General features: G+C 44.7%; 142 protein-coding genes (2 of these 142 cut by a window edge). 39 read left to right on the plus strand and 103 right to left on the minus strand.

Annotation, left to right across the window (positions count from 1 at the left end):
• From K7A41_RS13320 to K7A41_RS13450, 27 genes are all read right to left on the minus strand, one after another.
• Positions 1 to 882 carry the 5' portion of a fasciclin domain-containing protein gene (locus tag K7A41_RS13320; protein ID WP_265714067.1) on the minus strand. The gene continues 732 nt to the left of window position 1, outside the view, so only the first 882 of its 1,614 coding nucleotides appear in the window; the start codon lies at positions 880 to 882; the stop codon falls past the left edge of the window.
• Positions 883 to 889: 7 nt separating this feature from the next.
• Positions 890 to 2,356, minus strand: coding sequence for a RagB/SusD family nutrient uptake outer membrane protein (locus K7A41_RS13325; RefSeq protein WP_265714068.1), 1,467 nt, complete (start codon positions 2,354 to 2,356; stop codon positions 890 to 892).
• Positions 2,357 to 2,367: 11 nt separating this feature from the next.
• Entirely contained in the window at positions 2,368 to 5,607 is a 3,240-nt protein-coding gene (locus tag K7A41_RS13330) for a SusC/RagA family TonB-linked outer membrane protein (protein ID WP_265714069.1), read from the minus strand.
• 45 nt (positions 5,608 to 5,652) lie between these two features.
• Positions 5,653 to 7,851, minus strand: coding sequence for a fasciclin domain-containing protein (locus K7A41_RS13335; protein WP_265714070.1), 2,199 nt, complete (start codon positions 7,849 to 7,851; stop codon positions 5,653 to 5,655).
• 77 nt (positions 7,852 to 7,928) lie between these two features.
• Entirely contained in the window at positions 7,929 to 9,380 is a 1,452-nt protein-coding gene (locus tag K7A41_RS13340) for a pectate lyase family protein (protein WP_265714071.1), read from the minus strand.
• Between the two features lie 156 nt (positions 9,381 to 9,536).
• On the minus strand, positions 9,537 to 10,874 hold the full coding sequence (locus K7A41_RS13345) for a pectinesterase family protein (RefSeq protein WP_265714072.1): 1,338 nt from the start codon (positions 10,872 to 10,874) through the stop codon (positions 9,537 to 9,539).
• A gap of 12 nt (positions 10,875 to 10,886) precedes the next feature.
• A complete protein-coding gene (locus K7A41_RS13350; protein ID WP_265714073.1) occupies positions 10,887 to 12,620 on the minus strand; it encodes a fibronectin type III domain-containing protein in 1,734 nt (577 codons plus the stop codon).
• A 74-nt stretch (positions 12,621 to 12,694) separates the two neighbouring features.
• Positions 12,695 to 14,329, minus strand: a complete 1,635-nt coding sequence (locus tag K7A41_RS13355) for a DUF4957 domain-containing protein (RefSeq protein ID WP_265714074.1) — start codon at positions 14,327 to 14,329, stop codon at positions 12,695 to 12,697.
• A 45-nt stretch (positions 14,330 to 14,374) separates the two neighbouring features.
• Complete coding sequence (locus K7A41_RS13360; RefSeq protein WP_265714075.1) at positions 14,375 to 16,213, minus strand: RagB/SusD family nutrient uptake outer membrane protein; 1,839 nt, start codon at positions 16,211 to 16,213, stop codon at positions 14,375 to 14,377.
• 7 nt (positions 16,214 to 16,220) lie between these two features.
• Positions 16,221 to 19,457, minus strand: coding sequence for a SusC/RagA family TonB-linked outer membrane protein (locus K7A41_RS13365; protein ID WP_265714076.1), 3,237 nt, complete (start codon positions 19,455 to 19,457; stop codon positions 16,221 to 16,223).
• A 411-nt stretch (positions 19,458 to 19,868) separates the two neighbouring features.
• Entirely contained in the window at positions 19,869 to 22,025 is a 2,157-nt protein-coding gene (locus tag K7A41_RS13370) for a hypothetical protein (RefSeq protein WP_265714077.1), read from the minus strand.
• Positions 22,026 to 22,158: 133 nt separating this feature from the next.
• On the minus strand, positions 22,159 to 25,746 hold the full coding sequence (locus tag K7A41_RS13375) for a DUF4450 domain-containing protein (protein ID WP_265714078.1): 3,588 nt from the start codon (positions 25,744 to 25,746) through the stop codon (positions 22,159 to 22,161).
• A gap of 2 nt (positions 25,747 to 25,748) precedes the next feature.
• Positions 25,749 to 27,149: a glycoside hydrolase family 28 protein gene (locus K7A41_RS13380; RefSeq protein ID WP_265714079.1), complete on the minus strand. Its 1,401-nt coding sequence runs from the start codon at positions 27,147 to 27,149 to the stop codon at positions 25,749 to 25,751.
• Between the two features lie 18 nt (positions 27,150 to 27,167).
• Positions 27,168 to 28,229: a glycoside hydrolase family protein gene (locus K7A41_RS13385; protein ID WP_265714080.1), complete on the minus strand. Its 1,062-nt coding sequence runs from the start codon at positions 28,227 to 28,229 to the stop codon at positions 27,168 to 27,170.
• Positions 28,230 to 28,449: 220 nt separating this feature from the next.
• On the minus strand, positions 28,450 to 30,528 hold the full coding sequence (locus K7A41_RS13390) for a RagB/SusD family nutrient uptake outer membrane protein (protein ID WP_265714081.1): 2,079 nt from the start codon (positions 30,526 to 30,528) through the stop codon (positions 28,450 to 28,452).
• A gap of 30 nt (positions 30,529 to 30,558) precedes the next feature.
• Positions 30,559 to 33,687 carry a SusC/RagA family TonB-linked outer membrane protein gene (locus K7A41_RS13395; protein WP_265714082.1) on the minus strand — a complete coding sequence of 1,043 codons (3,129 nt, stop codon included), beginning with the start codon at positions 33,685 to 33,687 and terminating at the stop codon, positions 30,559 to 30,561.
• A gap of 285 nt (positions 33,688 to 33,972) precedes the next feature.
• Positions 33,973 to 35,475, minus strand: a complete 1,503-nt coding sequence (locus tag K7A41_RS13400) for a RagB/SusD family nutrient uptake outer membrane protein (RefSeq protein ID WP_265714083.1) — start codon at positions 35,473 to 35,475, stop codon at positions 33,973 to 33,975.
• 4 nt (positions 35,476 to 35,479) lie between these two features.
• Entirely contained in the window at positions 35,480 to 38,653 is a 3,174-nt protein-coding gene (locus K7A41_RS13405; protein WP_265714084.1) for a SusC/RagA family TonB-linked outer membrane protein, read from the minus strand.
• 278 nt (positions 38,654 to 38,931) lie between these two features.
• Positions 38,932 to 41,673: a glycosyl hydrolase gene (locus K7A41_RS13410; protein ID WP_265714085.1), complete on the minus strand. Its 2,742-nt coding sequence runs from the start codon at positions 41,671 to 41,673 to the stop codon at positions 38,932 to 38,934.
• 12 nt (positions 41,674 to 41,685) lie between these two features.
• Positions 41,686 to 41,997 carry an L-rhamnose mutarotase gene (gene rhaM / locus K7A41_RS13415; RefSeq protein ID WP_265714086.1) on the minus strand — a complete coding sequence of 104 codons (312 nt, stop codon included), beginning with the start codon at positions 41,995 to 41,997 and terminating at the stop codon, positions 41,686 to 41,688.
• A 40-nt stretch (positions 41,998 to 42,037) separates the two neighbouring features.
• Positions 42,038 to 44,995: a glycoside hydrolase family 2 protein gene (locus K7A41_RS13420; protein WP_265714087.1), complete on the minus strand. Its 2,958-nt coding sequence runs from the start codon at positions 44,993 to 44,995 to the stop codon at positions 42,038 to 42,040.
• Between the two features lie 116 nt (positions 44,996 to 45,111).
• Positions 45,112 to 46,293: a glycoside hydrolase family 88 protein gene (locus K7A41_RS13425; protein ID WP_265714088.1), complete on the minus strand. Its 1,182-nt coding sequence runs from the start codon at positions 46,291 to 46,293 to the stop codon at positions 45,112 to 45,114.
• Entirely contained in the window at positions 46,286 to 47,896 is a 1,611-nt protein-coding gene (locus tag K7A41_RS13430) for an arylsulfatase (protein WP_265714089.1), read from the minus strand. The genes K7A41_RS13425 and K7A41_RS13430 overlap by 8 nt, the downstream gene beginning before the upstream one ends.
• A gap of 1 nt (position 47,897) precedes the next feature.
• Positions 47,898 to 48,677: a rhamnogalacturonan acetylesterase gene (locus K7A41_RS13435; RefSeq protein WP_265714090.1), complete on the minus strand. Its 780-nt coding sequence runs from the start codon at positions 48,675 to 48,677 to the stop codon at positions 47,898 to 47,900.
• Positions 48,678 to 48,685: 8 nt separating this feature from the next.
• Positions 48,686 to 49,456 (minus strand): rhamnogalacturonan acetylesterase, encoded by a 771-nt coding sequence (locus tag K7A41_RS13440; RefSeq protein WP_265714091.1) that lies wholly within the window; start codon positions 49,454 to 49,456, stop codon positions 48,686 to 48,688.
• 55 nt (positions 49,457 to 49,511) lie between these two features.
• A complete protein-coding gene (locus tag K7A41_RS13445) occupies positions 49,512 to 51,362 on the minus strand; it encodes a rhamnogalacturonan lyase (RefSeq protein ID WP_265714092.1) in 1,851 nt (616 codons plus the stop codon).
• Positions 51,363 to 51,395: 33 nt separating this feature from the next.
• Positions 51,396 to 52,718, minus strand: a complete 1,323-nt coding sequence (locus K7A41_RS13450) for a glycoside hydrolase family 28 protein (protein WP_265714093.1) — start codon at positions 52,716 to 52,718, stop codon at positions 51,396 to 51,398.
• Positions 52,719 to 53,348: 630 nt separating this feature from the next.
• Here K7A41_RS13450 and K7A41_RS13455 point away from each other — a divergent pair.
• Complete coding sequence (locus K7A41_RS13455) at positions 53,349 to 54,719, plus strand: glycoside hydrolase family 28 protein (RefSeq protein ID WP_265714094.1); 1,371 nt, start codon at positions 53,349 to 53,351, stop codon at positions 54,717 to 54,719.
• A 143-nt stretch (positions 54,720 to 54,862) separates the two neighbouring features.
• On the opposite strand, the gene K7A41_RS13460 is transcribed toward K7A41_RS13455, so the two are convergent.
• From K7A41_RS13460 to K7A41_RS13570, 23 genes are all read right to left on the minus strand, one after another.
• Positions 54,863 to 57,682, minus strand: coding sequence for a glycoside hydrolase family 2 protein (locus K7A41_RS13460; protein WP_265714095.1), 2,820 nt, complete (start codon positions 57,680 to 57,682; stop codon positions 54,863 to 54,865).
• A 481-nt stretch (positions 57,683 to 58,163) separates the two neighbouring features.
• On the minus strand, positions 58,164 to 59,588 hold the full coding sequence (locus K7A41_RS13465; protein ID WP_265714096.1) for a sialate O-acetylesterase: 1,425 nt from the start codon (positions 59,586 to 59,588) through the stop codon (positions 58,164 to 58,166).
• Positions 59,589 to 59,832: 244 nt separating this feature from the next.
• The gene (locus tag K7A41_RS13470) at positions 59,833 to 60,771 is read right to left on the minus strand and encodes a glycoside hydrolase family 43 protein (protein ID WP_265714097.1); all 939 of its coding nucleotides are present in this window, start codon (positions 60,769 to 60,771) and stop codon (positions 59,833 to 59,835) included.
• Positions 60,772 to 60,864: 93 nt separating this feature from the next.
• Entirely contained in the window at positions 60,865 to 61,296 is a 432-nt protein-coding gene (locus K7A41_RS13475) for a hypothetical protein (RefSeq protein ID WP_265714098.1), read from the minus strand.
• A 15-nt stretch (positions 61,297 to 61,311) separates the two neighbouring features.
• Positions 61,312 to 63,840, minus strand: a complete 2,529-nt coding sequence (locus K7A41_RS13480) for an alpha-L-arabinofuranosidase C-terminal domain-containing protein (protein ID WP_265714099.1) — start codon at positions 63,838 to 63,840, stop codon at positions 61,312 to 61,314.
• A gap of 147 nt (positions 63,841 to 63,987) precedes the next feature.
• On the minus strand, positions 63,988 to 65,292 hold the full coding sequence (locus K7A41_RS13485; RefSeq protein ID WP_265714100.1) for a rhamnogalacturonan acetylesterase: 1,305 nt from the start codon (positions 65,290 to 65,292) through the stop codon (positions 63,988 to 63,990).
• A gap of 344 nt (positions 65,293 to 65,636) precedes the next feature.
• Positions 65,637 to 67,004, minus strand: coding sequence for an FGGY-family carbohydrate kinase (locus K7A41_RS13490; protein ID WP_265714101.1), 1,368 nt, complete (start codon positions 67,002 to 67,004; stop codon positions 65,637 to 65,639).
• A 12-nt stretch (positions 67,005 to 67,016) separates the two neighbouring features.
• Positions 67,017 to 68,291, minus strand: a complete 1,275-nt coding sequence (locus tag K7A41_RS13495) for a TIM barrel protein (protein WP_028071984.1) — start codon at positions 68,289 to 68,291, stop codon at positions 67,017 to 67,019.
• 81 nt (positions 68,292 to 68,372) lie between these two features.
• Positions 68,373 to 70,481 (minus strand): bifunctional aldolase/short-chain dehydrogenase, encoded by a 2,109-nt coding sequence (locus tag K7A41_RS13500; protein ID WP_265714102.1) that lies wholly within the window; start codon positions 70,479 to 70,481, stop codon positions 68,373 to 68,375.
• A 22-nt stretch (positions 70,482 to 70,503) separates the two neighbouring features.
• Positions 70,504 to 71,580, minus strand: coding sequence for an L-rhamnose/proton symporter RhaT (gene rhaT, locus K7A41_RS13505; protein WP_028071982.1), 1,077 nt, complete (start codon positions 71,578 to 71,580; stop codon positions 70,504 to 70,506).
• Between the two features lie 156 nt (positions 71,581 to 71,736).
• Entirely contained in the window at positions 71,737 to 74,058 is a 2,322-nt protein-coding gene (locus tag K7A41_RS13510; RefSeq protein WP_265714103.1) for a DUF5703 domain-containing protein, read from the minus strand.
• Between the two features lie 9 nt (positions 74,059 to 74,067).
• Complete coding sequence (locus K7A41_RS13515; protein ID WP_265714104.1) at positions 74,068 to 75,489, minus strand: sialate O-acetylesterase; 1,422 nt, start codon at positions 75,487 to 75,489, stop codon at positions 74,068 to 74,070.
• Positions 75,490 to 75,562: 73 nt separating this feature from the next.
• Positions 75,563 to 77,581: a glycoside hydrolase family 127 protein gene (locus K7A41_RS13520; RefSeq protein ID WP_265714105.1), complete on the minus strand. Its 2,019-nt coding sequence runs from the start codon at positions 77,579 to 77,581 to the stop codon at positions 75,563 to 75,565.
• Positions 77,582 to 77,589: 8 nt separating this feature from the next.
• The gene (locus K7A41_RS13525) at positions 77,590 to 80,991 is read right to left on the minus strand and encodes a glycosyl hydrolase (RefSeq protein ID WP_265714106.1); all 3,402 of its coding nucleotides are present in this window, start codon (positions 80,989 to 80,991) and stop codon (positions 77,590 to 77,592) included.
• A gap of 100 nt (positions 80,992 to 81,091) precedes the next feature.
• Positions 81,092 to 84,385 carry a glycoside hydrolase family 2 TIM barrel-domain containing protein gene (locus K7A41_RS13530; protein WP_265714107.1) on the minus strand — a complete coding sequence of 1,098 codons (3,294 nt, stop codon included), beginning with the start codon at positions 84,383 to 84,385 and terminating at the stop codon, positions 81,092 to 81,094.
• 10 nt (positions 84,386 to 84,395) lie between these two features.
• The gene (locus K7A41_RS13535) at positions 84,396 to 86,564 is read right to left on the minus strand and encodes a trehalase family glycosidase (protein WP_265714108.1); all 2,169 of its coding nucleotides are present in this window, start codon (positions 86,562 to 86,564) and stop codon (positions 84,396 to 84,398) included.
• A gap of 83 nt (positions 86,565 to 86,647) precedes the next feature.
• On the minus strand, positions 86,648 to 87,943 hold the full coding sequence (fucP, locus tag K7A41_RS13540) for an L-fucose:H+ symporter permease (protein ID WP_265714109.1): 1,296 nt from the start codon (positions 87,941 to 87,943) through the stop codon (positions 86,648 to 86,650).
• Between the two features lie 12 nt (positions 87,944 to 87,955).
• The gene (locus K7A41_RS13545) at positions 87,956 to 88,408 is read right to left on the minus strand and encodes a MaoC/PaaZ C-terminal domain-containing protein (RefSeq protein ID WP_028071975.1); all 453 of its coding nucleotides are present in this window, start codon (positions 88,406 to 88,408) and stop codon (positions 87,956 to 87,958) included.
• A 27-nt stretch (positions 88,409 to 88,435) separates the two neighbouring features.
• Positions 88,436 to 89,509, minus strand: a complete 1,074-nt coding sequence (locus K7A41_RS13550; RefSeq protein WP_265714110.1) for a Gfo/Idh/MocA family protein — start codon at positions 89,507 to 89,509, stop codon at positions 88,436 to 88,438.
• Entirely contained in the window at positions 89,506 to 90,729 is a 1,224-nt protein-coding gene (locus tag K7A41_RS13555; RefSeq protein WP_265714111.1) for an extracellular solute-binding protein, read from the minus strand. Before K7A41_RS13555 ends, K7A41_RS13550 begins: the two co-directional genes overlap by 4 nt.
• A complete protein-coding gene (locus K7A41_RS13560; protein ID WP_265714112.1) occupies positions 90,722 to 91,864 on the minus strand; it encodes a CaiB/BaiF CoA transferase family protein in 1,143 nt (380 codons plus the stop codon). Before K7A41_RS13560 ends, K7A41_RS13555 begins: the two co-directional genes overlap by 8 nt.
• A 1-nt stretch (position 91,865) precedes the next feature.
• Entirely contained in the window at positions 91,866 to 93,017 is a 1,152-nt protein-coding gene (locus K7A41_RS13565) for a CaiB/BaiF CoA transferase family protein (RefSeq protein ID WP_265714113.1), read from the minus strand.
• Positions 93,010 to 94,176, minus strand: a complete 1,167-nt coding sequence (locus tag K7A41_RS13570; RefSeq protein WP_265714114.1) for an ABC transporter substrate-binding protein — start codon at positions 94,174 to 94,176, stop codon at positions 93,010 to 93,012. The genes K7A41_RS13565 and K7A41_RS13570 overlap by 8 nt, the downstream gene beginning before the upstream one ends.
• A 290-nt stretch (positions 94,177 to 94,466) precedes the next feature.
• Between K7A41_RS13570 and K7A41_RS13575 the strand changes: the two genes are divergently transcribed.
• The gene (locus K7A41_RS13575; protein ID WP_265714115.1) at positions 94,467 to 95,243 is read left to right on the plus strand and encodes an IclR family transcriptional regulator; all 777 of its coding nucleotides are present in this window, start codon (positions 94,467 to 94,469) and stop codon (positions 95,241 to 95,243) included.
• Positions 95,244 to 95,247: 4 nt separating this feature from the next.
• Here K7A41_RS13575 and K7A41_RS13580 read toward each other — a convergent pair whose 3' ends face one another.
• The 30 genes from K7A41_RS13580 to K7A41_RS13725 form a co-directional block, all read right to left on the minus strand.
• Positions 95,248 to 96,828, minus strand: a complete 1,581-nt coding sequence (locus K7A41_RS13580; RefSeq protein ID WP_265714116.1) for a sodium:solute symporter family transporter — start codon at positions 96,826 to 96,828, stop codon at positions 95,248 to 95,250.
• Positions 96,825 to 97,919, minus strand: a complete 1,095-nt coding sequence (locus K7A41_RS13585) for a Gfo/Idh/MocA family protein (protein ID WP_265714117.1) — start codon at positions 97,917 to 97,919, stop codon at positions 96,825 to 96,827. The genes K7A41_RS13580 and K7A41_RS13585 overlap by 4 nt, the downstream gene beginning before the upstream one ends.
• A gap of 1 nt (position 97,920) precedes the next feature.
• Positions 97,921 to 100,500: an L-rhamnose mutarotase gene (locus K7A41_RS13590; protein ID WP_265714118.1), complete on the minus strand. Its 2,580-nt coding sequence runs from the start codon at positions 100,498 to 100,500 to the stop codon at positions 97,921 to 97,923.
• On the minus strand, positions 100,421 to 102,199 hold the full coding sequence (locus tag K7A41_RS13595) for a RagB/SusD family nutrient uptake outer membrane protein (RefSeq protein WP_265714119.1): 1,779 nt from the start codon (positions 102,197 to 102,199) through the stop codon (positions 100,421 to 100,423). Before K7A41_RS13595 ends, K7A41_RS13590 begins: the two co-directional genes overlap by 80 nt.
• An 11-nt stretch (positions 102,200 to 102,210) precedes the next feature.
• Complete coding sequence (locus tag K7A41_RS13600; RefSeq protein WP_265714120.1) at positions 102,211 to 105,321, minus strand: SusC/RagA family TonB-linked outer membrane protein; 3,111 nt, start codon at positions 105,319 to 105,321, stop codon at positions 102,211 to 102,213.
• An 83-nt stretch (positions 105,322 to 105,404) separates the two neighbouring features.
• The gene (locus K7A41_RS13605) at positions 105,405 to 107,804 is read right to left on the minus strand and encodes a glycoside hydrolase family 2 TIM barrel-domain containing protein (RefSeq protein ID WP_265714121.1); all 2,400 of its coding nucleotides are present in this window, start codon (positions 107,802 to 107,804) and stop codon (positions 105,405 to 105,407) included.
• 18 nt (positions 107,805 to 107,822) lie between these two features.
• Positions 107,823 to 108,914 carry a glycosylase gene (locus tag K7A41_RS13610; protein ID WP_265714122.1) on the minus strand — a complete coding sequence of 364 codons (1,092 nt, stop codon included), beginning with the start codon at positions 108,912 to 108,914 and terminating at the stop codon, positions 107,823 to 107,825.
• A gap of 85 nt (positions 108,915 to 108,999) precedes the next feature.
• A complete protein-coding gene (locus K7A41_RS13615) occupies positions 109,000 to 111,774 on the minus strand; it encodes a family 78 glycoside hydrolase catalytic domain (RefSeq protein WP_265714123.1) in 2,775 nt (924 codons plus the stop codon).
• Between the two features lie 51 nt (positions 111,775 to 111,825).
• Complete coding sequence (locus K7A41_RS13620; RefSeq protein WP_265714124.1) at positions 111,826 to 113,328, minus strand: glycoside hydrolase family 28 protein; 1,503 nt, start codon at positions 113,326 to 113,328, stop codon at positions 111,826 to 111,828.
• Positions 113,325 to 114,206, minus strand: coding sequence for a sugar phosphate isomerase/epimerase family protein (locus tag K7A41_RS13625; protein ID WP_265714125.1), 882 nt, complete (start codon positions 114,204 to 114,206; stop codon positions 113,325 to 113,327). The genes K7A41_RS13620 and K7A41_RS13625 overlap by 4 nt, the downstream gene beginning before the upstream one ends.
• Positions 114,203 to 115,612, minus strand: a complete 1,410-nt coding sequence (locus tag K7A41_RS13630) for an acetylxylan esterase (protein WP_265714126.1) — start codon at positions 115,610 to 115,612, stop codon at positions 114,203 to 114,205. Before K7A41_RS13630 ends, K7A41_RS13625 begins: the two co-directional genes overlap by 4 nt.
• Positions 115,593 to 116,741: a sialidase family protein gene (locus tag K7A41_RS13635; protein WP_265714127.1), complete on the minus strand. Its 1,149-nt coding sequence runs from the start codon at positions 116,739 to 116,741 to the stop codon at positions 115,593 to 115,595. Before K7A41_RS13635 ends, K7A41_RS13630 begins: the two co-directional genes overlap by 20 nt.
• 61 nt (positions 116,742 to 116,802) lie before the next feature.
• Complete coding sequence (locus tag K7A41_RS13640; RefSeq protein ID WP_265714128.1) at positions 116,803 to 117,459, minus strand: DUF3826 domain-containing protein; 657 nt, start codon at positions 117,457 to 117,459, stop codon at positions 116,803 to 116,805.
• Positions 117,460 to 117,463: 4 nt separating this feature from the next.
• Positions 117,464 to 120,211 (minus strand): alpha-L-rhamnosidase, encoded by a 2,748-nt coding sequence (locus tag K7A41_RS13645; RefSeq protein ID WP_265714129.1) that lies wholly within the window; start codon positions 120,209 to 120,211, stop codon positions 117,464 to 117,466.
• Positions 120,212 to 120,263: 52 nt separating this feature from the next.
• Positions 120,264 to 123,038 carry a glycoside hydrolase family 2 protein gene (locus K7A41_RS13650; RefSeq protein WP_265714130.1) on the minus strand — a complete coding sequence of 925 codons (2,775 nt, stop codon included), beginning with the start codon at positions 123,036 to 123,038 and terminating at the stop codon, positions 120,264 to 120,266.
• 13 nt (positions 123,039 to 123,051) lie between these two features.
• Positions 123,052 to 124,482, minus strand: a complete 1,431-nt coding sequence (locus K7A41_RS13655; RefSeq protein ID WP_265714131.1) for a sialate O-acetylesterase — start codon at positions 124,480 to 124,482, stop codon at positions 123,052 to 123,054.
• Between the two features lie 4 nt (positions 124,483 to 124,486).
• Positions 124,487 to 126,328 carry a six-hairpin glycosidase gene (locus K7A41_RS13660; RefSeq protein ID WP_265714132.1) on the minus strand — a complete coding sequence of 614 codons (1,842 nt, stop codon included), beginning with the start codon at positions 126,326 to 126,328 and terminating at the stop codon, positions 124,487 to 124,489.
• Complete coding sequence (locus K7A41_RS13665; protein ID WP_028071955.1) at positions 126,309 to 127,238, minus strand: glycoside hydrolase family 43 protein; 930 nt, start codon at positions 127,236 to 127,238, stop codon at positions 126,309 to 126,311. The genes K7A41_RS13660 and K7A41_RS13665 overlap by 20 nt, the downstream gene beginning before the upstream one ends.
• Positions 127,235 to 128,722, minus strand: a complete 1,488-nt coding sequence (locus tag K7A41_RS13670; RefSeq protein ID WP_265714133.1) for a glycoside hydrolase family 140 protein — start codon at positions 128,720 to 128,722, stop codon at positions 127,235 to 127,237. The genes K7A41_RS13665 and K7A41_RS13670 overlap by 4 nt, the downstream gene beginning before the upstream one ends.
• Before the next feature lie 4 nt (positions 128,723 to 128,726).
• Entirely contained in the window at positions 128,727 to 131,831 is a 3,105-nt protein-coding gene (locus K7A41_RS13675) for a DUF6298 domain-containing protein (RefSeq protein ID WP_265714134.1), read from the minus strand.
• 100 nt (positions 131,832 to 131,931) lie between these two features.
• On the minus strand, positions 131,932 to 133,566 hold the full coding sequence (locus K7A41_RS13680) for a polysaccharide lyase (RefSeq protein ID WP_265714135.1): 1,635 nt from the start codon (positions 133,564 to 133,566) through the stop codon (positions 131,932 to 131,934).
• Positions 133,567 to 133,571: 5 nt separating this feature from the next.
• Positions 133,572 to 135,200, minus strand: coding sequence for a polysaccharide lyase (locus K7A41_RS13685; RefSeq protein ID WP_265714136.1), 1,629 nt, complete (start codon positions 135,198 to 135,200; stop codon positions 133,572 to 133,574).
• A 137-nt stretch (positions 135,201 to 135,337) separates the two neighbouring features.
• Positions 135,338 to 137,371: a RagB/SusD family nutrient uptake outer membrane protein gene (locus tag K7A41_RS13690; protein ID WP_265714137.1), complete on the minus strand. Its 2,034-nt coding sequence runs from the start codon at positions 137,369 to 137,371 to the stop codon at positions 135,338 to 135,340.
• Between the two features lie 34 nt (positions 137,372 to 137,405).
• Positions 137,406 to 140,669 carry a SusC/RagA family TonB-linked outer membrane protein gene (locus K7A41_RS13695; RefSeq protein WP_265714138.1) on the minus strand — a complete coding sequence of 1,088 codons (3,264 nt, stop codon included), beginning with the start codon at positions 140,667 to 140,669 and terminating at the stop codon, positions 137,406 to 137,408.
• Between the two features lie 18 nt (positions 140,670 to 140,687).
• A complete protein-coding gene (locus K7A41_RS13700) occupies positions 140,688 to 141,299 on the minus strand; it encodes a DUF3826 domain-containing protein (RefSeq protein WP_265714139.1) in 612 nt (203 codons plus the stop codon).
• Positions 141,300 to 141,482: 183 nt separating this feature from the next.
• The gene (locus K7A41_RS13705; RefSeq protein WP_265714140.1) at positions 141,483 to 144,989 is read right to left on the minus strand and encodes a malectin domain-containing carbohydrate-binding protein; all 3,507 of its coding nucleotides are present in this window, start codon (positions 144,987 to 144,989) and stop codon (positions 141,483 to 141,485) included.
• A complete protein-coding gene (locus tag K7A41_RS13710; protein WP_265714141.1) occupies positions 144,989 to 147,787 on the minus strand; it encodes a glycosyl hydrolase family 95 catalytic domain-containing protein in 2,799 nt (932 codons plus the stop codon). Before K7A41_RS13710 ends, K7A41_RS13705 begins: the two co-directional genes overlap by 1 nt.
• Complete coding sequence (locus K7A41_RS13715) at positions 147,787 to 149,373, minus strand: glycoside hydrolase family 28 protein (RefSeq protein WP_265714142.1); 1,587 nt, start codon at positions 149,371 to 149,373, stop codon at positions 147,787 to 147,789. Before K7A41_RS13715 ends, K7A41_RS13710 begins: the two co-directional genes overlap by 1 nt.
• A gap of 1 nt (position 149,374) precedes the next feature.
• Positions 149,375 to 150,913 carry an MGH1-like glycoside hydrolase domain-containing protein gene (locus K7A41_RS13720; protein ID WP_265714143.1) on the minus strand — a complete coding sequence of 513 codons (1,539 nt, stop codon included), beginning with the start codon at positions 150,911 to 150,913 and terminating at the stop codon, positions 149,375 to 149,377.
• 105 nt (positions 150,914 to 151,018) lie between these two features.
• Complete coding sequence (locus K7A41_RS13725) at positions 151,019 to 153,733, minus strand: hypothetical protein (RefSeq protein ID WP_265714144.1); 2,715 nt, start codon at positions 153,731 to 153,733, stop codon at positions 151,019 to 151,021.
• A 163-nt stretch (positions 153,734 to 153,896) separates the two neighbouring features.
• Between K7A41_RS13725 and K7A41_RS13730 the strand changes: the two genes are divergently transcribed.
• Both K7A41_RS13730 and K7A41_RS13735 read left to right on the plus strand, forming a co-directional pair.
• Positions 153,897 to 154,517, plus strand: coding sequence for a 3'-5' exonuclease (locus tag K7A41_RS13730; protein ID WP_265714145.1), 621 nt, complete (start codon positions 153,897 to 153,899; stop codon positions 154,515 to 154,517).
• A 47-nt stretch (positions 154,518 to 154,564) separates the two neighbouring features.
• Complete coding sequence (locus K7A41_RS13735) at positions 154,565 to 156,475, plus strand: DUF294 nucleotidyltransferase-like domain-containing protein (RefSeq protein ID WP_265714146.1); 1,911 nt, start codon at positions 154,565 to 154,567, stop codon at positions 156,473 to 156,475.
• Between the two features lie 84 nt (positions 156,476 to 156,559).
• On the opposite strand, the gene K7A41_RS13740 is transcribed toward K7A41_RS13735, so the two are convergent.
• The 6 genes from K7A41_RS13740 to K7A41_RS13765 all read right to left on the minus strand — a co-directional run bounded on the left by K7A41_RS13740 (position 156,560) and on the right by K7A41_RS13765 (position 164,499).
• Positions 156,560 to 157,576, minus strand: coding sequence for a zinc-binding alcohol dehydrogenase family protein (locus K7A41_RS13740; protein ID WP_265714147.1), 1,017 nt, complete (start codon positions 157,574 to 157,576; stop codon positions 156,560 to 156,562).
• A gap of 13 nt (positions 157,577 to 157,589) precedes the next feature.
• On the minus strand, positions 157,590 to 158,738 hold the full coding sequence (locus K7A41_RS13745; RefSeq protein WP_265714148.1) for an aldose epimerase family protein: 1,149 nt from the start codon (positions 158,736 to 158,738) through the stop codon (positions 157,590 to 157,592).
• 35 nt (positions 158,739 to 158,773) lie between these two features.
• Complete coding sequence (locus K7A41_RS13750) at positions 158,774 to 160,474, minus strand: sodium:solute symporter family transporter (RefSeq protein WP_265714149.1); 1,701 nt, start codon at positions 160,472 to 160,474, stop codon at positions 158,774 to 158,776.
• 73 nt (positions 160,475 to 160,547) lie between these two features.
• Positions 160,548 to 162,050 carry an L-arabinose isomerase gene (gene araA, locus K7A41_RS13755; protein ID WP_028071940.1) on the minus strand — a complete coding sequence of 501 codons (1,503 nt, stop codon included), beginning with the start codon at positions 162,048 to 162,050 and terminating at the stop codon, positions 160,548 to 160,550.
• A 42-nt stretch (positions 162,051 to 162,092) separates the two neighbouring features.
• Positions 162,093 to 162,785 (minus strand): L-ribulose-5-phosphate 4-epimerase, encoded by a 693-nt coding sequence (locus K7A41_RS13760; RefSeq protein WP_265714150.1) that lies wholly within the window; start codon positions 162,783 to 162,785, stop codon positions 162,093 to 162,095.
• A 19-nt stretch (positions 162,786 to 162,804) separates the two neighbouring features.
• Positions 162,805 to 164,499, minus strand: coding sequence for a ribulokinase (locus K7A41_RS13765; protein ID WP_265714151.1), 1,695 nt, complete (start codon positions 164,497 to 164,499; stop codon positions 162,805 to 162,807).
• 326 nt (positions 164,500 to 164,825) lie between these two features.
• Here K7A41_RS13765 and K7A41_RS13770 point away from each other — a divergent pair, with 326 nt between their 5' ends.
• Together K7A41_RS13770 and K7A41_RS13775 are read left to right on the plus strand one after the other, a co-directional pair.
• Positions 164,826 to 165,530, plus strand: coding sequence for an NUDIX hydrolase (locus tag K7A41_RS13770; RefSeq protein WP_265714152.1), 705 nt, complete (start codon positions 164,826 to 164,828; stop codon positions 165,528 to 165,530).
• 149 nt (positions 165,531 to 165,679) lie between these two features.
• Entirely contained in the window at positions 165,680 to 166,330 is a 651-nt protein-coding gene (locus tag K7A41_RS13775) for a hypothetical protein (RefSeq protein ID WP_265714153.1), read from the plus strand.
• A gap of 7 nt (positions 166,331 to 166,337) precedes the next feature.
• On the opposite strand, the gene K7A41_RS13780 is transcribed toward K7A41_RS13775, so the two are convergent.
• Positions 166,338 to 166,538, minus strand: coding sequence for a hypothetical protein (locus tag K7A41_RS13780; RefSeq protein ID WP_265714154.1), 201 nt, complete (start codon positions 166,536 to 166,538; stop codon positions 166,338 to 166,340).
• Between the two features lie 143 nt (positions 166,539 to 166,681).
• Here K7A41_RS13780 and atpD point away from each other — a divergent pair, with 143 nt between their 5' ends.
• From atpD to K7A41_RS13855, 15 genes are all read left to right on the plus strand, one after another.
• Positions 166,682 to 168,184 carry a F0F1 ATP synthase subunit beta gene (atpD, locus tag K7A41_RS13785; RefSeq protein WP_028071935.1) on the plus strand — a complete coding sequence of 501 codons (1,503 nt, stop codon included), beginning with the start codon at positions 166,682 to 166,684 and terminating at the stop codon, positions 168,182 to 168,184.
• Positions 168,185 to 168,292: 108 nt separating this feature from the next.
• Positions 168,293 to 168,541, plus strand: coding sequence for an ATP synthase F1 subunit epsilon (gene atpC / locus K7A41_RS13790; protein ID WP_028071934.1), 249 nt, complete (start codon positions 168,293 to 168,295; stop codon positions 168,539 to 168,541).
• 398 nt (positions 168,542 to 168,939) lie between these two features.
• A complete protein-coding gene (locus tag K7A41_RS13795; RefSeq protein WP_265714155.1) occupies positions 168,940 to 169,830 on the plus strand; it encodes a branched-chain amino acid transaminase in 891 nt (296 codons plus the stop codon).
• Positions 169,814 to 171,514 (plus strand): dihydroxy-acid dehydratase, encoded by a 1,701-nt coding sequence (gene ilvD / locus K7A41_RS13800; protein ID WP_028071932.1) that lies wholly within the window; start codon positions 169,814 to 169,816, stop codon positions 171,512 to 171,514. Before K7A41_RS13795 ends, ilvD begins: the two co-directional genes overlap by 17 nt.
• Before the next feature lie 122 nt (positions 171,515 to 171,636).
• Complete coding sequence (gene ilvB / locus K7A41_RS13805) at positions 171,637 to 173,379, plus strand: biosynthetic-type acetolactate synthase large subunit (protein ID WP_265714156.1); 1,743 nt, start codon at positions 171,637 to 171,639, stop codon at positions 173,377 to 173,379.
• Positions 173,380 to 173,396: 17 nt separating this feature from the next.
• Entirely contained in the window at positions 173,397 to 173,987 is a 591-nt protein-coding gene (gene ilvN / locus K7A41_RS13810) for an acetolactate synthase small subunit (protein ID WP_028071930.1), read from the plus strand.
• 13 nt (positions 173,988 to 174,000) lie between these two features.
• A complete protein-coding gene (locus K7A41_RS13815; RefSeq protein WP_028071929.1) occupies positions 174,001 to 174,474 on the plus strand; it encodes a DinB family protein in 474 nt (157 codons plus the stop codon).
• 36 nt (positions 174,475 to 174,510) lie between these two features.
• Positions 174,511 to 175,992: a ketol-acid reductoisomerase gene (ilvC, locus tag K7A41_RS13820; RefSeq protein WP_028071928.1), complete on the plus strand. Its 1,482-nt coding sequence runs from the start codon at positions 174,511 to 174,513 to the stop codon at positions 175,990 to 175,992.
• A 95-nt stretch (positions 175,993 to 176,087) separates the two neighbouring features.
• Positions 176,088 to 177,485 carry a 3-isopropylmalate dehydratase large subunit gene (leuC, locus tag K7A41_RS13825; RefSeq protein ID WP_265714157.1) on the plus strand — a complete coding sequence of 466 codons (1,398 nt, stop codon included), beginning with the start codon at positions 176,088 to 176,090 and terminating at the stop codon, positions 177,483 to 177,485.
• Between the two features lie 105 nt (positions 177,486 to 177,590).
• On the plus strand, positions 177,591 to 178,181 hold the full coding sequence (gene leuD, locus K7A41_RS13830) for a 3-isopropylmalate dehydratase small subunit (protein ID WP_028071925.1): 591 nt from the start codon (positions 177,591 to 177,593) through the stop codon (positions 178,179 to 178,181).
• On the plus strand, positions 178,175 to 179,653 hold the full coding sequence (locus K7A41_RS13835) for an ATP-binding cassette domain-containing protein (protein ID WP_265714158.1): 1,479 nt from the start codon (positions 178,175 to 178,177) through the stop codon (positions 179,651 to 179,653). Before leuD ends, K7A41_RS13835 begins: the two co-directional genes overlap by 7 nt.
• Before the next feature lie 205 nt (positions 179,654 to 179,858).
• Positions 179,859 to 180,932, plus strand: a complete 1,074-nt coding sequence (leuB, locus tag K7A41_RS13840) for a 3-isopropylmalate dehydrogenase (protein ID WP_028071923.1) — start codon at positions 179,859 to 179,861, stop codon at positions 180,930 to 180,932.
• Between the two features lie 124 nt (positions 180,933 to 181,056).
• The gene (locus K7A41_RS13845; RefSeq protein ID WP_265714159.1) at positions 181,057 to 182,211 is read left to right on the plus strand and encodes a 2-isopropylmalate synthase; all 1,155 of its coding nucleotides are present in this window, start codon (positions 181,057 to 181,059) and stop codon (positions 182,209 to 182,211) included.
• 212 nt (positions 182,212 to 182,423) lie between these two features.
• Positions 182,424 to 183,671, plus strand: a complete 1,248-nt coding sequence (gene ilvA / locus K7A41_RS13850) for a threonine ammonia-lyase IlvA (RefSeq protein WP_265714160.1) — start codon at positions 182,424 to 182,426, stop codon at positions 183,669 to 183,671.
• Positions 183,672 to 183,981: 310 nt separating this feature from the next.
• Positions 183,982 to 184,497, plus strand: a complete 516-nt coding sequence (locus tag K7A41_RS13855; RefSeq protein WP_265714161.1) for a DUF2911 domain-containing protein — start codon at positions 183,982 to 183,984, stop codon at positions 184,495 to 184,497.
• A 113-nt stretch (positions 184,498 to 184,610) separates the two neighbouring features.
• Here the strand turns inward: K7A41_RS13855 and K7A41_RS13860 are convergent, their stop codons facing one another.
• Positions 184,611 to 187,013, minus strand: coding sequence for a prolyl oligopeptidase family serine peptidase (locus K7A41_RS13860; RefSeq protein ID WP_265714162.1), 2,403 nt, complete (start codon positions 187,011 to 187,013; stop codon positions 184,611 to 184,613).
• A 279-nt stretch (positions 187,014 to 187,292) separates the two neighbouring features.
• Between K7A41_RS13860 and K7A41_RS13865 the strand changes: the two genes are divergently transcribed.
• The 4 genes from K7A41_RS13865 (at position 187,293) to nrdF (ending at position 191,237) form a co-directional block, all read left to right on the plus strand.
• The gene (locus tag K7A41_RS13865) at positions 187,293 to 187,604 is read left to right on the plus strand and encodes a thioredoxin family protein (RefSeq protein WP_265714163.1); all 312 of its coding nucleotides are present in this window, start codon (positions 187,293 to 187,295) and stop codon (positions 187,602 to 187,604) included.
• Positions 187,594 to 188,049: a class Ib ribonucleoside-diphosphate reductase assembly flavoprotein NrdI gene (nrdI, locus tag K7A41_RS13870; protein ID WP_265714164.1), complete on the plus strand. Its 456-nt coding sequence runs from the start codon at positions 187,594 to 187,596 to the stop codon at positions 188,047 to 188,049. The genes K7A41_RS13865 and nrdI overlap by 11 nt, the downstream gene beginning before the upstream one ends.
• A complete protein-coding gene (nrdE, locus tag K7A41_RS13875; RefSeq protein ID WP_265714165.1) occupies positions 188,009 to 190,114 on the plus strand; it encodes a class 1b ribonucleoside-diphosphate reductase subunit alpha in 2,106 nt (701 codons plus the stop codon). The genes nrdI and nrdE overlap by 41 nt, the downstream gene beginning before the upstream one ends.
• Positions 190,115 to 190,250: 136 nt before the next feature.
• Positions 190,251 to 191,237 carry a class 1b ribonucleoside-diphosphate reductase subunit beta gene (nrdF, locus tag K7A41_RS13880; RefSeq protein WP_028071916.1) on the plus strand — a complete coding sequence of 329 codons (987 nt, stop codon included), beginning with the start codon at positions 190,251 to 190,253 and terminating at the stop codon, positions 191,235 to 191,237.
• A 374-nt stretch (positions 191,238 to 191,611) separates the two neighbouring features.
• On the opposite strand, the gene K7A41_RS13885 is transcribed toward nrdF, so the two are convergent.
• From K7A41_RS13885 to K7A41_RS13910, 6 genes are all read right to left on the minus strand, one after another.
• On the minus strand, positions 191,612 to 193,177 hold the full coding sequence (locus K7A41_RS13885; RefSeq protein WP_265714166.1) for a RagB/SusD family nutrient uptake outer membrane protein: 1,566 nt from the start codon (positions 193,175 to 193,177) through the stop codon (positions 191,612 to 191,614).
• A gap of 16 nt (positions 193,178 to 193,193) precedes the next feature.
• Positions 193,194 to 196,340 (minus strand): SusC/RagA family TonB-linked outer membrane protein, encoded by a 3,147-nt coding sequence (locus K7A41_RS13890; RefSeq protein WP_265714167.1) that lies wholly within the window; start codon positions 196,338 to 196,340, stop codon positions 193,194 to 193,196.
• 398 nt (positions 196,341 to 196,738) lie between these two features.
• Positions 196,739 to 198,454, minus strand: a complete 1,716-nt coding sequence (locus tag K7A41_RS13895) for a GMC oxidoreductase (protein WP_265714168.1) — start codon at positions 198,452 to 198,454, stop codon at positions 196,739 to 196,741.
• A 7-nt stretch (positions 198,455 to 198,461) separates the two neighbouring features.
• Positions 198,462 to 198,950, minus strand: a complete 489-nt coding sequence (locus tag K7A41_RS13900) for a gluconate 2-dehydrogenase subunit 3 family protein (protein ID WP_265714169.1) — start codon at positions 198,948 to 198,950, stop codon at positions 198,462 to 198,464.
• An 85-nt stretch (positions 198,951 to 199,035) separates the two neighbouring features.
• Positions 199,036 to 199,701 carry an HAD family hydrolase gene (locus tag K7A41_RS13905; RefSeq protein ID WP_265714170.1) on the minus strand — a complete coding sequence of 222 codons (666 nt, stop codon included), beginning with the start codon at positions 199,699 to 199,701 and terminating at the stop codon, positions 199,036 to 199,038.
• A 32-nt stretch (positions 199,702 to 199,733) separates the two neighbouring features.
• Positions 199,734 to 200,372 carry a hypothetical protein gene (locus K7A41_RS13910; protein ID WP_265714171.1) on the minus strand — a complete coding sequence of 213 codons (639 nt, stop codon included), beginning with the start codon at positions 200,370 to 200,372 and terminating at the stop codon, positions 199,734 to 199,736.
• Positions 200,373 to 200,685: 313 nt separating this feature from the next.
• On the opposite strand from K7A41_RS13910, the gene K7A41_RS13915 reads away from it, so the two are divergent.
• The 4 genes from K7A41_RS13915 (at position 200,686) to K7A41_RS13930 (ending at position 205,196) form a co-directional block, all read left to right on the plus strand.
• Positions 200,686 to 201,297 carry a fumarylacetoacetate hydrolase family protein gene (locus K7A41_RS13915; RefSeq protein ID WP_265714172.1) on the plus strand — a complete coding sequence of 204 codons (612 nt, stop codon included), beginning with the start codon at positions 200,686 to 200,688 and terminating at the stop codon, positions 201,295 to 201,297.
• A gap of 77 nt (positions 201,298 to 201,374) precedes the next feature.
• Positions 201,375 to 203,099: a M23 family metallopeptidase gene (locus K7A41_RS13920; protein ID WP_265714173.1), complete on the plus strand. Its 1,725-nt coding sequence runs from the start codon at positions 201,375 to 201,377 to the stop codon at positions 203,097 to 203,099.
• Between the two features lie 124 nt (positions 203,100 to 203,223).
• Positions 203,224 to 203,694 (plus strand): thioredoxin-dependent thiol peroxidase, encoded by a 471-nt coding sequence (bcp, locus tag K7A41_RS13925; RefSeq protein WP_265714174.1) that lies wholly within the window; start codon positions 203,224 to 203,226, stop codon positions 203,692 to 203,694.
• Between the two features lie 32 nt (positions 203,695 to 203,726).
• Positions 203,727 to 205,196: a glycine--tRNA ligase gene (locus K7A41_RS13930; RefSeq protein ID WP_265714175.1), complete on the plus strand. Its 1,470-nt coding sequence runs from the start codon at positions 203,727 to 203,729 to the stop codon at positions 205,194 to 205,196.
• A gap of 159 nt (positions 205,197 to 205,355) precedes the next feature.
• On the opposite strand, the gene K7A41_RS13935 is transcribed toward K7A41_RS13930, so the two are convergent.
• The 6 genes from K7A41_RS13935 to K7A41_RS13960 form a co-directional block, all read right to left on the minus strand.
• Positions 205,356 to 206,798 carry a hypothetical protein gene (locus K7A41_RS13935; protein WP_265714176.1) on the minus strand — a complete coding sequence of 481 codons (1,443 nt, stop codon included), beginning with the start codon at positions 206,796 to 206,798 and terminating at the stop codon, positions 205,356 to 205,358.
• A gap of 76 nt (positions 206,799 to 206,874) precedes the next feature.
• Positions 206,875 to 208,593: a M64 family metallopeptidase gene (locus tag K7A41_RS13940; RefSeq protein WP_265714177.1), complete on the minus strand. Its 1,719-nt coding sequence runs from the start codon at positions 208,591 to 208,593 to the stop codon at positions 206,875 to 206,877.
• A gap of 162 nt (positions 208,594 to 208,755) precedes the next feature.
• A complete protein-coding gene (locus tag K7A41_RS13945) occupies positions 208,756 to 209,616 on the minus strand; it encodes a helix-turn-helix domain-containing protein (protein WP_265714178.1) in 861 nt (286 codons plus the stop codon).
• 211 nt (positions 209,617 to 209,827) lie between these two features.
• Positions 209,828 to 211,063, minus strand: coding sequence for a hypothetical protein (locus tag K7A41_RS13950; protein WP_265714179.1), 1,236 nt, complete (start codon positions 211,061 to 211,063; stop codon positions 209,828 to 209,830).
• Positions 211,014 to 213,356: a glycoside hydrolase family 95 protein gene (locus tag K7A41_RS13955; protein WP_265714180.1), complete on the minus strand. Its 2,343-nt coding sequence runs from the start codon at positions 213,354 to 213,356 to the stop codon at positions 211,014 to 211,016. The genes K7A41_RS13950 and K7A41_RS13955 overlap by 50 nt, the downstream gene beginning before the upstream one ends.
• Entirely contained in the window at positions 213,346 to 215,229 is a 1,884-nt protein-coding gene (locus K7A41_RS13960; protein WP_265714181.1) for an alpha-L-fucosidase, read from the minus strand. The genes K7A41_RS13955 and K7A41_RS13960 overlap by 11 nt, the downstream gene beginning before the upstream one ends.
• A 392-nt stretch (positions 215,230 to 215,621) precedes the next feature.
• On the opposite strand from K7A41_RS13960, the gene K7A41_RS13965 reads away from it, so the two are divergent.
• On the plus strand, positions 215,622 to 216,110 hold the full coding sequence (locus K7A41_RS13965) for an META domain-containing protein (RefSeq protein WP_265714182.1): 489 nt from the start codon (positions 215,622 to 215,624) through the stop codon (positions 216,108 to 216,110).
• A gap of 164 nt (positions 216,111 to 216,274) precedes the next feature.
• Positions 216,275 to 217,447: a trans-sulfuration enzyme family protein gene (locus K7A41_RS13970; protein WP_265714183.1), complete on the plus strand. Its 1,173-nt coding sequence runs from the start codon at positions 216,275 to 216,277 to the stop codon at positions 217,445 to 217,447.
• A gap of 129 nt (positions 217,448 to 217,576) precedes the next feature.
• On the opposite strand, the gene tpx is transcribed toward K7A41_RS13970, so the two are convergent.
• Complete coding sequence (gene tpx / locus K7A41_RS13975) at positions 217,577 to 218,077, minus strand: thiol peroxidase (protein WP_265714184.1); 501 nt, start codon at positions 218,075 to 218,077, stop codon at positions 217,577 to 217,579.
• Positions 218,078 to 218,222: 145 nt separating this feature from the next.
• Here tpx and K7A41_RS13980 point away from each other — a divergent pair, with 145 nt between their 5' ends.
• The 3 genes from K7A41_RS13980 (at position 218,223) to K7A41_RS13990 (ending at position 221,380) form a co-directional block, all read left to right on the plus strand.
• Positions 218,223 to 219,446 (plus strand): OmpP1/FadL family transporter, encoded by a 1,224-nt coding sequence (locus tag K7A41_RS13980; protein WP_265714185.1) that lies wholly within the window; start codon positions 218,223 to 218,225, stop codon positions 219,444 to 219,446.
• Between the two features lie 25 nt (positions 219,447 to 219,471).
• Positions 219,472 to 220,782: an SGNH/GDSL hydrolase family protein gene (locus tag K7A41_RS13985; protein ID WP_265714186.1), complete on the plus strand. Its 1,311-nt coding sequence runs from the start codon at positions 219,472 to 219,474 to the stop codon at positions 220,780 to 220,782.
• Positions 220,783 to 220,963: 181 nt separating this feature from the next.
• Positions 220,964 to 221,380 carry an OsmC family protein gene (locus K7A41_RS13990; RefSeq protein WP_028071895.1) on the plus strand — a complete coding sequence of 139 codons (417 nt, stop codon included), beginning with the start codon at positions 220,964 to 220,966 and terminating at the stop codon, positions 221,378 to 221,380.
• An 84-nt stretch (positions 221,381 to 221,464) separates the two neighbouring features.
• Here the strand turns inward: K7A41_RS13990 and K7A41_RS13995 are convergent, their stop codons facing one another.
• A complete protein-coding gene (locus K7A41_RS13995; protein WP_265714187.1) occupies positions 221,465 to 222,520 on the minus strand; it encodes a DUF2157 domain-containing protein in 1,056 nt (351 codons plus the stop codon).
• A 299-nt stretch (positions 222,521 to 222,819) separates the two neighbouring features.
• On the opposite strand from K7A41_RS13995, the gene uvrA reads away from it, so the two are divergent.
• The 5 genes from uvrA to K7A41_RS14020 all read left to right on the plus strand — a co-directional run bounded on the left by uvrA (position 222,820) and on the right by K7A41_RS14020 (position 230,357).
• A complete protein-coding gene (gene uvrA / locus K7A41_RS14000) occupies positions 222,820 to 225,660 on the plus strand; it encodes an excinuclease ABC subunit UvrA (protein ID WP_028071893.1) in 2,841 nt (946 codons plus the stop codon).
• Positions 225,661 to 225,771: 111 nt separating this feature from the next.
• Positions 225,772 to 227,652 (plus strand): DNA mismatch repair endonuclease MutL, encoded by a 1,881-nt coding sequence (gene mutL, locus K7A41_RS14005; protein WP_265714188.1) that lies wholly within the window; start codon positions 225,772 to 225,774, stop codon positions 227,650 to 227,652.
• A 29-nt stretch (positions 227,653 to 227,681) separates the two neighbouring features.
• A complete protein-coding gene (locus tag K7A41_RS14010; protein WP_037534313.1) occupies positions 227,682 to 228,362 on the plus strand; it encodes a rhomboid family intramembrane serine protease in 681 nt (226 codons plus the stop codon).
• Positions 228,363 to 228,373: 11 nt separating this feature from the next.
• The gene (locus K7A41_RS14015; RefSeq protein WP_028071890.1) at positions 228,374 to 229,252 is read left to right on the plus strand and encodes a rhomboid family intramembrane serine protease; all 879 of its coding nucleotides are present in this window, start codon (positions 228,374 to 228,376) and stop codon (positions 229,250 to 229,252) included.
• A gap of 43 nt (positions 229,253 to 229,295) precedes the next feature.
• Positions 229,296 to 230,357: an endonuclease/exonuclease/phosphatase family protein gene (locus tag K7A41_RS14020; RefSeq protein WP_232048671.1), complete on the plus strand. Its 1,062-nt coding sequence runs from the start codon at positions 229,296 to 229,298 to the stop codon at positions 230,355 to 230,357.
• Here the strand turns inward: K7A41_RS14020 and K7A41_RS14025 are convergent.
• A protein-coding gene (locus tag K7A41_RS14025; RefSeq protein ID WP_265714189.1) for a S41 family peptidase crosses the window boundary here: on the minus strand, positions 230,347 to 230,686 show its end. Its footprint extends 1,271 nt past the window's final position; 340 of the gene's 1,611 nt are visible here — the last part of the coding sequence; the start codon falls outside the window, past its right edge; it ends in the stop codon at positions 230,347 to 230,349. The two genes, K7A41_RS14020 and K7A41_RS14025, sit on opposite strands and share 11 nt — an antisense overlap.

A 230,686-nucleotide genomic window follows, 5' to 3' on the forward strand; every position in this document is an offset into this window, starting at 1 on the left:
AGCAGGAAATTTTCCCAAATCAGCGAATGAACGCTGTTGGGCCAATAAGTGATACGCCATATAACGGTTGGCAGGATGATTTGTCGATTTTAGGTCCGAACTTGATGCGCCCAGTTCATTCAACAGCTCTGCTAACGTATGAATACCTTCTTTCATATAAACATCATCGGGTACTGCAAATGCCGTATACTTGAAGCGTTGCTGAATTGGGTTTCCATCAGGATCTGTGCCTGCAGTATACACGGTATTTAATCGTTCATCATACCCGGTAGCAACCGCCAAATCATAAAATATGCTATATTTTTTATCCTTCAATCGATCCAAGACCGTCGCTGTAAGTGGCTCCAAAACGTCGTCAATACCATGGATAATACCGTTGGTCACCTTAATATCGAAAGCATTGAATCTAGACAGTCCATTCAAATAGATCTGATCTAAACCACCTTCTTTAAATTCAACAAAAAGATTGTCATCAGTCGCGTTTAAATCTGAGATTGCGCCACTCTGAAACTGACCAAGGTCAATTGCAACGTTTGGGATAAGATGATAACGCACCAAATAATTCGCATCCTCTTTTGTCATCTGATCTACCGAAGTCAGATTTATTTTCTTTAGATATCGCTCGACACCTTCATTGATCGGAACAAAATGCGTATATATTGTATTGATATTTAAAGTATTGTACAAATCCGCCTTTTCAAGAACCTTTACCCATAGGCTGTATTTTTCGGGCTGATTTTTGAGATATACGGCCATTGGCAAGTCTTCATAGGCTGAATAAGTATTATGTTCAAAATCATCCTTACAGGATTTAAGTATGATTGAAAAAAGTCCAATAAAAAGCAACACGATTTTAGAAAGAGGAATAAGATTCTTTTTCATTTTTGCATTAATTTAGGTTTTCATAATACGGGTTCTGCACGAGCAACTTATTATACTTCAATTCATCGGCATGGATTGGCAAATAATGTGCATTTTCATTGAGCAATAAGGATCTAATGACTGGCGTTGAAGCGCCTGATACACCTAGTAATACCTGTTCGATCAAATATTCCTTATATTTATATTGATCTCTTTGCGCTATGCGCAACAAATCAAACCAGCGTTTTCCTTCTCCAACAAACTCCCGGGCACGCTCATCCATTAAGGCTTTTAATAAATCCAGTTCGGTACTGCCAGCTTCCAGCGGGCGGGAAATAGCTGCCCGTGAACGGATTGCCGTGATCAATTCCATCGCCTGTGGGTAATAACTTTCCCCTTTCATGATTAATGCCTCAGCCTTCATCAGATAAATATCCGCCATACGGTAGATGATCCAGTTTTGATCACTGTAGGGTCTAGGAATTGTTGTATTTCCCTCGGCTCCTAAATATTTCCAAAGCTTGTAGGTAACCGTTTCGTAAGATGCTCCTGCTCCACGAATATCTTCGGCATTTTCTGTAAATAATGACACACAGTAATTGGATATGATCCAATTGTAGTTAGCTCCAAATATGTCCATCAAGTTATTCGTCTGTCCTTTTGTATAGTCAAATTGGACTTCAAAAATTCCCTCATTGGAATTGCCGGGGCTGAAAATACTGAACCAATTATTTTTATTATTGACTGTTCCCTGCAAGAGTCCGTATTTTCCTGATTGCAGTATTGCATTACATGAAATAATGGCTTCATCGTATCTGCCAAGCCATAGATAAACATCAGCCAGCACGGCATGTATCGCCCATTTGGTAGAGCGACCTTTGGTTTCCCACACTGTGGGCCAGATTTCTTTGCCATTGGTAAGAGCGGTAGTAAGATCTTGGACGATTTGTTCAAATAGCTGCTGTTTGGATGATTTTGGCAACTCGTAAGCCTGCTGATCATCCATATAGGGTTCTAGGATCAATGGAGCCTCTCCAAAGCTCCTGACGATATAGAAATAACTGAGTGCCCGTAAAAAATAGGCCTCAGATAAAAATGAGGACATCGTCGCCTGATTGAAAGAAGGGTCTCTATCGACCACGGCCGGTGAATATTTTATAACCATATTGGCATAATTGATAATCTGGTAAAACTCGCCCCACTTAGCATAACTGTTTGTCGGCAAAAGCGAAAAATTTTTTAATCGCTGCAGGTCGCCGTCAATGTAGCCACCCAGACTCAACGTATTACCCCTGCCCTCGCCCCACGCCAACATGGTTTTTACGCTAGCTTGTAATTTAACGTAAGCTGCCCCCAATACGGCCTCAACCTCCTCCTTATTCGTCCAATAAGCATCACTGACCTGTTCATTCTGAGGCTTGAGATCAAGCCATTTTTGACAAGATGTTGCCGACAATAATAGCAACAACATCATTAATTTATAGCATATTTTCATCCGCTTACTTTTTAAAAGTTTACATTTACGCCCAAAGCAAAACGTCGTGGCCGGGGCGTGCTTGCATTATCCTGACTCAACATATAGATGTTACTTGATAGAGAGACTTCTGGATCTTGTCCCGAGTAATCGGTCCAGGTAAAAACATCTTGAACCGTAGTAAATATTTCACAGCGCGTCAATCCCCATCGTTCAATTAACTTTTTAGGAAGCGTATATTTCAGCGACACCATCTTCAACCTCACAAAAGAAGCATCCTCTACAAAGCGGTCAGAACCCAGGTAGTTATACCCTTCACCATATAGCGCCCGTGGTATATCTGTAACATCGCCCTCTTGCCGCCAACGCCCAAGTACTGCGGTACTTTGGTTAGCTGTTCCATACATATTCTCCGTATTGATCCGCACTTGATTAACGACTTTCTGGCCAAACCTACCGTGCAAAAATGTACTCAGCGCAAATGCTTTGTATCGCAGATTTATCCCCCCTCCCATCGTAAATAAGGGCATTGCATTTCCTAAATAAACAATGTCATATTGATTGATCACACCATTGCCATCGATATCCTGATATTTGGCATCGCCCGCAAAAACCCGCCTGTTGCCATTCATCATAAATACAGGCTGTCCCTGTAAATCATAAATCACCTGACCGTCCAGATCTTTTGCATAGGTATCTTGTTCATTCTGATATACACCGATATAATGGTATCCATAAAATGAGCCCACCGGATTTCCTTCAATAATCTTATGAGCGTATTTGCCATTACCGAAATTGTAATTTTCAAATTGCATATTATCGGGTAGTACAATGACTTCGTTTCTATTACGCGACACATTCAAGTTAACAGAGAGACCAAAATCATTGGAACGGATTGCCTCAGCATTGAAAATCAATTCCCAACCTTTATTGGCTAACTTTCCGGAGTTGTAATACCGCATTTTACCAAAACCAGTGGATGAAGGTAATGTCACGTCTTTTTGCAGGAGGTCTGTCGTAACCCGATTGTATAGCTCACCCGTAAATTGCAGCCTGTTTTTAAAGAAAGAGAGATCTACACCAAAATCAGTTTGGGTTATGGTCTCCCATTTAAGATTATCCAATTGAATGGATACAGGCCCCACTGCAGTCATATCAATATAGCCCGGAGTAAGCGGCTGAAAAGTACCTAAATAGGTAAAAGCACCTGAAGGTGCATTACCACTCTTCCCCCAGCTAAAACGGAGCTTTGCTGTACTAATAAGCCCCAATTTTTTTATAAAATCTTCATCACCAAGATGCCAGGCAACACCGATGGAAGGAAATCCTTTCCAGCGATGTTTTGCCGATAGGCTGGAATTGGCCTCCCAACGGTATGTACCACTGACGATATAACGATCCTTATAGGCGTAATGTAAACTGGAGATTGCGCCGATATTCCGTGTCTTAGAATTTCCAGATCCCATATTCACAATGGCTCCACCAGCAGTCGGGTCACTTAATGATGACGAAGCATTTCCTGATGTCTCACTGGCATAGCTAAACTTACGTGCTTCATTCGTCTGCAGTAAGCCCGTAGCAACGATGTTGTGGTCTTTTATTTTTTTATTGAAAATAAATTTATTCTCCGTGTTCAGATATAATTCATCCGATAACATATCTGATCCCCTGTTAAAGAACGGGTCGGTCCAGATCACCCCCGTAACTGCTTGTGGCAAATATTTTCGATTTTTCGTTGATCTCGTATCAAAACCTACGGTACCCATATATTGCAGTTCAGGAATAATTTGATATATCCCACGGAAGATAACCCTTGCCTGTTCACCAATAGTATTGTTGACGGATTCGTTCACCATCGCGACAGGGTTGAACATTTGGTTATCGCCAAATGACCCCTGAAAGTTAATCCGTGGCGTAAAATATTGGTCTGTATACTGTCCGTCCTCTCCGATAACAAAGGGGCTCATATTCGGCATTTTTGTCATGGCCATACCTCTTGGCGTACCGACATCTCCACCCGTCCAAAAGTTCTTCCGGTCGCTAATGGAATAAGACATATCGGCATTGACATTGAATTTGTTGGAAAATTTATAATTGAGGCTCAACAGTGAATTATAACGATTCAGTTTGGTACCCTTTGTCGTGCCCACATCATTTAAGAAACCAAGTGACAGCCTGTAGGTCGCTTTATCTCCACCACCACTTATAGACAGTGAATTATCTTCGAAATGTCCCACTTGTGTTACCTGATCAAGCCAATTGGTATTTTGATTATATTCATTAAAATACACCCACGATGGATCATATTTGATTTCGTTGGTATTATAAAGTAGGTTGAGGTAGGGAAGTGCGTTATTATAACCAAGATCATTCACGGAGTTCCATACCGCATCTTGGACCATCGCGACATACTGGCTGCCATTCAGCATTGGAATAGTCTGTGCTTCCCGCTTAACGTCTAATTTACTGGACAACGCGAATTGGGTTTTACCTTTTCTGCCCTTCTTGGTGGTAAATAGTAAAACACCGTTGGCACCTTTAGATCCCCAGATTGCGGTCGCAGCAGCATCTTTTAATACTTCTATGGATTCGATATCGTTGGGAGAAATATTTACCAAGGCGCCAAAATCCTCATCATTGGCTGTGGAGAAGTTGAAATCGCTGCCAATAGAGGTTGGATAAGGAACGCCGTCCACTACAATCAGCGGTTCAGAATTACCGTTCAACGAAGATGTACCCCTTATCCGGATGGAACTCCGCGCCCCCGGGTCGGCACTGGACACGATATCGACATTCGCCAAGCGGCCTTGCAATCCACTTTCAATGGACGCAAAAGGCAGAGCTTCCAGCTCTTTCATATCAAAACGTTCCGTCGCCGAAACCTGGTTCCTATAATTGATCCCCATGCTGTTTTTAGTATTGGACTTCTCTTTTGTAACCACGACTTCGTCAATCATACGATCATCCTTAACGAGTTTGATAATCACACTGCCCTGTCCCTTATATGGTATTTTTGTTGTCTTATAGCCAATACAGGCAGCAACAACAGTTAGACCTTCACCAGAGGGAACCGCTATGGTGAATTGGCCTAAATTGTCTGTTGAAGCCCCCATCAGACTCCGATTATCCTTGTTTTCGATGTAAACGGAGGCCCCTGCCAAAGGCACGTTTTGCCCACTTTGAACTCTACCTGTCAAGACTTTGGCCCGTTGCCCAAAAACGGGTAGTACAAAAGCAATGCAGGTCATCATTAAAAATATATTTAGCTTCATGAATTTTAGATTATGGTAATGAAATCAGAGCGAATGAAATCATGCCTATTGCTTCAAAAGTTTGTTGATATGATAAACTGCCCCATCATTAAATACTTGTGGAAAATAGTCCACAATCGGAATGCGCGTGCCGTCCGAATCTTCTAGAAGCAAACTATTCCCTTGATCCACCAATGTGAGTTGCCGATAAATGTTATAACCTGTCCTCCGTGTTGTATTCCAGGTTCCTTGAACAGCAAAACCAGGGAATGGATAGTCGCCAATAGAATTGTCAGGAACAGAAACAAAATAAGATTTAAGATATTCAGCCAGGGCTGCCTTATCCGTGGGGATGAGACCTGCCGCCAAACCAGATAAAACGGTTGCATTATCCGGTGCGAACAAAATAAAACGATTCCCAAAAAGAAAGGAGAGTGAACTCCCTGCATCAATCATACCTGCTTTAGCCAATAACTTCGAGAATTCGGCGTATTTATTTAGGGGATTACTGCTTGTTTCAGCGCCAATCAGCGTAAACTTGATTGTCCGCGTTTCGCCCAACAGTGTTTGAGCTACTTCATAACTCTTTCCGTTGTACCAATTTCCGACAAGCGGCAACATGGATATAGACTCATTACTATTATAGGTAGCCGTCGAATACAAGTTTCCATTTTTCGTAAATATATAGTTATATGGATTTCGGGTCCGGTAAACCTTGGTGCCGGCCAAACTCGTTATATCATCATACACAATGTGATCGGAAACAAAAAGCTCCTGTTGACGTTGCGACATCGCCACTTTAACACCATCGTTATTTTGAATCTGTACCTCTTCATCTCCAAAGACCAACGGGCTACCCTCATTCCAAAAGATATAACTATCACCGTAAAGCGTATTGAGAATTTCTTCATCGGACGGAATCAACAGTGTGTAACGTATATCTCTACTCGCCAATGTTTTGTACATACCTGAGTTATAAAGCATATACATGAAAATTTTGTATTTCGGATTGACCAATACGGGGCCAGTCACACTATTAAAAGCTTCGGGAATTAATACTTTATTTAAGCCATAGAATGTCCCATTGGAGGCTATTGCTTTTTCTCCTACATCCGACTGCGTATTGAAAACAATAGGAATTCCATCAACGGTTTTGATTTCCGGATTCTTACCGATCTCAGCAGGAAAAACGATATTTCCTGCATACACATGGTTTCGTAGCATCATTGCCAAAGGCAACATGTCTACATCTTTTATCGACGGATAATAGGATTTAAAATATTGATTAAAGAAGGTTGACAATGCTTGATTGCTAGGGGCAAATACATTAAACGCTTTATATGAGAGACTCCCAAGGTCGGCATAGTCAGGGATACCAGCCTCACCGTTGTAAGACCATTCTGACGCTATTGCGGGGAGGGCCCCATGGTTGACTAAATATAAGGAGTCGCCCGGCGCAGCATAATTAAAACTAGCTTGTTCATCATAAGTAAAATTTCGAAAACGATCATAAACAGACAAAAAATCTTTATAGCTTCTGCTATGTGCCAAACGCTCATAAACAGTCGGCAATGGCGCGATTACCCGATCGACCACATACACATAGCCGTTATCTGCAGGAATATCATATTCTGTAACCCCTGCATTAGAGACAGCGAAACCATTTTCTCCGGCCCAGCTATCGGGCCCAAAAAAGTATTCATAATTCTGCTTCGCATCAATTCCTTTCGTTTGAAAATGTGTCGCAGAAAGAATGGGTACAAACCTGTCCTTGTGATAGACTTTTTTCCGTTTTCCATCTGTGACATCGATTTCTTCGCTGATAGAATCTTGACTTCTGCTGCGATGCTTGTAATACAGACCTGCAAAAGCCGGTTGCACATTTTGACTCCCCTGCGGTTGATAATTCATCAGCCGACTTTTATCGTACGAATAATAGATCAGATGGTAACCAATAATTTTTTTTAGCTCATCGAAGGGGATTTGCTCGATTGAGGTCAGGTTTCTATTTTTCAAATAGGTTAAAAACACTTGGTCCTTGGGTGCAAAAACCGATACGATCGTCTTACCATTCAATATTTCTTTAAAACCGGCACGCTCGACTCCATCTAAGAAAATGGAGAATTCTTTTCGGTTATCCAAAACCTCCCACACATTGCCCTTCAGCCAATCTGGTCTCTCGTAGTGCGATATAAGTTCCTTTTTGGAACAGGAATACGAACAGGCTAAAAAGACACTAATAGCATAGATGAATAGTCTTTTCATAAAAAATTAAAATGCGCCAATTTGTGATACTGGCATTGGTTTACAAATGAAGTTGGATGATAGCAAGCTAAACCAGCTTATTTTTGTGCTAGCAGGATCAAATAGGCTTCCAAATTGAGATAACCTTTGAACAACGTATGATTACTTGCCTGCAAGGCATCAGCACTATTATTTTTATCAAGCTTCAACTTTTCTTCCCATTCATCGGGTATTCCATCACCGTCCGAATCTATCGGAAGTTTAGTCGATTCAAACCGTCCCAACCCTCCGTTTTCCAAAGGGAGGTCAGATTCCCGATAGGTATAAAATCCCAGAGTTCCTTTACTTTGCAGCTCATTGATTAAAAAAGAATCTACCTGGTCTCTTTTGGGTAATGTGGCACCGACATGGTCAATCAAATAGGCATAGGCTTTTTTGGCACTCATTTTGGGTCTCAGGGTTGGGTAAGTCTCGTAAAAATCGGCGGTCTTAAAATTATTGGCGGCGATACCAGGATACCAGGCTTCTGTAGCCTCAATTAATTCTCCATCCAGCTTACCATTCTGATTATTGTCAAAATAATTACCAGACTGATAGAGATTAAAGTTGCCGTTTCCTCTAGAAAATGGAGTTCCTTTCGTCTTTGGAGTTGAGGGCCCTCCCACAAAATAATTATTTAATATGGTCACGTTCGACTCTCCGGAGGATTCACCACCAAGAATGTAAGCATCCGCAGATACACTATGATTAGGATAGGTCGTATTGGCATTTCCAAAGTTATACACAACATTATTGACAAATTCGTTAATGCCTTTTACTTTCGGATTTCTGGTCTTGTTGCTATGATATAATGATCTGATAATAGATATTTTTCCACCTGTTTGTATCAATCCGCCAGCAGAGTGATTGTGACGATGTAGCCCCTGCCCGATGATTGAATTCTGGATGGTGATACTATCTGGCTCATTCCCCTTGTTATCCCAATTTATGGAAAATACCTCATCCAAGCCCCAAGTAAAGGACATATGGTCGAGCATGATATTTTTTCCGTTGGCAATACCGGACGCATCGTCACTTTTCCCGGCACCCGCATTGGCACCGAGCCTGATCCTAAGAAAACGTGCAATCGTCCCGTTTGAGCCAGAAAAAGAAACTTTCCTTCCATACAAGACCACACCATCGCCTGGCGCCGTATGCCCGGCAATGGTGGTGTTTGCAGCAACGGCTAGATTGGATTTTAATTTAATGATTCCGGAGACGTTAAACAATACAAAACGTCCAGGCTTGCTCACGGCATCACGGAACGAGCCCGGACCGCTGTCATCCAAATTGGAAACAACATAAACAGACGGCGCAGCTGCACCTCTGGCCCCTGTGGCAAAACGGCCAAAGCCTTCTGCCCCAGGAAAAGCAAGTAGCCTTCCGTCTTCAGTTGTAGCATTACTTTCCGCCCATTCAATCCATGCCAATCTGGAGACAAGTGGATCCTTGGAACAAGAAAGAAGAATCATGGCCAAAGCGCCAAAAGAAAATAGATTCTGTCTTTTCATAATGATGAAATTTTCAAGCCAACCGGTGCCGGCTTGAGGTTTATAATTGTTATATATATTGGTTTACACAATATTACCCAATGCAACCGGTTTCATCATCCTGCACTGTACTGTTGTATGTCAAAAGGACACCAGGGTATCGTAGCTTGTTTTCTCCTATTTTTTGTGCTTTGTTACTATCCGCGCGTTTTCCGGTAAAAAGGCCGGTTTCCAGCCATCCAACACCTTCTCTTTTGTATATCGCTCTGCTTCGGCATCGGTCAGCTGATGTGACCAGCTAACACGGCTGTTTATATCAGCTCCTTCGCCACTACTCTTATATTCCGCATAATACACTGTCTTTTCATTCTCCGGATTTCCCCAATTGTGCCAGCCCTGCGGCCGAATATGTTTTCCCATTTCAGTATTCATAAAGACAACTTTTGCATATGGGCGCCAAGGTCGGCCCAACCACACCTCTGAGACATTGTTTGCAGCGGTTAATTTACAGTCGACAAAGACATAACCATATTGTTGCTCAGCTGGAGTAGAGGCAGCGGTAATATAGCCTCCGGTACGGTTACTATGAACCTGGCATTTGGAAAATAAAGTCGACGAACCTCCGAACATAAAATCCACAGAGCCTTCTATATAGCAATTTTCCAACAGCGACTTTGTTCCATTGTGTCCGTACCACGTATCCTGATAGCCCAATATTTTACAATCATTGAAGGCGGACCTGGGTGCGTCTATATATAAAGCGACCGCTTGCCCGGCATCCATACCCGCAGAATTGGCAAAGGTCAGTCTTTCACCAACAAACTGATCTCCTTTTATATATACGGAGCGGGAATCTGCCGTTCCATATGTACCACCATCAGGTTTAGTTTTACCACTGTAATTGTCAAATGTCAAGATGGTCGTTTCTTTATCTTCACCTATCAGGTGAATAAGGGGTTTATTTTGTGGTATTTCAACGACTTCTTTATAAGTTCCGGATTTGATATAGATATAAAAGGGTTGTGCTCCATTGACAGGAGCTGCATCAATGGCTTTCTGTACAGAAACATAATCTCCTGTACCATCTTTTGCTACAACAATATCCGGCACGAAATCTTCTTTGGGCATCGCTGCAGTAGTGAATGTTTTCACCTGTTTTTTGGAGGTGAGAGATGGCGATGTAAGGCTTATACTCCGCAGTCTGACTGTATAAGCTGTATTTGCTTCCAACTCCTCAAAAGTATATTTGGTATCCTCTATCGTATCGGACTGCCTCAAAGTTGATGCAAAAGAAGGTCCTGCTGAAAGTTCAGCAAAATATCCGTCAGCACCGGCAATGGGATTCCAGCTGACGGTTGCTTGATTATGCAGGCTTTCAATATATATATCCTGGGGGCCTTCTAGCTCAGAAAGCATTTGTTGATTATACAGCATTTCATTTTTGCAGGAAAGCAGGAATAAGATACAATTGAAATGGACCGCACCATTGATCCAATGTAAGATTTGATTTTTCATCGAACTTAAAGTTTAATATAAATGTTTTACCAAACTATTCAGATATACCTCAACGTTATCATAGCCCGAGCTCAAATCCCTATCATTTGCATTTGGTTTGCCCGGATCCAACTTATTGGCGATCTCCCACGCATCTGGCATGCCGTCCCCATCGCTGTCTTTTGGTATTGTTCCTTGTTTGAGCTGAGGCCATCCACCCACATCATCTTGTGAGTCAATTATGCCATTCCGGCTCCGATCATCACCACTAGATCCGTCCGCCGTAAAATTTCCATTCTTAACTGTATTTATTATCCGGACGTCAGCATCATCCCGTACGAGTGAGGCACCCACTTTTTCCAGAACGTCTTGATAAGCTTGTTCAGCCAATTCGGTTTCCACATTATCTTCGATAGGCAAAGCTGCTGACAACCGAATGGCACTTAGTGTAGCCTGATCCAGTATGCCATATTTGGCGTTAAACTGGTTGGCTACTCCATAGCTCCAATTATCGGCATTTACCTGTTCATAACCCTCGATTACATTTCCATGTACATAAAATTTCCCCCAGACATTGTAAATTGGCGAAGCCTCATTTTTTTCGTATTTGTCAATGGACACTATTCTTCCGCGCACACCCGAGCGGGTTGCGGGGCCGGATTTATAATAATTATTGACTATATTGACGTTCATCGCTTCCCCCCCATACCCACTGTTGCTCGCCCAATTGTAAAAAACATTATTCCGGATATCCACAAGATCCGTCAACGCGTAGGATGTTCCTTCCCGTTCGCCAAGTCGTGGGTTTCGGCTATCATGATGCGCGATGAGGTTGTGATGAAACGTAGCCTTCCTTCCCCCCCATATTGCTCCATAGCCGTGGGCTCCTTTTGCATGCGCCGATAAGCGCAAGCTTTCGGCAATGATACACCATTGCATGGTGAAATTTTCATTGTTATAGAATGATGCGCATTCATCGGTAGACCAGCTCATAGAGCAATGGTCTATTAAGATATCTTTACGTTCGAAGCCGCCGATAGCATCCCCTTCCACCTGCTGTCGGTTTCCCATTCGGAAACGCATAAAGCGGATCACGACATTATCTGCCTTTATGCTCACGGGATAATCCTGCAGGCAGATACCATCTCCGGGCGCTGACTGTCCGGCAATGGTCAGATCGCCATTCTTGATATCCAGATTGCTCCTGAGCGTAATATTGCCAGATACCTCAAAGACAACGATACGGGGACCAGTTTGATTCAGGGCATCTCTTAAGCTTCCGGGACCAGAATCCTGCAGGTTGGTCACCTTGATGACCTTTCCTCCACGGCCTCCGGTAATCTGCCGCGCAAAACCTTCGGCCCCGGGAAAAGCATATACCTGCTCCACAGCAACAGCTCCTGTCTGAAAGGACTTGTATATGCTCCGCGATGTAAATGCCGGATTATCCTGATGTATCGCCCGAATCCGTAAGGTATAATCTGTCTTGGGTTTTAAATCAGCTAAGGCATATTGCTCATTTTGAATGGTATCGCTGGAGTAAACCACCTTACCGAAAGATGTTCCTTCTGCCAATTGCAGAAAATAGCCATCTGCCAGCGGATCCTTTGTCCAGCTAAAATTTACCTTTGTTCCTTCGACCTGCACATTTAGGTTTGAAGGATCTGCCAAAACTCCCCCGTTGTCAGGCTGCTGTACAATGGATTTTGAGCATGCGGCATACATGCCAACCGTAGTTAACAGTAGTACTGTTGATAATTTCATCATGTTAAGTAAGGTTTAAATTGGGTATAGTTATTCCTATATAGCCGATCACTCAGCTATATAGGAATCGGTTATTTTTATAGTCTCCAACGAGGATCTCCGGCATCATCTTTACCTGCAAATCCGTTATCCTTAATCCGGAAATTGCCCACAGCTGGATCTGTAAATAAATCCGTGCTTTTCTTGGTATAATCAAGTGTGGGCAGAGGAACTAGATCAGACGCTTCTTTCCAGGTAAAATCGGCCGTACGGTAATTTCTGCTGGCTGTAATCTGTGTACTTGGGTTGATCCTTATCCCTCCAAGGGTCTTGTTTGTCGCATTAGGATCTGCGGACTTCGGATCACCGAATATCAAGCCTGCGATTGTGAGTCCACCAGCAATGGTATTTTTTGTTCCATCAAAATCTATAAAGTTTCTTCCCGAAAGCGGGGCACGATAAAATGTGACGTGTTCAATCTTGTAAAGGCCGCTGGCATTGTTTTTACTGGCGAGGAATGCATCCGCGTTATAGACTGTTGAATTTTCCAATGAAAAATTATTGACCGCCGACTTATTGTCATCGACTGTTAATACAGCATAGCCCCCAATGTTATAAATGATACAATTGGAAAAAGTCTGTTGCCCGACAGTGATGCCGCCTCTGTACCTGGTCACTCCGCGCACATCGTGTATGATACAGTTTTCAAATGCCAACAAATCGATAGTTGCCATTGTATTTGCGTTGAAAATGTATTTACCAGCGGCATCATTGCTAAACAATTCGAGGTCAACAAATGCCAGCTTGGCCATATTACTATTCGCTGTAATGCCAAAATTGGATATTCCACTTAAGGACAATCTTGCTTTGGCGCTCACCAATGGATTATCTTCAGACATTATGGTTATCGATTTACTAAAGTTAACCGCACCTGATATTTCATATGTTGCCCCTTTTTTCAGCAAGATGGTCGCCCCGGCATTCGCTTTGGCGATGGCGTCGCCCAAATTAACAGTTGCAGGATCTTCTTTGCTTAAATCTATTATCTCTCCGCTCAAAGGTTCTTTTGTTGTGTAACTATTTTCACCCCTAAACTTCTCACCGCTATACAGTGCCACACGATAGGCTGTAGCCGCTGTTAGATTTTCAATCAATAACCAGCCATCCGCTATATTCTGGGCTGTAAGCGGGATGGTCTGCACGAGTGTTTCCTGAGCAGACTCAGCAACTACCTGGAAGACCTTTACTGTTGTCACGGCCTCACCTTCGTTTTTCCATTTAAAAAGAATACGGTTCATACCGACATCCGACGGAACCGGAAGGTGGACGATTGTGGGAAATCGCGGTGTTTTTACTTCGCCAAAATCCGCTGGTCTCGAGTTCTTTGCCGGATCCGAAGGATGTAAAGCGGTGACCCGAACCTGATAAAGCTGCTGCCACAGCAGGTCGTCCACGGTCCCTCCGGTAGTGTCCACGACCTCTATTGACTTCGCCACGGTCTTAAAGGTATCCACACTGACCTCTATGGTATATCCGGCGGCACCTTCAGTCTGTTGCCAGGCTACATCAATATAATTGCCGGAGGCCTGCAAAGAACCTTTGATGGCAGGCCTGAATAAACGGGGAGCATCCCCCTGAAGCTCGGCAGTCCACTCTTTTTTACATCCTGTCAGGAATAGCATAACCATTCCACAAAGGACGATTGAATTTAATATAGCTGAAATACGTTTCATCTTGTTATATTTTTGTTTCCATCAATCTGCTGTGTTTTCACCTGATCAGAAATTATAGCCTTCATTTTTTAATGTTCCCAGGCTGCTGGTTACCGTCGAACTATGCAACGGCAATATATAGGGAACAGGAGACAGTCCGGTATCATCCTTATATCCGCGCCATGAACGTAAAATATAGTCGGCAGGACGCTGCTCTTTATCATTGTATAAGGCCTTGAGCCAAGTCAGACTGGTATATCCGTCCGGATTATCCCCCTTTGAAGGACTATCTTTTAACTTAGGCGGCACAACGACCTGTTTAAACAATCCACCATACCATTCGATGGTCTTATCTGCTTTCAGTCGATAATAGAGTGTACCCGGTAGAGTAGCATAGGGGCCGGCTCCATTAAAGGTGTTTTCTCCTATTTCGGCAAGGATCTTGCGATTTTCAGCAATTTTTTTACCAAAGAGATTCCACCGAATTAAATCATAATGACGAATACATTCGCCTCCCAGTTCCCAGGCTCTTTCGTTCACGATAGCATCAAAGAAAGTACGCTTACTGCCTGCGACCTGATTTACATACTGATCAACTTTGCTCGCCCAGGCGGTTTCCTGAAAAGCACGTTTCCGCACTAGTTTTAATGCCTCCTGAGCTTCCAAAGTTGGGCCATTGAGCTCATTTTCACTTTCCGCATACATCAGGATAACATCCGAAAGACGCATGATCGGCCAGTTGATCCCTGTACCTTTCGCCGAATTTGCACCGGAAGGCGTCGGCATCAATAATCTGTTCCACTTACCTATACCGATCCCTGTTGCCGAGATCGTAGCCTGCTCGAGTTTGTTGTTATATTTGATGAATGAAGCGGTCTTGAACAGTCGTGTATCTAGCGTATCAAAACTGTAGACATAGGCCGGATTATAGGGCATATAACTTGAGCCAGAGCCATATGGGTGTTCACCTGCGTCTACAGCGACGCCTATATTCCACCCCACATCTCCGAAACCCGGCGCAAAGGCCACTTCGTAGAGCACATCGGTTTTGCTGTCTACAATCCACTTACTCTGGTTGTCAAATACATCGCCAAATTTGGGGTGCAGCTGATGCCCCGATTCATCCATTACCTTTTTACTGTATTCCCTGGCGATTTTATAGTAGTCGAGATAATCCTCTTTTCGTCGCATGGTCATATCCGGATACAGCCAATATCCGGCGCGACATAAGGCGAGCCGGGCGATAAATCCTTGGGTAAACTCACGGTTGACAGTCTCCACACCATAGGTCAGCTGAGCGGCTGGTTTCATATGGGGGACAATACTGATCAGATCCGCGATCAAGGTACTTAAAATCGTATCCCTTCCAGTGCGTGCTAGATACAGATTATCACCGCCCTGAGTCGGCTTTAATTTAAAGGGCACGTCGCCCCAGTAATTCACTAACCAGTAATACCACATAGCTCGTAGTGTCTTGGCCTCTCCAAGGAGCTGTTTCATATCCGCATGATCGGCCATAGGTGACTGCTCAATACCCTCGATCGCCAGATTGGCCCGATTTATAGCACTATAGGCGTTGTTCCAGACCGTCCTGATGTCACCGTTACCGTCTGTCGCTTCCAATGACCAGATATCGCGCCTCGAGTTTTCCGGAGCAGCTCCCACACCCCCCACTTCTATATCCGTGTTGGGGATGAATGCGTTTGACAGCCGTGAGGTGAAAGCATCCTGGTTAAACAACGCATAGATGCTGCTTACACCTTTGGTGGCATCGCTGACATTTGCATAAATTATCTCCTGTGTAAAATTGGAAGGCGAGTCGGTGTCCAAAAACTTTTCACAGGAAACAAAGGCCAGTGAAAAGATGACCGCGATATAGCTGGATTTTATAAAATACTTTCTCATGTGTTTACTATTTAAAATTGACATTCAGACCGAACGTAAATGTTCTACTCTTGGGATAAGCCGAATAATCCACTCCGGGCGTCAGGGCGGCGTACGCACTGCTCCGCGTGGTTGACACTTCAGGGTCATAGCCCGAATAGCTGCTCCAGACAAAGGCGTTGTACACCGTAGCGAACAGACGCAGAGAGGAGATACCCATACGGGAGGTCAGCTGTTTGGGTAAAGTATAGCCCAAGGTCACATAGGACAAGCGCAGAAAGGATCCATCTTCGATCGCATCTGAAGTCAACACTGGTGAGGCCGTCCCCATAGAAAAGGGCGACCAAACCTTGGCATCTTTGTTTAAGGCAGCCAGTTCGTCCAGACCAGTAACCAGCTCCCCAGCTTCGTTGATATACTTATATCGGTCCTGAGAATTCATGCGATCCGATATATTGCCAAAAGTAGTCCGATATAGCATATTATACTGAATTCTGCCCGTGTTATAAATATCGTTCCCATAGACCCAGTTGAAGAATGTGCTTAAGTCAAAATTCTTATACCTGCCATTGAACCCGAAGCCGCCCGAGTGTTTGGCCAGAGCATTCCCGATGACAATACGATCTCCCTCGGCTGTGATCTGTCCGTCGCCATTAAGATCCTTTAGTTTCATTGTGCCCGGCCTGATCCCCAGCGTCCCCCCGAGAATGCCCTGTGACGAAGCGATTCCTTCCTTGAGGGTGTAAGAACTGCCGCCATTGTAAGAGTCAAAATCATTTGAGGTATAAAAGCCATCTGCAACGTAACCATAGATCTGCCCAATGGTTTCGCCGACATTAAAAAGATAGTCGTCCTGAGTCTTGAGGTCAGTTCCGGCCCAATTGGACTGTAGGATACGCCTGTTGTTGCCATCCAGTTTATCAATCGTCGGAATATTGCGGCCTATGTTAAACGATAGGGTCAATCCATAATCCGGCTTCTCGATCAGGGGCGCGGTCAGTCCTATTTCTATCCCTTTGTTGCTCGTCTGGCCAAGGTTAATAAGCTGTTTGGTAAAACCATTGTATGCTGGTATCTCATTGTCAATGATCAAGTCTTTGGTCGTATTTTTATAGATGTCGATAATGGCAGAAAGCTTATTGTTGAATAGGCTGAAATCCAAACCCAGGTTGCGCGATACAGTAGTTTCCCAGCGTAAATTGGGGTTTGGTAAAGAAGAATTTAAAATGTTATAGTAGGTCTGGTTGATGTCGCCTGCGCCGTAAGGGCGGTTTTGGCTGGGCCCGTACAACAGCCTCCAGGCATCGTTTGCTATCCGGTTATTCCCAGCCTGGCCATAACTCAAACGCAATTTCAGGTCATTGACAAAGTCGACCTCCTTCATGAAGCCTTCTTCTTTAATTTTCCAGGCAAACGAGGCCGATGGAAAATAACCCCAGCGCTTGCCTGGAGCAAATTTGCTACTTCCATCCGCCCGCAGAGTGGCATACAGGATATATTTATCCAGATAAGCGTAATTGACACGTCCAAAAAATGAGACAAAATCTTCCCCACGCGCTTCGTAAGTTTCCATACGTTCTGGAGTACCCAAAGCCATGTTGGCAAACAACACATCCGGTGTTATATTTTCATCAAAATATTTTGCCCGGTTCAGGCTGCTGTTGCCATTGGTAAAACTCAGTTCATGTCCGAGCAGGAAATTGAGGTTATGCTTTTCATTTTTCAACGCAGTGTAGTTGGCCGTATTCACAAATCGGTAGACACTTGCCGAGGAAAGATCGATCTGTCCCAGCGGCAAGTTTAACCCCACATTACGTGATTCGCCGGTCAACGGCCCCCAATACCGTTTATTATTTCCGTCGCGGAGCGAAATTGCCGCTTCAGAGCGCAATGCAAGATTGCGTACTGGATTATAGGTAATTGCAGCTCCCAAGCTTAAATCTCTTGTTTTGCGTTGTCTATAATCCTGTTTGGCGAGTTCAATCGGATTGATCAAGCTCCGTAGAAAATTATCGTAATCATCTTCCCCATCGACAATGGTGGTAGGATCAATGACCATGTGGTCCACCAGCCCATTGATCGGTCTAGTCTGGATACCATCGGAGATGCGTACGCTTGATGTGCCGGAGGTTCCGGCCCCGTCAATCACATTATGCGTGTAGCGCGCCGACAGATCCAATTTTAGATTTTTATAGAGTTCATGATTCAATTTGAAATTAAAATAATAACGCTTTTGCCCTGAGTTGAGCATCAGGCCCTCATCTTTGTTGTAGGTATTGTTAAAACCCCATTTCGTTTTTTCGGTCCCGCCAGAGATGGATAGGTTGTGCTGGCTGGAACGGACTGCTCCGCCAAACAATTCGTCCTGCCAGTTGGTACCCGCCTGATACTTGTACAGTTCAAGATCATCATACTCGCCAAAAAACTTCTTAAAATTGCTATACTCATTGGAATTTGTCCCGCGGATCATTCCATATTCGTAATGCAACAGCGCAAATTCGTAGGGAGAAAGCACCCCGAGCTCTTTTGGCATGTATTTACTCTGGAAGAAATTGTTGTAGCTGATGCTGGTCTTGCCGGCCTTTGGGCTCTTGGTGGTCACGATCACAACCCCGTTGGCTCCTTTTGAGCCGTAAATCGCTGTGGAGGAAGCATCCTTTAGTACATCAATGGATTCGATATCCGAGGCCGAGATATCATTGAGATTATTGACGATAAAACCGTCCACAATATATAAGGGAGCGTTGTCCTGCGTAATGGAACCACCACCTCTGACCCGGATGACGATTTCGGCGCCGGGGGCACCATCAACGGTCGTCACCTGTACCCCCGGAAGTCTACCGGTCAGTGCTTCGGCAACGTTGACAACCGGAGCTTTCTCCAGCTCCTTGCCTTTGATCGAGCTCACAGCTCCGGCAAGATCTTTACGCGACACAGTACCATAGCCAATAACGACCACCTCATCCAGTCCTTTAGCGTCCTCCTGCAACGTGACGATCAGCTGGTCGCCCGGCGGGACAGGCTTTTCCGTGCGAATAAAACCTACGGACGAAAAAACCAAGGTATCGCGCAGCGATTCGACCAAGATCGTATATCGCCCGTCTTTGTTGGTACTAGCCTGTTTGCTTTTCCCTTTGATACTCACCGTTACACCCGAGAGGGGCTGAGTATCCGGACCGTAGACTGTACCCACAATTTTCTTTTCCTGAGCCAAACCGAGTTGTGCAACGGACATCAGAAACAGTAAAGTTTTGAGTTTTCTCATATTAAGCTATAATTTTGAATTGGTTATTACTTAAGCACGCTTGACAAAATTTTTGAATCATACGATTCCGTCCCGGAAAAGGCTTAAAAGATTCAATAAAATTGTCCAGCAAAGATTATATTGGTTATTTTCCTGCGTTCGTAATAACAATAATACATGAAAACAGGGTCTCTATGCTATAAAACAGGAATTAAAATTACGCAATCGATGCCGGCAACGTTTGCAGGACAGTTCAGGACAGTGATCCGTAACAACCGGTTGCAAAAAAAAGCGCACTGCTTGACAGTGCACTTTAGAGGATCGTATTCCTCATGTCATCTTCTGATGAATGGCCGACAATTAACGATCAGATCATCAAGCAATGCCGTCATCTTGCTCCTAGGCATGCGATGGCTTTATATTGTGCAGCTTCTAGGGCATCTTTTTAAACCCTTCTTTTTTTATGACCCATCTCCCATCTTTCGGAAACCCCGGCAAATCACCGGAAGATGCATCCCAGCCTTCAAGCATCATCGCCACAGTAGTCAGTACACCACCATTGCCGGGTAAATATATACGCAGGCGCCCATCCTGATAGTTATGCCCGTTTTTGAGGTATGTATTGGTCTGGACATTCATGAATAAAGCGTCCAGCGCTTTATGTGGCAGGTTCAGCCGTGCAGCATTCATGGCAGTCATTGGAAAATCCCAACCCCATGTTTTCTCCCAATGCCATTTCGACAGCACGAGGTCTAAGGTATTTTTCATGACTGCTTTATCCAGTTTCGGTGACTCTGGCACCATTCCCAAGGCACCGAGGACCGCAGGATGGTCTGTCATCCATCGATCAAAAGTGTAAGAGTCCGGAGCTGTCTGGGTAGCCAGATATACCTGATCTCCGATAGGTAAGGGCGCTAATTTTTCGATCACATCATCCCATTTTGCTACCCGGGGTTCGCCTAATCGTTCTTTCCACTTCTGAGCCGTACGAAGTGCCCAATCCCAATACGCCACCTCATAAGTCGGATTCATGGTTTCCGAAGCCTTAAATACTTCCTGCGCCGGGATCACTCCTTTACCAATATTGTACCGACCTGTCAGGCTATCGTAATGTGCAAAGTCTGCCATAAATTCGGCGGTTGCAAACACGAGGTCTTTATATTTTTTTAAGACAGCCAAACGCTCTTTATCACGGTAAGCCAACTCAGTCATATAAATAATATGTGGCTGCTGCCATACCAAAAAGGCCGCTACAGATGAAGGGCTTTCGTTTCCTTCATTGTCGGACATCTTTATCCATCTTACCCCTTGATATCCCTGCCGTTTTGCCAGGGCCCGTGCTTTTTCAAATGTCCGGAAATAATAATCCAGGGTTTTCTCCATAAGCTCCGGGCGCCCCCAGAGGGCAAAATGGACAGCATGCCACCAATGCATCTCGGTATGAGGCTTACCGTACCAGCTGTTGAAGGTGAGCCCTGTCTCTTGTGGTGGATTGCTACCTCCACATTGTACCTTTGTTAAATATTGGGAAAGCACCACTCTTCTTTCCAGTTCATTTGCCCGTGGATCTGTACTGCCTGCAAAATCAACCGCAGCTCCACTCTCCCAAAAAAGCTTCCACTGCTGTGTACTTTCGCGCGCCGCGTCTTGGTAATTTCGACCGTTGTGTCCAGCTTTACTCGTGGCAGCAAACGCAAAAGAAAATTCGAAAGCCTTCAGATCCGCTGCCGGTTGATAAACAAAATAATGCGGCGCGGTATTTTGGAAAGTCCCTTGCGAAAACTGCAGTTCCGTAAAATAATCCGTACCCTGCAGCTGGTGGCTGATGACAGCCCCCCGAGACGAACTACTGACAATAAGCGTTTTGTGATCATTGACCTGCGTATAGTTGGTCCCCTCATCTAAAAATTGACCACTGGGATAGGGATATTGGATAAATACTCTCAGCCGCTGCTTGGCGATCAACGGGGAGCGCACATGTACAGCTACGGCGTCCTGTGTCTGATAAGATGCCGTTTTCACAACTACGGGATCCCCGTCAACGCTAAACTCACTTATTATCATCCCCGTCCACAGATCCAGTTCCTGACGAATGTTTTTAATGTCATTTATCGCTGCCCGTCGGCCATCTTTGCAGTAAAATTCCAGCCCCACGTTGCCCAGTTGCAGACGGTGTTTATTTTCCCTGAAATAATTTACGGCTGCAGCATTCCGCGGCGGTTCTTTAAGCTGAACACTGTATTTAGCATCGCGCCCTTCATTGTTGAAATCATATGATTTTAATGTTTCCTCAAAAGCATAGTTCTCTGTGTTGGGAAAGGAATCCCAGCCCCATTCGGACTGAGTGCCTAATGACACCCCATGTCTGTAGTATAGGGGGAAAGACTGCATGCCTGTTGCATCAACAGTGTATGCAAAGGCCCCGTTACCCACGGTGAGGGACGCCAGCGTATCCATCATCAGGTTACGTACATTATGCCTTTTGACTACCTGCTCACGGTCAATTTTGCCGATACGCTGTGCTAGACACAGCATCGGGTACAGCAAGGTCATCATAACAGTCGCAGTAATTTTCGAATTTATTTTCATCTGAATACAATTGTTTTTGACACATTTTTTTATGCCGATCTTTATCGACTGGCCGATACTCCGGCTAGACGCTCCACCATGGACGCGTCATTATCAAGGCTTTATGCCGAACCAGCCGGTTTTCCGTGATCTGCTACCGCAACAGCGTGAGACTGATCAAGCCAATGACAGCATCGTTTGCCACAGCAATAAGTTCCACGGACTGAAGCTGCTTGCTACTGTCGAGTGGTAAATCCAATAGCGTGGCCGCCCCACCATCAATAGCACGGTTGCTATAACCTTTAATTTCCGTATAGCGATTCCACGCACCACCTTTATAAAGTTCGCCGGACTTGAGACTGACCCGATAGGGAATCTGGTCATCCGGGATATCAAAAGCACGATTGTCGTCGAGGTAGTCCTGTTCTATCGGCCACCAGTTGACTGGATTGATCAAGTCAAGGATGCTAGTTGTGCCATCGGTATAATTGACCTTGATCTTAGCATTGGTCAGCTGGGACTGCATGGGATTTGTTGAACCAGCCATCAGTAGATACATTTTACGTGCACGTCCTTCCAAAGGTATTGTAGCACGGCTAGGGTAATTATCCCATTGACTGACAAATAGAACGTTTCTGTTTTCATGTTTTATCTGGAAGGGAATACCCAAATAGCTCAGCTTGTTTTGTCTACTTCGGGCCATTAATCCACTATCATCAATACTGGCGGTAGTCAGTGGGTAACACCAGTTGCCTATTCCCTGCCAGGGCAGCTGCAAGGTCGGTCCTTCTGGTCGTGGTGACAGGTATTTTTGCTGAAAGATATCATTCAGACGGGCGTTATACTTGCTTGTTAAATTTTGTTCCTCAAAATGCCCACTATCGGTTATCTTCCAATCTATATAATCGACTTTTTCACGGTAATCACCCAAGACGAGATAGAGGCTGTTGGTTCCTTTAGAAAAAATTTCTGCAGGAAGCTGCAGTGCACGTATTTCCTTCGGTTTTAAACGAAGCGTCCGCCGAAAACGGTCATGGTCGATGGCCACATGCTGTATCTGTTCCGAACGGTTCGTTAGCGAAAGATAGTACTTGCTATCTTTTTTCAGCAAATTTGATTGTAAAGGGCTTCGCAACCTGATATTCACTGCTTGCCACCAGGTCATTTCACCTTGCTGAAGTTTTATAAAAAAGGTTCCTTGATGCTCCTTGTGAATAAACCACAACTGCTGTCCCGACCTTTTTTGAATAATTCCCTGCGGATCCCGGAGATCCAACACTTGTGTTCTCTTATCCAAGGGAATCGACCATGGATCAGTAAATACCTGTTGTAGGTCGCCCGTAGCCATATTCTTTACTTTTCCCGCCCCGGTTATCTGAACTTCAAAATCACGACCGGGATCCGATTCTATAATAAGGAACGGTTTATTGATGGACGAAGCTTTTACCGACCATTTCATATCTTTTCCATTAATTTTAACTGAGCTGACCCGCTCAAAATCAACGGGAATTTCCAAGATAAGCTTTAAAGACTGCGCATAACGGGTTTTGATTCGAAACGTTGTGGTGTGAGCAGTCTTTTTATAACTGTAGCTCCATTCAGGCAGTTCGATCTCTGCAAATTCCCAAGTTGTGGGAAATCCCGGCTTAATAAGTAGCTTGTTGTCCAATAAGCGCGGGTGAACGCCAAACAACCCCTCGACCAATGTGCGCGAAGCCACACCTATGGGATCTGCAAAGTCCCGATATAATTCGCCACGGAAAGCATCATAATGGGAAAGCTGCTGAAAATTGCCGGGGCTGATGCCGTGATACATGCTTTCCGTCAGGTTACTTTTCCACAGCTGATACGCCTCATCCGGCCTTCCGGCCTGCCAGTAGGCAAGTGCTGTCTGTAAATTCTCAGCCAAAGCCACATTGTTGACCGACCAGGTGTAAGGCTGCCAGGTAGTCGTCGGGAGCGTATAGAGGCCGGCCTGCTCCTGCCCTTTTACTGCAACAGGAATCCGGGGCAAACTATTGGCCACGTATTGCAGGTTTTGGTAATTTTCAAAATCATCCAGGACATCGGCATCAGCCACATGGTAAATCGTCCATAAGCCCGGCCTTTCGTGTACAAGCTGATGGCCCAAAGCGTCCTGAAACTCGGCAAAGTACCCCTTTCCCTTAAGCCAGAGCCTATTTTTCAATGCCTTCTGAATTTTATCTGCTTCACGTATATAAGGATCTGGATTCTGTCCGATTAAGCCTGCCAACTTGCCCATCATCCGATTGGCACGGTAATTATAAGCTGTGGTATGGGTTACCCCGCCCCCCGAATATTGTAGTCCATCGCTAGCCCAGATCGCGCAATAGGCATCGTATAAACCGTCGTTGTCGCGGTCGAAATTGCGCTTTTCCCAATCAAGGTGCCGTTGGAGCGTCGGCCACATTTGTCTGAGGTAAACGGTGTCACCGGTATAATTAAAATGCGACAATAGCTGATCAATAAATACCAGATTCATGTCGTAATGATGTGGCACAGTATTATTGTTGGGATTCCTGCTGATATATCCACTGGAGAACATGGCAGTGCCCATTTTTTCCAGATGCCGTGCTAAATGCAAGGCTGTATCCATGACTACGGGAGCGGCGGCAGGACTGGTTACCTGCGAACGGGCATAACTCGAAAAGTGTTCCTTCGCCCGGTCATGCCAGCCCAAAGCATCTGCAGCATAAGCACCCCGCCATGCATTCAGGCGCATGCGCCATGCAACAGCACCATGCAAAAAGGTAGGACTCTCCCAAATACCATCCGCAGCAACTGCCAAAGCTGCTCCGAAATTATTAATATATCTATCCGGCGTGTTTAATTTGATGCGATTAGCCAAAGCCAGCCTTGCCTGCTGCGCCTGTTCAAAAATTACTGCCAAAGCTGGCTCTTCACTTTTCCCCCGTATGAGCCTTCCTTTGGAGATCTGCACATAGTAGGGCTCCGCTTTTAGCTGACATTCTGCCACCACAATAGGGCTGTCTACAGGTTTAACAGCCGTCAAATTTGGTAGCTCTGTCAATGCTGACGCATCCGTAAGCCATACTCGAGCATCTTCTGAAAAACGGCCATACACAAATTGGGCTTCTTTTTTCTTATTTTGATAAACTAATTCAAACCGTTCTTTTTCTATGACATACCGGTTATTTTCACAATAGGCCGGTAGCAGGTAAAACCCTGATTCCGGATCCGCCCCCACATCACCATTCCTGCTGAATGTTGCTCCGCTAGCACCGCCATATATGGCATAAAGCTGCGCTTCAGGGCTGACATCGGTCGCCTGCAGTTTTACGATCATTCCTTCGGCACCGGCTTGTGCCATGACGACGATATCAACATGCCCTTCCCCCAGAAAGGTGTCCCAAATGCGATAGACCATGGAACCTGGCCTATATCGTGTCTCGATGCGGTCAGCGTCAATCATCTTCTTATATTTCTGCTTATTGCGTAGAACAAATTGCAGATTGCCCCCCATACCGGGCAGATACAAAGCAAATTCAGGGAGATCCCCTGCCTCCACACGAGAAGCCCGATGATCGCCATATAGTGCCCTGTTAAATCGGTACCGTCCGTTGACGAGCAGAAAATCGCCATTATCTTCTGTATAATGTAACGCCCGTGCTTTGCCGGGTACCTGCTTAGCCTGAGCAAAAGACTGCTGTATGGATAAGGACAATAAAATCCAGAAAGAAAACAGGCTCCTTCTTTTCATAATCAGTCAAATGACGTTAGTTCTTTTCCATTTACCACAACATTCTTTAACGTCACATTCTTAAGGTGGTCCACTTTATACATTTCCTTTACACCTTCGATTTTACAGTTGACCATCGTAAAATCGGTCACAGGTGAAGATTCATAGGCCGTCGACAATACCGCATATTTGCCGCCTCCCTTTACCTGAAGATTTTCCACCCAGATGTTACGGATGGTCGGAATATGTTTTCCGGGCTTTTCATAAAACATGTTGAAGCGTATTGCAGCTTCTTTATACTGACCGACCTCTGTATTATAGAAGAATACATTCTCGATGATACCGCCCCTGCTGGAACTGGTTTTAATGCGCAATGCCCGATCAAGATTAGGGCTATCCATGACATTGTTGAGGGCATAAATATTTTTGGCTCCGCCCGCTATTTCACTGCCGATGACAACACCGCCGTGTCCGTCTTTCATCACACAATTTTCGATGATATGGTTTTCGGCAGGACGTCCTATGTTGCGGCCGTCCTCGTCGCGACCCGACTTAATCGCAATACAGTCGTCGCCGGTATCAAAATAGCAGTTTCTGATCCAGACGTTCTTACTCGCTTCCGGATCGCAGCCATCGTTATTAGGACCATGGCTAACCACCTTTACCCCCTCAATCAATACATTCTCACATAAGACAGGATTCAGGTTCCACATTGGCGAATTGACAAGCTTGACATCAGCAATCCAGACATTCTTACATAAGTAGGGTTGAACAAAATTAGGTCGAAGGAAATTGCCGTGCCCAAACAGTCTCTTTTGAGGGTCTAGCTCTTCGGCCATCTGCTTATGTAAAATCGCACGGGCAGGTTTCTGCTCTCCCGGGCGTCCCTCGTGCCATCCGTATTTACGCGCGCCGCACCAGTACCACCAGTGATCATTGTCCGCATTGCCATCCAGCAGGCCTTTACCGGTGATAGCAATATTTTCCTCTTTATATGCGTAAATGAATGGAGAGAAATTGATGCACTCCATTCCCTCCCATCGGGTAAATACCATCGGATAGTCAGCGCTATCTCGACTAAACAGTACCGTGGCTCCTTCCTTGATATGAAGATTAACATTACTTTTGAGATAAATCGCTCCGGTTAGGTACACGCCTTCAGGGACGACGACGCGCCCCCCGCCCTGCCTGCTGCACGCTTCGATCGCCTGTTTGATGGCTGCCGTATTTTTTGTCCGGCGGTCCCCAACGGCTCCAAAGTCAGTGATCACATAATCTTTGTTTTTAAATTTTGGCGCTACAATCAGCTTTTTCAGCTGATCGATTTCTTTTAACGGCTGCTGGGCCGTCGTCCAGACAGTCTGCTGTCCATAACTGTTGACAAAACCAAGGACGGTAATAAGAATACTAAAAATCGCTTTCATCAGGTATTGTTGTTTTACTTATATGATTTCAAAAATGAAGGTCGTGGAAGTATCTGCCTTCCCGCCTTGGGTGGCACCGAATAAGAAACGTGGTTCGTTGGTCAGCCTGTCCATGAGTATCATGGGGCGCTCCAGCCGTCCAAAACGTTTTAAATTGGCCGGGGGCGTTGCTTCGTGTACATACTCAGCCAGATTTAGATAGGCTACTTGCGGTTCAGACCATTGAATGCCATTCTTTGACATAAGGATCAGCCCATATTCATGGTTATAAAAACCCATATCCCTGGCGATCAAGCAGTACTGACCGTCTTGCTGCCAAACGAAAGCGTCTTCGAGCTGCGCATTGTTCGGCCGACCGGAAAAATCAATTACTGGCCGTTCCGAGACCTTGTGGTAGGGCCCCAGAGGATGATCCGCCTTAGCCAGCCCATATTTTCGATTCCCCCTGACGGGCCCCGTATCACGCAGGTATTCCGCTGTATTCCAAGATTTGTAATAGAGCCAAAACTTACCATCGTCGCCCTGTAAAAATGCGGGGTTCGTCGTACAGTGATCATCCCAAGCGCCCTCTTCTCCCGGCAGCAAAATAGGACTGTCGCTCCTTTTCCAAGGACCATCCAACGTTTTTGCTGTCGCCACACCAATTCTCTTCGTATCAGTCTTGCCATTGCAGTTACCCATATAAAAGAGATAATACATGTCTCCCACTTTTTTGATTAGGGGATTATGGCAGGTGGTACTATCCCAACATCCATCTCTTGGCCGCAATACGACCTCTTTGTGCTGAAAGCTCTCATACGGGGATTCCGCCACCGCATGGGCAATCTCGGAGCCCTTGATCCATCCGCCCATTCCCTTATCTTTGCGCCATCGGGAATAAAAAAGATGAACTTTCCCATCATCGCCCCAGATCGGAGATGAACACCAGATAAAATAATCGTCCAACTGTAATGAACGCCCGATGGGCTTCAAGCTAAAATACGGTGACACCTCCTGCTTATTTTTGGTAATGGCACCTCCCGGAGACAGTGCAGCGATTAACAAAAATGCATTTGATTTTAAGAAGATCCTCCTATCCATATCAGACATTTTCTGGCGATTGATTTACAATTTGGTTCCGGTATCCGTAACTTCGACGAATAAGTCCTTAAGATAAGAAAAGCAACGAAACTGCCTATCCTGCCCTGTCCTGCGACAGCTTACGAATTTGCTGCAGACCACTACTTTTTCTCAATAAAAAAACCTACCCGTCCGATTTCGGAACAGGTAGGCTCAGGTTTTTAAAATTTAAATGAATAGCTTAATATCCCGGATTCTGCATAGCCTGCTTTTCCGCCGGCGTTAAGGCAGCACCGTTCGCATTGGTTGTCGCATCCAAGAAAGATTGCGGAATAGGTCGGTAATAGTGCGTATTTGGACTAAAGACTGTATTTCCACGTACATACCCGTCATTAAATGCTTTCCATCTCGCTTCCAACGTTTTGGTGCGCGCCAGATCTTCCCAGCGATAGAGTTCACCGCACAATTCGCGTGTGCGTTCATTCAACAAGAATGCCATCATTTTTTGCGCATTACTTGTTGCACCCAATTTCTCGTAGATTGGAGCATCAACTGCTGAGTTATAAATATCAGTGACAGAGTTAATCAGCATCTGTGCTTCCGAAGACGCCGTGGTTTTAGCCATATCGTTATTGGATTCGTAATAAGAGTTTCCTTCCCAATAGATCGCCCCCTCAGCAGAAAAACCACCTCCTTTGCCGACGGCATACGAATTATTTTTATAGGCCTGTCCGCCGTCCACATGCTTCGAACGGTCTTCGCCATTTTTATAGCTTGCACGGCTACGCAATTTGTTGATCCACTGGATCGCGTTCGCATATTGTCCTTCGCCTTTTCTAATATAAGCTTCAGCAATCATCAATACGTCTTCCGCCGAGCGCGCCATAATAACGTCGCGGGTACCGTTGGCAGAGGCTATACTGACGCGATAACCGTCTCTGAATTTTGAAAGCGCCACATATCGGGATTGCACGCCATAGTAACCATAGTTCCCATGCTTCCCGACCCATGCTTGTGGCTCTGACTCGAAATAACGAACAAAAGTATGCGTATTTTGCATCACACCGTTTTTCAATACACCGGTTGCATCACCCGCTACCGCTTGATAGCGTGTATCGCCAGCATTATTCACAATATACTTAATACCAAGCTCACCACCTTTGAATCTTTTAGCCCCAACAACTGTTCCTGTCGGTCCAAGTGAAGCATTAGCCGCAGTCCATACCGGTGCATTGGCGGTATTATTGGCGCCGTACATGGTAATAAAAGATTTCCAAAAACGGGAATCGTTTACACGGTCAAAGACATCTAAAGTATAATTTGTGGTACGCGCATAGGAGAATTCACGGTCACCAGAGATATCGCGGCTTGTTCCCGCTAAATCTTGGTATACGGCTGGGTAATAGAGGTGAATTTGGTTTCCGTAACGTCCCCAAGTCGCCTGATCATCCGAGAATTGTGCCGACAAAACCACCTCCGATACTTTTTCGTTTGCACTATTCGCCTTTTGATAATCCCATAGTTTTACATAGTCATCAACCAGCGGATGCGCCGCAACGACTTCCGTTCCGTATTTGATAACCGCATCCAAATCTTCTGCTGTATATTTTGAATTCCAGGGAGCATATAACTCGCTCGCACGGGTCAATCTAGCTTTCGCAATGTAATGTGCCGCAGCTGATTTGGTCACTCGTCCAAATTCTGTCGCCGAAGCAGGTAGGAGCGTATAGGCCTGCTCAAGGTCTGAAATAGCCTGCGCAAAGCATTCTTCTTCTGATGCACGGGTAAAATAGGATTCAACCTTTTCCGTCGGAATCAATTTCAAGGGCACCCCACCAAACTGTACAATCAACTGCAAATAGAAATAGCCCCGCATAAAGTAACCCTCGCCTAAGCGTGTATTATAGTTGGCATTGGATTTATCATAATATAGCGGTACATTCCGAATCAAGGTATTGGCCGATTCGATACCACTATACATATTGTCAAACACGGGCTGTATATTTCCTCCACCATAAGTTGACTCAGCAGGATTTAGATCCATACTATAACTATTGAAGCTAGGGGAAGCATTATTTGCATCCGTAAACTCATCTACCCCTAGGTTGAACAAGGCCATCCCCCAAGTATAATTATATTTAAATTTCAATTTGGAGTAAACACCAGTTGCCAGGTCATCCAGCCCTGCCTGTGTTTTAAAATATTCCGTATCGGGGATGGTAATTTGCTCCTCTTTTAAAAAGTCTTTACTACATCCATTCAATACCAGCAATCCAGCAGCACCAAAAATGGAAGCAATTAATATTTTATAATTTTTCATGAGAATCATCTTTTTAAGTCTTTTTGCTTCTTAAAACCCTATGTTTACACCGATCACTGCGCCTCTTGTCGTAATTGACGAACCGGCCTGTGTCCTATTATTATCATAACTTGCTAAGTCTGGATCCAAGAAATCTACTTTTGAATACAACATCGCGGGGTTCATGAGCTGTGCATAAACCTTAAAATTACTGATGCCTAGTTTTTGTAATTTTGTTTTCGGAAAATTATAACCTAAACTTACATTTCTTAGCTTAATAAATGATCCATCACGGTAGTTCATGGAAGAATTCCAAGGATCTGCCGCTTCGCCATTCGAGCCCGGCTGATAATATTCAGCATCTTCATGAATTCCTGGAATAAAGTAGTCCAATTTGCGTTGCATGTAACGACCATCCAATGTCGCGGCTCCGGCGTTAATGGTCTGTCCCCACCGTGAGAAAATAAAGAAAGATAGATCAAAGTTTTTGTAGGTGAATGTATTCATAATCCCACCAGACCATTTGGGACGATAGGATCCCAAAACTTGTCGATCATAATTGCGATCCACTTTACCATCAGGCACACCATCAGGACCACTAATATCCTTTACACGGATTTGTCCGGGCTTTGCACCATACTTTTTAGCTTCCTCTTCTTCTGAGGTCTTCCAAATACCATCGTAAACCATATCATAAGGAACTTGAATTTCTTGACCGACAATCCAATTATTGGTTAGATCTTCTTTCCTTCCATTGTTCAATTCGAGTATTTTGTTCTTGTCTTTGGACCAGGTCAACGTCGTATTCCATTGGAAGTTGTCATTCTTCACATTGACTGTATTGATCTGAAGATCAATACCCCAGCCTGAAGTCTTCCCCACATTTGCCATGGTAGCTCCATATCCTAAAACAGAGTTTAACGTCATCGCTAATAACAAATCATTGGTCTTTGTTTTATACAAATCTAACGCTCCGCTGATCCTATTATTTAGAAAGCCGTAATCTATTCCCAAGTTATATTGGGTTGTACGTTCCCAGCCCAATTCGGGATTGGCCATTTTTTGCGGGTTGGCAGCAGAAGGATCTGAGGCCACGTATCCTGGCGTTGAATTCGTTGCACTCCAGTTGTAAAAGTTTTGCGTCAATAATCCTTTCGTTTGATAAGGTCCAATTGCGGCATTACCAACAATACCAGCTCCCAAACGTAGTTTTAAGATATTGATAAAACGGGCATCTTTCATGAAATCTTCCTGATCAATACGCCATGATGCTGCAACAGAAGGAAATGAACTCCATTGGTGTCCTGGTGCCAATACTGATGATCCGTCCCAACGCACAAAAGCAGTTAACATATAACGGTCCTTATAACTGTAATTCACACGAGCCATATAAGACTCCATTTGTCGCTCGGTGAGGCCAGTTCCCCAACTACCGATAAAACCGCCAGAATTAATATTATACCACAATTCTCTAGCACTATATACATCCGTCGCCTTCATATTACTCGATTCGGAATTATACTTGGAAGAACTCTGCAACAAGGTAACGCCAAGGTGGTGATCCGCTCCAAAATCGCGATCATAATAAATCAAGTTGTCTAATGTCCAAGCTAAATTGCGGCTGGTCGAGTACGTCACCGCATTATTGCCATCACCATTAATTCCTTCGGCGGCATTCGCCAAGCCCAAACGGTAATATCTAAACTCCGGCCCAAATTGCACACGATATTTCAATCCTTTCAATGGCTTGTAAATCTCTCCAAAATCCAACTGGCTAAAGAAACTGCCATTTGCGCCAAAGGTCTGGCGTTGATTGGTATTGTATTCCAATTCGTTAATAGGGTTGATGATATTGATATCTCCAGCAGCCGGGTTCCTTAAGTATTTCCCATTATCATCATAGGGTACTGTCCAAGGCAGCATTCCCCGTAAAGCGCTGTAATAATCGCCTGCTCCAGTAACCGATTTGGAAAAATTATAACCGTAATCTTGATCAGAGAAAAAAGTATTGAGAGAAGCTCCCATGGTAAACCATTTGGTCGGAGTCGCTTCAAAGCTTACCTTCGAGGTATAGCGATTAAATTTTTGCCCTGGCTGTGTGGCATCTTGTTTTAAATAGCCAAATGAACCATAGCCTTTTGAATTCTCTCCACCACCAGAGACGCTTAGGGTATGTTCTGTCGATAAGGCATTTTTACGTCCGAGATCAGCCCAATCATAGTTCCCTACCAAACTTGGATCCCAGACGGTATTATTATTGGTCCAACCTTTGGCAATATTTGACCAGGAGGCTGCTACAGAACCCCATCTAGAAAAATCTTTTGCATAATCAGGTGTTGTTGTTCCGAATTTAGCCAAACGTGCATACTCCAACCATTCCGCAGCATCCATATACTCGGTGACGTCATACATCTTTTCAAATGTCGCTGTACCGGCATAATTCAGCATCAAACGCCCCTTCTTCCCTTGTTTGGTTGTCACCAAAACCACACCGTTAGCACCACGCGAACCATACACAGCGGTTGCAGAAGCATCTTTTAAGACATCAATAGTCTCTATATCGCTTGGGTTAATATTATCAATGCCACCGGCCTGCAATACCATACCATCAACTACATAAAGAGGCCCCTGATCTGCTGTGATCGATCGGACGCCTCTTATTGTTATACTACCAGTTGTTCCTGGACGTTGATTCGACGTAATATCAACCCCGGCAACCTTACCTTGCATGGCCTGCAAGGCATCTTTTACAGGCATTGCCTTCAGTTCTTTTTCGCCCACACTCGCTATCGAACCCGTCACATCTTTCTTTTTCATGGTGCCATAACCCACCACAACGACTTCATCCATCACATCGACCTTTTGCGCCAGCACGATATTTAAGGTATTTTGACGACCAACAGTAACTTCTTGGGATTCAAAACCAAGGCTTCTGAAGGTTAATACATCTGATGGCAGCGCATTGATGGTAAATGAACCGTCTGCATTAGTCTTTGCCGTCATCACTTTGCCTTTTACCTGTACCGTCACCCCTTGGATAGGTGAACCCTTTTCATCATTTACCTTTCCAGTCCTCGTAGTTTGAGCAAATAAATTTAATGTACACAGCATCGCCATAAACAGCAAAAATGTGTACTTCTTTACATGATGATCAAACCTAATTGTTAAATAGTTTATCATTAAAGTATTATTTAGGTATTATTTTATTCTTTCCCTTGTTGATGTTCGGCAGTGAAAATCCATTTTCATTACACGAGATAATGAAAAAGTTGTATGATCTTTACTTATTGCTTTAAAGGATGACTGGCTAAAAAAGATAATCAGAACTCCTCTCAGGCTTATAATATAGGCTAAAAATAACAGGATGATTTATAATAACCATCCTGTTCAATCCTGTCATTAGCTGGCGCCAAAAAATAAAAAAAACGCCCTTAAATACTAAGGGCGGTTAAATTAATCAAAATATTAATATCCGGGATTCTGCGTATATAATCCGGGACTATTATCTAGTTCTGACTGTGGCACCGGATATAACACATAATTGGCTTGGAAATCCGACATCTGTTTTGCGACGTCTTCTTTTGTGATCCAAGTCTTCATGACAGATTCGACCGTCCCGCTACGGATAAGATCAAACCAACGCAAGCCTTCACCAATGAATTCCCGTCGTCGTTCGTCCATCAGTTGCGTTTTAGTCACATTGGTCAGCTCGGCCGTCAAACCAGCACGTTTTCGGATTTGATTGACGATCGCATCCACATCGGTTTGAGACCCAACAGCCCCGTTCAGAATGCACTCTGCCTTCAACAACAGCAAATCGCTATAACGAAACACAATATAATTGATCGGCCAATCCATGCGACTCGCCGGCACTTTGGTCACATCGACGAATTTTTTAACAAAGGATCTTGTTTCAACAACATTGCCATAGGTATATCCTTGCTGAATACTGAATGTTTTCCTACCATCACTTGCATCATACAATTTAAGCAAGTCTTCAGATACAGGTCTAATCGTAAGGCCCCCTTGTGTGGCTAGCCCGAGTGAATTGAACCAATTGTCAGGCACGAGTACCCAAGGAAAAGTAGCCCCTACGACAGGGTTCGCCCCACTGGAATATTCTATATTGAAGACCACTTCCTTGTTGCGCTCATTTCCATAATCAAAAACGCTATTATAACTGGCCAACAAACTAAATTCATTGCTATTGATTACATCGTTGAACTGCTCCACGGCTTTCGCCCATTCATTGCTGTTCAAGCCCGCTCCTTCAACACCCAAAGTGGGTCCTGATCGCGTCATATAAACCAATCCCAGCAACATTTTTGCAGCGTATTTATTGACACGACCTTTATCTACCACCGCATAGGCACTGGGGGCTGGAAGGGCATTAATGGCCTTGTTCAGATCTTCAATAATCAAGGCATACAACTCCTCCACGTTGCTCCGCCCAATACTTTTGGCTTGGCTAGCAGACACAACCTTGTCGATCAGTGGCACTTTTCCGAAGTATCGAATCAAATCAAAATAAAAAAATGCACGCAAAAATCGAGCTTCACCTTCCATTCTATTGCGAAGAGTCGCATCCGGGATGGCTGTAGCACCATTCGTCGCAAGTTGTTCCAAATAATTGTTTACACGAAAGATGCCGTTAAAATTTGTTTGCCAAGCTTCTATCACATAGGGGTTACTGGCAATCGTTTTATGAAAACTGTTGATCCCTTCCCAATCACGTACCCCGCCATCGGACACAGCGTACAAATTGTCCGATCGTGTCTCCGAAAGATTCATCAAACGGTCTGGATATCCTCGTGTACTGTTATAGATGGCGTTCAATCCTTGCACAAAATCATTCGTAGTCTTAAAGTAGGTGTCAGATGTCGCACTCGAAATTGGCTGCTGGTCCAGATCCATTTTGCAAGATCCTAATAGACCTGCCATCAACAAAAATATACTCAACTTTTTCATTATTTTAAAAATTTACGTTCAAACCAAATGTTACTGTTTTTGGAATCGCTAAGCCCCCATAATCACCGGCTTCGGGATAATCAGCGCTTCCGCTTAAGTTTGTATTGGAAGATTCTGGATTTACACCACCGTCATATTTATCCTTTCCCCAAAAATTTTCCAATGTCACGAATAAACGGACTAAACTAAGTTTGGACTGACTCCCCAATTTTAGGTCTTTTATATTATAACCAAGTGTGACGTTACGCAGGCGCCAATAATCTGAAGAATACAACCAATCTGTATTTTTGATCCGTCCGAATGTTGAATACGCTTTTCCCACGCGACCTTCCCCGGGATCCTCTTCTGAACGCCATCTATCCCTATAAAATCCAAGTGCATTGTCCGATGATCCTTGACCAGTACGCCCCAATGCCCGTCCTAGAAGGGAATAGATATGGCCTCCATTTTGGCCTTGAAACATGAAACTCAAATCAAAATTTTTATATTTAAAGTTGTTGGTTATTCCCCATACATAACTGGGGTTTGGGTGTCCAACAATTACGCGGTCATTCGCGTCGATCACGCCGTCACCATTGGCATCCACATACCTTGGGTCGCCTGCCTTTTGGCTACCATACAATGCGGCACCGGCGTCAATGTCTGCCTGACTCAATATACCATCTTGTTTAACGACGTAAATGCTATACATCGGTTCACCAACCCGTAAAAGGCTATGTTGAATATCGAACGAAGATGGAATTAAGATTTCCTTTTGCTCACCAGCAAGTTTTGTTACCTCATTGGAATTATGACTGATATTAAAAGAGGTAGACCATGAAAAATCCGATTTTCTGATCTGATGGGAAGTGATCTCGAAATCCCAGCCTTTACTTTTTACCTCACCGGCATTATCCAAGTAGGAAGAAAAACCTGTCGCCAACATGGACGGCACATTCAACAATAGATCACTGCTCTTACGCATATACCAATCAAACGATCCTGTGATACGGGATCCCAAAAGGCCAAAGTCCAATCCAACATCGTAGGTCCGGGATTTTTCCCATTTTAGGTCCGGATTGATGATATTGCTTGGTGCCTGCCCGGATGTCGAAAGACCATTTGACGAATAATTATAAAAGCCCAATAAGGCAATGCTGCTGTAATCTCCGATATTGTTATTTCCAGATTCACCATAACTTCCACGCAGTTTCAGCTCATTGATAAAGGTGATGGGTTTCATAAAACTCTCCTGCGACAAACGCCAACCTATGGACAGTGATGGAAACCAGCCCCATTTTGTATTGGACCCAAAACGCGATGAGCCGTCACGTCGAATACTTCCCGAAAGAAGGTATTTTCCGTCATAGGCATATTGAACCCGTCCAAAATAAGACAGCAAGACGCTTTGTGTTGCGCCGGTTGAAGCCACCGTAGCGACTGCGCCATTCAAAGTTGTGATGGAACTATTGGTATAACCTCCCTGTGAAGTGATGGAAGAAGTTTCAAGTTTATCAAAATTATAGGCTTGCCCCAATAAAGCAGTAATATCATGTTTGTCGATATTGAGATGATAGTTTAGGGTGTTTTCATTGACAAAAGTTTGCTTTCGATATACGCTATTGGATCCATAGGTCGCTTGATTCGGGTTGTTGGTTCGATTAGCCAAAGTTCCGCCTACGGTATAGGGCTGAAATCTATTGCTTCGACTATCGGTCTGATCCAGATTGACCGTGGTCTTAAAATTTAAGTTCTCCAGGATATTGTACTGTCCGTAAACTGTCCCCAATAAACGTGAAATTTTGTTTTCCCCGATATAATAGTTCAATTTTGCTATTGGATCGTTTGTCGATGTGCTCCAAGGGTATTTTTCATTGTCAAAAACATTCACTGTTCCCGCAGGATGGTCCTGAACCGGTGACATCGAATAAATCTGATGCATAATATTATCCTTTCCTTCCACCCCCGGATCATTTCCGATAGAATAAGTGGGTGCTAGGTTTAAGCCGAATGCAAATTTCTTATTCGGTTTCACTTCGACGTTAGCCCTGGCAGTATAATTTTTATAGTCCAATCCTTTTACAATACCTTGTTGATTGAGATAATTTCCCGAGACATAATAATTGACAAATTCTGTCGCTCCCGAGGCTGCTACCTGATAATTTTGGACCACGCCTTTTCGATACGCTTCGTCTTGCCAATTAATGAGGTAAAGCCCCGGATGTCCAGGTTCCAGCCAACGGTCATCAAACATATAAGATGTGTTATATTTCCCCTCGGCGAGCCCCAATATTTTCCGTCGTTCGGCATTGCTTTGGCTTGCCAGCCTTCCTGTCCCGGAGGCTTCCCATTGCGCATTGATCATCTCCACCGCTCTATCTATCCATTCTTCACCATTCAACATATCCAATTTCTTATAAGCCTCGGAAATGCCGACGTATGAATTGAGGCTCACTTTGGCCTGACCGCTCTTTCCACGTTTTGTGGTGATCAGAACAACACCATTTGCCGCCCGGGATCCATAAATTGCAGCTGCAGATGCATCTTTTAACACCTCCACAGATTCAATATCGTTGGGATTCATATTGTCCAAAGGATTTCCTGAGGCATAGTTTCCCGAACCGTTCTGTGCTGCCGTTGATAAAGGGAAACCATCAATAACGTACAAGGGTTCACTGCCGGCAGTGATAGAACCCGATCCCCTGACCTGAACACTTAACCCTTTTCCGGGAACACCTGTGGATTGCTTGACCCTTACTCCAGACATCTGTCCGATCAAGGCTTGATCAACACGCGCAATAGGACGCTCATCGAGATTTTCGGCATTAAATTTTGAAACTGGAGCAATAAGATTAGTCCGTTTCTGAGATCCATAGCCAATGACAACGACTTCGTCGAGTGATTCTTGCTTGGCTGCCAGGTTCACTTGCAAAAAAGAGAGGTTGGATACGTTTAACGTTTTCGTAACGTATTCTATCGAAGTGAAGGTAACCTTATCCCCCGGCTTGGCAATAATGCCAAATTCACCATTTTGATTTGTTGTCCCACTACCTTTGCCGTTCACATGGATAGTCACTCCGCTGATAGGCTGACTTTTGTCGTCAACAACTTTCCCCTTCAGCAGTTCTTGAGCATATAATACCTGAGTCAAAGCCAACTGGGTCATTACTACGGTACCATATCGTAAGATATTTTTCATGGGTTGAAGTTTAAATTGTTATTTGTGATTTATATTGGTAACTGGAAGTTATAGTATCCCTTGAAACTAACTATCCTGAACTTACAGGTTCGCATGTATCTAGTCTGTTACAGAAAGCAAAAAGCCCCATTTTAGGGCTTTTTGTTGCTATTTATATTTATTAATGTAACAAATTACTCTCTTTTGAATCCTGTTAAACGTCAATATAAACTTCCTGCCGTGGTGAAAAATTGACCAGCCAAGTAGGAGCTACGGCGGACACATCCAATCGTTTTCACTTAATAACTCCACAAAGTCACAGGACCGATCAAACCGCTTTCCATGGGTTTCCAACCACCGGCATCAAAGTTTTTATAGTTGATATTCACAAAATTGATTTCGTGATAATTACGCCACGCAACTTTTTGCTGATCCAGGTGACGGATTCGGTTGGCCATCAGGTTGGCTACTTCGATGCGGATTTTATTTTCTCCATCGACCAACCATTTGGTGACATCCTGTTGAAAAGGTATAGACCACAATATACCTGCATCCTGCCCATTAATAAATACCCGGGCGCTTTCTGCAACCCTTCCAAGCTTCAGAAGATAGGATTTTGATTGATCCTTATGGATAGAAAATGTTTTCTCATAGGCCGCTGTACCTGAAAAATTAACGGCGTCTTTATCGCCCCATTCGGTCCAGGAAGAAAGTCGATCTAGCTTTTGCGGCTTTGGTAACACCGGCCCTCCAGCAATAAAACTGACTTTCCAGTCACGATCCAGTTGGGCCACTTGGCTTAATTCGTCCTGATAACGAAACGTTTCCTTGGCCTTTTGATCCGAAGCCAAAATGATCCAAGAATAGCCTGACGGAATCTGCACGCGTATTTTGCCATCGATCGATGGCAGCTGAAATGTCCGCCCAGTCTGAGGATCCAATAAAGTATACTGTTTAGCTTGTGTATTTAACATGATACTGCGGTCGACCATCTGTCGGCTGTGATTAACCAGATAATAGTAGGTGTCCTTACCAGCGACTCTCCTTGAAAACTTTAGTCCTGTCTGGCTAATCCGTTCGGGAGCGATCTGTTCTGTTTCGAGTGCTGAACTGACATCCGCCGTCAAATAGATCTTACCTTTTCCAAAAGCTGTATACTGATTCGCTTTATCCCTCTCGAAACCCAGGGACGCAATCAAAGTATTGAACTGCGCACGACGTTCGTCCAACCGGCTGTACCCAGCAACCTCTTGCGGCAATTGTTGGAAGATGACTGTTGCTCCCTCGCGCGCCATTTGCAGAATTTTCTGGAGTGTCGCTTCAGAAAAATAATGGCAGGCAGGAATATAAATTGCCCGATATGGGATCGCATCCTTAGCTGTTTGTAATCTGCCGTCCTTAACTGTTGTTCCAGCTAAAATTTTATCCGTTGCAAAATCAAAGCTATAGCCTCTTTTCTGCAGTTGCACGCTTTGTTTATAAAATTGCGTTGGGTGCAACCATTCGTCAACATCATGAACTTTCAATGCCTTATCCATTCCCTTCGCATCGTTCCAAATATCATAAATAGGCCAGTAAATTAACAATTCGTTATCAGCACGGCTAGATTGAAGAATAGACTGGACACGTGTAATATATTGATTTAGACCACTGAGATGGTCCCAAAATGAATTTTGCGGCACAAAGTTTACTGAAGCATAGAATAACCACCCCGGAAAGGGTACATTTTTTGGTGAATAGGTTGTGCCGTGGTAGAACACATGGTTCACCCCTGCTAGAAACAATTGTTCAACTTCCGGTTTCGTTTGTGACAAGGAGGTTTTAAAATGTTCGGTCAGCCAGGTGAATGTTTCCGAAGAAGTATATTTTCTTCCATAGACGTTTGTCGCTGATGTCGCAAATTTGGCCATCATGGGATCCGGGTCCACATTACGAATATCAGCAGTATCGCGCCTTAAACCGGGGATATTGAAACTACTGGAGCCAAAGGTTTCACACTCAGGAATATCTGTATCAGCATACAAATCGATCAGATTTCCCGGAGATCCATGGGCCTGATTTTTCGAAATCGCTTTATAGCGGTGGGCGAAGTCCGTAAATGGGACCAAAAAATTCTGGGCAAGGAGTGCATCCACAACTTCACGGTAATCGGATTTTAGGCGTGCTGTTTTGGTTTTATCTTTACCCATTCCCGCAAAATCCAAAAGATTATCCTGTAAGCGATACCCTTTAAGTCGTTCAAAAGACGTTAAAAATTCATCTGTCCAGTTCGCACCGTATACCTCGTAACTATCATTAAAAAATGCACGTACATGCAGCTGCTTTGCATTGAAAACTTCGGCAAATCTATTAAAATAAGATGCTACTGAAGTCTGTCCGAGATGATCCAGAGTATATCCTTCACCTCCGGGCGCAGCACGCTTCACTTTTTGGCCTGTCCTGCCTGAAAATACAGCCAATAAACGGATATCCGCAGGCGCTTCCCACGTTCCACTGGTATGTGCACGATAATCATCCAGATTAATCTCGCTATGGTCTGATCTAAACGCACGCAGAGCCTGCAGCATGTAATAATGTTGTTTAGGATCCTTCGGTTTTAGGGGGAACTGAATTTTCTCGCCTTTTTTTAATTCAAAGTCCTCCAGGATCAGTTTGGTGGCCGCATCTTTTTCCCTGATCTGTGGTCCACCGAAAGGCCAGCCTGTCCCCAGGTTGATGTCTACTCCCATTCCCAGTCTTCCGGCCTTATCGGTCGTTACAGCCAACATATTCATCCAAGGTGGTGAAAGAAAGCTCAGATACTTGGATTCAAATCCTTTCGCGCCATAAATTGGCGTCACTTCGACACCGCCAAATCCACTTTTATCAAATAAGGTTAATTCACGTTCGAGGTTCGCTCTGTCCACAGCCGAGCCGAGCCACCACCAACGTGTCCAAGGTTTCATTTCTTTGGTCACTGCTGGCCATAGATCCTGTGCAGTACTTCCACCGGAAGCCAACAGATTACACGCAAGCAATAATGATATATAAATTTTTTTCATGTCAAAATTGGTCTAATCCATATGAAATACCTTCTTCAAGTTTATCGATACCGGAGAATGATCAGCATTTACTTCCATAATATCCAGCATATAATCCCACCATTGCTGAACTATGGCTTCCTTTCCCAATTCTTGTGATGAATGTCCTGCCAAGTATTGAACAGCAAATAACGTATTCGTCTCTTCATCCAAAAAAATACTATAATCAGACACGCCATTTTCACGCAACAAAGCTATTAAGTCTGGCCAAATCGCGTCATGCCGACGCTGATATTCCGCTGCCATACCTGGTTTCAATTTCATCTTGAATGCTATTTTTTCCATATCGTCTAAGTATTCAATTCCTTTATTCTTACGTTGCTTGTTAATTAGCCAGTAGCTGATGTATATCGGCTTCGATAATACTCAATGTGCCTTTGGCGTTGGCATCATTGCGTGCGACACCGTCATCCAGTTTCTTGCCGCCCATTTCTACCTGATTATTTTCCTTTGTGGTAAAAGGCGCATTTTTAAGTTTTATCGTCACCTTTTCGCCTTTCGTACGCGGAAATGAAAGTGTACAGTAGCCCAACGTCAGATCCGTATTGCCGTCAAAAACAAGCTTGTCGTCCACAAAAACCTGCAATGGGTAGGATCTTGATCTAAAATTATTCAGTTTCAGATCGATCTCATCCATATCGGATTTTTCCTGTAAAGTATATGTTATCCAAGCTGTAGCTAGCTGGCCATCATTGACCCAATCCGAGAGCTCATTATCATCGTAAGACTGTGTGGCCTTCGCTTGGTTAGCTCCAGCTGTCGCTGTACGGATTTTAAGACTTTTTTTCAGCTGCAGCAAAGAGGGTTTCGTTGGACTTGGTCCCCGCTCTAAAAATGAAGGCAAATTTTCATTGGATTCTTTGACAAAATAATTCGCCATCGTTCTGATAGGTTGCACCTGCCAGGTGACCGAATCGGATAAAAGGCCTTCAGACACTGCTTTCAATACAACCTTACCTGATTTATCGTACTGTGTACGAAGTAAAACACGATTTACGCCAGCCTCGACCGGAAGCGATCTGGCCAAAATGTAATTGTCGGGCCCCTGTGCAATTCCACCACGCCAATCCATCGGTCCGTCTAGTTTGAAATCAATCTTATTTGAAGCAAGTGGGCACCGCAACCCATTTTTATCAAGCACTTCAACTTCGGCCAATACCATATCGTTTCCATCTGCAAAAAGGCCATTTTTTCCATGTTGTGCCGTTAAACGGATTTTATAAGGTTCGCCTGTGGTTCTGAGCTCCCTTGTATTCAATAATTTGCCATCTTTGCTGAATGATTTCGCCGTCAATACGCCCGCTTCGAAATCAACAGCAGGAAAACGGAACAGGAAATCATACAGCTTTTCTGCTTCTGCCTGTACTTTACCGTTCACCGATAATTCTACCCGGTCAGCAGCGGAAACGACCAAGACATCTTTTTTCGTTCCAGCAGGATAGTTCCAGTGCCCTACAAGATATAAACCTTTTGGATCTGCGGCAATCCAACCATCCCACATCACCTGATGGGCGAAGTAAGCATCTTTTGGAATGCGCATAGCATCTACCTCACCGCTTCTTCTGTAGTTCTCCTTTCCCCTGAAGTGCGTATTCGAATCGGAGAATATAATATTCACACCCCCCGAATTGACCCGATCACCGGTCCCTGGACGCATTTTCCAATATTCCCACCAGCGATGTACAGCCTCAACGACATAACTATCCTGATTTCTATTATAATCACTGGCATCTACACCTTTATAAAGTGGTCCTTCCCCATCCTTGTGAAATGGATAACTCCATTCATCCCAGTATTTACGTAATGCCTCATCCCGCATATATTCCGTGGCAATCATCGGGTAACGGGCGCTTTTATTAATGTACAGCATTTCACCACCATATTCCGCTAATTTACTGTCTAACATCTCACGTGAACCGATTGCCCGGCCGCCGGCAGGATCGAATTGATCCCGTATAGCTTTCATCTCTGCCATATGCTCTTCCGATATGGATTCGTTTCCACATTCATAAAACAGTACACTGGGATTATTGCGATAATATATGATTACATCGCGCATCAGTTCGACCCGGTGTTCCCAGCGTCTTCCCTGAACATCTTTTTCAGCGTCCCCTGCCGGCAACATTTGCATAAGTCCTACCCGGTCGCAGGATTCGACATCCTGTTTCCAGGGGGCTACGTGCATCCAGCGGACAAGATTAGCATTACCCTTGACTATCAGCCCATTGCTAAAATCACTTAACCAAGGTGCTACAGATAGGCCAACGGCGGGCCATTCATTACTGGTACGCTGCGCATAGCCCTTCATCATCAAAACTTGGCCATTGAGGTACACCATTCCATTCTTGAAAGCCGTTTTTCGAAACCCTGCTTTCGTTTGTACAGCGTCTATAGTTGTGTTGCCCTGTACGATTTTTGTCGTCACCGTATAGAGATAGCCATAACCCCAGCTCCAAAAGTTCACTTGACTCAAGGCCGCGCTCATGGTCAATTGTTGTGTTTGATTGGCAGGAAGATTGAACTTTTTTGAAAAAGTTTTGACCAACTTCCCATCAGCATTACGTACTTCGGCAACAAAGTCGACCAGACGCGATTGCCCGGTTTCATTTTTCACCTCAGATGAAACAAAAAGATACATTGTTTTTTTAGGGATGTTCATATTCTTCGCATACACATAAACACCCGTAGTCTTCAAATTGGAGTATAAGGGTAGGGTCTGATAAATTTTTGAAGCAAAGTGGATCCACACATTTTTTGGAATTCCACCATAGTTTGCATTAAAGTTTTTATCGTTCCATTGATACGTGCTGTTTGTTGCTTTTTCACGATAGCTCCAGCTATTGTCTATCCGTATAGCCAGGGTATTTTCGTGATCGCGATCAATCAGGTCCGAAATATCAAATCCTACAGCCATTACGCCATTTTCATGGCGACCAATAAATCTTCCGTTGAGATAAAATTCTCCCCCAAAGCGAATTCCTTCAAATTCCAAAAAGACCTTATCAGAAGTTACTCCCTTGGGGACAGTAAACTTTTTTCGATACCAGACAATATTCGTTGAAAGGTCATGAATCGCTTTCGCGAAAGCCTCATCCTCATTCCATGCCTGAGGCAAGACAACTTGTTTCCATGCACGATCATCAAATTCTGTGGCAGAAGCATTGTTGACATCGCCGATGTGGTAACGCCAGTCAGCATTAAAACTAAAAGTCTTCCGGCCTGCTTGAGCATACGCGCCGAATGAAAGCAGCAGGCAACAAAAAATAAAGAATAACTTTTCCATCGTTTACTTTTTTAAGGCTAATAAGAACGCGCAATTTTTAGTAACAGCATAACTGACTCCATTCCATCATGAATACGAATTGATCAGGTTGCTATCAACAACCGGAAGAAGACAGCTTATTTTGACAACATCTTATAAACCTCTGTGCCCCCTAATAAGAAACAACCCAAACCATAATCTTCAAAATCCGGCTGGCTTGAAAAACTGACGGGCTGACCATCCTTTGGTTCTTTTCCCGTTCCTTGTAAATAGCCTAAAAAACCGGAAGGGTGTACCGCTTCTGCGATCATTGCTTTCCATGCTTTTTCGACAACAGGCCGATATATTTTAGCGTCTAGAAATCCATTATTAATGCCCCAAGCCATACCATAGACAAACAATGACGTCCCTGAGGTCTCGCGCCCGCCAAAATTACTAGGGTCATGCAGACTAACATTCCAAAATCCATCCGGCCTTTGAATCGGGACAAGTGCTTCCATCAGCGCTTTATAATCGGCCATATATTCCGCCCGATGGACTTCGTTTTCCGGAATTAAAGAAAGTACCCGGACTAAAGCAGCCACGACCCATCCATTACCGCGTGACCAATAGCAATCCTCACCATTCGGTTCTTTGTAGGGCGGAACAAAATCCTTATCGCGCCACCAAAGTTTATCGGCCTTATTATACAGACCTCCACCTTCTTGTGTTTTTGAATGATGATACATTTTATACATGTAATCAAAGTAAGTTTGATCTTTGGTCATTACACCCAATTTAGCGTAAATTGGCATGGCCATTTGTATGGCATCGATCCAGGTCCAATCGTCTACTTTTCCCGATTTGATAATGTAATCTATATTTGCTTTAATTTTTTGGATACGCTCAGGCTTCTGTTCAATCTCATAGAGATCCAGATAGGTTTGCCCACAAGCCTGGTCATCGGCATTTCGGGTTTCCAAACCATTCCGCATTCCCCAATCATGTTTATTTCCCCAATCCACAGCATAATCGTAGTATGCCCTGTTTTTATCAATCTGATAAAGTGCCATGAGCCCTTCGTAATACACGGCGCGGGTCCAGATATTGCTCGGTCTCCAGCGATTGGTATAGATCGGTTTCCCTGTATCCGTCCATTTATTCATGAAATAACGATTGGTTAGCTGCAGCGACTGAAGGACGTCCTCAGCAGTTAGTTCCTTTTTGTGTTCGACGACTTTTTTTGTCGACGAACAGGCCGAAAGACCAACAGTAATCAGTAAAATGACTGTATAAATAGTAGATAGTTTCATGCTTTGTCTGCTTTTCAATTTATTCATAACGGGTATTCCCTTTTTTTTGTGCAAGTTGTTCGTAGGGTATCACACCAACTCTTTTAGCCCAATTTTCATAGCGCTGAACCATTTCACGATATACTTTTGGAAAAGTGGCTGATAAGTCTACTGTTTCACTCCTATCTTTTTCTATATCATATAGATACCATCTATTTTCAGGATAGGAAGAGACAAGTTTCCATTTTCCTTTGCGCACAGCTTTGTTGCCTTCATGCTCAAAACAAATCTCCCTGTCAATATCCTGCTGTTTCCCTGTCCATAGCGGAACCAAGGACAATCCTTCCATGGGTTTAATCATATTACCGGCATAGTTCTTAGGATAGCTCGCTCCTGACCATTGTGCTAAAGTTGGCATGATATCGATCAAATGGGCAGGCATATCAAACTGCTTGCCCCCTTGTAGGTACTTGGGTCCATAGGCAATAAATCCGGTCGCATTGCCCCCCTCAAACTCCCAATGCTTAAACTTTTTGAAAGGCGTATTGCTCACTGCAGCACCTTCGGCTCCATAAGCTGTGAAAGAACGTGGATGACTGGCAGGAAATTCATTGGCAGCTCTAATTTCTGCTGTAAATCCAGCATTGCTTATGGTCTCATTGCTCGCCCCGTTATCAGAGAGAAAGATAAAAACAGTGTTGTCCAATTGCCCTTTCGACTGGAGATAATCAACCAGTCTGCCCACATTCTGATCCAATTCGTCTACCATCGCCGCATACACAGCCATCTTTTCATCCCATTTTACTTTTTCTTCCCAGCTGCAGTCATTCCAATCTCGTAAGGTGGTATCCATTTCTGACAACTTCGTTGTTGGTGGCAATATTCCTAACCGCTGCTGTTTTTGAAAACGCTTTTCACGGATAGCCTCCCAACCTTCCATATATTTACCCCGATACTTTGCAATATCCTGCGGCTTGGCATGTAAAGGCCAATGGGGAGCCTGAAAAGCGAGGTATAGAAAAAAAGGATCCTTTTTTTTCGTTTGCAAATGCTCACCAATGAAAGTCATTGCATAATCGGTGTAGGCATCCGAGCTATAGTATTCTTTTGGCGGAACGATCGTTTCATTGTCCAAAGCTATCGTCAACGTTTGCTTGGGTCGATAAGGTCGGTTTTCAAAGTAGCTGTTTGCTCCATCAATTAGCCCATAGTAGCGCTGAAATCCACGCTGTAGCGGCCAATTTTCCTTCTCTTGTCCCACATGCCACTTTCCTGCCATATATGTTCCATATCCAGCGGTTTTCAGGAGTTCGGCCAATGTAATAGCGTCCCTGCTCAAATATCCCTGATAGGCAGGAAATGGCCGCTTATTCATCATATCGCCGATGCCGGCCTGATGAGGATATAGCCCCGTCAGCAGGGAAGCGCGCGATGGACAACAACGTGAAGCATTATAAAAATTAGTCATTTTGATACCCTCACTTGCCATCTTATCCAAATTTGGTGTTTCAACCTCAGAGCCAAAACAGCCTAAATCTGCATACCCCATATCATCCGCCAAAATCAATACGATATTGGGCCGCTTCTGCGCATGGGCTTCAACCAGCGCACAAAGGAGAAATATCCATGGGAGGAATGTCGGCTTTTTCATATTACATAAATTTCTTTAAGCCAATTTTGCTTTGCGCTTTCAGTTGTTCCGCTAGCAATTTGGCATTGAGTAAAGCGCCGGCCTTATTGGTATGTGTCGCATCTGTGGAACCAAAAAATTCAGCTTCTACTGTGCTTTTCCCGAGAGCTTCATACTGCGCGATCACTAGATCCTGCAGGGGTATAAAGAACGCACCGGTTTGCTCTGCAGCCTCCTTGGCCCATACAGCATAATCCGATCTGCGCACCTGGTTACCCTCCCAGGCGTTACGTGGGATTGGCGAACAGATAATTGCTGTGGCGCCCTTATCTTGAATATTTTTCACAAATCGACGTAAGTAAAAACCATAACTATAGACAACTTCGTGTTGCTTCAACAACGGGTTATACACGTCCTGATAATCGTCGCCATTTCCCTTTATCGTCCCACGGGCACGCAACGTATCCACAATGGGACTTGAATCATTATGTCCAAACTGCATGAGTACAAAGTCCCCGGGCTGTATACTATCCAGAACCTTCTGCCAAAGCTTGGGATTATTATAAAAAGTCCGCGTGCTCGTACCTCCCAGTGCACGGTTCTTCACTTCGATCTTATCCGCTTTAAAATACTGACCAATAAAGCTCCCCCATCCCCATTGTCTGTTTGAACCATTTCCCTGTCCATTTTTTACGGTGGAATCGCCAATAATAAACAAGGTCGGTTTACGACTCTGTTCCAAAAACGACATGCTGATTACAGCAAAAAGGACCGCAGCCCATGGCAACAATTTCAATTTCATCTTCACTATTATTTAATATATTGAACTAACTGGCTTTTAATCCTACGGAATCCTTCAATAACAGACAATGCATTTTCTCGCGCTCCGGCTTTATTCGTATGGGTATGGTCACCCGGAAAATAACTGGATTTTACGATATCAGCACCAAGCTGGTCATATTTATCTGCGGTAATACTGTTCAGATCCAAAAAAGCGACTCCCTGCTCTACTGCAATCTTCTTAGCCCACAAACCAAAGTCTTTGTCGGCCCGTTTCACTCTACCTTTGTCATCCCATTGGTTCCGCGGAATCATGGACAATACAATCGGGGTCACTCCCTTTTTCTTTGCTTCCATCACAAATCGACGTAGATTTTCACCATACGTGCGTACGGTCTCTTTTTTCCCATTGCCCCAATCCAGCACAACTGAATCTTTACCGATACCGCGCAGGACACCTCGATATCCCTGTTTGCTGGTATCGGGCTTACTGCCCTCGTTATGGCCAAACTGAATCAATAAAAAGTCTCCAGGCTTGAACAAAGAATCAACTCTAGCCCATCTTCCCTCTTTGACAAAGGTACGTGTACTCCGTCCAGCCATCGCATGATTGTCTACACGGACGCGTGTCGTATCCAAAAATTCAGGAAGCAGGGTACCCCAGCCCCAATATTCTTTATTGCTATTTTTAACTGTCGAATCACCGATAAGATAAATCGTTGGCCGATCTTGCTGCTTTGTAAAGGATATTAAAAGAATCGCTACCAATGCCATTCCTATCCATTTTATTGTATGCTTCATTTGTTACTTAGCTATTATTTCAATCAAATAAAACCCAAATTGTGCTTCCATCTTTTTACTTTTTGTCCGCCGTCCTGATCAACCGAATGTTTGGTTTAACCGGGCGATCCATCCCCACGCCGAGATAATATCCAGTATGTGGCGGCTGGTTATAGCCTACATTTTGCCAAGCTATGCTCAAGCGATATTGCGGATCGTGCATTAGGGTATACAGGCGCTGTTCTGTGGGAATGGTGGACGTATATACGCGTAGACTCTGGTTGTCTTCGGCACGCAGGATCAGCTCTTCACGCCAGTCGCCAAAGATATCTGCACTTAGATTGGGTGTACTTTTAGTGCCATTGATCGATGATGCACCCATTGCCGTAAAGATCCGTTGCGTTTTCCCGTTTTTATATTTTTCAATATAATTGCTGTTTAAAAGTTCCCGACTTAAATCAGCATCCCACCAGATCAAAAAATTGGTCGATCTCGGTGCCGGACCTACCTTATTTCCTTTGGCATCATACATATCTCTAGATCCCAGCCACCACAGGTATGCCCCTTTATGATCGGGGTCAATATTTCCCGCAACACCGCGGGGGACGTCTTGATCCATGGCATTTTTAAATAATATGGCTCCTGTTTTAGCATCCAACATGGCCACACCAGTTCCTTTTCGCCCACCTTTTAATTCATGAATTCCAAAAATCTCCAGACCGGGTCTTTCCGGATCCAAATCACCGACATGCAGCGCATCACCATGCCCCAGACCCGTACTGTATAAACCTTTACCATCATCATCAATAACCATCGAACCAAAGACAATTTCATCCTTGCCATCCTGATCGACATCCGCAACCGTGAGATTGTGATATCCCTGACCAGAATAAGGATCTTTACGAAATTTACTATCGAATACCCAACGCCTTACCAATTTTTTATCCTTGAAGTCCCATGCTGCCAGGGCTGTACGCTCATAATATCCTCTGGTCATGACAACACTGGGGTGTACGCCATCCAAATAGGCTACACAAGCTAAAAATCGATCACTGCGATTGGCATTGGTATCTCCCCATGAACGTAAATCGCCACGCTCAGGCAGATAATCTACCGTGCTCAGGGCTTTGCCCGTCAATCCATCAAATACGGTTAAATATTCGGGTCCTTTCAATATACGACCGACAGTAGGCGAGTTTGATACGGTATCGCGCCAATCGGCCTTTGCATTACCAATAACATTTCCCAGTCCATCTTTTGTACCGTCGGCGGTTTTACAGACCAGCTCTGCGCGGCCATCACTGTCGAGATCATACACCATAAATTGGGTATAATGTGCCCCTTCCCGGATATTCTTGCCCAAATTGATTTCCCACAGAAAAGTACCATCAAGTTTATACGCTTGTAATATAGGTGCTGAAGTAATTCCATTGTGCGCATTGTCATGTCCAACTCCAGTCTGGTGAACGATAAGTTCATAGGTTCCATCTCCATCCAGGTCGCCCACAGAAACATCCCCCGGCGTGTAGCCTTCGGGGGTACGTAATTGAATATTCAGGTATTGCTGTACTTTTTGTTCCTTCGGCAAGGTGAGCTTAGCGACTTCTGTTTCTTTTCCTCCGGCCACCATATCCAGAATATAAGTTACATCTTGATTCAAATCGACATCATCGTCCAAAAAGTTAGTCCCTTTGGTCAACGGTGAAGTATTCAGCTTTTTCTGCTGGCCATTCCCCTCCTTTCTATAGATTGCGAAGGCCGTGTCAAAATCGTCAGTACCAAGCAAACGCCAGCTCAAAAAAACAGAGTTGTCCGTCGTTTTTATACCGACCATCCCCCGATCCAAAAACTCCATTTTACGTTGGGCGGAAACAGCAAGAGAACCGATCAGTGCTCCTGTCAAAAGAATAAGTTTTGTCTTCATCATTCAAAGGTGTAAATCACAGTAGACTGGCCCATATTATTGCTTTTTATTATTAACAGTTACATTATTTAGGACAAAGTTTTTAATATATTCCTTGTGAATGACAGGATCTTTGGCGGCACGAACATGCATATTCTGAAATGTAAAATCCGATAGCATATATTGCGTTGAATTGAGGACGTCAAATACGATGTCGCAATCTAGATCAATGTTGCGCAGCACTATATTTCTTGCATACGACATTTTGATATCTTTCTCGCCTTTTAAATCGAAAAACTGGGTCCAAGGTTTGATAAACAGCATGCTATTGACATTTCCCTTTATATTTTCGATCAATATATTTTCATATTCTTGTGGTGTGTCGGGACGCATCTTTAATTGCAATAATTTACGCGCCTTATCCAATGTATTATTTCTAAAAATCACATTGTAACTATGAATGGATTCGCTTCCACATGTCAGCGCACTATGACAAAATCCAAAAAAACAATTTTCGATAATAATATTTGAATTGGGGCCGTTGTTCGGATCTTTATCGGACTTGGGTCCTTTGCCACCTTTTAACGCAATTGCATCATCGTTGACAGATAAGTAGCAATCCTTAATCAGTACGTTGCGACAGACATCCAAATCGATTGCATCGGAACTAGGCGCCTTGACGGGTTCCTTTGGCGCTGAAATATGTAAGCCGATCAATTTGAGATTTTCACACTTATAATAATGAGAGGTCCAAAAAGGTGAATTGATCAAGCGAATACCTGAAATCTGTACATCTTTGCTATTAGAGACATAAAGTAAGCGTGGACGCATCTCGTCCATATTTGTACATTGAGGGTTAAACTGTCTTCTGAGCCAGAAGGATCGCCAATAGCGTAAGCCATTTCCATCGAGTGTACCCTTGCCTGAGATTGTAAATCCATCCACCTGATCGGCGTTGACGAGCGCCAAAAAATATTTTACGGTTTGACCTTCCATTCGGGTCTCCGCCAATGCAAAGTCTGCAATATCGTCGCTTCCCTTCAATACTGCCCCTTCTTCTAAGTATAAATGTGTCTTTGGCTTAAAGAATAAAGATCCGCTCAAATAGATACCTTTAGGCACGACGACGACTCCACCACCACTTGCATATGCTTTATCAATCGCTTGTTGGATCTTAGCTGTTTGTACCAGGGTACTATCCTTCGTAACACCAAAATCCGTAATCAGAAATTTCTTGCCGAGCGTTGCTATCTCAGTCGATTTTACCGTCTCAAACCATTTTGAGATTGCTGTTCCATCCGGAAACTTTTCTTGTGCCTGTGCGCAGGATAGAATCGCTATTGATGCGAGTACATGTAAAAATCGAAAGATTTTTTTCATAATATTGGTTTTTATTAAGTTTAGTTTTCCCGCTTCTCTACCTCTTATTAAAAAAGATAAAGACAGCTTCGAATTGATCAGCATATTTAAGGACGCTTAAATAAGTAGCTACTTTAAAAGTATCAACATTTTTAAGAAGAGCCGTCCTGTAGTATCCTGACCAACTTGAGGAGCTAGTCACAAAATACTCATATTCATCGATAATGACACCGCCAGCAAAGATTGAGAGCTTTTCGTAATATATTTGTTATCAAGAAAACTGTTCTGAGAACATTGAAATATCCTAACACCAACTCCGTACCAACTTATGGCCAACTCCCTACTGCGACTACCTTGAGTATACTGTGAGTCCACCTTGAGTCCACCTTTTAATTGTTAAGTCACCATGCTGACACCGTTTTTACAAGTAGCTTGCAGTCAGGAGTTGGTATGGATTTGGTCATAACCTGTTCTTAAGAAAGCCCCTCAGAGATGACCAGAATTATAATACCTGCCCTGTTCCACCACAACCGACTTGTACTGTCCTGCCCGGCAAAATTAGGTTGCACTTGGATCGTTCGTTATTTTTAACAATTATTGTTTTTAACGACTTAACAGTAGGGTTGCCTACGAAACACATAACTGTCAATCATGAGATATAAATTAATATTTTCCCTCATTTTATGCTCAATTGTTGTCACTCGCTTGAGCATTGCACAAACAGGCAAGATCAAACAAGAACAGATCAACATCCAAGCACCTTTTGAAATGCCAACGCTTAGAATCCCAAATTTCGAACATTGTAAAAACTATGACATTCGTGATTTCGGTGCGCGTCAGGGAGACAAGGAAAGTACCTCTACAGCAATCGCCACGGCGATCGATCTAGCCACAACATCTGGAGGCAATATCATCATCCCCCCAGGAGAGTGGCAAACCAAGGCGATACACTTAAAGAGCAATGTCAACTTACATGTCAGTGCAGAGGCAACCTTATTATTTTCGGGCGATCCGAAAGACTATTTACCTGCTGTTCACAGTAGCTGGGAAGGACTAGAATGCTATAACTACTCCCCACTGATCTACGCATACGAAGCGACAAATGTGGCCATTACTGGTAAGGGAACCCTAAAAGCAGACTTGACTGTGTGGGAGAAATGGTTTCCGAGACCAAAGCCGCATATGGAAAGCATCAAAAATCTCTATAACTGGGCGCAAGAAGGGCTACCTGTCGAACAACGGCTTATGGTCAACGACACATCCAACCTTAGACCTCAGTTTATTCAATTTAACCGTTGCCAACATGTCCGGGTCGAAGATATCAAGATCCGAAACAGTCCTTTTTGGACTTTACATCTCTATTTAACGAAAGATGCACTTATACGTGGTGTTGACATTTACGCGCATGGGCATAACAATGATGGAATTGACCCGGAAATGAGTCAGAATGTATTGATTGAAAATTGCGTATTTGATCAAGGGGATGATGCCATCGCATTGAAGTCAGGTAGAAATCCCGAAGGCTGGAGATTGAAAACACCCACAAAAAATATTGTGATCCGCGATTGCGAGATCAGAGACGGTCATCAACTCCTCGCGATAGGGAGTGAACTCTCGGGTGGTATTGAAAATATTTACCTAAACAATTGCACGGTACTGCCTAATGAGAAACTCATGCACCTACTTTTCATTAAAACCAATGAACGGATGGGCGGTTATGTCAAAAACATTTATTTTTCAAATATCAAAGCCAAAAACCTTAAAGAAGGTATACTCGGAATGGATACCGATGTGCTCTATCAATGGCGCAACCTGGTACCAACCAAAGTAAAAAAACTAACACCAATAACGAATATCTATCTTTCCCACATTCAAGCGGAAGTAGGTCAGTTTGTATCCAAGATCAACGGTAATCCGGAACTTCCCATTCAAACAGTTCAATTGAAGGACGTGCAACTTAAAGAAACAACATCAACTGCTATCCAAAATAAATATGTCAATGATTTTTCCTACAGCAAATAACAATAAAACTGAATAGAGCAGAAACTTTTTTTCAAGAAACCTGAATAAGCATTACTGAAAAGAATGCATGTCATTAAGACTACACCCATAAAAAATGGGCTTTTCTATTAACAGAGAAAAGCCCATTTTTTTATCCTATTCTTTTAATCTGTCAATACATTGACCTTAGGCATGACAAATTGTGTATTTTCTTTTTCGCCTTTCGGTGTACCAAAATAAAAATAGAGTGTCCGGTTAATCTTTTTATCCATTTGATTAAGCTCACCTGCGGGGCCATTCACGGCAGCATTTCCATTGATTCCCAAAGCCAGTTTTGTACCAATAGGAGGAATAGCATCCAAAAAGGAGATATCTCCGGTCGGCAGCTGCGGATAGCCTTTAGGGCCGGATATCCCATAAAACTCGAATAATCGCACAAATAAATCTTCCTGATCTGTTGCGACCAAAAACTTCCCTTGCACGGTATTGAATTGTACCCAACTAACATCCGAAAAATACCCTTTAAATTCAGGAAATGTCCATGGGCCAATACCGGCGTTGCCATTATTGTACATTTTTTCCCATGTATTTAGTGTGACACCTTGCATTCTATTCTTCCATACGCGATAAGGCCCATTGCCGAGCCATTTAGCCCCGATAATATAGTTTTCAGGAAAGTTAAAGCTGACGCCCGCATAAGGTACTGATTTCTTCATATTATAAGCATAATCAAGTTTTAACCAACCGTCAGGTCGCATTGTCCAACGGATAAAACTTAGATGACCATCAAACGCAAACTCAACAACTTCATTTTTTCCATCCTGCCAACGTTTAGCACTTTTCAGCTCCGACTGTCCATCGATAAGCACCGGGCCATTATTGAAAGCTAATTTCATGCTATACTCATTGGCCAGATCAGCTAATAATCCTGTTTTTCTAGAAATGAAAGCTGTTATTCCATTTGCCTTAAGGATATAATGGGCACTGTCTTCTTTCGCTTCAACATCGGTTGAAGATTTCAACGGCAGAATCTCAGCAGTAAGCATCTGATTGGATTTTACACGCCAGGTCCAGGTATAAATTTCCTCTCCATGGGGATCAATCGCAGTCAATACCAGCGCATCATACCGTTTCCAGTCGTTAGGCAAATTCAATTGCAAATTTCCTTTTTGCGTCGGAGCCACAATGGGACTACTTATCTTTAGATACAACACCGTATCCACACCAGCTTTTTCCGCATAGGGCTGTTGATAGGTAATCAGTTTACTCTCAAACCGGCAATCTTTTAGATCAGTAAAATGATAACGGTTTTCCACCGGAATGGATCCGTTGAAGTCAGCAGGTAATTTCTTCATCGTAATATGCACAGGTGCATAGATTTCCCGAATGGCATAGAAACTTCCCTCTTTCTCGCGATGTGGGCCAAGGATTCCATCAGGAGCATTTACGCGGTTGACATCAATCACATTGTTGAAATCTGTACGCACAATGCCCTCATCTGCAAAATCCCAAATAAATCCGCCTGCACCTAATTTGGCATTCCAATGCAGCTCCCAGATATCCGCCAATCCCGCCGCAGCACCGCCATCATCCTGTGCATGGAGAAATTCGGTCGGCATATAAATATTTGGTCCTTCCAGAATTTTTTTTGTCGAATAAAAATCTTCATAATGGTTACAGTCGATTCCGTTGATAGCATTTCCCGGTCTATGGTGTGCATGAATTACTGTTCTCGCCGAAAGATCATATTTCTTGTACTCATCTACAAGCTCTTTATTGTGTCCTCCTTCATTGCCGTTGCTCCATAGTATAATGGAAGGATGGTTGGCATCCCGAATAACCATTTCTCGCACCAGTTTTTTACCCACAACGGTGCTGTATGCCTTTTGCCAGCCGGCCAATTCATCCAAAACATATAGTCCCAATGAATCGCAATACGCCAAAAACGAACGATCTGGCGGGTAATGCGAACATCGTACCGCATTCATATTCATTTCCTTGATCAGCTTGACATCATTCAGATCCAATTGTGCATTCACCGAACGTCCCGTTTCGGGCCACCATACATGGCGGTTGACACCTTTCATCTTCACTTTTACGCCATTGACATAGATACCATCGCCCTGACGAACTTCAATTGTTCTGAACCCAAAACGATCTTGATATTGATATCCTTTATTCTTCCCATTCCATAGGGTATAGGTTACCTGATATAGGTTTGGTGTCTCGGCGGTCCATAATAAAGGTTTTTCTACTTTCATTTCGACCAATTTCACGGAATCTTTAGCACTAATCGGAAATTTCTGAGTCGAGATTACGTTACCCTTCAGATCTTTGATCTCTACCGATAGATTGTTGGCCTTAGAGAGACCTTCCAAATGCACATTGCTGCGAAAGGTTCCGTCTGCCTTGGCATCAATGGCCGTCCAGCTGATATGCTGCTGTGGTGTCGCCTCCAAGTATACGGGTCTATAAATCCCCCCTAAAATCCAATAATCCGCAAGACGCTCCGCATTGTTGACAGATTTATCGGAAGACATTTTCGATACAGTAGCTTCCAGTATATTGACCTTGTCAAAGGTAATCTTGTCAGTAACATCGTACTTAAACTGATAGAAAGCACCCTGATGGATATCGCCAGCCGGCTTCCCGTTGATTTTAACTTCGGTGTCGGTCATTGAACCTTCAAAAACAAGGCTTATTTTTTTACCTTTCCAATTTTTTGGAACAGTAAACTGATGACGATACAAACCTTTTTCATCGTGAAAGATGAAATTTTTACCATAGGTCACATAATCCCGACCATAATTGTAAGCCCCAAATCCCTGTTGCTCCCAATGACTGGGAACGGCGATCTTAGCCCATTTTCCCGCTTTACGTCCTCCTGTCACCCAGAAGTCCCAATTGACCGTATGAGCATTGTCCGTTCCCGAAAGATATTGTATTTCCTTCACTGTCTGCGCGGAGGCAGGATGTGCCATCATAACGTATATCAGAGCAAAGAAGACAGTTCGAATTTTAAGCATAGGTTTTTTTATTGTATTAGCAATCTCCTAAAATAAAAAGTTCAGGCCACTTTAGTGTCCTGAACTCACCTGAATGGTTTTTGCTGGCAACATGTATCGCTAAACATACCGTACTGCCGATACAGCACAGCACAGGATGACAAATTCATTTGAGATTCCTAAACTTGTAGTATTATTTGGTGATTTCGCCATTTAGATGGTGAGTATCTATGTGATGGTTTAGATGAAACTATGCGAATTGTATCACAGGAAAGCCAATGAAAAAGCATTATATTTTTTATCATAAATTTAGGATTAATTGGTTATTTTAAAGGTTTTCATCCTCTCCGTTTGAAAACCTTTTTTTTATGACAATCACTTGGATTATGAGGACAACAACGTGACTATTTGATCATTACAGCATCTTAAATAGTTCAAAAGAAAGGTCTCACAAATAACACTATTCCGTTCTAAAAGGCAATGCCGGTAATCCGTCCTTATTGAAAAAATTGGGACGCGCTGTTTCGTGCCAAGCAAAACGAACCTGTTTTGGGGACCTTACGGATGCTGCGGATACAATGACATGCTCGCCCTCGATCTTTGCTTCGGCAGGCACAAATTTGCCATCTGAACCAGCAATCTCAAACCAGGACAGTTGATCTCCTTTGCATTGTAATCCGCCGCCCACATAGTTAAAATTCAGTACTATGCTATTATTGACTATCTTTTTGTTTTTATATTGCGGTCCTGAAAAAACAATATCTTTTTGACCATAATCTAATGCCAGGGGCCATAATGCCAAACGTCTTCCTACTTCCCATTTGTAGGAGGGGTGTATATCCGAAAGATCATCGACCAAATCAGTGACTACAGCCATTCCCGAATTTTTAATGTTCATGCATTTTGCCTGGATCTCCCAAAACCAAGGCAATGCCTCAGCCTTATGTTTTATTTTATCGCTTCTCTTACTATAGAAATAAGGGGCAATCTGAACATAATAAAACGGCATATTTTTGTCCTTCCAGCGCTTCCGCCAGGTATCGATCAATAATTTCTGTTTTGCATAATAACGTGCATCCTCAAACATCAGATTGCTTTCACCTTGATACCAGATAAAGCCTTTCATCGCAAAAGGTGCCAATGGTCGGATCATCGCTTCGTACATTTCCCCAGCGATAGCGTTTTCAATTTTCGTTTCACCATTTTGCGTTTCCTGCCGAAAGGTGCTGGAGTTTTGATAGGCCTCCAAAGGTGTCCACGGCTCTATCCTACTGCCTCCCCAGGACGAACTAATCAATCCAACGGGGACATTCAACTGCTGTTGTAGGGTCTTCCCAAAGAAATAACCGGGAGCCGAAAATGGCGCGAGTGAATTCGGATCGGCTATTTCCCATCCCTTAGTCTCCACATCTTCCTGTTGGCCTTTCTTCTTGGCGACAAGGAATAAGCGAATTTTTGGATTTTCAGGTTGTCGCAACTCTTCCTCCGCACGATCAACGCCTACAGCAGGTTTCTTATAACCTTTACGTAACTGCATCGTATACTCCATATTGGACTGCCCAGAACATAACCAGACTTCACCAACAACAACATTCTCCAACAAGATTGTATTATCGCCTTTTACTTCAATAGTAAAGGGATCGAAACTGGCTTTTTGAGCTGTAAAGGTTGTACTCCATGCTCCTTTTTGATCTGCCACCGTTTTTCTTGTCAACCCCTTCAATTTGATTTCAATCTTCTCCCGAGGATCTGCATGTCCCCAAATAACCACTGGCTTACCTTGCTGAAGCACCATATTCGACCCAAAAACGCGAGGTAATGTGACCTTAGCCTGCGCACTCAGCGCAATAGCTGCCCAAAAAAAGGAAAAAAGAATTCGCTTCATGCTATTTTGATTGAATTGTCTATTGTTAAAATCAAGAAGAACCTGCAATAAGTGGCTTTACGTGCTGGCAAAGACAGTCTTGAATATTCTCTTGATTCTTATTTATGTATATCTACTGTAGTCGTATTAAATATCAAACTTATGCAATGAAATTAAGCATCTATTTATCCATATGCAACCTGTACTTCACTGTTTTCCAAATAGAAGACACTGCGATAACGTGTCAGAAACTACTTACGAGGAATCAGTTTGCTTTTAATAGATTTGACAGAACGGTTTGACTGACTGTAAAAGCTGTTCCATGACGGGCACCTTTCGGAAATGTCACCAGATCGGAGACATCTTCCCAGTTGATGCCGTCTTTGCTTCGTACAGCTCCATATTTGTGGTCGCGGTATTTATCGAAATAAACGTATATATATTCCCCAACTTGCAATGGTGCGGGACCTTCCGCCCAATAATCACCTGTAATCGGCTTCGAGACAGTAGTCGGGAATCCCTGCGATAAACGCTTTGTTTTGGTGATTCGAATATTTTTCTCAGGCGGATTAGAATTCTCATTTTTCAACACCATCATATATTCCTGATTGGATTGCTGTATAATAGCCGCATCAATGACACTAAATTCGGAATTAAAAAATAACTTGGTTTTTGAGAAACGTTTAAAATCCTTTGTCGTCACGCTATACATCCGGTGGTTTAAACCTTTCTCACTGTCACTGGTCTGTACCTCTTTATGTCGACCGGGGATCGTCGTGGCCCAAAGGATATAATATTCCTTCGTTGCTTTGTCGTAAAAAAGTTCCGGAGCCCATGCATTTTTTGCATCAGGTTCATCTACCATGACCGGTATTGCTTTTTGTTCGGTCCATTCCATCAGATCTTTGGAAGAGGAATATCCGATAATTTTGTCCCACCAACCCGTTGTCCACACCAGGTGAAAGGTACCATCAGGGCCCTGGCAAATACTGGGGTCACGCATCAGTTTATCTTTTCCTACCGTTGGTGTTAAGAGCGATTTTCCCTGATTCAATGGTTCCCATTTCAAACCATCCAAACTATAAGCTAAATGCAATCCATCAGCACCATTACCTATAAAATAGGAGAAAAGATATACGGGAGATTGTGCCTTAACGAGGCAAGTTAAAATAACGAAGAGCGTGACTAGAAATTGTTTTTTCATTTTTATATCTTTAATCATGAGTTTCCACTACATCGCTGGAAACGAATACCTTAATCCAAATATACGGTTACTTCATCAACCACTACCCCCTCATCAAGTGCTTTGATGCGCAATATTTCCTGCCGTTCCTCTAGCATCAGATCCTACCACTAAAAGTGTTGGTATTTTTTCCATTTGAATCACTTTCAAATAAAAAGCTTCCCATTTAGCGTTTATATCAGCAAGAGAAAGGTGATGATCTTTTATCAATTTGCTAATAATGGGATCATTTATTTCCCCAATTATAATTGCACCAGCATCTGCACTGTCTATTCGTTTAAAAGCACATTGGCCAACCTGCTTTGCATCAGCATCCAAAATTTCCGATGCAGTTTCAACCACAGGGTTACTACCTCCATAATAGACATTCGCAGCCTGATTATTTTTGATCAGATTGAATCCTGAATTGGCAAACAAGGGCACAATGGCCAAACAGAGATTTATAAAAACTAAAATAGACTTCTTTTGCAAAGCTGGATATATCATATGAGTTGAATGAGACTATTTCGCATCCGATTGAATTCGGATGATGGTTAACGAATAAGGCGGCAATTGCTGGTTTTTGAGCTTGTCAACGGTCACGGTCTTTTCTTCGGGTTTTACCGTTTTACTTTCCAATTTTCCCGTCAACTGAGAAACAAGGGCTGTATTACCCTTCACATGGAGTTGATCCAATTCCATTTGTATGTTGACCGCAACGGGTAATATATTAACCAGTTTTACAATGAGCGATTGATCCTTTGGATCTTTAACAATAGAAAATGCCACACGCTTCTGTATCTCAACGGCAGCATTAGAATAAACTGCTTCGACTGGAACATATTCGGTTCCGCTATTACGCCCAAATAATTGTTGTACATAGTAGGATGGTGTTAATCTCACATCAGTATTGGTAAAATAAATAAGGTCAGGTCGCCATTGTGTATAACCGTCTTTGGCTAACAATGGCGCGTAAGACGCCATCTTAACAATATCGCCATTTCTTTCCAATGCCGTGAGATAGGCCGCTTCCGCCAATGCAACTTCCAATGTACTCGCCCGACCATCAATATGCGCCGCATATTCTCCTAAATACACCTGCGATTTACTTCGATCGTATTTATCGTAGAAATCCTGGTTATGAATAAACCAGCCCGGTGTCTGATAGTAATGTTCATCCATAATAGGTATACGTAATTTATCCGCAATTTTCCAGCCTTCCACATAATCAGTGCCCTGGAAAAATGGGCCAGCTGTTCCGATGACCTGTATTTCAGGATATTTCTCGCGGATAGCATTATAAATCATCGTAAAACGTTCCTCAAATACATCTGATATCAGATCTTCGTTCCCCACGCCAATATATTTTAGATGAAACGGTTCCGGATGGCCTGCAGCAGCTCGAACTTTTCCCCAGGTACTATTTTTGTCCCCGTTGGCCCATTCGATCAGGTTCAGTACTTCCTGGACATAGTCATCCATATCTTCCATGGGGATACCGCACTGTTGTCCTCCTAGTGGATGGCCATGTGAGCCCGAATTTTGACAAGGCACACCCGCTGCTACGACCGGAACGGCATAAGCCCCAATATCTTCACAAAACTGAAAATATTCATAATATCCCAAACCTACGGTCTGATGATATCCCCACATATTCCGCTGTGGCACGCGGCTTTCCAATGGCCCTACTGTCCTGGACCAATGGTAAATATTTTCAATGCCATCTCCATGCGCCAGACAACCTCCCGGAAAACGTACAAAGCGTGGATTTAATGCCGCAATCGCCTCGGCCAGATCCTTTCGCATTCCGTTTTTGCGTCCCTTAAACGTATTTTGGGGAAACAACGAGATCAGGTCGAGATCCAGTTGCTGCACATCTGTAAATGCAAACTCCAATACAGCGTCTTTACAGGCCGAACTGGGGGTCAGCACGAATTGGTATTTCTTCCAGTCTTTATCAGCAACGGTTAACGATGATTCATCCAGTACCTTTCCTTCTTTCGTACTGATTCGGATGTTTAGCCGAGCTTTTTTACCTGCCGGAACTCTTCCAAAAAACGAGAGGTCATAGCGTTCCTGCTTATGCAAAGCAATTCCATCATACCCTATATTTCTGAATACCCCTGAACCACTTAAGCTCGCATAATATTTATTATTGGAATGAATGGGACGTATACTATCAATATGAAATTGCCCAGCACCATCCACGGACCAGGCTGTTTTCTGGTTCCAATTTTTGTCATGCCCCTGCTTATCACTCAATTTATATTCAAAATCTCTATTTTGAATCAGCTCCGCATAGAGACCTCCATCCGCAGCATAGTTGATATCTTCAAAAAACACACCTACCAACATATCACTGATCGGTTTGCTGAGGGCTGTCCGTGGTGTCAACCTAACATCCAATGGCTGTAGACCTAGAAAGCGAGCCGCGTCCTCGACACTTCTTTCGGACCATTGCTTTTGTTTCAGCACGGCAAGATCATAGTGTTTGATCAGTTCTTTAATAACGGTCCAGGAAACTTTCAGCTTTGTTCCCTTCACAGTCTCGCCGTTGAGCATGACCTGGTGCTGAGCAGATAAACTGTTTTTTACTTCAGAGACTATGGAATGATCCATATTGTTAAGCTTTATAAAATATTCTTGCCTGCCCCAGGTATAAAAATCACTCGTGTGTGTATAAGCATACGGTCCTTCGCTGGATGGACTCAGCTGCCATATAGCGGCCCACCCGCCTTCTTTCTTGGGGATTATTACCGGATTTATCATCCGTTTTTCCTCTCCCCAACGACCATAATCTGATTTTACGAAAGCAAGTGCTGTTCCGATGGAGTTCCATTGTTTACCGTCCAAACTCCATGCATATAGCAACCCTTCGCGGCCGGCATTTTTTTCTTTTGCATAAGCAAATAATTGGGCGGAATCAGGATCAGCAGTAGCGGTCCGAACCGTACTGGCATTGACGTCAAAAACCCAAATAAGACCGAAAAAGCAAACTGCTCTTACCAGAAAAAGAATGTAGGCCCTTAATTTGAAAATATGTCTTTCCATTGGTTATAATTAATCAGAATTTATTTATAAATGTAAAAAATACAATTATAAAACACAAACCTCATTATCAAATGAATGAACTGCTTTTAGCCCTTACAGCTGTAGGCTGGTTTTATCGAAGGCAGGTTTATATTCGTTTCCGTGCAACTAATTCCCGTCCGGTTTTATCACACTGTTGATCACACTCGGTGGCCAATACCAAGTATCGACCTGATCTGGATGCTGTGGATCAAATTGCTGAAAGTCCACGATATGCTCTTTGAGTGGCAACTGGTTATCGCTTATGCCGGTCAGGACCATTTTTGCAATTTCGTAAGCTCCATAAGGGTTAAAATGTGTATTGTCGCTTAGATCGCTTTGCTGATTCGGAAAAGTATGCGCGGGGTAATGTACCAATGCCCGTTTGGATCCTTCGACGCCCAATGCCTCGTAAAACAAACTTGTCAGTTTATTTAAGTCGATTAGCGGAACCTGAAGTTCCGCTGCGATTTTTCTTGCCGCATCGGGAAAATCTCCTAGCGTCTGTATCAGCTGTCCATGGGTATCAAATGCGCGCCGTGCGGTTGATGTCAGGATCACGGGGATACCACCTTTTGCTCTAAATGCATGGACAAAATACTGTAGTCGTTGGCTATAGCCCCTATATGCACCTGCCTGATCGTCTTTTTCCTTTTGATCGTTGTGTCCGAATTCAATAAATAAGTAGTCTCGGGGCTTAGCAATGGAAAGGATTTTTTCCAGTCTTTTGGAGGAAATAAACGTGCGCAATGACAATCCTGATTCGGCGTGGTTGGCTACCGCTATGTGGGCATCAAAAAATCGGGGGATCATCTGCCCCCAAGAAGCCCAAGGCTCCTCCTCCTGGTTTACTACCGTTGAATTACCAGCTAAAAATACAGTGGTAACGTCATTTACCGTCTCGACCCGGATTGCAGCGATACAGTTCGTCTGTTGAAACTCCAAAGTCAACCTGTTATCCCAGTCCAGTTTTTGCAGCTCACGGCTCTTCAATGCCACGCGGCCACCCGAAACAATCTTGGGATCTTTCACATGTACTATAAAAGCTTTCTCCAAAGATTCTTGCGGCAACACCTGTTGGTTTTCTATCTGCAGCCTCCGAGATTCGGACCGTACTGTACTGTGGTAAATGCCGTTCTGTAATCCTCGATAGCTTACGGTGATCCGATAATTTCCTTCTGGGAGTTTTACCGAAAAATAAAAGGGCTTTTCGCTAAAAAGGCGTTTCCTTTTTTGATCGATAGAGACATTCCGTTCTGTCAAAAACTCAAAGCCATATCCACGTGAGTCTGCATACGGCATTGCTTCTTTTAAGACCGTTGATGTTCCGGTCTTGCCTTCGCCAAAAGTAAACTCCCGCAAGATCTGCTCGGCAGATATGGCTACAGATCTGGAGATGATAAAAAGGCCGACCGTTAAGATGAATCGTTTCATTTTTAAGTTGTATAATTCGTATCCAGTAAATATAATTCTTGTTGGCGAGCCGACCACCCTGCGCTTTCCTGCATATTATGCTGGGCTTGCTGCAGTCGACAGTTCAGGACAGCTAATCCAGGAATTTTGAGCATCTTTAGCCATCATATAATAATTGGTATAATTATTCATAATTTTAGGTTTTTTATAAAAGGTTTCCTTACGCCCGTTTGGAAACCTTTTTATTTTGGTACCTTGTAGAAGCGTGATCATGCTTGTCATCAAAAACTAAAAAGGCCAGCCGATAATTGGCTGACCTTTACTGATAACTAATAAAAAAACTAAATTCTTAACTCCGCTCATCGTTAGTACCACCGCTGCTTCGCCCTAAAATAACGTAGTTCAATAATATCGTTGGGAATAGGCTGTTTATTCCAATGGTCATGGATGACCAACGCGGCACCAAGCGCGGTTGCCTGAGCCATTGAAGCCCCAAACACCTCGCTATGTGGGAATGCCTGCGCCAGTAAGGTCATATAAATCACATTACGGCTAAATCCTCCATCCACAAATATCCGCTGAACACCATTATTTTGAAGAATCAGCGAGGTTGATTTAATCTGAGCTTTGACCAGATACATCATCAGCACATGATACGCCTCGATATAGGTTTTGAAATGATTCAAATCAATTGATGAGAAAGCGTCCAGCTCATCGGAAATATCCATGACCTGATACTTTTCAATAATATCCCAATCGAGATTAATCTGTTTAAACTTGCCTGTGGACACCTGAAAAAACTGCGCAATGCGTTTGATCTGCTCTTCATGTGTATATCCCGCAAACAACCGAGATGCCTTTACAGGGCGGCCTGTGTACGTCATATACATGAGGCAATCCTGGTTCAGTTCTTCTTTTGTCAATGATTCGGTATTAAAAGGATTAAAAGAAATACACCAAGTACCTGTTGAGATCAGAACAAAGGGTTCATGAAAATTCAACAGATACGGGATCAAAGCTGAGGAACTGTCATGCAAACCGCTGCCCACAAGATAGCCACTGCCGGGAAAAGTTGCCCGAAACAGCTGATCCCCCTGGACAATTGGCGCCATTTTTTGGATAATACCGGTATCATTCACCCACCGATGGTAATTATTTTTGCTGAAATCCCAAAGCGCTGTATGACAACCAATACTCGTCATATCCGAATAAGGCTGCCCTGAAATCAGATAACTCAAGTATTGCGGAAGGTGCAGGGCCCATTTCACTTCCTTGAATAGCTCGGGCCTTAACTTCAAAAGACGGTAAATCTGCAATCCTGAATTCAGACTTCCTAAACTCGGAGACGATGTCTCCAAGGAAAACCTATCTTTTCCTCCATACTGCGCGTAAAAGGATTCCAGTAATTTCTTCGGATAATCCTTCAAATAGTTGTATAATGGTGTTAACGGCCGGCCATCTTTGTCAATGTAGACGAAACTCGCTCCATAAGAAGTAAAGTTAATCGCTTTGATTTCAAACTCTCCCTTCCGGAACACCTCATGCAATGAGTCAAAAACTGATAAACGCAGACTCTCTAGGTTTTCACAGCTATCCCCATCCTCGTCGTTAGTCTCTAAAAAACGAGCAGATCGTTCAAAAACTATCTGATACTGTTCATTAAAGAGAAATAATTTTTTATTGGTCTTCCCAACGTCAAAGATGGCCACTACTGGTATTGGTTTCCCCTTCATTCTTCTTCCCTATTACAAACCTGTAGCGACAGAATTGATTCCGCGTTCCTCAATGAGTTTTGCCCGTAAGTTTTGTTCGTTGAATAATTGTACTGGCTGCAAGGCTGCCCCGCTTCTTAGCCTAGCCTCAGCGACAAGCGGCCTGACATCGGTACGGAATGCATCTTGCAGGATTTCCTGTGCCCTTACAATATCGTTACCTTGCTGGGCCTGTTTCAGTGCCTTGCGGTCGACCAACAAGGCCTGCGCATAGGCGATTTTAATTGCTTCAACCGACTGCAGCAGGTCGACCAGCGGATCCTTCAAGTTATGAGACGCATCAATCATCCAGCCAAGCCCGGTAGCATGATCAATTCCGTTCAGGTCCATACCGTCAACCAGTTCGTTGAAGATCAAGAATAACTGGTAAGGCTTGATACTTCCGGCTGTGAGGTCATCATCCGCATACTTACTATCGTTAAAATGAAATCCACCCAATTTACCCTCCATCAGCAACAACGAAACGATTTGCTCGATGTTTGCATTTGGCAAATGGTGTCCCAGATCCACCAATGTATAGGCTTTGGGCCCCAGTTTATTGGCCAATAGCAATGACTGTCCCCAATCGCCGATGGTGGTCGAATAGAAGTAAGGTTCAAAGGCTTTGTATTCAACAAAAAGTTTCCAGTCGTCGGGTAAATGTTTGTAAATCTCACTTAGGCTGGATAATGTATTTTGGAAGGCCTCCCTAAAATTCAGCTGCCCGGGGAAAGACGAACCGTCTGCCAACCAAACCGTTAACGACTTCGACCCCAAGGCTTTTCCATAATTGATTACCTCAATGTTATGAGCAATTGCCTGTTCACGGACCTTAGGGTCTACATGATGGAGGGATCCGAACTTGTAACTGTGTTCCTGCCCTGCTTGATCCTGAAAAGTATTTGAATTGACGGCATCAAAACCAATGCCTAGCGAAGCGGCCAATGCCTTGATTTTCTCCGCATCTTTCGGAATATCCCATGGGATATGTAGAGAAATTGCTCCACTTGATTTATTCAGCGTATGTAATAGAGCTACATCCTCGAGCTTCTGCTCTAGCGTGCCCGGCTCACCTGCCCCGGAAAAGCGCCCAAAACGTGTTCCGCCTGTACCCAATGCCCAGCTTGGAATGGCAATCTGAAATTTTTGAAGTTTATCCAAAATGCCTTCTACGTTCACAATATCCGAAGATAAATAGTTAAACGCTCGCTCGTGTTTATCCTTTAATTGGTTATTGTGTTGATCTATAATTTGTTTATCCAGAATCATAATGTAATGGTTATCGTGTGAAAATGTTAGGTGTCGCGTACATTTTTTCCCTTTCCGAACGCGACACCTAAGATATAAAAATTAACGTACAAACGCCATCGCTACGCCTCCGTCTACGTTCAGAACGTTTCCTGTGGACTTATGCAGAAGACCTCCCACAAAGGCAAAACAGGCATTTGCGATATCTTCGGGAAGAATAATTTCATTCAGCAATGTTCTCTTGGCATAGTAAGCCGGCAGTTCCTCCACTGTTACGCCATAAGCCTTTGCGCGGCCTTCAGCCCATCCGCCAGCCCATATATTACTATCAGAGATCACCGCATCTGGGTTTACAACATTGACCCGCACCTTAAAAGGTCCAAGTTCGGCAGCACACAACCTACTCAGATGCAGCTGTGCAGCCTTTGCACTTCCGTAACCTATATTGTTAGGCCCGCTTACCAATGCATTCTTACTCACGATATTCAGGATATCTCCGCCAATATGTTGTCCTTTTAAAATGGGCGTTACTGCCTGAGTCACCAAAAACTGTCCCTTTACCAAAACATCATATAGAAGATTCCAATCTTTTTGGGTATGGTCTTCGATGGATTTGGAAATTGACAGCCCTGCGTTGTTAACCACGATATCGATTCCACCAAATGCGAGCGAAGCAGTCTTCAATGCTTCACGTATCTGAGCTTCGTCGGTTACATCCAATAAAGTGGAGATAACGGCATCTTTACCAAAGTACGTAACAAACTCCTGTTCACATTCCGCCAAACGCTCTGCGTTAATGTCATTAAGAACTACCACAGCACCTTCCTGCGCCATCTTCTTTGCTATTGCTTTACCAATGCCGCCACCGCTGCCAGTGACCAAAGCAATCTTACCCGACAAGGCTTTTGGTTTTGGCATACGCTGTAACTTCGCCTCCTCGAGCAACCAGTATTCGATATCGAACGCTTCCTGACGCGGTAATGCGGTATATTCACTCACGGCTTCAGCGCCTTTCATGACATTGATGGCATTAATATAGAATTCGGCTGCCACACGTGCTGTCTGTTTATCTTTTGCGAAAGAGAACATGCCCACTCCGGGATATAAGACGATTACCGGATTCTTATCACGGATAGCAGGGCTATTGTCGTGTTTGCAGCTTTCATAGTACTGCGTATACATCCCCCGATATTCTTCAAATAGAGGCGACAATTTGACTTTAAGCCCTTCGACATCATCCAAATTCTCAGACTTGTCGAGATTCAATACCAATGGCTGAATTTTAGTTCTCAAAAAATGATCCGGACAGCTCGTCCCCAATGGTGCCAAACGTTCCAGATCATTGGAGTTGATAAACTCTAACACCCGCTCATCATCGGTAAAATGCCCGATCATATGACGTTCGCTGGAGCAGAATCCTCTCAATATCGGTGCTAATTTGGCGGCTTGTGATGCCCGTTCGTCTTGAGGTAGACTCGTTTCTTTTTGACCACCAAATACAGGCCGTTTTTTTCCAAAGTTATCTTCGAGATAGGAGGCACATGCTTCGATCACATCCAATGAGTTTATATAACATTCATAGGCTGTATCGCCCCAGGTAAATAGTCCATGCGATCCTAGCATAATACCACGGATGCCAGGATTTTCTTCTAGACAAGCTCTGAGCTGTAAGCCTAAATCAAAACCCGGACGTTGCCAATCTACCCAGCCAATGGTACCGTTGAACAACTCTTGAGTGATTTTTTTACCATCCTTGGCCGCAGCGATCGCAATAGCTGCGTCGGGGTGCAAATGGTCAATATGTTTAAAAGGCAGGAAGCCATGCAATGGTGTATCAATTGATGGCGCTTTTGACGCCAGGTCATAAATACAATGGTTAAACAGCTCGACCATTTCATCTTCATGTTCCAGACCACGGTACACATTTTCCAGGTTACGTAAGCGCTTGAGATATAATGCCGCCAAGCCTGATTTCTTCAGTGTTCCGATATCTCCTCCTGACCCTTTAATCCACATGACCTCCACTTGCTCACCGGTCAAGGGGTCTTTTTCCCAAACTTTGCAGGACGTATTGCCTCCACCATAATTTGTAATCCTTAAATCAGCACCTAAAATATTCGAACGATATAAGAGTAAAGCCACTTCATCACCTTGTAGTGCCTGAGCTTTTTCGTCGTCCCATAAATAATTGACATGTTTGTACGTTTTCACTTCTTCTATATTTATTTAAATATTAATTTTCTAATGTCTTTGCAAATCCCACAATGCAAATGGAAATAATAATTGTTACGATCCCTCCAATGATGGAACGATAGGTCGATCGGTCAACGCCCTTCCATTCTTTAAGCACGACACCCCAAGCGTTTGAAATCAGGATGATAAATGCCATGTGCAATATCCACGAGCTAGCCCCATTCCCCAACCGACTTTCTCCCATACCATAAAAGAAAAATTGCAGATACCAGGTCGTTCCGGCCATCGCACACAAAAGCAGATTTTTACCTTTAGGTGTTTCCGACTTCACATAATCCCCATACGTTTTGTTCTTGATCAACAAATACAGGCACCAGAGAAAATTCGTTGCAAAGCCACCCCAAAGAATCACGATGTAGGTCACATTATTTTGATAAAGAAATTCCCCTTGATCGGGGTTAGCAGCTTTCCACAGCGCATTTGCGACGTCCGCCATGGGCTTACCCGCCTCTATTCCAAAATTGAAACAGGCACTCAGTATTCCTGAAATGATAGCGACAACGATGCCCAAGCCAAAATTGTAATCCGCCTTGTTTTCAACAGCTAAGGTGGATAAATGTCGCTCTTTAGAAACACCTGCCTTACCGCAGAGGTATACACCAAGTATACAGACCAAGAGCCCGATCAGAATACAGATCCCAGAATTTGTGGTGAAAAAATAATCTATCCCATGCTTACCACTGGCCTTATTAAAGAAATAGTAAATACTCGGCATCAGGGAACCAAATACCATACTCAGGCCCAGAATGATACTGCTTCCCAAGGATACACCGAGATATCGAACACCTAGGCCGTAAGTCAAGCCTCCGACTCCCCAAAGCAAGCCAAATAGAAATGTATATCCTAAAATAGAATTATCGGTCTCTTTAATAATATCAACAAAATTAGGTATAGTCAGCATCGCCGCTATTGGCGGTACGATAATCCATGAAAAAAGTCCGCCTAGAATCCACATGGATTCCCATGACCAATTTTTCACTTTCTTATACGGCACATAAAAACTTCCCGAGGCGAATCCGCCAATGAAATGAAATATAACTCCGAAGACTGCATTCATATATACTTTATTTAGGTTCTTTGCAACTAAGTTAATTGTTTGATTTTTGTGAACTGTTATGCACTGTTATGATGTGCAAAAAAAGGCTGACCACAAAAAGCGGTACAGCCATTTTTATTCCTTTTTTTGTATCGGACAGGTACGACCTGCCTGCGACTATTGCAAAAGATTCACAATATCTGCTTCTCTTTCTTGGGGAGAAACTTTAAGATCAGATAATTTTCCACTTTTTAATCGCCCTTCGATGGTGGTCTGGTCCGGGGCATGTAATTTAAAATCCACATCCCAATCCTTGGGCCACGCCGGAAAAAGATAGATCTTATCATCAGTGGCCTGCAGCAGCATCTCTTGTAAGCCGATCATTCCTGAGCCCCCCCAATTGTGGTCCGGTACCCAATCAAACCCGGGTCCCCAGAATGTCGGAAACCGGCGATCTGCGTTCTTGAGTTTTAGCGTCGTCAATTCTTTCGCTTCATCCGTCAATCCTAGGCGTGCAGCAAATATATTATGCTGTTTCCAGCCGACATGGCTTCTGAATTTACGCACATCGGGATCATACCTGTACGTATTGATTGCGATATCGATATCAGGCCGGCCAATACCATAAATTCCCCAAGGATATACGCCGTAAAGCTGTGGCGACTCTGTATTGTTGATCCGGGCCCATTGTTGTGCTGGAGCCAATAACGTTTTTCCATTCAGCTCCCTTAGCGGCAATGGTGGGATTCGGGATAAAAAGCCCTGTAGATACTTTCTCAGCCCCGGGCTGACCAAAGTTTCTGGCAGGGTAAGCATCCGTTGGGTTACCTGCTGCAACGCTGCAATTGTCGTCGAGGCATTATAAGCCATTTTGTAGGTCTCTGCGGAGGATCCGGGATACAACACCAGATGCCCCTTGTCATCCAGCAGCTTACTGCCCAATTGTCGGGCCCGATAGTGATAATGCTCGTCAAAAAAACGCAGGCAGCTCTCGATAAATGGGATATAACTCCGAATATCAGCTCCCTGATACCGGTCCGTTTCGAGCATCATCATACAAAACTCAAGGACGGTATCCCATTGGTACTCAAGCCAGGCATTGTATTCAAGGCCTTTATCAAAATCTTTTGGCCGTTTCCAATTATATTCCGCTGGGTTGGGAAGACCAAAATTTTCAATCTGCTCGGTAAAACTGGCTCCTCCGTGTCCCCAATACACACGTGACCGCCACTCCGCATTTTTTAATATACGCTGGTAAAATTTAAATTGTGCAGGCAGCATGTCAAAGTCCCCGCTTTTCAGCATGGGCCAATAGACCAATCGCTGATTCTGTGCGGTATGTGTGCCTCCACCCCAATTCCGGAAATCTGGCGTAAAATGGAAGCTGCTATCGACGGCGACAGGGTCATAGGTAAATAAACCGCCGTTAAATTTCGTTGGGTAGTTCCCATAGGCATTACAAGCCAGCATAAATCGAAACAACTGATAATTTCGGCCCACTTGCCAAGCCTCATTTTCTGGATCTTTCTGTTCGGGTAGGATGACAATATAACTTCTATTCCAAAACGCTTCCCACCAAGATTCTGTTGCGCGCTTGGTCGCCAATACAGACACTTTGGGCTTTGCCAAAGTATTTACATCTGTTTTCCAGCGCGAAAGTTGCATTGACTGGTCCACATGCAACGTCACCTGAAGCGCATGATTCCGCTTCGCGCGCTGGCTTTTGAGTATCCAGGACTGATACGGAGTATGCATGTAGCGCCCGCTAAGCTGGCCGGCATATATAAAATCATGCCCTTGAAAAAGGCCGCCCGAGGTTAGCTTCTTGAGTGGGTTGTACAAGGAATCCTTAATGGCCGACAGGCCTTGTTGATTCACCACGATATCAAACGCTGTGCTGTCCTGATTTTGATGATAAAAGAAAATCTTATTTGCTGCGGCTTCAACCTGATCTTTGTATGTGACCACAGGTCCAGGAGGAGCCCATTTCCACGAATTTGCATTATTTTCTTTCTTCTTCGGAAAAAGGTCCTGAAAACGCCAGTTTTCATATGCAGCTTGCACATTGACGTTCTGATTTGCTTTGATTTCGAGATGGACGTTTGGGCTGAACACATCTACCCACACCAAAATTTCTGCTTTGACACCTTGATGTTCACCTTTTACAAGGATATGTCCTTTGTCCAGCTGCAATTCTTGCAGAAATTTATCCCCTTCAAACGGATTGGGATAAAGATGCACACGGATACGGCCGAGCTTAAGCAAGGTATTGTTCTCGTCAAATGCGCCTGTTTTACCTAAATACAACAACAATTCACCGTCTTCAACCCACACATTCAAACCAATGTCGCCCCCACCCATCGGCATGGATTCGGATGAATTCTTACTTTGTGTCGTCCAGGACACGTAATAATCTTTCCATCGGATATCCTGGGCCACCACGGGACTCAAAACAGTAACAAGAAAGAATATAATACTAAAGATAAATTTTTTGGTCATAACGTTTATCTACCAATCGTCTGTTCGAAATGAGCTCAACGGCATTCCGTTGGCGCCGAAGACGTCTCCTATAACAAAGTCTTGAAAAGCGTAGCGCACAGCCACCGGCTCATCTACCTTGGGTGAGGCAATGACAATCATCTTCCCTCTCAACGCGGCTTGTGCCGGATAAAACACTTTATCTTTGCCCGCAATTTCAAAAGTTGTTACTTCTTTACCATATGATGTCAAACCCAAAGGAGCGTCCCGGAATGAAAGTATAGCGGTACTGCCCTTGATTTCAAGCTTATCATAAACCGGACTTTTTAGATGGATGGATTCAAAGCCGTAGACATCATGTAAAGCCAGATAAGCCAATCGTTCACCACCTTCACGTTTATGGGACGGATGTATACAATTTTGCTCGCCCAGATCCAATGTTACTGCCATGCCCGAATAAGGGATTTTATCCAGAGATCTTCGTTGTGCATCCCGCAGGTAGGCCGAATTGAATTTCCCTCCCTTATGATAAGGTGGCAATGATGCATAATCAAAGGGTGCAATCTGTGTGAAATAAAATGGAAGCGCTGAGTTCCCCCATAATTCACGGAATTTTTCAACCATTCGCGGGAAGAGTATCTCATACTGGTCTGCGCGTTCGTAGTTGGACTCACCCTGATACCAAATAAACCCACGGATGCCATATCCGGCAATAGGATGGATCATACCATTATAAAGCATGGTTGGAACGCGGTTTTTGTCTTTCAGTCCCGACTCCTGTCTGGGGATCTCGATATCTTTTTGATCAGCCAGCCAGGACGCTTCCATCCACGCTTCGATGTTCGAACCACCATAACTACTGTGAATGAGCCCCACGGGTACCCCCAAAGTTTTACGCAATTGTCGGCCAAAGAAATAGGCCGTTGCACTAAAACCAACTACTGACGCTGGCTCAGCTTTCTTCCAAACACTGGGCTTACTATCGGCCACAGGCTGCAAAGATGGGTTTCGAGGTACCGTATAGATACGCAGCAGATCATCTTTCGAATTCATAATCGCTTCCGTGCTGCCTAGAATAGGCTGTCCGGGGTACCCCTTCAGCGGCATTTCCATGTTCGATTGCCCAGAGCATAGCCACACCTCGCCAATCAGAATATCACGAAGCTCGATGGCCTGCTGTTCGGCAATTGTAATCCGATAAGGTCCTCCCGCCACAGGTGTTTGCACAACAATTTTCCATTGTCCCAGTTGGTCAGCCTTCACTTGGTACTTTCGTCCGTTCCAGGAGGTCTGCACGGTAACCGTTGCCTGTGGATCTGCCCAGCCCCAGAGAGGTACCCTACTCTGCTGCTGCAAGACCATTCCGTCCGTAAAAAGGGCAGACAAGCGGACTTTTGCATGAGCCCCCAACTGCCCGATAATTAGAAATATAGCAAGTAAATAAGTTTTCATTTTTATAAATTATGCATTTATCACTGTTCCAGCTAATTAATCAGCATACAAACATCCTGTAACTGAGAGCTCATCAAAACACGGGCAGCCACACGGCCATATCACCAAATGTACGGTTTCCCCACGCAAAATAGGGCACCAAACGTACAGGGATGGCTTCTTGATTGTTATTGGACGCTCTGCGATAAAGCGAATCCCATTTCGCATTGCTGGTGCGGTAAGCGTTTCCTTCCAGTAGCACGATATCCTGCCCCAATATATATTCATGTCTGGGCGTAAAATGTTCGGCTTGCTTCATCTTCAAGTCAAAGATGTTCACATCTGTAGCTACATCCTGCTTTTCCAGACAGTAGACGATCGGTCCCCGCATGACGGCAATTTGATTGCGTGTCTCCTCAACCAATGGATTTGATTCCATAAAAGAAACCTCCATCGGCAATTTGATTGCAATGCGATCTCCTTTTTTTAGGGCGCCCGATAGAACAGCATACCCTTTTTCTACGCGCGCTTCGATCCGCTCGTCATTTCGCCATATTTCGGCTTTTCCAGCCCAGCCGGGGATACGTAGCTTCAAAGCATAACCGGCGGGAAATTCCTGTAGGGTAAACAAGGCAGTGCCTTCCCAAGGATAGTTGGACTGCTGCACAATGTTGATCTGCTTTCCGCGATAAGTTGTGTTCAATTCATTTCCTCCATATAGATTTACCAGCACGGCATCTGAAGATAGACCATAAGCATAATTAGCTACCTCAGCAACGGTACGAACGATATTGGGTGGACAACAATTGGACAAAGAAATGTAAGGAACGCGTTTTTTGGACCAGCGCTGCTGAAAAGGCAAATCAGAGGAGTAACTCAACGGGTTGGTATATAGAAATTTGTCGCCGTCGAGGCTGATACCAGAAAGCACGCTGTTGTACAGTGCCAATTCCAGAATATCAATATACTTCGCATCACCTGTAAAATTCGCCATGCGCCAATTCCACAACAAATTACCAATATTCGCGCAGCTCTCATTATGCGCGGTCAAGTTTGGCAACTGATAATCCCGGCCAAATGCCTGATGGATTTTTTGCACTTCCGTGGGATCATATGAAGTACCATCTGGTGAGGTTCCATCATACAAGGCACCCAAACCGCCAGTGATGTACATCTTGTGCTGCGTGACATCATCCCAGATCTCAAAAAGACGATTGCTCAGCGTGGTATCTGCAATTTCAGCGCATAAATCGGCGACGCCTGCGTAGAGATAGCTGGCCCGTACGGCATGTCCGGTAGCCTTATGCTGCTTACGAAAAGGAATACGGTCCTGGTTATCATCCGTACCGTCTTCGATCTCACCTTTGATGTCGATCAAGTGCTTGGCCAGTTCCAGATATTTGGGGTCTTTGGTTGTCCGATAGAGCTCAACAGTACCCATATAATGCGACGGACAAATTGCATTTCTAGCCAGCGTAGGATTAGATTTTTTATAAAAGCCATATAGATAGTCGGCGGCTTTTATCGCGATATCCAACAGTGGACGTTGCCCTGTCACCCGATAATGTATGCAGCCTGCTGTCATTAAGTGTCCAATATTGTAAGACTCAAAACTTAGACGGTCCTGAAATTCAATATTTTTTCCCGATTGCTGCTGATCAATTGTTGCCTTGGTATAAATATATCCGTCAGCACGTTGCGCTTTGCGGATCACAGGGATTACTTCGTCCAGCATGCGAAGTAATTTTTTATCTTTCGTTTGCGCATAAATCGCGCAGACGGCTTCCAATGTTTTATAGAAATCGCCATCATGAAATGATGGCCCCTTATGTTCCCCTTTTTTCAGCCCCGCCGCAATCTCAAAATTGCGATAAGCGTGACTAATGGAAGCATCCGTGTATACATTCCACAGCTGAGGGACCATTTGTTCATAGCAGGATTTTGTACGATCGGCCCAAAATCCCTTGGTCCATTTCACCTCCCCCATATCAACCGCCGTCTGAACGGCATATGGGCTTGCTCCGGTATTGGTAATCGACTTTTCCTGTGCTCCGGCTTGCGCAAACATGGCGACAGAAAAGGTGAGCATCAGCAATTTACACTTCGTATTCATAATTCTTTTCATTTTGCATCTAGCCACAGTAACTCGACTCTCCCCTGCAGGCCCGAAGGTAGCAGACCTTTAAGAAACTTGTCTGATGCTGTGGATTTTATTCTCTTTTCTACCGTTGGATTTTCTTTTTCATACAAGAAGCGATTGCCCCAAGTATTATACACTTTGACTACGACCTTATTGTTGCCCTTTCGAATGAAATCGGTCACGTCAATCTGATAAGGCTTAGTCCAAACGACACCCGCATACTGACCATTGACAAAAACTTCGGCGAGGGATTCAATCGTCGAAAATTGCAAATATGCCCGTTGTTTTTTACTAATATGTACTACATTCAACTGCGTTTCATAGCTACCCGAGCCAGCAAGGTATTTAATCTCGTTGTCGGCACTTTCTGTCCAAAATTGAGGCTCCTGTTGTTTGAAGGAGTTTTTATCAGGCAAACCATCCGGCGTAAACAGCCAAGGTCCGCTAAGGGGCAGGGTGTCTAAAATTTGATACTTGGGGAGATTAAGTGCCTTATCGCTTGTCAAAACAAAACCGGACTGGTAGGCATCTAAGGTTAATTCAATGACCATTCTGTCATTCTGTAGCTTAAAAGGCAAGTTGCTGAGCCGGTCAAGTACCGGATCATAATGATATGCATGCGTATTTTTTGTCCGAAGCGATAGCGGGGCCTTTCGCATCAAACTGTCCTGATTGGCCACGAAGAACAAATGACCTCCTTCAAAACGGCGGTGGTTCCACGAGATATGGGAATTTACCCCCCGATTGATCACGACATCAGGGTCTATACCCAATGGAGTAAAATCGTTGGCTTGGTAGCGACCGACGAGTACACGTCCCTTTCCGATTTGCTTAAATTGTAAGGCCGTATTCGGAAAGGGCTTCAGCCCCTCAAATAGCTCTTCCACTAAGTCTGTATATTCCCGTATTTTCACATCTGTGAGCTTACCTCGCCATGTATGGGGAATATCTTGAAATAGCACCGTAGCGCCTTGACGGATCAAGGTCCGTAGCCGGTCCAGCGTTCGCCATGAATATTGGCTACCGTTGGGGTTTAAGGCTGTTTTGCCAGGCATTACCAATAAAGAGTAAGCGATATGATTTGCAAAAATAACCTGACCATCCTGCACCTTAGTTTGATTCCAGAGAGCGTCCGGATTAAACGAGTCGTAAGCATATCCCCGCAAGGGGTCGACCCAGTCTTCAGGCCTATACATATTGGCACTCGTAGTCACGCCTGCCACTTTTTGTAATGGTAGACCTGTATTGGTCAACAGCGAATCTGTCCGTAGTACGCGGGCCTTACCAATGACGCCGGGAAGGACGTCAACCAAGTTACTGGGCAGCACGGACCGTCTTGGGATCTCTTCGCCGATAAACACTGCTACATCCCGAACTGGCACACCGTATTGCAAAAGCTGCTGGGATCGGATGGCGTAATTAACCCATTCTATTCCCGGTCTCCACCAGGTTTGGTCTCGCTGAAAATAGGTTCCGATACCATCCATGGTCATCCCCGGCTTGCGGTCCATCCAGGGGTTATGCACATACACGTGGTAGACTAGATTATTGATGCCCAAGGCATAATTCCGGTCTTGTAAACTTTTCAATAATCGGGGATGCTCATCCCATTGGGCCCTGATCTGCGTGAAAGCCTCTGCCATGGTTACTTGTTTGCCATAAATATGGCTTCCCGAAACAGCATCCAGGATATCTGTAGGTTTGTCGTGTGATGGGCTTCGCAGCCAAAATTCACCCATCGGACGATCCGTTGCTGCAAAATGCGCCAGGCCGTCACCCGTCATGACTGGCGCTGTGGCTTCCGCCGTAAACTCTACGCCGTATTCGTCGGATTTTCTGCGCAGTGTTCCATAACTATTCTCCTGCAGCAGCTCGCTAATGGTCTGTCTATAGTCCTGCAAAAAGCCTTCCGAATCTGCGACACTATTGACAAAATACCCAGCCAAAACAGGCAAATAGGTCGTTAAATCATACCCCCGTCGTTTCAAAAATTCAGCTGGGAAATTATGAGTCCAATTCTGGCTGCCACACTCCCAGGAATCAATATGGAATACCGTCAGCACCTCCTTGGAAAGGTCGGGGTCTACCTTTTTTTTGGCAGCGCCAAACCATTGGTCAAATTGAAAGGCCACAGTGCTCGCATCCAACTTATCACATTCCAAGCCTTTCCCAGCTCCTGCAGTCTCGTTTTTATGCCCTGTAGATGTATGTCCGATCCGCAGTATTTTCCATTTTCCTTGAGGTAGCGACAGATCAACACGGCCTGTGCCATCGGGCTTGGGCAGCTGAATCAGCTTCTGTGCTCTCCATATAGACTCTTTGGCGACAGATGCTGGATCAGAGCTCTTGCCTACACGCCATATTTCACCGGTCTTACCTTCGATCTGATTCACGTGCGCTTCTTCAAATAGGCGAATGCCGGTAAGCTTTAATGAGGGCTTCCATTTACCCGAATCCAGGTCCTCGCCTCCCGGCTCGCTGCCAGCAGGATCGTAAACGAAACGGAAATACCGGGCCTTGGTATAGGGAATCAAATGCGTTACACCATTATCCCAATCTAACCATCCCATCCTTGGAGATTCCAGTTGTGTAACCTTTCGAAAAGTGATGCCGTCGTCGCTGACCCAGACCTGCAATCTATTCGCCTGATAGTTGGATGCCGTCCATTCAATTTTTAACGAATTGCAGGGGAATGGCTCTGTAAAGGCAAACTGTATCCAGCCCGGAGCGGCCGTGGCAAACTGCCGGCTATTATCCCGGTCGGCCAGGCGTTGCAAATCTTCGCCATAGCTATTGGTTACCTCCACTTTTTCCGTAAAACTCGTTCTGGCAAAATTCTCCAGCGGCATGGCAAATAAAGCGATATCCTGATAATACCCCTGCTCCGTAGGTGGCTGAGGTAACTTCAAGTGCTGCAGTTCTTCACCATGGCTATTGACCAATGTGTCCGCGTGAACAACTTTTTGCATGGATTTTTCTGGGGTGACCCATGGTCCACCTGCTGTTGCAAAACCGTCATTGGGCAATAGAGCGATTTTAAGACCATACTTTTTTGCCTCGGACACAATGTATTTGAACATGTCCCACCATTCGGGAGTCAACGATTCTGTAGGTGGCTCGAAAAGCGGTGGATTGGTCTTCCCTTTAATGGGGGCAAGGTAAGCACCCGCAATATTGTTTTCGGCCATCGCTTTGAGATCCGCAGCAATGCCTTCTTTGGAATAGCTCGCGTGCATAAAATACCAAAACACCCATGGTTTTGCCTGTTCGAACGAACGCTGGTCCAACGGCACTAATTCCGCCGGAATACCTTTGATCTGTGCATTACTGTTCAGATAACCCAAAAGAAGACTTGTCCCCAGTAGCAGTTTAATCCTCGTCATACCCATCTTTTTTGTCCGACGATCTGTAAAAATTATTTTGGAACTGTTATCCTTCATGTTTAAGACGCTTTATCTGGTCCCGCTTCATCATACCTACCGATTAATTTTCAACAAATTGTTGTATAGAACGCTTCTGATCCGTTGGAATCAAATGAAATGAATAGCTGTAGTCTTTTGCTGGAATTTGATATTTTGCCAGCGGCTGCGACACATCTGTCCAAGTATCATTTCCACCAACGCCCATTTGCTTGAGATCCACATTTAAAGTGATCTTATCTTCCTTTTTCAATTTAAACCAATGTTTCGCAGCAACAATAGCCTGCTGTGAATACGGCCATGCGCTCATAGATAAAGGTTGTTGGCCAACCACCAGTAAACCCGCATTTTTACCCTTAAGATGCATCCAGCGTACATCCATGCGGTTGCCGTTTTCTTGTGGATAAAGATAATGCTCCATCAATTGATCGATGTTCATATGGTAAACCCCAAGGTCAAAACCATAGGCACGGTCGGGATAGTTCTCCATTGGTCCTAAGCCATAGTACTGTATATCCTCAAATGTGGGATTGATTCCCATTTGGAGACCGACTTTTGGCAGGTTAGACAGACCAGCTTTTACATGCAGTTGATAATCAACGGATACAATTCCCGAACTTTTGACCATATACACGACCTGTACCTTCGCCGAATCTCCCGGTAATGCATACTGGGCCCGGAATTCGTAATCTGGACCTTTTGGCTGCGCAGTTAGCGATACCAATTTGGGTTCGCTATACCAATATTTTAGCTTTTTCTCCGGCTTCCATCCGCGACGGTCGTTGTCGGTAGCCGGTCTTGTGAAGTTAGGTCGTACAGCTTCCTTAATGACCTCCTGTCCCCCGTAAATAAAGGAAGACAGACTTCCGGTTGATTTGTCAAAGATTACCTGAAATTCTTTGCCGGCGACCTGAATGTCTTCTGTGGTTTCGGTTTTCTTCAATGCACTTCCGGTATTTGGCAGCTTACGCAACATATTGGGTCGCTCCTGCAATCTAACCTGGGAAGAGGAAACCACAAAACCTCTCGGTGCCCAAGCGGTCGCCTCGCGCAAACGGAATTGGATATCAAGCTGATATTCGTGATCTGCAGTTCGTTTAAACGGTAGATAGCGAGCAAAAGCGAGCTGCATAGAATCTCCTGCGGCCAGATCAATGGCGGGTATGGGCACTTCTTTCAGAAGTTGACCATTTCTCTGGAACAACAGGACTGCATCGTAATGATTTAGGTTCAGTACAGCCGATCTGTTTTTAATGTTCAGGCTGATCTTTTCAGCGTCCGCCAAGGTAACCTCTGCGGGCTGATAGATCCGTTTATTTTCATACATAGCCGCTTTGGGTTTATTCCATGCATCTACGATACCATTAAGGCTAAATGCACCATTATGTACTTTTTCACCAAAGTCACCACCATAGGCCAGTACCTTCCCATAAATGGAGTCATTCCGAACCAGTGCTTGATCTTTATAGTCCCATATAAAACCTCCTATCAGACGCGGCCTGGAACGAAAGATCTCCCAAAAATCGTAGATATTACCCGTTGAGTTACCCATAGAATGCGTGTATTCGACAAACAGAATGGGCCGATGATCACCATTATCCTGATTTAATAAAAGTGATGGCGTGAAAATCCCCGGATAAAAACGGGATACGATATCAACATAATATTGATCTTTGCTATTTTGAAGACGATGCGAATGATCATTGGACTTTGGATAGCGCGGATCCGAAGGGTCAATGTATCCGGGTAGCTGATGACTTCCCATTGCCGGTTCGTAGTGTACTGGACGCGTAATATCAAAATCATGTATCCACGCGGCCATTGCGGCTGTATTCGGCCCTCTACCCGATTCATTCCCCAGTGACCAGATGATGATAGAGGGGTGATTTTTATCTCTTTGTACCATACGTACAACGCGTTCATTCAGGGCTGCGAGCCAAGCTGGATCGTTCATCAATTTCCCCCCGAGGCCATGCGTTTCCATGTTGGCTTCGTCCATCACCATAATACCGTAACGGTCGCACAGCTCATAGATGTAGGGGTCATTCGGATAATGTGAAGTTCTGATCGCGTTAAAGTTGAATTGTTTGATCTGACGAATATCTGCTTCCATATCTTCGCGCGTCAGCGCTTTCCCCCGTTCGGGGTGATGATCATGGCGATTTACACCGTACAGATAAGTTGTCCGACCGTTAATCAATAGCTTACCATCCTGTGGCGAAAAAGCAATCGTACGAAACCCGACCTGACAGGTCTTGGCCTCCAGCAGACGATTGTCCTTATCATATAAGGTCAACACCAAGCGGTAGAGGTTCGGTTCATCCGGCGACCATTTCTTCGGGTTTTGAAGAGTCGTCTCCAATAAGCCAAATTTGACATTATCCAACCTTGGATAGATTTCATCGAAGATTGCTGCAGCATCCTTTTCCAATGGTTTGGACAGGACAGCTTGATTGTTGGCATCATAAAGCTGTGCTTTCAACGTGAAGCCACTGATGCTGTCGCCCGAGAAATTATCAATCTTTGGGCGAAGGGAGAATTTGGCGTCCCGATAAGCCGCATCCAACGTTGCCTGCCAATGGAAATCCGCAATGCGCACCTTCGGTTCGGCCATTAGGAATACTTCCCGATGGATGCCACTCATACGCCAATGATCCTGGTCTTCAAGATAAGACGCATCGCTCCAGCGCAGCACTTGAACCGAGACACGGTTTTTACCTTTTCTAAGGTAAGGCGTAACATTGAATTCGGAGGGTAAACACGAATCTTCGGCATAGCCAACATATTTGTCATTGACCCACAGTTGATAGGCTGAAGTGACACCGCCGAAATGCAAGGTAATATTCATGCCTTCCCAGGACGACGGAAGTTCGAAAGTCTTTTGGTAGGAACCAACGCCGTTATAGTCTTTCGGAATCCGTGGTGGATCAATAGGTGTAAACGGGTAGACTGCCGAACGGTAAATCGGAATATCGTAACCTTGCATTTCCCAATTGGAAGGGACATGGATCTTATCCCAGCCTTTTACTTCTTCCAGATGAAAATTTTGAGGAGCATCAGCGGGTTTATATACGAATTTAAAGTCCCAGTCACCATTTAAAAACAGCATCCGTTTATTGTTCGTCCGATCATTTTTTAATGCCTCTTCCACCGTCGCATAGGAATAAGCTGTCGCTCGTGAGGGATCTCGGTTGATCGAGGTAATCATCGGATTTTCCCACGCTTCCGGAATTCTTCCATCAGGTACAGGAGGGATAACAGCGGGCTTGCCGTCGACCGTCTGTCCTTTAACTGTACCCGCCAGAAGCAACACCAAGCTGCTCAGCGCGCAAAATATAGTATATCGGTTTATTTTCATGGTCTTACGCTTATTTACCTGCATCGGTATAGTCTACTTCGTATAGCAGGCCCGGCTCCAATAGGAGCTCATAGTGATGATCAGTAACATGTTTTACCTGACCACGGTTGACCCGAGGTAAGGTTTTGCTGGAAAATTTCAATACCCCAGTGCCTACCGGCGAAATCACTTTGATTTTTCTTTTCGAGACATACAACTCAATTTCTCCTTTCGGTGTCGGTACTTTACCTTCCATCCACTCCTGAGATGCCAGATAAGGGGAGATTTCGTAGCGGCTATATCCGGCTTCAATAGGTTTTACTCCTAAATAATATTTACCGAGCAAGTAAATTGGACTAGCTCCCCAGGAATGGCATAGGCTTTTGCCAAAATCCCGTCCATACATTGCATAGTGCTCCGCTCCTTTTTTTGCCGGGTTGTATTCTTCCCAGAAGGTTGTCGCACCCAGCTTCAACATTCCGCCCCAATAGTCTTTTAGCTCCTTCATTACGAAGTCCTTTTCTCCCAGTTCACAGAGTGCCTCGAGCTCATAATACCGCATGTAAGGTGTCGTAATCTTCTGTACTTCATCATTGAGCAGTACGTTGGATTTAATACCGGCACGTTGCTCTTGATTGAGATAATCAAAGAAGATGGCAAACATATTGGTATACCGGGTAATATTTTCTGTTTGTTGTCCTGCTATGAGGCTATGTGCAAAAGCATTTTTCTGCTTATTCCAATAGTAGGCAAACAATTTATCTTTCAGTATGGCGGCCTCCTTTTGGTACATTTGATTGTCCTGCGGCTGACCGACCAGATGGGCGCATAGGGCCATTGTTTCGAGGCTGCGGCAGAGCAGCAACTGCTCAAAGCTGACTTCTCCCTGTTTACTCAGTCCCTCAGCCCAGTCAATAAATACCCAGTCTCCAGCCAGCCCCTGCATCAATCCCTCCGTATTGCGTCTGTCAAGACAGAACTGCATCAACGTTTTCATCCGCGGGTAAATTGCCGTAATGAACTCTTTATCGCCAGTATATCGATAGTAATCGTAGATACTTAAAAACCAGTAAAAGGTATAGTCCATAATTGTATTGATATGGCTCACGGTAGGTTCTTTTCCGCGTAAAGCCAAAATAGTCCGCTTTACTGTCTCGGCATCAAATCCGAGGTAATAGTTCATGGCATATGACTGATATGCGTCACCACTCCATATCCAGCGGTCACGTTTGATACCGTCAATATAGAATTCCCTGGAGGTAAGCTCCATCGTATATTTGGCCACCTCCCATATGCGGTTCAATTCCTGATCCGAACTTCGGAAAGCACCACGGTCTTCCACCGGTAAGTACTCATATAACATCCCTACCTGACCGAAGCGTACTGTACCCTCAGGCTCCACATAAACAAAACGAAATGCTTTAGAAAGCTCAAGAGTACTGTCTGTCGGCGCCTTCAGACTAACATCCAGCAGATCCAGGGTCTCACATCGGTCTGCCGCCAATGCCTCTTCCTTCGATTCCCCGTAGTAAATTTTTAATTTCCCTTGCCCGACAAGCTTTTGAAAAGTCAGATATCCGAACGTATTTTTTCCGAAATCTACGAGAAAGCCTTTTCCCTGCCTGCCCTGAGCGACCGCCTGCTGTGGCCTGGTAGGCAGCCTGAATGTGGAAGGCTTGGCAGCGCCGCTATCAAAATTCCAGGAACCGGCACTGACATAAGTCGTTCCTGATTGATCGGAGGCTTTACCTGTTTCATCGATCCACTCTTTATCCTCATAAGTTGCTTTCCAGGTATGGTCAGTATACACATTTTTCCCTGAAATATATAAGGCAGGAACGTTGGCCTGATTGTACACCTTGATATTGATCTTTTGCTTTCCTTTCTGAAGCTGTACCTTCGCTGGTGCTCCGGGCAGCATCTTGCCATTGATCTTCACATTGTATTTGCCTTCGGCATAAATACTGATCTCTTCGTCGGCGGGTAAGTCAAATTCTTTGTTAAACTCAACAAGTACGTAATGACTGTCCATTTTCCAGAATGGTGGGAAAAAGGTACCTCTTTCTGTACGGCGATTTTGCATGTCGTTGCTTAGCCAGACTTCATAATCGCCGGGATACCAGATCCACGTACTCTTATGCTGTGCGAACGACGTTGTTACCGCAAAGAAAAACGCGACTATCAAACTAATTTTATTCATATGCAATAATGTGTTTTTAACAGACATAGTGAATATTTCTGTATGCTATAATATTTATGTTTTTTCGCATTCCCTCGACAACTTTATGTGCTCGCCGGTTTATACCCTTTTAACGCAAACCACAGGATAACCAGGTAACACAGCAAAGGAATGCTGTAGCCGATTTGTGTATTATCATGTGCCGCGTCAATTATACTTCCGGTCAGGAAAGGAAAAACTGCTCCGCCAACGATTGACATGATCAACCAGGAAGAAGCTTGTTTGGTTTCGTCTCCGAGACCAACAATGCCCAAGGAAAAAATAGTCGGGAACATAATTGACATAAAAAACCCCAAGCCTCCAAGTGCATATAATATCACCATTCCCGTACCCGAAATGGCCAGCCCGGCCAAAACAGCACAGCACAGGGCGTATATCGCTAATAAGCGCTGGGCTGTCGTATAACGTAGTAAAAAAGTTCCCACAAAGCGTCCTCCCATAAAAAGCAGACCATATACCCCTAGAAAATAACCAGCCGTCTTTTCGTCGACACCTGCGCCCTGCTGCGCCATCCGAATAAAAAAACTGGTCACACAAACTTGTGCGCCAACATAGAAAAACTGTGCAACCACCGAAAAGCTTAAATGCCGGTGTCGAAGGACGGCAAACAATCCTGACTTTTGTTCGTTTTTCTCAAGTTTCTTTTCTCCTTGTAGCTCCGGCAATTTTACAAAAGCAAAAATCACGGCTACAGCCAAAAGGGCCAAACCTAGGATTAGATAGGGCATTTTTACGGACGAAGCCTCCTGTAAAAAGTATTCCATGCGACTGGTATCTGTCATCGCCGCAAGTTCGGCTTCAGAATAACTCGTCCCCGACAAAATGAATACCGTTCCGATAACAGGTGCGACCATGGCCGCCAAGCCGTTAAATGAGGCCGCCAAATTGAGCCGATGCGTCGCGGCCTCAGGCCGGCCTAATACTGCAGCGTAAGGATTCGCGGCTGTTTCCAGCAGCGCTAGCCCACAGCCTATGATAAATAAGGCCGATAAAAAAAGCTCGTACATACGAAGGTCTGCTGCGGGTATAAATAAAAAGGCTCCAAAAGAGAAAATAATCAACCCTAGCATAATAGATCGCTTGTACCCCCACCTACGCAACGCATAGCCTGCTGGTAGTGCCATAATGAAATAGGCAAAGAACACCGAGGTGTCCACAAGCGCTGACTGGCTATTCGTCAATTGACAGGCCTTTTTCAGGTGAGGAATTAGTATGCCGTTTAAGTTATGTGCCATGCCCCATAAAAAAAACAAGCTGACAATCAGTATAAACGGAAACAGATATGCTTTCGAAGATTCCGTATTGCTTAATTTAATTGTTGTATTTGTGCCAATTTCCATACGATAGATCGGTTAAATGGAGGATTCCTTCCGTTTCGCCAGCAAAATATGGTCAGCGACCAGCACGACCTCGTCACGCTGGTTAATAATTTCCACATGCTCCACTACTGTTCCGAATTCCGGATTTTTAGCAGCCGACTTCTCGGAAATAGTTATTTCAGCATGTATAGTATCACCAATAAAAACGGGTTTGACAAACCGTAGGCGATCGTATCCTTTCGAAAACGCTTCAGGATTGATGACCGAAGCGGTCAGCCCAATACCGATCGCAAATATCATGGTACCATGAGCAATTCGCTGGCCGAAAGGCTGTGTTTTGCACCATTCCGCGTCCAGATGATGTGGGAAAAAGTCACCCGTATGCCCGGCATGGACAACAAAGTCGGTTTCGGTAATCGTCCGTCCTAATGTCGTCCGTTTATCGTTTAGTTTATAGTCTTCAAAAAAAATAGATTCAAAATGCATTTTAGTCGTTGGTTAGTTTTAATATTCTTATTCCTTCCCTATTGGTTCTCCGCCTCTTTCGCTGCTGCGATAAGCTGCTTCTACTACCGCCATCGTATGGATGACATCCTCCACAGCTGCCGGTAACACATCTATCTCTCCTAATTTGAAGCGCATCAGACTCCCCATACTGCCGATAAAAGCATCGGGGAACCATGTACCTTCAATCGGATAAGTGACCCACTCTGGCTTGCTTCCATCTTGCGGCTTGATACAATATTCAAACACGTCCGGCACTCCATGTGGATAGTCCATCAACAGGCCCATTGTCGCTTTGATAGCACCTTTAGTGCCTTCCCACTTGATATAGCTCTCTTCATGCCGTTGGCCAAATTCGTGGTCATGGTTTGTATTAACCACTGCATGCATGGTATCTCCATAATCAAACAGCAGGGTTGTCCGGCTCGATGATAAATCCTTGGCAGGATGCTTCAATGTTTTCGCATACACCGATCGTGGATTGCCCAGAAATGAACGGATCAAATCAATATAATGCACACTATGATACAGAATTTCCAGGCGAGGATGCACCATCACATGCGGAAACAATTGCCAAGGTGTATGCACAGACACCCGCACTTCCAGATCATATAACTCCCCGATATGGCCCTGTTCAATGAGCCAGCGGGCTGCATTCACAAAGGGTGCCTGACGGAGCTGGCAATTGATCGCTGCGACCAGCCCTTTTCGCTGGCAGACCTGCAGGATAGCCTGACTGTCCACATAATAGTCCCCCATAGGCTTCTGAATCAATACGGCGGCACCGTTGGGCAGTGCTTCCAACGTCTCGATAAATGTATTGGGCATGATAGTCACGTCATATACCGCATCTCTGGGTGCCTGCGCCACAGCGTCCTCCAAGGTGTCATACACATTTGGAATATCAAATTCTGCAGCTAATGCGACAGCTTTTTCTTTCGTCCGGTTAACAATACCATGTACCTGAAAACCAGCCTTACGATAGGCAGGTAAATGTGCATCTTTTACGATTCCTCCAGCGCCAATAATAATGATAGGAAGAGGAGTTTGGGGTAAAATCGTTTTATACTTAATGTCTATCATAACCATACATTTATTTTTTTCTGTGCCTTCTCTAGCAACGAGAGGCTATTTTCATTGGTTCTAATCGCCGCCGTGACAGCCTCATCGATGATATGCGCAATCTGTGGCCAGTTGGCCAGGCGCGGTAAGGTCCGCGCCGTCTCATGCAGCTCCGCGAGCTTATTATAAAAGGGGATCATGCGGTTGATTTCGGCATCACACCAGGTAGAATAACGACAACCTACCCCACCTGCGAGCGTGAGCGTTTTATCCTGCTGGCGGCTTACAGCAAAACGAATAAAATCATACGCCAATTGTTTATGTTGGCTTCCTTCGGGAATCGCGTATAGCCAGTATACGTTTAGAGATGACGACACACCACCTTCACCCGAAGGAATAGGCGCCACATCTACCTGACCTTGGACTGCCGAAGTATGGTCAATCTGTGCCCAGGAGGCAAATCCAAACCAATTGACCATCATCGCCACCTCCCCACGGGCAAATGCCGCTCCCGCCTGCACCGAGTCATAGCTCGCCGATTGTGGATGCAAACCCAGCTCCGCCTTAAATAAATGGCGATAAAAATCCAGCGCTTCCACTGCCAATGGCTGATCTAGCTTAACGGAAGTCTCGCCCTGTTGCAAGTCGCCCCCACGGGACCACAGTTGTATGCAGAAGTCAAACACGGCATTATGCCCATCAGGATAACCTGCGAACACTGTCCCGTATAAATTATCAGCCGGCCTTGTAAAAAATGTCGCCACATCCAAAAAATCGTCCCATGTTGTTGGCACGGACAAAGGCCTCCCGTAACATTCCTTAAAACGGTTCTGCTCTTCTGGGTCGTCAAATAGATCCTTTCGAATCACCAGACATTCCGGACCATCATGAAAGGGTAAACCGAATACCCGCCCATCAAAACGTTGCAGAGCCCGCAAGCTTTCACACCAAGCATGCTCTTCATCTTCTGGAGGATTCTGCAGCAGCATACTGTCCATCGCAGCTACCCCCCTAGTTTCGTAGGCACGTGTAATCCAATCGGTATTGATATGGATGATATCCCACTCACCGCTATAAAGTCCTTTTTTTTCGAAGAATGCTTCCGTCAGCTGCTCCAAATCAAGGGGAACGAACTCCATCTCCAGATCCGACGGATACAAAGCCTGATAAGCCGCCCAACATTTCTCCATGGCACGTTCAAAAGGTTCGAACTTCCGGACGGCAAAACGTAATTTAGCCATACAATTCCTCCATTATCTTTTTGTTATGCTCGCCTAACTTAGGTGAGCCTTTTGCTGACACCAACCGCTCGCCATCGATACGAATCGGACAGCGGGTTGTTTCATAACCAAATCCATCGCCCATCGAAACCTCCTGCAACATATCCAGGACTTTAAAAGCATCGTGCGCGGTCAGGCTTCTCCAGTCCAGCACATCAGCGCACCAGATATCTGCTGCTTCCAGTATTTCCAACCAGTGCGCAGTGGGTTCGGTTAACAAATGTGCGCCCAAAATGGTTTTGATGCTATCTCGTTCCCGAAAGGCCTGTTCACCATCTGCAAAGGTTTCCAATGCTGCACAACCCAACAATTTTCCCAGGACGGGAATAGAGCCCATCGCCAAAGCAAGAAAACCATCCTGTGTGCGGTATAACCCATAGGGTGCTGCCAGATAAGCGTGCGCATTGCTTATTGTACTACGCTGTGGCAACAATTGGCCGTCCCGAAAATAGGTCGTCACCGCTTCAAACTGTATGTCTACAGCGGAATCCAGCATACTCACATGCACATGTGCCCCCACCTGCTGTAATGCACGACGATATAGGCAGGCCAATATGGCGCTGCATAAATTTGATCCCGCAAACATGTCCACGATGGAGAGCCCCATCGCTACCGGGCCCTGCGCTGCGTCACCACTCAACCAGGTCATCCCCGTAAGCGACTGCAATAATAAATCCTGTCCAGGACGTTCTACCCAAGGTCCTTCCTTTCCATAGCCCGAAATTTCGCCGTAGATTACCGTTGGATTGATCTCCCGCACGCTTGCGTAATCAAATCCCAACCGTTCCATAACTCCGGGACGAAAATTGTGTAGCACCACATCAGCCCCAGCCAGTAAATCCCAGACCACTTGAGCATCGGCTTCATCTTTCAGATCCAATACGATACTTTCTTTGTTACGATTAATCGCGTGAAACACCGTCGAGCTACCGTTCAATACCGTGTTGGAAGTATAAAGTTGCCTACAAATATCACCCGTTCCCGGCTTTTCTATTTTAATCACCCGCGCGCCTAAATCTGCCAAACGTAGGCTGGCCAAAGGGCCGGATAAAAATTGGCTAAAGTCAACGACGGTATACCCTGCTAATGGTAACATATTAATTTTCTAAATAATCATGAACAATTGACGTATTGTGTTGCCCTACTTTAGGCGCAGGTCTATCGGCATAGAGGTGTTCACCGTCAATTTGGTATACACTCCGCGTAGTAGTCAGTGAAGTACCATCCTGCAGAACAACTTGCTGCAACATACCTGTCCCAATGAATCCATCTTCCTGAAAGAAGCGATGATAATCATTAACTGGTCCGCACCAGATACCTTTAGGCTCCAGAAGGGCAAGCCATTCGGCGGTTGTCTTTTCACACAGCATACTTGCAAATTCTTCCAGAATTTTGTCTCGCCGCGAAAACCAGGCTGAAGCGTCCTGATAAGACTGGCCCGACAAACCGATCGTCTCTGCTATATCCGCCACATTTCCCATGGCCAGAGCCATATAGCCATCGCGGGTTTTATACAATCCATAGGGCGCACTTAGATAAGCATGTCCGGCTCCCCGCGCAGTAGACCGCTGCGGCAACTTCCGGCCATCATTGACATGTGTTGTCAGCACCTCAAACTGCATATCCAATGCCGACTCGAGCAAGCTCACTTCTACAAGTCCACCCTTCTGGGTACGGGCCCGCTTCAACAGTGCCGCCAGTATGCCCTGAGTCAGATGCGTGGCACAATACATGTCGACTACGGCCAGTCCAAAAGGAACTGGCCCATCCTGCTCACAACCCGATAACCAAGAAAGCCCCGACAAGGACTGTACAAGCAAATCCTGTCCTGGCTTTGTCGCCCATGGACCTTCATTTCCATAACCTGTTACTGTCGCATAGATGATCTTCGGATTAATTTTCCGGACATTTTCATAATCCAGTCCGACTTTTTCCATGACACCGGGCCGGAAGTTATGCGTCAGTACATCCGCCTGGCGAATCAATTTCTTAATGTCTTCCAGATTGTTCTCATCCTTCAAGTTGGCTGCATACGACTCTTTATTTCGATTGATGGTGTGAAACACCAGGCTACTCTCGTCTACAAAAATATTTTTTATCGCAATCTGCCGTCCGCCCTCACCTGTCCCCGGACGTTCAATTTTGATAACCCGGGCACCGAGATCAGCTAACCGCAAGCCCGCGGTTGGACCTGCCATAAATTGAGAAAATTCAAGGACCAATAGGCCTTCCAAAGGTTTGTTATCCATTCTCTTCACTATCTACTACTAATGATCTCCGGTACATTGCATTCATCTTCTCCAATACAGTCATCTCATTTCCACCCTGCCGTAAATATTCCACGACCATATCTCCGGCATGATCCTGAAAATACAAGTGACCGTCATAACGGGGACGTAGGTAGGCACGCTCCAAAGCAGGCAGTGTGCTGGCAAAATAATTTGTCGTGCAAGCATTCACCCGTTCACTTTTCCAGGCACGCAGATGACCCGGCTGACCACCATTTTCCGCATACAGCGTTTCCTGAATCTCAGGTGACGCTACAAATCGTGCATAGTCCATGGCAACAGCAATATGTCGGCTTTGTGATGACACCGCCAGACCAGCGCCGCCTAGGGTGCTGATCATTGGTACACCATTCAGGGATACCAGATCATGAAAATGCAATATCTTTCGGGCATAACCTGCTCGGGCGTAGTTGGAATAACCATAGGCAAAAGGACAATAAGCAATCTCATCATCCTGTGTCATTGCCTCAAACACCTGGAAGGGATTCTTTTCGTAAAACGCTGGATCAAGTACGTCTGCAAGGGACTTGAATAATTTCAACACCTGTACGCCGATGTCATCACTGATCATCTTATTTTGATGCTGACAAGGCTCTTCTCCCAAAGAACAGCAGAACATGTAGAAGCTCATCAAAACATCTATCGGCAACAAGGAGAAGCCAACTCTTCCTTTTTTAGCCAAGGCTAACACATCGTCAAATGTCCGGGGGACTGCCAGCCCCCATGCCTGCAAAAGATCCATGCGACTTGCCGCCACTGGCGTCGCTGCATCCGTGGCCAATGCCCACTGCTTACCCAGAAAATTATAGCTTTCGTATGATTTCCCTACGCTATTCACGCGTTGGTCAGTTAGAAATTCGGCTGGCAAGTAATCGTCGAATGGCGCAAGCATACCTTTTGCCGCAGCATGTCCTGTCCAAGGGTGGTCGATCACCAATAAATCATATTCTTTTGCCAGGTCCGTCACTGACTTATCAGCGAACTCCTGCAATGTACGTTTCTTCCAGACAATTTCGACTTCGGGGTGTAATTCCTCATAACGTTGTGCGGTCGCAATCATAGGCACCAAGCCTCTGGTGTGCCCCCAAGTAATCCCTCTCAATTGGATTTTCGCTGTCATTCTATATTTCAGTTATTATTTAGCATAGTGATTCGTTTCGGATATTACCTTGTTACACATACCATTCGCGCACAATTTCTCAATCCGAGTTGAATAGGTTTGTTGTTGGTATCAAATCTGTTTATAATCTTTTCCCATCTCGTGCTTTTTGCCGAACAAAAAGCCATTTGTTATATTCAAATATAAATACAATATTTGAATATAAAAATTAAAGATGCTTTTTTAGCTTCCTAAATTGCACATCAAATAGTTTTTATATCTTAGTTCAATCATTGACAGTAAAACATATTATGCCATCAAATAGCTCCGATAAATATAAAGCACCAGCGCTCGAAAAGGGATTAGAGATCATTGAATTTCTGGCCCTACAGCCGTCTGCTCAATCCCAGGCCGAGATCGCCATAGGTCTTCACCGAAGTCCCAATGAGATCTATCGCATGCTTGCATCTTTAGAATCCAAAGGCTATATCCACCGCGATCCAATTTCGTCAAAGTACTCGCTTTCACTGAAGCTCTATTATCTTTCGCACCGGCATTCTTTCGTGGAAAAGCTTCGGGCAACCTCTTTGCTGCCGATGCAAGATGCTTCCAACGAAATTAAAGATCCTTGCCACCTCTGTGTGATCTACGACAATCAGGTCATGGTCATTGCCTACGCCAGAGGCTCATCTCCTATCCGGATCGTTATTGAAGAAGGCAACCTATACAATACATCACAAACGGCATCTGGAAAGCTGCTCCTGAGTTTTTCCGATGAAGAGAAAAAAAGAGCTATTCTAGAAGCTGACCCGTATTATCGTAGTCTGAAAAAAGCAGACCGTCAACAATTCGACACCGACCTGGACGAGATCAAACGTAAGGGCTTTTACGAGATGCCTAGTGCTTATGCCGAAGGCATCATTGATATTTCTGTTCCTATCGGAACCCGTGAAACAGGCATTATCGCCTGCCTCACCGCTTCCAAGCTTATCCGCCGTCAAATCGGACTAAATATGTCAACGGAAGATATTGTCGCCAGTTTGGAAAAATGCCGATCGCGCATTGAAGCGAATCTTGGCCTGAGCTAACCAGCTATTTAAAAACGACATAAAGCAAGAACATAACCAGAAACAATGCTATCCACGCAGCCTTCACCGAGGAGCTTGGCTTTTCCATTTTGATCTTTAAGCTTTCGCTATGCTCCAGTTCGTAAGCTGATTTCGGCATACACCATGCTATCCCAATACCGATAACGAGCAGGAGAGCGAATAAGCTAAATGAAAGCATTAGGTAATGTGGCCAAAACGGATATGTATCTTTGGGAAAAATCCAGAGATAACATATACCTGTCCCCAGACTTAGCGCCGCACCCAAAGTCAACAGCGTATTTATACAGGCCCGGTTAGTCCGTTTCCATAATACAGCCATTAAAAAAGCTACCGCAAGAGGGGGCGCTATAAAGCCCAGTATAGACTGAAAAATATCAAATAGATTGAGCCCTTTGATCTGGTCAATGGCCAGGGCCATAAACACCGATATTACACAACCTACGATAACCGTATATCGGCCAATTCGCGTAATCTGCTGATCCGTTGCGTCCGGTCGTATCTGCTTCAAGTAGATGTCCATCGTAAAAACTGTGCTTAGCGAATTGAGCGACGAACCGATCGTTCCGACCAGTACAGCAATCAGGACCACAATGACCAATCCATTCAGTCCGGTAGGGAACAGGTTCGTCACCATCGTCATATAAGCTAACGAGGGATCACGGAGTCCAGGATATAAAACGGAACAAATAATCCCAGTTAGGATAAACAATGGTAGGGATAGAATCTTCAGCCAGGCGATAAAATTAACACCCAATTGTCCTTGTTCAAGGTTTTTCGCTCCCAAAACCGACTGTACCATAGCCTGATCTGTACAGAAGAACGCGATTGCCGCCACAGGATATCCTAAAGCGATGGCATACCAAGGATAATCAGGGTCGCTGGCAGGCCTGATCAACGACCAATAATTCGCGGGAGTCTGTTGCAGCAGTGTACTTATGCCACCGATTTTAACAAGTCCCAAGAAAGTCAAAAAAGCCGACACGGCAATCAGCAAAATCATTTGAAAGATATTGATCTTCGCTACCGTTTTCAGGCCGCCTGTATAGGCAAACAGGCCTGCCAGGGCAACAAGTACGGTGACAGATTGCCACATCGGGATACCTACGATCTGCCGTACCAAAAATCCGCCGGCAAACAAGCCGAGAGAAAGCCAGGAAATCAACATTTTCACCAAAGAATACCACGCTAAGATCGTCTGTGTCTTTGCTCCAAACCGTTTACCCATAAATTCAGGCAAGGTCCGTACACCCGTCGCAATATAGCGTGGTGCAAACACCATGGCCAATAAAAACAAATAAACGAATGCATACCAGTCAAAGTTGACAGCAACAATGCCTGTGGTATACCCGACGGTTGCAAAAGCAAGCAACATCGAGGGGCCAACATTGGTTGCCCACATGTTGAATCCGATGCTGTACCAGCTTAAAGATTTCCCCGCCAAAAAATGCGCCGAGCCCTCAGCTTTTTTGCGGGATGACAGAAAGCCGATTGTCAGCAACACCAGCAGATAGGTGACAACGATGCAATAATCATATACGGTTAATTTGTCTAAAATCGTATTCATCTTCCCAAGCTCAAATCAACAGCATATCTTTCCAACAGTTCTTTTGGACGTACGGGCTTGCCGGTTGTCAATGACTCATCCATCGCTTGCAATAGGGCAATCGTACCAATGCCTTCTTTCATATCAGGGAAGGCCTCTTCGCCTGTGCGTATGGCCTTTGCAAAATATTCCAGATAATTTTGGTATTCGCCGGCATGGTGGCTTTTTCCTTCAAAGCGGAAATAGTGCTTGAGCTTGTGCTCCCAGGTCAACATACGCTCTTCACCATTTTTATCCGTAATCGCATAACGAAGATCCATATAATCCGCCTGACTGGCTCCCTCAGTACCCCGTAAAATACAGCTCATCTCACTATCCCGCGTGACTGGCTGAACGGGACCTGTATATGCGCCACTGACGCGCGCTACCCGGCCGTCTTCGGCTTTAAAAATAAAGTGCATGGTATCCACATTTTGAAGACCGCCTTTCTTTCCATTGGCACTCAGCATGCCATAGCCCATCACCTCGTCAATATTCGGCAGGTACCAGCGAATGAAGTCAACCGGATGGCTAAGCCCACCATACAGCCATTTGAAGGTAGATTGCAAGGACCAGGGTTTCTCCAAAAACCACCGGTGATCGGCATGGTAATAGCCCTCAATCGTGATCAACTCGCCAATAAGACCAGCTTCAAAATCTTCCCTTTGTTTTTTCACTGGCTCAAAAAAACGGGAGCTTTGCCCGACAAATACGCGCCGGTTTTTCTTCGCCGCAAGTTCGAGCAGACCATTGGCATCCGCGAGATTGTCGATAAACGGCTTGGTACAGATCACATGTTTATCGTGCTCTAAAGCCAGCTGAATATGTTTCGCATGAAGATGATCAGGGGTATAAATTGCGATGGCTTCAATATTTTTATCATGGAGCATGTCCTGATAATTGTTGGTATACGCATGAAAATCAAACTCTTTCATCCGATTACGTCCCAATTCTTCATTCAGGTCGCAGATTTGCACCAATTCGATAGAGGAGCTCTGCAGGGCTGCAGACATGGTGCTGCGCCCTTCCCCAAGTCCTAAAATTCCTAATTTTAACTTTTGAATACTTTCCATTTTATTGTTTATAAAAAATCCACGTTTCATCTTTGCCCGTTCCTGGAATGCCTTCCTGATAACTGCCCATGAGCCGATTCCATTCCACCACTTTCGGGTTATCCTTGGTCGTCAGCTGATCAATCCTCTTAAAATCCTGTCCTTTTGGAAATGAGATATAGAGCATCAGCTGTCGGCCGTTTCGATAGACGAGTACTTCATCGAAGCCTGCGCGACAAAATCCCGAAGCGACTTCAGGCCATTTTTTAAATTGTTCTTTATGCGCCCGATAGTAAGCTTCCTGTTTATTCCGATCATCCAGTAGCTGTGCCGTTAGTAGGACAAAATCGGTCTCCTTGGGCTTCTCTCCCCCAAAGTCGCTACGATCGAAGGTATAGAACAGATCGTTGAATAGCTTATATGCTATTGCGGGATAGCTGGCGACCCACGCACTCGCGAGTTTCTTACCCATCTCATCACTCGTCATCAATACGGTATAGTGCTTCCAATGAAAAATCTGGCTGGTATCCGCGTCCTGTCTGACAAAAAAGTTTTTGATTGCTGCTGCGGATAATTGCTGCTGCGGGTCGTAGATCTGAAAAAAGACCGGTTTTGTAAAAGGGACGTATGTATTGATCTCCGTGGCAGCCGCTATTGGCCTCTTTGCACTCAACAGGTCAGCATACGTCTCCTGAATACCCGCTTGTTTAACCACTTTAGGATCTACGTCGGGTCCGTTATTGGTCCATTCCACACTTGGCCCATTCGCGTTCTTAAGAATCTTATTGGAAGGGAACCAGTTGTTGCTCACGTTCATGTAAGCAGATCCTTCATCGGTATACAGGTAAAACCAATGATCCGGAATATGTGCATAGGGTGACCGATAAATACTGTCAATCACATTATATTGAATTTTTGTTCCGGGTTGGGCCGAAAGCGTATAAATCCCAGCCACATCATACATGTATCTGCCATAACGCGTTATTCTGTTGTAAAGCACCCGATTATTGCGCATACTATTAACCGTCGGTGTCCAGCCCCAGCCCAAGCTGATGCCTGTATAAGGCAGGTCCAGCAGTTCATTGTGCTCGATAGACACATTACGGACAAAACCAGCCCCAATACCTACGGTGCCCCAGTCCTCATTGCCGATATCCTGTACCAGATTATTTTGGACTACCAGACCATCCGTTAATATACGTTGATCGCTTGGCTGGAAAGGTAAATGAGCTTCCACCTGTTCATCCGAAAACTGCCCCAGCAATATACCGGAACCGCCGATATCCTGAAATAAGTTGGCGATTAAGGTATCTTGCAAATTAGCCTCTCTATAGTCAATTCCTGTGGCTGCCAAGTGGGAAAAGCGGCAGGCCGAAATTTTAGTATGGGCTGTATGGCTCAAGACAACAGCTGCCTCCGGCCGGCCTAGCCAAGCTTGATTTTCTAGCCCCGTTTTATCTGCAGTGCCGGGCGGCGTCAGTTTATATGCATCCAAAAAATACATCCCTGCCTGTAGCGCAACATGACCGTAATCATGTGGTCTCAACCAAGAGCTATGCTGAAATTGTAGGCCTTCTATATATACATGGCGTACAGGCGACTCCAAAGTGCCTTGCATCCGCAGGATCGTTTCAAGATAAGGCACGACGACATTTAGCTGATTCAGCTGTTCATCAGGCCTTTTATAATAATAGACTTTATGCTGATCTTCATCCAGAAACCACTCCCCGGGCTGATCCAAAAATTCGAGGGCATTGACAAGGCGAAAGGCCGAGTTGCCGTGCTCTTTGGATAGCCAGGGCTTAGGCCATGGGTGTTCGTTCTGTATTTTTCCTTCGGGTTCATGGAAGAGAAGGGTAATACTATCTTTTGTAACGACCGCTTCACGGATCCGTAGCTGAGCTATGGCCCACCATTGGTGGATAAAAAACTCCATACCAGCTTTGTATGTAAATTTTGGAAATACATTGGGGACGATAGCCGCCTGCCTGCTAAAATCCCAATTGATGATTCGGGGTAAATGGGCATCGTCATGGCTCTCTGCGCGAATTGCTTTCCGTGAACCCACCCATAATTGCCGAAAAGGAAAATACTTTCCGCCGACCCGGGGGGCCTCAGCCACCATAACATGCTTGGCAATGGCAGCGTCCAATCTCTTTTCGCCTTTCAGCGGTCGCCAAGCAGCAATGGTAACGCCGCCCGAAAAGATCGCTTGCTGACCCAGAGCTTTGATCCATGTTGGACTTTCGGCAGTCCCGCTGTCTTCAGGGCGAATCAAAATCGTCTGTGTGGGGACGTACACACCGTCTCCGACCCAGATCGTAATCCCTTTTTGCATCCGCGGATCCTGAATACGTCGCCATTCCCGTGCCTGTCGCAATGCATCTTCCAGCGTCAAAAATGGCGCTCCAGCACTGCCATCCCGTTGCGCCTTGTTGCTCTGCTTACCGACGTATATTTCACCTGTCTGTGCGAATGTGCAGAGCGACAAAAAACTGAAGAACCATACAAAAACCGTCTTTTTAATAGCCATTGTTCTGAAGAAATTCATTAGGGTTACTAACTGCATCCATCTGTCCTTGGGGGATAGGTCTAAGGCCATGTACGCCATCTTTAAAAAATTGTCCAACATCCGGATTGGTGTTCATCAAATAAGATCTATTCAATTTACCCATCCGTTTCAGGTCATACCAACGCGTATATTCCCCGCATAGCTCACGAGCGCGCTCATCGAGTATAAATTGGGCGGAAAGGTCCGAAGCAATAACTCGCGGGGCACCTACCCGATCACGTAAGACATTTATGTAATTGGCTGCTATAGCATTCGCACCGTTCAAGTGGAACGACGCTTCAGCGGCAATGAGGTAAAGCTCTCCCAAGCGCATGACCGTTGCATAGGCATCACTCGTAAAATTGTTGGCCTTTGGACTGATCAACGAGCCTGAATTAAATTTCACCAAGGACGGATAAAAGCTAATGAATGGATTGTCCACCTGCCCCGGTAGCTGGTTTGTCCGGTTGTATTTCATCTTCACTTTTTGATCAGCTCCATATACATCTTCCAAATCAAGCCAAAGATATTTTTGTTGGAATTGTGTCTTTTTCTCCTCTTCATACCCAACCTCACCTTGCCGGGCGATTTTTATGGCGACTGCACCTTTAGATAGATGCGTACCTGTAGTCACGGCGTCCTCTTCGCGGTCAAACTGAACAATAGCATCCCTACTCCAGCTGTAATCAACATTCGAAAGCCACTGTGTCTGAAATGAAATAGCATATCGTGGATCGAGGGTATTGTCCTTGTTTTTAAAGACGTCAAGCAGATATTTGGTCGGCATAAATGTTCCTCCCGACCAACGTCCTATTTCCGTCTGAAAACCGGCCAACTGTATTGCTCCGAAAGCTGTTGGCGTGCAGTAAAAGCGTTTAAAATCATTGTTATGATCGTATACATTAGTTGAGCCATATTCTTGAGAATACGGGATTTGATAAAGTGCCTCAGCATTCTTTTTGTTGTTAGCCGCATTGAAATTGTCGATAAAGGCGGAGTAAAGACGCGTATTATAACGCGCCTGATTCTCGATCACTTGTTTTGCTGCCTGCAGGGCCTCCTCCATATATTGGTTGGTATTATACTCTTTTGTCTGCAGACAGGCTTTAGCCAGTAGCCCCAATGCTGCTTTCTGGCTTGGTCTGCCCGCTTCCGTAGGCCCCAGAGGCAAGTGCTCGGCGGCAAACCTGAGGTCCGGCAGAATACATTTCTCATAAATTTCCAACACTGGGGTGCGCACGGCAGCAGTATTCGCAGCGGAGGTCTCTGTGAGGTTGAGCGGACAGGGGCCAAACTGTTCAACCAAATGGAAATAATACAAGGCCCTCAAGAAATGGGCTTCTGAAACTTTCGCAAGTTTCTCCTCCTCGCTTGAAAAATCCTTTACCTGATCAGCACGTCCGATGACGATATTGCAGTAATTGATGGCATCATAGGCTCCATTCCAGTAATCCTTGGCCATATCAATGGACATAGATCCACCAGAAGCATATTTCAAATAGTTTTGATTATTATTCGAATTGAGGTCGGCAGTCCACAAGTCTGTCCCCCCCTCGGTGACGAGCAGGAAGTTCCGACCGTAAAAATAACGCGGCAAATCGAAATAACAGCTATTGACCAGCTTGTCGAAACCAGCCTTGTTTTCCGCTACTTTATCGACGGTGACACCCGAAGGATTGTATTCTTCTAAAGAACAGGAGCTCAAAAACAGCCCAGTACAGAAAAGAATCTTAAAATAGTTTATCTTCATAAATAACTTCATTAAAAGGTCACATTAAGTCCTATTACAAATTGCTTGGTCAACGGAAAGTTATCCGATCCATTGGATTCAGGATCCTGATACTTTAACAGCTTGCTTTTCGTAAAGATGAATGGATTGTTGGCCGTGGCATAAAAACGGAAACGCTCCATGGAAAGACGCTTGATGAAGTTCTTTGGCAAGCTGTAGCCCAAGGTAATATTCCGTATTTTAAAATAGGACCCATCCACATATTTCAATGCGTCAAATCCAATATAGCCACTTGTCGATGAGTGCAAACCTGGTCGAGGTAGATAAGCCCCGGGGTTTTCAGGCGTCCAGTAGTCGATGTCGTCCGGGCTATTTCCAACTCCGGTCGTCGGATCGTACCGGGTAATCAAATTGCTAGATAGCATCTGCCCCCACCTGGCTGTCAAAAATACGGACAGATCCCAGTTTTGGTATTTAAAGTTATTCTGGAATCCCCCCGTCCATTTCGGAACGGCCGAACCAAGAATTCTTTTGTCATTCGCTCCATACGCGTGCGTACCATCTTCGCTTACGGTACCATCGGTGGCCAATTTGATATCGCCAGGTTTCGAATTGAATAATGTGGCCTGCTCAGCTTCATTTTCCTGCCAGATGCCGAGATACTGGTAATCATAAAAGGTCCTGATCGGATGATTTAGAAAAAGACCACTGGAAATCAGGTCCTTCCCACCGGGTAATGAGGTCACGCGTTCTTTATTGGTTGAAAAAGTCAATGTTGAATGCCAGCTAAAGTTATCGCCCTGAATGTTCTTGGTATTTAGAGCCAATTCAAAGCCTCTATTATTGGTCGCCCCGATATTTTGCCACATCTTAAATGGTGCCCCCCAGGATCCACCCAACGATGCTGGCATATCCCGCAAAAAGAGCAGGTCTTTGGTTTCGGTATGATACCAGTCTATGGTCAGGTTGGCCCTGCGGTTTAAAAACTCGGCATCCAGACCAATATTGGTACTATACGATTTTTCCCAGCCCAGATCTTTGTTGGCCAATTGCTGATTTAAAATAAAAGCAGGCCCCGGCGTACTTTCACCAAAGCCCACAGGCTTAGGGGCATTAAATCCGCCAGCTTGTGTACCGTAGGCCCCAACACCCCCTGAATTGCCCGTAATACCATAACCTGCCCGTAGTTTCAATTCCGATACCTTATTTTTTAAAGAAGCGAAAAACTGTTCATCGCTTAGGCGCCACGCAAAAGCGCCCGCAGGGAATACATCCCACTTATTCCCTTCTGAAAGTCTGGAAACGCCATCCCAGCGACTCGAGAGCGATAGCAAATACCGTCCTTGATAGTTATAGTTAACACGTCCCACATAAGACATGGACTGCGACCCGATGTATGACGAACGGATAACTGAAGTCGTTGCAGCACTCAGATTATGGAAAGAATATGAATCCAAATCAAAGCCAGACCCACCGGCATAGGCCTGCTCTGCCTGATTTTTCGACCAGGAGGTCACACCAGTCACCGCAAAATGATGATCTTCATGCAAACTGAATTCGTAATTCAGAATATTTTCCCAACGATAGTTGTAATTTCTGTCATTGATAATCACTGCGGCCGGTAACTTGAAACCTGCCTCCGGATTGGCGATGGATTGTGTACCAAAATAGCGGCCAGTACGTTGTGACATCATAGTGGCCCCGAAGATGGAACGAAAAGACAGCCCTTTAACAGGGGTAAAATCGATGTAGGCGTTACCGGCAAAATAGTTATTCAGTATATTATTTTTATATTGATCTTTGATCTGATCCGACAATGGATTGGTGACGCCATCCACCGGAATATGGTTGATATTGCCATTCGCATCGAAGGCATCACCTAAGGGCAAAAAGGTCAGGCTATTACCGAATATATTTTGAGCGGCCTGGTTATTATCCTTATACGTATATTGCAGATTGGTCCCCACTTTAAATAGTGCTGAAAGCCTGTGGTCTATATTCGCCCTCACCGCATACTTTTTGCTGTTATCGTTCTTGATCAGGCCTTCTTCATCATTGTAGTTGAGCGACAGGAAAGCTCTTGTTTTTTCATTACCGCCATTGACCGAAAAGCTATAATTCTGTTGTATCCCATCTTTCAGGACCAAGTCCACCCAGTCTACCCATTTACCGCTTTCAAAAGCTGCTAACTGTGCGGGATTCTTAAAAATATTATTTGCGAACTCGGGATAGTTGCCATGCTCTCCGCGATAGGCCTCCCTTTTCAATTTCATATACTCCTCACCGACCAGGCCATGTGGATATTTGGGAAAACCATTATAGCCAAAGTAAGCGTCAAAATTCACAATGGCCTTACCGCCCTTGCCTTGTTTGGTCGTAATGATGATTACACCGTTGGACCCAGCAGACCCATAAATTGCTGTGGATGAAGCATCTTTCAGAATGTCTATGGATTCAATATCACTGGGATTTAAGCTGGTAAAATCTCCAGGAATACCATCGATAATATAAAGCGGGTTATTGTCGCCATTGATGGACCGATTACCGCGCAAACTCGCACTTACGTTAGCTCCTGCCCGTCCAGACGATTTAGTTATATCCAGGCCCGAAACTTTTCCTTGTAGGGCGTCCATGACATTGGCTGTTGGTGTCATCATAATCTCGTCTGATTTCACCGAAGCCACTGCTCCTGTAAGATCCCGTCGCTTGGCAGTACCATAACCGATCACTACAACCTCCTCCAGTGCCTGATCGTCTTTTTTTAAGGCGATATTGACGTTGGCGCCAGCGTTTACTGCCAGGACCGTTTCTGAAAAGCCTAGTGAAGTGACTTTGATAGTACCAAGCTCGCTCGTCATACGCAATGTAAATTCTCCTTTCACATTGGAGGAGGTGGACAACGATGAATTAACCAGCGAAACTGTGGCACCAACAACAGGGTTTCCCTGTTCATCTATTATCTTACCTTTTAGTTCTTTTATCTGGTCTACCGTAATAGCTTGAAGAGCGGCGGCATTTATTGTAGCATTGGAAATCAACGGGCTTCCGAGTGCAAAGCTACTGCAAAAGAGTATTAACATCGGATATTTTACAACGGGAGTCGCGACTCCTAAAGTCATTTTTCCGATATTAACCTGGTTCATGTTCATATTGAATATTAGATTTATTGAGTAATGTGGTTGTTTTTTGAATTAGATGGTCCTTCCAGAACTTGAAGGACCAATGGTTAGATGGTTATCGTTTGCTCCCCCAAAGCCGAACGGATAATGACCGTGCAAGGTGCACTGTCTGTTTTTTGAATAATGCCTAAAGCCTTTCCCTTGAATGTTTTCCTTTTGGGATGATGTAAACCCCGTAAATCTGCCTGAAAACCATTGTCCGTTCCGAGCACTTTCCCATTTCCCTTGACAATAAACTCAATTTCTTGGTCATTGCGCAACACGTGCTGTCCCATCTTGTCAACCAGAGTCGCTGTCACGAAGTAAAGATCACGGGATTCTCCAGTAGCATATTTTTCATGTTCCAACACAATCTCTACCCGATGGGCATCAGTTGCCGTTCGGACGGTTGCTTCTTGTACAATATGGCCATTTCGTCTTTTTACTGCTTTCAGCTCACCTTTTTGAAACGGTACTTTCCAGGCAGCATGCAACTGGTCCGCTGTTTTCATTGAAGTCCCCAGGCTTTTTCCGTTGAGAAAAAGCTCTACATCGTCTGCCCGATTATAGTAGGCCCATACATCCACCGTATCTCCTTCTTTCCAGTTCCAGTGCGGCAAAAGATGGAGCACATCTTTGTCGGTCCATTCTGACTGATACATATAGTAGACATCTTTTGGAATACCGGCGAGATCCACAATGCCGTAATAGGAACTCCGTGCAGGATAGGGATAGGGCACCGGTTCCCCCAGATAATCAAATCCGGTCCAGACAAAAGTTCCGGCCAAGAAAGGACGGTTCTTGACCGCAAGCCAGGCCTTTTCATGGCTGGTACCCCAATAGGCAGCCACGTTATCGTATGCGGATACCGTAAAATCTGGGTTGCCATGGACAACATATTTGTCTTTGGAAGAGGCTGGCCAGAACTGGATCGTGTCCTGCAACTTGTCATAGACAGCTCGAGTCTGCAAGGCCGATACAGTCTCCGAAGCTAACAAAGGCTTATCTTTAAATTCTACTGGTAGTTTGTCGTAATCTTCATGCTTATAATTGAAGCCCAACACATCCAAAGCCTGGGCCTGAGCAATAAAATTCTTCGCATAATTATTTTCTGTCAGGGCCGCAGTGACGGGCCTTGTAGGATCCAGGAACCTGACCAATCTAGCCATCTCCTGCGTAAGGGCTATGCCTGTAGAATCAAATTGCTCCCTGATCTCATTTCCGATACTCCACAGAATTACTGAAGTATGATTGCGATCCCTGCGTACAAAAGCCTCTAAATCGCTCAGATGTGCCGTTGGAAAGTCAATGTGGTAGTCAAACTTATTTTTTCGTTTTTTCCACATATCAAAAGCTTCATTATATACCAGTATCCCCATTTCGTCACAGAGATCAAGCAGCTCCTCCGCCGGCGGATTGTGTGCCGTGCGAATGGCATTGGCGCCCATTTCCTTCATCATCAGGAGTTGTCGCTTTGCTGCTGATTTATTGAATGCGGCTCCCAGGGCCCCCAGATCGTGGTGCATACACACGCCCAGGATTTTTAATGGTTTTCCGTTGAGATAAAAACCCATTTTTGCATCAAACCGGAACGTCCGAAAGCCGATTTTCTTCTCAATATGATCATCCACCGTATTATTTCTGTTCAAAAGAGCCAATTGAACACGATATAAATTAGGCGCCTCGGGACTCCAGTGCATCAGCTTGTCCACCGACACTGTTTCATCGATGTTTCCGTCCTGTGCTGTTCCTGTTTTTTTTAGGAGGAGATTTCCGTGTGGATCCCAAACGGTTAGCTGATATTTTTTAGCATAGGAACTTCCTTTAGCAGCCGGTATGCTGGCCAATTTGGATTGCACCTTTAATGCCCCAAGTGTACCGCGAACTTCCGGTGTACTGATAAATGTCTCGCTCTCATTCAGGTATACCGGACTTGTTTTGATCAGATATACATCACGGTAAATGCCCGAGCCCGTATACCACCTGGAGTTGGGCTGCTTACTGTTATCCACACGGACAGCAATTCGATTGTTTTGATTTCCATATTTCAGGTGGGGAGTCAGATCTACTGTAAATGACAGATAGCCATTGGGTATTTTCCCCAAATAAACTCCGTTGATCCAAAGTTCGGCATAGCGATAGATTCCGCCGAAGTGTAGCTGAATGCACTTTCCTTTATCGCTTGTCGGCAATTGAAATTCCCTACTATACCAGCCGATCCCCCCGGGTAATGCGCCACCGGCGTTTCCAGCAGGATACGCTGCACCAAAATCAGCTTTAATACTCCAATCGTGGGGTAATTCGACAAGCTCCCAGTCTTGCGCATCTTTATCATTCAGTCGATATTCCAACTGGTCGTGTAATGTAAAATGCCAATTCTCGTTAAAACGGACTTTGGTACGTCCCTGTCCAAAGCCAAGGTGCAGCTGCAGCAAAAAAAGAACGGAAACAAAATAATGTAAATTCATGACTTATGTTTTAATAGCTTAAAAATGTACAGTACTCCGCCCCAGATCTCGGGAGGTTGCTAAAGCGATACCGCGATTGCCCTTGCTATCCACTGCACAATAAAAATGATAAACAACACCCTGCGCTTTGAGCACAAACGACTTATGCGCATATTGCTGATCAAAATCTTTACTGGATTCAATCAGATTATCTCCTTCCCAGTCGGTCCAGTGGATCAAATCTTTAGACGCGGCGAAGCGGTTGAACGCGCCTTTACGGTCTTTCCAGAATGCACCAAAATAGAACATCACCCATGTATTGTTGATACGCTGAATCATCGGGTCGCCAGTGATGCCCACCGGATGATGCACAACAGGATCCACCTTGAATCGCTTCCAGTTCTTCATATCATCTGATACCGCCATACCGATCCGCTCGTACCACCGTGTAGGCTTATTGTTCGCTAAAGAATCGCCCACGGCATTGTAATACATTACAAAACGATGTCCCGTGTTTTTATCGCTGTCCTCAATGACATAACTTTTGAATAACTTGTTCCTGTTTTCCCACCAGGAGGCGTCGGAATCCCTGCTACTCAAAACAGGTGCCGGTAGGCGTCGCCACAGGACAGGCTGGACCGGCTTTTCACTGGTATAGGCCATTCCGATGGCCAAAGGTTCTGGTTCATAGCCCGCTGTCGAACCACCGAAATAAGACATCCAGTATTTTCCAGCATATTTTTTGAGCCTATATTTGCCACCCCATTCTGTATCAACAAGTGCATTATAGCCCGCCCGCTGTCTCGCATCCCAGCTGCCATCCTTGCCTGTCGCCATTTGCTTACCTAGGATTTTCCAATTTAATAAATCTGTACTTTGTGCCAACCAGGTCTCATAGCCGTTTCCATCGAAAACAATATAGGTCATATACCAATACTTCCCTTCTTTGTATAAGGTTGGACAGTCCATCAACTCACCGCTGTTTTGCGGAACCAATACCAACCCATACTTATAAGGAGTCTTTACTTCTTCATAAATTCTTTTCATTTCCTCGTCAGAGACAGTCGATGTCTGTCCCCTTGCTATCCAGCAGAGCAACGTTAAGGATAGCAATAGCATCATTCTTTTCATCGGTATATTCTTATCGTTCTATTATTCAATTTTTTGAGCTGGCACATAGTCTTTGATTACATACAGTTGATTTTATCGGTTAAATCTATCTCCCCATCATTTTAATGACCGTATATTTACCAGAGCCAAATTTCATTTCTATCTGATGATCATTCTGGGCGGAAGCGTGGCCATCCACAGGTTTTCCATTTACCAAATACGCTCCTTGAGGTAGCACCAGCGTACAACTACTGTTGACAGGTACCTCCAGTTGATAGTTATCCTTGGTTCCTATACGCTTAAAATAGATCTGACCATATGGGCTTCTGAAACTTACCGCGCAGTCCTTCACGGCATCCAGCATTTGGGGCTCGATCCGAAAATTTTTAAAGGCTATAGACCCTGATTCTTGTCGTATACCACCAAGCCCCGTATGAAACCATTCCATCAGGTGCCCTAGCATGAAATGATTGTTTGATACGTTGGGAAGAGCAGCCCAGGATTCTGTCAGCGCTGTTGCCCCTTTCCGGATCTGGTATCCATATCCCGGTCTGTCATCGCGATGATGCATAGCAAAAATCAGATCATTGCGTTTTTTTGTCTGCAACACCTGCAGAAGGTAACGATGACCAATATCTCCGGATGTCAATGCGGTATCGTTCTGGCAGACTGTTGCAACCAACCTCTCAAAGACAGCCTGCTCTTCCGCTTTAGGCACAAGACCTACATACAGCGGCATGGCCAACGCCGTCTGGCTTCCTGAACCATAGCTATGTTCCTGTGGACGATAAAACCGCTGATTAAACGCCTTATATACCGCAGCCTGTAGCGCCTCAAATTTCGCAGCATCCGCTTTCTTACCCAGTAAGGTAGCGATCTCAACCATCAGTTTCAGATCGTAAAAATAAATGGCTGTTGCGGTAATTCCGGGTGTTGTCAACTGCGAAACTCCAGGCCGCTCGGGGCCTAAATCATACCAGTCACCTAAACCCTGCGTTAAAATATAATCTTTCGCTTTTGTTCCCAGATACTCGATATACCTGGTCATCATATCGTAATTATCGCGGAGAAAAGCGCTGTTTCCGTACCAACGGTAGGCGTACAAAGCCAGGATAATGGAACTGCTTCCCCATTCTGGAGAATCGCGGAACATATCGCCTCCCCAATCAAACTGGACATACTCCGGCGCTATTTCTGGCACAAGCCCCGTTGCCGTCTGCGACAGGCGCATATCGCGTAACGACTTGGCAAACAAACGTTCCACATCATAATTATACTGTACCGAAGGCCCCATTAAATGAAGCTGTTCGAGCCAGCCCAGTTTTTCACGATGCGGGCAGTCGGTAAATACACTGACCATATTGCTGTTGATCGCCCACTTTATCAGTTGATGAATCTGATTAAATAAGCTGTCTGAAGAATGGAAACTTCCTACAGCCTCAGCCCCGTTCCGGATATGTAAGGCTTTAATTTCTTTTAATCGGACAGATCTACCCCGTTGAGGCCGCAGAACAACTTCAGCAAAACGGAATCCATAATAGGTAAATCGGGGCTGCCATTCCGCAGTACCGTCTTTTTCAAGAACATACTGATAGTAGTATGGGCTTCCTGTAGCCTTCTGATTGGCCGCACTATCTGCGGTGAGCAGCTCTGCAGGATAAATGCGTACTGTATCTCCGCGGTTACCTTCCAATTTTATGGAAACAATCCCCGAGGCGTTCTGTCCAAAATCATACACGGTATTCCCATTCTTTCGGTTCTTAAAAGACCGAATCGGTGAAAACTCCTGCATGACACGCAGCGGCTCGGCTTCTTGCCCTACCAGAGTTGGCCCGTCCACTTCTAGGGCTGATGACCAGGTTTGATCATCAAATTCTACGTCAGACCAGTTGGAAGCTAGCACATGTCCATCATAATCTTCGCCCCCATACATGCTGGAAAAGGTAATGGGTGAACGATGTACTTTCCAGCTCCGGTCTGTTACCACGACCTCCTCACTACCATCGGCATAATGATTGATCAATTTCATTTTAACCTTAGGAAGTCCAAAAGCAACCTTATGCTTCTGATATCGCCCCTTGACCGGAGGAATATAATAAAAGCCATTTCCCAGTAGAATCCCGATGCTGTTTTCCCCTGGATGAAGCAGGTTCGTGACATCCAGCGCAACATATAAAGCCTCCTTATCGTATTTGCTCCATCCGGGCTGTAAAAAGGTATCTTCAGCCTTCTTCCCATTTAACAATAACTCATAATGCCCAAGACCCGAAATAAAAGCGGTCGATCGCAGCAGCTTTCTCTTTATCTTAAATGTCTTACGAAAGACAGGAAGATCAAACGCCTGATTCACCCTAAATTTACTGGAACTGAGCGGCAAAGGATTTACCATCGCTTTTGGCAGGGTATCCTTGGCAATCCATTGGCCTACTCCCCAATCTTCCGGCTGCAACAGTCCAACTAAAAACAAGCCTTTTTCACTTTGGGCATGATTCCCCAAATTATCCTTGGCTTCTATCCAATACCGATAATAATGACCCGCGTGCAAAGCTTTTCCAGTATAGGCGATATATAAGGACTGGTCTGTATTTTGCCAGCCTGAATCCCAGACAAGCCATGGCTTGTCCTGCATAATATCCTCTACCCGAATCCGGTAAGCCGTTTGGAACACATTGTTCTGGCTACTCTTTAATCGCCAGCTAAACTGCGGTTTGTTTGTATGAATTCCTAAAGGATTCACCCGTCCATTGACGAGAACGCGGTCAAATGACAACTGCGCCAGAGCGGGGCCGCTGGCAAAAACAATTAGCAGCAAGATAGACCAGAAATGGACTATGCCTATCCAATACTTCAATCTATCGTCATTCGTCTGTACTTCTCCCATTATGACCTGTATCTTCTTAATTAATGATTACTTCTGTTTATATCCGTAACTCTATTTTACCTTTTCGTTGCGATCGTCCTGTCCATTTAATCCTTTAGTGGATAGATAGACCTTCTTCATTTTAAATCCCTGTAAAGCTGTACTATCTACCCGTACATCCGCACAAATAAAACGGCTGTCCTGAATGCGGATGTCTTTTGCATCCTTTGCCCTCAGGAAGCGGCTTCCCCGAGCGTCAATCCCCGTCAGCTCAACCCCGGTCAACGGTGATTCGGGTATACCTTCAATATTGATGCAATCAGAAGCTCCCTCAATCGCAATCCGTTCCATTTTGATTTTTGAGAACCGTGGTGTCAACGGATTGACTGCTACTTTAAATTTCCGGTCAGCTTCTTTCCCCACATGTTGGGCTTGCCCCAGCATATCCCAGCGCAGGGCCGAAAAATTAACATTCATCCGAATATTAGAAAAGAGCATATCATGCCCCCCGCCACCTCGTGGACGCCGTGTTTTAAAACGGATTCCGACATCTGTACCCGCGAAGATGCAATCGTGCACATATATCTGCTGTATCAGCCCCGCTGTTTCGCTACCTATGGTCAGCCCACCATGCCCCGTTTTTGTCAGGCAATGCCGGACGACAACATGTTTGGTAGGCCGGTTGACCCGCAGTCCATCATAGCCTCTACCCGCCTTTAAGGCAATACAGTCATCTCCCGTTTCCAGGGTGCAGTATTCAACCAATACCCGTTGTGACGATTCGATGTCTATCCCATCGCCACGGGGGATTCCCTTAGACTCGACATGTACTCCCCGGATGACTACATTTTCACAGTAAGTTGGTACGATATTCCAAAATGCTGAGCGCCTAAGGTTCAGGCCTTCAATAAAGACGTTTTTGCAATTAATAGGTGCAATCAAGGCAGGAGGAAATATAAAATCTGTCGTTTTGCCGTCATAAATCCGCTTTTCGACCGGCACATCCGCCGCAACGACCTTTTCAATCACGTCATGTGTCATCGTTTTTTTGCGGATACTTCCCTCGGCCGGGCCGAGAAGTGTTCCTTTACCCGTAATTGCAATATTGGTAGCGCCATTAGCGTAGATACAGGCGCCGAGGGAATAAAGTTCCACGCCTTCACTCCTTGTGAATACGACAGGCAAAAAGTCCCGAATATCACTTTTAAATTCAACAGTCGCCCCTTCCTCCAAATGCAATTCGGTGTTGGACTGCAAAGAAAGTCGTCCTGTTTTATAATGTCCTTTTCTAATCACCAGTCTGCCGCCCCCAGCTTTTCCGAGGGAATCCAGACTTTTTTGCAAGTCTGTCTTGTTGTCGATAACAGTGATGGTCCGTGCAGGGAAAACTGGTCGTTGAAAATCAGCCTTAAAATATGGGGAATACACCGGTGCGATGGTTTCAGGCATATACTTCATCCCCACCATATCCAGCGTTGGAAGCGCTGATAGTGCAGTCTGACGTTGCATATTACAGGAACTGAGCAGTCCGGTCATTCCGATGAATAGCGCTATGATTGTCCGGAAAAATGTCATTGAAATACCTCCTTCACGAATTTGGTATTCGTCCTATAGTTCATCTTAACGTCACGAATATATTCCGGACGACGGGATCGTTCTATAATTAGCCATCCCCTCCAGCCCATTTGGTCCAGACAGCGTTTTACAGCATATAAGTCCAAACGTTTATTTTCCTGTAACCAGAGACCATCCTCATCTGTACAATGGATTTGCGCAATATAATCTTTGCCTAATGTTTCCAGCTCCTGAATCAGATTCCGTCCATTCTTTAGGGCGTTGGAAAAATTGAAACTGCTTTTTATAGAGGGCTGTCCGATTTCTTGTAGAAATCTCTTTTCCTCGCTTGCTGACAAAGCAGTTTCTATCGCTACCGTTACTTTATATTGTTGGGCAAGCTGTCCGATGACCTTCAGACGTTCGACAAGAGCCGGCCACAACGCTGGATACTTCTCGAGGTCACATTGTATACCAAGTGGAAGGAAAGCAATGCCTACCTTTAATTTTTTCATTGTTTCAAAACAGTCCTGAACGGGTAGTAGGTAATTTTCCCGACCGGCCAATGACTGCGCATAAAAACCTGTCATCGCCAGACTACAAATCGACAATTTTGTCTCAGAAAGAGCCGCGAGATAGGATGAAAGAAACTGGCCATCCACAAACTTATTATCGAAGGTGGGCCTATTCCCCAAACCGCCCATGTCTACTTCCAGTCCATCCGCACCTATTTCCCCAGCCAGAGCAACTGCGCTCAGCTTCTGCCGTTTCAGCAACATCAAGTCAATAACAGCGACCCGGTATCGCTGATTATTGCTCCTGTCTAATGCAAAACTTGGCAATAGGAACAAGCTACTCAAAGCCAAGGAGTCAAGGATAAATTTTTTGCGGTCCATCATAGCTCAATTTGATAAGTGTTTAATAGCTTTCTAAGCTCATCAATACCACGAACGGCAGTTGTTGGAAGTTTTTCACCTTTTGCACCAAAGCTGTAAAGCAGATGTTCAGACTCAATCTGTATATCCTTCTCTGCGATCACATCTGCTAACTGGGCTGCGTTGAGCTGAAAATGTTCAATGATAAATTGATATAATGCCTGCCTTTTATTGACTCCAAAATCGTGACCTTCCTGTGGAAAATGTACATGCTTAACCATTGTGGGTTTGCCATAGTATGCGTATATTTTTTGCAAGTATGGAAAATCATGCCGGCCCGTTTCCTGTGTCCAGTCCTGACCATCAGAGATAATTAGCAGAGGCTGGGGAGCTGCAATAGCTGCGAGTTCAACGTTGTTGGTTCCGCCGCCGACAAAGTGTATTGGCAGTCCGCTCTCACAGGGACATCCTCCGAAAAAATACGAAGACATCGACACCACTGGCGCAACCAATGTGATACGGTCATCCAATGCAGACATCAGAATACTGTGACTTCCACCACCGGACCCCCCACTTATACCAATACGTGACCGGTCTACCCCCGGCAAGCCCATGACGTAATCCAAGATCCGTTCGGCACCCCAGGTCTGCATCAACATAGCAATACTGCTGCGATGATCCTGGGAAGAAAATTGCAACAAAGACTCTCCCCAGGCAAACAGATCGTAGCTTACAGCCATACAGCCCATCCGTGCCAAAGTAATAAACCGCTTCTGCGCATCGGGGCGATACCGATGCCCGGCCCAATGACCATCTGGTGAAAGAACAACGGGAATTTTTCCGTTCTGCTTGCGTGGCGCATAAATACTACCATTGACATAGACTCCGGGGATAATTTCCAGGGAAAAGTTCTGAATTTGATAATCCTTATACCGGCGAGCCGGCTGCAATTGGATTGCTGGCACTTTAATCTGCTGTAGTCTATCCCAGTACATAGCTTTTCGGATGCCTTCTCTAAGCTCCGCCTTCCGTCTTTCCCAGCTGGCTTGGTCATTATACTTTTTAGCAAGCATATCCAAAAAATCCCACCCCTCTTGTGGTTTCCAGCGATGGTATTCATAAACTTTCAGCTTAAATATTCCCGGCTTGTCCTGCTGGAGTTTTAGTCCCAGGGGATAAAGCAGGTTGACTTCGGTTGCCGCCAGGTCTGCTCTGATTTTCCAGGGGGCAAAGTCCACCCAACGGTCTTTCACTAGATCTGAGCTATATTTAATATCGATTTGAAAGCGTTCTTCCAGGGAAATAAGTACCCTTTCCAGAGGTTGTCTGAAATTATTTTCATAATCTAAAGGTGCTTGCTGTCCCTTACTAAAGGAGCAGGCCAGCATGAGGAATAGCCCATAGATTATACTAATCTTCTTCTTTAACATATTTAGTCGCATCTGGTTTTTCATACCCTTTTCGTTGCGGCCATTGGCCGTTCTGGATAGCTGTTGTTTTTACTTTTTTCGGATCGACGACAACATGTTTCATCTTTTTCCGCCGCCAGGTGTAACCAAAATGGAGCATGCCGTCCTTGGTTTGGATGACAGCGGGGTAAGAATACTGGCTGATCGGCGAATCTTCCAAGATAAGCGCTGCTGACCAATTTTTACCATCTTTGGAAAAGGAGACATGAAGTGGCGTACGCGCACCCTTTGCCAAATTGCCTTCCGGAAGAACATGGTTGTATACTAGTACATGCGTACCGTCTTTTAATGTAAGGGCATCGGTGCCCGAATTATTATTGGGCAAGTCTGTTTTTTCCAGGGCTGTCCAATGTTCACCCCAATCGGAGGACCATGCAGTGGCTATGGCCCGGTTACGTGTACGAGCCAAAAGCTGCAGTTTGCCGTTGCCATGATCTAAGATGCTCGGTTGTATGGCATCTAAATTATCCACACCTCGTGGCACTGGACCGATCTTTCGCCAGGTTTTACCAAAATCAGTACTGACTTCAAAATGGATATTCCAGCCATTGCCTTCGGTACTGGAAGGTGAGATCAGGCTGCCATTTTGCAACAGGATAGGTTTGTTCTTCACCGGACCAACAAATCCTTCGGGCAAACGCTCGGCAGCAGACCAGCTTTTCCCACCATCTGCAGAGCGCTTGATCATACCCCACCATTCAGATGGCTTTGGTCCAACCTTATAAAACAACAACAGATCTCCATTAGGCACCTGATAGAGCACAGGGTTCCAGGTAGGCAAACGTTTTCCGTCCGGTTGGATGCCGTTGGCTACCGATTCAGGTGCCGTCCATTGCCCCCCTTCGTTGCGGCAGACATAAATTTCCACATCGGGATGCCGCTCTTTTGTTCCGCCAAAGAATGCATATACCAAGCCCCGGTCCGTCTCAGCCATGGTTGCCGAATGGCAAGACGGAAAAGGGGCCTTCTCATAAATAAACTCATCTATTTTAATGCCCTTCTGCCAGACCTTCAAGGTCGGATTCTGCCCATAAGCCCTCCACGAGCAAAAAAGCAGTATTAATGTCAATAGTTTTATCGTCGTTTTCATTGCCTTTATATGAATTGTATGGCGACAAGCTTTGTTCCCTTGGCCGTGTCCGGTTTCTTTCTTATTTGGATTTATTTTCTTTTTCAGCTTTTACTTTCGTTACATAATCTTTAAACAGCTGCCGCCAGTTTCTGCCGTTTGCATTTAAATAAGCTTCGCACTTGTTTTTATAGATCTCGAATATTGCCGAAATCTGCTTCATGCTCTTGTAATCAATCGCCTTTTCGCGTGCTTCCTCCAAATGCTTACGAATGGTCTGCTCCTCCGCAACAGTCAGATCAGCCACAATCGCCCGATACCCTTTTAATGTAAAATCCACTTTACCTATGGTATATCGATCCAATATTTGGGCCACCTGCTTATCATCCAGTTCCTTTCGCAATCCGTTCATCAGATTTTGATGGATCGAATCTGGCTGAGCCGAGTCAGCAATAATCGAACGATCCAGTTCAGTGAGTTTATTACCGGTATATGGGTTAATACCAGCCGGAACCGTACTCGCCGGATGATTGTTATGCCAATCTTTCACCGCGACAAGATGATAAAAAATATAGTCAGCCACACGTTGCTCTTTTTGGCTGTTACCTAGCTTAAGCTCCGCAGCCCATTGCATGGCCTTATCTCGTTCGTTGGTATTTGACTGTGCGGCCACATGCTCTGATAGCAATAAGTAGCCGGAAAGCATGCAGCAGAATACGTAAATTGCAGCGATTCTCATAGTGCTATAAGTTGATTTTAAAATAATAGGTTCCTGATCCTACTGTTACTTTGCTCCCCGTTGTCAGGGTCTCCGATTTCTGTATATCTTTACTTGCCTCTAAGGGAATCCCGCCCTCAAAACTACCTGACAGATCTTTGGCGGGGAAATATAATTCAGCTGTCGTGTTGGCTGGGATCGAAACCTTCCATTGTAATACATCCCCATGTTTGGTCCAGCTCGATTCTATCGGGCCGAAAGCACCGATGTAACTCGCATTTACCGCTGTTGCGCCAGACAGAAACTGCGGCTGCATACGGACTTTTTGAAAGGCATTTGCCTCAGATTTGATACCTGCCAAGTCCTCATATAGCCATACCAATAAATCACCCAGCATCATTACGTGATTCTGGGAATTCATTTTGGGATGTGCAGTATTCCCGTTCCACAGCTCCCAAATTGTTGTTGCACCATTTTCGACCATATACCCCCACGAAGGATACGTCTTGTTCGTCGCGATTCGATAGGCCAGATCTGCCCGCCCCATCGTCGTCAGCGTACGCATGATCCATTGGGTGCCAATAACCCCCGTACTTAAATGACCCGCATTTTCTGTTTCTATGATCGTCAGAATCCGCTGCTTTAAGGTTTCTTTATGCTGATTCTCCACTAACCCGAATTGCATAGCTAAAATATTGTCTGTTAACGTATTGTTACCATAGAAGCCGGAAACATGATAGAAAGCGCTATTGAAACTCTTGCGCAAAGCGACCGCCCGGTTCAAAAAATCCGATTGATCGGCCTCTTTTCCCAGCACATCACTAAATCCTGCCATGACCTGCAATAGGTGATAATAGTACGCCGTAGAAATCAAGGCACTGGGATATTTCTTGTCGGCGATTTTTCCCCGTCCTGCTTCGATGCTGGCCGGTGGAAAGCACCAGTCACCATAACTATCCTTTGTGATGATCCCAATATCATTGCTATAGCGCGATTGCATGTAATCCATCCACTTTTTCATGGCCGGATAATGTTTTTCAAGTATCCTAAAGTCGCCCGTTTGCTGATAGAGCATGCCAGAGATTAGGATATAGGTACCCGGCCAACTGATATTGTCGCTATAATATTTCCAGAAAGCAGGCGCCACATCTGGGATGGCACCATCTTCTTTCTGTGATAACCGGATGTCATCGAGCCATTTACGGTAAAAATTCGCATTATCAAAAAGAAAATTTTCGCCATACGCGCTGACGGGCCTGTCACCGAGCCAAGGCTGGCGCTCATTACGTTGCGGGCAGTCAATGGGTATTCCTTTATAATTAGAGGCGATACCCCACCAGGCGTTTTGATAAATCTGGTTTAAAAGTGCACTGGACGAGGTAAAAGTCCCCACATCGGTCAGGTCATCGTAAACGAGCCGGCCAATGAAGTTCTCCAGGTTAGGCTTTCCGGGATAACCGATTACCTCCACAAAGCGGAACCCATGGTAGGTAAACCTAGGCTCCCATTCTTCCATCGTGCCCCCCTTCAATACATATTGATCTGCGGCTTTGGCGTCGCGCAAGTTTGTGGTAAACAGTTCGCCAGTCGCTGTCAATGATTCAGCAAAGCGAAGCCCGATTACCGTTCCTCGTTTTCCATGGACTTTGAGCTTCATCCAGCCCGAAAAGTTCTGACCAAAGTCGATGATATAACTTCCCCCGGGGCGTTCGACAATAGAAACAGGGCGGATATCCCGCATCACCTTCATCAAGCCGCCGATCTGCGCTTCATAATTACCTCCCGGTTCCTGGACATAGTCCGCTTGCAGCCATTTACTGTCATCGAATCCGACGTTTGACCATCCAACAAGTTCTTTCCGTGCATCATAGCTCTCTCCATCGTACTCATTATTTGACAAAATAGGGCCTTCCGTAGTCCCCTTCCAGGAATTATCAGTTTTGATAATTTCGGAAGTTCCGTCGTCGTAAGTAATCAAAATCTGCATCAGCAACTTAGGGAAACCAAAGGTTTTGATCTTATAAGGCTTAGCTTGGCGCATGGCGTAAAAACGCCCGTTCCCCAAGACAACGCCGACAGTATGCTGTCGGGTCTGTGAAAGGGCTTCGGTCACATCCAGAACGTTGTATTTTATATTTTTACTGTAATCTGTCGGTACCGGCGCCAACACTTGATTACCGATCTTCTCACCATTGATATATAGCTCGTATAGACCTAAGCCCATGATATAGGCAGTCGCAGCTTTTACTTTCCCCTTGGTGTTAAATTCTTTTCTAAAATAGCGTGCAGCCAATTTCCCTCCGGGCTCGCTATCAGAAGGGAAATAACGATCAAAACCTATCCAACGTCCTACCCAGTCCTTGTAATGCAATAACCCCATCGTCCAATAAACAGCTTCAGACCACTCCGTTTCCCCCTTGTTGGTATATACCCGCACCTTCCAAAAGACCTTATCAACACTCTGCAACATCTTCCCCCGATACATGATGTTGATGGAATTGCTGGAAATCTGTCGCCCCGAATCCCACAAATCACCGATATTTTGACGGAGTTTCTCTTCAGAAGAAGCGACTAGGATATGATAGGCCTCCTGTACCACAGCACGCTCATCTGCACGAAGCTTCCAGCTCAATGCAGGCATAGCCACGTCTATTCCCTGTGGATTTCGCAGCTGTTCTGTACGCAAATCGTACACAACGACCTTAGCCTGTGTAATTTGGCTGATGACCGTACATAGCATTACAATAATATACTGTAGTACTTTCCGTTTCATGTTTATCTTATTTCTTTACTTCTGATATCCACCGCTACTAATGGTGACATACCTATTTAAAATCAAAATACAGAACCAGATGCAACGCCCTTATAGGTTCTTTTTCAAAATCATAATATACGTGCTTCATGCCCATTGGGCCAGTGGTTTCCGGCTTCTGGGTTTTGGTACCAATAGCAGAGATACCATTCATGAACGAAATATCCCCTTTTGGAAAGATAGGGTCCATATTCTTCCACTCCGTATCTTGTTGCTCCTTTGGTGTATACAACCTTAAAAACACATCTTCACGATCAGTAAAAACCATAAAACTCTGCTCCTTGCCAATAAATTTTGTCCAGTACATATTGGCATGATACCCTTTGAACTCTGGATACTCAAACGGCGGCTCCCCAGTTGCTGTATTGTTATAGTCTTTCCTCCACACACCAAATTGGTTGCCCTTCATTCGATTTTTCCAGACTCGATAAGGTCCCATTCCCATATACTCAACCGCTTTAATTTCAGATTCTGGAAAGTCAAAGTTTACTCCAACAAAACGCGTAAAATAACTTTCAGGAAAATATTGCACATGCATCTTCAACTGTCCTGAAGGCAGTATCTCCCATCGCAGTGTGTTGTAACTTTCCTTTTTATCAAATGTAGACTGGATGACCACCTTTCCATCTTCGTGACTCAGTGTAAAGTTTTTGTAATTGTTGACCGCTTCCTGTAGCACTGGTCCGTTATGAAAGGGGATGATACCTTTCGCATTCTTTACCTGTTCCAATAACCCTGTTATCTTATTGATTTTATAGCTGATGCCATTGGCCTGTACCAGATAAGAGCTGGACTCTTCCTGTACCGAAATATTTTGTGGGCTCCCGGGAACGATCAGAGATGCTGCTATATCGGCCGGCATAGCGATGGGAAAACTCCAGGTGAAGAGCTCCTGCCCCCAAGGGTCCTTGACGGTAATGTATAGCACATCAAATTGCTCCCATCCTTTCGGAAGATCCATCTTCAATATGCCCTTCGCTCCGGGAGCAATATGAGGTGCAGCTATATTTCCTTTTGTGCTCGCTCCGACTTGCCGATAAGCACCCAATTTCTTGAATTCATAACTAAATGTGCATTGGCTGCTGTTGGTAAAGGAATATCGATTTTCTATATTAAATATTCCATCAAACTCTTTAGTAATCGCTCTTTTTTCAAAGAAAATCGGGCTCCAAACTTCTTTTATCGTAAAAAAGCTTCCCTCCTTCTCATGGTACGGCCCCACGATTCCGTCAGGACCGTGATTACCATCTGTATCGATACGATTGTTTTTATCCGTGCGTACGATACCTTGGTCCTGAAAATCCCATAAAAAGCCTCCCGCAGATAAAGGATTGGCCAACATCGCTTTCCAGTAATCCTCGATTCCAGCACCATGTCCGCCATCATACATGCCGTGGAGGAATTCCGTTGGCATGACGATATTATGGCCATGATCATAGCTTCCTATTCCGTAATTGTATTCGCGGTAATGGGTGGTTTCAAAACCACCGTATACAGCCCAGGGATAGATCAGTGGCCTTTTTTGAATATCTTGTTCTTGAAAGATGTGATCCAGCTCGGGATTGTGCCCCCCTTCGTTACCGTTTGCCCAAAAGATCACCGAAGGATTGTTTTCGGAAACAACCATCATCTCGCGTAGCAATTTAGAACCGGTAGGTGTATCATAATGGCCATGCCAGCCCCCCAATTCGTTCATTACATATAAGCCTAATGAATCGCAAACTGCAAGAAAATGATTGTCTGGTGGATAATGCGCCATCCGGACAGCATTCATGTTCATTTCTTTAATAAGTTTGACGTCAGCAATACTAATTTCTTTGCTTGTCGTCCTGCCTGACTGGGGATGAAACGAGTGCCGGTTAACACCTTTGAATTTTATCTTGACGCCATTAATATATACACCATCCCGCACTTTCACTTCGACTGTACGGAAACCAAACTTCTGTGTGAGCTGATGCTGCACCTTCCCATTTTTTAATAAAGTAATTTGCGCCTGATATAAATTGGGAAATTCAGCTGACCAGAGTTCCGGTTTCTCAAAACGTCCATTTAGCCAGATTTCAGGACCTGTTATGGTTGTTTTTAGTTCCTTGCCAAACCGATTACCCGCTGCATCAAAAAGCTGCACCGCAACTTCATTGGCTGTGCCTTCAGTCACAAGCTTAGCTTTAAAAGTTCCGTCTGCCCGGGCGTCCAACGAAACACGTTCGACATGGTTCTGGGGTAACGCCTCCAGATACACTGGACGGAATATCCCGCCGAAGATCCAGAAATCGCCTTCCCGCTCTGCCGCGTTAACAGACTTATTGGCCGAATGCTTCGCTACCTTTACCTCCAACAGATTGTCCTTTCCCGGTCTGATCAGCTTGCCGATGTCATATTTGAACACATAGAATGATCCCTGATGGATTTCCCCTGCAAGTTTACCATTGATTTTTACTTCTGCATCCGTCATCACGCCTTCGAAAACAAGTCTGACAAGTTTCGTATTCCACCTGTCAGGTACCCGAAAACGGTATTTATAAAGGCCGACTTCCTTGCCTTTGTTGATTTCTTTGTTGAAGCCATAGTTATATTTACCGAAGCCCTGTAGTTCCCAGTTGGAAGGTACAGGTATCTTATCCCAGACGCCGGCTTTCATACCCTCACTGACCTTAAAATCCCATAAAACACCATCATCCTTGCCTCTTCCAGAAAGATATTGGATTTCTGTCTGCTGAGCAGAAATCTGTAACGCTGTAAGCGTCAAAAAAAAGAAGGATAATACAGTTTTTACGTTTAATTTCATGATTAGCTTACTATTACAATTTTGTTGATTTCAATGGGCCATCTGTTCTGAACGGTGCAGCCGGCAAACCTGCAGCATTAACCAAATTAGGCTGGGCAGCTTCATCCCAAGCAAACCTAACTTGAACAATCCGCGGGAGCCCGGCATGTTGGAGTATAATCGTATCGTTAACGATCGTCGCCATTGCCGGGAAGAAGACCGCATCATCGCCCGCGACTTCAAATGAATTCAACGGCCTGCCGTCCAGACTTTTCAGCCCTTTTGCATGTTTGAATGTTAAATATGCTTTCTGCCCCTTTATCTTCACAGATTTTATTTCCGGACCATCGGCAATAATTTTTTTCTTGTATACGTATTTTAAAGCTTTAAGAGCGTGTCGTCTGCCGATCTCCCATTTGTAATTTGGATGCAGGTTGTCGATATCATCGACCAGATCCGTTGTGATGATACGGCCAGTAAAAGGCAACTGTAACACGAGGTCCTGCGCTTCGCGAAATTCCGGCAATACCGTTGTCGGCATACGAATTTGCCGCTTTTCGTCCAGTGAGTAGCGGAATGGCGCAATCTGGGTGAAATAAAATGGCATCTTAGGATCCTTCCAAAGGTTACGCCAGTTTTCAATCAGCGCTTTCATTTTGTAGCTGTAGGAAAGATTTTCCTGCATAAACACGTTGCTTTCTCCCTGATACCAGATAAAGCCCCTTAATGCATAAGGTGCTAAGGGTTCAATCATCAGGTGATAAAATTTTCCAGGATCGCCCGACGTAGGCTTCTCCTTTAAATACGGGGAGCTGTTCCAGTAGGCTTCCGCAAACCAAGGTTCTATACGGCTACCGCTCACGGCAGATGCAATAATGCCGACAGGAACTTTCAATTCCTCCTGTAATTTTTTTCCAAAGAAATAGGCTGGCGCCGAAAACTGTGCTAATGCAGAATCCTGTGCCAGTGCCCAACCTTCATATTTTCCACTGGGTTTTGACAGAAATTTTCTTCTGACCAAAAAGATCCGTAAGTCGGCATTTTTGGCTTCTTTCACCTCCTCCCGAGGAAAATAATTTCCCCTCAATGGCGGCTTTTCTTTTGCAATCTTACGCATCTGATATTCCATATTGGACTGACCCGAACACAGCCATACCTCTCCCACCACAACATCTTTAAGTTCAATAGTGGTGCTGCCGATGATAGTTAGTGTCTGCCCTACCGCATTGGCCTGCATCGGCTTTAGCACCACTTGCCAGTTTCCGTTTTTATCAGCTCGCGTATGTATACGTTGATTTTGAAAGTTCACCACGATGGATTCCCCGCCCGATGCTGTACCGAAAATGGGTACGTGACGATCGCGTTGCAACACCATATGATGAGCAAAAATATTGGGTAGCACAACCGCGGCTTCAAGCCGGGAAGCGAGCATAAACAACACGATGTATAGAATTACCTTATTCATCCCATTACATTGTTTGCGCTGTCAACGAAGATATCCTATAAACAGCCTCTTTTACTGCCTGTCCCGGATTGACGACGTCAAAATCCTGGTCTGTTGGTGTATCCGCGTCAGGGAAACGTCTGATTTCTCCTGTTCTGAACGATACTTTACAAATACTATCTACAGGTTGAAAAAACAATTTGGTCCCTTTGTCCACGCCATTGACAAATAGCTGAAAAGAGCGGGTAGTCACATCTACAAGGCAGGTTATATGATACGTTTGTCCGGCCTCATATTTTTGTATAGTTGCATTCCGATACCCTGCCTTATTCTTAATCAGGCCATCCTTATCAAAGGTAATCCGAGCAGCCGGGAGCCCGTTGCCATTGACGAGTTCTATTTCTAAAGTGCCATGCGTATCCTGTTGGGGCGTCACCGTATAAGTTATTTTGCATTTCTTTGCCGGTGCGATTACCCGGTCTGCTTTCGCATAATCGTAGGGATCCTTGTCCCGCAATACCAAGGCATTACCTTCAACTTTGGCACTTGCCCAAAGCGGGCTATAAATATTCCATGAATTATAAACTTGCTCTGGCTGTTTCGAAAAATCGTCATCAACGGCTTCCGCCACCGTGGAACTGATCGGAACAGGCACTTTGGCTACCCATATATCCTCTTTGTTCATGCTATAGGTTAACCACATATTTTTATCCGGCGTCTGGCCATTTCCTTCTTGTATGCCACGTACATACTGGGGGCCATAGGATTTATAATTTCCGCCGTAACGCATCGTGGAAATCTCACCGTTGACCAACAGTAGATCGGTATAACGTAGCCCGTCGTCACTGGTGGAAACGGCCAGTGGCCATCTGAACTCGGAAGGATTGTAAACCGTTGCAAAGCGACCGTCAGAGGTCCGCTGTCCCCAGATCTTCGCATTGCTGTTGACAAATCCGGGGGCTCTTCCTGGTGAATATGCCCAGGTCCTGCCATTATCGTTGCTGATCGAGGTGAGTGCATGTTTCCACAGCCCGACTACCCTGCCATCATTTAAATGGTAATAAGCAAACGCTTTAACAGGTCGCTTTAAAGGAACCAGCGGATCATTGCGATCGGCCTCTTCCACCCACTGCTGCATCATCAACGGACTATTTAGCAGTTCTTCACAGGCTGACACAAAAGCTTTATCCTTACTTTTTGTGAAAAACGGGTATTTGGCGATCTTTGTGTTGAAAGATGAATTGAACCGGATAAAATAAATTGGTCCAAAAGAACCGTCCTTATTTATTTCCCGGACCACACGTCCTAATCCATTGCCGTCATTAGGATCATCTTTCGCATCCAACGCCACACCATAGTATCCAATTGTCAGGAGCTTACCATTCTGGGCCGTATAGAAACCCATGCGTTGGTGCATAATTGCGTAGAGCTCCTTGCCCGCGCGGTCGGCCCTACCCGGCTTTGTGAACCCCTCCGGTACAAGATAGGGCGGAAACAGTTCGACAGGCCCCGACCAGACATAACCGTCTTTGGACGTCTGTAAAAGGGTCTTCCCTTCTGCAATATGCTCGCCCACAGGATTGCTCAGAAATTGTAGATAATAAGTATTGTTCCAAAAGGCCAAAAAAGGTTGGTGATTGTAGGTAAAATTATGCCCGCCAGCCTGTTCCGGAAATTCCCGATTCGCCCGAAATACCTGTATATTATGTGTACCCACAGCAGGAGTTAGCTGTCCATGATGATAATCCACATTGGATAATGTCTGACCCACGTATTTGACGGTGTCCTGCGCATAGGCGGTTCCGGCAACTCCCGCAAGTAATATACTGTACAGAACGGCGATGTTACTATTTCGTGTCGGCTTCATGTCGGCGTAAATTCTTTAAAACTTTTTTTGATGATCTGAAGATGGTTCCATGCTTATGTCCTTCGGGCACCGATATGCGGTCATTGATTGATTTGAACGTCTTAAAATCTTTGGTAGCCACAGCCTCATAGCGTTTACTCCCGTAGGAGTCAAAATAAATCAGCCACTCATCTTTAACTTTCACTACCGTTGGGCCTTCCGTTAGGTGGGCCGAAAAGGGCTTGGATACTTCTTGAAAGGGCCCCAAAGGATTTGTCGCAAATGCTACCCGAAGATCACGATTGGGCCGGGTGTTATCTTTCAAAACCAATACATAATCCTGCTTAGCCTTCTTGACAATCACAGCGTCAATCATGCTAAACCCAGGATCACTGAATAGCTGTGTTTCTGTAAACGTATTAAAATCTTTTGTGGTCGTATAGTACATACGGTGATTGTTATCCTCAGCTTCCTTGCCTTTCGGAAATCGATGTGGTATCGTCGAAGCCCAAATGATGATAAACCGACTATTCACGTCGTCATAAAATAATTCTGGCGCCCATACATTAACAGTCGTAGGCTCATGCTTCATTACCGGAATAATTTTTTGGTTGTCCCAATGGATCAAGTCTGTCGAGCGTGCATAACCAATACCTTCATTACCTTTCCATCCAATAGTCCATACTAGGTGGTAAATACCATGTTTATCCTGTAGCATGGAAGGGTCACGCATGATCTTTTGCGCTCCCAGTTCAGGCTTTAAGTATATTCCCCGAATTGGCTTCCAATGATAAGCATCTTCGCTATACAAATACCGTAGTCCCTCATTCGCGGGTTCATGAAAAGAAGTAAATAAATAAATATCCCGCTGACACGAAGAAAAAAACATCGTAGTCATCATGAAAATAAACCATATGTTAATTGTTCTCATGATACCGAATCCAATATCAACACCCAGTCGTTGCCTTCTTTTTGTCCACCTTCGGGTGTAAAGTGTTGTATTCCTTTATTCTCCATCTCACCGATGATCTTGGTTTCTCCATTTCTCGGATTAAACCAGGAGGCCTTTACCTTACTGCCTTTGATTTTACCCATATTAACCGTCATGGGTCTGCCGGTATAATTGTAGATAAAGGCATAATGATCTGTTCTCGTCGCCAGTAAACGATCATATTTTTCGCCATTATCGACGATCAGTGTCTGGTCAGGTATCCGGTCAATGTAATCGGTCCGGGATAGCATTAGTTCCTTCAAGTATTTCATCTGGCTGGCACCGGGTGCATGAATGGCCGAAGACCAAACTTCGTCTGAGCCATAAGCCGAGGTGGTATCTTTTTTGGAATGCATCTGCATGACCGAATTCTGGCCATAGGTGTACCCAAATGCGCCCGCAAATACGGACCAATAACCATATCTTCTGACATCGGCGTCTGTCCAACGGGGCTCGGTGATATCATGCAATCCTTGGGGGATACCCTCGTAAGAAGGCTCTCCATCAATAGTAGGCTTGACAGGTTTTAAATCCCAATCCGCTGCCATAAACTTCCAGTTGTCCTCGCCATAGTGTTTCTGCTCATTTTTGGATGTATCTTGCTCGTATCTTCTGTGGCCAGACTGGACCATATTAAAGTCCAGCCAGGACTCGTTGTGGAACCAGTCCGATGATGCTGTCCGACCTCTGGGATGAAAAGTCATTAAATGCTTAGGGTCAATAGACTTGATGGTCTGCCCAATTTTCTTCCACACATCGATTTTATCAGACCCCTTAATATCCCCGCCATTTAACCAAATGATATTGGAACGGTCTTTCCACCGTTCGGCAAGAAATTTTGCATATTGTTCGGCTTGCTCAACAGATACTTTCCCATCTTTAACCGGTGACCCCCATACAGGTACCAAAGCCATATAGATCCCCTTTTCGGCAGCCTTATCAATGATATAATCAATATGATCCCAATAATCATATTCGTCCGCCTGATTGGGATTATTGCCCGTCGTCACCAAGGGTCTGGAGATATCTGCGTTGATCACTGAAGAATCGCCGTAAGCATTCACTGAAGGGACTGTATGTAGGACCATAGCCTGAATGACGTTGAATCCTTTTTGTCTTCTATCTTCCAGATACTGTTCTGCCTCATCGCGGTTCATCTTATTGAAGAGAAGCCAGCCCGTATCGCCCAGCCAGAAAAAAGGCTTTCCATCCTGGGTGACGACGTATCGCTTATTTTCAGAAATTTTCAATAAAGACAGGTCTCCGTGCTCTTTTTCGGTAGCACAGGAAACAAAGACTCCCATCATTGCAAACGAAAAAACTCTGCGAAATACGCCCAGTTTTTTAAAAGTACGTTGGAATATCCAAGACAGCAGGCACGGTTGTTCTGCTTTTAAAAATGGATACTTCTTGTGTATTGACATGATATTAACGTTTATCGATCCAGATCATTTCTGGACTGTTCATATAATTGTTGAGGTGAAGTTCTTTTCCGAGATTCACGCGTTCCGTTTTAACGATTGTACCGTTTTTGGGATGGATGTGCCGCACGATAAAGTGTCCTTTATAGCCCTTGAGATCCAGGTTCAACGCTTCAGAACTGCGGTTATAAATAATCAGTCCCTGATCAGACCTTAAAACCCAATGTCCACCGATGACTGTCGGTTGCATACCAGCGGCAGCAGCATAGAACTCGGGCATTTGGATTCTCGGCACATTGGCCATGGAGCCGCCGGCCATGAAAGACGCCCAGGCCATTTCGGGATAATTATCACCATGATATAACACGGCTTTCTCTGGGTATTTAATCCGATACTCCGAAACCGCTTTATAGACGGCTTCCATAGATGTTTTCTTTGGCTTTAACAAACGTGCATGTTGACGTGGAGCTAGGTTCTGCCCCCCTTTGGGCGCGTAAAGTGTCCCGTCAGCCTGATAATGCCAATACCGAATATCAATAATCTGAATTTCAGCAGCGCGTTCTGGGTCGGCCAGTATGGCATCCTGAACATCCTTCGTGGCGCTCAATGCAATAATCGGGTGCCCGCCCGTCTCGGCTTTCCACTCCTTAATTACATCGATCCAGAACTGCACAAAATGCAGCGGCCCCGTATATTCAGCGCTGATCATCTGAATAACACCCGAATTGTCCTTAAAATTATCGAGACATTGGCGGATATAAGCGCGATGTAAGGCTCTGCGTACGGGATTACCGATATCGTAAAACTGTTCAGCCATAAAAATACGCTTGTCTCCAGCATAGGGAACAGGTTCTGGAAAACCAACATTATTGATGTTATTGGCCGTACGCCAAGGAAAATCAGCATAGTGAGCCCCTGCTTCTATAATATTATGCTGAAAATAATTCTGGTGGATCAGTATCAAGCCTTTTTGGTCTGCTAAATCCGCAAAGCGCTTCAAGCGGCTCCAGTAAAACTGGTTGTATTTAGTCAGGTCATATTTTGATAAGCCATCATAAGCGAGGCCGGTACCACTTCTCGCGAAGGGCAGCTCATAAAATGGCGGCCAGACCTCACCGTTCATCCTTCGGATTCGTTCATGATCGTCGCGACGCCTATCATACCAAAGCCCATAATTATGGTCTATGGCCAATACATGATTTTGTTGCATGGTATCCGTCAGCGCCTCGAGATCATCCGTGAGACCAATACCGACCTCTCCGGGCACGTAGCGCGTGATATGGGGTTTGGCTTTGATAGCTCCGTAAGGTCTTGCAGAACCACTCCACCAAGGTACATCCAGTTTACTACCTGTCAAGATACTGTTTCCACGCACTAGCCAGCCATGCAGCACCTGCATATCCGCCGATCGAGACTTTACGGCCTGTGCGTTGTAACCGATCTGGTCAATCGTTTTGGCCTTTCCTACACTGATATTGAGAGACGACCTATGGTCCGCTTCACGGATAAAATCGACTAGCTGTAACGCTGGCTGCACGGCCTGTTTAGTTAATTCCATCGCCACATGTACCGGTGGACTGCTGGAAGCTTCTGTCAAGACAGGCAATAAGATCGACCTGTCTTTTGCGGCCTTGCCAATTCGCCCCTCCAATTGTGCGTAGTACAAGCTTCGTGGTTTGATGTACTCGTTGGACTGCTCCCAATAACCATCACCTTGAAATTGCGACCAAATACCAAAAGCCCAGTTCTGTGCGGTAGGCGGTTGGTAACATTCCACGAGACCAGCAGTGGATTGCCAAAAAACACTGTTGGCGGCTGACCAGCCTGCCCCTTGCCCATCCTGGCCGCGATTTTTATAGCTTAAGGCCTGCGCATCAATATCGATAATGTCAAATAAAATTCCTGACGCCCAGCTGTCGATTGCCCCACTAAAGCTAAAAGGTTCTACGGCTTGGCACTGCACAAAGGCATTCGGGCCAGCGGCAAGGTACCCAACAGCAAAATCGTGATAGCCCTGCCGTGAATAAAGACGCTGAAATAGCGTCTGCTGTCCCTTTGTGTAAAAGGTATACCGCCTTTGTCCTCCAATCTCCGATACGGGTTCCAAGGAGATGCAATCTTCCACTGTCAATTTTTTGGTGCTTTCCAGCGCATATACAGCCGAGCCTGCAAAGTGTCTAAATTGCATTCTGCGCACCCAGACGTTTTCGGCGTTTTCAACTGTAATAGCCATCCAACGGTGATCTTCATCTTTTGGATTGTCTCGGTTATAGCTCGATTCAAGCATCATGTTTTCAACGCCAGCATGCGTAATACGTCCGGTCCAAGTGAACTTCGCCAGCGTTGACTGACCATATGTCTGATCCAGTGCGGTCGTTATCGGCGCGTCAATTTCTATGCTATTTCCGTGCACCGCAACGACTGTTCTATCCCAGGATATATCGCGCTGACCGGGTTTCCAGCCCAGTGATGTGATGCCGCCACCAAAGTGACCGGTACCTAAAACGTCGATCCAGCTTTGGGTTGCTGGTCTCGTAATCATGACTTTATCCCCCGCGCGATAAGCTGATGCCGTTTCGATCTCAAATTTCCGGGAATTTACGGGAACATAAGACGTACTGATCGTATGCTTCTCCTGCAGCTGAATATTGTTTTTTCCTGCAATACGGATAAGTGTCTCACGAGAAGTCCCAGTACCAAGAATTGTTGTACCGCCAGTTGTAAATCCACTGCCTCTCAAAATCACACCGGAAGTATGAATGGAAAGTGATCCCGATACCTGATACACTCCCTTTTCCAGTAGCACCACACCCCGCAAACCATCTTTTCCTTTAGGTAGATTAGAAACATAATCCAGAGCTGCCTGGATGCGTTGTGTCGCATCTCCAGATGTTAATGGAACGACCACTTCAACTCGCCCATCTGGGATTGCACGATCTCCTCCCTCATAACCAGCGTATGAAAAATCCGGAATCCGATTTCCCAATGAATCGTTATTATACAACAGCTGCGTACCATCCCAAGACAGCGGAGCCATTGCAGGCTGCTTTTGTGCGTAACTACCCAAGCTACACAGCCAGAAGCTCCAAAAGAAAATACCGCTAATCTTCATGTATATAAATTTACTTCAACGCGTTGATGCTATCAATTTTATATTTTCAGCTAAGGATTCTCCTGTACATTCCACCTACCATGAAATCAGGATGCCATAGCTAACGTTTACTTGCCGGGACAACAATATCCAGACTCACCGATCCATTGAGATAATTTTCGATATTGGCATAGCCATTTTTGGCAATCCTTTGCGAATCACTTGGATCGTTGGGATTTAGCCCCATTTTCTTTTCTGCATCATCGGGGATGCCATCATTGTCCGAGTCTGTATAAGGAACTCCCTGATAAGTCGGATAACCACCTACTTGGGCGATATCTGATATAATCCCCTTTTTGTAAGAATCCTGCGGAAGGCGTCTTTTTACATAAGGTGACACAAATCCATGCAGCGGGATATCTTGGTTGTAGAAGACTTTGTTCTCTGCTACCTGTTTGATGATGCGCTGATCAACAGCGTCCTGTTTAGGAAGGCATGCGCCTGCATTCTTAAGGACATAGTCATAGGCTTCTTGTGCGACCAAAGTCGTTACTGCTGCCATTGGAAACGCTTTATCTACACGAATATCCTTCTCACGGCTTCCCACATGTGGAAGGTCCTCAATCTGTATTCCGCCGGCCCAGTTGTCTTGGGTTACTTCAGGGAATCCTTCTACGACATTGCCGTCAGCATATACCTTTCCGTATTGATCTTTAAAGGCCTTATCGCGGCCAGATTCAGGTTTCAAAATGCGATAGGCAATGGGTTTATCCTTGGGTGTTATTGGCCCCGGCTTATAATAGTTGTTGATAAAATTAAACAACGATCTATTGTCACCACCATCTGCGCTCCTATTCCACCAGTTCCAGATGACATTATTAACAAATCCAAAGTCCCCATACATTCCTATGGAAGGATTGCGGCTGATATTTGAGGCCCAGAGATTTCGCATGAAGGTACTGTTCAACCCACCGATGGTGCTGCCAAAAGCGTGATTGTATGCATCCAGACATTCCGAAAAGATCGAATTTTGGATGGTTACATTGACGGTAGGCAACTTTAGATTTTTCCCTTCACGATCATAGACATGTCGATAGATTGACATATTTTCATCCAGTCCCCAACTTGCCGAAACGTGGTCGATGATAATATTCCCAACCACATTGCCGCCTACAGCATCATCCCGACGGGTGACGTCAGTAGCACCGCGACGAAAACGCAGAAATCTCAAAATCACATCATGTGTATCGATCAGGAAAGACTCTCCGGCAATACATACTCCATCACCGGGCGCAGTCTGCCCAGCGATAGTGATATAGGGGGCTTTCACCACGATCGGTTTCTCAAGCCGGATGATACCCGCGACATTAAAAACGACAATACGGGCTCCTCCGGCTTCACAAGCCTCCCTCAATGTCCCTGGTCCGCTATCCGCCAAACTGGTCACGACAAAGACCTTCCCGCCTCTGCCGCCCGCAGTATAGGCGCCGCCGCCCTCAGCACCGGGGAAAGCCTTTATTTTCGCCTGCGGCAGATCGCCCGGCTTGGCGGCCCAGGGAATATAGGGTTTACCTTCGGCTTTCATCACTTGCTGCGCCGTCTTCCACGCCGCCTCCACACGTAGGTTCTCTGTGTTTTCTTGTTCGGCAGCCAGCCTCTTCAATGAATCTGGAATCACTGGATATTGCGCCAGAACAGCGATAGGGCTAATTAAACCGGCAAACAGGACAATAGTTGGATGGAATCGCAATTTCATAGCAATTATTTAGCGGCCAATTTATTGAGATAGACTTCGATATTTGCGTAGCCCGAAGCACTTATCTTTGCAGAATCGCTCGGGTCATTTGGATTAAGTCCCATTTGTTTTTCAACATCATCAGGAATACCATCGTTATCCGAGTCTTTATACGCCTTACCTTTGTATACGGGATACCCGCCTACTTGCGATATATCCGTAATGATTCCAATCTTATACGAGTCCTTTGGCAGTCTTCTATGTTCAAAATCCTTTTCTGGAAGTTTCACATCCTTCAAAGGCGTAGGCTTCCCATTTCTAACTTCCTGGACAACCCGCTGATCAACGGGATCCCTTTTTGGCAATGTTGCTCCAGCATGATCAAGTACATACGCGTAACTTTCCTGCGCGCTCATCACAGGGAAATTCGCATGCGGAAACGGTTCCTTTACGCTCATTGCAGCAAAATAAGGTTTGGCTTCATCAAAGGTCATCAGGTTACCGGCCTTATTTTCCAGCTGTACGCCACCATCCCAATTGTTTGCAGTCACCTTTGCATTGCCCTCAACAATGTTCCCATTCACATGTGCCCGTCCAAAAACAACATAAGGCAACTTGCTCCGACCAGATTCAGGTTTGAGTATACGGTAACTTATGGGTTCGTTTAAAGGAGTCGCTGGTCCGGGCTTAAAGTAATTATTTACGATATTGTAGGTCGCTTGGTAATCTCCGCCGTCAATAGAGCGGTGTACCCAGTTATACACGACATTGTTGAAGAAATTGAACAGTCCATTCCAACCGATGGAAGGATTTCTAGCCGCGTTATTAGACCAGAGATTTCGCATAAAAGTACAGTTTTCGCCGCCCAGTGTACTACCAAATGCATGGTTCCAGGTATCCAGAGCCTCGGAGAAAATCGAATTCTGTATCGTGATATTCACCGTGCCCCGTTTTTCTTCAGCTTTGCCTGTACTATCGTTGTACATATGCCGGTACATCGACATATTTTCATCGAGTCCCCAGCTTGCCGAAACATGGTCAATCATAATATTTCCGACTGGATTGCCGCCAATAGCGTCATCCCTTCTGCCTACATAAGTTTCGCCACGCCGAAAACGCATATGGCGAATCAGCACATCATGCGTATTGATCCAGACAGATTCTCCAGCCACACATACCCCATCACCGGGAGCAGATTGGCCAGCAATGGTAATATAAGGTGCCCGAATGATCAATGGAGTTTTTAAACGGATAATACCGGAGACATTGAAAACGATAATTCGGGGGCCGCCTTTTTCGCAAGCTTCACGCAGCGTCCCCGGACCATTGTCTTCTAGGCTTGTAACCACATAAACTTTACCACCGCGGCCACCAAAAGTAAATTTACCACCGCCTTCTGCTTCCGGGAAAGCAGGTATAGATGCCTGTGGCAAATCTGCGGGTCGCCCAGCCCAAGGGATATAAGGTTTGCCTTGTTTAGCATATTCTTCTATCACGGGCAGTGCTTTTTGCCAGGCTTCATCTGATTGGCGAAGAGCCTTTTTCATCAACTCGTCTGTAGATTTTTTAACTTCTTCCGGAATTTTTGGATACTGACAAAATGCTACTGATGTGAAAATACTCAATAATGCGGTCAGTGTTATTTTATGTAACATGTTTCCCTCTGTTTGTTTGGTTTATAATTATTATTTCAAATATATGTCAATCCCACATTTATTTGAAATAAAGTCTGTCACAATTCATATACAAATACAATTTTTATATACGAATATATTATACCCTATAAATATACTTATTTCAACGGATCAAAAGTGCCTGCTCCATTCATGCTATCCCAGCCAGCAGTCTGCTGTAGATAAGGAGAGGTACTTAATATCGTTTGGTTCAGCCCAAAGAAATAGTACTGTGGATACCACATAAAACTCCATGATCCGTTTGTTGGATCTAGATCGTCCTTCTCCGCGATTGTGAAATAATTGTCGTAAAGATAGTCCAGATACTGTTCCTGATTTTCAATCCCCGGCGGGTAAGAACCGGGCTGGCGCTCTACAACCGGCAATGTACCGCTTTTACTATCCCGTAATAGCGGGTCTAAATCTCCAACATATTCCTTTCCATCATTTTTTACCGTAATGAGCAATCCTGTGCGTCGTGTTCCGTTTAAGGGTTTCACGCCAAGACGTTGGGCTGTAGGTGAATCAGTCTCAAAAAGTTTCCAGCGTCTGAGGTCGTAGAATCGTTTTCCTTCATAGGCAAACTCTAGTTTTCGTTCATTGATGACCGCTCCGAACAGTTTATCCCTGTTGCCGACCGCGGCACTCAGACCATACGCACCATCCCTGTTCTCCAAGCCTGCTCTAGCCCTTATTTTCAGAATTCCGTCTAGCCCTTCCTGCAATCTATCTGTTCCGATCGCTGATTCCGCCAGATTCAATATGACTTCCGCAAACCGCAGTTCGATAAAATCTGTACCACTTTGCTGGAAACCCGCCCCGCCATTGGAAGATCCCGAGGCTTTGGGGTCCGACCCTTTCTTCAAATAAATTCCACTGGCATTAGCTCCCTGTGTTTCGGTGGAGACATAGGATCCTTTGGCATTTTTCCAGTAGTAGGCCCATTGGCGGAACTCACTTCCATTGCCGTAAGGAAATAAGGCGCCGTTATAAACGAATGTTTTTGAAAACCTGGGATCTCTATTTTTATAAAACTTTTGCGCATCATAGGTATAGGCAGAGGTGGGATCATGTATGTCTTTACCATCCAACATGGGAAAGGCATCCAACATCTGCTTGGTTGGCGAAATTGATCCTGAACCGGCGATACCGCGTGGTCGAATGACTTGTTCCCAGCCATTATTTTTAACAGCGCCATTAGTGGATGTTAAGTTATTAAATCCATAGACAATCACGGCTTCAGGATTGGCACCACCTTCCGTTATAAATAGATCAGCCCAAGCTTTGCCATTCGCTGTACCGCCAGTCTGAAACAACCCGAAGCCATGCTGCTCCAGTAAGTTTTTAGCCTCTAAATTTGCTTTATATGCTTCCTCCCAACGGTCACGCGAGTCCGTAGGATTAAATTGTGGACTCGCATACGTCAACAACACACGTCCTTTTAACGCTGCGGCAGCACCGCTGGTAATTCGTCCCCAATTAGCAGCGTCCCATCTTCCCGGCAACAGGCTTTTTGCGATGTCCAGATCTTTACAAATTTGCTCAATACAAGCAGCGGTGCTACTTCTGGGTATAGAGTTGACATCATTATCACCGACTACCGGCGCCTGCGGTTCAAGAACCAACGGAACGCCACCATACAACCGCACCAGTTGGAAATATTGGTAAGCCCGCCAAAAATATAGCTGACCTTTCAACAGGTTCCGGGTCGCTTCATCAATGCCATATTGATCTATTTTGCTCAAAAAGACATTGATTTCTTTCATTCTTGTCCACACATTGTTTCCCACACTCGCGTTCATCCGCTGCCCAAAATACTTGTTCGCATGATTGTTAACATAGGAGATCATATTCCACTTCTTGTTATAATCAGTCTCACCGGCCAATTCATCGGTCGTCTGCGTAAAAGTGTTACTATACGCACCATTTTCGGTAGCATCCTGTGTGGCCACAAATGTCTGTGCATTGTTTGGAGGTAGAAATAGTCCATACACAAAGTCCACATAAGCACGGGCCAATACAGGATCTTTGAAGACATCATCTTCTTTTACAGCAGCTAAATCCGTTTTTTCCTCTAGAAAATTATCTTTACAAGCTTGATTGGTCAAAAGTAGACTCAATAATGCGAGTTTGAATACTGTTATTTTTTTCATCTTTAATCATTTTAATCCACCGAATGGATGGGACCTATAAGGTTACGTTAACACCAAAGGAATACGTTCTCAAATTTGGGTAGGTATCCCAGGCGGCACCATTCCCGTCTTTATACTTAAATGGGTTATAAATCGTCAGCGGATTCATGGCACTGAGATACACCCGGACATTGGATAATTTTAGGGATCTCGTCATTTTATCAGGTAATCTATAACCAACATTAAAACTGCTCATACGCATCTGAAAGGCTGGAACGGACCAGAAGCTGGAGATCCGGTTGTAAATATCCGTCCAATGCGGGTTCGGCATTGTTCCTGTTGGATTTAATTCGGGATCATAGATATTTCCCCAAATTACTGGTAAATTGGTGTATACACGGGAAATATCGTTGTTCAACTTGTTTCTTTCTGTAATTTCTGCATATCCTCCAAACGATCCCGTCAGGACAGCTTCGGCACTAAACCCTTTATATCCAGCTTTGAAAGTCATGCCGACAGCATAATGATTGGTACTATTTTTCGCGAGTTGAATTTGGTCATTTTCATTGATGATTCCATCTGGCCCAGCAAACGTACCGTCCGCTTGTAGAGGCCCACGAATATCGCGATAATAGAGCATCCCCGGTCTTAGTTTATCCACAGTTTCTTCAAAAACTTGTGTGATATTATATTGGCTTACATAATCATCGATTTCTTGCTGGGTTTTGAACATGCCTAAATAATCATATCCCCAGACACCATTATCAGATGGGCCGTTAGGATGTGCTTTCCAGGGGTATAATACGTCAACATCATTAAAATCGCCCAGTATAACCTTATCATTGGACCAGGAAAGTCTTGTACTGATCCCATAACTGAAATCGTTAACTTTATCCTGCCAACCTAATTCAAGTTCGTATCCAAATGTATTTTTGCGGCCGTAATTTTCGGCCGCTACAGATCCGCCCACTGAAACAGGAATATTTCCTGTCCGTATGACCAAAAGATCATAGCCTTTGTTGTAATAAGCATCAACGGTAGCTGACAACCGGCTATTTAGAAAGCGTGCATCAATTCCTATATTATTCTTATACTCGTTAGCCCAGGTGGCGTTGCGATTAGGAGATTTTTCCATCTTCAACCCCGTGCTAGCTTCGATTGAATTATTATTCTCACCAAACACTCCCCCTTTTCCCTGTTGATAGGAATAGCGCTGCAGCCAGCCCCAGGCTGCCGTTTGATCGTTACCGAGCTTACCATGCGATAAACGAAGCTTCAGATAATCTACTACTTTTGACTGGAAAAATTGCTCCTCACTAATCACCCAGCCAGCAGAAATATTGTAAAAATTACCCCAGTAGTTTTCGGGAGCAAATTTGGTGGAGGCATCCGAACGGAATAGGATCTCTCCAAGGTATTTGTTACCATACCTATAATTTAACCGCCCCACATAGCCCAACGTTCCAGATTCATAAGCATATGTACGACCACTTACTGGTCCAAAAGCGGTATTAAATTGCCCATTTGTCGTTGCCAACGGATCGTCCTTCCATACATCTTCTTGTGAACTATTGGCTTCTGCCTTTTCAACAGAGAACAGACCAGCAAAGTTATGTTTCTTCCATTGCTTGTCATAGCTTACTGTAAAATTCGCTTGATAGCTATTGCCCGCCACATTCGAAAAATAAACGCGGTTACCATTACTGAAAGTCACTGCCTGCGGATCAGTGCCCAGATCATAGATATGACCATTATCTCCCCCTCTGGTAAATGTATAAGTCTGGTATTTGGTACCTATCTGTGTGCCCCTGTCATTCTTTAAATTTCGATTATAGGATCCACGTAAAACAAGCCCTTCAAGCCACGGAGCCCGATATTCTCCGTTTATATTGATGCTGAATTGTCTCGTATCCGATGTCGCTAGATTACCAAGCTTTTGCAATTCGAAATAATGGTAGGCTGATAGATCACCAGATGTTCCTGGCAAACGTACCGGAAGTCCGTTAATGTATGCAGGAACATATGGCGAAGCGAGCAACAGATTACGATAATCGTTATCATCGTTCTCTCCACCAATTTTATTAAACGTTTTCTGTAGGTTACCAGTATTTCCGGACACCTGCATACCGACTTTAAAGTTACTTGCGACCTGAATATCACTTCCTGCCCTAAAATTCCATCGGTCATAATCCAAGGTACCCAAATTACCATCTTGTTTGCTATACGCAACATTAGCGAAATAGGTGGCTTTATCAGCCCCACCCGAAATATTCAAAGAATGCCGGGTCAAATAACTGGATTTCCAGGCATCATCTAACCAGTTATACGAATGGTTCTTAAAATAATCCAGCTCATCCTGCGAAAAAAACCATTTCTCAAAGCCCGGTTTTGTAGGATCACTATTATTTCCGTTCGGACCGTTCATGATATTGAAGTACATGCCATACTGATAGGCATCCATCATCTGGGTTCGATAAGCTTCATCATTAATGGCATAGGAGCCGTTGTAACTAATTTTCGGCGTGCCGACCTTGCCTCTTTTCGTTGTCACCAGCACCACGCCGTTTGCTCCTCTCACCCCATATACTGCAGCAGCTCCATCTTTCAAAAAAGATATACTCTCAATTTCGGAGGGATCCAAATTTCCAAACAGGGTAGCATCGGGCTGGTTTTGTCCATCCACCTGAACCATGCCATCGATAACATATAGCGGCTCCGTTGTACCGCCGTCTTTGCTTGGTCCCATGGGCTTTCGGATCGTTAATGTAGCTTTCGTCCCAGGTCGGGTATTACCTCCACTGACAGCAAGCCCGGCAACTCGTCCTGCTAGTGCCGCACCGATATTAGTCGTCGGCAGATCTTCTACTTCTTCCGCTTTAATGGATACGACAGATCCTGTCAGATGAGCCTTTTTTTGTGTGGTGTATCCCACAGCCACAACCTCCTCCAGCTCACGGCTTTCCGCTTCCATCTGTATATTCAATACGCTCTGGTTACCCACTGGTACCTCCAGCCGCTTATAGCCAACATGATTGAGCACCAAAATCTCATTGCCCGCTGGCAAGTTTAGCCTAAAGGTACCGTCCTTATCTGTTGAAGTGGCTGTCTTCGACCCTTTAATGGCTACTGTTACCCCTTCTAGAGGTTTTCCATTTCGGTCGACGACCTTTCCTGTTATATTTTTAAAAAAGAATAGCTTGTGTTCACTGAGGTTTGTGGCATAGGAGTAGGATGGAAGCATCCCACCGGTCATTATTCCAATAGCCAGCAACTTTGCCAACCTTATGGACGATTTCTTCGGGAATATAAAGTGATTCATAATTCGGGTATATTTTTACTATTTGGGTTGTTTTTTTAGTCGTTCGGCCCATTTGTCGCCTTCCTCTTTGAGGTTATAGCCATGAGACGCTAAATAATTATTGATCTTGCCTTTATATTTTCCGAACCAAGCATGTTTTTTCTCAGAAGATTCAGCCTGCATAGCGTAATCGCGCGCTTCAAATAACAGACTGTCGATCATATGAATTTCCTCTTTTGTGAGTCTCGGGATCATCTCCTGATAGGCCTTCACCGTGTTAGGATACACATGATAGGTCATGCCATTTTTAACTTCCTCAACTTCTTGTTCCGTTAAAACCGCCTTTAGGCGCTGGACAAAAGACTGGTTAAGACGACCTGTTTCCTGCAAGGTCTCCTGATTAATTTGTTCTTTCAATTCGCTGTTCTCCTTGATCTTGAGATCCCGCAGTACGTAACAGGCATTCAGAAGATAGTATTGATCGCGGATGATGCGCGCAGTCTTTTCGCGCTTGGTCTGATCCTTTAGTGCTAATTTGGATACAATTTTTTCTGATCTGGCTGTAATGGTTTTCCAGTAGGTATCATCCGTTTGACCAAATGTCATAGATACACTTAAAAATAAAAACGTGAGTAATGCAAAACGTTTCATAGGCATGAAATGGTTTATCCCTTTTTTGGTTATTTATTAAAAACTTAAAAAAATAAAGTCCCTTTTCTTTATTTTCCTGTAAAATGAACTCGATTAAATGTCAATTCGACATAAAAATTTTTGAGTGTTCAAATATAACCGAAAATTTTGTGGAAAACCGTCATGCTCTATCCTGACGTCGGCCTATTTTACCTCTAAATTATCAACCATGAGATCCTTCGCATGTACTGCATAAAATTTTATAAAATAGGTTCCGGCATTGATCATCGTCTTGGTATCCGTACTGATGTAGTTCCATTTGCCAGTTCGTGTAGGTTCCAGACGTATGGCAGTTTTGGGGATCAATACCTGCTTGTTCTTATCCAGAATTTCATAATAGCCCACATGGCTTTCCTGAGCAGGATTGTGATACTTGATGGTGAGTGAATAAACATCTGCTGCTCCAACCTGAAATTGCCAGGCGACATAGCCTTCCTGATGCGTGTTAAATACCAGTCGCTTCTGACCCGAAAATTCAACTTCGGAGACACCATCCCGCCAATGGCTCAAAAATGCTTTATAATTTTTCACTTCTTTGAGGTCGTACACAGGCAGTAGTCCACTCTGCTGCTGGAAAGCGAGCACTTCGCCCCTGTTTTTAGCCGATACTATGATCTCCGCCCCTCTGTCCACCACCTTGCGGTATACATCCAGATAGTCTCCAGTACTCATTTGTACCCGGTCTTTGGTGACCTCGAAACCGTCAGGCCCGCTTTTGGCAAGCAGGAAAACAGATGTTGGCTCATTAAAACGTAAGGAATAAGATCTACCTCCGTCCAATGCAAAATAATCCGAACCGTATAAAGAGGGTGGCACTGTGAAGAATGTTGCCTTTACCAATGCTCCACTATCCAGCACACTCCCAATATCCAGCCAGCTATGGAGCTGAATATGCTGATCCGGTATAGAAAGATTGTAATGGCAGCTGGCTACGGGTTCCTTTTCTACCTTCTGTTTGGATGCGATGGCGATGGCCTGAATCAACGCCTGACCGGCATACACATGGGGGAAATCGATCAGGATTCTTCCGTCCCTTACTTTTATGGAATAGCTTTTTTTGAGGGCCCGCTGGTAGCCGGATGCTTTATACAGATCGAGCCTATGTTCCACGATATTTCCATTGATGGCGATATCAAAGATACGATCTCCCTGCCCGGATGAAAATTTCCCATACCAAGGCTCAGCGAAATACAGCTCTACTAGATAATCGCCATTCGGCAAGTCAAATTGATAATTTAATTGATCCAGCCCATAACGAAAGGTCTGAAAGAGACGCCAATCGTTAGTACCTTTGATCGGATCGAAAATCATGCGCTGACTGGCAAATTTGGAATTCATTCCTTCAAAATGATCCGCCCATGAACGACTTCCCCAACCCATTGCAGGGCTATAAGGTTGATCTGCCTTCCAGTGTGCTCCGAATTTGTCAACATAATGATCTCCTCCGCAATTGACACGATATACATAGTGATAGTCAGACGCTGCTTTCAATAGTTCATCTCCAGGTGTGTATAGGGTTTCAAAACGCGGACTTGCAGGCAGATTCTCCAAGATAATGGTATCGCGGGAAACGACCTTTCCAGCGATTCGTCCTTCGGCATATAACACATTGTACCGTATATCGACGGCGTCAAATTCAATGTGGCGGCCAAATCCGGGATGTGGCTTCCTGCCAAGCGATAGGGTACCCAGGTCGTTAAATAATTCTACTTCTTCACAATTCGAAAAAATACGGATATTGTTTTTTATCCCCGGTTTCAACCAACGGTTTGGCCAAGAATGCATAGCAATATAAACCATCGGCCTGACCTTACTGCTATAATGCGACATATACATATAAAAAGCATCTGTCGGTTCGCCCCAAGGTGTAAGTATACCTTTGTAATTTACCGGACCAATACGATCCAGCTCGCGGTTGCCTTCCCCTCCCTGAACCCGTCCGGGATTATCATGAGAATTCCAAAGCCATAAGTAATGGCCAACAGCACTGTCTTTCACAGAATCGGCCAGACGGATCTTTGTCTGCAGGATATCGGCAAAACGTTCCTCATTATAGTTGTTTTCATTAGGAAGATAGGGTGGCTCTGCATGTAATCCTAAGCTCCGCCAGGCGCCATACTCGCCAACAAGAAGCTGTTTTTTCAGGTCCTCTCCATAAGTATTCTGATTTCCGCCATATGTGCCTGTCCAGTTTTGCGGAACATCCCAATCGGTTCCGCTCCCTCCGTTACAAGTTGTCACCAGGCGCTGGATGGAGGCTGTTGGATCCAATTCACGAATTAATGCCGTGCATTCCTGCGCAAAATCTTCGGGAAGCGTACTTTCATTTTCTAGTCCCCATAAGATTACGGAGGGACTATTTCTTCGTTCACGCACCCACTCTGTTAATAATCTCTTGAAATTATTCCGAAAAGCAGGCGTGTCAAACCAGATATGGGCGGCAAGCTGCGTCCACAGTAGAATTCCATACCGATCCCATGCAGCCTGATAGCGCAGATTATGTGGCTGATGTGCATCACGGAAGGAATTAAACCCCAATTGTCTGATCTGCTTCACTCGCGCTTTAATCTCCTCTTCGGGAAATGCATGTGATTGCCCCAATTTATGCTCATACTCCGCAATACCATTAATAAATGTCGGCTTTCCATTGATCAGAAGGCGAGAGTCGGCCGAAGGCTTTAACCCTTTAGACCAACGTACTGTGCGGATCCCATAAGCCGTCTGTACTTCATCCTTGATTTGTCCATCCACTATGATCTGCATCTTGATCTGATAGAGATAAGGTGATTCTACTGACCACAAATGTGGGTTGGAAAAAATGAGATCCTTGAGTCGTATTTTCTTTATTGTATTTGCTTCAATCTGATCAGGGTATATGGATCGCAAGATCATTTTGCCATTCTGATCAAACACGCGGCTAATCACCTCAATTTTCTTATTACCCTTGCTCTGGTTAGCAACTTCGACAGACTGATGCACAATCGCTTTTTTGCTATCGGCGGTTTCGTCGTTCCAATAATGTTCACCAAAAGGCACAATGGAAACCTCATTCTTAATCACTAGGCTTACCGGCCGGAAGATGCCCATGGGCTGTGATCCCTCCGAAAATCCACGTTCTATCGAACAGCCGCCATCTACCCATGGAAGGTCTTTAATATGTGCCGGATGGTCTGCCCGAACAGCCAAAAGATTGGGGCTGCCGTCCAATTTAATCGCATCTGTTACATCCAACGTGAAAGTCGTTCTTCCGCCGGCATGGTATCCCACCTGTTTACCATTCAGCCAAACCGTTGCATAAGATCCCACCCCCTCAAAAAACAAAAAAAATCTATTTTTAGCCTGGGGGTGCTTGAGCGAGAACTGTTTCCTGTACCAAGAGTAACCATGCAAATTGCCATGGAGCAAGCGGCGGTAACCTTCATACCTGTCCCAATTGTGGGGCACATTAACTTTCTGCCAGTCACCATCTGTCTTAAATGCCTTAGACTGGAATCCCGCATAGCGGGCTGAGTCTTTCTGATCCATTATGGTCTGCCAACCGGTATTCAAGGCGATCGCTTTGCGAACCTTCTGTCCATAAGAAAATTGCGTACACAGCAACAAGAGTAAGCTGCCTAACAGCTTTCGGAATAGCATCAACCGGATCATCATTATTTTTTTAACTTCAATTCTTTATCAAAGGCATAGGAACCGCCTTTTTTTGTCTTCATTTTTACTTCGTGCTCGCCATAACGCAAATGGAGATCTTGTCCGGCTAGCGATATGACGGTTACACAGGACAGCTTATTATCTTTCCATTCCATGTCAATCTGGAAGGCTCCCCGCGCTACAAGCCCCCGTATCGTTCCTGTGCTAATCTCCTGGGGTAGTGCTGGCAGTATTTCTATCCGATCAACATGGCTTTGCAGCAGCATCTCTGTAATGCCTGATGCTCCTCCAAAATTTCCGTCGATCTGGAAGGGCGGATGTGCATCAAATAAATTAGGATAGGAACCACCTCCATGTCCTGCGGGCCGGAGTAACATTTTTACCATGCGGTAGGCGTGCTGCGCATCTCGTAATCTTGCCCAGAAGTTTATTTTCCAAGCCAGGCTCCATCCCGTCCCCTCATCACCACGCAGCAGCAACGATTGCTTGGCAGCTTCGACAAGCTGAGGCGTACGTGATATATTGATTTCATCGCCTGGGAATAATCCCCACAAGTGGGACACATGCCGATGTTTATTCTCAGGGTCATCCAGATCTGTTAGCCATTCCTGCAACTGGCCATATTGCCCAATCTGGTTAGGTGCTATAGCTGTCCGCATCTGCTGAATGGAATCACGGAGGCTGATATCACGGTTGAGCAGACGCGAACTTTGATCAAATATGTCGAAAAGGGAACGTATTATCTGGTGATCCATTGTCGGGCCTTTGACCAGCCCTCCATTTTCAGGTGAATTGGACGGTGTACTGACCCACCAGCCTGTGTTTTTATCTTTAACTAAAAAGTCTTTAAAAAACAACACAGCGTCCCTGATGACCGGATAATACTGCTGAAGGAAGGTGGTATCCCTGGTAAACTGATAATGTTCCCATAGATGGCGTACCAACCAGGCACCCCCCGTCGGCCAAATGCCGTGATTGGAATTATTGATCGGAGCCGTTCCCCGCCATATATCGGTATTGTGATGCAATACCCAGCCCCGCGCAGCGTAATATTCTGCGGCTGTTTCCCTTCCGGCCAAGCTGAGTTCTTGGATCATCCCAAACAGTGGCTGCTGTAGCTCAGAAAGATGCAGTGTTTCGGTAGGCCAATAATTCATCTGCAGATTGATGTTTGTGGTATATTTGCTACCCCAGGAGGGTTCGAGGGATGGATTCCAGATCCCCTGGAGATTCATCGGCTGACTGCCCGGCCGGGAAGCAGCGATCTGTAAATATCGTGCAAACTGCACATATAATGCGATGAGTCCCGGGTCATCCTGCTCTACCGCCCGCTGTAATCTCTTGTCTGTCGGAAGTGTATCGGCTTGCGCTGTAGAGCCAAAATGTATTCCAAACCTATTATAGAGTTTCTGATAATCTTGTATATGCGCCTGATATAAGGCCTTAAAATCGTGCTGGATCAAAGTATTGAAACGCCGCAATGCTCCTGCCGCATAATTATTATCCAGTTCCCGGTAGGATTTGAAATTTGTAGCTGCCATCAGAAAAATCTGCGCCTCATCTGCTTCTTCAACAAGCAGTTGATCCCTATCCTGAGCAACCTTCCCGCCCTTTAAAAGCAGATGTACAAAGGCAGTTCCCCGCATCGCGCCATCTTTTACCTGTACTTCCAATGCAAGAGTATTCGGAGCTATATGCCGAAGCGCAAAACGCTGGTGTTTGGTAGACAGAGATAGACGGAAAGCGACTTTCCTTTTTTGATCTGCCTGCAGATGGATTCCGATAAAACGATCAGGATAGGAGGCAAAATAAGTCCTTTTATACTGCACGCCATCGACCACATAATTGACACGTACTTCACCTTTATTCAGGTCGAGTGTACGACTGTATTCCGTAGCGCGCTCATGATCGAACTGAAGATTTAGTACGCCAAAGGGTTGATAAGATGCTTGATAACTGCCTATTTTTGGACTATTCTGATCTTGAATATGGTATTTCCATTTGCCATGCAAGGAGACGAATTTTCCGTTGTCGCTCTTTAAACCAATGTGTTGATTCGCGTTTTTATAGCCGGCGATACCACCTTTGCCGGCCAGATTAATGACTTGAATGGCAATGGTATTTTTCCCTTCGCGCAATATACTTTGAGGTATTCGGTATAATCGGCGAGTTTCATCCCAAGCAGAAGCCCCCACCAGTCGGCCATTGATATAGGTATAATCATTAGTTCTGACTTTATTTAAATCCAGACTCCAATTTTCTGTTAAATCGCTTTTTGACAGCGTAAACGTATGGCGAAACCAGACAGCCCCGTCCAGTCCTTCGAGGCCTTGATTTTCCCAGCCTTCGTAATAGGGTACCTGTATCAATGACCAGTTGCTGTCATCAAAAGAGTCTGCGAATGGGCCATGCTCCTGCATCCGTATCTGCCCCACCTTTTCCAGCCAGGCAGAGGGGTCCTCCGATTCGCTTTTGACGCCCATAAATTCTTTCATCGCGAGGGCTTCGGCCTCTTGTTGGCGTCCTAGGTCAAGGAGATCACGAATAGCCTGCAGATATTTCGAAGCGCCCTTCTTGTTATAGTTACGCGGGCCATCTGTCCACAGCGTTTCCTCGTTGAACTGCACCTGCTCGTGCTTGATTCCTCCGTAAATCATCGCCCCCATACGACCATTTCCAATCGGCAAAGCCTCTTCCCAGCGTTCAGCAGGATGATCAAACCAAACGCGCTCCTGAGCTAGGAGACAGCTGATTGGCAAGCTCCATAGGACGTACAATAGGCCATATAGTAGTATACGCATCAATTTTCCTCCGAAGGGTTTATATTGCCGGTTACCTGACCGGTTTTATAGGTTCCACGAACAATTTGTTTCACCCTCGCCAAATTATTGCCATGAACATATATCTCCTGATTTGCCGGGCCGAGCAAGTCCAAAAACAATGCCGTTCCTGCAGACGGAAAACAATGCTGCACATTGGCGGTCTGGCAGCTGTCCAGCTCGATCAGTGCTTTCCCGGCCACTGGTGTTGTATTCCTGATATTTTGTATACTCAGGTCTTTACTTTGGCTGGCCACCAATAATGGGCCTTGTTTAATCGTTACGTTTATATTGCTTAAAGTCAAGCCGTGTACGTTGAGCGCAGAAAAACCGGTATTACCCTGCATATTAATATCGGAAAAGACGACATTTTCGATGGGCATCTCTTCCAGTCCTCGCATATAACCGATCCGGTTTGTTGTGCCGGAAAGATTACTGATAAAGATATTCCTGAATTTAGGAGTTCGCTCGCTGATAGGCTCAACTTCCGTCTTGGCATACTGCATATCCATAACAATAGCTTGATCTCTAATATTACGCATCACGATATTCGACACTTGGATGTTCTCGACCACCCCACCTCTGCCGCGGGCAGTTTTCAGGCGAATACCACGGTCGGTGCCATCGAAAATACAATTCGAAATAGCGATATTTTTAACACCCCCCGACATCTCGCTCCCGATCACAACACCACCATGGCCCCTGAGCATGGTACAGTTCGTAATCGTATAGTTTTCAGCGGGAATATTAATTTTACGGCCCGAACGGTCTTTGCCGGATTTAATTGTGATGCAATCATCTCCAACGCTGATGTGGCAGTTGGCAATCCGCACGTTCGAACAAGATTCTGGATTGATCCCATCTGTATTTGGGGAAGGTGGATTGTCAATTGTCACACCATCTACCGTAACATTATCACAATATTGAGGGTTAATTGTCCAGAAGGGTGAATTTTGGATCTTAATATCCTTGATCTGTACATTTTTACAGTTCAAGAACTGAATAAACGGCGGCCGCAAAAATCCGCGTTCTATCCATCCCGGCAGATCTGGTGCTAATACATCCTTATTTAGGCGCTTGAATTCTTTCTGCCATTTACTGTCTTCCTGTTGCTTTTTGACTTCCACTTCGGAATAGCCCCACCATTTTTTGCCGTGTCCATCAATAAGACCTCGGCCCTGGATACTGATATTCTCTAAGTTATTGCCATAAAACAAAGGTGAGAAGTTGGTGACCGCAGTTCCCTCCCAACGCGATTCCACCATGGGTAAATAATCGTCAAAGTTATCGCTAAAATGCAATTCCGCTCCTGCATCGATAAAAATGGTGATATTACTTTTTAAATGGATTGGTCCTGTAATGTACTTTCCTGCTGGAAAATAAACCGTACCGCCTCCTCTGTTCGAAGCGGCGGCAATGGCTTTTTTTATGGCCAACGTATTATTGCCGGTACTGTCTTTTTTAGCGCCAAAGTCCAGCACATTCAGCCAGGCCTGTGCCTGTATCCCTAAAAAGGACATACATAACAAAACTGTTGTAATACCGCGATAGCAAATGTTTCTGATCATATTAATTTAGGTTGACTGTACAATTCTTCAAATTTTTCTGCTGATAAGTTCTCTTTCCATCCACGTAAATGGTAAATCCTTTACCTTTCTGGTATATTTCACCCGTCGTATCCCAATAAATCGCGATGTTCTTGCCGTGATAGCTTAATTCGGTAAGCGCAAAATAATCCCATTGATTCTCGGGAATGAGCGGCCTTATCTCCAGCCTGTTGGCAAGTTGAGGTTTTACGCCGATCAAATCCTGTATAATGATATCGGCAAAAGTAGAGTGATTGTAAAATTTGCTCCTCGGATTATCGCCTTTCAGCCATTCACCCGTTTTTTCATCCTGATACTCGCCGATATAGGGCTTTCCATTCATAACATGAGATTTGGCATACTTATAAATCTGTTCATATAAATCCGCCACATTTAGGGTTTTATTATGCTTGTAATCACTCAGATAGTTGGCCATTCCGCGGATAGTCTGTGAACTTGTGAAAGGCCATATTGCACCATCCCATTCGCAGCTGTGTCCTGTCCCCCTGGTTCTAAACGTGGGCTCACGACGTTCCGCGGTAGTTGTGCCCCAAGGAGCGTTAAAACCAGCTGTATCAGGCAACTGCAACCAAGCCTGTCCATATATTGCTTTGTCAGGCGGTAGATGGAAATACCAAGGGATATAGCCAATTGCCTCACGGGTAGGATGCAAGTATCCTTTTTCCAGCCTAGTTTTAAAAAACTGATCCTCTTCATCCCACAACGAATCCAATACCAGCTTGCGCAGCGACCGTGCATAATCCGTGTATTTTTTTTCCAGGTCCTTGTTTGCGGCTAACTTGGCAATTGTTGCGATCGCCACGGCATTTCCATACATATAACTATTGATGGATGGGCGCATATTATGCACCCGACGCCCGCCGGAAACAGATTCTTCCATACCGTCCTGCACATCATATTGCCAGAAAAGACCATTTTTACCTTTTCTTTCTTTTTCCCATTTCTCGAAATCCTTGTCCAGATCCAATAGCCGATCCTTCAGATATTGATCATCTGGACTAACCTTATGGTAAGCCAATAAAGCATCAGGCAGCCAGGAACTGAACTGATGGAACCGGGGCTTCGACTGTCCCTTATCCGCATGATAAAGCCAAAAATCAATATATTCTTTTAAAAATGAATTGTTCTTTAACCACCGCCCCTCGTAAAGGTGATGACCGAGTGCACAACTGATCGAATTGTATTTTCCGGCATGTTTTACCGGTTCTATAAACTCGGTTACTAAAGTCCCTTCCGGACTGATTTTTATATGTTTGCGATATGACCACCACCTGAAATAATAAGTCTGTTCGATTTCTTTATCCGGACAATCCAACAGTGGGATATTGGTCAGCATCCAGTCATAAGCATCCTTATTAGCGATCTTGTTGATCACAGCTTCATTGTCGTCGGCATTAAATTGCCGAACATAACGATGAAGTTTTTCCGATAGCCTTTCCTGTGCGTGTGCAAGAGAGGTCAAGCCCAGCAATAAGGCAAACAGTGCTGTATTAATTTTCATTTTCTTCGTTATCATCAAAATTGACTGTAAAGTTTGTTGCGATCCAGGTAAAATACCCACTTTGTTTCACTTACTTGTCCTGCACTATCCTGAGAGCAGACTGCTTTACAGTTTTATGCCGTTAAAATAGCCAAACAGATCGTCTAAATCATCCCCCTGATTATCAACATCCGCATTATACGGATTCGGCAGCTCCCGCTCGTCCACAATCCCCAATAGCAGCGCTTCTCCTTTAGGAATTTTTAGTTCGTGATCCCCCGGTGGGAATGAATAGCTGTGAATATCGACAATGGGCATGTATTGGATACGGACGGCATTGCGAACCTTCGCTTCGGCCTGTCCAAAATCGTTGGCACTCGCATCGATCTCAAGCACAGGTTTAGGCGCAAAGACTTTATCCGTATTATTAAAATAGCCGACCAATATTTTAATTGGTTTTTCATTCTTAAATCGGAGCTGTGTACCGCTCAGCTTTTGTTTTTCTGAATTGACTTGTATAGCCTGAAGGCCTTCAAGCTCGTTGGCCAAATGGGTTACAACCAGTTCCTGATCAGCATAGAGCTTTGCCCCCTTTTTCAGGGGAACAAGTTGCTGTCCGTCCAGCAATGTAATTTTCTGAGGCTTCAGCACCATTTTGTCAGGCCGGTTGCTTCCTCTATGCCTTGCTAAAGAATCTATAGCATGTTTAAAGTTATTCAATTCAGTTTCAAACACCGGAAGCATCTCCTTCCAATGAATGAAAGTGGCATCTGCCCCCCGCATGGGGATTTTACGCTGTTTTGTCTGCATACTGTTAGCATAGAGGTAGGCTGTATTCGTCATTTCCGTTAGTTGACGATAGGCCGCTACACTCGCTTCCAGATCGGGCAGGGCCTTCCGGAGGTCAGTGACATCCGACGTGTATTTATATTGCAGGACCTGCACAGCGGCTTTTACTTTATGGCTATAATGAGCAGCCAACAATTGATGGATTCGGATGTCGTTGAGCCAACGGTCAAATTCAGCTGCATGCTTTGTAGGCCTTCCTAAGGCATGGATGAGCGCCACAGCCCTATTGCCGTGCTGCACAATTTCCTGCGCCACCTGAATTGGCGTCTCTCCACTATGGGGGAGGCCTTTATGATGTTTCTCCGCATAGTCAATAATCATTTCCCCTGCCGGAGCCTCGGATTCATAAAGTAAAGTAAACAACCCATAGCGATATGGATTGATCAACTGTGTCATTAGCATCCCTAATGAAGAGGTTTGGCGGTTACCGTCTGTAATGCCAAACCGTCGTAGGATTTTAGGGGATATTTCACCGATTTCTTCTATAGCCAGCAGTAGTTTATGGGCATCATCTTTGCTGATCCCATAATGTTCAGCAAGTTCAGCTGTCCAATAGGATTTCTCTTTCTTCAGATCGCGTTGCTCATTCCAGGCATATCGCGCCCACGCACGGTACCACATCCAATCGCGTTCCAACTGCAGCAGTCGTTTGTCAACTTTATCCGCCGCATAAGGCCAATCCCAGTAGGAGGCTTGAGGGTAAATGTGGATACCATTGGAGTGATGGGCTTCATGCATTGCAACGACTGATTTCTGAATGAAATCAGGCGAGCCATAACGAAAAGGCTCCAGATTGGCCAATATATGTACGTTTTGGATATGCACCGTCCCTATCGCACTTAACGAGCGGTGCAATTCGGCCCATTTGCCCCTAGGTGTATACGTGGTCAAAGCTTCGCCATTATATTTTGCCATGGTATACAGATTCTTATAAATCGGTAACGCGGCATTCATTACGGCAGGAGCATCAGTATCGTGCGCGCGTAAGATGATCGGCGGCTCAGTAACTGTGCCGGCCATCTGTAAACCCTCTTTCACGCCGGGGATAATTGTCTTTGTAAACCAGTTGATATCGTCCTGTCCAACTCCCTCCATCGCCTCTCCTAGCGTAATCAATAAACCTACATTTGGGTATTTTGCCACAAAAGCAGCAATACTCTTTCTTGTATAATCCGAAATCAGTGGCGTGATCACGCGATTGCGCTCCTGCGTTTTTAAGCCGTGATGATCGGCGAAAGGCTTAGGCAGAATAATATTATAGAACATCTGAATGATCCAAATGCCTCTTTTATTCGCTTCCTCGGTCAGAAACGTGTATATATCTTCGTTTTTTTTAAATGTTGCCTCATCCACTTCCAGCGCATAGGGATAATCCTTCAGTTTTACCAAAGATGAAAAAGGATGGCCATTCCATAGGTATAACGCGTTGTACTTATTTTCTGCCATCATATCTAGATAATTTATCCACAGCTGCTTATCGTAAAACCACGGGAAAGATTCGGGTGTGTACGGATATTCATAAATGTCATGCCCCGGCAGGTAGGTTGTTTTCTGAAGGCCAATGCTTGTGCCCCGCATCACCATTTTGGGTCCTTCTGCAATAAAAAAGGCGGATTTTTTATGCCATGAGGTATTGGAAAGCAACTCCATACTGCCGTATAATACCCCCGACTCGTCTGCCCCTATGAGTTTCACAGCCTTTTTTCCAGCTTCTCGATAAAAGACAAAATGTTCTTTCGCCCTCAATTTATCCTTTATCGAGTCTGGTAGCGACTGCTGCTGCCCAACGGTACTGACCTCAATCCGGAGGCCCACATCAATGACGGATAGCGGTAATTTCCTTTGCAGCAGCCCTATTGCATATTCAAACCGCTCCCGGTTTGCAACTCCGTCTGTGCTATATAAAATCTTCGGTATACGGGGCTTCGCGGCCAGCTCGAAAAGTATGGCACAGAGGCCAAACAAGACATACAATAATCTCTTGAACATCATGGATCGGTTTACAATCTTATTAAATGTCAATTTTACACATAATATTCCGCACATCGAAAAACGTATCTCGTTTTTTACAAAGAAAATGCTTGTAAAAAACAATTTTGATCCCTCATTAGCTAGATTATTTTACTACTTTTAGGGTAGATCAATCCGCGATTCCTTGAAAAAATATCTCTTATTCTTAGATACTGAGACTTCGGGACTACCGAAGAAATGGAACAGAAAATATACAGATAGCGACAACTGGCCGCATGTCCTACAAGTGGCCTGGATCATCTTTGATGAGGAAATGAAAGAAATCAAACGCAGCAGCAAATATATCTATGAACCGTTCATCCCCGTCAGTCCGGCAGCTGAACAAATTCATGGATTGACCGCGGCCTTTCTCATGCGACATGGCGAAAAGAAAAAAGAGGTATTACGCAAACTGAGCCACGATATCAAAAAATTCAAACCGGAGATCATCGGCCATTTCCTTTCGTTCGATCTGCAGGTATTATGTGCTGAGTATTTCCGTTGCCAGCTGCCAATCCCTTTTCAGGGACATGATTTCTTTTGCACCTTACTACACAGCAAAAAATACGTTCGAAACCCGCATATGGTACATCTGCCTCTTCCGTACTTGTATGAAGCACTTTTCTCTGAAACACCTCAGGATATACACAACGCCGAAAAAGATGCCGAAATAACAGCCAGCTGCTTTTTTGAAATGAGACGTCGGGGCGAACTGTCCGATGAGGATATCGTAAATCAGCAGCCAGCGTTCAATGATATCATGTAATATGACAACACGTCGCGCTCTTCAGCGATAAAACAAAAAAGAACGAGATGAAAAAAGAAGTTATCTTATCCCTACTACGCACTACGCAGCCCTTTCAGGTACTACCCGAGACGGTTTTACAGAGCCTTGTCGATATGTTTCATGAACATCGGTTTTCCAAAGACACGCTCGTATACAGACAACATATTACCGATATGGATGGTGTAGACCTTATTGAAGAAGGGGAATATGAAACCTTCTTTCTGGATAACTCGGATAACAAAAGGTTGATCGAAATCCATCACCGCCCCTATTGCTTTGGCGGAATATCCGTGTTGTTGAACCGCACGAAAGCGCTCAAGTCCGTCATCGCCAAGAAAGGCACCGTCATCTATCGATTACCACGCCAAAATTTTATCGAATTGTGTAATGCCAACGATGAATTCTTTCAGTTTTTCACCAATTCTTTTGGAAAAAGAATGCTAGATGAAGAATTTTCTCACTTTGTCAAATCTCCAGCCTCTTTCGAGGAAAGTTATTTCGCAGCCGATCAGCTCTATTCACGTAAAATCGAACATATTGTTTACAAAGATATTGTGTCTTGTAGTGCTGATACGCCTATTTACCTGGCAGCCCGATCAATGGCAGCGGAAAAGGTGAGCTGCATATTTATCCGTGACGAACATTCGATCATAGGCTATGCCACCGATATGACATTACGGGATCGCGTTATTGCTGAACAGGTAGATACTTCCCGGCCCATTATTGAAGTGATGGACAACCCCATTGTCAGCATTTCAAATCAGGCTTATCTTTATGAAGCTGTGTTAAAGATGTTCCGGACCAAATCCAAATACTTACTCGTTGAGAAAGAGGGGAGCTATGTAGGCTTTTTAAGCAGAAACAGACTGTTGAGCGAACAAGGGCAGTCTCCGTTGGTATTTATTCAATCCGTAAAATTAGCCGAAACATTGACCGAACTGCAGGACAAATGGAACAACGTACCTGAAATTATTCACCAGCTGCTGGGCAGGGGCGTACATGCTGAAATAGCCAATCAGGTCATCACGACAGTAGCCGACACCATTGCTTTAAAAGTGATCGAAAAAGTAATCAAAGAAATGGGTGAACCGCCAGCTAAATTTGTCTTTATGGTCACGGGCAGCGAAGGCCGTAAAGAACAAACGTTAATGACGGATCAGGACAACGCCATTATTTACGAAGACAAGGCTAACGAACAGCGTGAACGTGTACGCGACTATTTCCTGCGTTTTGCCAGTCTGGTATCCGATCATTTAAATACCATTGGGTTTAGTTATTGCACTGGCGGGTATATGGCCAGCAATCCCGAATGGACGCATTCACTTTCACACTGGAAAAACAATTACAAAACATGGATTGAGGAAAGCATTCCTGAAAACGCAATTAAATTTTCGACCTTCTTTGACTGCAGGCGCCTGTATGGCGACCAGGATATTATTGATCAGCTCAAGGATTTTCTGACTATTGAGCTGCAAAAACCAAACGATCGCTTTTTTGCTTTCATCGCCAAAAATGCGCTACAATACGAACCGCCGCTGACATTCTTTAAAACCATCAAAACGCAAACTGTAGGGGCCACCGAGGTGTTCAATATTAAAAAGGCGATGACGCCCATTGTTGACCTGGTCCGTGTTTATGCCCTCAAATACCGGATCTACGAAGAGAATACGGGTGGACGTTTAAAGGCCTTGCTGGATATGGGCATATTTACTCAGGAACAGTACGACGAGCTGCATCAATCATATTATTATATGATGTCATTACGGCTAAAAAACCAAGCCAATCAGATCCGGATCTCCAAACGGGCTCCCGACAATTACATCCCAATTGATAGTCTTACCAAGATTGAAAAAGCAACATTAAAGGAGATCTTCAAAACAATAAATAATTTTCAGACCGGTATCCGGCTCAAATTTACGAATAACATCTTTGGCTAACGGTTACAAGCGCAATAGCAAGTAAAAAGGCGGTTACCAAAATGGAACCGCCTCCTATAGACTGTTGCTATTGCATGTACAAGATCAGAACTGCACCAGGATCCGGAATACATCACCGGGATTATTGCTCCAGCGCTCGAGGGCGGATTGGGCCTCCTCCGGCGTAATCACGGCAGTGATCAGCTCATCTATCGGACAGTTACCGGTCTTTAAATAAGCCATGACTGCCTTAAAGTCGGATGCCGTCGCATTCCTTGAACCTCTGATATCCAACTCTTTTTTTACAAAAAACTGCGTTTCGAAAGGGATCTTTTCTTTGGCATAGCCGATATAAACCACTCTTCCGGTAAAAGCCGCTGCCGCGATGGATGCTGTATAAGTTTCAGGGCGCCCTACTGCTTCAATGACCACATCCGCGCCACGGCCACCTGTAATGGCCGCGATGCGTCCTTCCAGGTCCTCCTTACTCGAATTAATAGTATAGGCCGCGCCTAGCCGCCGGGCCAATGCTAGCTTTTCGTCTCCCACATCAACGGCGATGACAGAGGCTCCCCTCCTCGCCGCCCGAATAATCGCTCCGACACCAATCATACCGCAGCCAAACACCAGAACACAATCACTATCCGTCACTGCCCCGCGATCCACAGCATGGAAACCCACGCTCATCGGCTCTACCAACGCAAAATCACGGACTGAAATCGCCGCGTCCACAATTACTTTTTCCCAGGGCACTACGATATAGGACGCCATCGCTCCATGGCGCTGCACCCCTAGAGTCTGGTTAAACTCACAGGCATATGCGCGGCCATTTTCACAAGCAGCACACTGTCCACAGCTTGTGTAGGGATTTACCGTCACAGGCATACCTGCAGTAAAATTTGAAGGCACTCCCAGGCCTACATCATCTATAACGGCTCCGATTTCGTGACCAGGAATGACAGGCATCAATGCCAGCGGATTAAGGCCTTTAAACGTATTCAGATCGGAGCCGCAAAACCCGACATACTGTACACGTAGCCGTATTTGCCCTGCCCCCGGCTGGGGCATGGCCAAATCGATCAGCTCGATACGTCCCGGCGCCACAATTTGGATTGCTTTCATCTGTTTCCTTTTCTTATCTAACCGTAAAGCGATATTCTGTTTTGGAACGATAGGTATCTCCGGGTTTTAGCACTGTAGAGGCAAAGTTGGGGTGATTGGGCGCGTCCGGGAAATGTTGGGTTTCCAGACAAAATGCCGAGCGGAAAGGGTATGCTTGTCCATCCTTTCCTTTCGGATCCGAGTCCTTCATGAAATTGCCACTATAAAACTGTAGGCCCGGTTCGGTCGTATACACCTGCATTTCAATTCCCGTCTTTGGCGCATATACCGCTGCAACTTTCTGAAAACCGTCTTTTTTATCCAGCTCAAAATTATGGTCATAACCTTTGCCGATCTTTAACTGTGCATTTTCATCTTCGATTCGCGCTCCTATCGTTGTTGCTTTGGTGAAATCAAACGCTGTACCTTTCACAGGCAGGCTTTTTCCCGTTGGAATCAACGTCGCATCAACTTCTGTAATCGCTTTGGCATCAATCTGAAGCTCATGATCCAGAATAGACGGGTCTCCTGCCCCATTGAGATTAAAATAAGCATGGTTGGTCAGGTTTAGTACCGTCTCTTTATCTGTCGTTGCACTGTAATCGATAGTAAGGCCACCATTTTCCTGTAAGCTATAGGTCACTTGCATTTTCACTGTGCCCGGATACCCCGCTTCCTGATCAGGAGAAGTATAAGCTAAGGTGACTGACGTCGGTGTACTTTGGACCACGTCCCACACCTTGTTGTATACCCCATTAGTACCCCCATGCAGCGATTGTTCGCCATCGTTTTTTTCAAGCGAATAGGTGACCCCGTTCAATTTAAAGGAAGCGTTTCCAATACGATTACCATAGCGTCCTACGATAGCGCCGTAAAAATTGTTGAAATTGTCCTTATACGCTTTAGCTGAATCGTATCCCAGGATTACATCCTTGCTGTTTCCCTCTTTATCCGGAACATTCAGGCTGACCAGCCGGGCTCCATAGTTTGTCAATGTCACTGACAGCTTCCCATTTTTGATCTGCAACAATTTGACCTCTTTGCCATCAATCTCCGTAGCAAATGCTGTAGTAGAAGCGGTGTCTACCGTCATTTCAGATTGTTTATTTTGCGATGATGGAGACTGACATCCGTAAGCCAGCACAGCGCAGACAAACAAAGCAGCAATAATTTTCTTATTCATATGGTTTGATTTATTATTTCAATTGTATTGTAAGGCTACCAGAAACGCACATATATCGCTGTTACCAACAATAAGGTAACGACGATCAGCGCCAATACCGATGGTTCCACCTTAAACATAGACTTGTCAAGCACAAAAGCTTTTGGGTTCACCTTCGGCCCCAACAAGCTGACTCCCACCATGGCAACCATCGTAAATACAAAGGCTAATCCCATACAGATCTGAAAAGGAATTTCATAAACTCCGGCTTTATTGGGAAAAGCAGTGTATAACCAAGTTTCAGGGCCTAGAATCTTCACTGCAAATTCATTAAAAAATACGGATAATGCAAATCCGGTAATTAAGCCGGTAATCGCCGCAGCTCCTGTGGTTCGTTTCCAGAACATCCCCAACAGAAACATTGCAAACACCCCCGGACTAATAAATCCAGTATACTTTTGTATAAAAGTAAAGCCTCCAGCCCCACCGATTCCTAAACTGTCATTCCAGGTAAACAATACCGCAAGCACGATCGACACCACAATCGTAATCTTCCCTACCCAGACCATTTTAGCTTCACTGGCTTCTTTGTTAAGGTATTTTTTAAAAATATCCAACGTAAAAATGGTTGCGATACTATTAGCCTTTCCAGCCAGACCTGCCACTATCGCTGCCGTTAGCGCCGCCAATGCCAGGCCTTTCATTCCATTTGGCAAATAGCCTAATATCGCAGAGTATGCATTATCCGCATGAAAAACACCCCCCGGCGCCATTTCCTGCTGTAGTGCACCATTTTTGTAAAGGACATATGCTGCGATGCCCGGTAACATCACGATGATGGGCATAAACAACTTCAGAAAGCCAGCAAACAGGATACCTATCCGGGCAGTTTTTAAATCGGCGCCCAGGGCACGCTGGGTAATGTACTGGTTACAGCCCCAGTAGTTGAGGTTCACGATCCATATACCTGCCAGGTACATCCCTATACCGGGCAACATCAGGTATTTATTGATATCTTCCTGGCTCGCTCCCGGTCCCGGCTTTTCCACAAAAAGATTAAAGTGGCTCGGCGAATCTTCCATGAGCTTATTGAATCCCGCCAGAACGTCCTTCCCTAGTCCAAAATGCTCACTGACCAACGTCAGCGCAACATATGTGGTCGCTACACCACCGACAATCAGCACGATGACCTGAATAACATCCGTAAAACCGATCACGCGCATTCCACCTAACGTGATGATCACGGCAAATACGGCCAGGGCTACTGTAATAGCGTGAAAGCTATCACCACCACCGGCCATGCTGGAGATGGCAATTGCACCTAAATACAGGATTGATGTAAGGTTGACAAAAACATATAAAAACAGCCAGAATATAGCCATGATCAGGCTCGTGGTTTCGTTGTACCGGTTATTTAAAAACTGTGGCATCGTGAAAATCTTATTTTTCAGATAAACCGGAATAAACCATACGGCCACAATGATCAAGGCGACAGCAGCAATCAACTCATAGGCAGCAACCGCAATACCGACTTCAAAACCATTACCGCTCATGCCGATAAACTGTTCAGCCGATATATTGGATGCAATCAGCGAAGATCCGATAGCCCACCAGGTTAAAGACCCTTCCGCCAAAAAATAATCCTTGCTACTGCTCAGGCTATTCGTTTTTTTGCGATAGATCCAATAGCCGTAGCCCGCCACAACAAAGAAGTAGATCACAAAGATAATGTAATCCACAGATGCAAATTTTTCCATAATTTTCCCAGATTGGTTATTTATCACAATCTATCTATGCGAAGAATGCTGCTCGCATAGATAGATTAGCCTACTATTTATTCAATAAATAATAGAGTTCGTTCCATTTCAGTTGATCCTCAAGTTTGGCTACGGTCGTGTTCTCATCGATCAACACATATTCCAGTCCTGCGATGCGCGCAAAATCTTCCAGATATTCCGGCGTTAAATTCAAGCTATAGGCTGTATGGTGTGCCCCGCCAGCCACAATCCAGGCACTGCATCCGGTCTTCATGTCCGGCAACGGCTTCCACAGGACACGCGCAACAGGAAGTTTGGGCAAATCTTCTTTTACCTCGACACCCTGCACTTTATTAACAATCAAACGGAAGCGAGTGCCCATATCGACCAACGATGCATTCAGGGCATCACCACTCTGTCCATTAAAAACCAGACGGGCAGGATCTGCTTTGCCTCCGATACCCAAGGGGTGCACTTCTATACGTGGCCTTCCAGCGGCCAATGCCGGATCGACTTCCAGCATATGGGATCCCAACACCATGGAATTCTGCGGATCAAAATGGTAGGTATAATCTTCCATAAATGCGGTTGTTCCCGGCAGACCAGCGCCCATCACCTTACAAGCGCGCACCAAGGCTGGTGTTTTCCAGTCGCCCTCGCCTGCAAAACCATAACCTTCCGCCATAAGGCGCTGTACAGCCAATCCAGGCAGCTGCACCATTCCATGGAGGTCTTCGAATGTGTCGGTGAAGCCTTTGAAATTTCCCTGACGCAAAAACTTACGCAAACCAATTTCTATCTTTGCAGCTTCAATCAGGTTACTGCGAAACTCGCCGCCAGCTTTGACATTATCCGCCAGCTCATAATTAGCTTCATATTCATCCAGCAGGGTCTGAATTTCTTGATCCGTACTGGCATTGATAATCTGTACCAGGTCGCCAATGGCATAGGTATTTACCGAAAATCCAAACTGTGATTCCGCTTCCACTTTATCACCGTCCGTAACAGCTACATAACGCATATTATCCCCAAATCTCGCAAATTTAGCTCCTTGCCAGTCGTGCCAACCTGCCGCCGCGCGCGCCCAGACCTGAATCCGTTGCAGCACCTCTTCATCCCTCCAGTGGCCGGTGACAACCTTACGTCCAATCTTGAGTCTACTAACAATATGTCCAAACTCCCGATCACCGTGAGCGCTTTGATTAAGATTCATGAAGTCCATATCAATGCTACTCCAGGGGATGTCCTGATTATATTGGGTGTGCAAGTGCAACAATGGCTTCTGTAACGCTTTCAAGCCTCTGATCCACATTTTTGCAGGCGAAAAGGTATGCATCCAGGTAATGACTCCGATACAGTTTTTCTCTTCATTGGCAGCAGTTAATGTAGCGTATATTTCGTCCGTATTCTTTACAATGGGTTTGTACTTGACAGACACCGGAATGGCAGCATGCTTATGCAGATATTCGGCGATTTCCGCTGCGTGTACAGCGACCTGGCGTAAGGTTTCTTCACCATATAAGTCCTGGCTTCCAACAACAAACCAGACCTCTAGTTCTTTTAAATTGATATACATTTTTAAATTTTAGATTAGCTATAAATTTCTCAATACAGTGGACTATTGTCCATAATAAGCATTTTTACCGTGCTTTCTTTCATAATGTTTTTTGACCAGTGCAGGTTTAAGCCGCGGAGCACTCGGGTTGATCTGCTCGGTCAGCAACGCCATTTTGGCAACCTGCTCCAATACGGCGCTATTGTAGACAGACTTCATCCCGTCTTTGCCCCAGGCAAAAGGAGCATGATTTCCCACGAGAATCATTTCCACTTCCCGATAGTCCAATTGCTGTTCAGCAAAGTGATTAATAATCTGAAAACCCGTCTCGTATTCGTAATTGCCAGCGATCATGTCATCGCTCATTGGAGCAGCACAGGGAATATCCACCGTCAGATGATCTGCATGTGTTGTACCAAAAATGGGAATATCGCGCTGGCTTTGCGCCCAGGCCGTGGCGTACGTTGAATGCGTATGGGTAATACCGCCAATTTCTTCCCAATGTTTATACAAGACTGCATGTGTCTTGGTATCCGATGAGGGCCGGAGGTCTCCTTCGATGACATTGCCATCAAAGTCAACAACGACCATCTGTTCGGGAGATAGCTTCTCATAGGGCACACCACTTGGTTTAATCGCAAAAACCTGTTTACTGCGGTCCGCGACGCTCACATTTCCGAAGGTGAAAAGTACCAGTCCAAGCTTGGGCAACTCCATGTTGCAGTGGTAAGCTTCTTCTTTGATCGAATTATACATAGTCAGAATTTTTCTTAGATTAAATAGTATCGGCCACTGCAGTTGCAGTTTTACTCTCCACAAAACCACCTAATGCTTTATAACGCTCATAACGTGCAGCATAGATAGGCACCCATTGCGCTTCAGGAACATAGGTACGTTCGAAGCCCTGGCCCATGGCTTGCATGGCATCCTCCACCCTATTGTACAATCCTGCAGCGGTGGCTGCGAACATAGCCGCACCGATTGCACATGTCTGCTCGCTTTTATGAATCTTAATCGGCATATTCATCACATTTGCCATCATCTGCATGATGAAAGGTGATTTCTTAGCGACTCCCCCCAGTCCTATCAGTCCCCTGACCGGGATTCCCTGCTCCACAAAACGGTCTACAATGGCCTTTGCTCCAAAACAGGTGGCTTCGACAATCGCCCTAAATATACGGGGAGCGTCAGTGCCCAGATGCAATCCGGTAATCGCCCCCTTCAACGACTGATCCGCATCGGGCGTCCGCCGGCCATTAAACCAGTCCATCGCTAGCTCCGAAGATTGGTTTACCGAAAGCCCGGCCGCCTTTTCGCTCAGCCGAATCAGCAACTGCTCCTCGAGCCCCTGAATCATCTGATCCCGTTGCTCCTCAGGAATCCCATTCATTTCTGGGATTAGCTCTTTTGCTGGCCACAAGAGTACCTGCTTAAACCAAGCATAAGCGTCACCAAAAGCCGATTGTCCCGCTTCCATTCCGATCATTCCGGGGATAATAGAACCATCCACCTGGCCACATATGCCTTTCACCAGAATGTCCTGCACATCTTCTTTTGGAGCCACCAACATATCGCAGGTTGAAGTACCCATCACCTTGCTGAGATAATAAGGTTCAATCTGTCCACCTACAGCGCCCATGTGACAGTCGAAAGCACCGATGCCTACCACCACGGAAGTAGAGAGTCCTAAACGTAAGGCCCATTCTGGACAAAGGTTGCCGGCGGACTGATCCGCCGTGTAAGTTTCCGAAAACAAGCGATCTACAAGCCCGTCCAGCACGGGATCAATTCCTGAAAAGAATGCATTCGGAGGCAAACCGCCAAACTCAGCTGCCCAAAGAGACTTGTGTCCTGCCGAACAGACTCCTCTTTTGATTGCTGCAGCATCGGTACCACCAGTCAGTAGAAAGGGGATGTAATCGCAATGTTCAACCCAGCTAAAGGTCGCCTGACGCACCTGCTCATCCACCCTAAAAATATGAAGCAATTTAGCCCAGAACCATTCCGAGGAGTAAATCCCCCCCACATACTTCAAGTAATCCACATCGCTATTTTCATTATTTAGATTAATTTCACGCGCTTCCTCAACGGCAGTATGGTCTTTCCATAATACGAACATCGCATTCGGATTGTCCTTAAACTCGTCCAATAAAGCCAATGGAACACCTTGCTCATTCACAGCGACAGGTGTTGATCCGGTCGTGTCAATAGAAATCGCTTTTACGGCTTGTCCAATAGCAGGCACGCCGGATTTCTGCAGGCAATCCTTTATCGTCGCTTCCAAGCCTTCGATGTAATCAAGCGGATGCTGTCTAAACTGACTAGTGGTCGCATCACAGAACAGGCCTTTTTTCCAACGTGGATAATAAAATACGGAAGACGAAATTTCCGCCCCATTGCCTGCATCGACCAATACAGAACGGACAGAATCGCTGCCGTAATCCACCCCGATGACATAAGATTTATTCATTTTAGCTGAATTTGGTTTATAACAATAATCTAACTGGTGCATAGCACCTTATTCACGAATCCCCTACATTAAATAAGGACTTATTAAATAATTAGTGTCAAATAAACATTTATTTTTTTAAAAATGAAAGAAAATTTTCATTTTTAAAAAATTGAACTAACTTCATCCCGTCAAATGATGGAGAGCTCAAGTCGTATCCAGACATCGTTTTAAACTTTTTTTGCTTTATACTGACCAATATTACATTTATTCAAGCGGCTTACTTTTTGAGTTTTACAACGACGGATGGATTGAGATCAAAAAAATTAGATAAATAACAATAAACAATGGAACATTACAAGAAAGATTCAGGGATCCTACTCGCGATTGACTGTATCATATTTGGTTTTAATGGAGAGTCGCTGGAAATTTTATTGATTAAGCGGGATTTCGAACCTGAAAGGAATAAATGGAGTTTAATGGGCGGCTTTGTTCAGCCGAACGAAAGTCCCGAGGAGGCGGCCAGCCGTATATTGAAACAATTGACCGGGTTAGAAAATGTATATATGGAGCAATGCAGTGTTTTTGGTGACCCAAAAAGAGAACCAAACCATCGTGTAGTCAGCATATGCTATTTTGCTCTGATTGATACGCAACAGTACAAACATATTTTGAGCGACGATTACGAAGCGAAATGGTTTCCTTTGCAAAAATATCCCGCACTTATTTTTGACCATGATCAAATGATCAGCGCCGCACAACATCGACTCCGCATGAAAGCTGCCCTATACCCGATTTTATTTGAACTTTTGCCTGAAAAGTTTACCATTCCGCAAATTGCCGCGCTATACGAAGGGGTTTACAATATCGAGCTGGACAAACGCAACTTTAGCCGTAAATTACTTTCATCTGGCCTACTGATCAAACTGAAAGAAAAGGACAAAGAAAACTCGAAAAAAGGAGCGTATTATTTTAAATTGGACACTGCCGTATATAAGGAAAAAATCATGTCTTTTTTACGTTATCTTCCCAGCTGGTCCATGGATCGATAAACGTATTTTTAAATAAAAATAAAAACCGAAAAGAATATATTTCACTTTGAATTTTCATTTTTTCAATAATTCCTTATATTTATCACAAGCATATGCTAGCTTTGCAGCTGGTTTGAACTGATTAAACTTATTTTTACAAAATAGACAATATGAGCAAATTGAAATTCGCATTTATATTCTTAATGGTTTTAGTTATTTCATCGTACTCGTTATTACAGGCCCAAACACCTGCTGCGACGCCAGTGACAGGAGCCGCACAGCCGAATAATGCCTATAAGTACAGCCCAGATGGACTAAGAAAAGGAAGCTTGGCCAACCAATTTGATCACTTGAACTATATCTCTAAAAACAATTATGACTTCAAAATGGTTCGGAAGACCAACCTCGATATTATCCGAAAGAATGTTATTGACACGGTAAGTAAATTGCATAAAGAGATCAACACCTTAAAGTCAACATCGAGTAATTACACAGCAAACACCAAAAATCTTCAGGATTCTATCCAAACATTAAAGGACCAGCTGGCACAGGAAAAAGAAAAAACCGACAGCTTCTCCTTCATGGGAATCAATACCTCCAAAGGCTTATATAGCACTGTGGTCTGGACCATAATAGCAGTGTTGGCTACCGCTACCTTTATTTTTTTATTCTCCTATAGAAAAGCGAAGGTGGATACTGTAGAATTTCAGAAAACTGCCGAACAGTCTCAGGAGGAGTTCGCAGCGTTCCGTAAAAAAGCCATGGAAAAAGAGCAGTTACTTAAACGGCAGCTGCAAGATGAATTAAATAAAAAAATATAGCTGCAAGCTAAGTATAGGATACAAGACATAAATCGACCTGAAGCGGATGCCAGATGGCTGTCTTCAGGTCGATTGCATTTTTGGGAATGTCCAAGGCTCCAACATGTGCAAACAGACAGCATACATCTTGGGCCTCAAAAAAAATATAGCCGGTATCCGGCGCAAAACGTAGCACGGGCAAAACGTGCAGAAATACAACAGATAACATTTTGACCTACATTAATAAAAATGTAATTTAATTGCAAATTGTATTTGTTTTTAAAAACGAATAACCTTATTTTTGCTGACCAAAAAAGAGGCCGTTTGCGTCTCCTATATAAAATTGATTAATAAATATTTAGTCCCTATAATATGCCCAAGATTGGTAAAATAGCGCAGATTATCGGCCCAGTTGTTGACGTCAACTTCGCCGACAGTGAAAATCTACCTAAAATTTACGATGCATTGTACATTCAAAAAGAAAATGGACAGCGTATCGTATTGGAAGTTCAACAACACTTAGGTCAGGACCGTGTACGTACAATCGCCATGGACGCAACTGAAGGTTTGGTTCGCGGAATGGAAGTTGTCGATACGGGTGCTCCTATCAAAATGCCTGTTGGTGAAGAAATCAAAGGTCGTGTATTCAACGTAGTTGGTGATGCCATTGATGGGATCCAAAATTTGAATAAAGAGAATGGTCGTCCTATCCACAACGTTCCTCCTAAATTCGAAGACTTATCAACTGAATCCGAAGTACTTTTTACCGGGATCAAAGTTATTGACCTCTTAGAACCATATGCTAAAGGTGGTAAAATTGGTTTGTTCGGTGGTGCCGGTGTAGGTAAAACGGTATTAATCCAGGAGCTGATCAACAATATTGCAAAAGGTCACGGTGGTCTTTCTGTATTTGCCGGTGTGGGCGAGCGTACACGTGAGGGTAATGATTTGTTGCGTGAGATGTTGGAGTCAGGTATCATCAAATATGGTGAACATTTTATGGAAGGCATGGAAAAAGGCGAATGGCCTTTGGAAACTGTTGACCATGAATTGATGAAAGACTCTAAATGTACTTTCGTTTTTGGACAGATGAATGAGCCTCCTGGTGCCCGTGCACGTGTTGCATTATCAGGTCTGACAGTGGCAGAGTACTTCCGTGATGGCGAAGGCGAAGGCCAGGGTCGTGACGTGCTCTTCTTTATCGATAACATTTTCCGTTTTACACAAGCAGGTTCTGAAGTATCCGCGCTATTGGGCCGTATGCCTTCGGCAGTAGGTTACCAACCAACCTTGGCCACAGAAATGGGTTTAATGCAAGAGCGCATCACCTCCACTAAAAATGGATCTATCACATCAGTACAAGCAGTATATGTACCTGCCGATGACTTAACTGACCCTGCTCCAGCAACAACTTTTGCTCACTTGGACGCAACGACAGTATTGTCCCGGAAAATTGCTGAGTTAGGTATCTATCCAGCAGTGGATCCTTTGGATTCTACATCCCGCATCCTTTCTCCTGCTGTTTTAGGCGCAGAACATTATAATACTGCACAACGCGTTAAAGAAATTCTTCAACGCTACAAAGAATTGCAGGATATCATCGCCATCTTAGGTATGGATGAGTTATCAGAAGAAGACAAATTAACCGTACACCGCGCTCGTCGTGTGCAACGTTTCTTATCGCAACCTTTCCACGTAGCTGAACAATTCACTGGTTTAAAGGGTGTATTGGTAGACATCAAAGATACCATCAAAGGCTTCAATATGATTATTGATGGTGAAGTTGATGAATATCCTGAAGCTGCCTTCAACTTGGTAGGTAGTATCGAGGATGCTATCGAAAAAGGTAAAAAATTATTAGCGGAAGCGGTTTAATTTAGATATAGACATTAGATATGAGATAATAGACTTTCGATTATCTCATATCTATTTGAAAACCTAAAGTTCTCAAATCTCATATCTCAAATCTTATATCTAAGCATAATGAAATTAACAATTATCACTCCAGACAAATTAGTATACGAAGGCGAAGTAACATCCGTTACCGTACCTGGCTCTGCAGGCTCTTTTCAGATCCTGAAGGACCACGCTGCCATTGTGTCTACTTTGGAAGATGGAAAGGTAATTATTCAACAAGGTAAAGGTGGACAAGAAGTCTTCATTAAGGGTGGTGTTGTGGAAGCAAAAGACAATGTCATTACCGTGCTTGCTGAAGGAATTATCGGAGATTAAATCAATCGATTTTATACACATTGAAAAGCTTCCGGTAGAAATATCGGAAGCTTTTTTTTTAAAGTTTTTTTGACAATTCCTTCATTTTAGGAAGAATTTTCACGTTTGTAACAAAAAATAATTTTTTGACAGTGTAGACCAATTTTAAATATGGTATACGACTAACAAAATTTAAATCCATAATGATACAATAAATCAATCTTAAAACACAAAAAACTTAATAAATATAAAATTTTATTCTAAATACAAAATTCGCACTTTGCCTATTGCCAATTATTGTAATTCCTGCTACCTTGAGGAAATGAAAATCCGGACTCTATGCGAAAGCCTGAGACTGTATGATTTACCGCCAAAAACCGGAACTAAGGGAAATATTTAACAAGGTAAATTTTAGGGTTATGAAATACTACGACAAGAACACATTGATTTATTTAAATGGAGCTTTCGTGAAAGCTTCTGAAGCTGCATTGGATCCCTTCGCTCAATCGCTTCATTATGGCTATGCCGTATTCGATGGTCTACGTGCGTACAATACCCATAATGGTCCTCGTATCTTTAAAGCCGACCAGCATTTTGACCGGTTGAAAAAATCATGCGAAGCAGTCAACATCCCCTACACATGGAGCAACCGCGAACTCATAGAAAAGTGCTATGAGCTGTTGGCGGTCAACAACCTAAGGGAGGCCTATATCCGTCCCTTGGTGCTGACTGGGTCTAATATGCATCTGACCTCCTCCTCCGAAGCTGATATTATGATTGCCGCTTGGGAATGGGGACCTTATCTTGGTCAGAATCTCCTCCGCGTTTGTATCACGGACATCAAAAGACCTAATCCGAAGTCTTTTAGAACAGACTCCAAGATTTCAGGTCAATACGTGAACTCCATCCTCGCAACTACGGAAGCGATCAACAAGGGATATGACGAAGCCCTGATGCTCGATCACGAAGGATATGTGGCCCAGGCTTCCAGCGAAAACATTTTTATTGAAAAGGATTTCAAAATCTACACTCCCCCTGTGAAAAACATCTTTCCGGGTATTACCCGGCAGACTGTTAAAAACATCTGCAAAAAGCTGAACTTCGAAGTCATTGAGAAACAGCTCACAGTGGAGGATATATACCGCGCCGACAGCGCCTTCTTATGTGGCACTGCAGCCGAAATTATTGGGATCAAACAAGTGGACGATGTCACCTATACAGAAGCGTGGGAACACAGCATAGGAGCATCCATCCAAAGAAGATATAAAAATTTAGTATTAGAGAACGAAAATTATGAAGTCATCATCTAACGGCGAAAATGCAATGAATAAATACAGCCGTACATTTACACAAGACGAAACGCAACCTGCTGCTAAAGCGATGCTTTACGGAATCGGTCTTACAGATGCCGATATGAACAAGGCGCAGGTGGGTATTGCCAGCATGGGATATGATGGTAATACGTGTAATATGCACTTAAATGATTTGGCCCAAATCGTCAAAAAAGGCGTCTGGGACAATGACTTGGTAGGCTTGACCTTCGGTACGATCGGTGTCAGCGATGGCATGAGCAATGGTACGGATGGCATGCGTTATTCATTGGTTAGCCGTGACGTGATTGCCGACAGTATCGAAACGATCTGTGGCGGTCAATACTATGACGGACTGATCTCTATACCCGGCTGTGATAAAAATATGCCCGGTGCGATTATGGCCATGGCTCGCTTGGACCGTCCCTCGCTGATGGTATACGGTGGCACCATCGCTCCCGGTCATTATAAAGGCCAGGAACTGAATATTGTGTCCGCTTTTGAAGCCTTGGGTCAGCGCATTTGTGGTAACCTCTCGGATGAAGATTATGAAGGGATCATCAAACACACTTGCCCCGGTGCAGGCGCCTGTGGCGGGATGTATACCGCCAATACAATGGCCTCTGCAATCGAAGCGCTAGGCATGAGCTTACCATACTCCTCCTCAAATCCTGCGATATCCGAAGCGAAGAAGAAGGAATGCCTGGAAGCAGGAAAATATATCCGTATCCTGTTGGAAAAAGATATCAAGCCATCTGATATCATGACTCGCAAAGCATTTGAAAATGCCTTGCGCACCATTGTGATCTTAGGCGGCAGTACAAATGCTGTTCTCCATTTCATTGCCATCGGTAAAGCGGTAGGCGTTGACATCACACAAGATGATTTTCAGCGGATGAGCGATGAGACACCGGTTCTAGCAGACTTTAAGCCTTCAGGCAAATATCTGATGCAGGACTTACAGCAGTATGGTGGTACACCGGCTGTTATGAAATATCTTCTGGACGAAGGTCTGCTTCATGGAGACTGTCTCACCGTAACCGGTAAAACCATCGCAGAGAACTTAGCTGACGTGAAGTCCATTATGGAGTATGACCAGCCGATTATCCAGCCGTTGAGCAATCCAATCAAGGCCACAGGCCACTTGCAGATCCTTTATGGAAATCTAGCAGAAAAAGGTTCAGTAGCCAAGATCTCAGGCAAAGAAGGTGAAAAGTTCACTGGACCTGCCCGGGTATTTGACGGGGAGCACGATCTGGTTGCCGGTATCGAATCTGGCCGGATCAAGCCTGGAGATGTCGTCGTGATCAAAAATGAAGGTCCAGTGGGGGCCCCCGGCATGCCGGAAATGCTTAAACCCACCTCATTGATCATTGGTGCCGGCCTAGGCAAATCTGTTGCCTTGATTACAGATGGCCGCTTCTCCGGTGGAACACACGGCTTTGTTGTCGGTCATATCACTCCTGAGTCGTATAAAGGTGGGTTAATCGGCATGGTAAAAGACGACGATATCATCGAGATCGACGCCGTCAATAATACTATTAATGTACAACTTTCCGACGAGGAAATCGCACAGCGCCGCGCAGCCTGGGTACAGCCGCCGCTGAAAGTGAGCAAAGGTGTATTGTACAAATATGCCAAAACCGTGGCTGATGCCTCAGAAGGCTGTGTAACGGATTTGTAGAAGTTAAAAGTCAAAATTAAAAAGTTAAAAGTGGGAGACACTTAGTGAGCCACAGGCCTGAAGAGTTCAATCTCAAATCTAATGTCTCTCATCTAAAATCTAATATCTCAATACTAATCAATATGAGTACACTGGAAATAACAGAAAATAAGGCTGCAACCAAGCAGAAAGCGCCCGCCCAAATTTCGGGATCGAAAGCTGTACTGGAAGCCTTATTGAGCGAAGGAGTTGATACCGTATTTGGCTATCCTGGTGGTGCAATCATGCCTATCTATGATGCCCTCTATGATTATACGGATCGTTTGAAGCATATTTTGGTGCGCCATGAGCAAGGAGGAATCCATGCGGCCCAAGGTTATGCAAGAACTTCTGGTCGTACAGGTGTCGTCTTTGCGACGAGTGGCCCAGGAGCAACCAACCTAGTTACTGGTCTGGCGGATGCCATGATCGACAGTAACCCTATCGTCTGTATTACAGGTCAGGTCTTTGCTTCCCTATTAGGCACTGATGCATTTCAGGAAACTGATGTAATCAATATCACCGCACCAGTCACCAAATGGAACTATCAAGTCACGGATGCAACTGAAATTCCAGCAGCACTCGCCAAAGCATTCTATATTGCCAGCACTGGCCGTCCTGGTCCGGTACTGATCGACATTACGAAGAATGCGCAACTGCAGTTATTTGATTATTTCGGTTATGAAAAGTGCAACCATGTACGTAGCTATAGACCCGCGCCGCAGGTTCGCAAGGAATACGTCGAACAAGCAGCTGCACTAATCAATAGTGCTCAAAAACCATTTGTGCTTTTCGGACAAGGAGTGATCTTAGGGAAGGCCGAAGAAGAATTCAAAGCTTTTATTGAGAAAACCGGAATTCCATCTGCAGCCACAGTGATGGGGCTGAGTGCACTTCCTTCCGATCATAAGCTGCATGTGGGCATGCTCGGTATGCATGGCAACTACGCACCCAATGTCATGACCAATGAGTGCGACGTCTTGATTGCTGTGGGCATGCGCTTCGATGACCGCGTAACAGGCCGGCTCGACAAATATGCAAAGCAGGCTAAAGTCATTCATCTGGACATCGATCCTGCTGAGATCGACAAAAATGTGCAGACGACAGTACCAGTATGGGGCGACTGTAAAGAGTCTCTTCCGATGCTGACCGAGTTGGTGAATGCTGCGGACCATTCGGAATGGTTAGCACAATTCCGTGAACTTGAAAAGGAAGAAATCAAAGAAGTCATCCAAAATGAACTTCATCCACAAACGGATATCATGACCATGGGCGAAGTCATCAATGTGCTGAATGAACTGACAGGCGGCGACGCAATCATTACCACTGATGTCGGCCAGCACCAGATGGTATCCTGCCGTTATGCCAAGTTCAACAATAGCAAATCAAATGTAACTTCGGGCGGTCTGGGCACAATGGGCTTTGGTCTTCCGGCGGCAATCGGCGCCTGGTATGGTACTCCGGACAAGACAGTAGTTGCAATCATCGGCGATGGTGGCATACAGATGACGATCCAGGAACTCGGCACGATCATGCAGTTTGGCGCAAAGGTCAAAATTCTGATCCTGAACAACGAGTTTTTAGGCATGGTACGCCAATGGCAGCAATTGTTCCATGACAAACGTTACTCTTTCGTAAATATCACCAGTCCCGATTTCGTTGCCGTGGCAAAAGGCTATTATATCGAAGGCCAGCGTATTGCTGAACGGAAGGATCTGCGCAACGCATTACAGACCATGCTTGATCACGATGGCGCATACCTGCTGGAGGTAATGGTAGGAAAGGAAAACAATGTATTTCCGATGGTTGCACAAGGCACATCCGTATCTGAAATCCGTCTGAAATAAGGTTAATTTTAATTGCAATGGAAAAACAAGAATATACCATCACCCTATATACAGAGAATTCTATCGGCCTGATCGGCAGGATCTCGACAATTTTTTCAAGAAGAAAAATCAATATCGAGAGCTTAAATACCTCTCCGTCGGAAGTGGAGGGCATACATCGCTTTACTATCGTCATCACCGAAACCGAAGATGTGTTGCGGAAGCTTTGCCGTCAGCTGGAAAAGCAGATTGATATCCTCAAAGCGTACTACAATACGAATGACGAGGTGATCTGGCAAGAGCAGGCCTTATACAAAGTTCCTGCCGACGTTGTCAACGAAAAGGTATATGTGGAACGCTTACTGCGCCAATATGGCGCCAATGTCGTGGTCATCCGTAACGATTATATCGTTTTCGAAACAGCAGGTCACCGTGAAGAAATCGACAAATTAACCGAAGAGCTGACGAAATATGGACTAATCGAATTTGTGCGTGGTGCCCGCATTGCTATTATTAAAGACAGCGCAGGCTTTCACTCCAAACTTGTTCAGTTCGAAGCGCAGGAACCTTCACAGGAAATTGTTGAAAATGAATACCTGGACAAACGCGATGATGTATTTACCATGTAAGTAATCCTAGAATATGCAAGAAACATTCAAATTTATATTGCAGGCACGTCAGAAATTCATTGAATTGGTTGACAGCCTTTCCTTAGAGCAGCTCAATCAAGTTCCGGCAGGCTTTAATAACAATATTATATGGAACTTTGGACACATCGTCGTCAGCACACAGACCTTGGTGTATGTGCGCACAGGAATCAAGGCAGATACTGCTTGGGTAAGATACAACGAAGATTATAAAAAAGACACCAAGCCAGCACGTTTTGTTGAACAAGCTGAAATCGACGAGCTAAAAGCAATCGCTATCCAAAGTATCGAACAGATTGCCAGCGACTATGCCAAGGGTCTTTTTAAGGAAACTACCTCTTTTTCCACGGCAACTTATGGTTATCCAATGGATACGATCGAGGAAGTGATCGCCCTGACATCAGGACATGACAATGTCCATTATGGCTATGCTTTGGCCCAACGCAGACTAGTACAATCATTAAAATAAATAATCAACAACCAATAACAGAAAGAAAGTAAAACAATGGCAAATTATTTCAACACCTTACCGCTAAGAGAGCAGCTAGAACAATTAAGCCACGCCGAATTCATGGACAATACCGAATTCAGTGATGGAGTAAATGCTTTAAAAGGTAAAAAAATCGTGATCGTAGGATGTGGCGCCCAAGGCTTGAACCAAGGTTTAAACCTTAGAGACAGCGGATTGGACGTGTCTTACGCATTGCGTAAAGAAGCTATTGAACAAAAGAGAGATTCTTGGAAAAATGCTACGGAAAACAATTTCAAGGTAGGCACTTATGAGGAACTGATCCCAACAGCGGATTTGGTCATCAACTTGACTCCAGATAAACAACATACCTCCGTGATCAACGCCGTTATGCCTTTGATGAAAGAAGGTGCGACATTATCCTATTCCCACGGTTTCAACATCGTAGAAGAAGGCATGCAGATCCGGAAAGACATCACCGTTATCATGGTTGCTCCAAAATGTCCGGGATCGGAGGTACGTGCCGAATACCTTCGCGGTTTTGGGGTACCGACCTTGATCGCTGTTCACCCCGAAAACGACCCTCAAGGAAAAGGCTGGGCAGAAGCAAAAGCGTATTGCGTCGGCACTGGTGGTCATAGAGCCGGTGTGTTGAAATCGTCATTCGTAGCCGAGGTAAAATCGGATCTAATGGGCGAGCAAACCATTTTATGTGGTTTATTGCAAACGGGATCAATCCTGTCTTTCGATAAAATGATCGAGAAAGGGATCGATGCTGGCTACGCGTCCAAGTTAGTACAATACGGCGTTGAGGTCATCACTGAGGCCTTAAAGCACGGCGGGGTAAGCGGAATGATGGACCGCCTGAGCAATCCGGCAAAGATCAAAGCTTTTGAAATCTCTGAAGAACTGAAAGATATCATGCGTCCATTGTTCAGAAAACACCAAGATGACATTATGTCCGGTGAATTTAGCAAAACGATGATGGAAGACTGGGCAAATGGTGACGCCAACTTATTGAAATGGAGAGCCGAAACAGGCGAGACAGCGTTTGAAAAGACTCCTGCAGGAGATGTTAAGATCAACGAGCAAGAGTACTTTGACAACTACACATTGATGGTTGCTTTTATCCGTGCGGGTGTTGAACTGGCTTTTGAGACGATGGTAGAAGCAGGTATTAAGCCTGAATCAGCCTATTACGAATCCTTACACGAGACTCCATTGATCGCTAATACGATAGCGCGTAAAAAATTATTCGAAATGAACCGCGTTATCTCCGATACGGCAGAATATGGCTGTTACTTGTTTGATCAAGCATGTAAACCGTTATTGGCAGATTTCATGAAGACTGTAGATACCGATCTTGTTGGTAAAAACTTCAATGAAGGTAAAGATGCTGCAGTCGACAATGCTCAATTGGTCGCCATCAACGAAATCCTTCGCGAACACCCTGTGGAAATCGTTGGACGCAAATTGCGTAAAGCAATGACTGCGATGAAAGCTATCAAAACTGTTTAAAATTTCGTAAATTAGACGATCCAAACCAAGGTGATATTGAGACATTTGCAATATCGCCTTGGTCAATATGAAAATAACATAAGAGAGAATAAAAAATGTCAAAAACATTAGTAGAAAAGATTTGGGATGCTCACGTCGTCAAACGTGAAGAAGGGTTTCCGGATATTTTATATATCGATACCCATTTAATTCATGAGGTTACTTCTCCTCAGGCTTTTGATGGCTTACGCAAAAGAGGAATTCCAGTCTTTCGTCCAAAGCAAACGGTAGCTACTGCCGACCATAACGTACCCACACTCAACCAGCATTTACCGATCAAAGAAGAGCTTTCTCGGTATCAGGTGGATATGCTGACCAAAAACTGCGCTGAATTTGGTATTGAGCTGTATGGTCTGGGGCACCCTTACCAGGGAATTGTACACGTCATTGGTCCCGAGCTTGGTATTACCCTGCCCGGCAAAACGATGGTATGCGGAGATAGCCATACCTCCACACACGGTGCTTTTGGAGCTATTGCTTTTGGTATCGGCACCTCTCAGGTCGAACAGGTCTTTGCGACGCAATGTTTGTTGCAGTCAAAGCCAAAAACCATGAAAATCGAAGTCAATGGCACCCTACAAAAAGGCGTAGGCGCAAAAGATATTATCCTTTATATCATCTCCAAAATCTCAGCAGCCGGTGGTACAGGATATTTTATCGAATATGCGGGTTCGGCAATACGTTCCCTAAGTATGGAAGCGCGTATGACCATCTGCAACATGAGTATCGAAATGGGCGCGCGTGGCGGACTTATCGCCCCCGACCAAACCACTTTTGATTATGTGAAAGGACGCGAATTTGCCCCTAAAGGTGACGAATGGGACAAAGCCCTAGCGTACTGGAAAACATTGTACTCAGACGAAGATGCGATCTTTGATAAAGTATTGACTTTCGATGCCGCTGATATCGCTCCAATGATTACATATGGTACCAATCCGGGAATGGGAATGGGAATCACCGAAACTATCCCGGCGACAAATGCACAGCCAGAGTCCGAAAGACCTTCTTATCAGAAGGCGCTGGACTATATGGGCTTTAAAGATAACACCCCGGTGATTGGCAACCGCGTCGATTATGTATTTATCGGCAGCTGTACCAATTCGCGTATTGAAGACCTCCGTGAAGTCGCTTCATTTGTAAAAGGCAAACAAAAGGCGGAAGACGTTGAGGTCTGGATTGTTCCCGGATCCAAACAGGTCGAAAAACAAGCAAAAGAAGAAGGCTTGGATAAAATATTCGAAGAAGCCGGATTCCAGCTCCGTGAACCGGGATGTTCGGCATGCCTGGGTATGAACGAGGATAAAATTCCGGCCGGTAAGTATTGCGTTTCCACTTCAAACAGAAACTTCGAAGGACGCCAGGGGCCGGATGCCCGCACCATGTTGGTATCGCCGTTGACCGCTGCAGCCGCAGCCGTGACTGGCAGAGTGACTGATGTTAGAGAGTTAATATAGTATTGAGATGAGCGAATTGAGCATTGAGACTTAGACTGTCCGGGCTTTCAGCTCATAACTAGCTCCATTTTTTAATTTTTAATTCTGCATTTTTATTTTTTTAACATGAAAAAATTTGAAACTTTAACATCACAGGTAGTACCATTACCGATTGAAAATATAGATACCGACCAGATCATACCGGCGCGGTTTTTAAAGGCCACGACCCGCGAAGGCTTTGGCGATAACCTGTTTCGTGATTGGCGCTTTGACAGCAATAATCAGCCCAAGCCTGATTTTGTCCTTAACAATCCCACCTATTCAGGCAAAATATTAGTTGCCGGCAAAAATTTCGGCTGCGGTTCCAGCCGTGAACATGCGGCATGGGCGATTCAGGACTACGGATTTGATGTTGTCATCAGCTCATTCTTTGCGGATATCTTTAAAGGCAATGCCCTCAACAACGGGGTACTACCTATTCAGGTACCGGATGAGTTTTTGGACAAGATCTTTGAGCTTGTACACCAAAACCCCAAAACTGAAGTCATCGTCGACCTTGAAAAACAAACGGTTATGCTAACCGAAACAGGCGATCAATTTGAATTTGAAATCAATCCTTACAAAAAATCATGTTTGATCAATGGCTACGATGACATCGATTTTATTCGTAATCAAAAAGATTTAATTGAATCATTTGAAGCAGCAAGACAATGGTAGATCCTGTCGTCCATATTGCCAATTTAACTATTCAGTACGGTAAAGATTGCGTACTGCAAGACTTAAATTGGCAAATTTTACCTGGTGAGCAATGGATTTTGGGTGGCCCCAGTGGCACCGGAAAGACTACGCTTGCAAAAGCGATCTCCGGACAGTTAAAATATGAGGGAACAATTACCTTCCATTGGGAACCGGCCAGCCCCCTTCCAGCCACTGTTCATTATGTGTCCAATTGGTTTCAATTTACCAACCTGGAGGGCGACCGCAACTTCTATTACCAGCAGCGCTACAACAAATTCGCAAAAAATGACACGTTAACCGTCTTTGCGGAATTAAAACATTTTGCCCAGCAACAACAGCTTGCCTTTGAAGATGTCGAACCCTATCTATCTATCTTTGGATTTGAAAATTTCAGAGACCAGCAGCTGATCGAACTATCGAGCGGCGAACACAAACGGTTGCAGCTAGTCAAAGCTTTATGGCTGCAGCCGCAGATACTTATTATTGATCAACCCTATACGGGCCTTGATGTACAGTCACGAAAAAATCTCAACCGGGTCTTCAACCAGCTTGCTGAAAAGGGCGTGTCCCTACTATTGATCAGCAACGATGACGAACAACCAGATTGTATCAACCGTTTTGCAGAAATTCAACAAGGTAAACTGGTAATCCGGAAGCATAACAGCGAAATTTCCAAAGGGCTAGCACGCCAACGCAAACAATTGCCTTATTTTCTGCAACAGCCACCCAAGGTATCCGCACAGGTAATGGTGAAAATGAATAAGATCAACGTATCCTATGGTGAAAAGGAGGTCTTAAAAAATATAGACTGGGAAGTCAAAGCAGGCGAAAAATGGTTGTTGCAAGGACATAATGGATCTGGCAAATCCACCTTACTCAGCCTCATCAATGCGGATCATCCACAGGCTTACGCCAATGATATCACCTTATTTGGCAAAAAGCGGGGATCAGGAGAAAGCATATGGGAAATCAAAGAACATCTGGGGATCATATCTCCTGAGCTACATTGGTATTATGACATGAATGCCAATGTGGGTCAGACTATTGCTTCGGGCTTCTTCGACTCGATGAGCCTTTACCAAAAACTGGGGTATGAGCAACAGCAAAAGCTTGAACAGGTACTTCATTTTTTTGACCTGAAAGAAGTAAAACATAAAACACTGGCTTCTCTGCCTTTAGGTCAACAACGACTGGCATTGCTCGCCCGCACCATTGTAAAGCATCCTGAATTGCTGATTCTGGACGAACCATGTCAGGGCCTGGACAAAGAACAGACCCAGTATTTCAACGATGTGATCGATGATCTCAGCAAAAATGGACAGACACTCATTTATGTCGGCCATTTTGAAAGCCAGCTCCCAACCTGTATAGACAATAGGCTGGTGCTGGAAAAAGGAGAAATCAAAACAGTAGGACCAGTTATCCACAAAAAAGAGATGTTATCAACATAAAAAATGTGGAAAACGACAATTAACAATACATAATAGACGACCGATATTAGATAGTAAATAAGAGATAAGCCTTAGGCCAACAAAACTTGAGCCTCACCAATAAGTAAAAATTAAAGATCAAGAAAGGGGCGACATGTGGAAAGCTATAAGGTCGTACAAGTAAAATCTCAATACGCATATCTAATGTCTCAATACTAAAAATACAATGAAGAAAGATATTTTAATCATACCTGGAGATGGCATCGGCCAAGAAGTAACCACATGGGGTAAAAAAGTTTTGGAGAAGATCGGCACAAATTACGGTCATGAATTCAGCTTTGACGAAGCCATCATGGGACATACCGCGATCGAAGCTACCGGCAATCCGCTTCCAGACGATACATTGGCAAAAGCAAAAGCTTCCGACGCAATTCTTTTTGGTGCCATTGGACATATCAAGTATGATAACGATCCTTCGGCAAAAGTGCGGCCTGAGCAGGGCTTGTTAAAAATCCGTAAAGAGCTGGGGCTCTATGCCAACCTTCGTCCGATCCTGTTATTCGATGAGCTGTTGGACGCCTCCAGTTTAAAACCGGAAATTCTTCAGGGTACTGATATTCTCTTTTTCCGTGAGCTGACCGGAGACGTATATTTTGGTGAAAAAAATCGCAATGCAGACAATACCTTCGCTTCTGATCTAATGAACTATCACCGTTATGAGGTAGAACGTATTGCGCGTAAAGCTTTTGAGGCTGCCCGTACACGCAGCAAGAAATTGTGTTCGGTGGACAAGGCCAACGTTTTGGAAACCTCACGGCTATGGCGCGAGGTCGTACAGGAAATAGCCAAAGAATATCCAGATGTAGAAACTGAACATATGTTTATCGATAATGCGGCCATGCAGCTGGTCAAAAATCCGAAAAAATTCGATGTAGTTCTAACCGCTAATCTTTTTGGTGATATTCTGACGGATGAGGCTTCTCAGATTGCCGGATCTATGGGGATGCTTGCTTCCGCATCTGTGGGAGATGGCACCGGTTTCTTCGAACCTATACATGGCTCAGCACACGATATCGCGGGTCAGAATAAGGCCAACCCGCTTGCCTCCATTCTATCCGCTGCGTTGATGCTGGATATCAGCTTTGGTCTTCAGGAAGAAGCAAAAGCCGTTACCAATGCTGTTGCTGCGACATTAAAAGCGGGATGGAGAACCGGGGATATCGCCAATGCGGGCACAGATGCAGCCAAAATACTCGGTACAGAAGAGATGGGTACAAAAGTATTGGAGTTTATCAAATAGTAATGAGATATGAGTTCGGAGCAATGTGTTTGAAAACAATAGATGAAGCATATTATGCAATCATTTTAAGTATTCAATTTCCAACGCTCTTTACTTCTTAATGTTGACTTTTAAATTGTAAATTATGTTACACGATCCTAATCATCTATACATTTTCGACACCACACTACGTGATGGCGAACAGGTACCCGGATGTCAATTAACTACTCCAGAGAAAATTGAGATCGCTAAAGACCTGGAAAAGCTCGGCGTTGATATCATCGAAGCAGGCTTTCCTGTTTCTAGTCCCGGAGACTTTCAATCTGTCGTTGAATTATCCAAGGCCGTGAACGATGTTATCATATGTGCACTGACGCGGGCCAACCAAAATGATATTGATGTAGCCGCCGAAGCATTGAAATATGCCAAACGCCCACGTATCCATACAGGCATTGGTTCTTCGGATATGCATATCAAATATAAATTCAACAGCACAAGGGAAGAAATTCTGGAGCGCGCTGTGGCGGCTGTGAAACATGCAAAATCTTATGTAGAAGATGTTGAATTCTACGCAGAGGATGCTGGCCGTGCGGACCTGGAGTTTTTGGCGAAAATGATCGAATCGGTCATTGCTGCTGGAGCTACGGTAGTAAATATACCGGATACAAATGGCTACTGCTTACCCGATCAATATGGGGCTAAGATCAAGTATCTCAAAGAAAATGTACGCAATATCGATCAGGCCATTATTTCGGCACACTGCCACAATGACTTGGGATTGGCGACTGCCAATTCTGTTGCCGCCATACAAAATGGAGCCCGCCAAGTGGAATGTACAATCAATGGTATTGGCGAACGCGCGGGCAACACTTCCCTGGAAGAGGTCGCGATGATCCTTAAGGTTCATAATCAATCGTTTGGAAGCTTAAGCTCCAATATCGACAGCCGTATGTTTACTTACATCTCACGAAAAGTAAGTGAGATGATGAACATGCCAGTGCAGCCTAATAAAGCGATTGTAGGCCGTAACGCCTTTGCACATAGTTCAGGCATCCATCAAGATGGCTTCCTCAAACACCGCGAGAATTACGAGATTATCCGGCCGGAAGACGTAGGTCTTGATGAAGCGGATATTATCTTAACGGCCCGTTCGGGACGACATGCACTCAAACATCACTTGGAACGCTTGGGTTTCCATCTGGAAAAAGACGATCTTGCCGCCTGCTATCAACGCTTCCTGGTTTTGGCCGATGAGAAGAAAAATATTTGCGATGACGACCTAAAAAGCCTCATCCAGTAAAAGATGTAAAAGAAGGAAGGCTGCTCATGCAGCCTTTTTTTATCAAATCGCAGACTTTAAAGAACACAGACTGCTGTGTGAGAAGCATATTGGCAGGCAATTTCATCAAAATCAGCTAAATTTACAACAGTATTCACACAGATTCCAGGTCTTATTTGGAAAAGCATCCGATCAGGATGTATCGTAGTACCTGAATGAAGTATATCAAAACAATGGATTTATCAACCCTAAACATCAACTCAGAGGCTACACTTGAACGTATCAAATCCGTAGTCAACCGTACTCCTTTGCAGTATAACCGACACCTGTCGGAAAAGTATGAGGCCGAAGTTTATCTCAAAAGAGAAGACCTACAGGTCGTACGCTCTTATAAATTGCGTGGCGCATATAACAAGATTATTTCGCTTTCGGCCGAAGAGCGGCAGCGTGGTGTAGTATGTGCAAGCGCCGGCAACCACGCCCAGGGAGTAGCGTTCTCCTGCAATAAACTGGATATCAAAGGCGTCATCTTCATGCCAGGCCCGACACCGCGTCAGAAAATTTCCCAGACAGAAATGTGGGGCAACGGAAATGTAGAAATTGTTTTGACCGGTGATACTTTTGACGACTGTCAGAAAGCAGCCCTGGCTTACACCGAACAATATGGCATGACCTTCATTCCTCCATTTGATGACCTTCAGGTACTGGAAGGCCAGGGAACAGTTGCGGTAGAAGCATTACAGGACCTACCTGATATGGATGCCATATTTATTCCCATCGGTGGCGGCGGATTAGCTGCTGGCACAAGCTATTACCTCAAAAGCAAGAACAAGGCTATCAAATGCTATGGTGTAGAACCCGAAGGTGCACCCTCCATGCAGGCAGCGTTGCAACATGGTGCTCCTACCGAATTGGAACATATCAACAAATTTGTGGATGGCGCAGCCGTCAAGAAAATAGGTGCCACCACATTCGCCATCGCCAGCCAGCTACTGGATGACACCCGCTCCATCCCAGAGGGTAAAATCTGTACCTGCATTCTGGATTTATACAATAAAGACGCCATCGTCGTCGAACCGGCAGGAGCACTGTCCGTGGCAGCATTGGAATTCCATAAAGAGGAAATCAAAGGCAAAAAGGTCGTTTGCATTATCTCAGGCGGTAACAATGATATCGACCGCATGAGCGAAATCAAGGAACTTTCATTGCTTTACGAAGGATATAAACATTATTTTATTGTACGCTTCCCACAACGTCCCGGAGCATTAAAGCTCTTCGTATCAGAAGTATTAGGCCCGAAAGATGATATTACACGATTTGAATTTATCAAAAAAACAGAGCGCGAACGCGGTCCAGCCTTAGTCGGTATCGAGCTCAATAAGCCGGAGGATTACGCAACACTGATCGCCCGTATGAAAGAGTATAAATTTGATGTCATCGAAATTAATAAGGACCAGACTTTATTTGAATACCTTGTTTAACAACAGAGCCAGGATGCAATACACTGCCCCAACAAATAGTGTAAGCTTTTTGGGGACAGCAGATTCTGGCTCTTTTTCTCAAAATCTTGTTTTGTCGATTCCTGCCCTCTTATTACAGGCTGTTTGCTTCGATGGCAGAGCATGAAAGGGCCTCCTGCCCATTCCATAACTGCCCAACTGAATTTTTCGAGTCCACTGCTTATATAGGACCAAATTAATATCGGAAGCATGCAGCGAATTGTCAAAAAACTAGTTCTTGCATTATTTAAATTTCTTATCTTTAAGTGTTTAATCAATATAAGCAAAGAAAATGAGAGTACTAATTTTAACGATCCTGACTTTAATCGGTCAGCTTACTTTTGCGCAGACAGACAAAAGCAAACGTCCAAGTCCACCAGCCAATACAAAGGTGACCACAACCGATGGGGTGACAATAGACATCAATTATAGCCGCCCTTCGCTCAAGGGTCGCCAGATAGGTGTTGATATTGCCCCTGTTGGCCAAGTGTGGCGTACCGGTGCCAACGAGGCTACCTCCATCCAATTTGACAAAGATGTGCTGGTCGAAGGACAAAAATTGCCTGCCGGAAAGTATGGCCTTTACAGCATTCCTGGAGAAAATGAGACCACTATTATCTTCAGTAAGGTGTGGGACCAGTGGGGTACAAAGTACGACGCTAAAGATGATGCCCTGCGCGTTACGGCGGTCAATGGAACCTCCAACGACAGTCAGGAACAATTCAAGATCAATGCCGCGCCCGACGGTACTGTATCATTGGAATGGGGGCAATATGTTGTCCCATTTAAGGTCAAAGCTGGTAATTAAAGATTACCGATGTACAAAAAAGGTCACGCAGGAATATTTCTGCGTGACCTCTTTTTTTAAAGGACCTGTTTTTTTATTGCCAGAACCAAGCTTCAGTCAATTTAAAACACGATTTAATTCTTTAAGTATTTTTCCAGAAACTGGTCCTGCTCCCAAAGGAGGTGGAAGATATTTTCTTTGGCTGCGTAGCCATGCGCCTCACGTGGCAAAATCACCATACGTACAGGCGCACCTAGATTTTTTAATGCCTGAAAATACCGTTCTGTCTGTAGTGTAAATGTTCCCGGGTTATTATCTGCTCCGCCATGGACGAGCAATAACGGCGTCTTCATGCGGTCCGCACTAACAAAAGGTGACATCGTCATATAAAGCTTGGGATCATCCCAAAAGTTGCGCTGTTCACTCTGAAAACCAAAAGGTGTCAACGTACGATTATATGCGCCCGACCGTGCGATTCCTGCCGCAAATAACTTTGAGTTGGACAGCAAGTGTGCCGTCATGAACGCCCCATAAGAATGGCCCCCCACAGCTACTTTTTTCCGGTCGATATATCCCAGCTTATCTACCGCATTGATCGCAGCTTCAGCATTGGCAACCAGTTGTTCGATAAACGTATCATTGGGTTCTTTTTTGCCCTCCCCTACAATTGGAAAGGCTGCATTATCCAATACAGCATAGCCTTTCGATACCCAGTATATAAAAGAGCCGTAGCTGGGGAATGTGAACTCCTTTGGATTGGCCGTGCTCTGGCCGGCGGTATTCTTGTCTTTGTATTCTCTAGGATATGCCCACATCAACAACGGCAATTTCTCTTTCTTATTGAAATCATATCCTGCCGGCAAGTATAAGGTCCCAGACAGCTCCACGCCATCATTGCGCTTATACGTTAAGATTTCTTTGTGTACCTTTTCAAGGGATTTAAAAGGGTTTTCAAGTGCTGTCAAAGCTGTCTGCTTACCTGATTTCATATTTTTCAGATAATAATTTGGATATACTGACGCCGACTGCAGGGAGATCAGTAGGTCCCCTTTCCGGGGATCCACAATCTGCGCAATTCGTTCCTGTAATTCAGACTCTGGTGCGGTATATATCCGCTTTTTCTTTAATGTACGCAGATCCAGCTCATCCACAAAAGGAAATTCACCTGCTTTGGTAAATCCATTTCCCACAAACAAAACTTTATCCTTATTCAGATACATGGTATATGTACCTAAAGTATTTTTTTCTTGGTATACATTTCCAGGGTCATTGTAGATATCCTGGCTATTGCGGTCGTGCAGCAATTTGGACTCCCCATTGGACGGATTCACCACAAAAGTCTTAACATTACGCGTATCATACCAATGCGAATAGACCAGGGCATAACGATCGTTTCCCCATACGACTCCAGCAAAGCGGTCCTGCGTTTTAAAAATCATTTTTGCCTGGCCCGTAAAAGGATATTCTAATGTATACAGGGCATCGCGAAAAGCTGCAGGCTGGTTTGCGTCCCCGCCATCCAAGGCCTCCACATAGGCTAGTGTGGCCGGTTGATCACTACGCCAGTGCAGCGATCGTCTGCCTGGGCGAGTTGAAGAAAATCCTTTAGGCATTACCTCTGTCAACGGCACTTCGTTAACCACTGCAATCTCTTTGCCGGAAAGATCATAGATGTGTGTCTGTTGTGGAAAACGTGAGGCTGGCACCACATAGGAATATGGCCGGGTGATACTAGTCACCATTATATATTTCCCGTTGGGCGAAAAAGAAATATCCGAATAAATCCCCTTGCCTTTAAACGGGCGAATAGTGCCGTCCAAATCTACAAACTGTAGGTCGGACTGCACCAGTGTTTCAAAATTATGCTCATCCTGAGGATTTTTCAATAGATCTTGATACGTTCTTAATTGCGATACCTTTCCGTCGCTGGTCGACACGACAGGCCCTGTAGGCAAATCTTTCGATGGGTCCAACACCACCCCTTTCTCCTTTGGAAGTACAGTAATGATCAGACGCTCAGAGTTGTTCAGCCATTGGAAAGGAGCATCCAAAGCAGCGTTCAAATGATAAGATGTCAATTGGCTAACTTTCCTGGTTGTTAGATCCAGCACAAACAACGCTGTCCCCGAATCATTTGTATTTGTAAAAGCCAGTCGTTTACTATCCGGAGAGAATACAAAATTCGCCAAAGCTACCTCCTTGGGCATTCCTTCAAATTCTGTATATTCAGCTTGCTGTCCGATCTTCTTTAATCCGATTTTATGATAGAAAATAGTAGAGCTCTCCATATTAGTTTTCGGATTAATCCGGAGTCCGGCAAGTTTCATCTCCTCCTGGCCTAGCTCTTCCAGGCTTTTATAGGTGGGACGATAAGTAAACAGCATCCAGTTTTTGTCGCTCGAGATTTTAATTTGAGGTGGACGCACAAAATCGGCCAAAGCCAAAATTTCAGAGGATGGTTTTTGGAACGTGATACGTTCTTGCGCCTGGGAATGCAAAGAGAGCACAAGCAAAAGACCATAGAGTAACTTCTTCATAAATTTATTTTTGAATTTTAAGGCTATAAAATGTAATAAAAATACAAAAAAAAGTCAAGTACTGCAGCTATTTTATGACACAAAAATTAGACTTACTTTACTCGTGAAAAAACACTTAAAAATTCTGTATCTAAAGTTATCCACATTTATATCAAGCTAATATTCAAGAGCTTAACAGTGTTAACTAGCAGTAAACGCGTCCTATGACAAACTTTTACCCAAAATGTGGAAAAGTCAAACTACCGCATGGAAAGAAAATATAGGATATTTGTTAAGCTAATGAAAGAATTAGTAATTCAAGGAAGTAATTACCGATCTTTTTTCTATAAAGATTGGATTAAAAATAAACATTTAGACATGGCAAGAATTATCAAATTTGAGAAAAATGATTGTGCTCCCTGCGCACAAGTATCGGCTTATTTGGATCAAAAAGGGATCCAATATGAAACGGTTAATCCTTTTGATGAACCTGACTTGGCTGCAAAATTCAAAATCCGGACGGTACCTACAGTAATCGTTGTGGAAAACGAAGAAATCCAACACCGTATTATTGGTTTTAAACCAGAAGAATTGGCTGCTATTGCACTTTGAAAAAGCCGGAGGCATCATGGACAACATTGGCAGTAATAAGATACACATCTATTACGATTCCAGAACCGGAAACGTACAGCGGTTTATCGATAAGGTAGCTCAGATCACAGGCTGGCAAATTCATAAAATTAGCGCCGACCTGCAGGTAGAACATCCTGGACATCTGGTCACCTTTACCACCAATTTTGGTCAGGTACCCGAAAACACAAAAGAATTCATGAAACGGGAAGCGAAAAATATTTATTCCGTTACATCAAGTGGCAACCGCAACTGGGGCCCCAACTTCGGTTTAGCAGCCGACCGTATTTCACATGATTTCGACATTCCATTGGCATTCAAGTTTGAATTGTCTGGAACAATGGAAGATATAAATCAATTTATTGACATCTTAAAGAACTTTTGCGATGGTAGCAAACGAAGTAGCAAAAAACTGGATATTGCTTAATAATGAAATCATGATTAAGCATGACGACGAATTCAGCTTGCATAAAGACAAAGAGGCTGTGCGCGCCTATTTCCTGGAATATGTAAACAAGAACACCGTGTTCTTCTATACATTGAAAGAAAAAATAGACTATTTGATCGAAAACAACTATTACATTGATTTTTATCAGTGGTTTACATTTGAGGAAATGGAAGAAGTATATAATTATGTATATGCTAAAAAATTCCGTTTTCAGTCCTTTATGGCGGCATTCAAGTTTTTTCAGAGCTACGCACTACGCGATGACTCTGGCGAAAAATTCTTAGAGCGTTATGAAGACCGTGTCGTGGCAGTATCTTTATTCCTTGCAAGAGAAGAAGGTGTTCAAAAAGCAATCCAATATGCTGAGATCATGATTAACCAAGAGTACCAGCCCGCTACGCCAACATTTTTAAATGCAGGCAAAAAACGCTCCGGAGAGCTGGTATCCTGTTTCTTGGACGAGATTGGCGACAACCTCAATGGTATCGGTTATGCGGTAGACTCTGCGATGAAATTGTCATCCATCGGTGGTGGGGTTTCCTTTAACATCTCCAAGATCCGCGCACGCGGTGAAGCTATCAAAGGAGTTGAAGGTCGCGCTGGAGGTGTACTTCCCATTATGAAAATTATGGAAGATACTTTCTCCTATGCCAATCAATTGGGGCAACGTCCCGGTGCTGGCGCGGTATACTTAAATATTTTCCACTCCGACATTGAGGAGTTTCTCGATTGTAAGAAAATCAACGTCGACGAGAAAGTACGTATTAAGTCCCTATCTATCGGTATTATTGTTCCAGATAAATTCATGGAACTGGCAGAGAAGGATGAACCCTGTTATTTGATTTACCCGCACACGGTAATGCAGGAATATGGCCAGTATCTGGATGAGATGGATATGGACAAAATGTATGACGAATTGATCACCAATCCAAATGTCAAGAAAAAGAAAATCAATGCTCGTCACTTATTGGTGAAAATTGCACAGACACAAAAAGAGTCAGGTTATCCCTACATTTTCTTCAAAGAAAATACCAACCGTGTACATGCGTTGAACGAAATCGGCCAAGTGAAGTTCTCTAACTTGTGTACAGAAATCATGCAGGTGTCACAGGTGTCAGATATCGAAATCTATGGCAAACAAGACACCATCCGTTATGGTATCTCCTGTAATCTGGGCTCGTTAAATATTGCGACGGTCATGGACAACAAGCGCATCAAAGAAGCAGTGAAAACAGCTATGCGTGCCTTGACAGTTGTTACAGACGTCACCAACATCGACATGGTACCGTCTATAGCAAAAGCAAACCGTGAGTTGCATTCGGTAGGTTTAGGCGCCATGAACCTACACGGCTATCTAGCCAAGAGCTTTATCATGTACGAGTCTAACGAAGCCCTGGATTTCGCCAATACGTTCTTTATGATGATGAACTTCTATTCATTGGAAGCTTCGATGGAGATTGCCAAAGAGCGCGGTAAGACATTTGTGGGATTTGAAAAATCAGCCTATGCCGATGGCAGTTACTTCAATAACTATGTTAACAGGGACTACCTTCCAAAAACAGATAAAGTAAAAGAGTTATTTGAAGGTGTGCATATTCCAACGGTAGAAGATTGGCTGGAGCTAAAAGCTAAAGTCAAAGAACATGGTATCTATCACGCCTACCGTCTGGCTATTGCACCAAACCAATCGACATCCTATATCATGAATGCGACCGCTTCTGTAATGCCTATTGTAGATATTATCGAGGTTCGCGAATACGGCGATAGTACCACCTATTATCCAATGCCGTATTTGACCAACGATAATTACTTCTATTTCAAATCGGCCTATGATATGGATCAGTTTAAGGTATTGAAGTTGATTTCGGTCATCCAACGTCATATTGACCAAGGCGTATCGACCATCTTGCATACCAATTCAAAAGACACGACGAGAGATCTGTCTAGATATTATATTTATGCACATAAACTGGGATTAAAATCCCTATATTATACACGGACAAGAAAATCGACCATCGATGAATGTGTCTCTTGTTCGGCTTAATCCTGAGATTTTAGTATTTGGATATATAATGTGAAGAGGTCAAAAGTTGCCTAAGTTATTGGCAACTTTTGGCTTAATCGAACAGCAGACAAGACCAGATACATGATAATAAATGCTTAATACGGTAAAATAGAAAATGAGTAAAACATATAAAGCTGTCAATTGGAATACCCCCGAGAACGACTATGTACTGATGTTCTGGGAACAAAATATCCGTCAGTTCTGGATTGACACCGAATACATCCCTTCAAAAGATATCGATAGCTGGAAGCGCATTAGCCCAGAGATGAAAGAAGCCTATAAAAAAGCATTAGGCGGCCTGACTCTATTGGATACGTTGCAGAGCCATACAGGTATGCCGAAGATCATCGATCACATCGACACCTTGCAGAATAAGGCTGTATTATCCTACATGTGTATGATGGAAGCGATCCACGCCAAATCCTATTCCACTATTTTCACAACGGTGTCAACAACAGCTGAGATTAACGAAATCTTCGAATGGGTTCAGCAAAATAAATACCTACAATATAAAGCACAGATGATCGACGGTTATTACCGTGCCATCGATAAAGAAGACGCTTCGGATGAGGAGATCTATATGGCTATGGCTGCTTCGGTATTGCTTGAGTCGTTCCTGTTTTATTCAGGATTTTTTCTGCCGTTATGGTTATGTGGCCAAGGTGAGATGGTAGCATCTGCCGATATCATCAAGAAAATTATCGCAGATGAGTCCATTCACGGCGTATTCGTCGGTTTGATGGCGCAGGATCAATTCAAAACATTGAAAAACCAAGATCAGGTAAAAGCACGTTTTCTTGCCTTGCTTTATAATCTATACGAAAACGAGCTGAAGTATACAGAGGAGATCTATACAGAAGTAGGTTTGACAGCCGAAGTAAAAGAGTATGTGCGTTACAACGCCAACAAAGCTTTGATGAACTTAGGCTTTGACCCGATCTTCGAAGTCAAACAAGTGAATCCTATCGTGTTGAACGGCTTAAATACGGAGACAACGCAACACGACTTTTTCTCGAAGAAATCTACAAACTACGAGAAGGCCACAGAAATCGTTCACTTAAAAGATGACGATTTCAAAATGGAGGTTGTCGTCGATATATAATCATATGACATTAAACAATAAATCCCCGGAAGCTGGCTTCCGGGGATTTATTGTTAATCAGTGGCTATTGCTGGAATGCTTTGATATCTAACCCGCGCCACGCGGCGTCCTACAACGCTCCAAACAGCCAACTCAATATAGGTGCTACACCATAAATCATTACGACATTTCTATCCTCTTTCCTTTCGGTATCCGCACTCCGGTCATAATGCAAGGAATTCAGCGTCAGCAAGCGATTTGCTAGCGGAGAGATTTCGGGCGTATACGGTATTCAAAATATGCAAGGCTATTCAACATATTTTTAACTCCAATGCAGTAGCCCTAAACAAATACGGCCATCGCAAGCGATGGCCGTATTGAGAAAAGGGTTATATTTATTGATATCCAGGATTTTGCGTTAATTTATTATTACGCTGTATCTCATCTGGTGAAATTGGCCACAACAAATCTGATTCTTTAAATGTCGCGCCCGATCCATTTTTTGCTCCGATTAAAGGAACGAAATCCACTTTTCCGGCTTCTGTTGTCGAAATCACAGGGAACATTTTCGTCCGGAGGATATCATCCCACATTTTAAACTCAAGTGGGAACTCACGCAAACGCTCTTTCCAACATTCTTTCACAAAGTCATCCGCAGATAGTGCTTGCAGTTCGGAAATAAAGTCGGCTACGGTTTTCCCTTCTGTATTTGCACGGGCCTTCACTTGGGCTAAATAGCCTGCTGCCTCTGTACTGACGCCAGTAGATTTAGCGATGCTTTCCGCCGCAATTAGAAGCGCCTCCGGATAGCGATAAAAATTCCAGTCCTTTGTACCCCGTCCAGTTACTGTAGCAGCCTGCTCATCAAAATAATACCAAACTCCCGCCACATCCGATGTCCACTTTTTACCATTTACTGGATTGGTATACGACCAGTGAAAGAATTGATTGGGCTGAATACGTAGATCTTCCTTCTTATAGACATTCAGGAATTGATTAGTGGGCCCAAATACGCGCTCAAAAATCGCATATTTGTCAAAAACCGAGGTTGCCGATGACGTAAAGGCATAGGTTGTCCACCAACTGCTCGTATTGATCGTTGCATCGTATTCTTGCGCATAGATAACCTCACTTAAATCATCGGTTGTACGCAACTTGTTATACGCACTATTCATCTTAAGATCAACATTTTCAGTCATTTTATGGGGTGAACTGATAACTATTTTAGCTGCCTCAGCCGCCTCGCTAAACTTTCCTTCTTGTAGATATACATTAGCTAAAGCCATCGCTGCGACGTATTTTGTCACTCTATGTCCATTTTCAGCAAATGTTTTGGCTGGCAAATCCCTGACCGCATCTTTAAGATCTGCCTCTATTACCTCATATATCTTTGCGGCTTCTGTTCTCTCTAGGTATAAATCATCTTCAAGAGTTTCAATGGGTGTTAAACTAAGCGGAATAGCCCCAAAGGTCTTTACCAAATAAAAATAGTTATAGGCTCTAAAGAACTTCGCTTCGGCTAACAGCACCTTTTGTTGTTCCTCAGAAACAAACGAAATTGTCGGGATATATTTTACTCCCGCATTTGCAATATTAATAGCCTTATAACTCTCATCCCAAATTGTATTCATTGCACCGGTAATCAAGTTGGTATTTTGCTGGCGGGTCAACTCCCTCGCAAATAAGCATACACGTTCCTGTCCTTCGTAGCTATTCGTGAAATAACCGGTCAACATTGTATTAACAGATGCTGAGGGACCAATATATGCGCTTCCGGCCAAAGAATACCGTTGTGGGGCTCCTCTTCTATATAATGAATTTACTGTAGCTTCAGCTTGAGCCGGATTTTTATAGTATCCATCCAGAGACAAATTAGACTGCGGATCTTCTTCTAAAAATTTGTTACAAGATGTTGTTAAACTTAATCCGAGAATTAACAACATAAAAAATTTATTTTTCATTCCTTATCTCCTAATTTTAAAATGTTACATTCACCCCTAAAGAGAAAGTTTTCGCTCTCGGGTACGAGAAAAATGTCATATTTTGTCCAAACTTACTTTCTCCTTGCGAAGTACTTTCAGGATCATATCCTAAAAACTCCTTGGATGTAAATAAAAATGGATTATTGGCGTTCGCGTATATCCTTAGACGCTTTAACCCTATACGTGTAAGAGCCTCGGGTGTGAAAGTATATCCCAGTTGAATCAGGTTGACGCGTAAATATGAGCCGTCCGCGACCCATGCATCATCGACATTGGTATCTTGTCCCGCATGACCGTTATTGGTCAAATAAATAGCTTGTTGCATAGTATTCGGGTTTGATCCATTATAAGCCTCAGTCAAAATTTCCTTTAGCCCATTGGTAATACCAAAGCGGTCATAAGTAGAGTGAAAAAACTGCTGCATCACATCAACACCCTTAACAAATTGAAGATCTAATGTGAAATCGAAGTTCTTATATCTCAAATTGTTGATAAAGCTACCAGTCCAATCTGGCAACCCTTTGCCAATTACCTCCTTCTCCGTAGTTCTCTTCGCGCGCCCGATCTGGCTCATGGTAGCATTTCCCGCATCCACATCTGCTTGCGTATAAACTCCTAGCCTCCTATAACCATAAAAGCTATTTAAATTTTCGCCTACACGAATTATGCTATTGGCACCACCAACCCAACTATTCATCAAAATATCGGCGTTGTTTTGCCCCAACTTCAATACCTTGTTTTTATTGTAATTAGCATTCAGCGACGCGTTCCAACTAAAATCTTCATTATCGAGGATCGTTCCCCTAATCATCATGTCCAAGCCTTGGTTTTGTACAGATCCAATATTTTCGATAACAGTACTAAATCCAGATGCTGTCGGAATTGGCGCATCCAATAATAGATCGGTAGTTTTTCTGTGATAGAATGAAACGTCGAAATTTAAACGGTTTTGAAATAGCCCCAATTCAACCCCAGCGTCAAACTGAGCTGTTTTTTCCCATTTTAAATTCGGATTGGAAATGGAATTAACGAATGAGTAAGGAGCTCTGGAATTATTGAGTAAGATTGTACCAGCATCCACAATAGCCAGTGATTTATACGGATCTATTTCGGAGTTCCCTGTCAACCCATAACTTGTATGAAACTTTAAGTTACTAATCGATGCATTATCCTTTAGAAAATCTTCATTGGAAACATTCCAAGCAAGCCCTGCGGACGGGAAGAAAGCATACTTATTATTTTTTCCGAATTTGGATGAACCATCATAACGGCCGGTGATGGTAGCCGAATAACGATCGTCATAGGAATATGCTGCACGTAAGAAATACGAATTCATTGCCCACTTATTCCAACTAGATCCAGGTGTTGAAGGTGTAATACCGATACCCATATTATTATATTCATAAGCATCATCAAAGAAACCTTCCGTTCTAGAACTGTTAAAATCATAGGTCCTTTCTTGCCAAGATAGACCTGCCATGGCATTAATTCTATGCTTGTCAAATTGCTTATTGTAAGTCAAATAAGTCTCTTCCTGCCAATATAAAGTATTCGTGTCATTCATTTCCGCCCATCCGTTAGGCCTGGAAATATTATTAAGTGTTATAGACGAGTATCCTTTATAAGCCTTTTTGTGGTTATCTATCCCCAGCTGAGTCTTTAGATCCAAGCCCTCTGCTAAATGAAATGTCAAAGCAGCGTTTCCAAAAATCTGGGTATTATAACGCATACGTTTTTGTAGATCTAAAATAGAGACAGGATTGGCCATCCCCTCAAATCCTAATTTATCAGAAACTGAGGATGAAGAAGAGAACGTGTATTGTCCATTTTTATCATAAATAGGATACCAGGGCAGCATTTCTATCATAGTTCGACGAGCTTCTTGACCGCCACCATCCTCCGGTGTATAGCGTCCCCATGTATGATTGACAGTAAGGTTGACTGCTGTGGACAACCACGAGGTCGGTTTAGCATCGTAGGCTAGTTTTCCATTTACACGTTTATTCCAGGTATTGTTCATCACACCTTGCTGATCCGTATAGTTCAAGAAAGCGCCTACCGATGACTTATCATCTCCCTGTTGTATATTCAACTGATGGTTATGTGAAATAGCGGTCCGGGTTGCTTCTCTTTGCCAATCAGTATCATAAAGCGGATTACCACTCGCATCAAAATAGTTTGGATCGTTAAACCAATCTGATTTTTTCAATGACCAAGATTTTCCCTGATATTTATTTTCGTTCTCCAATCCGATCATAAATGCATCCACCCACTCCTGCGCGTTGAGTACGTCCATGTAACGCTGTACTGAACTTACACCAGCTGAACCTTGATAGCTGATGGTACGGGTTCCGTCCTTGTTGCCTCTTTTAGTAGTTACCAAGATAACCCCGTTCGCACCGCGGGCACCATAAATTGCTGCGGAGGACGCATCCTTTAACACTTCAATATTTTCGATATCATTGGGATTCAGCAAATGGAAATCCTCCATCACGACTCCATCCACCACATATAGAGGATTGGAAGATGAATTGATGGTTGCTACCCCGCGGATGACCACTCGATTGGCATAGGCACCCGGTTGGCTCGAGTTGGAGAAAATGTTTACCCCTGAGGCTTTACCTCTCAAGGCGTCCAAAGGGCTAAAGCTCTGATCTTTGATCATATCCGCGCCCTTGACCATCGCAATTGAACCGGTTACATCCGACTTACGCATAGTACCATATCCCACGACAACCACTTCATCCAATTGCCCCTGATCGTCTTCCAATTGGACGGTTACAGTCGCACCGGTTACAGTCACTTCTTTCGACTTATAACCCACAGAAGAGACTACCAGCTCATCTCCGGAGCCGGCTTCAATCGAGAAATTACCCTGCGCATCCGATTGGGTTCCCTTCGATGTCCCCTTTACTGCGATAGAGACCCCGACGATAGGTTTTCCAGCAGCGTCCAGTACCTTTCCTTTCAACTGTTGCTGGCGAAAACTGGCATGTTTTACAAAGGCTGCCCCTTCGTACTTAAAGGAAGTTCCGCTAGCGGCATTGACCTGTTGGACAGTACCAGCAATGACAGCCAATGAGAAAAATAATTTCGAATTTTTCCCTAGCCGCGCAAATGATTTTACGTCAACTTTGCTCATATTAATAGTGATTTGGTTTATAAAAACGTTTTAGCAAAAAATTACTAGAAACGTCCAGTTTAATGTAGTTTTCCTTTAGTTAGTCCCTTTCAAAAAGGAGTCTTACTTGCTCAAAAAAGCTAGCTATCGGCTATTCGGTGAGATAACCAGTCCCCGCCATATAGACAGTTGCTCTCCGTTAGGCCGTAGTTTGGCCCTATAGTTCGTTATGCTAAATCGTTTTTCATTTTTGGCAAAAAAATATTGGTTTCTTAATTTTGGTCTTTCAACTGTTTAATTTCTGTTTTTTAATGTTTGGTTATTGCTTCCATCACATCATGTGATGATGGTATTAAAATTAGCACTTTAATCTGAAAAGGGAAAGACTTATTTCAAAAATCTCTCCCTTGTCAGAATGATTAAATATTCCCTTTTTTCATTTCGCTGACTGCATAATCTACTGATCGGGCAGAAAATGCCATATAAGTCAACGAAGGATTTTGAGTCGATGTCGATGTCATGCAGGCGCCATCTGTAACAAAGACATTTTTTACCGCGTGCATTTGATTCCACTTGTTGAGTACCGAAGTTTTCGGATCATGTCCCATACGGACACCCCCCATCTCGTGGATATCAAGTCCCGGGGCCTGCCAATGTGTATCAGGGCGAATATTGGTAAAACCAGCATCTGTAAACATTTCGGTCATGACCTCGATGTAATCTTTTTTCATTTTCTCATCGTTTTCATCGTAATCGACCGCAATCTTTAACAAGGGAATTCCCCAGTCATCCGTCTTGCTTCCATCGAGCGTTACCATACCCGACTCTTTTGGTATGGTCTCGCCCATCATATGTGAACCGACCTGCCAGATGCCCAATTTGGGATTCAGGAGATTATTTTTAAGGTCCAGCCCTAAGCCGGAGCGGTCCGATTCTTTGCCTCGCGATGCGCCAAAACCAGCCGCATATCCCCGCAAGAAATCTGTCTCCTGCTTATGAAGGTTTCTAAAACGAGGGATATAACCGCCCCCCGCGGGATTTCGTCCTTCTACCGTATAATCTAAATGCCCTTCATATTCGGCATAGATTCGGGCACTATAGTTATGGAATGCTACATATTTCCCTAATACCCCACTATCATTTCCTAAACCATTTGGGAAACGGTTAGATTTGGAATTCAGCAGAATCAAATTTGTGTTGATTGCCGCAGCATTTACAAAAATCAATTTTGCATAGAAGTCAATTTCCTCTTTGGTATTGGTATCAATGACCCGCACACCAACTGCCCTACCTTTTTGTTCGTCATATAAAATAGAATGCACGACTGAGAATGGACGTAGGGTCATATTACCCGTCTTGGCCGCCCAGGGTAGTGTCGTAGCATTAGAACTGAAATAACCGCCGAAAGGACAGCCTCTTTGACAGAGCACACGATTCTGACACTGCACACGGCCCTGTTCGATATGGATTGGATTTGGCTTGGAAAGGTGAGCACAACGTGCAGAAATCACTTTTCGTTCCGGATATCTCTGCTGTACTTTTTCTTTAAAATATTTTTCGACAATATTCAGCGGATATCCGGGCAAAAACTCACCATCTGGTAGTTCTGGAAGCCCGTCATGATCGCCAGCAATACCAGCAAACTTTTCGACGTAAGCATACCACGGATCCAAGTCCGCATAGCGTATCGGCCAGTCGACAGCAAAACCATCGCGCGCCGGACCTTCAAAATCAAAGTCTGACCAACGCTGAGTCTGCCTTGCCCACAACAACGACTTCCCGCCTACCTGATACCCCCTGATCCAGTCAAAAGGCTTTTCCTGTATATATGGATGCTCATTATCCTTGACAAAAAAATGCGCCGCATCCTCATGAAATGCATAGCATTTGCTAACGATTGGATTTTCCTGCTTGATTTTGTAAGGCATCTCATTCCGATGCTCAAACTCCCAGGGCATCATATTGGTCGTCGGATAGTCCTTGATATGCTGTACATCCCGTCCACGTTCTAACACCAGGGTTTTTAGCCCTTTCTCACACAATTCTTTTGCGGACCAGCCACCACTGATACCCGAACCTATTACGATTGCATCATAGGTCCTATTTTTTTCACTGTCAATATTTAAATTTGCCATGCTGGATCTATCCCTTTACGTTTACCGCTCCATTGTACGGTCCTGGAATAAGTTTGTAAACGACTTTATTCTTCATTACATATTCCGAATTCATATATCCCTGGATTGCCCGCGATTTAAAAATATCAAAGAAGGCCTTCTCATCGGTCTGATCTTTCAAATTTAACAGCGTCGTTTTTGTCGCTTCGCTGTCTGTCAGATTTAGTTGCTTCCGCAGTTTGTTGAATCCAGCAACAAATTTCTGCTGATTTTCGGGCGACTCACAATCGTCGACCATCTTCACCACAAAAAGATGTAGATTCAGGTCTTTTCCTCCCGGCGTATCCGTCTTCGGAATAAGAATATCGGCCAAATCGCCCAAAAATTGCTCGTCAGCAGCTGAAATTTTCAGCTTATTCAATACAATTGACGCTCCTCCATCATTCAGACAGGACGACAAAATGGTCAGTCCTCCTGCTACAATGAAAAGTTGCTTGATTGCTGTTCTTCGGTTCATAATTCAGAATTCCCTTAACAATTCGGTAATATTACGTATATCCGAATAAAAATACAAATGCTAAAACGATTAAATCGAGCAGATATTACTGCGAAATCCACTTCGCCAGCATTTCTTTTGCCTCCGACAAGTTTTCCACAATGTTTTCCACAGCTGTTAGTCTGGCACGTTCTACCGCCTGCTTCGTTACAGCGACCAGCTGCAGTCCGGCTGCCAGAGCCGCAGTACTACCAGTGATTGTGTCTTCAATCGCTACGCAGGCCTCACCTGGCAAATCCAGCTTCTTCAATGCCAAAAGATACGGTTCGGGGTCAGGCTTGGGAAACTCCACACATTCGCGGGTCACAAAAAACTCAAAATAATGTAGCAGCCCATGTTTGCCGAGCACTGTATCCACGGTACTGCGGTAACTTGATGTCACCAATCCGATACGGATCTGCTGTTCTTGTAGATAAGCCAAAATTTCTTCAGCGAAAGGCATCAGCTCAATATCGCTCATATTCGAATCGGCATAGGCGGCACGAGTACGTTTCCACATATATTCTTCTGTGGTATCATAACCGCAGACTTCCACCAAGCGCTTCACATTATGTGCGAGTGTATGCCCGGCAAAATCGCGGATCCAATCTTCATAGGTTATCTTAAGATCAAATTCTTGCTGTAATATAGGAGCCCAGTTTTTAAAATAAAAGTATTCGGAATCAATAAGAGTACCGTCCAAGTCAAACAATACCGCCTGTAGTTTATTCATAGTGTTAAAGATACACAAATCACTTGAATTTCCTACAAAATAGGGCCGCAATATGCTGAATCTGAGAAAGCGCCATGAAAGGTATCCCAAAAGCCGATATAAATGTGATAGTTCGTATGAGGATTGGTCAATGCCGGAATCTTGACCGTGCATTCTCCCTGAGCAGCATCCGCTACAGCCATCTCAAGATCTCCATGGTCATCCAAACTGACCCAAGCTAAATTCACTTTATAAATGCTATCTTTATATTGAGGATTTGGCGTCCAGGAAAGCTTTACACTATCGCCTTCAAGATAGGCCCGGGCGTCAGCGGGAGGCATGAGATCTCCGACAAAAACCCGGAGGTTCTCCAGCCTAATAAAGGGGTTATTATCCACATCCACGGATAATACTTCATTAAAAACCGTCTTTTGGGCCAGCTGAAATGCTCCGCATTTAGGGTGTTTGGCCGCCTCAAACTGATAACCGAAAGTAATAATCGGCTTTATCAAAGCACAAAATTCGCTGCTCAATTTTGTTTTCTGTCTGTGCAGCAGTTGCGCTGCAGTGGGTGGCTTGGTACTTTTCCTGCGTGCACCGCGAATAATACATTTTCCATTGAGATAATATCCGTATACCGATCCTACCTTACCTCGAAATCCTCCATTTGGTCCATCTTGTAATATTGCCATTTTCTCTCTTTTTTAAACTGTTGATAATATTCATCCTCTCGTCCACAACAATTAACTATCCCTAAAGTTTGCATTTACTTAGATTTTAGTATGATTTTGTTTAGATTTTAGTTAGGTACTATTTAGATAATACCTATTCTATACCTAAGCAATACCTAAACAAACCTTAACTAAAACCTATCTAAATAACTGATTTGGTCTCCATCAAGAGAAAGTTTGGTGGGCTCCTTTTTTGGATAAGCATAGGACATTTGTTAAGTTTGTCTGTTCAAGCGCAGTACATTTAGAAACGCTCATATCAAACAATTTTATAATGAAAATAATTGCAATCGGTCGCAATTACATAGACCACGCTAAAGAGCTCAATAACCCTGTTCCAGAAAATCCCATCATATTCTTAAAACCTGATACAGCTGTTTTAAAAGACAACAAAGATTTCTATTATCCGGAATTTTCCAAAAATATCCAGTTCGAAACCGAAATTGTGCTGCGAATCTGTAAAGAAGGCCGACATGTGACCCCAAAATTTGCGGCAAGCTACTATGATGCAATCGGTCTGGGTATCGATTTTACCGCGAGAGATGTGCAACAAGAACTCAAAGCGAAAAGTCTTCCCTGGGAATTGGCAAAGGCCTTTGATCATTCGGCAGTCATCAGCAATTTGATTCCGAAGGAAGAAATTGCTGATATCTACGCGATCGATTTCTCTTTGCAACAGAATGGGCAGGCCGTTCAACAGGGAAACACCAAGGATATGATCTTTTCTTTTGAAGACCTTATCGTATATATTTCACGGTTCATCACGCTGCGTAAAGGGGATCTGATTTATACGGGGACCCCCGCTGGAGTGGGGTCAGTTGCAATCGGCGATGTGCTGGAGGGATTTATCGGGGCACAGAAAATGTTCAGCTGCAAAATCAAATAAGGCTACGCCACATTGCATAATAGTTCCACGTGCCAGTCTTGAATCGCGCGGAGCGAATTCCTTAAAACATGACAACTATGAACAAAACAATAGCTATGCTGATCGGTATGCTGCCTTTTATAGGTAGCCTGGTCCAGGCACAAGATATCATTAAAAGCCGTAACTATCCGCAGGACTATTTTAGCCGGCCGATGCATATTGCGCCCCAGGCCTCTGGTTCATTTGGTGAACTCCGGGCCACACATTTTCACGGTGGAGATGATTACCGCACGCAACAACGGATCAACATCCCGGTTCATGCGGCAGCTGAAGGTTTCGTATCCCGTGTCAGGGTACAGATCGGCGGTGGGGGCAACTACGTTTATATTGACCATCCGAATGGTTATACTTCGGTTTATATGCACCTCGAGAGCTTTAATGATGCACTGGCTGCAATTGTAAAAGACGAGCAGTATAAACAAAAACGATTTGATGTGGATGTCTTCTTACAACCGAATCAGGTGCCGGTAAAAAAGGGCGAATTTATTGCCAATTCGGGCAATACCGGTGGTTCGGCCGGGCCGCACCTTCATTTTGAAATCCGGGACACCAAAGCGCAGCTACCGCTCAACCCACAACTTTTTGGGCTGCTGTTTCCGGATGGTGTCAAACCGGTCATCCGCGGGGTCACCATTTATGATCTGGGTGGGGAACTATTTGATGAGCATACTCCCCGCAGGCATCAGACGATACGCGCTATAGGTGATGGCAGGTACACATTGGCATCGAATGCACCGATTCCCGTTAACGGCACATTTGGAATTGGCATAAATACAGTCGACAGACGTGGCGGTATATCTTTTACTTATGGTGTGTATTCCATAGAACTCTTTTTGGACAACAAAAACATCAGCACCGTCGTATTCGAATCTATTCCTTTTGACCAGACGCGGGCTATACAGTCCTACATTGACTATCCATATTTTAAAAAATCCGGCGTTCGGATACAGAAAAGTTTTAAAGACCCCAACAATCCGATCAGCATCTACAAGTCTCTGGACAAGCTGGGCACGATTCAATTAAAAGATAACGATGTACATGAAGTCAAATATGTCGTCAAGGATGTCCAGGGAAATAGAAGCGAATTGAACTTTACAGTGCAGAACAGTCCGACATTATCCATAAGCCGCAAACCGGCCGCAGGACTCAAAATGTTCCATTACGGAGATGAAAATAAATATGAGGCGGAGAACGCCAGGGTCTATATGGGCAAAAACATCCTCTACAACGATCTTTATTTCAACTATGCTCAGGGCGCCAAGCCAGCAAAGGGCTACTCCGCTATGCACTATATCCATAATTCATACATTCCTGTATTCGGTTATTATAAACTGATGATCAAGCCCGACTTTAGTTTACCAGCACGATTATACGATAAAGCATTGATCGTCTCTGCTAGCGGCGGCGCACAGGGCGGGAAATACGAAGATGGCTGGGTAGTGGCCAATGTACGTGAATTTGGAGGCTTCTATGTCGCGGTGGATACCATTGCGCCGATCATCACCGCACGTAATCTCACAGATGGAAAGAATGTATCCCGGCAGCGGTCGATCGACTTTACGATCAGTGACAACCTATCAGGCATCGATACTTTCAATGCATACATTGACGGTAAATGGGTCCTGATGAAATATGATCCGAAAACCAGACATGTCTGGCACGATTTCGAACCGAATCTGGCTGCCGGCAACCATGTCTTCAAATTGGAGGTCAAAGACAATAAAGACAATTTAAAAGTGTACGAAGCTTCTTTCATCCGCTAACGTAAAAGTTAATCCAATGACAGCATATACTTTGGGCTACTGTCATTTGGTAAACTTGTTTAAGCAGTTGATGGTAGTTTCATCAGATAATATCGTATCTTAATAGGCTAAATAGATCATACTTATGGCAACACTAGAAATAGGACAGCAAGCACCGGATTTCAGTGCAAAAAATCAAAATGGCGAAACCGTCCATCTCGCTGATTTCAGAGGAAAAAAAGTTATTCTATACTTTTATCCAAAAGACAACACTCCGGGCTGCACAACAGAAGCCTGTAACTTTAGGGATAACTATCAATCTTTAAAAAAAGATGGATATGAGATCATCGGTGTCAGTGTGGACAGTGAAGCCTCACACCGCAAATTTATTGACAAGCACGAACTGCCTTTCCAGCTCCTCGTAGATGAGGACAAGAGCCTTGTTGAAGCTTACGGGGTGTGGGTAGAAAAAAACATGTACGGCAAGAAATATATGGGCACTGCCCGGACGACCTTTGTGATCGATGAAAACGGCATCATCCAGCATATCATCAACAAGGTGGACAACAAGAATGCCTCACAGCAGATCCGCGATTTAGCGAAATCACATATCTAAAATCTAAATACTAATATCTATATTTGCCACTTATGAGCAAACAGACAGACGATTTTTTCAAAAGTGTAGTATCACACGCGAAGGAATACGGTTTTGTATTCCAATCAAGCGAAATATATGACGGACTAAGTGCCGTTTACGATTATGGTCAGCTAGGTTCGGAACTTAAAAATAACCTCAAGACCTATTGGTGGAAATCGATGGTGCAGCTGCACGAAAATATAGTGGGTATTGATGCCGCGATTTTCATGCATCCCACGACCTGGAAAGCTTCAGGACACGTCGACGGCTTTAATGATCCCATGATCGACAATAAAGACTCGAAAAAACGTTACCGTGCCGACCAATTGATTGAAGATAAGATTGCCCGTTATGAAGCCGATGGCAAGACAGCGGAAGCAGCGGCGCTCCTGGAAGCACTGAACACTGCTTTGAATGCTGATGACCTTGCAGGCTTAAAGTCGATCATAGAACAACACAATATTGTATGCCCGGTTTCAGGCACCAAAAATTGGACTGAAGTACGTCAATTCAACCTGATGTTTGCTACACAGATGGGTGCCATGGCAGATGGCGCAGATCAAGTGTACCTTCGTCCGGAAACCGCACAGGGTATCTTCGTCAATTTCCTGAATGTTCAGAAAACTGGCCGTATGAAAATTCCGTTTGGTATCGCCCAGATCGGCAAGGCGTTCCGTAATGAGGTCATTGCACGTCAATTCATTATGCGTATGCGCGAATTTGAACAGATGGAGATGCAATTCTTTTGCCGCCCGGGTACAGAACTGGAATGGTACAACAAGTGGAAAGAGACCCGTTTAAAATGGCACCTGGCGCTAGGTTTTGATCCGGCCAACTACCGCTATCATGACCATGACAAGTTAGCGCATTACGCCAATGCAGCAGTGGATATCGAATTTAACTTCCCGTTCGGATTTAAAGAAGTGGAAGGTATCCATTCACGTACAGACTTCGACTTAAAGCAGCATCAGGAATACTCGAAAAAGAAAATGCAATATTTCGATCCGGAGATCAATCAAAATTACATTCCATATGTCATTGAGACATCCATCGGATTAGACCGCCTTTTCTTGACCGTCCTATGCAACTCACTGGTACAGGAAAATCTTTCCACAGCGGACAAACAGGATTCGCGCGTGGTATTGAAATTTCCGCCGGCACTGGCACCGGTGAAAGCAGCGATCCTGCCTTTAACGAAAAAAGACGGCCTACCCGAAAAAGCACGTGAAATCCTCAATACGTTAAAACTGGACTTCAATGTCCAATATGACGAAAAAGATGCCATTGGTAAACGTTACCGCCGTCAGGACGCGATCGGAACACCCATCTGCATCACGGTTGATTACGATTCATTGCAGGACAATACCGTGACCATCCGTCACCGCGACAGTATGGAGCAGGAGCGTGTCGCAATTGCCGACCTGGAGAAAATCTTACATGATCTTGCGGGATGGAATACCTTATTGAAAAAATTGGTATAACTCTCGTTTGTCAGCCATAAAAAACGGCGGTCCATGCAAGTATGGACCGCCGTTTTTTATGGAAAGTATGTGTTCTTTTACAACGATCAGAAATAACCTTCAATGGCTTTTCATTGATGCTGTAAGTGAAGACATGAACGTTTTGTTCGGGGACCAACATCAGTAGTCGACCACCACCGCATCCCGCCATTTTTCATTTTTGACCACCTGAAACCCCTGCGAAGCACCGACACCTTCCAACAGCTTACCTCTGAACAGGATCTGTACATTGTTGCGGATCGCGCTTCCGAGTTCAAAAACACGTACGGCTGTACCGTCTTTGAATAAGGTCAGTTCGTATTTGATGGGGACATCTTGTGCTATATCACCCATGAATTGGTGAAAACGGAAGGTCTTGTTTGTCACACTAAAGCCGGGAACGAGACGGAGGACTGTCTGGTCCTGCTTATCATTTGCTGCAGACGCGAAGGGATAATATTGAAATGCGGCATGGAGTTGACGGATATGGATGCTATCAATCCGGCTCAGATCTTCGGAATCTAGGCTCTCGAATTTAATTTCGCTGTAAATCCGGTCCACTGTCAGTACACGGTCGATCGACTCTTTCACTTCAAACGTATCCCGGGCAGCAAATATTTCGGCTAGCTGTTCATGGAAGGGGTTTGACACAGCCAGACTTCTGATATCGTTTATTGTAGTCGGAAACATCAACGGATCTGTCGAATTTTTGACAATCAGACTGAAGTAGTATGCCCCCGTTGGCAGAGCGACATCGAATGACTCTTTAGCACTGAGGGAACCTGATTTGACCAGCATTTTTGTCCCGGCATCAAAAATATGATAGTAAAGCTTGCTGGGTAGTATAGACTCGTCGGTAGCGCCTATGATTTTCAGGTTATCCATTTTGAAAGTCCCTGTATTTTCATTGTAGCTATTTCCCACCGGCCTATTGCCCTCAAATAGCGCAATTTTTAACCAGTAGGAGGCCGTGGCGGAAAGTTCAACCGCCGCGAGAGACTGGGTAACGGAAAACTTTGCTGTCGTTGTGAGATCTATGGGATAATGTAAAGTATCTGTTAAGGACCTAAAGGTATTTCCCCCGTCAGTAGAATAGCTGAGCACCAATGCCCGCGGTCCGGTTCCGGAGCTGTTTGCATCAAATGACAGCTGGCTCAAAGCCCTTATACCCGATGCGGGGATCTTGATCAGAATCTCTTTCGCACCTTTGAAACTAATGGCTTTTCCTGTATTGGGCCACCCAGCCACAAAACCGTAATCGGTTTTACCATTGTTGTAGTCGATCAGAGCAGCATCGTCTAGCGCAGCGGTGGGTGCGGCACTGCTATTGTCAAAATCCCAATGATACAACAACTGCTCCTTGTTATCATTTTGGGAGTTGGCGGCCAGTTTAGAGTGGCCGGACTGTGTTTTTAACGGTGTTACAACCGTTTCAAAATCCTTGATCTTGAATTTTACTGCATGCGTTTTTTCAATGCTTTCATCCGGAAGTTTTGTGTTTTTCTTACAAGATGGAGCTACGGCTAAAATCGAGATGCATAAGCATGAAAAAGCACCCCAAGTCAACCTGGATCTTTTTTTCATAACTATGAATGATTTATAAGTTAATTAATCGGCAGTATAAAATTAACAAAGCCAATTCATTAAACTTAAACTGTCACTAAAAAGTTACCTCGGAAAGTTCACTTTTACAGGTGCTTATCCTGTCTACCTTCTGCACATATACTTTCCGGATTCCCTTTGACCAAGGAAGAGTAAGTTTATCGTTTCTTCCTGTCGGACGGACGTATTCACCGTTGAATTCATCCCATTCATAGATTGGACTGCCGTCTGCCAGTAACCAGATGTAATTGTAACGGTCTTCCGGCTTTTCGTTGACGCTCAGCCGGACAACATCTTTCTTTTTGTCGATTTTCACCCTGATATCTCTTGGCTTGTCCAGCGGCGGCAATGTCTGGAGTACCACGCGTGATGATGCAGACCTCTTACCTTTCCAGAGCGCCACCACACTGTAGGTTCTGCTTGTTTTGAGATGCTGAACAGAAATGTTCTCACCCATTCCTGCCGGACTTCCGCTCAACGCATCGTACCACTGGTATACAGCTCCCGCGACTGGTTTTCTGATGCTGAGCACTTGATCGCCGCCGTAGCAGGTTTCAAGCGTATCTCCCCAAGCCGTGAGGGGTGCCTTAAGATCCAGAGCTACTTTTTGATTAAATCTCCACACAATAGAGTCCCTGTGATTCACATATTCAGGGTTGCGGAGCAGATCCGTGGTATCTTGCACAAGTACTTTCAATGTATTCTCTCCCACAGTCATCATCCCCGGATCCAAATAGATGGAATCCCTATCACGGGCTATGACCTCATTGTTTAATAACCAAGTCGTTCTAAATGTATTGGGCGAGGGTTTAGAAAGACGCAGTGCAAATTTCTGGACGCTGTCCAACTGTAATACGTTATTCAATACTGGCCGGACAGCAATGAAAGGACTAGATTTTCGTTTGATGGCCGCCACAAATTGCTCCTGACACACCGGACAGAACGGAGCGATGAGATACTGCATTTTACAATACTCATGTGGTCTGAACCAATTGGAAGGCGATCCTTTGCCGCCATAAGAGTAGATTCCTACCCCATCTTTGCCCAGCCAGTACTTCCAGGGCACACGGTTAGGGTCTGCCGACTGCGAGCGGTTGACGGATTCTATCGCATACTGATTTCCAGCCCAATATTCATCTGCCAGTTGTGCAAATGAATGGCCTATTTCATGCACGGCAATATCGTTGCTTTTGAAGTTGACAGTCGATGTGGCCCATTTCCCTCCTGAACCACCATAAAATGGTGAATTGACCAAGACTACGACCTGCGTGTAGTTCGGGACATGGGTCTTCAGCACTGCTTCAATCGCATCATTCTTTTGTGGTACGACCAAGCGATGCAGCCCACCGTTGTCAAAGCTGCTGCCAAAAATTGTGTTCGGATGACTGACCGGAACAGCATGGTCCCTTGTGAACTTATTATAGCGTTTAGGATATTTGCTGAGATCTGTCTCACCGTGCACACAGTCACTGGCTTTGCAGTCGTGTGTGGCTCCGGATTCCGCAGATATGGTCCGGATGGCAAAAACATTAAAGAAGTTGCTGTATTGCTTAAAGGGTTCTATCGAGAAAAAGTAGTTCGTAAATTGCCTGGCATCTGCGGCATAGTCATCCAGTTGCTCTTTTGTGTAACCGTCACCTACGATCACAAGATTAACCATATGCTTGTCCGTTCCCTGAAATTGTAAGGTGTCGATTCTAAAAATACCGGACTGCGCCTTAGCCTGTTCAAAAATGCCTAGCAGCGCAATAAGCAACACAAATAGATGTTTATTCATGACAGCAATAATCGTTAGCCCTCAAAAATAGCATTTTAGCACTGCAAACATTAAAACTTTATTGATGACTGCTTCTCCGATATTATCAAAGCACAGAACTGCTTAATTTTTAGAAAGGCTACGGTTGCTTCAAGCTACCGTTCCCGAGGAGCCGACAGTTCATTAGTCGCGCATGCGGTGTTCATGGACATACTCACTTGGTGAGAGTTTTGTGATCTTCTTGAATACCCGGTTAAAGTTGACCACATTATTGAACCCAGTCTTAAAGGCAATGTTGGAAACGCTTTCCGAGGATTCATCGATCAGCATCTTACAGGCCCGCTCAATCCGTATCTCATTCAGAAAAGTCACATAGGTCTTACGTGTATGCTTTTTAAAATACTTACAGAACGCATGTGGTGTCATATGGGCAACAGCCGCAATATCTTCAAGGGATATTTTATCTCCAAAATGTTGAAAAGTATACTGGAAGATTTCGTTGATACGTAGTCCTTCTGCATCCGAAAATTTCTTTTGCGGTATACCTGTATATAGAGATGTCCACTGATCCACTTTTTTGCTCAGGAAGTTAATCAGCTTCACAAAAGATAATAATCTATCGATACCGGCACTGTCATTGATCTGAATAAACCGCTCTTTCAATGCAATAGCATGTTCAGCGTCCAGTTTCTTACTCACACTGATGTGTTCCAGAAAATATTTAACATCGTCAAACTCGGGGAAATCCAGAAAAGATTTAAAATGTGCATAATCGAAGAAGATGTGAATGGCGTGAATGCCATCTTTTATGTCTTCGGCAGTCTTGAACATATGTGGTTCGTCCGCATCCACGATATAGATTTCATTCTCCTCAAAGCTGTGGGTGAAGTTACCGATCATAAAAGTTCCTCGGCCTTTTAAGATATAAGTCAATTGAATCTCTTTATGCCGGTGATAATTGCTATAGAAGGAAGGCAAGATGTCCTCTTGTACACAAATTGAGCCTTGGTAAACTACCGGAACTGTAAACTGAACAACTTTCATCGCTTGTCGAATAACAAATATTAAACTTTTATGTCAAATATAACGATTTTTAAGACAATAAAGGTTAATTACTTCACTATTTATCCTACCGGACACGATAGCCTCATTTTTTGCGTCGGCGCGGTCGCGGTCTACCGAGTCTTTGCTGGACCATCTCCATGGTTTATAACTGGTGTAACCATTGCTATCAGACGATAAGTCGCTCAAAGTGTCAATGCTTATTCAGAAACTCCCTTACCTTATTTATGAACTGCGGTAAGGCAGGATCTTCACCGGCAAGTGACAAGATGCGGCGTGTCTGCGGATCAATCCACAGATAACTTGGCGTGCGGTCCACACCGAAGTCCTGTTCCATTGCCGCCCGGTCATTGGCATTTAAATAATAATTATGCGGCCCCAGTCCTAGCGAAGCGCTGGCTTTGGTCCAGGTATCCATATCGTTATCCAAAGAAAAATAAATCACCTCTACACCCAAGGCCCGCAGCTGCGCTTCCTTTTTGTGCAGCTGCGTCATATCAGCCACACTGTATTTGTTGGATGCCTTCCAGAATGTAGCGATCAACATACGGGCCTTGGAAAATTCCATTAGTCTCAGGGAATCCCGCTGCACATTCATAGGCATAATGGACGGAAAAACTGGCATGTTCTCATAAAAATCCTTTACGCGGTCGACTTTCTCCCGTGCAAATTTATAATAAGGGTGTTGCTGCAGCGTCGCGTCGAACGCTTGCAATGCAGCGTCTAATTTTTTAAAATTGTCCTGGTCGACAGTGACGTATTTAAAGAAGTAAGGTAGAAGCAGTGACCTCCGGTGTGCGCTGTCGAGAATAAAGTCCACATATAAATTGCGCAAATTATACGGTTTGATGCCGGAGAGACGATCTAATTCATCAACAGTCTTCTCATAAGATCCGTCTTTGCGCGCAGCCATCTCCGGGAGCTGAGCCTTTAGTGCACCGATCTTACTGATTCTTTTGTCCGTGTTCAATTTTTCCTCTTTCTCACGCTGCTGATATTTTTCTGTGAAGTGGACAAAGTCCATCGCATCACCAGAGGTGGTTGTTAAGGTAAACAGGCCGTTATTTTCTTTTAGATTATACGTTTTGTTGGTCTCCAGAAACAGGGTATAAGGACGTTCGTCATTGATACGGACGGCATAAAAACCGGCCATGCTCAGTTCGCCCTCCAGGACAAATTGGCCATTGACCACCTCCGCTTTTGTAAATTGCTGCTGGGGATTATCAGGATCGATCAGCATTACTGGGCTTCTGTCGGCAGCGGTTGTTTGTCCTATTATTTTATAGGAGAAGGTTTTGAGCAGATCTTCTGCCCGGTCACTGTCCGTTTGTTGGGTGCAGCCTATGGTACCCAAAACAATAAGCAGAAGATAAAAATACCTAACGAACTTCGTAGTTCCTGTAGGCTCCGTTTTCGAAGATGCGAACATGTCCTTTTTTTCCTTGTATGTTAAGCTTTGTAATTTTCCCATTTTCCCAGCTCATGTCAACCGTATAGTTCCCGCGTGCCTTAAGCCCTTTCACCTCTCCTTTTGCCCAGGCTTTGGGCAATGCGGGCAGCAAATGGATGTAACCGTTGTGACTTTGGATCAGCATTTCTGCGATGCCGGCAGAGCCACCGAAGTTTCCGTCAATCTGGAACGGTGGATGTGCGCAGAACAAGTTGGGATAGGTACCGGCTCCCGCGCCCTGGTATGTCGTTTCATTCGCGAATGCCGGCTTCAGCAGTTGCCGAAGGATTTCCAAGGCATGATCACCATCCTGCAGCCTTGCCCAGAATAGAATCTTCCAGGCCCTTGACCAACCTGTGCCTTCATCGCCACGGACAGCCAGCGTCTTGCGTGCTGCTTCAGCCCAGTCGGGCGTTGTCTGCGGCGATATGAATGCTGCCGGATAAAGACCATAGAGATGCGAAACATGACGATGTGTAGGTTCAACCTCCTTATAGTCCTCCAGCCACTCCTGTACCCGTCCGGATGAGCTGATCTGCACAGGTGGGGGAATGTCCTTTAATTTCCGCTTAAGCGTCCCCGCAAAATCATCTTTTATGGCGAGGACAGAGTCCGCATGGATTACGGCCTCGTACAATTCACGAACGATCTGGTTATCAATTGTCGGCCCCATCACCACCGATGCTCTCTTTCCGTTGGACATCAGGAAAGCATTCTCAGGAGAAACCGAAGGTGAAGTTACCCACCACCCCGTCTTCGGGTCCTGTACTAACGTGTAATCATAAAATTGCGCGGCTCCACGGAGTATCGGATATATTTCTTTCAGGTACGCTTTATCACCAGTAAAAAGATAATGTTCCCACAAGTGGTTGCATAACCAGCCTGAGGCTGTGCTCGCCCCCCAGGAGGCCTGTTCCCCGGGAGCTGAATAGCCCCAGATGTTCGTCATCATATAGACAACCCAACCCGGAGCATTATAATAAGCTTTTGCGGTTTTCTCCCCCTCTTTTGCAATGCGCTTGATCATGGCAATGAAGGGCCGGTGGTATTCGCTGAGATTGTTGACTTCTACTCCCCAATGATTCATCTGCGCATTGATATTTAGATGGTAATCGCCGTTCCAGGGCGTATTGATCTGATGGGCCCATAAACCTTGAAGATTAGGAGGAAGGGCCTGCGCGATTTTGGGTGCCGTACTTGAAATATTCAAATATCGTCCATATTGGTAATAAAGTGCGGCAAGATCTGGATCCTGTGCGGGATCTTTATAAAAATTGGCGATACGAGCATTGGTTGGCTTATCTGCATTCGTCCTGTTTCCAAATAAATTAAGCGAAACCCGATTAAAGATTCTTTGATAGGCTGCCAGGTGATTTTGCAACAGCTGCGGTTCATTTTCGCGCATTGCGTCAGCCATCGTCATACGCACGGTCGACAGCGGGTCACTGCCATAATAAGAAGTACTTGCTGAAAAATAAATCGTTAGTGTACCACGTGCGGAGACTTGCAACGTATGACCTTTTTTCTCGATCTGCAAATGGTCACCTTTTACTTTGACGAGACCGGCAAATTTTAAGTTTGTTGCCCCCTTGCCATCGGGCAATGCTCCTTCGATCAAGATACCATCATCCAATACGGTATAGCTATCTATATGCTCTTTGCGTTCGAGGGTAATCTTCAAGGTCTGTAGAGCGGGAGTATCCTGACTGACCTGGATAACCCCGACATTTTTATTGAAAGCGGTGTAATACTGTCGCCGGACGGTACGTCTTCCTACGCGGAATGTCGTCTGGGCGGTAGCTGTTGTCAGATCCAAAGAACGCCTGTAATCTGTAATGGCTGCTTGCGCAGGCAAGTCGTAATCTAACAGCAGATCGGCAAAAAGCTGATAACAGCCATAAGGAACGGTAGCTCCGTTTCCAAATCCAGACCCTTTCCCTTTGGTCACAAAAGTTTCGTTGACAAGCTTTTCTGCTTCATCATTTTTGCCGGCTTTCAATAGTGCCTGAATGGCACCCACATTTTTATATGCCTCGTAATTATTGGGGTCCTCTGGGCTTCCCGACCACATGCTGATCTCATTCAGCACGATTTTTTCCGAACGGGGATCGCCATCCGGCATCATGCCGATCTGCCCATTGCCCAATGGCAGCGTTTCTTCCCAAATTTTAGCAGGCTTGTCATACCAAAGGCTAAGCTGCTTTTGTTGTGCCCTCAGTAGGCTGGTCTGGCAGATGCAGACCAGCACAAACGTCAGAAGTTTATTTAGCATACAGTTCAAGTTCAGCAATGGTCAGCGCATTGCCTTCAATAAATTGTTCCGGTTCAAACCGAATAAATTTGTCTTTGTCATCGGCTTCAAAAAACACTTGCTGCAAAATCGGATTTGCCTTGATATTAGAGAATTCGCCCTCTTTAACTGTTTTCCAATTTTTACCGTCCGTACTTGTCAAGATCGTATATCGTGTCGGAATACCTGCCGTCTGACCATCTTGCCGCGGCATAAAACCGATGCCGGACACAGCTGCATTAGCTTCGATAGTGATTATTCCCCCATCTTCGATGGTTGCAAAAGTTGCCGGTTTGCCATCGAGCATGAAGGCATTATAGTTCGATTTGCCTGTCTTTACTTTAACCCCTGTTAGTTTTTTTATTTCCTTACTGTCAAAGGCAAAAGGTTCATCATATTCTTTGAACAGGCCAAAATCGCTCAACGTGATCGCAACCGGTGCATATATATGTAGTTTTAACCTCACCGTAGTGATAGGCTGATCGAGCTTAATCAACCGGTTGGCACCGATGCTTGTCGCCCTTGCCAGAGGCTTCCAGGCATTGTTTTCCCACTGTTCGATGGTGACGCTGTCGATACGCTGTCCCAACTTAATATTCTCGCGCAGCTGAATAAGATCAAATGTCGCGGCGGACTTCAATGCGATTTCGAGTGTAGCATCCGTCTTCGTATCATCCGTGGCCCAGTAACTATAGCGGTCCTCATCCGTGATAAAGGACGTCCCGTAGATTTTAGCGTCGCCATTTCGGGTATTTGAGGCTGTGACGGCAGCTCCTTTCGCCAGATTGTGGCGAAAGGTTTCTTTCACTTTTTTTCCGAATGCCTGCAAAGATTTGACATCGTTTTCATGCAGGGTTCCTGAAGGCATTGGTGCTAAGCCAAGGTTCATACAAGCGCCTCTACCCACCGATTTGAGATAGATCTCAAACAGTTCGGCGGGAGTCTTTACGCGGCTATCCTGTTCTTGGTGATAGAACCAACCCGGGCGCTGTGGCACATCACATTCGGCAGGAATCCAGTACTTCCCGTTACGGTCTCCTGTCTCCGCATTATGCGATTCGGTGGCTCCTGGCACGGCGACTTTACCGTTGAGACCTATAGGTGTAAATGTCGCCCAGGAGGTCTCGGCCGCATAGCCCTTTTCATTACCTACCCAGCGCATGTCCGGACCAATATCAGAGAAAATCACAGCGTTGGGCTGTAGTTTACGGACGATTGGCCACGTTTTCTCATGCCATTCATAATATGTTGTCCGGTCAATAATCCGTTTGCCCTCCTGGCCGCCATAGTAGCCATCCCCACCATTGGCACCATCATGCCATGAGGTGAACAATGGACCATAGCCGCTCATCAGTTCGGTCAGTTGCTCCCGATAGGCATCTGCATATGCCGGAGTACCGTACCGCTCGTCATGCCGATCCCAGGCAGACAGGTAAACGCCAAATTTCATTCCGTTGCGATGCGTAGCCTCCATAAATTCCCGTACCATATCGCCTTTCCCATTTTTCCAGGGTGACGACGCGATGCTATAGGAGGTGGTTTTGGTCGGCCATAAGCAAAATCCATCGTGGTGTTTGGCGACACTGATCAGGCCCCTAAAGCCGCCAGCCGCTGCTGCTTTTGCAATTTGATCAGCATCAAATGCCGAAGGATCAAACAGGGAAGGCTTGGCATCGCCATAACCCCATTCTTTATTCTGAAAAGTGGTCGGAGTATAATGTATCAAACAATAGGTTTCCATTTCCTGCCATCTTAGCTGGCGCTCGCTTGGCAATGCCCCATAGGGCGCCAGCGTATCGGCCTTGGCAGCTGTGCTGCCTGAAAGTAAGATCGAGGATAACAAGATTGTCAACATAGTCTATATTTATATACTTAAAATTAGGTTGTAAAGCCCTAATATAAGAAGTTTTACCGAAGGATTTATGTAACATTTACGAGCAAAACGACCGCAAACACAGCTCTCAGACCGACAAAAGCGTATAATCGGCTTAATCAATCGATTGCTTAAAACGTGAAGAAAATCCCAGAGACTGCCCCTGCCACAGAGTTCAAAGATTTAAGTAATATTTCCACACCGACGAAATATAGATAAGTTGACCAAACAAAAATCACCAATTTGTTATTTTAAGGAGATAAAGAAATAAAGTGCAGGCGGCAATAATTTGAAGTGCAATCGAGGCAGATTGGCATGATAATTATAAGTTCTAATGCATAGTAAAGAGAATATTCATATATTACTAGATGATTATGAGAGGAAATTTAATGATTTTAGCAGTTGCATTAGCCTGGTCAACAGTTGCCTGCAACACAACCGGTAAAAAGTCGGAAGCCACAGGAACTGGCGATACGGCGACCATGGTTCAGAAACCGAGCGTCGTCGATAATGCATCATTGGACGGCACTTGGGAGCTCAAATCCCTGACGACTCCCGAAACGGCGGGCAAGGAATTCAAGGACTTATTTAAAGACAAAATTCCTACACTGACATTCACAGCCAAAGACCATAAGGTGGAAGGCAACAATGGCTGCAATGGTATCGGCGGCACTTATGAAAGTGAAAAAGGCAATTCCATCAAAATCGGTGATAAACTGGTATCCACCATGATGCACTGCGACAACGCGGCCTACAACGAATTTATGAATGGCCTGAAATCTACCACAAATTTTGATGTTCGGGACAATCAACTGACTTTCATGTCCGGCGATATTGTCGTGATGCAATTTACCAGAAAATAATATCCCTCACGCTGGATAAAAAAGAGGAGCCGTCGGTTCCTCTTTTTTTTTGCATAGTTTACCATTTCTTCCGGAACCTCAAGGCGCCTGCTTTTTTCATAAAAACAAGTTATTTAAGGCCGACCTATACCATTTTAAAATTTCATCTCGTAACTTTACACATCATGAAACAAGATCAATCTAAAATCATACGCGAACAAGTCGACCGCTCAGCACTTCGCGAGCATTCGACTCCTTTATATCTTACTTCGAGCTTCATCTTTGACAGTGCAGAACAGGGTCGGGCCATCTTTGCTGAAGAAGAACAGGGCATGGTCTATTCCCGCTATGCCAACCCCAATACGACCGAATTTATCAACAAGGTCTGTATCCTGGAAGGAGCTGAAGCAGGACTTTCCTTCGCGTCCGGCATGGCGGCTGTATTTGCTTCCTTTGCCGCCATTATCGAAAGCGGAGACCATATCGTTTCTTCAAGGGCTATCTTCGGATCTACGCATCAGTTGTTTACACAGCTGTTTCCGCGCTGGGGCGTCACAACTACCTATGTTGATGCCGCCAACCCTGAGGAATGGGAAAAAGCCATACAGCCCAATACAAAAATAATCTTCCTGGAGTCGCCATCGAATCCGGGACTGGAGCTGGTAGATCTAGAATGGCTGGGCAAGTTCAAGGAAAAATATCCAAATATCATTCTTTCTATTGACAACTGCTTTGCGACACCCTATCTTCAAAAGCCAATTCAATACGGGTTTGATCTTGTTATCCATTCGGCAACCAAATATATGGACGGCCAGGGGCGTGTCTTAGGTGGCATTGTTGTCGGCAAGCAGGAGCTGATCGACAAATTAATGTTCTTTATCCGGCATACGGGACCTGCCTTGTCGCCATTCAATGCTTGGATTATCTCCAAAAGTCTGGATACACTAGGGATCCGTATGGACCGGCATTGTTCCAATGCCCTGGCACTGGCCCAAGCTCTGGAGCATCATCCCGAAATTGAGGATGTCAAATACCCGTTCTTACCCAGCCATCCCCAGTATGAACTGGCCAAGAAGCAGATGAAAGCTGGTGGAGGTATCGTCACCTTTGTTGTCAAAGGAGGCTTTGAGCGCGCCAAAGCTTTTGTGGATCAGCTTGAGATGATCCTATACACATCCAATTTAGGAGACTCCAGATCCATTGCTACACATCCAGCTTCGACGACACATTCAAAATTATCCGAAAGCGAACGTTTGAACTTAGGTATACAGCCGGGCAGTATCCGCCTGTCAGTTGGTCTGGAAGACCAGGAAGATATCATCAACGATATTCTACAGGCGCTAGAAAAAACAAAATAGATAAAAAAAGCGTGCCATCCCATTTGTGGAGCACGCTTTTTTTTCAAAAGTGTTATTTTTTTATTTGCTAGTAGAGCCCTAGGCCAATTTCTATTTCTGCAGGATGCCTGTGGGCTATAAGCCTCCTATTTAACGCAACGAAGCAATAGCCGCAGCGTAGTTAGGCTCATCCGCAATCTCCGCCACTTGCTCCTCATACAGCACTTTACCGTTTTCGTCCAAGGTGATCACCACCCGGCTCAACAGCCCAGCAAGAGGTCCATCCGCAATTGCTAATTGATAAGCATCCGAAAAGTTGGAATCTTTGTATTCCGACAAAGTGATCACGTTGTTGAGACCTTCGGCTGCACAGAAACGTCCCTGTGCAAAAGGAAGATCTTTCGATATGCATAATACCACTGTATTGTCGAGTTGAGATGCCTCTTGGTTAAAAGCACGTACAGAAGCCGCACACGTTCCCGTATCAATACTAGGAAAAATATTTAACACAACTTTTTTCCCTTTGAAATCTGTAAGTGATTTATCCGAAAGATCACCTGCAGTTAATTTAAAATCAGGGGCTTGCTCGCCGACCTGCGGCAGACTGCCTTTGGTATTCACTGGATTGCCTTTAAAAGTGATTGTAGCCATATAATTTCATCATTTAATTTTTAGTATCCTTGCACTTAAAGGTACGAGCAAAAAAAATATTACACAACATTTATTAATTTTAGTCAAACATTTATTATGTTAGCATTGTATTTTAAAGAGAATGTTAACCAAAATAAACTCTAGTATGAAGAAACTATTATTCTCAATACTTTGTGCAAGTCCATCGCTCCTGTTTGCGCAAGGATCACAGGTAAATCTACAAAGTCCCAAAGCCGTAGGGATGGGGGGGGCCGGTTCGGCTTACTTTATAGATGAAGCCTCCATTTTCTATAGCCCGGGTGCTTTAGCTAAAATGGATCACAATGCCATTTCTGTTGCAGGCAATGCCGTTATGTACAAATCAGCATTTCAGGAAGTGGGCAGCACAGTCGTTTATCATACTAAGAACCAGGTGACACCTCCATTCTCTGTATTTGCCGCTGTCGGCCCAAAAAACTCCTGGTGGAAGGCCGGTATCGGGGTGTATACGCCCTACGGTGGTGCGGTGGACTGGGGAAGAGAATGGATAGGCAAGTTCAGTCTGGTCAGTCTTTCCCTGAGAGCCATTTTTATCCAGCCAACCTTAAGTATCAAACTGACCGACAATTTTAGTATCGGAGGCGGCTTTGTTTATAATATCGGTACGGTTGACCTGGAAAATTCGGTTCCTGTATTCTATCCCGATGGCCGTGCCGGATTGGCTACCTTGAAGGGCACTGGTACCGGAACGGGTTACAATGTGGGTATCCATTATAACTTAGACGATGACTTTGCGTTGTCATTAAGCTACCGTTCGAAAGTGGTTACGAAGCTCAAAGATGGAGATGCGATCTTCGAGGTACCTGCAGCCGTCGCCAGCAACTTTCCTGCCGGCAATACCTTCAGTGCCGAGCTCCCCCTACCGTCGACATTCGCAGCCGGAATTGCCTTCCCGATCTCCGAAAAGCTGAAAATGGCTGTTGACGCCACAGTCATCGATTATGATATCTATAAAGAGCTAAAATTTGATTATAAAGAGAACACCCCTGTATTACAGGATACACGTTCGCCAAAAAACTATACCAAAGCAGGTTCGATCAAAGCAGGATTGGAATATATTGCTTCCGATAAATTGCAATTGCGTGTAGGTGGCGGTTATATCGCTACCCCAGTATCGAGAGACTACGTTTATCCGGAAACCCCGGACAACAATAGATACCTGCTTTCAGGAGGTTTCACGGTCAAACCCTCACCAAAATTCGATATTACGGCGTCGTTTGCCTACCAGCGGATTGTCGCACGTCAGGCCACAAACCTCGACAGCCACCTTTCGGGAACTTACAAAACAAATATCTATGCTCCCGGTATTGGCGTAAGCTATAAATGGTAATTGATAACAGCCAAATTTGATCACAATGAAAAAAAATAAACTCTATATAGCTGCGGCGTTAGCACTTTTAGCTATCGCCTCATGTAAACCGTCATTGGACGAATACACCCCCAGCGCCGGATCCTTAGACTTTTCCAAATATGTTGCTATTGGAAACTCACTGACGGCAGGTTACGCCGATGGTGGGTTATATTTAGAAGGACAGAAAGTCGCCTATCCCAATCTGATCGCAGAGCAGATGAAACAAGTAGGCGGCGGAGAATTCCATGTCCCGTACTTTAGTGAAGCACAGGCCAACGGTTCAGGTTATATTAGCTTAACCGGATTGGTCAATGGTCAACCAGTCACAGCGCAGGTGACTGATAAATTGGCTTACCGCTCTACTTCGCCAAAGTTATTGACAAAGTACACCGATCCAATCAATAACTTGGGGGTTCCGGGTATGCGTATGGATATGGCGTTTGTGGAAGGAATAGGATCACCTTCAGGCAATATGTATTTCGAACGCCTGTTGCCGGATGCAGATGTACGAAAGACATATTTTACTTATTCCACGACACAAAACCACACATTCTTTAGCTTTGCCCTAGGCAACAACGACGCATTAGGCTGGGCAACAAATGGTGGTGTGCAGGACGGCCCGACATCAACATTGACCTCTACAGCTCTTTTCACCTCATTGTTGAACAATTATGTGACTGCATTGACAAATGGGGGGAAAAAAGGAGTCCTCGCTACAATCCCGGATGTGACGGCGACCCCTTATTTCACCACAGTTACGCGGACAGCGTTATTAGCGGCAGTAAACGCTACCAATCCTCCAGCGCCCGTCACTGATATTTATATCGCAACAAAGTCGGGATCTAGAGCTGCCACGGACAAAGATTATTTTGTTCTTCCGTTTTTGTCTTCCGGTTTATTGGGCAAGCCAAATGCCGCTAAAATCCCTTATGGCTTGCATCCGCTCAATCCCGTTGAGGATAGATATGTACTTGATATGAATGAAACAGCCACAGTTGTACAACGTATTAAAGAATATAATGCAGCCATCAAAGCTGCAGCGACCTCAAAAGGACTTGCTTTAGCGGATGTACACGCCTTCCTAAATAACGTGAAAGACGGGGTACGTATCAACGGACTGGCCGTGAGCGCCAAGTTTATTACCGGAAATGCGTTTTCACTGGACGGCATACACCTGACTCCAATCGGGAATGCTCTGATGGCCAATATTTTTATCAACGCGATCAATTCGACATATGGTTCGAAGATTCCGCTGGTCGATGTGTCCCAGTACCGCGGTGTCAAAATGCCAGACACGGCGTCTGCGGCAAACTAATCGACGGATAAGATACTGACAAAAGGCAGACCAATAAACGTCTGCCTTTTTTGTATATTTGTATGAAGTCTCTTCCCTAGCGCAACGTTTCTACTTAGGATTGTGGAGGTAAGTTTGCCTTTGAAAAGTAGTATAATAAGCGTGCTTAAAGACGAGCAAAGAAACGATTAAATTTACAACGATGAAAATCAGATTAAACCGCGTCAATCAGGCTGTACATTTTGAAGCCAGCAGTGAGTTATCGACCGTTAAAGTTAATATTGATGGCTCCGAGGCTATCGGAGGTGAAGGAAAGGGTGTGCGCCCAATGGAATTGGTATTGATGGCATTAGGCTCCTGTAGTGTTTTTGACTTACACAGTATACTGGTAAAACAACGTCAGCAAATTGACGATATTCAAGTTGAAGTGGAAGGAAAACGTCGCGACGAAATTCCACAGATATTTACAGATATCCACATCAATTTCTTTTTAAAAGGTCAAATCGATGAGGTCAAGGCGGCGAAAGCAGCAGAATTGGCCGTTAAAAAATATTGTTCGGTACATGATATGCTTGCAGCTGGGGGTGTCAATATCACCTACTCCTTGAAAGTAAATTAGTCCTTTGCCCTTCCTGTCTATCCTTGGTCATGTTCCGGGAAATCTGTCATCAACAAGGATAGACACTTACTTAAACGGTGCCTGCTATCGGTCCATCTCCTCTTTTCGCCTGTTCCATAATTTCTCGGCCCACCGGCCCACAAACCAAAAGGATACTGCAAGAATCAGGAAGAATACGGCCCGGTTAATATTGTCCCACAGGTACTCCACATACCGTGTGTAAATGTTGAGTACCAAAAATACAAACCCAACCTCACGGGTCACATTGTCTTTTGCTTTGAGGCCATAGATCACCAGAAAAGCGGATACCGCCGTTGATAAAATGCCCCAGTAAAGCATGTGGTACTGGCGCACGGTGGTCCATTCGTAGAAATCCGAATAATTGCCGAAAATCGATAAGGTCCATAGCGACACCATGAGGTAGATCAACCCAATGATATAACTGACCGGCTGAAATTGCTGCAAGCGATCAAACCGGGGCTGTAGCCAGACCGCCGCCGCGGTGATCAGCGCCCCAAAAATCGTAAATCGTAGGGGATAATTCATACCCCAGAACTTGAATCCCCAGTTGCTGTGATAAGCCGTTTCGGTGGCAAACCATACACCCAATGCCAGTAGCATAAAGGTCCAGATCAGCTTACTGTCCAACTTAACGGCTAGCACGCCGTAAATGGCAACCGAAAGCAAAAACAGCAAGGAATAATGCATGGTTTCTTTATCCAGTACCTTTCCCAAAAATCCGATGCAGGCCGCCGTGCCAAATACACCGATCAGCATCATGGTTTCCGTGGATAGATTTTTATAGGGATAACGCTTTTTATAGCGAAAGCCTAAGGTATAAAATAAGACCGCTATTGCAGCAAAAAAGAAGCAGAACAAGATATTAGGTGCTTCGTAGAGCGTGTCGACAAAGGCAAGAAAAGACGCGTCGGTAAACAACGAAAAAACAGCAAACACCAGCGAGGCTAATGCAATCCAAAAGGCGTAACGCGCCAGCTGCCCCCAGTCAAAGCTCTTCACATCCAGACTGTCAAGCAGTTCGGCAGCCTTCTGCTCATCCAGCAGATTTTCTTTTTTCCAGAATCGGACAATGTCTTCTATAGACTGTTTCTCTTGTTTGCTGACGTCGTATTTTCGCATCGGTTTAATTTTTATTTCTGGGACCTCGCTCCAAGACTATAGGTTTATAAAGGCGCCCTATTCACAAGTCGACCGCAAGATAACAATAACCTTTGTAACTTTTTAACTCGTCGTCTACTTGCAACACCGCGCGCCGCTATATCCGCTTAGCAGTCCCTCCTAACGGTCTTACAGATGGCATGATCACTTGTATATCACATTTTGTTCCAAAACACAGATCGGCTGGCATAATTCCTTTAAAATCTGTAATTTTGCATGTTTTGCAATTTATCCCCTAACAAGGGTTTTAAGGAGTTTTCATGGCAGTACAGAAAGGCCCAGATTTGGGCGAGCAAAGTGAAGTTCAAGTATTTGGTGCGCGTGCACACAATCTAAAAAATATAGATGTTTCTTTTCCTAGAAATGAACTGGTGGTAATCACTGGATTAAGTGGTAGCGGCAAATCGTCGCTGGCTTTTGACACGATCTACGCGGAGGGCCAGCGCCGGTATATGGAGACTTTCAGCGCCTATAGCCGACAGTTTCTAGGGGGTATGGAACGTCCCGACGTCGACAAGATATCAGGACTGAGCCCTGTGATCTCCATCGAGCAAAAGACAACGAGCAAGAACCCTAGGTCTACGGTAGGGACCATTACGGAAGTATACGATTTTATGCGTCTTTTGTTTGCCCGTGCCGGCGAGGCCTTTTCGTACGTGACCGGAAAAAAAATGGAACGTATGTCGGACGATCAGGTCATTGAACGCATCCTTGACGAGTTTGAAGGCCAGGCACTCAATATCCTCGCTCCTGTCGTCAAAGGCCGGAAAGGACACTACCGTGAACTTTTCGAACAAATCCGGAAACAAGGCTATGTCAAAGTCCGTGTTGATGGTGAGATTCTGGATCTGGTCCCTAAGATGCAGGTAGACCGCTACAAAATACACGATATAGAAATCGTGGTAGACCGTCTAAAGGTAGAGCGTGAAGACAAAAAGCGCTTGCAGACCTCGGTAATGCAAGCCATGAAGACGGCGAAAGGGATCATCAAAGTATCGACCAAAGATAATCAGGAGCAATTTTATAGCCGCTACCTGATGGATGCAGAGTCGGGCATCTCCTATGACGAGCCACAACCTAATACATTTTCTTTCAATTCGCCCTACGGCGCCTGTCCTACCTGCGACGGTCTGGGCTATATTTTTGAAATCGACAAAAATGCTGTGATTCCGGACAAGAAGCTCAGCATACAAAAGGGTGGATTAGCACCTCTGGGCCCCACACGTGAAAACTGGACATTTGAAGTGTTAAAGGCTGTCGCCAAGAAGCTGGACTTTACAGTGACGACACCGCTTGAAAAACTGAGTGACCAACAGATCGACCAGCTGCTTTTTGGAAATAAAGAAGAGCCTATTGTGGTGACCGTATCATATGGAAGCTATGGTGCCCGTGAATACCGGGTGGAGTTTGAAGGTATCTTCAAAATGCTGGAAGAATTTTCCGGGAAGTCATCGGACGAGGCACCGTCCCTGGACGATTTCCGGACCAAAGTCACCTGTCCAACCTGTCAGGGCGCACGGTTAAAAAAAGAATCCTTACATTTCAGGATCGCCGATAAAAATATTCACGAACTTTCAACATTGGATATCAGCAGCCTGAAAGAATGGTTCGATCAAGTAGAAAGCAAGCTGGACGAGCGACAACTGGTGATTGCGGCAGAAATCCTCAAAGAGATTCGGGCGCGTCTGGGTTTTCTATTGGATGTGGGACTGAATTATCTCACATTGGACCGCACGGCCAAAACCTTATCCGGTGGTGAAGCCCAGCGTATACGCCTGGCGACGCAGATTGGCTCACAGCTTGTCAATGTCCTTTATATTCTGGATGAACCGAGCATCGGACTTCACCAGCGCGACAACGAACGCCTGATCAATGCACTCAAAAATCTCCGTGATATTGGCAACTCGGTATTGGTCGTCGAGCACGACAAAGACATGATTTTGCATGCCGATTACGTGATCGATATGGGGCCCGCCGCCGGTGTTCATGGCGGAACAGTTGTAGCCGAAGGCAGCCCCAAGGAAATCCTGCATTCCGATTCATTGACGGCGGCCTACCTCAATGGCAAAAAAGCAGTTAAAATCCCTGAAAAACGACGCGAAGGCAATGGTAAGACGCTTACCTTATATGGTGCTACCGGCCACAACCTGAAAAACCTGACAGTCACTTTCCCGCTGGGGAAGCTTATCGTCGTATCGGGCGTTTCGGGCTCCGGCAAGTCCAGCTTGATAACTGGGACACTCTATCCGATCTTGAATAAACATTTTTTCCGCGCCAAGGCCACACCGCTGCCTTTCAAGAAAATCGAGGGGCTCGAGCATATCGATAAAGTAATCGAAATCGATCAGAGCCCAATAGGGCGGACACCAAGGTCCAATCCTTCCACCTACACAGGTGTGTTTTCGGATATAAGGACACTTTTCGTGCAGCTGCCGGAGGCCAAGATCAGAGGTTACAAACCAGGGCGCTTCTCTTTCAACGTGAAGGGAGGCCGCTGTGAAACCTGCCAGGGAGCAGGGCTCAAAGTCATTGAGATGAACTTCCTTCCTGACGTGCAAGTTCCCTGTGAAACATGCCACGGAAAACGCTACAACCGAGAAACTTTGGAGGTCCGCTACAAAGGAAAATCCATTTCGGACGTACTCGACATGAGCATCAATGATGCGGTCGGCTTTTTCGAAAATGTACCGGCGATCTACAGAAAGATCAAGACCTTGCAGGATGTAGGCTTAGGCTACATTACGCTCGGACAGTCTTCGACAACCCTGTCCGGTGGGGAGGCCCAACGGGTCAAACTTGCGACGGAACTTTCTAAAAAAGATACTGGAAATACGTTCTATATTCTTGATGAACCGACTACAGGCCTTCATTTTGAGGATGTCAATGTGTTGATGGGTGTCATCAACCGCCTGGTCGACCGGGGCAATACGGTCCTGATCATCGAACACAATCTCGACGTTGTCAAATCAGCAGACTGGGTGATTGATATAGGCCCTGAAGGAGGAAAAGAAGGCGGTCAGGTGATGTTCGAAGGTACACCCGAGCATTTAATCAAAAATAAGAAAAGCGAAACAGCACGTTTCCTTAAGCTGGAAATGTAGTCGATCATATTGAGCAAGGCTCCCCGGTCGTTGATCAGCGGAGCCTTCCCCCACTTATTTTCATCCATGTTTGTGCTTTCTAAATATGGATATTTCGTAACTTTGTATTATATGTCGGATATTATTCAATTACTTCCAGATAATGTTGCCAATCAGATTGCGGCGGGAGAAGTGGTGCAGCGACCAGCGTCTGCCATTAAAGAATTGATTGAGAATGCCATTGATGCTGGGGCTGACAAAATAAAACTTATTGTTAAAGATGCAGGCAAATCGCTTATCCAGGTCATTGATAATGGTTGTGGTATGAGTGTGACGGATGCACGGCTCTGTTTTGAACGTCATGCAACGTCAAAGATCAGAAAAGCAGAAGACTTATTTGCCATTCGCACAATGGGATTCCGGGGTGAAGCGATGGCTTCCATTGCGGCCATTGCGCAAGTCGAGCTAAGAACGCGCCGCGTGGAAGACGAACTCGGCACAGTCGTGGAAATTGAAGGCTCCAAAGTCATCAACCAATACCCCGAAGCCGTGGCCGCGGGAACAAATATTTGTGTTAAGAACCTCTTCTATAATATCCCTGCACGCAGGAACTTTCTAAAAAGCAATTCGGTGGAAATGCGTCATATCATCGATGAGTTTCAGCGGATTGCCCTGTCAAACCCACATATCTTTCTGACGCTGCACAGTGATGGCAATGAGATTTACCATTTGCCGACCGAGACTTTAAAACAGCGTATTGTTCATATTTTTGGAAACAACTACAATCAGCGTCTGGTCCCGGTGGAGGAAGATACATCAATTATCAAGGTAGAAGGTTTTGTCGGGAAGCCTGAATTCGCCAAGAAAACCCGTGGCGAGCAGTTTTTCTTTGTCAACAAACGGTTTGTACGGGATCCATATCTGCATCATGCGGTGATGAATGCCTACGAAGAAATTTTACAGGCCGAAACGTATCCTTTTTATGTACTGTTTATTGACATAGATCCAGCCCGCATCGATATCAACGTCCACCCGACGAAGACCGAAATTAAATACGAGGATGACAAGGCGATCTATGCGATCATCCGTTCGGCAGTGAAAAGATCGCTGGGCCGCTACAATATCATGCCGTCACTGGATTTTGAACAAGAAACAAGTTTTTCCAATCTGATCACCAAGAAATCCCTAGACGAAATCATTGTACCTACGGTTACCTTTAATCCGGATTTCAACCCTTTTGATACAGACAAATCCAAATCGGATTACTCGAGATCGGACAGCTATGCAGAGGGATTTGCAAAGAAAACCGGCGGGATTCCAAGCAACTGGGATTCACTGTACCAGATCGTCGAAAAGGAAGAGTCCATACAGCTGCCGCTGCATACCGAAGCCGAACTGGAAACAGACCGGCCACAAGCTATTCAGGTAGAAGATAAAGCTTCATCCAAATTATTCTTTCAGCTGCACAATAAGTATATTGTATCCCAAATTCACTCGGGCTTTATCCTTATTGACCAGCAGGCAGCCCACGAACGTATTCTTTTCGAACAGTTTCTGACGCAGCTGGAACAACATAAGGGACTGAGCCAGCAAAGCCTGTTTCCGCAGACCATAGATCTCAACCCTGCCGACAATGAGTTAATGAAGGATCTACTGGAGGATATCAATGGACTGGGATTTCAAATTCGGGAATTTGGAAAAAATTCTTATATTATTGACGGAATTCCGGCAGACCTGGGGACTGGCTTTGATGAGATAAAAATGATTGAAAAAATATTGGAAGATTACAAAAATAATCAGTCCGAATATAAGCTGGCCAAGCGGGAAAATCTCGCGAAAAGCCTTGCCCGCAATGCGGCAATCAAGCCCGGCACACAGCTCGATAATACAGCTATGGCCGAATTGGTCGACAAGCTCTTTGCTTGCCAATCGCCCAATATCTCCATCTATGGCAATCCCGTTATCGTCACCTTTACGTTGCAGGAACTGGCCGAGAAATTTGGCAAAAACTAGAGATTAAACAAAACGAGAAGATAAATTATATGTTTCCACAATTGACACCTGTTATTAAGAATTTACTGATTGTAAATATTGTATTCTTTTTAGGATCACAATTTGTGCCTATTGCGGATGCTTATCTTCCCGTTTATTATCCGGATTCGCCATTTTTTAAAATCTGGCAGGTGATCACGCATATGTTTATGCACGCAGACCTCGGCCATATATTCTTCAATATGTTTTCCCTGGTGATGTTTGGCCCGATGATCGAACATGTCCTGGGGCCCAAGCGGTTCCTGAACTTTTATCTGATTTCGGGCATTGGTGCCTGGTTTCTATATACAGCGGTGAATGGCATTCAACTATACCAGGCCACTGGCTCGTTTTTCCCACTTCACGGCGTGAGTGGGAGTGAAATTTTAGCGCTTTCAAATACAGGTAATTATGAAGCAATGACCTATAGGATTCCGATGCTGGGTGCTTCAGGGGCAGTATATGGTGTCCTACTGGCCTTCGCCTACCTTTTTCCAAACATACCGCTTCAATTTTTGTTTATTCCTGTACCAGTCAAAGCCAAATATATGATCGGGGGATTTATTCTGATTGAGATTTATATGAGCTTGTCCAGACCGGGGGATTCGGTGGCGCACTTAGCCCACGTCGGTGGTGCTTTATTTGGCTACCTTTTACTCAAGCTATGGAAGATTAGAAAGGGGATTTATTAATAGGGTGCGAAATGAATAACATTGGTTTAAAAGATTTTTGGAGACAGACGTATAAAACAGGTTCACCGATCCCAATAGTGATCAGTATTCAGGTTGGCCTATTTGTCCTCATTTATTTTTTGGACTTACTTTTTGAGTTAAAGATTGTCCCTCAAAGCTTTCTGCAGCCTATTGTGCAGCACCTGAGCCTGCCAAGCAGCTTTTCAGCCTTTCTGGAGCAACCCTGGTCCTTAATTTCTTCTAATTTCGTGTATGTCAAGCTTCTCAGCATTCTCTTTGACAGCCTTTGGCTCTACTGGGTGGGCCAGATTTTCTTTACGTTCTTAAACAAAAGACAATTTCTCTTTATTTATATTGGTTCATGGTTGCTCAGCAGCGTTCTTTATGTAGGTTTTGGCACACTTATTCCGCCTCCTACCAATCTGTACCTGATGGGCGGCGCGCATCCGCTGGCGGCCGTACTTGCCGCTATCGCGACTTTGGTGCCCAAATATGAGCTACGCCTGCTGCTCTTTGGCACGGTTAAGCTGCGGGTGGTAGCCATCGTTTATTTTGCGCTCGAGTTTTTGTTCCTCACCCTGGGCAACAGACCAGCTGCCATTTCGTACTTTGCCGTGATTCTTTTCGGAATGGTCTTTGTCTATGCGCTGCGATCGGGCATGGACTGGTCGACACTTTTTCAGAAAAAACAGAAAAAGCCTGCAAAAATGAAAGTTGTTGTGGGCAATAATATTCCGGCAAATCGGAAGCATCGTTATGACTTGCCCAATCAGGATGAGATTGACGCTATTCTGGACAAAATTTCTGTCTCGGGCTACGACAGTCTAACGCACCATGAGAAAGAAACGCTCTTTAGGGCAAGCAATAGTGGCGATAAGGTTGATGGATAGAAGGACATTTTTGAGAAGAAAACTGGGATTTATAAGTAAAACAATGTTCCTGGCAAATATGCTTGCGATCATTGCCTTGTTGCTCAGTTATGCCGCCACCTTCATCAACCCCAAGTCCTTTTGGCCCATTGCCTTTTTGGGCCTCGGTTATCTGCCTATTCTTCTCGTAAATATCGGCTTTATCTTTTACTGGCTTCTGCGAAAACGAAAAGTTGCGCTCTTTTCCTTAATCGCCATTCTCATAGGCTGGTCATTTCTGACCAAGCACTGGAACATCCGAAAAGAAAATCCGCCCGTGCCACCCGAAACGCGTACCCTACGCATCATGACATTCAATGCACACCTGTTCAAACGAGTAGACGATGAGAAGAAAAATTTCAAGGCTGATGTCGTCCGCATCATCGACAGCATCTCACCTGATGTGATCTGTTTTCAGGAATATATTAGCAAAATCAAAGGAAAGCACGTCTTTTCGGAGGAATTTAAGGATAAACTGGGTTACGACTATTTTTTCTTTGAGCCCAGTTCCAAAAACGATTACGAAGCCTATGGCATGGCCGTGCTCTCACGTTTCCCGATCTACGATTCGGGCAATATCCGCGACAATGACTATGGCATCAATAGGATCAGCTACGTAGATATCAAGAAGCAGGATACATTGATCCGGATCTATAACATTCATTTACGCTCTTTTGCGCTGCAGAACGAAGACAAGGAATTTATCCAGAACTTTTCCAATAAGAACGAGACCGATAATAAGGCACGGCGCTTGAGCCGGAAATTGAAGAACGCGTTTGAGTTACGTAGCGAGCAGGCGCACTCACTCAAAAAGCATATGAATGAATGCCAATACCCCTATATCGCTGTCGGTGACTTCAACGATACGCCCATGAGCTACTCCGTCAATTTAATCGGTGCCGACATGTTGAATGCTTTTAAAGAAAAAGGGAATGGATGGGGCGTCACCCATCATGCGCTGCTGCCGATTTTTCAGATCGACTATATTTTTGCCAGTCCCAAATTTCAGGTGATGAACTATCAGGTGGTCAGGCAAAAGCTGTCCGACCACTATCCGGTCTGGTCTGATCTGCGCCTTAGACCTTAGGCATCTGATAGCCCAATGTCCGCAGACCTATCTCGATAAACTTGTCCCGCCGGTTTTTAATTTTATAATAGGCTTCACGGCCAAAGTAGTACCTGCCCACCAATGCTTCAATATCGGACTGAATCAGGTCGTGCAAATTCGTTGCGTCATGAGCACTGACCGCAATACCTTTCTGCGTTTTTAAAAACGCGATAAATAAATCAAACTCTGCGGCAGGTAAATGGTAGCCGCTGATAAAATTTTCTATAGAGTAGGCAGGCAGATGTTTCGTAAAACGGTCATAGACAAATTCCTCAATGGCATTCGAATGGAAGATTTCACGATACTTA

It is taken from the genome of Sphingobacterium sp. InxBP1 (genome assembly GCF_026191775.1).
GTDB lineage: Bacteria > Bacteroidota > Bacteroidia > Sphingobacteriales > Sphingobacteriaceae > Sphingobacterium > Sphingobacterium thalpophilum.

Excerpts from the sequence above, each read along its gene's own strand:
- K7A41_RS13325 (WP_265714068.1), bottom strand. The coding sequence starts at position 2,356 with ATGAAAATATGCTATAAATTAATGATGTTGTTGCTATTATTGTCGGCA.
- K7A41_RS13330 (WP_265714069.1), bottom strand. The coding sequence starts at position 5,607 with ATGAAGCTAAATATATTTTTAATGATGACCTGCATTGCTTTTGTACTA.
- K7A41_RS13335 (WP_265714070.1), bottom strand. The coding sequence starts at position 7,851 with ATGAAAAGACTATTCATCTATGCTATTAGTGTCTTTTTAGCCTGTTCG.
- K7A41_RS13340 (WP_265714071.1), bottom strand. The coding sequence starts at position 9,380 with ATGAAAAGACAGAATCTATTTTCTTTTGGCGCTTTGGCCATGATTCTT.
- K7A41_RS13345 (WP_265714072.1), bottom strand. The coding sequence starts at position 10,874 with ATGAAAAATCAAATCTTACATTGGATCAATGGTGCGGTCCATTTCAAT.
- K7A41_RS13350 (WP_265714073.1), bottom strand. The coding sequence starts at position 12,620 with ATGATGAAATTATCAACAGTACTACTGTTAACTACGGTTGGCATGTAT.
- K7A41_RS13355 (WP_265714074.1), bottom strand. The coding sequence starts at position 14,329 with ATGAAACGTATTTCAGCTATATTAAATTCAATCGTCCTTTGTGGAATG.
- K7A41_RS13360 (WP_265714075.1), bottom strand. The coding sequence starts at position 16,213 with ATGAGAAAGTATTTTATAAAATCCAGCTATATCGCGGTCATCTTTTCA.
- K7A41_RS13365 (WP_265714076.1), bottom strand. The coding sequence starts at position 19,457 with ATGAGAAAACTCAAAACTTTACTGTTTCTGATGTCCGTTGCACAACTC.
- K7A41_RS13370 (WP_265714077.1), bottom strand. The coding sequence starts at position 22,025 with ATGAAAATAAATTCGAAAATTACTGCGACTGTTATGATGACCTTGCTG.
- K7A41_RS13375 (WP_265714078.1), bottom strand. The coding sequence starts at position 25,746 with ATGAAAAGAAGGAGCCTGTTTTCTTTCTGGATTTTATTGTCCTTATCC.
- K7A41_RS13380 (WP_265714079.1), bottom strand. The coding sequence starts at position 27,149 with ATGAAAGCGATTTTTAGTATTCTTATTACCGTCCTTGGTTTTGTCAAC.
- K7A41_RS13385 (WP_265714080.1), bottom strand. The coding sequence starts at position 28,229 with ATGGATAGGAGGATCTTCTTAAAATCAAATGCATTTTTGTTAATCGCT.
- K7A41_RS13390 (WP_265714081.1), bottom strand. The coding sequence starts at position 30,528 with ATGAAAAATTATAAAATATTAATTGCTTCCATTTTTGGTGCTGCTGGA.
- K7A41_RS13395 (WP_265714082.1), bottom strand. The coding sequence starts at position 33,687 with ATGATAAACTATTTAACAATTAGGTTTGATCATCATGTAAAGAAGTAC.
- K7A41_RS13400 (WP_265714083.1), bottom strand. The coding sequence starts at position 35,475 with ATGAAAAAGTTGAGTATATTTTTGTTGATGGCAGGTCTATTAGGATCT.
- K7A41_RS13405 (WP_265714084.1), bottom strand. The coding sequence starts at position 38,653 with ATGAAAAATATCTTACGATATGGTACCGTAGTAATGACCCAGTTGGCT.
- K7A41_RS13410 (WP_265714085.1), bottom strand. The coding sequence starts at position 41,673 with ATGAAAAAAATTTATATATCATTATTGCTTGCGTGTAATCTGTTGGCT.
- rhaM (WP_265714086.1), bottom strand. The coding sequence starts at position 41,997 with ATGGAAAAAATAGCATTCAAGATGAAATTGAAACCAGGTATGGCAGCG.
- K7A41_RS13420 (WP_265714087.1), bottom strand. The coding sequence starts at position 44,995 with ATGGAAAAGTTATTCTTTATTTTTTGTTGCCTGCTGCTTTCATTCGGC.
- K7A41_RS13425 (WP_265714088.1), bottom strand. The coding sequence starts at position 46,293 with ATGAATAAATTGAAAAGCAGACAAAGCATGAAACTATCTACTATTTAT.
- K7A41_RS13430 (WP_265714089.1), bottom strand. The coding sequence starts at position 47,896 with ATGAAAAAGCCGACATTCCTCCCATGGATATTTCTCCTTTGTGCGCTG.
- K7A41_RS13435 (WP_265714090.1), bottom strand. The coding sequence starts at position 48,677 with ATGAAATTGAAATTGTTGCCATGGGCTGCGGTCCTTTTTGCTGTAATC.
- K7A41_RS13440 (WP_265714091.1), bottom strand. The coding sequence starts at position 49,456 with ATGAAGCATACAATAAAATGGATAGGAATGGCATTGGTAGCGATTCTT.
- K7A41_RS13445 (WP_265714092.1), bottom strand. The coding sequence starts at position 51,362 with ATGATGAAGACAAAACTTATTCTTTTGACAGGAGCACTGATCGGTTCT.
- K7A41_RS13450 (WP_265714093.1), bottom strand. The coding sequence starts at position 52,718 with ATGAAAAAAATCTTTCGATTTTTACATGTACTCGCATCAATAGCGATT.
- K7A41_RS13455 (WP_265714094.1), top strand. The coding sequence starts at position 53,349 with ATGAGATATAAATTAATATTTTCCCTCATTTTATGCTCAATTGTTGTC.
- K7A41_RS13460 (WP_265714095.1), bottom strand. The coding sequence starts at position 57,682 with ATGATGGCACATCCTGCCTCCGCGCAGACAGTGAAGGAAATACAATAT.
- K7A41_RS13465 (WP_265714096.1), bottom strand. The coding sequence starts at position 59,588 with ATGAAGCGAATTCTTTTTTCCTTTTTTTGGGCAGCTATTGCGCTGAGT.
- K7A41_RS13470 (WP_265714097.1), bottom strand. The coding sequence starts at position 60,771 with ATGAAAAAACAATTTCTAGTCACGCTCTTCGTTATTTTAACTTGCCTC.
- K7A41_RS13475 (WP_265714098.1), bottom strand. The coding sequence starts at position 61,296 with ATGATATATCCAGCTTTGCAAAAGAAGTCTATTTTAGTTTTTATAAAT.
- K7A41_RS13480 (WP_265714099.1), bottom strand. The coding sequence starts at position 63,840 with ATGGAAAGACATATTTTCAAATTAAGGGCCTACATTCTTTTTCTGGTA.
- K7A41_RS13485 (WP_265714100.1), bottom strand. The coding sequence starts at position 65,292 with ATGAAACGATTCATCTTAACGGTCGGCCTTTTTATCATCTCCAGATCT.
- K7A41_RS13490 (WP_265714101.1), bottom strand. The coding sequence starts at position 67,004 with ATGAAGGGGAAACCAATACCAGTAGTGGCCATCTTTGACGTTGGGAAG.
- K7A41_RS13495 (WP_028071984.1), bottom strand. The coding sequence starts at position 68,291 with ATGATTCTGGATAAACAAATTATAGATCAACACAATAACCAATTAAAG.
- rhaT (WP_028071982.1), bottom strand. The coding sequence starts at position 71,580 with ATGAATGCAGTCTTCGGAGTTATATTTCATTTCATTGGCGGATTCGCC.
- K7A41_RS13510 (WP_265714103.1), bottom strand. The coding sequence starts at position 74,058 with ATGACCAAAAAATTTATCTTTAGTATTATATTCTTTCTTGTTACTGTT.
- K7A41_RS13515 (WP_265714104.1), bottom strand. The coding sequence starts at position 75,489 with ATGAAAACTTATTTACTTGCTATATTTCTAATTATCGGGCAGTTGGGG.
- K7A41_RS13520 (WP_265714105.1), bottom strand. The coding sequence starts at position 77,581 with ATGAATACGAAGTGTAAATTGCTGATGCTCACCTTTTCTGTCGCCATG.
- K7A41_RS13525 (WP_265714106.1), bottom strand. The coding sequence starts at position 80,991 with ATGACGAGGATTAAACTGCTACTGGGGACAAGTCTTCTTTTGGGTTAT.
- K7A41_RS13530 (WP_265714107.1), bottom strand. The coding sequence starts at position 84,385 with ATGAAAATAAACCGATATACTATATTTTGCGCGCTGAGCAGCTTGGTG.
- K7A41_RS13535 (WP_265714108.1), bottom strand. The coding sequence starts at position 86,564 with ATGAATAAAATTAGTTTGATAGTCGCGTTTTTCTTTGCGGTAACAACG.
- fucP (WP_265714109.1), bottom strand. The coding sequence starts at position 87,943 with ATGGAAATTGGCACAAATACAACAATTAAATTAAGCAATACGGAATCT.
- K7A41_RS13545 (WP_028071975.1), bottom strand. The coding sequence starts at position 88,408 with ATGCATTTTGAATCTATTTTTTTTGAAGACTATAAACTAAACGATAAA.
- K7A41_RS13550 (WP_265714110.1), bottom strand. The coding sequence starts at position 89,509 with ATGATAGACATTAAGTATAAAACGATTTTACCCCAAACTCCTCTTCCT.
- K7A41_RS13555 (WP_265714111.1), bottom strand. The coding sequence starts at position 90,729 with ATGGCTAAATTACGTTTTGCCGTCCGGAAGTTCGAACCTTTTGAACGT.
- K7A41_RS13560 (WP_265714112.1), bottom strand. The coding sequence starts at position 91,864 with ATGTTACCATTAGCAGGGTATACCGTCGTTGACTTTAGCCAATTTTTA.
- K7A41_RS13565 (WP_265714113.1), bottom strand. The coding sequence starts at position 93,017 with ATGGATAACAAACCTTTGGAAGGCCTATTGGTCCTTGAATTTTCTCAA.
- K7A41_RS13570 (WP_265714114.1), bottom strand. The coding sequence starts at position 94,176 with ATGACAGCGAAAATCCAATTGAGAGGGATTACTTGGGGGCACACCAGA.
- K7A41_RS13575 (WP_265714115.1), top strand. The coding sequence starts at position 94,467 with ATGCCATCAAATAGCTCCGATAAATATAAAGCACCAGCGCTCGAAAAG.
- K7A41_RS13580 (WP_265714116.1), bottom strand. The coding sequence starts at position 96,828 with ATGAATACGATTTTAGACAAATTAACCGTATATGATTATTGCATCGTT.
- K7A41_RS13585 (WP_265714117.1), bottom strand. The coding sequence starts at position 97,919 with ATGGAAAGTATTCAAAAGTTAAAATTAGGAATTTTAGGACTTGGGGAA.
- K7A41_RS13590 (WP_265714118.1), bottom strand. The coding sequence starts at position 100,500 with ATGGCCTTAGACCTATCCCCCAAGGACAGATGGATGCAGTTAGTAACC.
- K7A41_RS13595 (WP_265714119.1), bottom strand. The coding sequence starts at position 102,199 with ATGAAGATAAACTATTTTAAGATTCTTTTCTGTACTGGGCTGTTTTTG.
- K7A41_RS13600 (WP_265714120.1), bottom strand. The coding sequence starts at position 105,321 with ATGAACCAGGTTAATATCGGAAAAATGACTTTAGGAGTCGCGACTCCC.
- K7A41_RS13605 (WP_265714121.1), bottom strand. The coding sequence starts at position 107,804 with ATGAATTTACATTATTTTGTTTCCGTTCTTTTTTTGCTGCAGCTGCAC.
- K7A41_RS13610 (WP_265714122.1), bottom strand. The coding sequence starts at position 108,914 with ATGAAAAGAATGATGCTATTGCTATCCTTAACGTTGCTCTGCTGGATA.
- K7A41_RS13615 (WP_265714123.1), bottom strand. The coding sequence starts at position 111,774 with ATGGGAGAAGTACAGACGAATGACGATAGATTGAAGTATTGGATAGGC.
- K7A41_RS13620 (WP_265714124.1), bottom strand. The coding sequence starts at position 113,328 with ATGACATTTTTCCGGACAATCATAGCGCTATTCATCGGAATGACCGGA.
- K7A41_RS13625 (WP_265714125.1), bottom strand. The coding sequence starts at position 114,206 with ATGATGGACCGCAAAAAATTTATCCTTGACTCCTTGGCTTTGAGTAGC.
- K7A41_RS13630 (WP_265714126.1), bottom strand. The coding sequence starts at position 115,612 with ATGTTAAAGAAGAAGATTAGTATAATCTATGGGCTATTCCTCATGCTG.
- K7A41_RS13635 (WP_265714127.1), bottom strand. The coding sequence starts at position 116,741 with ATGAAAACGACGATAAAACTATTGACATTAATACTGCTTTTTTGCTCG.
- K7A41_RS13640 (WP_265714128.1), bottom strand. The coding sequence starts at position 117,459 with ATGAGAATCGCTGCAATTTACGTATTCTGCTGCATGCTTTCCGGCTAC.
- K7A41_RS13645 (WP_265714129.1), bottom strand. The coding sequence starts at position 120,211 with ATGAAACGGAAAGTACTACAGTATATTATTGTAATGCTATGTACGGTC.
- K7A41_RS13650 (WP_265714130.1), bottom strand. The coding sequence starts at position 123,038 with ATGAAATTAAACGTAAAAACTGTATTATCCTTCTTTTTTTTGACGCTT.
- K7A41_RS13655 (WP_265714131.1), bottom strand. The coding sequence starts at position 124,482 with ATGAATAAGGTAATTCTATACATCGTGTTGTTTATGCTCGCTTCCCGG.
- K7A41_RS13660 (WP_265714132.1), bottom strand. The coding sequence starts at position 126,328 with ATGAAGCCGACACGAAATAGTAACATCGCCGTTCTGTACAGTATATTA.
- K7A41_RS13665 (WP_028071955.1), bottom strand. The coding sequence starts at position 127,238 with ATGAGAACAATTAACATATGGTTTATTTTCATGATGACTACGATGTTT.
- K7A41_RS13670 (WP_265714133.1), bottom strand. The coding sequence starts at position 128,722 with ATGTCAATACACAAGAAGTATCCATTTTTAAAAGCAGAACAACCGTGC.
- K7A41_RS13675 (WP_265714134.1), bottom strand. The coding sequence starts at position 131,831 with ATGAAGATTAGCGGTATTTTCTTTTGGAGCTTCTGGCTGTGTAGCTTG.
- K7A41_RS13680 (WP_265714135.1), bottom strand. The coding sequence starts at position 133,566 with ATGAAATTGCGATTCCATCCAACTATTGTCCTGTTTGCCGGTTTAATT.
- K7A41_RS13685 (WP_265714136.1), bottom strand. The coding sequence starts at position 135,200 with ATGTTACATAAAATAACACTGACCGCATTATTGAGTATTTTCACATCA.
- K7A41_RS13690 (WP_265714137.1), bottom strand. The coding sequence starts at position 137,371 with ATGAAAAAAATAACAGTATTCAAACTCGCATTATTGAGTCTACTTTTG.
- K7A41_RS13695 (WP_265714138.1), bottom strand. The coding sequence starts at position 140,669 with ATGAATCACTTTATATTCCCGAAGAAATCGTCCATAAGGTTGGCAAAG.
- K7A41_RS13700 (WP_265714139.1), bottom strand. The coding sequence starts at position 141,299 with ATGAAACGTTTTGCATTACTCACGTTTTTATTTTTAAGTGTATCTATG.
- K7A41_RS13705 (WP_265714140.1), bottom strand. The coding sequence starts at position 144,989 with ATGATGATCCGGTTGATGCTATTCCGAAAGCTGTTAGGCAGCTTACTC.
- K7A41_RS13710 (WP_265714141.1), bottom strand. The coding sequence starts at position 147,787 with ATGCGTATACTACTATATGGCCTATTGTACGTCCTATGGAGCTTGCCA.
- K7A41_RS13715 (WP_265714142.1), bottom strand. The coding sequence starts at position 149,373 with ATGATCAGAAACATTTGCTATCGCGGTATTACAACAGTTTTGTTATGT.
- K7A41_RS13720 (WP_265714143.1), bottom strand. The coding sequence starts at position 150,913 with ATGAAAATTAATACAGCACTGTTTGCCTTATTGCTGGGCTTGACCTCT.
- K7A41_RS13725 (WP_265714144.1), bottom strand. The coding sequence starts at position 153,733 with ATGATGTTCAAGAGATTATTGTATGTCTTGTTTGGCCTCTGTGCCATA.
- K7A41_RS13735 (WP_265714146.1), top strand. The coding sequence starts at position 154,565 with ATGAAAAAAGAAGTTATCTTATCCCTACTACGCACTACGCAGCCCTTT.
- K7A41_RS13740 (WP_265714147.1), bottom strand. The coding sequence starts at position 157,576 with ATGAAAGCAATCCAAATTGTGGCGCCGGGACGTATCGAGCTGATCGAT.
- K7A41_RS13745 (WP_265714148.1), bottom strand. The coding sequence starts at position 158,738 with ATGAATAAGAAAATTATTGCTGCTTTGTTTGTCTGCGCTGTGCTGGCT.
- K7A41_RS13750 (WP_265714149.1), bottom strand. The coding sequence starts at position 160,474 with ATGGAAAAATTTGCATCTGTGGATTACATTATCTTTGTGATCTACTTC.
- araA (WP_028071940.1), bottom strand. The coding sequence starts at position 162,050 with ATGTATATCAATTTAAAAGAACTAGAGGTCTGGTTTGTTGTTGGAAGC.
- K7A41_RS13760 (WP_265714150.1), bottom strand. The coding sequence starts at position 162,785 with ATGTATAATTCGATCAAAGAAGAAGCTTACCACTGCAACATGGAGTTG.
- K7A41_RS13765 (WP_265714151.1), bottom strand. The coding sequence starts at position 164,499 with ATGAATAAATCTTATGTCATCGGGGTGGATTACGGCAGCGATTCTGTC.
- K7A41_RS13770 (WP_265714152.1), top strand. The coding sequence starts at position 164,826 with ATGGAACATTACAAGAAAGATTCAGGGATCCTACTCGCGATTGACTGT.
- K7A41_RS13775 (WP_265714153.1), top strand. The coding sequence starts at position 165,680 with ATGAGCAAATTGAAATTCGCATTTATATTCTTAATGGTTTTAGTTATT.
- K7A41_RS13780 (WP_265714154.1), bottom strand. The coding sequence starts at position 166,538 with ATGTTATCTGTTGTATTTCTGCACGTTTTGCCCGTGCTACGTTTTGCG.
- atpD (WP_028071935.1), top strand. The coding sequence starts at position 166,682 with ATGCCCAAGATTGGTAAAATAGCGCAGATTATCGGCCCAGTTGTTGAC.
- atpC (WP_028071934.1), top strand. The coding sequence starts at position 168,293 with ATGAAATTAACAATTATCACTCCAGACAAATTAGTATACGAAGGCGAA.
- K7A41_RS13795 (WP_265714155.1), top strand. The coding sequence starts at position 168,940 with ATGAAATACTACGACAAGAACACATTGATTTATTTAAATGGAGCTTTC.
- ilvD (WP_028071932.1), top strand. The coding sequence starts at position 169,814 with ATGAAGTCATCATCTAACGGCGAAAATGCAATGAATAAATACAGCCGT.
- ilvB (WP_265714156.1), top strand. The coding sequence starts at position 171,637 with ATGAGTACACTGGAAATAACAGAAAATAAGGCTGCAACCAAGCAGAAA.
- ilvN (WP_028071930.1), top strand. The coding sequence starts at position 173,397 with ATGGAAAAACAAGAATATACCATCACCCTATATACAGAGAATTCTATC.
- K7A41_RS13815 (WP_028071929.1), top strand. The coding sequence starts at position 174,001 with ATGCAAGAAACATTCAAATTTATATTGCAGGCACGTCAGAAATTCATT.
- ilvC (WP_028071928.1), top strand. The coding sequence starts at position 174,511 with ATGGCAAATTATTTCAACACCTTACCGCTAAGAGAGCAGCTAGAACAA.
- leuC (WP_265714157.1), top strand. The coding sequence starts at position 176,088 with ATGTCAAAAACATTAGTAGAAAAGATTTGGGATGCTCACGTCGTCAAA.
- leuD (WP_028071925.1), top strand. The coding sequence starts at position 177,591 with ATGAAAAAATTTGAAACTTTAACATCACAGGTAGTACCATTACCGATT.
- K7A41_RS13835 (WP_265714158.1), top strand. The coding sequence starts at position 178,175 with ATGGTAGATCCTGTCGTCCATATTGCCAATTTAACTATTCAGTACGGT.
- leuB (WP_028071923.1), top strand. The coding sequence starts at position 179,859 with ATGAAGAAAGATATTTTAATCATACCTGGAGATGGCATCGGCCAAGAA.
- K7A41_RS13845 (WP_265714159.1), top strand. The coding sequence starts at position 181,057 with ATGTTACACGATCCTAATCATCTATACATTTTCGACACCACACTACGT.
- ilvA (WP_265714160.1), top strand. The coding sequence starts at position 182,424 with ATGGATTTATCAACCCTAAACATCAACTCAGAGGCTACACTTGAACGT.
- K7A41_RS13855 (WP_265714161.1), top strand. The coding sequence starts at position 183,982 with ATGAGAGTACTAATTTTAACGATCCTGACTTTAATCGGTCAGCTTACT.
- K7A41_RS13860 (WP_265714162.1), bottom strand. The coding sequence starts at position 187,013 with ATGAAGAAGTTACTCTATGGTCTTTTGCTTGTGCTCTCTTTGCATTCC.
- K7A41_RS13865 (WP_265714163.1), top strand. The coding sequence starts at position 187,293 with ATGAAAGAATTAGTAATTCAAGGAAGTAATTACCGATCTTTTTTCTAT.
- nrdE (WP_265714165.1), top strand. The coding sequence starts at position 188,009 with ATGGTAGCAAACGAAGTAGCAAAAAACTGGATATTGCTTAATAATGAA.
- nrdF (WP_028071916.1), top strand. The coding sequence starts at position 190,251 with ATGAGTAAAACATATAAAGCTGTCAATTGGAATACCCCCGAGAACGAC.
- K7A41_RS13885 (WP_265714166.1), bottom strand. The coding sequence starts at position 193,177 with ATGAAAAATAAATTTTTTATGTTGTTAATTCTCGGATTAAGTTTAACA.
- K7A41_RS13890 (WP_265714167.1), bottom strand. The coding sequence starts at position 196,340 with ATGAGCAAAGTTGACGTAAAATCATTTGCGCGGCTAGGGAAAAATTCG.
- K7A41_RS13895 (WP_265714168.1), bottom strand. The coding sequence starts at position 198,454 with ATGGCAAATTTAAATATTGACAGTGAAAAAAATAGGACCTATGATGCA.
- K7A41_RS13900 (WP_265714169.1), bottom strand. The coding sequence starts at position 198,950 with ATGAACCGAAGAACAGCAATCAAGCAACTTTTCATTGTAGCAGGAGGA.
- K7A41_RS13905 (WP_265714170.1), bottom strand. The coding sequence starts at position 199,701 with ATGAATAAACTACAGGCGGTATTGTTTGACTTGGACGGTACTCTTATT.
- K7A41_RS13910 (WP_265714171.1), bottom strand. The coding sequence starts at position 200,372 with ATGGCAATATTACAAGATGGACCAAATGGAGGATTTCGAGGTAAGGTA.
- K7A41_RS13915 (WP_265714172.1), top strand. The coding sequence starts at position 200,686 with ATGAAAATAATTGCAATCGGTCGCAATTACATAGACCACGCTAAAGAG.
- K7A41_RS13920 (WP_265714173.1), top strand. The coding sequence starts at position 201,375 with ATGAACAAAACAATAGCTATGCTGATCGGTATGCTGCCTTTTATAGGT.
- bcp (WP_265714174.1), top strand. The coding sequence starts at position 203,224 with ATGGCAACACTAGAAATAGGACAGCAAGCACCGGATTTCAGTGCAAAA.
- K7A41_RS13930 (WP_265714175.1), top strand. The coding sequence starts at position 203,727 with ATGAGCAAACAGACAGACGATTTTTTCAAAAGTGTAGTATCACACGCG.
- K7A41_RS13935 (WP_265714176.1), bottom strand. The coding sequence starts at position 206,798 with ATGAAAAAAAGATCCAGGTTGACTTGGGGTGCTTTTTCATGCTTATGC.
- K7A41_RS13940 (WP_265714177.1), bottom strand. The coding sequence starts at position 208,593 with ATGAATAAACATCTATTTGTGTTGCTTATTGCGCTGCTAGGCATTTTT.
- K7A41_RS13945 (WP_265714178.1), bottom strand. The coding sequence starts at position 209,616 with ATGAAAGTTGTTCAGTTTACAGTTCCGGTAGTTTACCAAGGCTCAATT.
- K7A41_RS13950 (WP_265714179.1), bottom strand. The coding sequence starts at position 211,063 with ATGTTCGCATCTTCGAAAACGGAGCCTACAGGAACTACGAAGTTCGTT.
- K7A41_RS13955 (WP_265714180.1), bottom strand. The coding sequence starts at position 213,356 with ATGCTAAATAAACTTCTGACGTTTGTGCTGGTCTGCATCTGCCAGACC.
- K7A41_RS13960 (WP_265714181.1), bottom strand. The coding sequence starts at position 215,229 with ATGTTGACAATCTTGTTATCCTCGATCTTACTTTCAGGCAGCACAGCT.
- K7A41_RS13965 (WP_265714182.1), top strand. The coding sequence starts at position 215,622 with ATGAGAGGAAATTTAATGATTTTAGCAGTTGCATTAGCCTGGTCAACA.
- K7A41_RS13970 (WP_265714183.1), top strand. The coding sequence starts at position 216,275 with ATGAAACAAGATCAATCTAAAATCATACGCGAACAAGTCGACCGCTCA.
- tpx (WP_265714184.1), bottom strand. The coding sequence starts at position 218,077 with ATGGCTACAATCACTTTTAAAGGCAATCCAGTGAATACCAAAGGCAGT.
- K7A41_RS13980 (WP_265714185.1), top strand. The coding sequence starts at position 218,223 with ATGAAGAAACTATTATTCTCAATACTTTGTGCAAGTCCATCGCTCCTG.
- K7A41_RS13985 (WP_265714186.1), top strand. The coding sequence starts at position 219,472 with ATGAAAAAAAATAAACTCTATATAGCTGCGGCGTTAGCACTTTTAGCT.
- K7A41_RS13990 (WP_028071895.1), top strand. The coding sequence starts at position 220,964 with ATGAAAATCAGATTAAACCGCGTCAATCAGGCTGTACATTTTGAAGCC.
- K7A41_RS13995 (WP_265714187.1), bottom strand. The coding sequence starts at position 222,520 with ATGCGAAAATACGACGTCAGCAAACAAGAGAAACAGTCTATAGAAGAC.
- uvrA (WP_028071893.1), top strand. The coding sequence starts at position 222,820 with ATGGCAGTACAGAAAGGCCCAGATTTGGGCGAGCAAAGTGAAGTTCAA.
- mutL (WP_265714188.1), top strand. The coding sequence starts at position 225,772 with ATGTCGGATATTATTCAATTACTTCCAGATAATGTTGCCAATCAGATT.
- K7A41_RS14010 (WP_037534313.1), top strand. The coding sequence starts at position 227,682 with ATGTTTCCACAATTGACACCTGTTATTAAGAATTTACTGATTGTAAAT.
- K7A41_RS14015 (WP_028071890.1), top strand. The coding sequence starts at position 228,374 with ATGAATAACATTGGTTTAAAAGATTTTTGGAGACAGACGTATAAAACA.
- K7A41_RS14020 (WP_232048671.1), top strand. The coding sequence starts at position 229,296 with ATGTTCCTGGCAAATATGCTTGCGATCATTGCCTTGTTGCTCAGTTAT.